This is a genomic window from Nocardioides sp. JCM 18998 (assembly GCF_055391535.1).
In genome coordinates, this window is the sequence record NZ_AP043886.1 from 4075043 (window position 1) to 4301532 (window position 226490).

The window sequence follows — 226490 nt, forward strand, 5'->3', positions numbered from 1 at the left end:
AAGGCGGCCCGCACGGCGCTCCAGCTGCACGGCGCGGTCGGCTACACCCGCGAGCTCGACCTCGGCCTGTGGATCCTGCGCATCAGAGCGCTCTGCGCGGCGTGGGGCACGCCGTCCTTCCACCGCGCTCGGGTGCTCGAGAGCCTGGTGCAACCATGACCCGGATCCGCCGTATAAAGAGGGATACGGTCCGCGCCGACCTGCGATGTAGTGGTCTTTATAGGGCGCCTATAAAGACCACTACATGTCGCCGCCGGTCGGCTATGTATCCCTCCGTATACGGCCGAATCTCCCTACGCCCGCGAGGAGCCGGCCGATGACCCCCGAGCAGGATGCCCTCCTGGATGCGGTGCGCAGTCTGCTGGAGAAGCGCGCGGACAGCGCGGCGGTGCGGCGGTGCGGCGGGTTCGACGCCGAGCTGTGGCGCACGCTCGCCGAGCAGATCGGCGTCGCGGCGCTGCCGATCGCCGAGGAGCACGGCGGCGCGGGCGCGAGCATCGTCGAGTCCTCGGCGGTCCTCGAGGAGGTCGGCTACCACCTGGCGCCGGTGCCGCTGCTGAGCAGCCTGATCGCCGCGTACGCCACCGACGACCCCGGCCTCCTGGAGCGGATCGCCGCCGGCGAGGTCTGTGCGGCGGTGACGACGCCCGGCGCTCCGGTGCTCGACGCGCCGGACGCCACCGTGGTCCTCGAGGTCAGCGCCGACGAGACCCGGCTGATCAAGGGTGCCGTCGTCACCGCCACACCCGCGATGGATCCCACCCTCCGCCTCGGGACCGTCGACCTGACGACCTCGACGCAGACGCCGGTGTCCGGCGACCCGCAACGCGCCCGCGACGCCGCGCTCATCGGGCTCACCGCCCTCTCGGCCGGGTGCGCACGGCGGGGGCTCGACATGACCGTCGCCTACAGCAAGCAGCGCGAGCAGTTCGACCGCGCGATCGGCTCCTTCCAGGCACTCAAGCACCGGATGGCCGACATGCTGGTCCTGGTCGAGACCACCACCTCAGCGGCCCGGGCGGCCGCCGCCGGGGAGATCGAGCCGGCCGTCGCGGCCGCGTACGCGAAGGAGGCGGTCGCCCAGGTCGCGGCCGAGGTGATCCAGCTGCACGGCGGCATCGCGATCACCTGGGAGCACGACGCCCACCTCGTCTTCAAGCGCGCGCATGCGCTGGGCCAGCTCTTCGGGCAGGCCCACGAGCTGCGCCGCGACCTGCTCGATCCGCAACGCGCGAAGGCCTACTCCGCGAGCCGGTGATACGCGGAGCGGAAGAAGAGCAGCGGCAGATCCGACGGGCCGTGCTCCATCGCCTGCACCCGGCCGATCACCACGTAGTGGTCACCGGCCTCATGCACCGCGTGAATGGTGCAGTCGATCCACGCCAGGCAGCCGGCGAGCCGCGGCGCGCCCGTGCCCGATGCGGGCTCCCACACGACGTCGGCGTACTTGTCGACGCCCTTCGCCGCGAACTGGTTCGACAGCGCCTCCTGGTCCGAGGCGAGGAGGTTGACGGTGAAGTGTCCGGTCGTCCGGATCACCGGCCACGCGCGCGACGTCCTGGCCGGCAGGAACATCACCAGCGGCGGGTCGAGCGACACCGAGGAGAACGACTGGCACGTCATCCCGACCGGGCCCTCGCCCGTCATGGCCGTCACCACGGTCACGCCCGAGGCGAAGCGACCCAGCACGTCGCGGAAGTGGCGCGCGTCCTCGGGATCGACGTGCGCGTCCTCCGCGACGGCGGAGAAGTCGAAGCTGCCGAGGAAGGAGTCGATCAGCTCGCGCGGCGGCCAGGTCGTCGCCGCGTCCGGGGAGACCCCCTCCGGCACACCCCCATCGGCGGCAGGGCGATCAGCACTCACGTTGACCGACTGTAGCGAGGCCATCGGAGTCGCCCTACGACTGTCCGAACTCGTGGCCCCAGTACGAGACCGCCGTCGACTCCCGCGCCACCCACCGGCCGTCGTCGACGGTCAGCCCGTCGGTGCCGAACTCCACGTCGAACCCGCCCGGGGACCTCACGTAGAACGAGACCATCTCGTCGTTCATGTGCCGACCGAGCGTCGCGGACAGTGGCGCCTTGTGCTTGCGGACCCGTTCCAGCGCGCGACCCACGTCGTCGAGCTCGTCGACCTCGAGCATGATGTGGACGCACTTGCTGGGATTCGGCATCGGCAGGAAGGCCAGCGAGTGGTGTCGCGGGTTGACCCCGAGGAAGCGCAGCCAGATCTTCGAGCCGGGCTCCTTGCCGACGAACTCCCCGGGCATGCTCATCGAGTCGCGCAGCCGGAAGCCGAGTACCTCGGTATAGAACCGCAGCGCCTCCACGTCGTCGAGCACCGGCAGCACGATGTGGCCCATGCCCTGCTCGGCGGTGACGAAGCGGGCGGCGTACGGGGTGACGACGGGGCGGCGCTCGTACGCGATGCCGTGGAAGAGCTCGAAGACGTTGTCCCACGGATCGCGGAAGCGGATCAGCTCCTGCACCCGACGCTCCTCGACCTCGTCGCGCGTTCCCTCCTCGAACTCGACGCCGGCCTTGGTGAGGTGCTCGCGGGCATCCTGGAGCGCCTGGTGGTCGGCGAGCTCCCACCCGGAGCAGGCCAGCTCGTCGCGCTCACCGGGCACGACGACCAGCCGCGCCCAGACCTGGTCGATGCGGAAGCACAGCTGGTCGGCCGGCCCCTTCGCCTCGGCCAGACCGAGCACCCTGCCGGCGAAGGTCCGCCACGCCTCGAGGTCGGTCGCGCTGACCCGGACGTAGCCCATCGAGCGGACGTCGATCGTCATGCCTCTCCTCCGGAGGTCGAGCCTGTCGAGACCCCCACGGACGTCGACCCCCCGGAGGTCGAGCCTGTCGAGACCCCCACGGACGTCGACCCCCCGGAGGTCGAGCCTGTCGAGACCCCCACGGACGTCGACCCCCCGGAGGTCGAGCCTGTCGAGACCCCCACGGAGGTCGACCCCCCGGAGGTCGAGCCTGTCGAGACCCGCTCCATATGCCGACTCAGGAAGCCCGTCGCCACCGCGGCGAACTCCTCGGCCGCCTCGATCTGCGCCCAGTGCCCGCAGTTCGCGAACACGTGCAGCTGCGCCTTCCGGATCAGCTTGAGTGCGGCGAACGCGCCGTCGAGCGGGTTGACCCGGTCCTCACGGCCCCAGGTCAGCAGGGTGTGCTGGCGCAGCCGGTGGGCCTCGCGCCAGAGCATGCCGTCCTCGGCGGTCTCGGGGTTCCAGAAGGACATCCCCATCGACCGCATCGCCTCCAGCGAACCGGGCGCTGTGGCGTCCGCGTACCGCTCCTCGACGAGCTCGTCGGTGACGAGACTCTGGTCGACGACCATGGTCGAGATGAAGGCCCGCAGCGCCTCGCGCGACGGGTTCGCCGAGAAGTCCATCAGCCGCTGCACTCCCTCGGTCGGATCGGCGTGGAACAGGTTGAGCGAGAGCCCTCCGGGGCCCATCAGGACCAGGCGCCCGACCCGCTCGGGATAGCTCAGCGCGAACCGCATCGCGGTGCCACCTCCGAGCGAGTTCCCGAGCAGGTGGATCCGCTCGACGCCGAGCTCGTCGAGCAGCGCGGCGATGTGGTCGGCGGCGAAGCGGTAGTAGTTGCCCACCACCGCCGGCTTGTCGGAGCCGCCGAAGCCGGGCTGGTCGATCAGCAGGGTGCGGAACGAGTCGGCGAAGTGCGGCAGTGCCCGCCCGAAGTTCGACCACGCCGATGCGCCGGGCCCACCGCCGTGCAGCATCACCAGCGGCAACCCACCACCAACGGAGGTCGAGCCTGTGGAGTTCGGGCCTGTGGAGTTCGGGCCTGTCGAGACCGCCCCGGTGTCGTAGTACTGCAGCGTCAGATCACCCGCCTTCGCGGATCGTTGCAGCTCCTCGCGTCGCATCAGTACATCCCCGGGTCGACGTTGTGCCCGAACTCGGAGGCGCCGTACATCTGCAGTGCCCGCTCGGGGTCGTTCGCGGCGTGCACCCGGCCGGCGTGGGCGTCGCGCCAGGCACGCTGCAGCGGTGTTCCGGTGGCCAGGGCACGCCCGCCGGAGGCCTCGAACAGCGAGTCGATGGCGTCGATCGCGCGCTGGGTGCCGAGCACCTGGTCGCGCCGGATCCGGAGCCGCTGTGAGATCGGGATCCTCTCCCCGCGCGCGACATAGGCCTGCTGCTCGCGGATGTTGTTCATCAGCAGTGCCCAGGCGGCGTCGATCTCCGAGCCGGCCGTAGCGACCCGTACGGCCGCGAACGGGTCGAGCGAGGCCTTCTCGCCGTACGACGCCCGGATCCGGCCCTGCTGCATCGTCACGTGCTCCGCGTAGGCACCCGAGGCCATCCCGATGATCGGGGTGGTGATCGTGGTGGTGAACAGCGAATGGAACTGCAGCTTGTAGAGGTCGCCGGTGTTGACCTCCTGGCCGGGGCCCTTGCAGCGGCCCGTCTCCCCCATCGAGAGGGTGAACTCCGCCGGGATGAAGGTCTCGGCCACCACGATGTCGTTGGAGCCGGTGCCGGCCAGCCCGACGACGTTCCAGACGTCGACGATCTCGTACTTGTCGCGCGGCACCAGGAACGTACGGAAGTCGACCATGGCGCCCTCGGTGTCGAAGACCAGACCGCCGAGCAGGACCCAGGAGGCGTGCGCGCAGCCCGACGAGAAGCTCCAGCGGCCCGAGAGGCTGAAGCCGCCGTCGGTGACGACGGCCTTGCCCATCGGGGCGTACGAGGAGCTGACCCGCACGGTGTCGTCGTCGCCCCAGACCGCCCGTTGGGCGGCGTCGTCGAAGAGCGCGATCTGCCACGGGTGCACGCCCAGCACGCTGGAGACCCAGCCGGTCGATCCGCAGGCCGAGGCGATGTCGCGCACGGCGGTGTAGAAGTCGATCGGGTCGGCCTCGTACCCGCCGTACCGCTTCGGCTGGAGCAGGCGGAAGAACCCGGTCTCCTCCAGCTCCTTGACCGACGCCTCGGGCACCGCCCGCAGCCGCTCGGCCTCGTCGGCGCGCTCCCGGAAGGTCGGGAGGAGATCGCGCACGCCCGCCAGTACCTGCTGCGCCGGTTCTTGGGACCCCATGGACTCCGTCATGCCGCCAGACTAGAACAGGTTCTACTTTTCTGCTAGAACCTTCTTCATGGAGTACGACGTCGTCGTGGTCGGTGCCGGTGGTGCCGGCATGACCGCCGCCTTGGCCGCAGCACGCCGGCACGGACTGAGCACCGTGGTGGTGGAGAAGACCGCCTGGTTCGGCGGGTCGACGTCCCGCTCGGGCGGTGGCGTCTGGGTTCCGGGCAACTATGCCCTGCGTGCGGCCGGCCAGGTGGACCCCGATGACGACGCGCGCGCGAAGGAGTACCTGCAGGCCATCGTCGGCGATGTCGTCCCGGCGGTGAGCCGCGAGACCTACGTCGACCGCGGTGCCGAGGTGCTCGACTTCGTCCGCGACCAGACGCCGGTGCGGCTGCAGTGGGTCCCGGACTATGCCGACTACCAGCCCGAGCAGCCCGGCGGCCGCGTCGCGGGCCGCAGCTGCGAGCCGGTGCCGATGGACGCCCGCTTCCTCGGCGAGGAGCTCGACCGCCTGCACCCGCCCTACACGAAGGCGCCCGCCAACCTGATCGTCACGCAGGCCGACTTCCGCAAGATCAGCCTCGGCATGCGCACGATCCGCGGACCGCTCACGATGCTCAAGGTCGCGCTGGCCCGGTTCGTCGCCGGCCTGCGCGGGCGCAGGATGTACGCGATGGGCGCCGCGCTCGCCATCGGGCTGCGCCAGGGCCTGATCGAGGCGGGCGTGCCGATCCGGTACGAGAGCGAGCTGGTCGATCTGCTCGTCGACGGCGGCCGGGTCGTGGGCGTCATCGTCGAGGTCTCGACAGGCTCGACCACCGTGCGCGAGGAGATCCATGCCCGGCGGGGCGTGATCCTCGGCAGCGGAGGCTTCGAGCGCAACCTGGAGATGCGGGAGAAGCACCAGCCCGCGCCCCAGGACACCGACTGGACCACGGGTGCGCTGGGCAACACCGGCGGCGGCATCCTGGCGGGGATCGCCGCCGGTGCGGACACGGCTCTGATGGACGAGGCCTGGTGGGGCCCGACCATCCCGCTGCCCGGCCGCCCGTGGTTCTGCCTGGCCGAGCGCAACCTGCCGGGCTCCCTCATCGTCAACAGCGCCGGCGAGCGCTTCATGAACGAGGCGCTCCCCTACGTCGAGGCCGTCCACGAGATCCAGAAGGGCGAGGCTGCGTTCCAGGGCGGGCAGGGGGTCAGCCACGTACCGGCCTGGCTGGTCTTCGACCAGCGCTACCGCAACCGCTATCTCTTCGCCGGGCTCGGCCCGCGCCAGCCGTTCCCGGGCCGGTGGTTCAAGGAGGGCGTGGTGGTGAAGGGCGCGACCATGGCCGAGGTCGCCGAGCAGATCGGCGCGCCGGCGGCGAGCCTGCAGGCCACGGTCGAGCGGTTCAACGGCTTCGCGGCCACGGGCGTGGATGAGGACTTCCACCGCGGCGAGAGCGCGTACGACAAGTACTACTCGGACCCGACCGTGAAGCCGAACTGCTCATTGCACACCGTCGACCAGGCGCCGTTCTACGCGGTGAGGCTCGTGCCCGGCGACCTCGGCACCAAGGGCGGGCTGGTCACCGACGAGCACGCCCGGGTGCTGCGCCCTGATGGCTCCGCCATCGCCGGCCTCTACGCCGCCGGCAACGCGTCCGCAGCCGTGATGGGACGCACCTACGCCGGCCCCGGCGCGACCATCGGCCCCGCGATGGTGTTCGGCTACCTGGCGGCCGAGGACATCGCCGCCGGTGGTCTCGATACGCCCTCGCCCAGAGGCTCGGGCTACTCGACCCACGACACCGGTGGTCGAGTAGCGAGCACCAGCGAGCGTATCGAGACCCACGACACCGGTGGTCGAGTAGCGAGCGCTAGCGAGCGTATCGAGACCCACGACACCGGTGGTCGAGTAGCGAGCGCTAGCGAGCGTATCGAGACCCAGGAGAGCTGATGCCCATCGACCCCGCCGTCGCGATCGGCGCCGCGCTGCCGGACCGTACGTTCTCCTGGTCCGCGAGCGATGTCCTGCTCTACCACCTCGCGATCGGTGCTGGCGCACGTGCGGGCGACAACCTGGACCCGGCCGTGCTGCGCTACACCTACGACGGCGACGATCTGCAGGTGCTGCCGTCGTTCGGCGTGGTGGCGCCGGGCTTCCACGAGACCGAGCCGCCGGTGGTGTCCTTCCCGGGCTGCGAGATCGACCTGGCCTCCGTGGTGCACGGGTCGCAGGAGATCCGGGTGCACGTGCCGATCCCGACCACCGGCACCGCGACACTCACGACCCGGATCACCGACATCTGGGACAAGGGCAAGGCCGCGGTGATCTGGCAGGAAGGCACCGCACGCGCCGAGGACGGCACCGCCCTGTGGACCGTCCGCTCGTCGATCTTCGCGCGCGGCGAGGGCGGCTTCGGCGGCTCCCGTGGCGAGTCGAGCTCCCTCGCGGCGCCCGAGCGCGCGCCCGACCTCGAGTCGGTCTATGCGGTGACGCCGCAGCAGGCCCTGCTCTATCGGCTGTGCGGTGACCGCAACCCGCTGCACGCCTCACCCGCGTTCGCCCGGGGCGCCGGCTTCCCGGCGCCGATCCTGCACGGGCTGTGCACGTGGGGCATCACGCTGCGCGAGGTGAGCGACGGGCTGCTCGGCGGTGACGCGTCCCGGGTCGCGAGCTGGCGGGCGCGTTTCGCCGGTGTCGTCTTCCCCGGGGAGTCGCTGCGGGTCCGCGGCTGGCGCACCGAGGTCGGCATCGCGGTCACGGCCACGATCGTCGGCGGCGAGCGCGACGGCGCCCCGGCTCTGGCCGATGCCCTGGTGGAGGTGGACGCGTGAGCGCCGATCTCCCGGCCACCGTCCCGGTCGCTGAGGTCACCGCATGGTCCGACGAGGTCGACGTCGTCGTGGTCGGCTTCGGCATCGCCGGCGGCTGCGCGGCCCTCGAGGCGGCCCGCGCCGGGGCGCGGGTGCTGCTCATCGAGCGTGCGGCCACGTACGGCGGAACGAGCGCGATGGCCGGCGGGCACTTCTACCTCGGCGGCGGCACCGCTGTGCAGCGCGCCAGCGGGATCGAGGACTCGGCCGAGCAGATGGCGGCGTACCTCACCGCCGTCTCCCGCGAGCCCGAGGCGGACAAGATCCGCGCCTACTGCGACGACAGCGTCGAGCACTTCGACTGGCTCGAGGCGCTCGGGTTCGCGTTCGAGCGCTCCTACTACCCCGAGAAAGCGGTGATCCAGCCCGGCACCGAGGGGCTGATGTACACCGGCAACGAGTTGGTCTGGCCGTTCCGCGAGCAGGCCAGGCCCGCCCCGCGCGGGCACAAGGTGCCGGTCCCGGGCGACACCGGCGGCGCCCGGATCGTGCTCGATCGACTCGACGAGCGGCTCGCCGAGACCAGCGCCGAGATCCGGTACGAGACCGGCGCGACCCAGCTCGTCGTCTCGGCCGCGGGTGACGTGGTCGGCGTCGGCTGGCGCCGCTTCGAGGACCGCGGCTTCATCCGCGCACGGGTCGTGATCCTCGCCGCGGGCGGCTTCGTCGGCAACGCCGAGATGCTCGCCGAGCACGTGCCGACCCTGAGCGAGTCCCTGCGCTCGGGGACCTTCTTCCCGCTGGCCTCGACCTACGACGACGGGCTCGGCCTGCGCCTGGGCGCATCGGCCGGCGGCGCCTGGAGGTTCATGGACCAGCCGTTCCAGACCGCACCGTTCTACCCGCCGTCGAAGCTGCTCAAGGGCATCATCGTCAATCGCCTGGGCAGACGTTTCGTGGCCGAGGACAGCTACCACGCCCGTACGTCGGCGTTCGTGCTCGAGCAGCCCGACGCGGCCGCCTACCTCATCGTCGACTCCGAGCACGTCGAGCACCCGTCGTTCCCGCTGTGCCCGTTCCTGGACGGCTACGAGACGATCGAGGAGATGGCAGCCGGCATCGGCGTACCGGCCGACGCGCTGGCCGAGACGCTGACGTCGTACAACAAGCACGCCGCCGCCGGCGACGACCCCGACTTCCGCAAGGGCAGCGAGTGGCTGGCCCCGCAGGACAAGGCGCCATGGGGCGTCTTCGACCTACGCCTGGGCAAGGCGATGTACGCCGGCTTCACCATGGGTGGGCTGGCCTGCACCCTCGACGGCCAGGTCCGGCGCGAGGACGGCTCCGTGATCGGCGGGCTCTACGCCGGCGGCGCGTGCGCGGCCAACCTCGCGCAGGACGCGAAGGGGTACGCCAGCGGTCTCCAGCTCGGCGACGGCTCCTACTTCGGCCGCCGAGCCGGGCGCCACGCTGCATCCCGTTGAGTCATCGCGGGTACCGGTCCTGGTCGGCCCGCACCCCGCGGGCCTGTGGGAAGGGAGTCGCCATGATCATCCTCGGCTTGGTCCTGCTGATCCTCGGGGCGGTGCTCAGCGTGCCGATCCTGTGGACGCTCGGCATCATCCTCGTCATCGTGGGAGCCGTGCTGTGGATCGCCGGCTCGGCGGGCCGTCAGATCGGTCCACGCGCGCACTATTGGTGACCGACCCTGAAGCACCCGACGCGGCGGCGAGGCGAGAGCCTCGCCGCCGCGTCGTCGTCCGCGCGGATCCGATCAGGCGCTCAGCGTCGGGTAGTCGGTGTAGCCGGCCTCGTCGCCGCCGTAGAAGGTCGCCGGGATCGGCTCGTTCAGCGAGGCACCGGCGCGCAGCCGTTCCGGCAGGTCCGGGTTCGCGATGAACGGCCGGCCGAAGGCGGCCGCGTCGATCAGGTCCAGCCCGACCAGGCGCTCGGCCTTCTCCAGCGAGTACGCGCCGGCGCCGAAGAGGGCACCGTCGTACGCCGCGCGCAGCTCCTTGCGGAAGTCATCCTGCAGGGCCGGGCCGCCCGCCCAGTCGGGCTCGGAGACGTGCAGGAACGCCAGCCCGCGCCGGGAGAGCTCACCGGCGAGGTACAGCGCCATCGGCAGGTCGTCCTCGTCGAGACCGTTGAAGGAGCCCTGTGGCGAGATCCGGATGCCGGTGCGGTCGGCCGACCACGCGCCGATCACGGCGTCGACGACCTCGAGCGCGAACCGCGCCCGGTTCTCCTGCGAGCCGCCGTACGCGTCCTCGCGGTGGTTGCTCGCCGCCCCGAGGAACTGGTGGATCAGGTAGCCGTGGGCACCGTGGATCTCGACGAGGTCGAAGCCGGCCTCGCGGGCGTTGCGGGTGGCGCGCACGTAGTCCTCGACGGTGGCGGCGATCTCCTCGGTGCTCAGCGCCCGCGGCGTGGGTGAGTCGGCGCGCTCCGGCAGGCCGTTCGCGCCCTTGAGGCTGGCCCGGCTGCGGTAGGTGTTCGCCGAGGAGGAGACCGGAAGCTCGCCGCCCACCAGGTCGGGGTGCGAGACCCGGCCGACGTGCCACAGCTGCGCGGCGATCCGGCCGCCCTCCGCGTGGACGGCGTCCGTGACCAGCCGCCAGCCCTCGACCTGCTCGTCGCTGTAGATGCCGGGCGTATCCATGTTGCCCTTGCCGATCGGCGAGATCTGGGTGCCCTCGGAGACGATGAGGCCGGCGCCGGCGCGCTGGCGGTAGTACTCCGCCATCAGCTGGTTCGGCACGTCGCCGGGGTCGGTGGCGCGCATACGGGTCAGCGGCGCCATCAGCACGCGGTTGGGCAGCGTGATCGCGCCGACGGACAGGGGCTCGAAGAGAGTGCTGGTCACGCCGGGCTCCAACCGGGGCGGTCGTCGATTGATTCCGGAATGCGTGCGATGACACAGCGGTTGGTCCGTACGTGAGCGATGGACCGGAGCTGAGCGACTTCGCCCGCGAGCGGTTCAGCCCGCTCGCCTTCGACGAGCACCACGCCATCGGTACGGACGAGGTCGACGCGCTACTCGCCGCGGCGAGCCGTGCTCCGTCCGCGGGCAACTCGCAGCCGTGGGCGTTCGTGGTCGGGGTGCGCGGCGATGCGGTGCACCAGCGGCTGGTGCGGCACCTGGCCCGTAGCTCGTCGCGGTGGGCGCCGACCGCGAGCCTGCTGGTCGCGAACCTGTCGCGCCAGCTCGTCGACGGCAGCGACCTGGAGTACTCCGAGTTCGCCCGCTACGACCTGGGCCAGGCGGTGGCGCACCTGAGCTTCGAGGCGCACGCCCTCGGCCTCGCGGTCCACCAGTTCCGTGCCTTCGACCGTGACGCCGTCGCCGGCGAGTTCGGGGTCCCGGACGCATGGGAGGTCACCACGATGGCGGCGATCGGCGTGCCGGCCGCCGGCGCCGAGGAGCTCACCGGTGCCGGCACGAGCCGCGACCGGCTGCCGCTCGAGGAGATCCGCTGGCCGGTGACCGCGAGCGACTGAGCCCGCGTTCACCGCGGCGGCGTCATCGCCCAGCGGATCGTGCCGGTGGTCAGGGTGCCGAGCGCCCGCACCACGGTGCGCTCGGTGACCGGCAGCCACGGCAGCCGCAGCGGGCGGCGGGTCCACCGCGGCATCAGGCCGACCGCGGCCGCCGCCAGCACGGCGTACGGCACCCGCTCGGCCAGTCCCAGCGGCGGCCGGAGCAGCACGTAGCCGACCGCCTCGCGGGCCTCGGGCGTGGAGCGCAGCTCGGGCCGGAACGCCGCCAGGCGACGCCCGAGCTCACGCTCGGTCAAGGGTGGGTCCGGCACGCCCAGGCGCCGGGCCACCTCGGCGGTCTGGGCGACGTACTGGTCCCGCTCGGCGGCGTCCAGCGGCCGAGCGCCGTAGGTCTGATGCGCTCTCAGGAAGCTGTCGATCTCGGCGAGATGCACCCACTCGAGCAGGTGCGGGTCGTCGGCGCGGTACGGCGTGCCGTCCGGCATCGTGCCGTGCACGTGCCGATGGATCCGCCGCACCACCTCGATCGCCGCCTCGGCGTCCTCGACATGCCCGAAGGTGGTGGTCGCGATGAAGGTGCTGGTCCGGGCGAGGCGGCCGAGCATGTCGCCGCGGTAGCCCGAGTGCTCGGAGACCGCCCGCATCGCGGCCGGGTGCAGCGACTGGAGCAACAGGGCACGCAGTCCACCGATGAACATCGAGGCATCGCCGTGCACCCGCCAGATCGGGGTGCCGGGCTCGGCGAGGCGTGGCCCCTCGCGACCGTGGATCCGCTCGCGCTGACGCGGACCGTCCGGGCCGGCGATCCGGTCGAAGATGACGGCGCCGGCCGCGCTGCGCACCCGGGTCAGGAGCACTTCAGGTCGTCGCCGAGGTCGGTGAGGAGGGTGGACGCGCTGGCCTTGACGGTCGTGAGGGCGACGCTCAGCTCGGTCAGGCTGCGGACGTTCGTGAGTCCCTTGACCTCGTCCTGCAGCTCCTGGATCTGCGGCTGACGCTTGTCCCGTTCGTCCGCGCTGAGGTCGGAGACGGCGTCGCTGAGGGCCGTGACCTTGGTGCGTACGTCACTGAGCTGGTCGCGGGCGTCGCCGAGGTTGCCGGCCTTGACGTCGTCGACGACCTTCTGCATCGACGTGGAGAGGTCGGCGCGCGCGGAACAGGCACGAGCGGTGGCGGAGTCGTCGTCCCCGCTGCTGCCGTTGTCGCTGCCGCAGGCACCCAGGCCCACGGCGAGCGCGGCGGCGACCGGGATCAGGAGCGGCGAGCGCGTCGCGGTCATGCTTCGAGTCTTGCACAGCGAGCGCACGCCGGCTCCCCCGGTTCCGGTGAGGCGAGCTAGTCGGAGACGAGCCGTACGGCGGTGGTGTTGCGACCGTCGGCCTTGGCGTCGAACAGGGCCCGGTCGGCCTGTTCGAGCACCGTGTGCAGCTCGACGTCCACGCCGGGCCAAACCACCGCGAGACCGAGGCTGATGGTGAGGTTCTCCACCCCGGGCACCTCGATCTGCGCCACGCCCACCCGGACCCGCTCGGCCACGGCGACTACCCGGCCCTCGGCTCCCTCGAGGAAGACACAGAACTCCTCGCCGCCGAAGCGCCCGACGATCGCGCCTTGTCCGCTCTCCTGCTCGATCGTCTGAGCCACCACCGTCAGTGCCTCGTCGCCCACCAGGTGGCCCCACCGGTCGTTGAACCGCTTGAAGTGGTCGATGTCGATGAGCAGCACGCTCCACGACTCGTGCTGGCGCGAGCAGCGCTCGGCGCCGAGCGCCACCAGGTGGCGCCAGGCCTCGAACCGCAGTAGACCGGTCTTGTCGTCGTGGTCGGCCCGTTCCCGCAGCGGCTCGTGCAGGGCCGCCCGCTGGGTCAGCCCGAAGACCGGGACCAACAGCACCAGCAGCCACGGCACAGTGGTCCAGATCGCCGCCGACAGGCCGCCGATGGACAGCACCGCCGCCTCGGTCAGGTAGAACGAGGGGCTGCGCAGCGTCCGGCGCAGCCACACCTCGCTCTCGGGGCGGTTGAGGTAGGCGCTGCCGTGGAAGAGCAGCGTCTCGGCGGCGAGGAACGCGGCCCCGGACGCCAGCACGGTGACCAGGCCCCGCCCACCGGTGCCGCTCATCAGGTCCATGTCCTGGCCCGCGATCGCCGTCGAGACCGCCGCCGCCACGAGGCCGGAGAGCACCATGTAGGCGCCCGAGCCGATCCACTTCAGCACCGGCACCCGCATCCCGCGCCACCAGGCGTGCACGTAGGTCACCGTCACCACCGGCAGCAGCCACCAGGTCGGCAGCACCAGCGCCGAGGCGAACGCCCACGCCGACAGCGCCTTGTGCGGGCGCTGACTGCCGGCCACCCCGCCCTCGACGATCCGGCCCATCTCCACGTTGAGCGCCGAGGCGCCGATCAGCACCAGCACGGTGAGCAGCTCGTCGTCGCGTGCGGGCAGGTGGCCGATGTCGTGCAGGGCGAACGGCAGCACGAACGTCGCCGCCATCACCACCGCGAGGTAGGAGCGGTAGAGCGACCGTGGCACCGTGCGCCGCGCGCGGTCCTGGAGCGACGGCCCGCGCGACCGCACCATGGTCGTCTTGCTCATGCCACCGTCCGTTCCGCGGCTCCGGCTCCAACCCGAGGGCGAGCCCTCAGTCTTGCGCGCAGCTCCCGACCGACACCAGGCCTCTCCCGGTGTCGTCGGTCCAACGCGGAATCAGCGCGGGAGGTACGCGACGACCGCCGAGCCGCCGCCCCAGGCGGCGGAGAGGCGAGCTCCCGCGTCCTCGGGCAGCACGCCGTCGAGGTCGGCGACGATGACCGCAACGGCACCCGCGCCGGCCGGCTCGCCCGCGATCAGCGCGATGCGCGCACTCGGCTCGCGGGTGGTGATGTGGTGGTCGCCGTTCCAGATCTCCTCCGGCGCCTGCCCCTGATCGCCGGCCAGCGCGCGGCCGAGCACGGAGAGCGCGACCGGGTCGGTGGCGGCGTCGTAGATCCAGCGCCGGCCGAGGGCGCTGTGCTCCATCGTCGAGACGGGGCGGGCGTCCTCGAGCGGTGCGCCGCGGTAGGTGAGCAGGACGTGGCGGGTCGCGCCCGCCACGCGCACGACGAACCCCTCGATGCCGACCTCGCCGGCTGGGTCGTCGAACCGGTACGTGCCCAGCGTCGTGGTCGGCTCGCCGAACAGGGCGTCGAGCAGCTCGCTCTTGGTCGGGCTGATCGTGGCCTGGTGGATGATCGCCATGAGGCCGAACGTACCCGGCGGCGCGACGGATGGATCCGCTCGTACGGGATAACGGGGCGGGTATGTCGCTGTCGGCCTACGAGGACGAGGCACGAGACCAGCGCGGTCAGAACGGCGAGTCCACCCTCACCGTGGTGATCGCGCTGGTCGCCAACGCCCTGCTCGCGATCGCCAAGAGCGCCGCGGCCGCGCTCACCGGTTCCGCGGCGATGGTCGCCGAGTCCGCGCACTCGTGGTCCGACACCGGCAACGAGATCTTCCTCGTCATCGCCGAGCGGCGCGGCCGGCGTCCACGGGACACGCTCCACCCGCGCGGCTACGGGCGCGAGACCTACATCTGGTCGCTGGTCGCGGCCTTCGGCCTCTTCTCCGCCGGCGCGATGGTGTCGATCTGGCACGGGCTCACCACCCTCCTGCGCCCGGCCGAGGAAGGCAGCGGTCACTTCGTCACCAACTACGTCATCCTCGCCGTGGCGGTCGCCCTGGAGGGCACGTCGTTCGCGCAGGCCAGCCGCCAGGTGCGTGGGAAGGCGAGCGTGCTCGGCCTGCACCCGGCCCGCTACGTCACCCGTACGTCCGATCCGACGCTGCGGGCGGTGTTCTTCGAGGACGCCTCCGCGCTGATCGGCATCGTCATCGCCGCGGCCGGCATCGGCCTGCACCAGCTCACCGGCGATGCCGCGTACGACGCCTGCAGCTCGATCCTGATCGGCGTCCTTCTCGCCGTCGTCGCGGTCTTCCTGATGCGCCGCAACATGGCGTACCTGCTGGGCGAGGGCCTGCCACCGCAGATGCACCGGCACGTGCTGGGCCTCCTGTTGCAGCATCCCCAGATCGAGCGGGTCACCTACCTGCACGCTGAGTTCGTCGGGCCGAGCCGACTCTTCGTCGTCGCCGCGGTGGACCTGGTCGGAGACGACTCGGAGGCCCACCTGGCGCTGCGCTTCCGCGACGTCGAGCGCGACATCGAGCGCTCCGAGCTGGTCGAGGACGCCGTGCTCACCCCGGCTCCGCCGGACGAGGCCGCGCTGGTCGTCGATCAGGCCGGGTGAACCACCCGGATCGACGGTAGAAATCCGACCGGGCCCTGGTGTCGAATCAAGGTCATGGTCAGGTTCGTGAGCCCCGCCCGGCTGCGGGCACATGTCGAGCGCCTCGGCGAGGAGCATCCGCCCATCGACCTATCCTCGGTCGACTACACCGTGCGGCGCCCCGCGGAGCTCGCCCGGCGCTTCGGCGGAGTGCTGGACTACATGGCGTGCACCGAGCTGGAGGTCGAGCGCAACGTCCTCGAGCTGACCGTGCTGCTGCCCGACCCGCCCGAGGTCGACCGGTACTTCTACCGCGACGTGTGGGAGCCCCAGGAGCGCCACCACGGGCTGATCCTCGACGAGCTGCAGACCCGGATCGGGCGACCGCCCGCCCAGCCGCGGTTGGGCGGCGTGTCGTTCCCGCTGCGCCTGCTCGGCCTGCTGGCCGAGCACCACGCCATCCAGGATGTCGCCCGGATGCTCTACTACCTGACCGGCATGTCCACCGAGCGCTCGGCGGTGCTGGCCTACAGCCGTCTCCACGACGGGCTGGTCGACCTCGGCGAGGCGGCCGTGGCCCACACCGTGATCAGCCCGATCCGGCGCCAGGAGCCCGGCCACTACGCCTTCTACCAGATGTCGGCGAGGCTGCTGTGGGAGCAGCTCTCCGGCTGGCAGCGCTGGCTGGTGCGTCGGCTGCGGGCGCTCACCTTCGCCCCGGTCGGGGCGGGCGACGAGAGCCGGCTGGCCGACGTGGGCGAGCTGATGCTCGACCTGGGCATCGGCGGCCCCGCGGAGGCGGCCACCTTCGCCGCCGAGGTCACCCGGGTCGAGGCCGAGCTGCTCGCCGAGTCGGCGGCGGGCCTGAAGGTCCCGCCGTACGTGGCCCGCTCGTTCCGCCGCGCGGTCGAGCTGGCGGAGGCCCGGCGCGCCGCGGCATAGCCGCCCGCTGGTCCCGCGCCGCTGATGAGCCGGTGTCCCACGGGGTAACGCACCCCATGGAGACGCCACGCACGGTCGGGGTCGAGGAGGAGCTCCTGCTCGTGGACCCCGCGACCCGGACGATCAGCCCACGCTCGAGCGAGGTGGTCCGGGTCAACCGCGAGCGGACCGGTCGCGACGAGGTCCGAGACCGTCCGCACCCCGCCACCGACGAGCTCGACCAGGAGCTCTTCCTGCATCAGGTCGAGACCCGCACCGACCCGGCGGCCGACCTCGAGGAGATCGGGCGGCAGCTCGTCGCGGGGCGCCGCACGGCAGGCACCGCGGCCGCGGCAGCGGGGCTGGCGGTGGTCGCCTCCGGGATCGTGCCCCTCGGCGGCGACGACCCGCAGGTCTCGCCCAACGACCGCTACCGCGACATGGTCGACACGTTCGGGGAGACCGCGCGCACCGGCGCCACCTGCGGCTGCCACGTGCACGTCGCCATCGATTCGCCCCAGGAGGGCGTCGGCGTGATCGACCGGATCACCCCGTGGCTGCCGGTCCTGCTCGCCGTCTCGGCGAACTCTCCGTTCTTCGAGGGTCGCGACACCACGTACGCCTCCTGGCGCAGCCAGGCGTGGAGCCGCTGGCCGAGCGCCGGGGCGACCGAGGCGTTCGGCACCGTCGAGCAGTACGAGGAGACGGCCCGCCTGCTCATGATGACCGGAGCGGCGCGCGACGACGGGATGCTCTACTACGACGCCCGCCTCTCCCGCGGCCAGCCCACCGTGGAGGTCCGCGTGCTCGACGTGTGCACCGATCCGCAGGACGCGGTGCTGTGCGCGGCGCTGGTCCGCGGGCTGGTGCAGACCGCGGCCGACGCGTGGGCGGACGGCCGGCCGCCGGCTCCGTGGCGCGCCGAGATCCTGCGCGCGTGCACCTGGCGCGCCGCCCATCGCGGTCTGGCCGACGCCCTCGTCCATCCCGCCCGGCGCGAGCTCGCTCCGGCCCGCGACGTGCTGGCCGGGCTGATCGACCACGTCCGCCCGGCGCTCGAGGCGGCCGGCGACCTCGAGCGCGTCGAGGACGGCGTCGACCGGGTCCTGCGCGGGGGCGGGGCGACGCGACAGCGGGCAGCGTACGAGCGCCTGGGCAGCGTCGAGGGAGTCGTCGACGACCTCGTCGAGCGCACCGAGGCGACCTGGCGGTGATCCTCAGCGCCGCAGGACGAGTCCGCTGGTCGGCACGCCCGTGCCGGCGGTGACCAGCACGTTCGACACGTCGGGGACCTGGTTGACGGACGTGCCCCGGACCTGGCGGACCGCCTCGGCGATGCCGTTCATGCCGTGGATGTAGGCCTCGCCGAGCTGGCCACCGTGGGTGTTGATCGGCAGCCGGCCGCCGAGCTCGATCGCGCCGTCGGCGATGAATCCCGGCGCCTCCCCACGCCCGCAGAAGCCGAGCTCCTCGAGCTGCATCAGCACGTACGGGGTGAAGTGGTCGTACAGCACCGCGGTCTGGATCTGTGCCGGGGTGAGCCCCGACTGTCGCCACAGCTCGCGGCCGACGACGCCCATCTCCGGGATGCCGATGTCGTCGCGGTAGTACGACGTCATCACGAACTGGTCGCGCCCGCTGCCCTGGGCCGCTGCCGCGACGACGGCCGGCGTCTGGGCGAGGTCGCGCGCCCGCTCGGCCGAGGTGACCACCAGCGCGACCGCACCGTCCGACTCCTGGCAGCAGTCCAGGAGGTGCAGCGGGTCGGTGATCATCCGCGAGGCCTGGTGCTCCTCGAGAGTGATCGGCCGGCCGTGGAAGAACGCATGCGGGTTGGTGGCCGCGTGCCGCCGGTCGGCGACCGCGACCCGGCCGAAGTCCTCCGAGGTCGCGCCGTAGTCGTGCATGTAGCGCCGCGCCTGCATCGCCACCGTCGCCGCCGGCGTGCCCAGTCCGAACGGATAGGTCCAGGCGTTGTCCAGACCGTTGGTGTTGACCTGCGTCGCCGCCGTGACCGACACCTGGCCGAAGCGCGCGCCGGATCGCTCGTTGAAGCCGCGGTACGCGACCACGACGTCGGCCACGCCCGTCGCGACCGCCATCGCGGCCTGCTGCACGGTGGCGCACGCCGCGCCGCCGCCGAAGTTGATCCGACTGAAGAACCGCAGCTCCGCGATGCCCAGCTCCCGCGCGACGGCGATCTCCGAGGAGGTGTCCATCGTGAACGTGGTCAGTCCGTCGACGTCGGTCGGGCGCAGCCCGCAGTCGGCCAATGCGGCCTGCACCGCCTCCACCGAGAGCTGGAGCTCCGAGCGCCCGGAGTCCTTGGAGAAGTCGGTGGCGCCGACGCCGACGATCGCCGCCGCGCCGTTCACCATGCGATCCTCACCGTCCCGGTGACGTGTGCGCCCCCGGAGGTCGAGCTCCCGGAGGTCGAGCCCGTCGAGACCCCGCCCCCGGAGGTCGAGCCTGTCGAGACCCCGCCCCCGGAGGTCGAGCCTGTCGAGACCCAGCCGGTCACCGCGACCGTCGCGATCCCGTCCTCGACCGAGGCGACCTCGCCGGTGAACGTCAGCATGTCGTACGGGTAGGCCGGTGCGCCGAGCCGGATCGCGATGCCGCGCAGCTCGACGTCCTCGCCGGCCCACCGGGTGGCCCACTCGGTGACGTAGCGCTCGCACAGCGCCGTCGAGGTCAGGATGTTGACGAAGATGTCCCTCGAACCGGCCGCCTGGGCCCGGTCGCGGTCGTGATGGACGTCCTGGAAGTCGCGGGTCGCGAGCGCCGTCGAGACGACCATCGTCGGGGTGATCGGCACCGTCATCTCGGGTAGCCGCTCCCCCACCTCCACCGATGTCATCGCAGCCTCCAGATCGGCATCGTGAGGTCCTCGTCCAGCCGCTCGAAGTCCACCTGGAGCCGCTCGCCGATGGCGATCTCGTCCGGCTCGCAGGCCACCTCGCCCACGATCCGTACGCCCTCGTCGAGGTCGATCAGCGCGATCACGAGCGGGAGCTCCTTGCCCGGCACGGGCGGATGGTGGTGCACGACGTAGGAGAAGACGTGGCCGAGGCCCGAGGCGACCACGTGGCCGCGGTCCAGCGCCCCGCAGTCGGGGCAGGCCGGGCCGGGTGGGTGTCGCAGGGCACCGCAGGCGTTGCAGGACTGGATCCGCAGCTCGCCACGGGCCGTGCCCTCCCAGAAGTACGCGCTGTCGCGGTTGACCACGGGCCGGATCCGACTGCTCATCTCTGGGCTCATGAGACCACTCTCGGGACGAACTTCAGAACGCGGAAGAGCATCGTCGCCACGATCTCGTCGCCGACCCGCCAGATCGACCGGGAGGTCACGAAGTAGCCCTCGCCCATGCCGGTGCTCTTCGGCCCGACCACCGAGTCGAGCGCGGTCGTGACGCGGACCTGCTCCCCCACCCGCAGATAGCGGACGTACTCCTGCTCGCAGTTCGTGCCGAGCACGCCGGTGAACCCGAGGTCGGTGAGGACGTTCATCATCGCGTGCAGGGGGTCCTCGGCCGGGGCCGCGCCGCCCAGGCCGTACATCGTCCAGACCTGGGCCATCGACGGCGGTGCCTCCCCGCCCTCGAACCGGGCACGCAGGTCCTCGGGGAATCCCATCGCCTCGAGCCAGTCGTCGATCCGCGGCTGGTTGACCGGGTCGCGAGCGAGGCGCTCGGCGGCCTCGCCCCAGCCGATGATCTCCTCCGCGGCGGCCATCACTTGAGCGTGCACGGCCTCTGAGATCGAGCCCCCGGACGTCGAGCACCCGGACGTCGAGCCGCCGGAGGTCGAGCTTGTCGAGACCACCCCGCTCATCGAGGCACCCGCGGCAGACCGAGCCCGAACTGGGCGACCAGCTCGCGCTGCACCTCGTTGACCCCGCCGCCGAAGGTGAGCACCAGGTTGCGCTTCAGGGTGGCGTCGAGCAGCCGCGTCAGCCAGGCCGTCTCCGGCTCGCTCGGATCGCCGTACGTCGTGACGATCCCGAGCAGCTCGCGACCGAGTCTCTGGACCTCGGCGGAGGCGAAGATCTTGCACGCCGAGGCGTCCGCGACCGCCGCGCGACCGGTCGCGGGGCGAGCCGCGACCTGCCAGTTGAGCAGCTCGTTGACCCGGAACGCCGCGGTGGTCTCGGCGAGCACCTCGCGCACCCCCGGCTCCGCCAGCAGCCCGCGCCCCCCGGCCCAGCCCAGGACCAGGTCGCGCAAACCCTCCAGCCGTCCGGCCGGGCCGAGCATGACCCGCTCGTGGTTGAGCTGGGTGGTGATCAGTTGCCAGCCCCCGTTCTCCTCCCCGACGAGCATGTCGGCGGGGACGCGGACGTCGTCGAAGGAGGTGGCGTTGACATGGTGCGAGCCGTCGATCGTCCGGATCGGCGTCCACGAGAAGCCGGGGTCGCGGGTGTCGACGATGAGGATCGAGATGCCCTGGTGCCGGGGCGCGTCCGGGTCCGTGCGGGCGGCCAGCCAGATGTAGTCGGCGACATGCCCTCCGGTGGTCCACAGCTTCTGCCCGTTGACGACGTAGTAGTCCCCGGTCGAGCCGCCGGAGGTCGAGCCGCCGGAGGTCGAGCCTGTCGAGACCCGCCTGGCCGTCGTCCGCAGCGAGGCGAGGTCGGTGCCGGCGTCGGGCTCGGAGTAGCCGATCGCGAAGTGCACGTCGCCGGTGAGGATCCGCGGCAGGAACATCTCCTTCTGCCGCTCGGTCCCGAACTCCTGCAGCGTCGGCCCGACGGTCTGCAGTGTCACCGCCGGCAGGTGCACGTCGGCGCGGGCGGCCTCGTTGGCGAAGACCGCCTGGTGGAGGCCATCGAGTCCCTTCCCTCCGTACGCGAGCGGCCATCCGACCCCCAGGTAGCCATCGGCTCCCATCTGCTTGATGATCCGGTGGTAGGCCGGCCCGTGCCGGTCGACCAGCAGCTCCTCCTGGTCGGCGCGGCTCATCAGGCCGTCGAAGTAGGCGCGTACCTCCGCCTTGAACGCCCGCTGCTCCGAGGTGAGCTCGCTGTTCTTCGATCCGGCCTCGGCCGACTCGGCGATCGGCGCTGCCGCGATGGCGGCCAGCCGCCCGCCGAGATGGCGGGTCGCGTCCAGGGCGCCGGAGGTGTACGCGGCCAGCGGGTAGGTCTCGTCGACGCCGACCCCGCCGTGCAGGTGGTGGCAGGTCTGCAGCTCGGCGACGACCCGCGAGGTGCACCAGAGCGTCGCGATCGCGAGGTCATCGTCGGCCGGCTCCCCGGCATCGAGCCGGCGCACCACCTCCTCGACGACGAGCGCCGTGAGCCGGGAGATGACGTAGACGTCGGCGATCTGCTGGGCGACGGCCTGGAACTCGGCCAGCCGCCGGCCGAACTGGGTGCGCTCCCCGATGTACTCCGCCGTCATCCTCAGGGCGCCCGCCAGCAGCCCGTCGAGCCGGATCAGCTCGGCCGCGGCGACGTGCTGGTGCAGCGATGCCACGCTCACCCGGCCGGGGTCGAGGACGGCGATGGCGGGAGCGTTGTCGAAGGAGTACGCCGCCTCGCCGATCCCGGCGGAGTCGGGCGTCGTCGTCGCGGTGACACCCGCGCTCGCAGGGTCGACCAGCACCAGCACGGGCTCCTCGTCCGCGAGCACGGAGACCACCAGCAGCGTCTCGGTCGCGACCGGATCCGAGGGTGCGACGGCGCCGATCTTGCGCCCGCTGACGGTGGCCCCGGTGAAGATCACGGTCGGTCGCTCCGGGAACGCGACACCCGTCTCGGCGACGGCCGGGACGAGCAGCAGCCTGCCGGCGATGGCGCGCGCGACGACGTCGCGGGGCAGCGCCTCACCCGCGGCGGCCAGTATCGACAGGGTCGCCCCGAGCGGCAGGCCGACCCCGCGTCGTGCGGCCTCGCGGACCAGCACGCACGCAGCGGACAGGCCGAGCCCCTCACCGCCGTACTCCTCCGGCGCGGGCAGCGCCAGCAGGCCGGCGTCCGCCATCGCCGACCACGCCCGGGCGGGCTCCGCGGCGGCATCGGCGCGGCTCAGCACGTCGGCCAGCACGCCCGCGATCTCCGACAGGTCCTCGTCGCTCAACACCGGCTCCTTCACACTCATTTCTGGAACATGTTCTACTCTAAGCGCGTGCGGCTGCCAACCCATCCGATGCCCACGCGGGTGCTGACCCGGCCGATCGGGAGACTCCTCGGCGGCGGCACCGCCCTCGCCTCCGACTGGGCCGCCCGACGCGCCCAGGTGCCGGGCGTGGTGATTCCGACGGGCGACTGGATCGACCTGCCCGGACGGGGCCGCACCTGGCTGACCGATGCCGGCCCGCGCGACGAGCCGGCGGTGGTGCTGCTGCATGCGATCGGCTGCACCGGGATGCTGACCTGGTTCCCGAGCGTGGCCGAGCTGGCCCGGACCCACCGGGTGATCGTGTTCGACCAGCGCTGGCACGGCCGCGCGCAGCTCTTGGGCGGCGGCCGGGACGGACGCTTCGCCCTCCAGGACTGCGCCGACGATGTCGCCGCCGTGATCGACACACTCGGCCTGGAACGGCCGATCGTCGCGGGCTACTCGATGGGCGGGGTGATCGCGCAGCGCACGTGGCGTCAGCACCCCGACCTGGTGGGCGGGCTCGTTCTGGCGGCGACCAGCGATCACTTCCGGGTGACCGTGCCCGAGCTGGTCCTGCACCAGGGGCTGGAGCTCACCGGCAAGGCGCTGCGGGTGTTCGCGGCGCCAGGTCGTACCGGCGACCGGGCCGCGGCCGGCGCGCCGACCTACACGGCCGAGCAGGTCGGGCGCTGGGCCATCCGGGAGTTCCGCAGCACCAGCCCACTGACCGTGGCTCAGGTCCTCGGCGTGCTCGGTCGCCACCACTCCACCCCGTGGCTCGAGCTGGTGGACGTGCCGACGGCCGTCGTCGTGACGGCGCGGGACGGGTTGATCCCGGCCCGTCGTCAGCGCGCCCTGGCCACCCTGGTCCCGGGCGCGTCAGCGCACGAGGCCGACTGCGGCCACGGAGGATGCGTCCTGGAGGCGGCGACGTTCGTCCCGGTCATGCTCGAGGCGATCGCGAGCGTCGAGGCGCGCCTCGGCACGCGCGACGCTAGAGAAGGGCGGCGCTGAGCGCGTCGAGCTCGAGCGGGAAGTCCCGGGCGAGCCGCCACGGCTCCGGGACGGACTCCCGGCAGGCGATGATCCCGATGTGCAGCGCTCCATCGAGGCTCATCACGCTGACGTTGAGGCCGGCGCCGTGGAAGACCGGACCGAGCGGGTAGAGCCCATCGACCCGGGCGCCGAGGAAGTAGAGCGGCATCTGCGGGCCGGGCACGTTGCTGATCACGAGGTTGTGGATCACCGGACCGTGCTCGGCCAGCCGCAGCGCGGAGACCGCGCGCATCGCGGTGCCGAAGACCCGCGGGCCGGCGAACTTCGCCCAGTCCTGCAGCGTGTCGGCAGGGATCGCCTGGTGGTGGTCCTTGGCGTGCGCGTTGCTGACCGCGAGCCGGTGCAGCCGCTCGACCGGGTCGGCGACGTCGGTGCCGAGCCTCGCGAACATCGAGGACACCTTGTTGCGACCGACCTCGTGGCTGGTCTCGCCGTGCACCGAGACCGGCACCGTCGCCAGCAGCGAGGTCTCCGGCAGCTCGCCGCGATCCTCCAGGTAGCGGCGCAACGCCCCGCCACCGAGGGTGAGCACCACGTCGTTGACGGTCACGCCGGGGACCGCCTTCCGTAGGGCGCGCACGCGATCGAGCGGCAGGTCCACGATGGCGACCGAGCGCTGACCGGTGATCGAGCCGTTGAACGACGTCCGGGGCGCGGTCAGGGGCGCCGCCATCGCCATCCCACGGCGGGCCCGTTCGCTCGCCTCGGCCAGGATCCCGGCGGTCGGACGGACCAAGCCCGCGAGCTGGAACGGCTTGCGGGCGCTCTCGGCGACGCCTCGCGCGAAGAGCTCCGCGCGGCTCGGCAGCCGGCTGATCGGCTGCCACGACGGCGGCAGCTCGAGCAGCGGCGCCTCCGGCTCCAGGCTGCAGAAGAACGAGATCGCGTTGGCGCCGTTGACCCCGTCGACCGAGGCGTGGTGCATCTTCGCCACCACGGCCACCTGCCCGCTGGCGAGACCCTCGACGACGTGCATCTCCCACAGCGGATGCGACCGGTGCAGGCCCTGTCCGGCGAGGTGGCCGATCAGCTCGGTGAGCTCGGCGTCGCCGCCGGGAGCAGGCAGCACGTGGCGATGGACGTGCCGGTCGATGTCGAAGTGGCGGTCCTCCACCCAGATCGGATGATCGAGGTCGAGCGGGACGCGGCGGATCTTGCGGGTGAACATCGGCACGTCCCGCACCCGGCGCGCGATCGCGTCGCGCAGGTCCTCGAAGCGATAGGGGCGCGGCATCGTGCCGGGCTCGAGGAGCAGCAGGCCGGAGACGTGCATCAGCTGCTCGGGCGTCTCCAGATAGAGGAAGCTCGCATCGAGGCCGCTCAGCCGATCCATGGGGATGAGGATAGGGCCATTTCTGGAACGTGTTCTATCGCCCTCTCGCTAAGTTGGCCCCATGCGTCTCCGGCCCCACACCCTCCGCCAGGCCGCCCTCGCCGTGCTCGCTGCGAACGCCGCCCGCCCACTCGCCCGGCGCGAGGTGGCACCGCCGGCGTTCGCCGCCGGCTGGCTGGTCTCCGAGCTGGCCCCGCAGCTGTTGGCGATCGCCGCCGTGGACACGGCCGTCTCCGTGGCTCGGCGCCGCGTCGGGCCCCTCGGCCTGGCGCTCGCGGCCGGCTCGGCGGCCGGACTCGGCTACCTCGCGTGGCGGGCCAGCGGAACCGGCGCCACCTTCACCGAGGTCCTCGGGGAGACGTACGCCGCGGTGGCGCCCGGGGACGCGACCACGATGGAGCCCGAGCGTACGTCGCTGCGGTCCCTCGCCCGTCCGTTCGCGATGGCCGACCCGCGCGTGGAGGTGATCCGCGACGTCGCGTACACCCAAGGCGGCGTGAAGGCGCGGCTCGACATCTACCGCCCGCGCGAGGTGACGGCCGACAGCGAGGGCACCGGCGCGGCGCCCGTGCTCGTCCAGATCCACGGCGGCGCCTGGACCATCGGGCAGAAGGAGCAGCAGGGCCTGCTGCTGATGAACCGGATGGCTGCACGCGGCTGGGTCTGCGTCTCGGTCAACTACCGGTTGGCCCCGAAGTACCGATGGCCCACCCAGATCAACGACGTCCGCAACGCGCTCGGCTGGGTGCGTGACCACATCGGCGAGTACGGCGGCGACTCCGACCACGTCGTCCTCACCGGCGGCTCGGCCGGCGGGCATCTCGCATCCCTCGCCGCGCTGACCGCCGAGGTCCCGGTAGCCGGCTGTGTCCCGTTCTACGGCGTCTACGACATGGCCGGCGACGACCCGTACACCGTCTCCCTGCGGAGGTTCCTGGCCAAGCGGGTCTTCGCACCCGATGCCACCATCGAGGACTTCCGCGAGGCCTCGCCGATCGACCACGTCACGGCCGACGCCCCGGACTTCCTGGTCATCCACGGCACCAACGACACGATGGTCAGCGTGCGTCAGGCGCGTGCGTTCGTGGCCCGCTTGCGGGACGTGTCGAAGGCCTCGGTCACCTATGCCGAGCTCCCCGGCGCCCAGCACGCGTTCGAGATCTTCGGCTCGATCCGCTCGCACGCCACGATCAACGCCGTGCAGCAGTGGCTGCAGTGGCACCGCAGCCACGTCGGCGGACCGGCCGCCGGGGGCAGGCACGCCGCTCGCTAGCGCGCACGGTTTGGCGTCGACCCCCGCCGGGCACCGGGCGCCATCATCCGTTGGAAGGAGTCCCTGATGGGGTATGGAAGCGGTGCGTTTCTCCTGGCGGTCGGCCTGATCCTGGCCCTCGCCGTCGACAAGCAGGTCCAGGGCGTCGACATCACCACGATCGGCTGGATCCTGACGGCCGTCGGCGCTGTCGTCCTCGTCCTCTCCGCGCTCACCTGGAACCGCGGCCGCGCGAACCGTACGGTCGCGACCACCACTCACCGCGACGGCACCCAGACCGTCGAGGAGCGTCGCACCAGCGACTTCTGATTCGGCAGGCGCCGGCTCAGCGGCCCATGCCGACCAGGCGATCGGCGAGTTCGTACGGACGGCTCAGCGGCACCATGTGTCCGCCGTCGATCTCCTCGGGCACCAGCCCCAGCCTCTCCTCGACGACGCGGCGCATGAAGACCGCCGGGAAGAAGCGGTCGTGGCGGCAGAGCAGGAAGGACGTCGGTACGTCCGGCCAGGCCCCCAGGGGCCAGGGCGCCTCGAACGGTGCGGCCGCCTGCTGGCGGACATGCGTCCGCATCCGCGCCGTCAGCTCGGCGGGAACGTCGTGGAAGAACAGCGCGTCCTCGTCCTCCGGCGAACGCCCGTCTAGCTCGTCCTGCTCCCGCCGCGCCCTGTCGTAGCCGGTGTTGGCCCACCAGTCCCCGGGCGCCTCGCCGGGCGCGGGGGTCATGGCCGAGAGGAGCACCACCCGGCGGACCGCGGCGCGGGCGGCGACAAGGGGCGCGGTGAATCCGCCGAACGAGTGCGCGACCAGCACCGTCTCGGTCGGATCGGCGACCGCGGCGAGCACGGTGTCGGCATACTCGGGCAGCCCGGCGGCATCGTCGTCGCAGGGCAGCTCCGGCGCGGCGACGCCGTGGCCGCGAGCGCGGAGCTCCGCGGCCAGCAGATGCCAGTACCAGGAGTCGGTTCCCGCGCCCGAGATGAGCACGAAGTGGGCCACGCCCCGAGCCTAGTCGCGACCGCTCCCGCACCGGCGTCAGCGCGGGAGCCCGAGGATCTGCTCGGCCGCGATGTTGCGGAGCACCTGCGTCGTCCCGCCGGCGATCGACAGGCAGCGGGTCAGCAGCATCTCGTGCAGGTCGTCGTCGGCATCGGCGCCGCGCAGGAGCGCGAGCGGCCCGGCCAGGGAGACCGCGAGCTCGGAGGCCTCCTGCCGGCTGCGGACGCCGAGGAGCTTCGCGACGCTCGACTCGGGCCCCGGGCCGGAGCCGGCCAGGGTGCGGAGCGTGACCCGCGCACCGAGCAGGGCGCACACCGTCGCGAGCGCCACCTGGTGCCCCACGCGCACCCGATCGACCGCCGACTCCCCCGCCGACCCCCCGGCCAGCTCGACGCAGCGCTCCACGCTGGCGCCGAGCCGCGCGGACGCCATCGCGACGCGCTCGTTGGCGAGCGTCGTACGGGCCAGTGCCCAGCCGCCGTCGACCGGGCCGACGACGCACGACTCGGGGACGAGGACGCCGTCGAGGAACACCTCGTTGAACATCGCATCCCCGGTCATCTCGCGCAGCGGGCGCACGTCGAGGCCCGGGGAGCCCATGTCGACGAGGAAGTACGTGATGCCGCGGTGGCGGCGCTCCTCGGGGTTCGTCCGCGCCAGGCAGATCGCCCAGTCGGCCTCCCGGGCCAGCGAGGTCCAGACCTTCTGGCCGGTGAGCCGCCAACCGCCGTCCACGCGCTCCGCGCGGGTGGTCAGCGACGCCAGGTCCGATCCGGCGCCGGGCTCGCTGAAGAGCTGGCACCAGCGGATCTCCCCGCGCAGCGACGCCCGTACGAACCGCTCGCGCTGCGCGTCGGTGCCGTGCTTCAGGATCGTCGGGACGGCCCAGCCGGCGATCTTGAGGTCCGGCCTCTCCACGCCCGCGGCGGCGAGCTCCTCGTCGATCACGAGCTGCACGACGGGCGAGGCGTCGATGCCGTACGGGGCGGGCCAGTGCGGCGTCAGGTAGCCGGCCTCCACGAGCGCAGCGCGACGGTCCCCGACCGAGGTGGCCGCGATCTCGGCGACCTGTTCGCGCACGGCGGTCCGGATCGGCTCGTCCCGGTCCGCGAAGTCGATCCGGAGCCGGCGGCGCGTGCCGTCGACGGCGCGCGCTGCGAGCGACGCCGCGAAGTCGTCGCCGCTGCCGAGGAGGGAGCGCAGCGCGATCGCCCGCCGGAGATAGAGGTGCGCGTCGTGCTCGAAGGTGAACCCGATCCCGCCGAGGACCTGCACGCAGTCCTGGGCGACCCGGACCGCGCCGTCGAGGCACGTCGCGCCGGCGACCTCGGCGGCGTACGCCCACTGCTCCTCGTCGCGCCCGTCCGCGGCGCAGGCGACGTCCCATGCCGCCGCGGCGATCGCCTCGGTGGTCTCGAGCATCGCCGCGCACAGATGCTTGATGGCCTGGAAGCTGCCGATCGGCGCCCCGAACTGCTCGCGCACCTTCGCGTAGGCGACGGCGGTCGCGAGGCACCACGACGCGATGCCCGCGCACTCGGCTGCTGCGAGCGTGACGACCATCCGGCGTACGTCGTCCGCGGTGAGCCCCGCGACCTCCGTCGCCTCGCCCGCACCGCTCCACGCCACCCGCGCCGCGCGCCGGGTCAGGTCGAGCCCCTCGGCCGCCTCGAGCGACACCTCATCGGAGCCGACCAGCCACCAGGAGTCCTCATCGGGCAGCAGGAGGTGGGAGGCGCCGACGGCGTCGTACGCCACCTCCGGGCCGAGCGCGAACCCGGCCCGCGCGCCCTCCGGCAACCCCTCGCCGTGCCGCGCCAGCAGTGCGCCGACCACTGTCGTCCCCAGCAGCGCCCCCGGCACCAGCGCTGCCGCACACGCCTCCAGGGCGACCGCCTGGTCGAGGATCGATCCCCCGCCGCCGCCGAGCGACTCCGGCACGCAGATGCCGGCGACCCCCTGGGCGACGACCTTGCCCCAGGCCGCATCGAAGCCCTCGCCCGCCTGCCCCTCCGCTGCGCGGGCGAGCGCTGGACCACCCAGCCCTTCGGCCCACGACCGCAGGCTCGCTGCCAGGTCCCGATGCTCCTCGCTGACGCCGATCGGCATGAACTCTCCTCAGAATCAGGTAGAACGTGTTTCAATTCTACCCGAAAAGGAGAACGTGTTTCATAGATCGGGCCTCGGCCGGTTAGCCTGACGCCGGCCACTCGGCCTGATCGAGGGCCGACGAAGCGTCGAGGGAGGATGCACGGTGACCAGCACCACGGGGACTGAGGCGACCAGCAGCGGATCGGCCGCGCAGCGGGAGCGGCGCAAGCGGATCCTCGACGCGACCATCGCCCTGGCCTCCGAGGGCGGCTTCGACGCCGTCCAGATGCGGACCGTCGCGGACGACGCGGAGGTCGCGCTCGGCACGCTCTACCGCTACTTCCCCTCCAAGATCCATCTCCTCGTCTCGGCGCTGGACCGCGAGTTCGAGCGCGCCGAGAAACGCACCGCCGAGCTCGCCGTGCCCGGCGACAACCCGCACGAGCGGGTGATGTTCATCCTCGGGCGGACCACCGCGGCGCTGCAGAAGTCGCCGCTGCTCACCGAGGCGATGGTGCGCGCGTTCATGTTCGCCGACGCCTCGGTCGCCGGGGAGATCCACCAGGTCGGCATGCGGCTGACCACGATGATCTCCCGCGCCATGTCCGGCTCCCCCGAGCACGCCGAGGCGACCGAGGAGGAGGCCGCGATCGTCCGCGTCATCTCGGACGTGTGGCTGGCCGCCCTGGTCGGCTGGGTCACCGGACGTACCAGCGCCGAGGACGTCACCCAGCAGATCGACGTCGCGGTCGGCCTGCTGCTGCGTTGAGAGGTCAACCTCCGAAGGCGTGGGTGGCGGTGGCTCCGCCGTCGATCGCCAGCTCGGCACCGGTCATGAAGGACGACTCGTCGCTGGCCAGGTAGACGTACAGCGGGGCGATGTCCTCCGGGACGCCGACGCGCTTGAGCGCGACCTTCGATCCGCCCCACGCCATCGCGGCGTCGTCCGCGCCGACGCCGCGGGTCATGCCGGTGTCGATCATGCCGGGGTGGACCGAGTTGACCCGGATGCCCTTCGGCCCGAGCTCGAGGGCAGCCGCCTTGGTGAGCCCGCGGATCGCGAACTTGGTCGAGGTGTAGCCCGCGACCACCGGCATGCCGGCCAGGCCCTCGATCGAGGAGGCGTTGATGATCGAGCCACCGCCGCTCGCCGTCATGATCGGCGCGACCGACTTGATGCCGAGGAAGCAGCCGAGGGTGTTGACCCGCCAGAGCAGCTCGAACTCCTCGACGGACTGGTTGACGATCTCGTTGAACCGCAGGATGCCGGCGTTGTTGGCCAACACGTCGACCGAGCCGAACCGATCGCCCACCTCGTCCACCAGCGCACCCCAGGAGGACTCCGAGCTGACGTCGTGGCGCACGAAGAGCGCGACGTCGCCCCCGAAGTCCTGGCACAGCTCCTTGGCGAGCAGCTGCCCGGGCTCGTCGGCGACGTCGGCGATGGCGACGCGGGCGCCCTCCTCGACGAAGGCCCGGCTGATCGCCGCGCCCTGGCCCTGCGCGCCACCGGTGACGATGGCGATCTTGTTCTGCAGACGTCCCATGTCAGCTCCCAGCGTTCGAGTGAGCGAGTTCGGCGGGCGTGAGTCGCATGATGGCGTCGGCGGCGAAGCCGGCGCTCGGGTCGCGATCGGCGAACCAGCCGCCGACCTGCGCGTCCAGCGAGTCGAGATCCCAGGTGGTCGCGCCGGCGCCGTCGACGGCGAGATCCCAGCGCCGGGCGACGGTCGGCGCGGCGATCGCCGCGATCATCCCGCCGTAGACGACGAACACCTGACCGGTGATGTTCGCGGCGGCCGGCGAGGCGAGGTAGGCGACCAGCGGGGCGACGTGCTCGGGGCTGTACGGATCGACGTCCGCACCGGAGGTGTCGGCGCCGAAGACATCGGCCGTCATCGCCGTCCGTGCGCGGGGGCAGATCGCGTTCGCCCGTACGCCGGAGCGACCCAGCGCCCGCGCGGTCGACATGGTCAGCGCGGCGATGCCGGCCTTGGCGGCGGCGTAGTTCGGCTGCCCGGGAGGGCCCGAGAGGAAGGCCTCCGAGGCGGTGTTGACCACGGCCGCGTCGACGGGCGCTCCGGTCTCCTTGGCTCGATGGCGCCAGTAGGCGCCGGCGTTGCGGGAGAGCAGGAAATGGCCGCGCAGGTGGACGGCGATGACCGCGTCGAACTCCTCGTCGGTCATGTTGAAGAGCATCTTGTCGCGGGTCATGCCGGCGTTGTTGACCACGATGTCGAGGCGTCCCCAGCGGTCCACGGCGGTCGACATCATCAGGTCGGCGGTGGCGCGCCGGCTCACGTCGCCGGGCGCGAGCGCCGCCTCACCGCCGAGCGCGCGGATCTCGTCGAGCACGTCGTCGGCGCCGCCGGGCAGGTCGTTGAGGACGACCCGGGCGCCGGCGCCCGCGAGGGCCAGCGCCTCGGCACGGCCGAGGCCGGCGCCCGCACCGGTCACGATCGCGACCGTGCCGTCGAGCCGTCCCGGCGAGGTGGCAGCCATCGGATCAGTCCTCGACGATGCTGATCGCCGCACGCGGGCAGCCGGCGACCGCCCGCTCGACCCGCTCGCGATTCTCGTCGGTCACCGTCGGGTCCTCGATCTGGAGCAGGTCCTCGTCGTCGAGCTGGAAGACGTCGGGGGCCATCCCCTCGCAGATGCCGTTGGACTCGCAGAGGTCCCAGTCGACGCTGATCGTGGCCATGGAGATTTCCCTCTCGTCGGGTACGGGTACGGCGCTCAGCCCTGGCCGGGCAGGCCGGACATCTTGCGGTGGTCCCAGCTGGCGAGCCGCTCGGCCTCGATCACGACGCCGACGCGCTTGCTCGCCTGCTTGTCGAGGATCTGGTCACCCAGCTCGCCGAGGTCGGCGTCGCCGGCCATCCGCTGCGTCACGCGGGCGCCGAGGGCCCGGATCTCGTCATACTCCTCCACGAGCCGCGCCACGCCCCGGATGCTCACACCCCGCAGCTCGAAGTAGTCCTGACCGTCCTCGACGAGCACGCTGACGCGCGGGTCGCGTCGGATGTTGGTGATCTTCTGCGAGGCGCCGTAGGTCCAGAACGTGATCCGGCCGGCGTCGTCGAGGGCGTAGAAGAGTGTGGACAGGTGCGGCGCGCCGTCGGGTCCGATCGTGGCGACCTGCACCTTCATCTGATCGCGCAGGAACGCGGCCACCTCGTCATCCGTCAGCCGTACGGCGTCGCGTCCTGCGGCCATCTCCACCCCTTCGAACTAGAACGTGTTCTACTCTAGCAGTCAGTTGGACACCATGTCATCGATCAACCAGGTGCCGTCCTGCTTGACCAGGGTGAGCAGCTGCCACTGCGGACTGGCGACCGAGTTGGTGGTGCTGCTCGCGGTGGCGGCCTGGTTGACGAAGACCAGCACCCGGGCGCGGTCGCCGGTGGCCGAGACGATCGAGACGGCGCAGTCGTCGGACTTGCAGGCGTCCTTGCTGCCGGACAGCGAGGCCACGTTCGCCTTGATGGTGACCTTCATCTTGGCCTGCTCGGCGCGCTGATCCTTCGGCGGGAGATCGGCCTCGTACTTCTTCCGCATCGACGGCGTCATCAGCTTCTCCGCGGCGGCGATGTCGGCGTCGGCCTGCGCGGCACGGTAGGACATCGCCGTCGTCGTCATCGAGCCCGCCTGCTGCATGATCCCGGCCCGGACGGCCGACGAGGCGAGCTCGCCGTCCGGGGCGGTGTCGGAGTCGTTCGCATGCTTGACCGTCACGGCGATGCCGGCGACCACGACGACCAGGAGCAGCGCCAGGACGGCGGTGAGCACGCCAGGCCTCGGGGCGCGCTGCCCTTCCACCTCGACCTCCGGCGTCATGACACACCTGCCAGGTCGGACATCTTCCACCCGTCGTCAGTGTCGGTCATGGTCACGACGAAGCGGTACGTGTCGCAGGACGCACCGGCGTGCGGACACGCAGCCGTCGCCTTCTGCTTGGTCGTCGAGGCGTTCTTGACCACGACGTTCGCCGCCACCATCGCCTTCGCGGTGTCCCCGTCGACCGAGCGCAGGCCGACCCAGCGCACGTCGCCCGTCGAGACCGCCTTGGCCTGCACCGCCGCGGTCTTGAGCGTCGCCGCGGTGCCGGCGTACTGCTTCTTGAAGGAGCCGGTCGCCAGCGACTCGACGGCCTTCTGCTTGTCGTCCATGTGCTGGTAGTCCACGTCGAGGAACGCGAGCACCGAGCGTGTCGCCGCGGCCTGGACGTCGGCGTACTCGTCGACGGTCTTCTTGGCATCGGTGTCCCACGGCAGCACGCGATTGCCGCCGATCAGCACGATGACCAGCGCGATCAGGGCAAGCACCAGCACAGCGGCCAGGGCCGCGTTGATCTTCGTGATCACTCGGTGCCCGCTCCGGATGCTCGTGACCCGCTCAGCGTCTCCGCATAGCTCTGCAGGACGGAGAGTGGTCCGCCGCCGTTGCCTGGTGTCACCGTTACCGTCCTCCCGTTCCCGAGATCTGTGGCGCCCGTCACGGCATCGTACGACCCGAGCCGAAGCGGGGTGTCGATACTCGCCGCGGGCGGGACCATGTTCGCCCCGCGCTGGTTGATCGGGTCGGGGCCGGTGTAGCCGGGCTGGGCTCGCGCGTCGGTGCACTTGGCGTGGTAGTACGGCCGCGGGTCCTCCATCTGCACCCCGGGGATCCAGTCCTTGGTCGGCATGTAGCCCTTGGTGCAGACCGGGGTGGTGTAGGTGAGCTGCATGTTGAGGTGGCCGTACCCGTCGCCGGGTGTGCCGACGAAGCCGTTCGCCACCATCAGCGGGAAGGTGACCAGGGTCTGCTCGATCGCCGGCAGCCGGGCGGTCAGCACCTGGTTAACGGTCGCCAGGTTCGTGATGAAGAGCGGGAAGAGCGGCTGCAGGCCCTCGACCAGTGACTGCACCTGGGTGACGGTCGAGGTCCCGCCCTGCAGGATCTGGCGCAGCTGCGGGTCGGAGGTCCGCAGCGCCTGGGTCACGCCGGCCAGCCCCGCGGCGAACGTACGGATGTCGTCGGCGTGGGCCTGCTGCGTGGCGAGCACCTTCCGGCTGCTGTCGAGCAGCGAGATGGTGCTGTCCTTGTGCTTGCTGGCGACGTCGATCAGGTCGGCGCCGGAGTCGACGAGCGCGCGCAGGTTCTTGGCGTTGCCCCGGAACATGTCGCCCAGCTCGGTGACGAAGGTCTGCAGGTCGTGGGAGTTCACCGAGTTGGCGAAGCCGTTGATCTTGGTGAGCAGGTCGTCGGTCGACTCGGGCAGCGCGTCGGCGCTCGCGGTGAGCGTGTCGCCGGTGCGCAGGTACGGGCCGTCGGCCGCGGCGGGCAGGAAGTCGAGGTACTGCTCGCCGACCGCGGAGAGGTTGTGCACCCGGACCTGCGCGTCGCGCGGGATGTCGGTGCCGGGATCGAGGCGCAGCACCGCCCGGGCACCGCCCCGGGTCAGCTGCATCGCCGTCACCTTGCCGACCTTGACGCCGCGGTAGTCGACCTCGCTGCCGACGTAGAGCCCGCCGGATCCGGGGAGCGAGACGCTGACCTGGTAGCCGCGCCCGAGGACCTTGTCGACCACGCCGAGGTAGGAGGCCGCGACGTAGACGATGCCGACGGCCGCCAGCACCACGAAGGTGAGCAGCCGGATCCGCACCCCGCGGGTCACTTCCTCCCACCCCCCAGCAGGCCGCCGAGCAGCGAGTCGGCCAGTCCGCCGATGGTGCCGCCGGAGCCCGCACCGGAGGCGGACGTGTTGCCGAGCAGGCCGCCGGTGATGCCCTGCAGGATCGAACCCGGGTCGTTGGGCTGCAGCGGGTTGCTGGGCGCCTTGGTGCTCTTGGTCGAACCGTTGCTGGTGCTCGGCAGCACGCTCGCCTTGCCGACCATCGAGCAGGCGAAGTCGAGGCCGGTGAGCTTGCACAGCGTCTTCACCAGCGGCTGGAGCTGGTTGCAGTCGCTGGCGTAGGTGCTGCACAGCTGGAGCACCTGCGGCAGCCCGGTGCTGCCGCCGGTGGCGAGCCCGTTGAGCATCTTCCCGAGATCGAACTCCATGTGGAACAGCGCATTGGAGTAGTCCCCCTTCGCCAGTGACTCGGCCTCCTTCGGGAACGGGAAGCTGGCCGCCATCATCACGCCGCGGGGCAGCGAGTCCCCGGCGTCGGCGAGCTTGGTCAGCGTCGGGCGAAGGTCGTCGAGGATCCCGGTGATGTCGTCGCCGTTGCGGTTGATCACGCGCGAGGCGACGGTGCCGAGGTTGTCGAGTCCCCGGAGCATGTTCATCAGGTCGTGGTGCTGCCGGTGGAGCACCGTGATCGCCGGCCCGAACGAGTCGAGCGCGTCGCTGATCGTGCTCTTCTCCTTGTTGAGCGTGGAGGTCAGCCGATCGACCTGGGTCATCGCGTCGATGATCGAGTCCTTGGACTGGTCCAGGGTGCCGACCAGGGTGTCGATCCGGGTCAGCACCGCACGGATGTCCTCGGTGCGACCGTCCATCATCTTGTTGAGCTCGGTGCTGATCGTCTTGAGCTGGCCCACCCCACCGCCGGCGAGCAGCGAGGACAGCGCCCCGAGCACCTCCTCCACCTCGGGATTGCGGGCGGTCGAGGCGAGGGCGATGTGCGCGCCGTCCTTCAGCCGGCCGGCGTTCGCGACCGTCTCCCCGGCCGGCGCGGAGAGCGAGATGTACTTCTCCCCCAGCAGGCTGGTCTGGCGTACGTCTGCGACGGCGTCGGCCGGCAGCACGATGTCCTTGCGGATCGTCATCGTCACCTCGGCGTGCCAGCCGACCCGCTTGACCGAGTCCACCTGTCCGACGGCGACGTCGTTGGCCATCACCAGGGTGCGCGGCACGACATCGACCACGTCGGCGAAGTCGGCGCTGACCTGGTAGCCGTCGGACGCCTTGACCGCCTTGCCGGGCAGTGGCAGGTCGTACGCCTGGATGCCGCAGCCGCTCACCCCGGCGAGGGTGATCAGGAGCAGCATGAGCGCGAGGCAGCGCCGGACCCTGCGCCGCATCCGGGGCGCGTTCACTTCTTCCCACCGCCGATCATCTGCTGCACCTGCGAGGCGAGCCCGCCGAGCGTGCTGGTGCCGTTCGTGACCAGCGACGGGACGCTGAGCAGGTTGGTCAGGCCGGCGCCGACGGTGGTGGCGACCGTGTCCGGGACGAGCAGCTTGAACAGCTTGCAGACCAGCCCGGCGTCGGGGAGCTTGTCGTTGGTGACGATCCCGCACAGCAGGCCGGGCAGATCCATGCCGGTCGGGCCGAGCTGCAGGCGGATGCCCTCGGTGCCGGTGCCGGCGTCGAAGGAGTCGGCCAGGTCGCCGAGGCCGAGCGGCGCCAGCTGCAGGACGTCGGCGAGGCTCTGCTTCTGGTCCGCGACCACCTTCAGCGTGGTGGTCAGATCGGAGATGCCGGTGGTCAGCTTGTCCTTGTTGTCGCGGACGAAGTCGCCGGTGATGTCGACCGCGTCGGCGATCGCCGAGAGCGCCTTCTGCAGGTCACCGCTCTCGCCGGACAGCTCCTTCGAGACCTGCGCCAGGTGGGTCATGAACCGCTGCACGGTCGGATCGTTCTCGTCGAGCGTGGTGGTGATCCGGTTGAGCCCGTCGAGGGTCTCGAACAGGTTGCCGGAGTTCTTGTCGAGGGTCTGTGCCACCTGCGACAGGTTGGCCAGCATCTGGTTGCCGAGCTTGCCGTTGCCGTCGAGGGCGGTGGCGCCGGCCTTGAGCGCGTTGTTGAGCGCGCCGTTCTTGTTGGCGCCGTTCGGGCCGAGCGCATCGGTCAGGTCGGCGACGGACTTGTAGATCTCGTCCATCTCCACCGGCACGGCCGTACGGGCCTTCGGGATGTCGCCGCCGTCGGCCAGGACGGCCCCGGACGTGTAGGCGGGCGCGAGCTGGACGAACCGGTCGGCCACCAGCGTCGGCGTCACGATCGCGGCCTTCACGTCGGCGGGCAGGTGGTACTTGGCGTCGTACTTCATCGTCACGGTGACGCTGTCGCCGTCGGGCTTTACCGACGTCACCGTGCCGACCCGTACGCCCATGATGTCGACGTCGGAGCCCTTGAAGATGCTGGTGGCCTGCGAGAAGTGGGCGGTCACGGTACGGGTCCCGTCGCCGCCGCCGATCGCCGTCACCCCGGCGGCGATCACCAGCAGCACGACGACCACGGCGACCATCCGCCACGGGGTCAGCGCTCGGACCCAGATCATGGGCCGTGTCGGAGGATGGGGCATCAGTCGAGTCCCTTCCGTCGGCCGGGCACGAACTCGCCCGTCGCGAGGCTCGCGAAGTTGGGCACGTAGGCGTCGAACCAGGGGCCGGTGCCGATGATGTTGACCAGGATCGAGGCGTACGGGCCGTAGTCCTTGATCGTGTCGCTGAGCTCCTGCTTGCGGTCGTTGAGGAACGTGATCGCCCGGTCGAGCTCGTCGAGGGCGGGACCGAGCTGCTTCTGGTTGTCCTTGGCCAGGCCGCGCAGCTGGCCGGCGAGCGAGGTCGCGTTGACGAGGAGTGCGTGGATGTCGGAGCGGCGCTTGATCAGCTCCGCGAAGATCTGGTCGCCCTGCTTCATCAGCCCGACCAGATCGCCCTTGCGCTGGTCGATCAGGTCGACCACGTGGTGGGCGTGCTGGAGCAGCTGGTCGATGTCGTCGTCGCGCGAGGCGATCGTCTGGGAGAGCCGGGCCAGCCCCTCGAAGCTGCCGCGCACCTGGGGCGCGGCCTGGTCGACGGCGCCCGCGACCGTGTTGAGCGCGGTGCCGAGCTGGCCGGTGTCGATCTTGCCGGTCGTCTCGGTGAGCTGGTCGAGGGTGCCGACGATGTCGTACCCGGCCGTGGTCCGGTCGAGCGGGATGGTCGCCCCGGCGTCGAGGTACGTGCCGCCGGCGTCGTGGGACGTGGAGCCGGGCTCGAGCCGCAGGTACTTCTCGCCGAGCAGGTTGAGCACCTCGATCGAGGCCTCCGTGTCCTGCCCGAGCTTGGCGTCCTTCACGTCGAACGCGACGTCGATGCTGGCCCCGTGGATCGTGATCGCGTCGACGCGGCCCACCCGGATGCCCGCGACCTCGACCCGGTCTCCGACGTGCAGCCCGCTCGCGTCGCTGAACCGCGCGTGGTAGGTCGTGCCCTTCATCCCGGGCAGCTTCTGCAGGTTGAAGGCCAGCACGAGGGTGACGCAGAGCGCCACGGCCGTGACGGCTCCGGCCCGCATGAGCTTCCGCTCGTCGTGGTGCGCCATCACGCATCACATCGCTTGGCGGTGCTGTAGACGGCGATGCTGTCGAGGGCCTTCTGCAACGCCTTGATCACCGGCGAGTTGTCCAGGATCTTGCCGAGCGAGGGCAGCTTGATGACGACGTCGAGGTCGCAGAGGTAGTAGTTGTACCAGCTGCCGTACGTGCCGATCCGGACCTGCGCCTCCAGCGTCTTGGGCAGCCGCTTCAGGGTGTCGTCCATCAGTGCCTGGTTGTCCGGCTTGTTCAGCGTCGTGACGATCCGGCGGAGCTGGGCGATGTCGGTCTTGGTCGCCGGCCGCACGTCGGTGAGGAGCTTGGCGAGCTGACCGCTGAGGTCGCCGATCTGGTCCACGGAGTCGCCGATCGTGGTCTTGTCCTTGGCCAGGTCGCCCATCCAGCCGTTGAGCTGGGTGAGCAGCTGCGAGAGCTGGGTGTGGTGGGCGTCGACGGTCTTCAGCGTCGAGGACAGGTTGGTGATCACCTCGCCGATCAGCTGGTCGCGATCGGCGAGGGTGCTGGTGAGCGAGGCGGTCTCCTTGAGGACGCCGGCGATCGTGCCGCCCTCCCCCTGCAGCACCTTGATCAGGTTGAGCGACAGGTCGTTGACGTCCTTCGGGTTGAGCGCCTGGAAGAGCGGCTGGAAGCCGTTGAACAGCTCGGTCAGGTTGAGCGCCGGCGTGGTCTGCGCCACCGGGATCGTGCCGCCGGGATCGAGCCGGGTGGCGCTGGCCGCCGGCCGGAGGCCGCCGTCGGCGCTCACGGTGTCGTCGCTGCCGGTGTCAGTACTGCCGGTGTCGGTGCTGCCGGTGTCGTCGCTGCCGGTGTCGGTGCTGTCAGTGCTGTCTTCGGTGAGGGCGAGGTAGCGGTCGCCGACCAGGTTGAGGTAGCGGATCTGCGCGCCGGAGGCCGTCGTCAGCGGGACGCCGTCGTCGACCCGGAAGGTGACCTTCGCCCGATCGCCGTCGTAGAGCGAGACCTTGCGCACCGAGCCCACCGAGACGCCGGCGACGCGTACGTCGTCGCCCTTCTTGAGCTCGCTGGCGCTGGTGAAGATCGCGTCGTACGTGGTCTGTCCACCGCCGCCGAGGTGGCCCATGATCACCGCGAGCAGGCCGGTCACGAGCACCGACACCGTGGTGAAGATGGCGAGCTTGATCGCGGCCGCGGCCGTCACCATGTCGCGCCTGCTGAGGCCGCCGCTCACTGCCCGATCCTCTCGATGTCGGGATGCTGGGCCGGGTCGTCCTGGGTGCCGTCCCGCATCGGGGTGTCCAGGTGCGGTGACTGCGGCGCCTTGGCGACGTCGGGCAGGCCGGCGCACCACGGGCCGTGCCCGATCGCGCCGTACTCCGGTCGGTCGGCGCGGGTGTAGGCCGGCTTCTGGGTGCCGCCCAGCGTCATCGTCTGGCTGACCCGGTCGTTGCGGAAGATCTGGTTGAGGTTGTTGGTGTAGAGGTCGAGCCCCTTGAGCAGGCAGGGGTACTCGGGCGAGTAGTCCTTGAGCAGCTTCACCAGCGGCACGGCGAGCTGGGACTCGGTGTCGAGGCTGGCCTCGTTGTCGTGCAGCAGCGACGTGGTGGCGTACGAGAGGCCGGTGACGCTGCTGAAGAGACCCTTGAGCTGGTCCTGCTTGGCGGTCACGGTCCGGGCCGTCACGGTGGCGTTGTCGAGGATCTTCACCAGGTCGGGGGCGGCCAGGTCGTAGGTGTGGGCGACGCTCGCGAAGGCCTTGATGTCGCTGGTCAGCGTCGGCAGGTGGACGTTCATCGTGCCGAGGTAGTCGTCGAGCTGGCTGATCGTCGCGCCGAGTCGCTCACCGTTGCCCTGCAGCGCCGTCGACAGCGCGGTCAGCGTGCTGTTGAGGTCCTGCGGCCGGACCGCCTCCAGCACCGGGAAGAGCCGGGCGAGGACCGACTCGAGCTCGACGCTGGTGCGGACCCGGTCGGCCGGGATCACGGTGCCGTCGCGGAGCCCGGTCGCCGCCGGCTGCGCCGGGTCGACGAGCTGGACGTACTTCTGCCCGAAGAGCGTGGTCGGCAGGATCTCGGCGTCGACGTTGCTCGGGATCTGCTTGGCCTGGTCGGGGTCGAGGCCGAGCTTGATCACCGCCTCGTGACCGTCCTGGCTGATCCCCCGGATCTGTCCGACCAGGACGCCGTGCATCCGGACGTCGCCGAACCTCGGCAGCTGGAGCCCGGCACGGTCCGCCTTGATCGTCACCCAGGTCACCGGGGTGAAGACCTTCTGGTAGACGGCGATCGCGAGGCCGATCAGCAGCGCCATCAGCAGCACGTACGCGATCCCCGCGACGAAGAGCCGGTTGTGCTCTCGGCGCGAGTCGTGTTGGACACCGACCAGCATCCCGCCGCCTACCCGGTGATCCGGACGGTGGTGGTGGAGCCCCAGATCGCGAAGCTGAGGAAGAAGTCGGCGACGACGACGGTGACGATGGAGGTGCGGATGGCCTGGCCCACCGCGCGGCCCACCCCCGCCGGCCCGCCGGAGGCGGTGTAGCCGTAGTAGCAGTGGATCAGGATCACCGCGACCGCCAGGACGACGAGCTTGAGGAAGGACCAGAGGATGTCGACGGGCGGCAGGAACGCGATGAAGTAGTGGTCGTACGTGCCCGCCGACTGGTGATAGATCAGGGTCGTGATGAGGCGCGGCGAGAGGTAGGAGGCACACAGCGCGATCACGTACAGCGGCACGACCGCGATGAAGCCGGCCGCCATCCGGGTGGTGACGAGGTAGGGCAGCGACGGGATGCCCATCGACTCCAGCGCGTCGATCTCCTCGCTGATCCGCATCGCGCCGAGACGGGCGGTGTAGCCGCAGCCGACGGTCGCGGCGAGCGCGATGGCGGAGACCAGCGGGGCGACCTCGCGGGTGTTGAAGTACGCCGAGATGAAGGCGGTGAACTTCGCGACGCCGATCTGGCTCAGCGACGCGTACCCCTGGATGCCGACCTCGGTGCCGGCGAAGAACGCCATGAAGGCGATGACGCCCGCGGTGCCCGCGATCATGCTCAGCGCGCCGGCGCCGAAGGCGACCTCGGCGAGGATGTTGAACATCTCGCGGCGGTGATGGGTGATCGCCCGCGGCGTCCAGGCCAGCGCCTTGATGTAGAAGAGCAGCTGGTCGCCGAGCTGCTCGATCCGGTTGCGGCGCTCCTTGACGATGGCGCCGGCGACCTCGCCGGCCGAGCGGCCCAACGTGCTGATCGTGGTCATCACAGACCGTCCTGCGGAACGACCTGGAAGTAGATCGCGGTGATCAGGGAGTTGAGGACGAAGAGCAGCATGAACGCGACGATCACCGACTCGTTGACCGCACGACCGACGCCGCTCGGCCCGCCGGCGGCGCGTAGCCCGTTGTGGGCGCCCACGATCGCGGCGAGGAAGCCGAAGAGGGCCGCCTTGATCATCGAGATGTAGAGGTCGGGCAGCGAGGCGAGCGCGTTGAAGCTGGAGAGGAAGGCGCCGGCGGAGCCGCCCTGGACCATCACGGTGAAGAAGTAGCCGCCCGCGATGCCGGTGGCGATCACGATGCCGTTGATCATCATCGAGACGAAGACGCAGGCCAGCACGCGCGGGGTGACCAGCCGCACGACCGGGTCGATGCCGAGCACCTCCAGGGCGTCGATCTCCTCGCGGATCTTCCTCGCGCCCATGTCGGAGCAGATCGCCGACCCCGCCGCACCGGCGATGATCAGCGCGGCCGCGATCGGGGCGGCTTCGCGGACCACGGCGAGGACCGCCGTCGCCCCTGCGAAGGACTGGGCGCCGAGCTGGCCGGTCAGGTTGCCGACCTGGAGCGAGATCACCGCGCCGAACGGGATGCTCACCAGGATGGTCGGCATCAGCGTCACGCTGGTCATGAACCAGGCCTGCTCGAGGAACTCGCGGAGCTGGAACTTCGTCGTGAAGGTCGCCCGGGCGACCTCCACCGTCATCAGGCCGATGCCGCCCATGCCACGCACGAGTGAGCCGAACTGCACCGCCATCTCGCACCTCTTCGCGTCATCGACCTGTGATCCGGCTCACCTGCGCCGCTAGTAGAACATGTTTCAGTTCTGCGGGCAACGACCTGCTGGCCCAACGACGGGAGGGGGCAAGAGTGACGGTCACCACGCGCGCTCGTACGTCCGGCGACGCACCACGTCGCCGGTCCCCGCAGGGGAGCGCCGGTGCCTCAGTCGCCCCAGAAGACCCGTTCGACGATGGCGTGCGCGTGTCGGGTGGAGCGCAGGTAGTCGTTGACCATCTCGTCGCTCGCACCCGGTGGGTAGCCGAGGATCGAGGCGACGGCGCGCCGCTCCGTGACGTTGCTCGGGAGCTGGTCCGAAGGCTTGCCCCGGACGAGCGTGATCGCGTTCCGGGTGCGGCTGACCCGGCGCCATGCCTCGCCCAGCCCCGCGGCGTCCTCGGCCGAGACCAGGTCGGCCTCCTGGGCGGCGTGAAGGGCCTCCAGGGTGCGCGGGGTGCGCAGCGCCGCGACATCGTGCGCGTGGCACATCTGCAACAGCTGCACCGTCCACTCGATGTCGGCCAGGCCGCCGCGCCCGAGCTTGAGGTGGGTCGCCGGGTCCGCGCCACGGGGCAGCCGCTCCGCGTCCACGCGACCCTTGATCCGGCGCACCTCCCGGATGTCCGTCTCGGCCAGACCGCCGACCGGATAGCGCAGCGGGTCGATCATCGCCGTGAACGCCTCCCGCAGCGCGGGGTCGCCGACGACGGCGTCGGCGCGCAGCAGCGCCTGGGCCTCCCAGACCATCGACCACTTGGCGTAGTAGGCGGCGTAGGAGTCGAGGGTGCGGATCAGCACCCCCTGGCGGCCCTCCGGACGCAGGTCGGCGTCGAGTGCGAGCGCCGGGTCCGGGCCGGGCGAGCTGAGCAGCGCCCGCAGTCGCTCCACCACGGCCCGCGCGAAGCCGGCCGCCACCTCCGCGTCGACCCCGGCCAGCGGCCGGTGCACGAAGAGGACGTCCGCGTCACTGGCGTACGAGAGCTCGAAGCCTCCGTAGCGTCCCATCGCGATGACCGCGACCCGGGTCGGAGGCTCGGCGAGACCGCGGACGGCGGCGACCTCCGCGACCACCCCGGCGAGGGCCGCCTCCAGGACCGCGTCGGTCAGGCGGGCCAGCGCGGCGCCCACCTGCTCGACGTCGAGTACGCCGGCGAGCTCGCCGGCACTGATCCGGAAGAGCTCGCGACGACGGATCCCGCGGACCAGGTGGATCGCGGCGGCAAGGTCGGTACGCCGCTCGACGATGCCGCGCATCTCGGCCGCGAGCGCCTCGCTCGACGTCGGCTCGAGCGACTCCCCCAGGATCCGCACGCCCTCCGGCTCGCGCTCCAGCAGCGCCGTCGTGTAGCGGGAGGTCGACAGGATCCGGGCCAGCCGCTCGGCGATCATGCCCTCGTCGCGCAGGGCGCGCAGGTACCACGGGCTGTCGCCGAGCGCCTCGCTGATCCGGCGGAAGCCGAAGAGCCCCATGTCGGGGTCGGGTCCCTCGGCGAACCACTGCAGCATCACCGGCAGCAGGGTCCGCTGCATGGCGGCCGCCCGGGAGACGCCGCTGACGAGGGCCTCCAGGTGCCGCAGCGCGGCGGCGGGATCGTCGTACCCGAGCGCGGTGAGCCGCTCCTCGGCAGCGGCGAGCGAGAGCCGCGCATCGGTGCCGGGGATGCGGGCGACGGCGGTCAGCAGCGGCCGGTAGAAGAGCTTCTGGTGGAGGCGGCTGACCTCCCGACGCTCCTCGGCGAGCCGCTTCTCGAGCGTGATCGCGGCATCGCGGAAGAAGCCCATCGAACGGCCGAGGACGCGCAGCGACTCCTCGTCGCGCGGCAGTACGTGGGTGCGGCGCAGACGGCGGAGCTGGATGCGGTGCTCGAGCGAGCGCAGGAAGGCGTACGCGGCGTGCAGTGCCTCGCCGTCCTCCCGCCCGACGTATCCGCCCGCGGTGAGCGCGGCGAGCGCCGACAGCGTGGTCGGGACGCGCAGCGAGTGGTCGGCGCGGCCGTGCACGAGCTGCAGCAGCTGCACCGCGAACTCCACGTCGCGCAGCCCGCCGACCCCGAGCTTGAGCTCGCGGTCGGCGTCCCTGGTCGGGATGTGGTCGACGACGCGACGGCGCATCGCCTGGGTGTCGGCGACGAAGCCGTCACGCTCCGCCGCCCGCCACACCAGCGGGGAGATCTCCTCGACGTACGACCTGCCGAGCTCGCGGTCGCCGGCGACCGGGCGGGCCTTGAGCAGCGCCTGGAACTCCCAGGTCGAGGCCCAGCGTCCGTAGTAGGCGACGTGGCCTGCGAGCGTGCGCGAGAGCGCGCCGGCCTTGCCCTCGGGACGCAGGGCCGCGTCGACCTGCCAGATCGTGCCCTCGCGGGTGTGCTCGGAGCAGATCCGCATCAGGGTGGCGGCCAGCTTGGCGGCGACGTCGTCGGGGCCCTCGTGCACGAAGATCACGTCGACGTCGGAGACGTAGTTGAGCTCGTGGGCGCCACACTTGCCCATCGCGATCACCGCCAGCCGGACCTCCTCGGCGCGCTCCACCTCCTGTCGGGCGATGTGCAGCGCCGCCTCGAGGGTGCCGGCGGCCAGGTCGGAGAGCTCGGCGGCGACGTCGTCGATGCCCATCTCGTGGCCGAGGTCGCGCGCGGCCAGCCGCAGCAGCAGCCGGCGGTAGTCGACCCGCAGGGCGTCGCGGGCCTCGGCCGGTCCGAGGCCGTCGACCGCGGCGAGCAGGTGGTCGCGCAGGAAGTACGCGGCCGGCCGGGTCGAGCCCAGCTCGGGGTCGCACAGGTCGCGCCAGTGCTCGGGATGGCGGACGAGATGGTCGCCGAGCGCCTCGGAGGCGCCGAGCACCGAGAGCAGCCGCATCGCGGTGCCCTCGTCGTCGGCCAGCTCGACGAGCAGCGTCGTCCGGTCCGGCACGGCGTCGGCGAGCCGGACCAGCGTAGCCAGCGCGAGGTCGGGGTCGGCGGTCCTGCCGAGGAGGGCGAGCAGCTCCTCCGGCAGCGGCAACCCGGTGAGGGCGGCCAGCGCGGTGTCGGTCTCGGCGAACCCGAGCCGTAGCAGCGTGCCCTTCGTCGTGGTGACCCTCGGACTCACGACAGCCTCACTCCCACAGCTCCCCTCGCGCGCCGGCCCGGCCGCGTACCATCCGGGCGAACGCCCAGGTCAGGGGCTGCCAGGCGTCGACCAGCTCCTCCCAGGCGGCGCCGACCTCGGCGATCAGCGCGGCGCCGTCGACGCCGGCCTCCTCGGGCAGCGAGTCACCGCTGCCCATCCAGGGCGCCATCGTGTCGGCGTTCGCCTCGGGGTGGAACTGGACGCCCCACACCGTCGCGGCCATCCGGGCGGCCTGCACCTCGCCGTTCGGGGTCTGCGCCAGCACGACGCTGTCGTCCGGCAGGGCGGTGACGACGTCGGCGTTCCAGTGCATCGCCCGGCCCTCGCCCGCGACCCGGTCGAAGAGCGGGTCGAGCAGCACCTCGCACCCCCAGCCGACGTCGAGCAGACCGAGCTGGCTCCCGTACGGGCTGCGCGTAACCCGCCCGCCGAGCGCGACCGCCGCCAGCTGGTGGCCGAGCCCGATGCCCAGCGTCGGGACACCCAGCTCGGCGGCCTCGCGGATCCGGTCGCGGACGATCGGCAGCCATGGACTGGTGGAGTCGTCGAGCGCGGCCATCGACCCGCCGAGGACGATCAGCCCGTGGTAGATCCGGATGGTGGGGATGCCCTCGTCGCGGTAGGGCCGGCGCTCGTCGACGGCACAGCCCATCTCCCCCAGCCAGCCGGCCATGGCGCCGACCGAGTGGGCCTCGTCGTTCAGCACGACCAACACCCGCGCCACGATGCCCTCCCCTCGGTCCTACCCGCCCGGATGCATCACATCAGAGGACGGGCAGCATCCGGCCGCGCTCGAACGGGCTGACCTGGGCGCGGTACTCGGCCCACTCGGCGCGCTTGTTGCGCAGGAAGAAGTCGTAGACGTGCTCGCCCAGGGTCTCGGCCAGGAGCTCGGAGTTCTCCGCGACGGCGATCGCCTCGTCGAGACCGCGCGGCAGCGCGTCGATCCCCAGCGCGGCCCGCTCCCGGTCGGTCAGGGCCCACACGTCGTCCTCGGCCTCGGCCGGCAGGTCGTACTCCTCCTCGATGCCCTTGAGGCCGGCCGCGAGGATCACGGCGAAGGCCAGGTAGGGGTTGCAGGCGGCGTCGAGCGTCCGGATCTCGACGCGCGTCGACTGGCCCTTGGACGGCTTGTACATCGGGACCCGGACCATCGCGGAGCGGTTGTTGTGGCCCCAGGAGATGAACGCCGGCGCCTCACCCTCGGAGACGATCCGCTTGTAGGAGTTGACCCACTGGTTGGTGACGACGCTGATCTCGGGCGCGTGCTTGAGCAGGCCGGCGATGAAGCGGCGCCCGGTGGTGGACAGCTGGTACTCGGCGCCCGGCTCGTAGAAGGCGTTCTGGTCGCCCTCGAACAGACTGACGTGGGTGTGCATGCCCGAGCCCGGGTGCTGGGTGAAGGGCTTGGGCATGAACGTCGCCCACACGCCCTGGCTGAGCGCGACCTCACGGATGACGGTGCGGAAGGTCATGATGTTGTCGGCCGTGGAGAGCGCGTCGGCGTAGCGCAGGTCGATCTCCTGCTGGCCGGGCCCGCCCTCGTGGTGGCTGTACTCGACCGAGATGCCCATCGCCTCGAGGTAGGTGATGGCCTCGCGACGGAAGTCGGCGCCGAGCGCCTGGGTGGTGTGGTCGAAGTAGCCGCTGGAGTCGACCGGGACCGGCTCCTCGCCGTCCTTCGGCTCGTTCTTGAAGACGTAGAACTCGATCTCGGGGTGGGTGTAGAAGGTGAAGCCCTTCTCGGCCGCCTTCGACAGGGTCCGCTTCAGGACGTAGCGGGGGTCTGCGTACGACGGGCTGCCGTCGGGCATCACGATGTCGCAGAACATCCGCGCGGTCGACGGGCCAGGGCCCTGGTCGCGCCACGGCAGCAGCTGGAAGGTGCTCGGGTCGGGCAGCGCGAGCATGTCCGACTCGGTGACCCGGGCGAAGCCCTCGATCGCGCTGCCGTCGAAGCCGATGCCCTCGGCGAAGGCGCCCTCGAGCTCGGCCGGCGCCACCGCCACCGACTTGAGGAAGCCGAGCACGTCGGTGAACCACAACCGCACGAACCGGACGTCGCGCTCCTCGAGCGCCCTCAGGACGAAGTCCTCCTGCTTACCCATGGGCGTGAGCCTAGTGGGACGGCGTGCCGGTTGATCGAGGTATGCAGGCGATCCTGCACTTCCCGTGCGGAATTCACCCCGGGAAGTGTGGGTTCGGCTACATACCTTGACGGACCCGCAGCCGGCTTTCCGCTCCGCGGCCACGCTGACGTACGGTGCGCGCATGAAGCGCCCCGCCGGTCTGTTCGCCGGCCTCCTCACCGCTACCGTCCTCGCCGCAGCTGTCACCCCGTCCGCCGGTGCCGCGCCGGCCACCGCTCACCGGGACAAGGTCCTCAGCAAGCCGGAGCTGCGCGCGGCGCTGCTGACGGTGAAGGACCTGCCGAAGGGGTTCAAGCTCGACAAGAAGTCGGGCAAGAAGTCGCACGACGGCGACGACGTCCAGCTGGCGAGCAAGGACCCCGACTGCCAGCAATCCCTCGAGATCGACGGACCGAAGCACTCTCCGGGACAGCTCTCGGAGGCTGAGACCGACTTCGAGCGAGATCTCGACTTCAGTTTCGAGTCGGCATCCGTCGATATCGCTGCGTTCCGCAACTCGGCGAGCGTGGTCAAGGACTTCGCGATCATCGAGCCCCTCATCCGTGCGTGCCACAAGCTCAGCATGGAGATGGGCGACGGCACCAAGATGTGGTTCAGCGTCCAGAGCAGCATGCGGCGCATCAACAGCAACCGGACCTTCGTGATGTCGTTGCGTGGTCGCTACATGGGTGTGCTGATGAACCTGGTGCAGGCAACATCGCAGGTCCACAACTATGAGGTCACGACCGTGCTCATGGGCGTCAATAAGAGCGCCGCCTCAGTGACGAAGCTGACCAGGAACCTGCTCCGTGCCCAGACCGTGAAGCTGGAGAAGCACCTCCACTGAGCCGCGCAGGACGTCATACGAAGCCCTCCGCAGCAGGGCACCCCTCGTATGACGTCACCGCCCGAGGTGCGCGCGGATCTGCGCGAGGCTCGGCACCAGGCCGGTGCCGCCCCGTCCGCCGAGGACGAGGGAGGCGGCGGCCGTGCCGAGGCGTACGGCCTGGTCCAGCGGATCGCCCAGCACGAGCCGCGCGGTGAGGGTTCCGGCCAGGCTGTCGCCCGCGCCGGTCTGGTCGACCAACCGGACCGCGGGGACGGCCGGCAGGTCGCGCACGCCGTCCGCGTCGGCGACCACGACGCCGTCCGCGCCGCGGGTCACCACCGCGGCCTGCGCGCCGAGGCCGAGCAGGATCCGGGCAGCATGGTGCGGGTCGTCCGTGTCGAGCAGGACACCGGTCTCCCCCGGTGCCGCCGGAGTGATGGCGCGCGCCCGCGGGGCGACCGCGCGCAGGACACCGGCCGCCTCCTCGGGCGTGGTCAGCCGCGGCCGGTAGTTGGGGTCGTAGACCAGGCATGCTGCGCGATGGGCGACCTCCAGCACCGCCGCCCGCGAGGAGGCGGAGAGCGCCGCGGTGACACCGCTGGTCAGCACCGCGCCGACCGCCTCCAGCCCCGCCTCCGCCACGTCCTCGGGACCGAGGGTCGAGCCGGCGCTGCCGCGCCGCAGGTAGACGAACTCGCGCCCACCGGTCGGGTCGGCGTGCACGACGTACGCCCCCTGCTGGCCCGGCACCCGCCGCACCAGCGAGGTGTCGATGCCGAGCTGGCCGAGCCGCTCCTCGATGACGTCGCCGAGCTCGTCGTCGGCGATCCGGGCGAGGATGCCCGTACGGGCTCCCGCCGCAGCCGCCGCGGCGGCGGCGTTGAGCGCGTCGCCCGAGACGCCGAGCGTGAGCGACGCACCGTCTGCGAGCGGCGCATCCGAGGCGAGCTCGACGAGGATCTCGCCGACGACCACCACATCCAGACCCATCAGCCGACTCCTTCATCCGGTGGCGCGAGGTGCAACGGCACCATTGAGGCAGCGAGACGATCGCACGGCAAGCGGTTGCCATCAGTTGCCACACGGCCGTACCGTCCGGTGGCACGACTCGGAGGCAGGCACGGATGAGCGACAAGAGCCCCACCATCTACGACGTCGCCCGAGCAGCGGGGGTGGCGCCCTCGACCGTGTCGCGGGCCTTCTCCCGCCCCGACCGGGTGAACGCGGAGACCGCGGCACGGATCCGCACGATCGCCGCCGAGCTGGGCTACCGCACCAACCCCCTGGCCCGCGCCCTGCCCACCGGGCGGACCTCGATGATCGCCCTGGCCACCGCCGACATCACCAACCCCTACTACTTCGAGATCATCCGCGGCGCCCAGAGCGCGGCCGCCGAGCGCGGCTACACCACTCTGCTCTCCGACGCCCAGGAGTCGGTGGTCCGGGAGCGCGAGTCGCTGGAGCGGGCGATCCCGACGGTCGAGGGCATCGTGCTGGCGAGCACTCGGATGTCGGACAGCGCGATCAGGATGGTGGCCAAGCAGCGGCCGCTGATCGCGATCAACCGCGACATCACCGACGTGCCCCACGTGATGGCCGACCACGCCATGTCCGTACGCCAGGCCGTCGACCACCTCGTCGGGCTCGGTCACCGCCAGATCACCTACCTCTCGGGCCCCGAGGCGTCGTGGGTCAACGCGATGCGCTGGCGCACCCTGCGAACCTACGCGGTCGAGCGCGAAGCGCAGGTGCGACGCGTCGGCCCGTACCCGCCGACGGCCACCGGCGGACGGCACGCCGCCGAGGAGTTCCGCGAGCACCGCACCAGCGCTGTGATCGCCTACAACGACCTGGTCGCGATCGGCTTCATCCGCCGGCTGGTCTCCTTCGGCGCGCGGGTGCCGCAGGACGTGAGCGTGGTCGGCTTCGACAACATCTTCGTCTCCCAGCTGACCTCCCCGGAGATCACCACGGTGGCACCTCCGCTGCGCACGCTGGGGTCGATGGCCGTGCACAACCTGCTCGCGCTGATCGGCGGCGCGACGCCGACGGCGGTACGCCCGCTCGCGCTGCCCACCCGGCTCTACGTACGGGACTCGACCGCCGCCGCACCGTCGCGCCGCCGGGCCTGGCGGACCAGCTCCCCACCGGCCACGCGGGAGCCCGCGACAACTCGTGGCAACCGATTGCAGTCGCCCGGCTGAGGCTCTTCGATGGCAACATGTCGAGCCCAGGAACGCACCGGGGAGCCCCGCGTCTGCACCCCGACCGGCTGCTGCCCGCCGATCCCGGCGTCCGCGCCATCGCCCGCGAGCTCTACGGCGCGGTCAAGGACCTGCCGATCCTCTCCCCGCACGGCCATGTGCCGGCGAGGCTGCTGCTCGACGACGCGCCGTTCGACGATCCGGCGGCGCTGCTGGTCACGCCCGACCACTACGTCACGCGGCTGCTGCACGCCCACGGCGTGCCGCTGTCGCATCTGGGGGTGGGCCGCGGGGCGCTGAGCGAGGCGGACTCCCGTACCGCCTGGCGTCTCCTGTGCGAGCACTGGTCGCTCTTCCGCGCCACGCCGGTGCGCTTCTGGCTCGAGGCGGAGCTGGGCGAGATCTTCGAGGTCACCGAGCAGCCGTCGGCGGCGAGCGCCGATGCGCTGTACGACCGGATCGCCGACTGCCTGGCCCGGCCGGAGTTCCGGCCGCGGGCGCTCTTCGAGCGCTTCGGGATCGAGTTCCTGGCGACCACCGACGACCCCTGCGACGACCTGGCCGCCCACCGCGCGCTGGCCGACGACCCGACGTTCTCCGGACGGGTGGCGCCGACCTTCCGGCCGGATCGCTACCTCGAGCCGGAGCGCGCGACGTGGCGTACGGACGTACGCCGCCTCGGCGAGGTCGCCGGGATCGAGACGGGCGACTACGCGGGCTACCTCGCGGCCCTGGAGTCGCGCCGACGGTTCTTCCTCGAGCACGGCGCGGTCTCGACCGACCACGGCCATGCGGACGCCGTGGCGGAGCCACTGACCACGGCCGACGCCGGGCGGATCTTCGCCGCGGCGCTCGCCGGTGAGGCCACCGCCGCCGAGGCGGTCGCGTTCCGACGCCACATGATCGTCGAGATGGCCCGGATGTCCTGCGAGGACGGCCTGGTGATGACGCTGCACCCCGGGTCCGTGCGCAACCACCACAGCGCGACCTTCGAGGCGTACGGCGCCGATGTCGGCTGCGACATCCCGCAGGCCGTGGAGTTCACCCGTGCGCTGCGCCCGCTGTTGGAACGCTTCGGCACCCATCCCGGCCTGCGCCTGGTCCTGTTCACCCTCGACGAGACGGTCTGGTCGCGCGAGCTCGCACCGCTGGCAGGCTTCTACCCCTCGGTCTACGTCGGCGCACCGTGGTGGTTCCTCGACGCCCCCGACGCGATCCGGCGCTTCCGGGGCGCGGTGAGCGAGACGATCGGCTTCAGCCGCACCTCCGGCTTCATCGACGACACCCGGGCGTTCTGCTCGATCCCGGCGCGGCACGACATGGCCCGGCGCCTCGACGCGGGCTATCTCGCCGGGCTGGTCGCCGAGCACCGGCTCGACCTCGACGAGGCGCTGGAGACGGCGATCGCCCTGGTCGACGAGCAGCCACGCAAGGCGTTCCGGCTGTGAGCGCCACGGCACTGACGCGGGCGGCGCTGGGTCGCACCACGCCGCCGGTCGCCGCCGTGCATCTCGGCCTCGGTGCGTTCTTCCGCGCCCACCAGGCCGCCTACACCGCGCTCGCGCCCGACGCCGACGCCTGGGGCTTCGCCGCCTTCTCCGGCCGCAGCGCGGAGCTGGCCGCGCAGCTCGAGGCACAGGGCGGCCTCTACACCCTGCTGCAACGCGCGCCGGGCGGCGACGAGGCCGGCGTCGTCGGGTCGGTGGCGCGGGCGTACGCCGGTGGCGATCAGCGATCGTGGCTGGCCACCATGGCCTCCCCCGACGTGAGGCTGATGACGCTCACCGTGACCGAGTCCGCCTACCGCCGCGACGCGGCCGGCGGCCTGGACCTCGCGGCCGAGGACGTGGCGGCCGATCTGGCCGACCTGCGGCGCGGTCCCGCCTCCGCGCTCCGCACCGTCCCCGGTCGCCTGGTCGCCGGCCTCGCCGCCCGGGCTCGGGCGGGCGGCGAGGCGCTGGCGGTCGTGCCGTGCGACAACCTGCCGGACAACGGCGCGGTCGTCCGGCGGGTCGTCACCGAGCTCGCCGACGCGACCGGCGACGCCGACCTGTCGTCCTGGATCGCCGCCCACGTCTCGTTCGTCGGCACCGAGGTCGACCGGATCACGCCGCGTACGACCGCCGTCGACGTCGACGCGGTGCGCGCGCTGACCGGGCGCCACGACGCGTGCCCGGTCGTCACCGAGCCCTTCACCGAGTGGACCCTCGCCGGCACCTTCCCCGGCGGGCGCCCCGCCTGGGAGGCCGCGGGCGCGCGGTTCGTCGAGGACGTCACCCCGTACGAGGCTCGCAAGCTGCGCCTGCTCAACGGTGCCCACTCGCTGCTCGCCTACGCGGGCGGAGCGCTCGGTCACACCACCGTGGCCGAGGCCATCGCCGACCCGCGGTGTCGCGGGTGGGTCGAGGAGTGGTGGGACGAGGCGACCGAGCACCTCACCCTGCCCGCCGACGTCCTGGCCGGCTACCGGGCGGCCCTGGTCGAGCGGTTCGCGAACCCCGGGATCCGGCACCTCCTCGCGCAGATCGCGATGGACGGCTCCCAGAAGCTGCCCGTGCGGACGGTCCCGACCGTGCTCGCCGAACGGGCCGCGGGTCGCAGCGGCAGCGCCGGCGCCCGCTCCCTCGGCGCCTGGATCGCGCATCTGCGGGGCCGCGGCGCCCCGGTCCACGACCCCCGCGCCGACGAGCTCGTCGCCCTCGCGAGCGCCCCGCTCGCCGACGCCGTCCCCCGGGTGCTCGCCGCACTCGACCCCCGACTCGCCGACGACCAGGCCCTGGTCGCCGTCACCGCCTTCCACACCGAGGAGCTCAGCCGATGAGGATCACCGACGTCCAGGTCATCGTGACCTGCCCGGGCCGCAACTTCGTCACGGTCCGGATCACCACCGACGACGGCGTCACCGGCGTCGGCGACGCGACGCTCAACGGCCGCGAGCTGGCCGTCGTCTCCTACCTCCAGGACCACGTCGCGCCGCAGCTGATCGGGCGCGACCCGATGCGGATCGACGACACCTGGCACTACCTCTACCGTGGCGCGTACTGGCGTCGGGGGCCGGTCACGATGACGGCGATCGCCGGCATCGACACCGCCCTGTGGGACATCAAGGGCAAGGTCGCCGGCCTGCCGGTCTACCAGCTGCTCGGCGGCCGGGCACGCGACGGGATCACCGTCTACGGGCACGCGACCGGCGCCACCATCGAGGAGACGGTCGAGGACGCCGCCGGCTACCTCGCCCGCGGCTATCGGGCCGTCCGGCTGCAGTCGTCGATCCCAGGTCTGGACTCGACGTACGGCATCGGCGGCGTCACGGCCGCGGGCGCCCACTCCTACGAGCCGGCCGACGCGGCACTGCCCACCGAGAACGTGTGGGACACCGACGCCTACCTCGCGCACGTGCCGTCGCTGTTCGAGCTGGCGCGCCGCGAGCTCGGCCCCACGCCGAAGCTGCTGCACGACGTCCACCACCGGCTCACCCCGAACGAGGCGGCGCGGCTGGGCAAGGAGCTCGAGCCCTACCACCTGACCTGGATGGAGGACCCGGTGCCGGCCGAGATGCAGGACGGCTATCGCCACCTGCGGGCCCACACCACCACCCCGATCGCGACCGGCGAGGTGTTCTCCTCGATCTACGACTGCGAGACGCTGATCCGCGAGCGGCTGATCGACTACATCCGCACCACCGTCGTGCACGCCGGTGGCATCACCCATCTGCGCCGGATCTTCGACCTCGCAGCGCTGTACGACATCCGCTCGGGCTCGCACGGCGCCACCGACCTCTCGCCGGTCTGCCTCGCGGCGGCACTGCAGGTCGACACCGCGATCCCGAACTTCGGGCTCCAGGAGTACATGCCGCACACGCCGGAGACCGACGAGGTCTTCCCGCACTCCTACCGGTTCGAGGACGGCCTCATGTACGCGAGTGAGGAGCCGGGCCTGGGCGTCGACATCGACCTGGAGAAGGCCGCGCTCTACCCGTACAAGCCCGCCTCGCTGCCGGTGAACCGGCTGCGCGACGGGACGATGTTCCACTGGTGATCGCCACCGGCTGAGCCTCGCGACCGAGGCGTCAGGTCGCCAGCAGGGCCAACGCGCCGAGCGCGACCAGCCACGAGACGAAGCTGCCGACCAGGAAGTACTCGGTCACCTCGTCGATGCTCGGCCCCTCCTCCCCGCGGAAGGACTGCAGCTCCGGCCAGCGGATGAGTCCCTTGGCGGCGATCACCAGGCCGGCGGCGGTGGCTTGCCCGGCGACGCCGAGACCGAGGATGACCAGCCGCTCCATCGGGCCGAGCAGGCGCCCGCCCTTGAGCGTGCGGCCGGTGGCTGGCGGGGTCGAGCCCGTCACGGTGAGCACGAGCCGCACGATGGTGTTGCCGGTGGTCAGCTGGATGAGCAGCACGCCGAGGAGGAGCAGGGCGTGGTCGGGGTCGGTCGTCGCGAGGTGGGGCAGCCGGGAGCGGGTGAGCCAGTGCTCCACCGCTCCGCCCGCGGTCGAGGCCCACGCGGTGCACAACAGCGCGGCGAGCAGGGCGACGGCGAGCGTGCCGATCGCCGCGCGGGGGTGGCGCGGCGCGAGCAGGGACCAGGCCAGCACGACCAGGATGCCGACGATCATCGCGACGATGTCGGCCGCCGCGGTCAGGTCGGCGAGCAGCCCGAGCAGCACCGCCGCAGCCGCACCGAGACCGCCGGCGAGGCCCGCTCGCGCGCCGAGCGAGCGGATGGCGTCGCTCGCCCCGATCCCGACGAGCAGCAGCGCGACCCAGCTCATCCGAGCCGCCGGTCGGCCTCGGCCAGCACCGCCAGACCGTCGCGCCGGATCCGCTGGGAGACGGCGGACGGGCTGACGCCGAGGTCGTGGGCGAGGTCGCGCTGGCTCATGCCTCGCAGCATGCCATCGAGCACCGACAGCGACGCGGGAGCAAGATCGGCGAGCAGCTCGTCGCGGGTCATCAGGGCGGCCCCGACCAGCGCGGGGTCAGCGCCGTCTGTGGAGCCCTCGGCGCGCTCGTACGCCGTCCGCAGCCGGCGCAGAGCCGGATCGGCCTCGTAGCGCGCGACCGCCTCGATCGCCTCGCGCGCGGCCCACCAGCCCGGGCCGTCCTCGACCCGCGGCGACTCCTCGAGCACCTCGACCCCGCCCCAGCCGATGCCGTGCCGCACCTCGATCCCGGGTGCGAGCCACAGCCGCAGGCGCAGGGTCGCGGCGATGGCGGCCCCGACCGTGGCGAAGCAGCCCTGGTACTCGTCGCCCACCGTCACCCGCAGCGGGGTGGTCGGCGCCAGCTCGTCGTTGACCCGCTCGAGGGTCGCCGTCAGGCGCGCGTGCAGCGCGCCTCGGCTCGCCTCCCTGCGCGATCCGACGACGTCGCCGATCACCGTTGCCACCGTCTCCATAGGAAGAGGATACCTTCAGATTGACAAAATGAAGATATTGACTTCATTACCGCTCGATGAAGCCGAGACCTTCACCGATCAGGCTCTCGGAACGCGCGCCTCCAGCTCGGCGAGCCAGACCGCCGCGCTGGCGTCCGACGGCATCCGCCAGTCGCCACGAGGCGACATCGTGCCGCCGTTGCTGACCTTCGGCCCGTTCGGCAGCGCCGAGCGCTTGAACTGGTTGGCGAAGAACCGCTTGATGAAGACCTCGAGCCAGTGCCGGATCTCGCTCAGCTCGTAGCTGACGTGCCGCGACTCGGGCAGACCCACCGGCCACTCGCCGTTCGACGCGTCGTGCCACGCCTGCCAGGCCAGATACGCGATCTTCGAGGGGTTGTAGCCGTGCCGGACCACGTGGAAGAGGGTGAAGTCCTGCAGCGCGTACGGCCCGACCATCGCCTCGGTGGACTGGATCGCCCCGGTGTCCGCGGAAGCCGGCACCAGCTCGGGGCTGATCTCCTGCTCGACGATCGTCGCCAGCACCGCGTTGGTCGCCCCATCCTCACCAGAGTCGAACTTGCCCGATGAGATCACCCAGCGGATCAGGTGCTGGATCAGCGTCTTCGGCACGCCCGCGTTGACGTTGTAGTGCGACATCTGGTCGCCGACGCCGTACGTGCACCACCCGAGCGCGAGCTCGGAGAGGTCGCCGGTGCCGACCACGATCCCGCCGCGCTGGTTGGCCAGCCGGAAGAGGTAGTCGTACCGCAGGCCCGCCTGGACGTTCTCGAACGTCACGTCGTAGACGCTCGGATCGATCGCCGCGCCCTCGGTCGCCGCGCCCCCGGTGGTCGAGCCCTCCGTGGTCGAGCCCTCGGTGGTCGAGCCCTCGGTGGTGGTCGAGCCTGTCGAGACCCCGAACGGGTGTCCCATGTCCTTGAGCATCTGCGTGGCCGTCGGGCGGATGTCGAGCGTCTCGTACGTCGTCCCCAGCGACGCCATCAGCGCGTTGGCGCTCGCGAGCGTGGAGTCCGACGTGGCGAAGCCCGGCATGGTGAAGGCCAGGATGTCGCTGCGCGGGCGGCCGAGCCGGTCCATCGCGTCCGCGGCGACGATCAGCGCGTGGGTGGAGTCGAGTCCACCGCTGACGCCGATGACGACCTTCGTGCCGGGGCCGATCGCGCGCAGCCGGCCGACCAGTCCGTGGACCTGGATGTTGTAGGCCTCGTAGCAGTCCTGCGCGAGCCGGGCCGGGTCGTCGGGGACGAACGGGAAGCGGTCGACCTTACGCTTCAGCGCCATCGCCTCCAGCGGAGGCTCGAGCTCGAACTCGACGGTGTGGAACAGGTCGACGTCCCCGCCGCGCTCGGCGAGCGTGCGCCGGTTGTCGTCGAAGGTGCCCTGCCGGATCCGCTCGGCGCGGATCCGGTCGAGGTCGATGTCGACGACCGTACGGCCCGGCCCGTCGAGGAACCGCTCGCTCTCCCCCACCAGCTCGCCGAGCTCGTAGACCATCGTCTGGCCGTCCCAGGACAGATCGGTCGTCGACTCGCCCACGCCGGCCGCGGTGTAGACGTACGCTGCCGTGCAACGGGCCGAGGAGCCGGCGACGAGACGGCGCCTCTCCTCGGATCGACCGACGGTGATGGGGCTGGCGCTGAGGTTGAGCAGCACCGTCGCACCGGCGAGCGCCGCGCGCGCCGAGGGTGGCACCGGCACCCACATGTCCTCGCAGATCTCCACGTGGAAGGTCAGCCCCGGCACGTCGGTGGCGCGGAAGAGGAGCTGCGGGGAGACGGCGACCTCGACCCCGCCGATGTCGATGAGCGACTCGACGTCGTCGCCCGGAGCGAACCAGCGGCGTTCGTAGAACTCGCGGTAGGTCGGCAGGTACGACTTCGGGACGACGCCGAGGATCTCGCCGCGATGGATCACCACGGCGGTGTTGAGGACGCGGTTGCCGTGCAGCAGCGGCGCGCCCACGACGAGCACCGGCAGCAGTTCCTCGCTGGCCAGGGCGATCGACTGGATCGCGCTGACCACGGCGTCGAGCAGCGGCTGCTGCAGGAAGAGGTCGTCGATCGCGTACCCGCTCAGGGACAGCTCGGGGAAGACCGCGACCGCGACGCCGTCGTCGTGGCAGGCGCGGGCCTGCTCGATGACCGTACGGGCGTTGGTGGCCGGATCGGCGGTCGCGACCGGGATGGTGCACGCCGCGACCCGGGCGAAGCCATGCGCGTACGGCGAGTAGAAGTCCACCCGCGGAGCCTATCGGGGTCAAATCAGGGTCGGCCCCCATCGCGGATGTCGGTGGCGTGCGGTTGGCTGGATGACATGACGCTCGACGCGACGACTCCGGCACCCTCCGACGGCATCCGCGACGCGGCGGCCCGCGCGGTGGACCTGCGCAAGAGCTACGGCTCCGGCGACTCCGAGGTACACGCGCTGGACGGCGTGAGCGTCGACTTCGAGCGGGGTGCCTTCACCGCGATCATGGGTCCGTCCGGCTCGGGCAAGTCGACCCTCATGCACATGCTCGCCGCCCTCGACACCCCCTCCTCGGGCCGCGTCGTCGTGGACGGCACCGAGGTCGGCACGCTCAAGGACCGGGCGCTCACCGCCCTGCGCCGCGAGCGGATCGGATTCGTCTTCCAGGCCTTCAACCTGATCCCGACGCTGACGGCCAAGGAGAACATCCTGCTGCCGCTCGAGCTGGCCGGGGCGAAGCCGGACAAGGAGTGGTTCGACACCGTCATCGCCGCCGTCGGCCTCGCCGACCGGCTCGGCCATCGCCCGGCCCAGATGTCCGGAGGCCAGCAGCAGCGGGTCGCGTGCGCCCGCGCCCTGGCGAGCCGCCCCGCGATCGTCTTCGCGGACGAGCCGACCGGCAACCTCGACTCCACCTCCGGCGCCGAGGTGCTCTCGTTCCTGCGCCGCACCGTCGACGACTTCGGCCAGACCGTCGTGATGGTGACCCACGACGCGGTCGCGGCGTCGTACTGCGATCGGGTGGTCTTCCTCGCCGATGGCAGGATCGTGGACGAGCTGCTCGAGCCGACCCGGGAGACGATCCTGGAGCGCATGACCGCCCTGCAGGACGCGGCCATGGCAGCGGCGAGCAGCGGGCAGGGCGCCTGATGTTCCGGCTGGTGCTGCGCAACCTCCTGGCGCGCAAGGTCCGGCTCGTGATGAGCGGGCTGGCGATCGTCCTCGGCGTGGCATTCCTCTCCGGGGTGTTGGTCTTCAGCAACGGCCTGTCCAGCACGTTCGACTCGATCATCAAGGGCTCCACGCCGGACGCGACCGTACGGGCGAAGGGGCTGGACTCCTTCGATCCCGGCTCGACCGGCACTTCGACCGCCACCGTCTCGCCGCAGGTCGTCGCGAAGCTCTCCGCGCTCCCCCAGGTCGGCGCCGCCCACGGCACCGTCGACGGCAACGGGATGAACCTGCTCGACAGCGACGGCGACCTGGTCGGCGGTACGGGCGCGCCCACGCTGGCGTTCAACCACACCGGCGGCGTCAACATGGCCGGCGAGTCGATCCTCGAGCTCAAGCAGGGCACCTGGCCCGGTCCCGGGCAGATCGTGCTCGACTCCGGCAGCGCGTCCCGGGCCGGCTATCACGTCGGCGACACGGTCTCGCTGCTGCCGCCGACGAGCAGCACCCAGATCAAGGCCGAGCTGGCCGGCACCGCGGAGTTCAACGGCGGCTCGACCGCCGGCTCGACGCTGCTGATCTTCGACACCGCGACAGCGCAGAAGATCTTCCTCGGCGGGCGCGACGCCTTCACCTCGGTCTCGCTGACCGCGGCTCCCGGCGTCTCCCAGGATGCGCTCGCCACCGCCGCCCAGAAGGTGCTGCCCGGCGACTTCGAGGCGGTCACCGGCGATGAGGTGGTGGACGAGTCGCAGGACGCGATCAGCCAGTTCCTCGACGTGATCTCGGTCTTCCTGCTGGTCTTCGCCCTGATCGCCGTCGTGGTCGGCGCCTTCATCATCGTCAACACCTTCACCATCCTGGTCGCCCAGCGCACGCGGGAGCTGGCCCTGCTGCGCGCCCTCGGAGCGACCCGGCGCCAGGTGGTCCGCTCCGTGCTCGCCGAGGCCTTCGTGATGTCGGTCATCGCCTCCACCATCGGCATCGCGATCGGGTGGGCGCTGGCTCGCGGCCTCGCCGCCGTCTTCCGCTCCGCCGGTCTCGACATCTCCGGGCGGGTCCTCGTGCTGGACGCGCAGTCGGTGGTGATCAGCTACGCGATCGGCATCGTCGTCACGATGGTGGCGGCCTGGCTCCCGGCGCGCCGCGCGGGCAAGGTCGCACCCGTCACGGCGATGCGCGGCGACCTCGCCCGTACGGCCGCGCCGCTGCGGACCCGCGTCCTGGTCGGCTCGGTCCTGTTCCTGATCGGTGCGGCGCTCGTGGTCGCCGGCTTCGCCGGCGCGCCCGGCTCCACCGCCGCGTGGGTCGGCGGCGCAGCGCTGATCTGGGTGCTCACCCTGGCCGCGACCTCGTCGGTCGTCGGACGCCCGGTGCTGGTGCTGTGCCGTGCCGTCTTCGCCCGGCTCTTCGGCACCTCGGGCCGGCTGGCGGGCGAGAACGCGCTGCGCGACCCACGGCGGACGGGCGCGACCGCTTCGGCCCTGATGATCGGGCTGGCGCTGGTCTCCACCATCGGGGTGCTGGCCGCTTCGATGAACCGCACCATCGACGACATCGTCGATGAGCAGTTCACCTCCGACTTCCTGGTGCAGTCGGCGACGTTCATGCCGTTCCCGACCTCGATCGGCGACCAGATGCAGCGGGTCGACGGCGTGCAGACGGTCAGCCGGATGCAGACGGTCAGCGCCAACATCGTCGACAAGGCCGGCCCCGACACCGGGCAGACCACGACGATGACCGGCGTCGACGGCTCGTTCGCCGACATCTACCACCTCGACATGACCGACGGCACCGAGCACCTCACCGGCGACCAGGCGCTGGTGACGACCGACCTGGCCGAGCAGCGCGGCTGGCACCTCGGATCGGCGTTCCAGCTCTCCTTCCCCGCCGGGCGCACGATCGACCTGACCGTCGCCGGCATCAGCAAGTCCAGCGAGATCACCGGACCGATCACCGTGCCGATCGAGCAGGTCGACAAGGCCGGGATGCAGCGCCAGGACACGTCGGTCTCGATCATGCTCGCGCCGGGAGCCTCCTCGGCGGCGGTGCTGGGCGATCTCAAGAAGATCACCGACGCGGCCAAGATCGTCGAGGTCTTCGACAAGGCCAGCTTCGCCGACCAGATCCGGGGGCAGGTCAACCAGCTGCTCTACATGATCTATGGCCTGCTCGCGCTGGCGATCGTGATCGCCATCATCGGCATCGTGAACACCCTGGGCCTCTCGGTGATCGAGCGGACCCGCGAGATCGGGCTGCTGCGCGCCATCGGGATGAGCCGGACGCGGCTGCGCCGGATGATCACGCTGGAGTCGGTCGCCATCGCGGTGCTGGGCGCCGTGATGGGGATGGCGCTCGGCCTGGTGATCGGGGTGCTGCTGCGCCAGTCGCTCAGCGATCAGCTGACCTCGCTGGGGCTGCCGGTGGGCCAGCTGTTCACGTTCCTGGTGATCGCCGTGGTCGTCGGCGTCCTCGCGGCGCTCCTGCCCGCTATCCGGGCCGCCCGGCTCAACGTCCTGGCCGCGATCACCACGGAGTGACCGGAGTCATAGGTCCGGTCGGGGCCCGACAGCCATAGGGTGACAGATGGTCCGTGGACTCCATTCGGGGAGCCGCGAGATGTCACGAAAGGCTCGACATGAGCACTGAGGAGAGCGCCCCGTACGGTGGCGCGGCCGACACGCCGGCGACGGTGAAGAAGGTCCGCACCCACCACCTGCGGGAGTGGAAGCAGCAGAGTCGGCCGTTCACGATGCTGACGTCGTACGACCTGATGACCGCCCGGATCTTCGACGAGGCCGGGATCGACACCCTGCTCGTCGGCGACTCCGGCGGCAACACGGTCCTCGGCTACGGCACCACCCTGCCGGTCACCCTGGACGAGATGATCGTGATGGCGCGCGGCGTGGTCCGCGGCGCCTCACGCGCCCTGGTCATCGGCGACCTGCCGTTCGGCACCTACCAGGCCTCGCCCGAGCAGGCGTACCTCTCGGCGGCCCGGCTGATGAAGGAGGCCCAGGTGGCCGCGGTGAAGCTCGAGGGCGGTGTCGAGATGGCGCCCCAGATCCAGCGGCTCACCCAGGGCGGCATCCCGGTCTGCGCCCACATCGGCTTCACACCCCAGTCGGAGCACACCCTCGGCGGGTACCGGGTGCAGGGCCGCGGCGACTCGGCCGCGTCACGCATCCTGCGGGACGCGTACGCGGCGCAGGAGGCGGGCGCCTTCGCCGTCGTCCTCGAGATGGTGCCGGGCGACGTCGCCGCCGAGGTCACCCAGGAGCTCGAGATCCCGACCATCGGCATCGGCGGCGGCAACCAGACCGACGGCCAGGTCCTCGTGTGGCAGGACGCGTTCGGGCTGGGCACCGGCCGTACGCCGCGGTTCGTGAAGCAGTACGCCAATCTCCACGACGTCCTCCTGGATGGTGCTCGCGCCTACGCCGCCGACGTCTCCACGCGCGCGTTCCCCGGCCCCGAGCACACCTTCTAGCGCGACTCGGCCCTCCGGCACACCGACTCGGCCCTCCCGCATCACTGACTCGGCCCTCCGGCACGGAGTTATCCACAGATCCCGTCTCGGGGGTCGCGGGCTGTGACCCGTCCTTGCTGAGATGAGACCGCCCTCGTATCGTGCGAGGGCGGTCCGTCTCGGGAGGACGACCGATGCTCGCGACGATCGACACCACCACGTACGGGGATGCGGCGCGGCTCCTCACGCACGCGAACCAGGACGCGGGCGCGGTCGCCGAGTCGCTCTTCACGGCGATCGCCGACGCCTCGATGTCGACCGGCACGACGGGCGGTGCGGCCACCTGGGCCGCCTCATACTCGGCCTTCGCCGCCTCGGTGAGCGACGGGATCTCCGACCTCGTCGGCGCACTGGGGAACGCCGCGCTCCTGCTGGACGCGAGCGGCGACAACCACGCGCGGGCCGAGGCCGCCGCGGCGCCGTACGGGCTCCCCTCCTACGCGCTGCCCCAGCGCGCGCTCCGCTCCGTTCGGATGTCGGGTCTGCCGCCGATCTTCGGGGGCAACGCGGACGAGCCGGGCGGCTGGCACATGGTGGTCGCGCACCTGTCCGGGTACACCTGGCCCGGCGCCGACCTCGGACGTCTCGCCACCCTGGCCGCCGCGTGGCACCGGGCCGCAGCGGGCCTACGGGCGCTGTCCGCCCTGCCGGATCGGGCCGGGCAGACGCTCGGTTCGATGGCCTCTCCCGAACTCCCGGCCGCGATCGCGGCCTGCACCCGCCTCTCGTCGGTCGCACACGCGCTGGCCGATGACTGCTCCGAGCTGGGCAGCGCGATCACCCGCTTCGCGGACGAGGTCCAGCGCCAGCGCGACCCGATCTACGAGTCGGTCAAGGACCTCGTCATCTCCGTCGCCTGGTGCGAGGCCGGCGGCTTCCTCGTCGGCGCGTTCAGCGACGGCGGCGGCGAGCTGGCCGGCAAAGCCCTCGAGGCCACGATCATCACCCGCTGCGCCACCCGGATCGTCGCCCTCCTCCGCGCCCTCGACGAGGCGCTCCCGACGCTGAAACCACTGCTCGTCGGCGCGACCGCCGCCGACCGAGGCTGGCTGACGATGATGTCGGAGGCTCGCCCGGTCGCCGCGGACATCAGGACCGGGTCCCCTGTTCTGCAGTCGGAGCTCGACACGGCCGCCGGCGTTGGATCCGGCGCCGGGGCAGCCGGTGCTCTGACCGACGAGCAGGTCATCGAGTCGGGCTGGGCCAATCGCCGCACGCTCACCCGACATCTTCGTGATCACGGGGCAGACGTCGGCGCCAAGACGCAGGCAGAGTACGTCCGTGCAGCGCAAGAACTCTTGCGACGGGCGAGGGCTGAAGGCCTGCCGACGAAGATCGACGAAGACGGCGTGATCCGCATCTTCGATCCGCAAAGTGAGATGTTTGCTTCGTTCAACCGTGACGGCCGTGCGCGCACGATCTTCCGTCCCGACAACCCCGCCGCCTATTGGTCACGCCAAGAAGGAGTCCTTCAATGACAACTGGCTACATGTGCCCGGCGTGCGGATTCGACGATCTCGCAGAGCCTCCTTACTCCACCTCAGGAGGGGCATCGCACGAGATTTGCTACTGCTGCGGATTCCAGTACGGCTACACGGACGACAACTCTGGCTACACCTTCGATTCGTGGCGTCGGAAGTGGATCGCCGACGGCATGCAGTGGGATTGGGGCCGCTCAGACGACGAGCGTCCCGAGGGCTGGGACCCGTTCGAGCAGCTCAAGAACCTCGAACGCTGATCGAGCCGGGACGCCCCTGGTGTCGGACGCGCATAGTGAGGAGCCGGCCGGGCCTGAGACCGTGCTCGCCCACACTCCTATGCGCGCACACGGCCCGCTGTCGTCCCCCAGGCAGCCTGCGCTGAAGCGGGCGAGTTACTTCCCCGGGGTCAAGTGCATCGCCGCCGACTCGATGGCGCGGTGCATCGGCTTATCCACAGGTCGGTAACCGGACCTAGCGACGTTTCTTGCGGTCGCAATATGGTTCCGATCAGGCGCGGTTGGTCGGGCGCCTCCTCGGGAAGAAGGACCACATGGGGAAACTCTCTCTGAGCCTCAGCGCCATCGCAGCCTGCGCGCTGCTGGCCGCCTGCGGCAGCGAAGCCGCGACCGCGCCGCCTCCGTCGCCGACGCTCTCAGCAAGTCCGATCTCGCCGCCGTCGACGAGCGCCTCGCCCACACCACCGGTGATGCCGAGTGCGGCCCAGGCGCAGACTCGAGCCGGCGCAGAAGCCTTCGTGAGGTTTTACGTCTCGGCGATCGACTACGCGGAGAGGACGCTCGATACATCACAACTGAAGACGATTTCCGCGCCGAGCTGTGTCGGCTGCCATGGCGGCATCAAGGGAATCGACAGGATCGCTCAGCTTGGCGGGCACGTTGAGGGGGTTGCCCAGAGCGCTACTTCAGCAACGACGACTGCCTTCGACATGGTTCATCGCACTGCCGCAGTCTCCTTCGCGATCGACATTGCTACGGAGCGCGTCGTCGTGCCCGGACAAAAGGCGGTGATTCACCCCGCCGGTCGGACGCTTATGCTCGGCATCCTCATTGCGCGGCCCGGCGGTTCATGGCAGATGGCTGATCTAAGGACTCGACCATGATCCGAGTCGCTTCGCTAACGCTGGCTCTGCTGCTGATCCTGACACCGTCAACGCGCGCACATGCTAGCGACGACCCACATGTGGGGGTCGCGCCGGGCGTTTTTGAGGCAGACTCGTCGAGCGCCAATGAGTCGGCTAACGACGACACCAGTGTCGCCACGACGAGTTCAGGGTCATCTGATTCGCCTGGACGAGCTGGAGGCCATTACGTCACTATGAATATATGCGATCTCAATGGTGTGAGTTCGTGTGGCGACGCGAATGCATGCCCCGACGGATCAGTCATGTCCGTCACGTACTTCCTCTCCGATACTGGCGCCGTCTCGGATTACCGGTACTCGTGCCCTGGGCCGACCACGGTTGACGTGGAGCGTGCCTTCAAAACGCTCCGGATGAAGGCATCCGCTATCCACATCCAGCCACCGGGCGGCGAGACGCTGGTCAACTTCGACTCGATCTTCTTCACCGACCCGTTCACGCTCGACACCACTCGCACCCTGCTCGGGGTCCCCGTCGCGTTCCACATCACCGTCGCGCGCTACGTGTGGCACTACGGGGACGGCTCGACCCAGACGACGACCGACCCGGGGGCGGCCTATCCCGATCAGACGATCGTCCACCGTTATCTGACGAAGGGGCAGGTCAGCGTCACGGTCGACACCGTCTATCAGGCCGACTACTCCATCGACGGTGGGGCACAGCAGCACCTGGCCGACACGGTCACCATCACCAGCCCGGCGCAGCAGCTCCGGATCCTGACCGCCACTCCCCACCTCGTCGCCGACTGAGCCGGAGGGCCGAGTCGCCCGTGCCGGAGGGCCGAGTCACCCGTGCCAGAGGGCCGAGTCGATGTCTGACAGATGTCACCCCGACGTCATGAGCGACAACAGCCGCATCGCGGCGCGGAAACGACAACACTGGGACACATGACAGTTCCAGCGGTGCGCCTCGAAGGCGTGACCAAGAGCTTCGGCCAGGTCGAGGCGGTCAAGGGCATCGACCTCGAGCTCCAGCCCGGCGAGGTGGTGGCGTTCCTCGGCCCCAACGGCGCCGGCAAGACGACCACGATCGACATGATCCTCGGCCTCTCCCAGCCCACCCAGGGCACGGCCGAGGTCCTCGGCCTGGCCCCGCGCCAGGCCATCTCCCGCGGCCTCGTCTCGGCGGTGATGCAGACCGGCGGCCTCCTCAAGGACCTCACCGTCCGCGAGACCGTCGCCTACACCGCCAGCCTCTTCGCCGACACCCTGCCGGTCGACGAGGCCCTCGCCAACGCGGGCATCACCGAGATCGCGGACCGCAAGGTCGGCAAGTGCTCGGGCGGCGAGCAGCAGCGGCTGCGGTTCGCGATGGCCCTGCTGCCCGACCCGGCCCTGCTCCTCCTCGACGAGCCGACCACCGGCATGGACGTCGAGGGCCGCCGCACGTTCTGGAACGCGATCCGCCGCGACGCCGACAAGGGTCGTACGGTCCTGTTCGCGACCCACTACCTCGAAGAGGCCGACCAGTACGCCGACCGCATCGTGCTGATCAGCAAGGGCCGCAAGGTCGCCGACGGCTCCGGTGCGGAGATCCGCGCGCTCGCCGCCGGTCGTACGGTCCGCGCGACCGTGCCGGGCCTCGACCGTGCGATCGAGCAGCAGATCAGCGCCCTCGGCGGCGTCGACCAGATCGACATCCGCGGCGACCAGATCATCGTCCACACCAAGGACAGCGACACCGTGGCACGTCACCTGCTCACGCACACCGGAGCACGGGACCTGGAGATCACCAGCAAGAACCTCGAGGACGCGTTCCTCAGCCTGACCGGAGGCGACCAGTGAGCACCGCAGCCAACGCGAGCCAGACCATCGACGTCGAGGCCCGACGCGTCCCCAAGCTCGGAGGCTTCAACGCCACCCTGCTCCGCATCGAGCTGAGGCGGATGCTGCGCAACCGCCGCACCATCGTCTTCACGCTCCTCCTCCCGGCGTTCATGGCGCTGATCTTCACCGGCCAGAACGGCTCCGACGACCCGGCGGGCAGCGGCAACGTCGCCGCCTACCTCCTGATCTCGATCGCCCTGTACGGCGCCGCGCTCACCTCGGCGGCCAACGGCGCGATGGTGGCGATGGAGCGGGCCACCGGCTGGAGCCGTCAGCTGCGGCTGACGCCGCTCAACCCGGTCGCCTACATCCTGGTCAAGGCCACCATGGCGCTGATCATGGGCGGTCTCGCGATCGTCGTGGTCAACGCGGTCGGCGTCTGGCAGGGCAAGGCCGACATGTCGGTCGGCGTCTGGGTCAGCAGCGCCCTGCTCGCCCTCCTGTGCACCGTCACGTTCGCGGCCCTCGGCGTCTTCGTCGGCTACATCGTCCCCGGCGAGAACGCCATGCAGATCCTCGGCCCGGGTCTGGCGGCCCTCTCCTTCCTCGGCGGCGTCTTCATCCCGCTGGACAACTACACGCCGGTGGTGCGCCACATCGCCTACTGGACCCCGATGTACGGCGTCTCCGAGATCGCCCGCGCACCCCTCACCCACGAGCTCCCCTGGTACGCGATCGTCAACGCGGTGGTGTGGTTCGGGCTGTTCGTGGCCGGCGCGGCCTGGCGGATGAGCAAAGATACGGCTCGTGTCTGATCAGACCTGGCCCACGACGACGCCATCCGGCCGTGATCGCCGGATGCGCGTCGTCGGCCCGTGGATCGGCGGCCTGTGGCTGCTCTTCCTGACCAGCCCCTTCATCGCGGGCTGGAACCGCTGGAACGACCACCACGACGGCCGCGGCATCGCGGGCATGATCATCACGGTCTGCTTCGCGCTGCTGTACGTGCGGGTCTTCGTGGACGTACGGGCGTCGCTGCGCGGCGCGTCGCCGCCTCTGCCGCTCGCGGCCGGGGCGGCGTACGTCGGCGCCCTCGCCATCTTGGCGGTCCTGATGATCGCGAGCGTCGGCGCGGCCGGCACGGCGGCGGCGCCGTTCGTCGCGGTGATGGCCGTGCTGGTGATGCCGCTGCGCTGGGCCGCACCGATCGTGGCGCTCGTGGTGCTCGGCACCCTCGCCGTCGGCTGGATCCCCGGCTGGCCCGACCAGGTCGGCAACGCCTTCGGCGTGGTCGCCGGGGCGCTGGCGATCTTCGGCTTCAAGACCGTGCTGCGGCGCAACGAGGACCTCGTCAGCGCGCACACCGAGAACGCCCAGCTACTGGTCGACAACGAGCGCAACCGGTTCGCCCGCGACCTGCACGACATCCTCGGCCACTCCCTGACGGTGATCACCGTCAAGGCGGAGCTGGCGGGACGGCTGATCGACGTCGACCCGGCCCGCGCCAAGGACGAGATCAACGACCTGGAGCGGCTCTCCCGCGACGCGCTGGCCGACATCCGCCGCGCCGTCGAGGGCTACCGCGAGCTGAGCCTGCCCGGCGAGCTGGCGCGCGCCAGGGCGGCGCTGTCGGCCGCCGAGATCGCCCCCCGCATCCCGCAGTCCACCGACGAGGTCCCGACCGAGCTGCGCGAGCTCTTCGCGTGGTCGGTGCGCGAGGGCATCACCAACGTCATCCGCCACTCCGGCGCCCGCCGGTGCGAGATCCGGCTCTCGCCGAGCTGCGTGATGATCCGCGACGACGGCGATGGTCCGGGCGCCCGCCTGCGCGAGGGCTCGGGCATCACCGGCCTGCGCGAGCGCGCCGCCGTCGTCGGCGCCACCGTCACCACCCGCACCCTCTCCCCCGGCTTCTCCCTGGAGGTCTCCCGCGCATGAGCACCATCAGACTCCTGCTCGCCGACGACCAGGCCCTCGTACGGGGCGCGCTGTCGGCCCTGCTCAGCCTCGAGTCCGACCTCGAGGTGGTCGTGGAGGTCGGCAGCGGCACCGAGGTCGTCGCCGCCGCGCTGCAGCACCAGCCGGACGTGGCCCTGCTCGACGTCGAGATGCCCGGGCTCGACGGCATCGCCGCGACCACCGAGCTCAAGGCGGCGGCGCCCGAGATCAAGGTGCTGATCGTGACGACGTTCGGCCGGCCGGGCTATCTGCGGCGGGCGCTGCAGGCCGGTGCGAGCGGGTTCGTCGTGAAGGACACGCCCGCCGCCCAGCTCGCCGACGCCGTACGCCGGGTCCACGCGGGGCTGCGCGTCGTCGACCCGGCGCTGGCGATGGACTCGCTCGTCGCCGGCGAGTCACCGCTCACGGCACGCGAGACCGAGGTGCTGCTGGCCGCGCGCGACGGCTCGAGCGTCGCGGCGATCGCGGCCAAGCTCTTCCTCTCGGAGGGCACGGTGCGCAACCACCTGTCGGCTGCGATCGGCAAGACGGGCGCCGCGAACCGTACCGAGGCCGTCCTCACCGCCGACGGCAACGGCTGGCTCTGACCCCCGCGAACGCCGACGCCCTTGACCCCGGCTGATCGGGCGTCATGCTGGAGGCATGACCAGGACGCTCGGTGTCGCCATCACGGTCTCCCTCCTGCTCGGCTTCCCGGCCGTGGCCTGCGGAGCCTCAGATCCCGGTCCGCAGGCCGCCCGGCCGATCACCGCGATCGCCGCCTCGACGGGCGCCTCCGCGCCCGTCACGACGTCGGCCCCGCGGGCCGGCATGCCAGCGCTGCGGGTCCGCACGCTCGCGCGCGGACTCGATCACCCGTGGGACGTCGCCCCGCTGCCGGGCGGCCGGCTGCTGATCACCCAGCGCGAGCGGCGCTCCCTGACGATCCTGCGTCATGGCCGCCTGCACGACGTCGCGTTCGCCAACGGCAGGATCTGGGTCTCCGGGGAGACCGGCCTGCTCGGGCTGGAGGTCGACCCGCGGTTCGCGCACAACCGGCGGATCTACACCTGCCAGGGCTGGAACCTGCCGGGCGGCGGACATGACGTCCGGGTGATCGCCTGGCGGCTCAACCGCTCGTACACGCATGCCAGGCTGGCCCGCACCCTGGTGACCGGCTTCCCGACCTCGAGCGGGCGCCACGGCGGCTGCCGCCTCCTGATCACGCGCAACGGCGCCCTCAACGTCGGCACCGGCGACGCGGCGATCGGCACCAACCCGGAGAGCCTGACCTCGCTCGGCGGCAAGACCCTGCGGCTCAACCGGATGACCGGCGCCCCCTGGCCCACCAACCCGTTCATCCACGCCGCCGACCGGGCGACCCGCTACATCAGCAGCTACGGGCACCGCAACGTGCAGGGCCTCGCCCAGCGCGCCGACGGGTCGCTGTGGTCGATCGAGCAGGGCACCGACCGCGACGACGAGGTCAACCGGATCGTCATCGGCGGCGACTACGGCTATGACCCGGTGCCGGGCTACAACGAGTCGGTCCCGATGACCGACCAGGCGCTGCCCGGACACCAGATCGCGGCGGTGTGGTCGAGTGGATATCCGACGCTGGCGACCAGCGGCGGCACGTTCGTCGCCGGTCAGCGGCGCTGGGGCTCGCTGAGGGGCGCGCTGGCGGTCGGCGTGCTCAAGGACGAGCAGGTGCTGTTCGTCCGCCTCACCCGCACCGGGCGGCTCGCCGGGACCACATCGCCCGCCGCCCTCCAGCGGTACGGCCGGATCCGCACCGTGGTGAGCGCGCCGAACGGCGACCTGCTGGTGACGACCGACAACGGCGACGGCGCCGACGTGCTGCTGCGGGTCAGCCCCCGCTGAGCGAACCGGTCGACGTGGGGCGGCGCGTCACTCGGACGCCTCGTCCCACTTCTCGTCGTCCTTCTCCCACTTCTCGTTGCGCTCCTCGACCTTGCCGAGCGCGTTCGCGGCCTCGGCCTCGGTGTCGTAGGGACCCAGCCGGTCGGCGTTGCGGCAGCCCTCCTCGGGCTCCACGGTGTGGTGCTTGAGGCAGTACCAGTAGCTCATGGGCTGAAGGTACCCGCGAATCACTGCGACGCGCGCCGGTCCAGCTCCTGCTGCACGCGGAACGCCGCGGCCTCGTGGTCGTACTCACCGCTCATCACGGCGGCCAGGCGCAGGTACGGCAGCGCCTCGGCGTACCGGCTCTGCCGCTCCAGCGCGCGACCGAGCGCATGCTGCGCCCAGACGTCGCTCGGGTCATCCTCGACCAGGCCACGCAGCACCTCCTCGGCCTTCTGCAGCTGGGCGCGCATCAGGTAGGCCCACGCCAGCAGGGTGCGCAGGCCGGTGTTGCGAGGGTCGTCGGCGAGCGCCGGCTCGACGAGCTCCAGCGCCTCGCGCGGGAAGCGGCGGGCGAGGAGGTCGTGAGCGGTGCGGTACGCCGTCTCGGGGCCCTGCCCCGGGAACATCACAGCGGGTGCGGTCAGGTCGCTCATGGGGCCTTCAACAAGGAGTCGCGAGCGCACATTCCACCGCGGTACGGTGTCGGCGCGTGTGGGCTGACCGGGCGACCGCGTTGCCTCGCAAGAGGCACCGAGGAAAGTCCGGGCTCCGTAGGGCAGGGTGGTGGCTAACGGCCACCCGGGGTGACCCGCGGGACAGTGCCACAGAAAGCAGACCGCCTTCCGGCGTGTCGGAGATCGAGCTTGCGAGATCCCCGGGATCCGGAGGGTAAGGGTGAAACGGTGAGGTAAGAGCTCACCAGCGGCCTGGGTGACCAGGCCGGCTAGGTAAACCCCACCCGGAGCAAGACCGAACAGTGCTCGTCCGAGGGCTGCCCGCCCGAGAGCACGGGTAGGTTGCTTGAGGCCACCGGCAACGGTGGTCCTAGATGGATGGTCGCACTCCTTCGGGAGAACAGAACCCGGCTCACAGGTCAGCCCACACGCACCGGACCGGCGCCGCCCTGCTGCAGCAGCTGCGCGGCGCGCGGTGGCGTCCCCGCCACCTTGCCCGAGGTCCCGCTCGCCGTGCCGGCTATGACGGTGCCGTATCCGGTTCAGAGGATCGCGCCTCGCGGAGCGAGCTCGACGGAGGCGATGCCTCGTGCGAAGAGGACGAGCAGCCGGTCGCCGTGCTGGCAGCGAAGGACACCGGAGTCGGATGCCAGCTCCTCGACCACCTGCTCGAGGAGCTCGTCCTCACCGGCGACGTCCGGGTCCTGACACCGGACGTCGGTGTGGTCACCACTGGTGAATCGGACCCGGATCACGATGTCTGCCATGAAAGCACGCTAACCGCGACCGCAGCGGGCGTACATCGCGTCGACCTGGCTCATGCGGTCTCGAGCCGGCGACCTCGCCCCTCAGACGCAACGGATCGGTTCGATCGCGAGAACAGGCGTCAGGATCCGCGTCGGTGGGTACATCCCCTCTCGCCACCACGATCCGGACGCCGGAAGGACCACCCTCATGGACGAGCTCGACACGATCGCCGCCGACCCGCTCGGATCCCCCGCGCCGGGTCCAGACCAGATCTCCACGGCGCTCGGACTCATCGGCGATCTGCTCACCACGACACCTGCCAGGACCCAGCGCTGGGAGCCGCGAGACCACGGCAACGGCCTGCCCTACCGCCTGTGGGACGCGCTGTCGATCGTGCACGCCGTGGCATCCGAGCACCGCATCACCGAGGCCGACGCCGTCCACGCCGTACAAGCAGCGGTCCGTCAGATCAAGACCGACGACGACGTCATCGACCTCCTCTCCGAGCACCTCGGCGAGCTCGGCGTGGACAGCCTCAAGGACTTCATGGGCCGCACCATCGAGCTCGAGACCCACTACCCGCTCAACCTCGGCGCCTACGCGCTCAGTGTCGTCGACTCCGACACGATGCAGGCCTCCTATGCACGGACTGCGTTCGTGCTGCGAGATCGGACCCTGGCAGGCCCGACCACCGCTGCCCAGCCCACCGCCGCCTGACCCTCGACGCGGCCTGGCCGTACGCGCCTCGTGCGGGCCTGTGCGTCACGGAGCGGGACGACTCCGGGTTCGTGGACTCAGTGCTTGATGAAGTCGGGGAGCCGCCAGGAGCCGTCGAAGGCCGGGCCCTCGGGTCCGTAGATGCGGAAATAGACGAACCAGCCCACACCGGGCAGCGTTCGGATCCATCGCTCCTCGACCTCCGCGGCCGAGACGCCCTCGGGCGGCTCCGGCCCGAAGTGGAGCCTCACCGGTTCGTCGGTGGCGATGCCGTCGAGCTCGAACAGCGACCGGATCGCCGCTCGGTTCTGGTCGGTCCTGATCTCGCTGCGGGTCCGGGCGTCGTAGACGGTGAGCGACCAGAACAGCTTGGCCGGGACCGGTTGGGGCACATCGAGCGTGTACCGCTCGGCGCCGTCGAGGTAGACCCCGGCGCCGTCGCGGGTGCTCAGCCAGTACAGGGACCCGGCTCCTGGGGCCCGCGCGAACATCGCCGGTGACTCGATCTGCGCCTGGTAGAACCACTTCTGGCGGGCATAGACGTCCGCGTAGTCGGCGGTATCGAAGGTGCCGTTCTCCGGCCGCAGGACCGCCCACTCCCACCGGGTGCCGGGCCAGACCTCACGATCGGGTCGTCTGTCGGCGAACGACTGCGCCGCGAGCTGGGCATGACCGGCGACCGCGGCCCGGCTCAGGATGTCCCGCATCCGCTCGTCCGGCTCGAACGCGACGTGGCGAGCGATGCCCAGCTCGGACAGATCGCCGTAGTGCGCACGGAACTCCTCGAACGGGGGCTCGTCGTGGAGCAGCTCAGCCAGGACCTCCCAGAACTTCAGGTTGTCCTCCCACGGCACCGGCGTGAAGTCCTCGTCGGCCAGCATCGTCAGATCCACCCAGTCCGGCGCCACCGGCTCCTCCCCCAGGCGATAGACCTTCACCGACTTCATCAGCTCGATGGCGCCGGCCATGTCCTTGCCGCGCGGCAGTGCGCGCAACAGCACCAGCAGCCGGTTGGTGGTGGATCGACCGGTGTAGTACCCCGCGGGGACCTCGCCGTCGTATCCCGGCGGCAGGATGACATGTCGCCCACCTTCGCCCTTGTCCGGGCCCGGGAGGCCCATGTCGATGATCCAGCGCTGGTTCAGGTCGTTCGCCGTGCTCATCAGCGGGCCGGGCGGCAGATCCAACACCATCGGTCCATCGGTCAGGTCGAGAGGCAGCCCCGAGTACGGGGTGTCCGAGTTCGGCGTGAACACGTACTGCTGCGGCGTCCCCTCCAGGAGCGCGAACACCTTGTTCGCGACGGTGCCCGCCCGCATGTTGCCCTTCCAGGTCGCCATGATGGACACGCTCGGATAGAAGAACCGGTACGCCTGGACCGCACGATTGAAGCCCGCCTCGTCATGCGCGCGCTGGGCGGTCTCCGCTGTCGGGTAGCCCCCCACGAACTCATAGCCCCGGCCATCAGAGTGTGTGCGGTCGGTCATCGCCCCTCCAGACTCGTCCTCGACTCGTGAGCTCCAGCCTGAGGAGACCTGCCGATCACCGGGTCACCTGATGCGGGTGAGCTGTCAGTCACAGACACCGGTACAGCCTGCGTCGTGGAAGCTCTGGACTCGGCGCTTGTCAGCCGTTGGGGGCAAGGCAACCACGGCGCGACTGGAGATCCGACCAGCGTGCGGGCGCTGGCCCGGCGTCAGTGCGCGGCGTCGGCGCCGATGACCGTCCAGCCCTGCGAGGCGTCGTCCAGCCGCAGCGTGAAGAGGAACGACACGGGACGGCTCGCGTGCGCGTCGCCGGCGACGACCTCCTCGGTACGCCGATCGACCTCGTAGTAGACGCCGAGCGCTGCGACCGCGACCCGGAAGGTGATCGGGTCGCGCGCGACCAGCTCGCGCACCTCGATGCCCTGGATCGTGGCGGTACGCAGAACCGTGCGGTTCGCGGTGCGGGTGGCGGTGAAGTCGAGGCTGCCGTCGTTGAGCTGCCACTCCTCCACGAAACGCGCGATCGCCACCTCGAGCACAGGCTTGTCGAAGCGGGCGTCGACCAGGCTCAGGTCGCTCGCCGCCCGGTCGGCCGCCTCGGCCCACGAGACGCTGGTGAGTGCCAGGACGTCGGCGTCGGCGACGGACGTACGGCCGGCGCTCTCCACCACCGCGTCGCGGGCCACCGACTTCTGGTTCCAGGTGTCGGTCTCGACGGCGTCGGTGAGGTGGTGGCTGCCCTCCGCGGCCTGCTCGATCGAGCCGACGATCCACTCGCCGGCGTCGTTCTTGCGCAGCGTCCAGTACTCCACCGGACGCGTCGAGCGGTCGTTGCGGCTGATGCGGTTGCCGGTGCGTCGGCTGACGAGATGGTCGTCGAGGGTCGCGGTGATCCGGAAGGTGACGGTGTCGTTGACCTCGCCGGTGCGGTTCGCCACGCTGACGAGCTCGACGTCGGGACCGCTCAGGATCTCGACGACGTTGACCTCGCCGCGGGCCGCGTACTCGCCGAGCTGCTCGCTCCACTTGCCGTAGAGGGCGGGTGCCAGGATCACGCGCAGCGTCGCCTCGTCGTGGGCGGACCAGGCTCGCTGGGCCGTCACGTAGAGGCGGGTGACCCGCTCCTTCAGCGCCGCCACGTCGAAGCTCGCGTCGTCGACGGCGAGCGCGCCGACCTGGGCCTCGACGCGGGTCGCACGTGCGCGGGCGTCCTTGTTGGAGCGGTGGGCGACCCGGTCGCTGGCGGTGTTCATCCTGCTCTTGGCCCGGCGGTTCTGCGACCAGCTCTTGTAGAGGAAGTACAGGACGACCAACACGATGATGAGGAGCAGGACGCCTCCGCCACCACCCCCGCCACCCAGGAACAGGAACCCGCCGCCGGTGCCGAAGTGGGTGCCGCCGCCGCCTCCGAAGCCGCCACCGCCGCCACCCCCGAAGCCGCCGCGGCCGCCACCGCCGCGGGCGTACGCCGCCGTCGGTGCCAGCAGCGCAGGCAGCAGGGCCAGGGCGGAGACGAGGGCGATCGGCGCGACGAGGCGTCGGGCGCGTGAGGGGCGGTCGGGTGCGGTGCGCATGGCGTGTGGGGGCCTTGTCGGAGGAGGGACGTTCACTCGCGAGACTACGCCGGGCATGGGCATGCTCCGGCAGCGCGCACTGCGCGCCGCACCGCCGACCGGCCGGTCTACGGCTCCTCCGACGCCGCGAGTGACGACGCATGGCCGGCCCGGTGTGCCCGTACGCGCCCGCGAGAGGCGCAGGCCGGCGAGGGGCACCACCGGCGCCGACCGGAGGGGTCGAGGAACACCCAGCGGCAGTCGGTCTCGGCACACTGCTTCAGATAGACGCGGTCGGGGCTGCGGAGCGTGACCAGCGCCTGGGTGCACAGCGCGGAGACGGCGGCGCCGATCGGGACCGCCTCGCCGGCGGCACCGCTCAGGCCCGGCCCGTGCGCGGCCAGCGAGACCGCCGCCTCCGCCACCGGATCGAACGGCTCGTCCGCGACGGCCGCCATCGCGAGCGAGCGCAGCGACTCCCGCACCGCGACGAGCGCCTCCCGGTCGGCGGCCGTCGGGGGCTCGGCCGGCGGGAGACCCATCAGCGTCAGCCAGGCGGCGACCGCCCGCGCGTCGGGGAGTCGCTCGACGGGATGCGCCCCGAACGACTGCCCCTGCGTCGCGAGCAGATTCAGCCACGCCGCTCCCCCGTCGGTCCGGAACTCGTCACCCATGGACACGAGTGTAACGGTTCGTGCGTTACGGTATCTGTAACGGTCGAACCGTTACGAAAGGCGGCAGCAGATGCACGACCAGTCCCCGGGTGCCCGGACGCTCGGCGAGCTCCAGGACCCCGAGACGACCGCAGCCTGGCGAGCGACGGTGGACGCCGTCGCTCCCGGATTCGACGCCTGGATCGTCGACTCCGTCTTCGGCGGCACCTATCAGCGAGGCCGGCTCGGGTTCCGGGAGCGCCAGCTCCTCAACCTCGCCGCGCTGGCCACCCTGGGTGGCGTCGAGCCGCAGCTCGAGGGCCAGATCAGGTCCAGCCGCCGCATCGGACTGAGCGAGCAGGAGATCGCCGAGGCGTTCGTGCACCTCACGCCCTACGTCGGGCTGCCACGCGTGATGGCGGCGCTGCGTCAGGTCGCCGCCACCCGGTCAGGAGACGCGGACTGATGCCGGCGATGATCCGCACGGTCCTCGCCGACGTCGATCCCCGGTCGGCAGGCATCACGAACTCGCACGACCACCTGTTCCTCACCACGACGGCGCTGCCGGGCGAGGAGCTCGACTCCCTGCCCGATGCCCACGCCGAGCTGACGGCCCTGCACGCCGCCGGCGGTCGCACACTGGTGCAGTGGACGCCCGCGGGGCTGGGCCGACGCCTGGACGACCTCCGCGACCTCAGCCGGCGTACCGGCGTCCACGTCGTCGCCGCGACAGGACGTCACCGGCGGGCGATCTACGGGCGCAGCGCCCCCATCGCCCTCGCGGGTGCGGAGGAGCTGAGCCGGCTGTTCGTCGACGACATCCGCGCCCGCCGGTGTGGCCTGATCAAGATCGGCACGGGGCCGGGCGTGCTCGACGCGTACGAGCACGACAGCCTGGTCGCCGCCGGTCACGCAGCGTCGGAGACGGGGGCGCCGGTCGCCCTGCATCTCGAGCACGGCGCCGGGGCCGAGCGAGTCGTCGGCGTGCTCGAGAGCCTCGGCGTGCGCCGAGACCAGATCGTGCTGGGACACCTGGGACGCCATCCCGACCTCTACGCGCTGCTCGACGCCGCGGCGCTGGGCGCGTGGGTGTGTCTCGACGCGCCCTCGCCGGCGTACAGGACCACCGTCGAGGGTCTGCGCCAACGGATCGAGCTGCTCGCGGACCGCGGATATGCGAGCAGGCTGCTGCTCGGATCGGACACCACGACGTCCACGGCCCGCGCCCACGGCAGGACCGGGTCAGCGATGCTCGCCGAGGCGGACTGCCCACTCGATCCCGCACTTCGCGACCTGGCCCTGCGCGACAACCCGGCCGCCGCCTGGTCGTTCTGACGACCGCCGATCGGCCGATCGGCCTGGGGCGGTGAGCCACGGTGACGTTGTCGAGATCGCGAGCACGGGACGGTGCAGCCCCGCTGACCGACCCCAGTGGCCCGGCCGCGTGCGACGATCGGCCCATGGCATCGGCAGTCGCTCTCCTGGTCGCCGCGGCGCTCGTCCTGGTGCTGACGCTGACACCGCTGGCCTTCCCGCGTTCGCGGGACGACGCCGCGGCCCGCACCGAGGCCACAGCGCGCGGCGTTCCGCTCATCTACTGGCGCCCGGGCTGCTCGTTCTGCCTCCGGCTGCGCTTGCTGCTGGGCACCGCCGGGCGACATGCCGTGTGGGTCGACATCCACCGCGACCCGGCGGCCGCTGCGCGGGTCCGCTCGGTCAACGACGGCAACGAGACGGTGCCGACGGTGTTCGTCGGCGCCGAGCACCGCACCAATCCGGCGCCGTCGTGGGTGCGCACGCAGATCGCCCACCGGAGCGTACGGTGAGCCTCGCGCTCCCCCACCCGGCGAGCGGAGGCCTCTTCGTCTCGCCCGTCCCGCCCGGCACCGGCTGGCCGGGCGATCCGGCCACCGCGACGACGCCCGTCGCACGGACCGCGGCACAGGCGCGGAACCTCGCGGCCGGCGCGCATCTCGACGAGCTCGGCGCCCGGGTCAGCGTGTGCCGGGCGTGCCCGCGGCTGGTGGAGTGGCGCGAGGAGGTGGCGGTCACGAAGCGGGCGTCCTTCGCCGGCGAGCCCTACTGGGGCCGCCCGATCCCGGGCTTCGGCTCCCCCACCCCGAGCATCCTCATCGTGGGTCTGGCGCCGGCAGCGAACGGCGCCAACCGCACCGGCCGGGTCTTCACCGGCGATCGCAGCGGCGATTGGCTGTTCGCCTCCCTGCACCGCGTCGGCCTCGCCACCCGGGGCACGAGTGTGCACGCCGCCGACGGACTCGAGCTCGTCGATGCCCGGATGGTCGCCACCGTCCGGTGCGCGCCGCCGCAGAACAAGCCCACCCCCGCCGAGCGCGACACCTGCTCGCCGTGGATCGAGGCGGAGCTCGGGCTGCTGGCCGAGCACGTCCGGGTGGTGGTCGCGCTCGGCGCGTACGGGTGGGACGCGGCCCTGCGCTCGTACGCCGCCCTCGGCCGGCAGGTCGCCCGCCCCAAGCCTCGCTTCGGGCACGGCGCGCTGGCGACCCTGGCCGGCGACGGGCACGCGGTGACGCTGCTCGGCTGCTATCACCCGAGCCAGCACAACACCGCCACCGGACGGCTGACCGCGGCAATGCTCGACGACGTGTTCGCCCGGGCCGTCGCCCTCAGCCGGACCACCGCACCCGACGGATAGACCTCACTCACCGTCGCCGGCGAGATGGGGGCGAGATGGGTGCCCACAGCGGCCGGATGGGCGTCGGCCCTCTGACGCTCGGCGCCGACGCCGAAAATCAGCGCAGGAACCTGCGCGGAATCGTGTGCAGAACGCGCGAACAGAGGGAACTCTGGTCACATGAGCACCGATGCGGGCGGGAGCAAGCCTCTCGGCAAGGCTGTCGCCTACCTCAACACCTGGCCTCCTGAGGAGGACCTGGTGGCTCTGTGCGAGCTCGCGGCACAGGTGTGCGAGGCGCCCGTCGCCGCCATCGACCTCGTCGATGACGGTCGCATCCACACGGTCGCCATCTACGGCGCCGACCCGGACGCCGAGGATGCCGGCGCCGCGCTGTGCGCGGCGACCCTCGCCGCCGGCGAGAACGTCTACCTGGAGGACGTCGGCGAGGACCCGCGCTTCGCGGCGGCGCGCGTCGATGCGCGCCTCGGCCCGGGCCACATGTACGCCGCCGCGCTCCTCCTCGATCCGTGCGGCGTCCCGGTCGGCACCCTCAGCGTCGCCGACCCGCACCCGGATCGCCGGGCCGAGCGCCGGACCAACACCGTCACCCAGCGCCGCCGGATGCTGGCGACGCTGGCGCGGCAGGTCGTCGACCTGTTCGAGCTCAGCATCCGTACCGAGGACCTGGCGCGCACCAACGCCGAGCTGGCGCGCTCACAGCAACACCTGGCGGCGTTCACCGCGCAGGTCAGCCACGACCTGAAGTCGCCGCTCACCGCGACCCTCGCCTGGGCCGATCTCACGGCCGGGTTGCCCGCCGTGGCCGGCGACGCGAACGCCTCGCAGTACCTGGGGCAGTGCATCGCCTCGAGCCGGCGGATGCTCGCGCTGATCGAGGACCTGCTCGAGTACGCCGGCATCGGCGGCACCCTGACACGACGCCCGGTGGCGATCACCGAGGTCATGCCGGCGGTCGTCCAGGACCTCGGCCCGCTGGTGGCACACGGCACGATCCGCTGGTCCGGCGTGGACGTCAACGCCGACCCGGTGCAGTTGCGCGTCGTGCTGCAGAACCTGGTCTCCAACGCGCTCACCTACACCCGCGACGGCCTGTGGCCCGAGGTCCTGGTGACCACCCGCGCCATCCCCAACGGCGTCGAGCTCGAGGTGGCCGACAACGGCTCGGGCATCCCACCCCAGTACCGCGAGCAGGTGCTGCTCCCTCTGGCCCGGCACCGCACGGACGTGCCCGGGAGCGGCCTCGGCCTGGCGACCTGCCATCGCATCCTCGCCGACCACGGCGGGACGCTGGCGATCGGCGACCGCCCCGGCGGCGGCACCGCCGTGGTCGCGACGTTCCCGCACTGACGCCCAGCCCGTACGAGGCACCCTCAGGCGGGCGGCTCCGGGCGGTTGGGCGCGGCCACCGCCTCGAAGTAGCGCAGCAGCTCGACCGGGAACGGCAGCACCAGCGTCGAGTTCTTCTCGGCGGCGACCTCCACCATGGTCTGCAGCAGGCGCAGCTGCAGCGCCGCGGGCGTGTCCTCCATGGCGCTCGCCGCCTCGGCCAGCCGGCGCGACGCCTGGAACTCGCCGTCGGCGGTGATGATCCGGGCACGCCGCTCACGCTCGGCCTCGGCCTGGCGCGACATCGAGCGCTTCATCGACTCGGGCAGCTCGACGTCCTTGATCTCGACCCGGTCGATCTCGATGCCCCACGGCACCGCCGGGCTGTCCAGCATCAGCTCGAGACCCTGGTTGAGGTGCTCGCGATTGCAGAGCAGGTCGTCGAGCTCGCTCTTGCCGATCACCGAGCGCAGCGACGTCTGGGCGACCTGCGCGATGGCGTACGCGTAGTCCTGCACCTGGACGACGGCCTTCACCGGGTCGATCACCCGGTAGTAGACGACCGCGTCCACCCGGACGGTCACGTTGTCGCGGGTGATGCCGTCCTGGGCCGGGACCGTCAGGGTCACCACCTGCATGTTGACCCGTTTCATCCGGTCCACGATCGGGATGAGACCGGTCAGCCCCGGCGGGCGCGTCTCCGGCAGCACCCGGCCCAGCCGGAACACCACCCCGCGCTCGACCTGGTTGACCACCCTGGCGCTGAGCGACGCCGACACGATCCCGAGCACGACCAGCGCCAGCACGATGAACAGCAGGACGCCCATGGCGCCTCCCTACTCCGAAGGGGATCCTTCGAGCCTACGCCGCCGTTCGATGTGGACCGGCGCTCCGGAATGTTCGCGCCGTGCGGCCGGTTCACCGAACATGACTGAGACCCTCGGAGACCAGAGCGGCACGTTCACCATCGGCGATCTGACCATCAACCGGCTGGGCTACGGCTCGATGCAGCTGACCGGCCCCGGGGTGTGGGGTCCGCCCCGCGACCCCGACGAGGCCGTACGGGTCCTGCGCCGGGCCGTCGAGCTCGGCGTGAACTTCATCGACACCGCCGACTCCTACGGCCCGGTCGTCGCCGAGCAGCTGATCGCGAAGGCACTGCACCCCTACGCCGATGACGTGGTCATCGCCACCAAGGCCGGGCTCACCCGCCAGGGCCCCGGCGTCTGGACGCCGGTGGGCCGCCCCGCCTACCTGCGCCAGCAGGCCGAGCTGAGCCTGCGTAACCTCGGCCTCGAGCAGATCGGGCTCTTCCAGCTCCACCGCATCGACCCAGAGGTGCCGCTGGAGGACCAGGTCGGCGAGCTCAAGAGCCTCCAGGACGAGGGCAAGATCCGCCACATCGGCCTCTCCGAGGTCAGCGTCGAGCAGGTCGAGGCCGCGTCGAAGGTCGCGACCATCGCGACCGTGCAGAACCTCTACAACCTGGCCGACCGATCCGCCGAGAGCCTGCTGACCTGGTCGGAGGAGAACGGCGTCGGCTTCATCCCGTGGTTCCCGCTCGCCACCGGTGAGCTCGCCAAGCCGGGCAGCCCGCTGAGCAAGATCGCCGCCTCCAAGGGCGCCAGCCCCTCGCAGCTCGCGCTGGCCTGGCTGCTCAAGCGCTCGCCGGTGATGCTGCCGATCCCCGGCACGTCCAGCGTCGCGCACCTCGAGGACAACATGGCAGCGGCCGCGCTCGACCTGACCGACGAGGAGTACACCGCCCTCGAGAGCGCGGTCTGAGGCCCCCGGGACGGCGCTGCCCACCCCAGCGCCGTCCCGCCCCACCGGGGTGGGTGCAAGATGTGGCTGGTGAACGACGCGCAGCAGCAGGTGGAGGCCAGCGGTGACGAGGAGTCTCTGACTCCGCACCCCGCCGTCCCCGGCACCGGCACGGCCCTGGTCACGCTCGGAGCGCTCGGGGTGGTCTTCGGCGACATCGGCACCAGCCCGCTCTACTCGCTCAAGACGCTGTTCTCGATCGACGACCACGCCATCAAGCCGACACCGGGCGACGTCTACGGCGTGATCAGCATGGTGGTCTGGTCGGTCACCCTGGTCGTGTCGTTCAAGTACATCGGCATCGTGATGCGCGCCGACAACGGCGGCGAGGGTGGCGTGATGGCGTTGGCCGGCATCGCCCGTCGCACGATCGGCACCACCGGTCGCCGGGCCAGCGCCGTCATCGTGCTGGCGATCATCGGCGCGAGCCTCTTCTTCGGCGACTCGGTGATCACCCCGGCCATCTCGGTACTCTCCGCGGTCGAGGGCGTGAGTGTCGCCGAGCCGGGCCTGACGCACCTCGTGCTCCCGATCTCCGCGACGGTCCTCGTCGTGCTGTTCGCCACGCAGCGCTTCGGCACGCACCGGGTGGGCGCGCTCTTCGGTCCGGCGATGCTGGCCTGGTTCCTGGTGCTCGCGCTGGCCGGACTGCGCGTGGTCGTACCGCACCCCGGCATCCTGCGGGCGCTCTCGCCGACCTATGCGCTCGCCTTCGTCGCCGAGCATCCGGGCATCACGTTCATCGCGATGGGCGCCGTGGTGCTGTGCATCACGGGTGCCGAGGCGCTGTACGCCGACATGGGCCACTTCGGCCACCGGCCCATCGCGCTGGGGTGGTTCGCCGTCGTGTTCCCCGCCCTGGTGCTGACCTACATGGGCCAGGGAGAGCTCATCCTGCAGGACCCGTCGGCGATCTCGAACCCCTTCTTCCTGCTGGTGCCGGACTGGGCGCAGGTGCCGATGGTCGTGCTGGCCACCGTCGCGACGGTGATCGCCTCGCAGGCCGTCATCTCAGGCGCCTTCTCGGTCGCCCGCCAGGCCACCCAGCTCGGACTGCTGCCGTCGCTGACCGTTCGCCAGACCTCCGAGGGCTCGGCCGGGCAGGTCTACCTGCCGGTCATCAACGGCGTGCTCTTCGTCGGGGTCCTCGCCCTCACGCTCACCTTCCGCAGCTCGGACCGTCTCGCCAGCGCGTACGGCGTCTCGGTGACCGGCGCCCTCCTCATCGACACGATCCTGATGCTCGTCGTCGCGCGCCTCACCTGGGCCTGGGGCCCCGGTCGCCTGGTCGCGTTCGCGGTCGTCTTCGGCGGCATCGAGGCCAGCTTCCTGATCGGCAACCTCAACAAGATCCCGCACGGCGGCTGGCTGCCGCTGCTCGTCGCGATCGTGATGTTCACCCTGATGAGCACGTGGTTCCGCGGTCGCCAGATCGTCACCGACAACCGGATCGATGCGGAGGGTCGGCTGTCCGACTTCGTGCGAGACCTGCACGACCATCCGGTCCACCGGGTGCCCGGCATGGCGGTCTTCCCGCATCCCAGCAAGGAGACGACACCGCTGGCCCTGCGGGCCAACGTCGAGCACATCGGGGTCCTGCACGAACGGGTCGTGGTGTTCAGCGCGCAGCCGCAGACGGTGCCGCACGTGCCGGCGTCCGAGGCGCTCACGTTCGACGACCTCGGCTTCAGCAACGACCACATCATGCACGTGACGATGCGCTACGGCTTCTTCGACCGCCCCGACATCCCGGCGGCGCTGCGCGCGCACCTGCACGACTCGGGATGGGAGTTCGATCCGGACCTTGCCGACGTGACGTACTTCCTCTCCCAGGCCACCCTCACCCGCCAGGCCCACGGCTCACTCCCCCGCTGGCGCAAGAAGCTCTTCGTGATGATGGCGCGCAACGCCGCCAACCCGGCCGAGTACTTCAACCTCCCCCGCGAGCGGGTGGTCGTGATGGGCTCGCAGATCGGCGTCTGAGGACCGTACGCGCGCGGTCAGCCGGCCTCGAGCACGCGGGCCAGGAACTGCCTCGTCCGCTCCTCGCGCGGCTCGCGCAGCACCTCGGGACCGCCGCGCTCGGCGATCACCCCGCCGTCGAGGAAGAGCACCTGGTCGGCCACGTCGCGGGCGAAGCGCACCTCGTGGGTGACGATGATGAGCGTCCGGCCCTGCGCCGCGAGGTCGCGGATCACCGCGAGCACCTCGCCGACCAGCTCGGGGTCGAGCGCGGAGGTCGGCTCGTCCAGCAGCAGCACCTCCGGTCGGAGAGCGAGCGCGCGGGCGATGCCGACGCGCTGCTGCTGGCCGCCGGAGAGCTGGCCGGGATAGGCGTCCTCACGACCGGCGAGGCCGACCTGCTCGAGCAGCGCCCGGGCCTCGGCCACCGCCTCCTCGCGCGGGCGGCGCTGGACCTGGATCGGCCCCTCGATCAGGTTGCCGAGCACCGTCATGTGCGGGAACAGGTGATGCGCCTGGAAGACCATGGCGCTGCGGGCCCGCAGTGCCGCGATCTCGCGCCTGCGCTCCCCCTTGCTCCCCGGGACCGCGGAGAAGTCGATGCTCGCGTCGCCGATCCGGACGAGCCCACGATCGGGCGTCTCGAGCACGTTCAGCGAGCGCAGCACGGTCGTCTTGCCCGAGCCGGACGGGCCGAGCAGGACCGTGGCCGTACCGGCCTCGACGCTCAGGTCGACGCCGCGCAGCACCGGGCGATCGCCGAAGGACTTCTCCAGCCCGCTCACCTCGACAAGACTCGTCATGCCGCGTACCTCCCGAGTCGCCTCTCCAGTGGCCCCTGCCCGAGTGAGATGAGGTAGCACAGCACCCAGTAGTAAAGCGCCGCCAGGCAGTACAGCGCCATCGTCCGGCTGCTCACCGCGGCCGCCACCTGTGCCTCACGCAGCACCTCCGTCACCAGCACCACCGAGGCCAGCGAGGTGTCCTTGACCAGCGAGAGCAGGGTGTTGGCCAGCGGCGGCACCGCGATCCGAGCCGCCTGCGGCAGCACGATCCGCCGCATGCTCTGCCAGTAGTCCAACCCGATCGTGGTCGCGGCCTCGAACTGCCCGCGCGGCACCGCGAGGATGGAGGCGCGGATGACCTCGGCGGCGTACCCGCCGACATTGAGGCTCAGCGCCAGGCAGGCGGCCAGGAAGCTGGGCAGCCTCACTCCCACCTCGGGCAGTCCGTAGAAGACGATGAACAGCTGCACCAGCAGCGGCGTGCCCCGGATGATCGAGATGTAGACCCGGGCGGGCACCTGCAGCAGGCGGTTCGAGGACATCCGGGCGAGCGCCACGGCCAAGGCGATGACCAGACCGCACAGGAAGCTGACGACAGTCAGCGGGATGGTGCCCTTGAGCATGCCGCGCAGCATCGGCCAGGCGGTGTCCCGGACGACCCGCCAGGTGCTGCGGCCGGTGTCGGACGGCTTGACTTTCACGTTGCCGGAGTTGGGCACGGTCACGTCGGACTTGAAGTACTTCTGCGAGATCCTGGCCAGCGTGCCGTCCGCGCGCAGCGCGGCCAGTGCCTGATCGGCCTGATCACGCAGGGCAGCGCCGGACCTGCGGAAGACGAAGGCCTGCTTGCTGACCTCGTTGCCGGCGTTCCCGGCGATCTTGATCTTCGTCGAGCCGGTGCTCGCCAGGTAGTCGAGGACCGCGATGTTGTCGTTCACGGTGGCATCGACCCGTCCCTGGGCGAGCAGCGCGGCCGCCTGGTCCAGTCCGTCGACGTACTGGATCTTGGCGCCGGCGTCCTTGGCGACCTGCGTCCAGTTGCTCGTCTCCGACTGGGCGGCCGTGCGCCCCTTGAGGTCGGCGAGCGTGGTGATGCCGTCGTTGTCCGCCGCCGTGACGATGACCCCGTGGGAGTAGGTGTACGGCGTGGTGAAGAGGTAGTGCGCCTGCCGGTCCGGATTGATCGTGATCTGGTCGGCGAGGAGGTCGACCCGACCCGCATCGAGGGCAGGGAACAGCGAGTCGAAGGGGCCCTTGGTGAACTGCAGGTCCCAGCCCGCCTTCGCGGCCACCGCCCGGATGACGTCGATGTCGAACCCGGTCAGGTCGCCGGACTTGGGATCGACGAAGGAGAACGGTGGGTACGTCCCCTCTGTGCCGACCCGCACCACCGGCCGGGAGTCCTCGGCCGCCGAGGCTGCCGGCGCGATCGCAGGCAGTGCGAGCATCGCGCCGAGAAGCAGCACGAGCAGGATCAGCGTGCGTCTCACGACTGCACGGTACCCAGCAGCGTGCTGGAGACCAGGAACCGGTCCACCTCGATGCGGAGCGCGACCCGGTGGGGGTTCACCCGCGGGACCCGGTATCGGCCGGCGTAGCACTCCTCGGCACGCCGTACGGTCTGCGGCGAGGCATCGACGACGGCCCGGCCCTCCAGGGTCGACCACCGACGGCCGTCGATCTGGCAGGCCGACACCGCGAGACCGGTGTCGCCCGCCGCCGCGATCCGGCGGGCCTTGGCGGACCCGCCATCGGTGATCACCCACGCGCAGCGCTCGTCGTGGTCGAGCACCACCCCGACGGGCACGGTGTGCGGCGAGCCGTCAGGTCGCGCCGTGCTCAGCGCGCACAGGTGCCGCTCCGCCCAGAACACGCGCAGCTGCTCGGGAAAGGCATCCCAACCGGGAGTCCAGTGCGTCATGCCGCGATCCTGCCCTATCGGCCGCGCAGGTTTGGTGCGGACCGTGAGCCTGGAACCGGCGAGGAATCGCTCCTACGCCGAATGAGGCGCAGACTCACAAGGTGACCTCCTCCTCGCCGCGGCGACGACACCTTGCCAGCAGTCCCTTCCAGCCCGAGCCGGAGCGTGTGATCCTCCAGTTCGAGGTCGACGAGCTGGTCACGCACGATGCGCACGGCATGGGTCGGGTCGTGGCGCTGGACGCGGCGGGCGTGACGGTCGACTTCCGGCCGGAGATCATCCGGATCGCCAGCCCGTTCCCGCATCTGTCGAAGCTCTGATCGACCGCTCCTCGCCCGCGACCGGGCGGGGAGCTCACCGCCCGGCAGGGTGTTGGCGAGCCGCACCGCGGGAACCGGGGGCCGTGGACGTTCGCACGAGTGCTCGAGATGCCGGGGCGATGGCCGAGGATGCGCGGGACTCGCGCGCCCTGGAGTGGGGCGCGCGGGCCGGGTTCGTCGTCTACGGACTGATGTACGCCGTGCTCGCATGGCTGACCGTCCAGGTCGCGGTCCAGGGCGCGCGGTCGGCGCAGGTGTCGCGACAGGGCGCGCTCAACGAGGTGGCCCAGCAGCCGCTGGGCACGACGATGCTGTGGATCGCGTTCGCCGGATTCTGCGCGCTGGTGCTCTGGGAGGGCGCGACGGCTCTCGTGGGCCATCGCGACAAGGACGGCGCGAAGCGGGTCGCCGCCCGGCTCGCCTCGGCCGGCAAGGTGATCGTCTTCGCTGCCTTCGCGGTCTCGACCGCCAAGGTCGCGCTCGGCTCCGGCAACAGCAAGGGCGGCGGCGCGAAGACCTGGACGGCCCGCGTCCTCGAGCTCCCGGCCGGACCGGTGCTGGTCGCCGCGGGCGGGCTGGCGATCATCGGGTACGGCGTCTACAGCGTGATCCGCGGCCTCGGCGACGGTTGGCGCCACGACCTCGAGGGGGACGGCCAGCGCGGGGACCTCGGCACCGTGATCACCGTCCTGGCCAGGACCGGCTATGCCAGCCGTGGTCTCGCGTTCGGCATCATCGGCGGCCTCGTCGTCTGGGCGGCGTTCACCCAGGACGCCCGGCACTCCGGCGGCCTCGACCAGGCCCTGCAGCGGGCCCGGCACGCGCCCCTGGGCAGCGTGCTGTTGATCGTCATCGCGATCGGGTTCGCCTGCTACGGCCTCTACAACGTCGCCCGGGCCTTCTACCTGCGTCGCAAGTAGGTCGCCGCGCGACGGATCGTCAGTGGCAGGGAGCGCCCTCGCAGCACGGGCGGATGTAGCCGCACCCGTCGCAGCGCTCGTGGGAGGTCTCCCAGCGCATCATCGTGCCGCAGTTGGGGCAGGGCTCGGTGAGGTCGGCCATGCGCTCAGGATATCGGCGCAGGACCTCCGGTCGGGCAACCTGGGTGACGCCGGCAGCAGGTGATGCGGCCGAGGTCACCCAGGCTCCCGCGTCGATCAGGAGACCGAGTCGCGCCAGGCGATGAGCTCCTCGAGCGGCTTGAGGTCGTACTCCGGTCCGCCGGTGCCGTAGGTGATCAGGTCGGCGCCGGCGTCGCGCAGCGCCTGGGCGCCTGCGGCGTCGGTGGCGGCGGCCGAGATCTCGATCTCGGAGAAGTCCCGGCCGATCGCCTCGCAGTGACCGCGCAGCACGCCCAGCTTGTGCGTGAGGGTCTCGACGTCGGAGAACGAGTGCCAGATGTCGGCGTGCTTGGCGACGAGACGGAGGGTCTTCTTCTCTCCCCCGCCACCGATCAGCACCGGGATCTTGCGGGTGGGCGCAGGGTTCAGCTTCGCCCAGCGCGCCTCGATCCGCGGCAGCGCCTCGGCGAGCGCGTCGAGGCGGCCGCCGGCGGTGCCGAAGTCGTAGCCGTACTCGTCGTAGTCCTTCTCGAACCAGCCCGAGCCGATGCCGAAGACGAGCCGGCCGCCACTGATGTGGTCGACGGTGCGCGCCATGTCGGCGAGGAGCTCGGGGTTGCGGTACGAGTTGCACGTCACCAGGCAGCCGATCTCCGCACGGGAGGTCTGCTCGGCCCAGGCGGCCTGCATCGTCCAGGCCTCGAAGTGCTTGCCCTCGGGCTCGCCGTAGAGCGGGTAGAAGTGGTCCCAGTTGAAGATCACGTCGGCGCCGAGGTCCTCGGCACGGCGGACGGCATCACGGATGGTGGAGTAGTCGGCGTGCTGCGGCTGGAGCTGGACGCCGACGCGCAGGGGGCGGGTCATACCCCCAACCTACGGGGTCACTTCACCTTCACCGTGAGGGCCGTGCTCGAGACGCTGCGCGAGCCGGCGCCGAGGGCGACGATGCTGAAGGCGTACCTCCCCTTCGGCAGCCTCGCGAAGACCAGGCTGCGGGCGGTGCTGCCCACGGTCCGCCTGATCTTGAGCAGCGGACCGCCGGCGCGGGTGATCTCGTAGCCCGTCGCACCGGTGACGCCGCTCCAGCGCACCGTGACGTCGGCCTTGTGGGTGAGCTGCCGCTTCTTGCGCAGCTGCTTCACCGAGGCCGTCGGGCGCGCCGGGGCGCTCAGCGAGGTGAACCGGACCGGCGTCGAGGCCGCCGAGCGGTAGCCGCCGCTGTTGGTCGCGACCACGGAGACCGCGTACGTGTCCCCCGCCACCAGTCCGGTGAGGCGACACAGCAGCTCGGTGGTCTGGCAGGTCCGCGTCCCGTGCGCCGACACGGCGCTCACCGTGTAGCCGCTGACCGACTGGGCGCCGAGGGTCACGGGGGTGTTCCACTCGATGGTGGCGGCGGTCCCGCTGGCGCTCACCGTCACCTGCCGCACCACCGACGACGGACCGGCCGGGGTCACCACGACGCCGGAGGTCTGGACGCCGATGCCCTGTGCGTTGGTCGCGGTCACGGTCACGCCGTACGCGACGCCGTTGGTGAGGCCGGTGATCGTGCAGATGAATGCGGTGGTCGTGGTGCAGGTCTTCACGCTGCCACCCGTACGGGCGGTGGCGGTGTAGCTCGTGATCGGGGCGCCGCCGTCGTCCTCGGGCGCCGTCCAGGTGACGGTGGCCGAGCCAGGAGCCGTGGTCACGCCGGTGACCACCGGGGCAGCGGGGGTGGTTGCCGGCAGCAGACCGACGAGGGTCGCGGCGGGGCTCTGCTGGCCGCTGATCGTGGTCGTGCCACCGGACGAGGTCGCCGACGGGTTGGCCCAGGCGTAGACCTCGGCCGAGTAGGTCGTGCCGTTGGTCAGGCCGGTCCAGGTGCAGGTGGTCGAGGCCATCGCGGCGGTGATCGAGCTCTGGCACGGGGTGCGGGAGCCGGCTCCGGTCACGATCCAGGCGGTATAGGACACCGTCGGCGTGCCCGGAACGGCGCCGCCCTGGGTGCCCGTGGAGATCTTGATGCCGCTGTACGTCGGCGCGCGCCAGCTCAGCGTGATCGTCTGGTTCTGCACCTTGGCCGTGAGGTTGTTCGGGGCCGACGGCGCGCCCGGGATGATCGGGAGCGGTCCGGCGACGATGCCGGCGTTGGTGTCGTTGTACGCCGTGACCGTCACCAGGTAGGTCGCCTTCGGGTCGAGCCCGGTCAGCGTCGCCGAGGTCGTGCCCGGCGTGGCGCAGGCGACGAAGGTCGTGTTGGGCGTGCAGACGTTGCTCAGCGGCAGGTTGGTCTGCGCGCAGGTCGTCTGCACGGAGGCGACGATGTCGGCGCAGACGAAGTAGCCCTTGATCGCGGTGTCACCCGAGCTGGCCGGCTGCGTCCACGAGACCGGCAGGCTGGCCTTGGTCCCGACGAGCACCGGGGTGCCGAGCGTGACGTTGCGGGCAGCGGTCGGGATGCCGGGCGTGACCTTCTGCGCGTCGCTCGGGGAGCCGGACCCGAGGATGTTGGCGGCCTCGACCGAGATCGTGTAGGTCGTCATCTTGGTCAGGCCCGTGATGGTGCACGAGGTGCCGGTGGCGCCCGGCGTGCAGTATGACGGCGCACCGCCGCCGGCCGGGGTCGCGGTGACCAGGTAGCCCAGGATCTTCTGGCCCCCGGTGGCGACCGGCGCCGTCCAGCTGACGTCGACGGTGGTCGAGGCGTTGGAGGCGACCAGGACGTTCATCGGCGACGAGGGGCGCGACCCGACCGGGACCGCCTCGGTGGACAGGATCGTGGCCACCGGGACGCTGCGCACCGAGAGGTCGCTCAGCGCGGTGTAGACGCGGGTGCCGGTCGCGGCGACAGGCTGCGCGAGGCCCGGGGCGTGAGCCACTGCTCCGGACGCGTTGTCGTACGCTCCGCCGAAGCTCAGCGTGGCGCCATTGGTGTTGAACCAGTACAGACCGCCGGCGACGCTCGAGCTCGAGCAGTAGACGCTGGTGCCGTTGGTGGCCACCGCGAGGGCGTCGCAGGAGACCGACTCGGTGTTGCTCGAACCGGCCAGGGTCGGCAGGTTGGCCCACTGCGGCACCGGGTCCCAGGTCGACGGCGGCGCCGGGTAGGCGTCCTCCACCTGCGCCGGGAGCGTGGTCGTCGTCGGCTGGGCCCACGACGAGGTCGCCAGCTGGGCGAGCTGCGGATGAGCGCCGGCCTCGCCGATGTAGAGGCGCTGCCCGTCCGGGCTGACCGCCAGCGACTGGGCGCTCGAGTTGAGCGTGAGGCTCTTCAGCATGCCGCCGTTGACGACCGTCGAGATCTCCTGCACCGACGTCGTGGTGATGGCGTAGAGCCGGTTCGCGCCGTACGCGATCGCTCGGTAGGTGTCGGGCAGGACGAGCGAGTCCGCTGTCCACTTGGTCGGGTCGGCGTTGCTGACGTCGGTGACCCAGATCGCGCCGGCGGCGTCGAGGACGTACGCCTTGGTCGCACTGGCCGCGACGACGTTCACGGCGCCCGGCACGGACGGTGCGGTCAGGTCGGTGGTCTTGGCGACCACACCACCCGGGCCGGCCGCCCACGAGACGAACTCCACCGCGGTGGAGGTACCGACCACCAGGGTGGCGTTGGACGCGAAGTCCAGCGAGGTGACCGGGGTGGCGCTGGAGAGCGGGAGGGTGACCAGCGACGACTCGTCGGCCGTACGGCGGATCTCGACCGAGGCGCCCTTGGCGACCGCGATCAGCGACCCGTCGTCGGAGAGCACGACCGGACCGGTCGCACCGGCGCCGACCAGCGTCGTCACGTGATAGGGGTCGACCACCGTGGCGGCCTGCGCCGACGACGGAAGCACGCCGAGCGTCCCCATGATCAGCCCCATGATCAGCCCCATGATCAGCCCCATGATCAGCCCGGCGACCGACCCCGTGAAGGCGACGATCCTGCTGATCCGGTGGCGTCGTTCCATCCCTGCGCTCCTCCTGAGCCGTGCGTTCGCGAGAGTTCCGTTGTTGCGCGTGCGGTCAGCCACGGGTCTTCACCACCACCGGCAGGCTCGGCAGGCCACGGCCGAACTTGTTGATCGGCGTGACGGTGAACGAGTAGCGGTTGTTCGCCTTGAGGCCCTTGAAGACCGCACGGCGCGCGGTCGCCTTGACCGTCTTCACCGGTCCGCCGACCCGGCGGACCAGGTAGCCGGTGATCGGCGCCCCGCCGACGGCCGGTGCCGACCAGCCGATCAGCACCTTGTAGCGGTGGCCGGTCTTCACCGCCTTGGCCTGCGGGCGCGAGATCCGGTTGGGCGTGTTGTACGGCCGTGCGAGGTTGCTCTTCTTGCTCAGACCCGAGACCAGGACCGGGCCGGACTGCGCCTGCACCGTCACCTGGTAGGTGAGCGAGGCGTCGAGCTTGCTGATCACCGCGGAGGTACGGCTCCCGGCGACCATCAGCACCTGGCCGGTCGGCTGCACCGTGATCACGTACTGCGTGATCGCCGCGCCGTTGCCGCGCGAGGCCTTCCAGGTCACCGTGATCGCGTTCTGGGCGCCGGTGGCGATGACGTCGGTCGGCACGCTCGGCGGGCCGGCGGGCACCGACGGCGGCGAGGCGGCCGACGGCTTGGAGACGTACCCGTCGAGGTTGGTGGCGGTGACGGTGACGGTGTACTTCACGCCCGCGCGCAGGCCGTCGATGTCGCACGCGGTGAGGCCTGCCTCCGCGACGCAGGACGAGCCGTTGTTGGCCCGCGCGATGTAGCGCACGATCGCCGAGCCGCCGGTGTTCTGCGACGGGTTCCAGGCGACGTGCAGCGTCGTCGGGCCCTGGCTCGAGCCGCCGATGTCGGTGTAGGCGAAGACGCCGGTGGGCGCGTCCGGGGCGCCGACCGGGATGAACGGCGCGGTCGGGCCCGAGCGCGGGCTGGTGCCGGCGAGGTTCACCGCGACCACGTCGACGGTGTAGACCGCGCCGTTGGTCAGGCCGGTGATCGTGCAGGTCATCGGCGCGGGGCCGGTGATCGTCGTCGCCGTCTTCACGGTCGTCGTCGGGGCGTTGGTCGTGCAGGAGCGCAGCGCACCCGCGCCGGGCTGGACCGGCCGGGCGACCGCCTGGTAGCTGGTGATCGCGGCACCGCCGTCGTCGATCGGGGCCTCCCACGTGATCGTGGCTCGGGCGTCCTCCGGCGAGGCCTGGACGTTGATCGGCGGCGTGGAGAGCCCGTACGGCATGAACGCGGCGCTGGCCGCGGACGCCACGCTGGTGCCGAACCAGTTGTGCGCGGTCACCGTCGCGGTGTAGTTGATGCCGTTGGTCAGGCCGTCGATGTGGCAGGTCAGCGGACCGTTGCCGGCGACCTGCGGGCACTGCGCACCGCCCGGGACGATGGAGACGGTGTAGTAGTCGATCTGGACGCCGCCGGTGTTCTTCGGCGCGGTCCACCACACGTCGGCCGCGAGGTTGCTCGGGTGCACCTGGACGGCGGTCGGCGCGTCCGGCACGGTGCCCGGGCTGACCGAGGTCGTCGGGGTGTTGGTGGTGTCCTTCGGGTCCTTCCAGTAGCCCGGCGTGCTGGCGATGCCCGGGTTGGCCTCGGTGATGCCGACGGTGTACGCGGTGCCGTTCGTCAGGCCGGTGATGGTGCACGACGTCGCCGGCGGCATGGCCGTGCAGGTCTTCGTCGTGGTGCCGGTCGTCGCCGAGGCGGTGTAGAGCGTGATCGGGCTGTTGGACGCGTCGAGCATGCCCACCTGCGGCACCGGGTCCCAGGAGACGAAGATGGTCTTGTCCGCCGGCGTCGCGGCCGTGACGGTCAGGGTCGGCGGCTTCGCGTACCACGCGAGGATGTTGCTCGCCGCCGACTCGTTGCTCGCCGGCAGCGTGACTCCGGCAAGCATGACCGGGTCAGCGGGCTGGCCCTGGCCGTAGTTGTACGACTGGACCCGGAAGAAGTACGACCCGCCGTCGGGGGTCTGCGCCACGTTGGGCACCGTGCAGCTGGTCTGCGCCGTGGAGGCCGTGCAGCGGGTGATCCAGGTGGCGTTGCCGAACTGGTCGTAGCGGTAGAGGTTGGCCTGGTAGCCCTTCAGCGCCCAGCCCCCGGTGGTGCTCGGCGCCGTCCAGGTCGCGGTGATCCCGGTGGCCGACATCGAGGCGAGGACCTTCGTCGCAGGCATCGGCGCACCGGTCGGGGTCGCCTTGGCGCTCGGCGCGGAGAGCGTGCCCCAGCTCGCGGTGCCGGCCGAGGCGGCGCCGAACGCGTTGTGCGCGGCGACCTTGAAGGTCCAGGTGGTCTGCGAGCTCAGCGAGCCGACCGGGAACGTGTAGGAGTTGGTCCCCCACGGGTTGCTCTCACACGCCGTCGGGAAGATGTGAGAGGGGTCGATGGCGGTCTGGCTGATGGGCAGCGCGGACGGGTCCCAGCTCACCGGTGCGGAGAGCGAGGGCGTGGACGCCACCTGGGCGTCGATCAGCGTCTTTGCCAAAGGGGTGCTCGCGTCGACTGGGTTGCAGGTGTACTCGGTGAAGGTGTTGGCCAGGTTCGTGTCCGCCGGGATCGCGACGATCTGATAGCCGGTGATCGGCAGGCCGCCGTTGTCGGTCGGCGGCGTCCACTTCACCACCGCCGTGCCCCACTGCTGGTTGGCGCCGTTCGGCGAGATCTGCGGGATCGTCGCGGTGACGGCGGTGGGCGCGGCCGGGAGACCGGCCGGCATCACCGTGAGACGGGTGCCGCCGGCGTCGGTCAGGTAGGCGGCCGGACCGAGCACGCCGCTCTTGGCCTGCACCGAGACCGTGTAGGCGTTGCCGTTGGTCAGGCCGGAGATCGTGCAGCTCTGGTCCTGATAGCTCGCCGTCGTGCAGGTCTTGGTCGTCACCTGGCCGGTCGCGGCGGTGAAGCTCGCCGTGGCGGTGTAGCCGACGACGTCCTGCAGACCCCAGCCGAGGTGGTCGGCGTAGTTGTCCTGCTTGCTCCAGCTGACAGCGATCGCGGCGCTGGTCGAGGTCGCGACCACGTTGTACGGAGCGGTCGGCGCGCTGGCCAGCAGGGACGGGTCCATCGGCGTGGTGCTGGCGAAGGTGTAGGCGGAGGCCCCGTAGAGCGCGGCCTGGCTGCGGTAGGCGACCGGCCAGTTGCCCGCCGGGACGTACGTGCCCGTGGTCGCATGGTCCCGCGCGGACGGGGTCGGGTCCATCACCGTCGCGCTCGCACCCGCTCCACCGCCGGAGCCGGCCTGGGTGTTCGGCACCGCGTAGGTGGCCGTGCCGGTCCAGTTGGCGGTGAAGGGCGGCAGCCCGGTGGTCGCGTTGATCGCGCCGTACGAGTCGTTGGCCGCGACCGTGAAGACGTAGCCCTTGCCGGCGCTCAGCCCGGTGATCGTGCCCTGGTAGGTGCCCTGGCTCGACGAGCTGCCGACCGGCACGTTGACGGTCTTGACCGCGTTCGTCGCGGTGTCGATCGCCGAGACGACGTAGTAGGTGACCGGGTGGGCGCCCATCGTGATCGTCTTGTGCGTGAACGGGTCACAGGACTGGTCGCTGACACCGGGCCAGGAGACGGTGACGGCCGCAGCCGCGACGGTGCCGCCGGTCTTGGCGAGGGTGTAGGTCGGCACGACGATGCTCGACGACGCGCTGCAGTTGCTGGCACCGCCGGTCGAGATCGTCGGACCGGGCGTGCCGGCGTTCACCTTGTACGGCGCCAGCACCGCGGCGGAGGCGCCGCCGGCGCTGGTGGACTGCACCGAGACGGTGTACGGCGCGCCCGCGACCAGGCCGGGGATGAGGCACTCGGTCGTGGTCGCGGTGATGGTGAGGTTGCTGCAGTAGCTCGCCGCGCCGCTCGTCGGCGTCGCGGCGACGGTGTAGCCGGTGACGTCGCCGATCCCGATCACCGGCGGCGTCCAGGAGACCCAGATGCCGTAGCCGGAGCTGGTCGAGCCGTCGATCGTGGTGGAGATCGGGGCGGCCTGCACGTTCGACGGCGGCTGCGGGAAGGTCTTGAGCGCCGGCTGCGTGGAAAGCGAGGACTGGGTGACGTACCCGAGCGTGTCGGTCTCGACGACGTACACGCCGCCGCTCGGGACGCCCCACACGCCGGTGGCGGCCTTGGACAGCGGCACGCCCGCGGCCGAGGTCAGGCCGGCCGACAGGCTCGACGGGATCAGGAAGCGGTAGAGGTGGACGTCGGTCGAGCCGACGATCGGCGCGCAGTCGAGGTACGGCTGGGCGTTGACGACGTCGGTGCCGAGTGCCCCGCACGTCATGCCGGTGACCGGGTAGGCGGCCAGCGGGATCGAGGAGGCGCCCGAGGCGGGGATCACGCCGATGCCGGCGGTGCCGGCGGCGTACAGGTTGCTGCTGTCCGCGTAGAGGGCGGTCAGCGTCCCGGAGGAGACCGGGGTGGTCCCGGTGGGCGTGACGGTGCTGCCGTTCACGGCGTACTGGTTGACGGTGCCGACCCCGGCGACGGTCGAGCCGACGTAGAGCGTGCCCCCGCTCGGGCTGATCGCCAGCACACCGCGCTGGGTGGCGGCATTGGCGCCGACCAGGGTCGGGTTCGCGACCACGGGTCCGGCCGTGGCCGTGCCGTCGCTCAGGCTGACCGAGACGATCGTGCCGTTGTTGAGCTCGACGTACGCGTACCCGTTGCCGGCCACCGCGGCGACCGGGCCGCCGCTGATGCCGGCGGCGTTCGGCACGTCGATCGCCGTCGAGGTCGTCGTCGGGCTGGTCGCCGCCGCGACCGCAGGAGCCCAGGCCTTGATGAGGTCGGCCGACCAGGTGCTGGCGTTGGACGCGCCCCTGACCGCTAGGACGGCCACGTCGCCTGCCGTGGTGGGGCTCGGCGCGGCCGCGAGCAGGCTCGGCGCGAGCGTGCTCCGCAGCGGCACCGCGCGCGAGGTGGATCCCGTCGAAGCGTTGTAGACAACGGCGTTGCTGGTCGCCGTCGCGCCGGAGGTCGCGGCGAACATGCCGTACCCGTCCGGCGTGCTGGTCGCGGCCTTGATCCCCGCCAGGGTGCCGACGCGCACGTCGACAGCGGTAGTGGCGGCAGCCGTCGACTCGAGCGGGAGCAGGCACGAGGCGGCGAGTGCCATGACGGCCGTCAGGATCAATCGCTTCATATCGTGCGCCCCATCGGCAGGGCGCCAGCCGATCAAAGCGAGGCCGATCATCGGGGCCGAAAAGGCCCCAACTCATAGCCGCCGCAAAGAAACAACGGCGGCCCCGGAGACCGGGACCGCCGTTGCGGGTGATCGATCCGAAGATCGACCGAGAAGATCAGATCGCGCGAACGTTCTCCGCCTGCGGGCCCTTCGGACCCTGGGTGACGTCGAACTCGACAGCCTGGTTCTCGTCCAGCGACTTGTAGCCGTTGCCCTGGATCGCGGAGAAGTGGACGAAGACGTCGTCGCCGCCGTCAGCCTGGGCGATGAAGCCGAAGCCCTTCTCGGAGTTGAACCACTTAACGGTGCCCTGAGCCATGTTGCTTTTCCTTTGGTGATGCCGCACCCGACATAGGTCGCCAGGCGCAAAGCAGTAACAGTACTCGATCCTTGCAGAAACAACCTAACGCACGATGTCACATCTGCGGGAGACCGTTCGTCGTACGAGCATGAGCACTAGGTTCAATCCCATGTCATACGTCGTCGACTTCAAGGATGTCTCCACGACCGGCCTCGAGTCCTCCCCCGTCGCGGAGGCGCTCGCGGGGCTGCGCGCGAACGAGGCCCGTTACTTCCACACCAAGTACAAGCACGAGTACGTGACCGTGCCCGCCGCCGAGGCCCCCGAGGTCGTCGCCTGGGTCCACAACATCCTCGAGACCGAGCGGGGGCTCGTCATCGACTCCCCCGTGCTGGAGGTCGCCGACATCGAGGTCGAGGGCATCAAGTGGCCGGAGCTCTACTACGAGTCGGGCCTGGTCATCAACGTGCTGTGGACGCTCGAGGACGGCGGCAAGCGCGCCGTCGGCTTCAAGCTCTCCGACGGCATGGAGGTCCCCGCCGAGCTCGACGCCGCCGGCTTCAAGTTCGCCCGGCAGAAGTCCAAGCTCGCCGGCACCATCCGCGGGTCGTACTTCGTGATCAAGGGCGACTACTGACCCCTCACGGGCGGAACAGCACCTTCACCATCCCGTCCTTCTTGTCACGGAAGTCGGCGTAGGCCTGCGGCGCCTGGTCGAGCGACAGGTGGTGGGTGGCGAAGGACTCGACCCCGAGGACGTCCTCGTCCTGGCTGAGCAGGGCGAGGATGTCGTCGCTCCAGCGGCGGACGTTGGCCTGCCCCATCCGCAGCTGCACCTGCTTGTCGAACAGCTGCATCATCGGCAGCGGATCCATCGCGCCGCCGTACACCCCGGAGATGGAGACGGTGCCGCCGCGCCGGACCGCATCGAACGCGGCGGTGAGAGCGGCCAGCCGGTCGACGCCGGCCTTCTTCATGAACGGCTGTGCGACCGCGTCGGGCAGCAGCCCGACCATCTTGTGGGTCATCTCGACCAGCGGCGAGCCGTGCGCCTCCATGCCGACGGCGTCGATCACCGCGTCGGCGCCGCGACCGTAGGTCCGCGCCCGGATCTCCTCGGTGAGCTCCTTGCCGACCTCGGCCAGGTTGAGCACGTCGGCGCCGCGAGCGGCCACCCGTGCCAGTCGCTCGGGCACCAGGTCGACCACGATCACCTGGATGCCGCGGTGCAGCGCGATCCGGGCGGCCATATCGCCGATCGGGCCGGCGCCGAAGACCACCAGGCTCTGCCCGGCGGACACCCCGGCGTACTCCACCGCCTGCCACGCGGTCGGTAACACGTCGGAGAGGAAGACGAACCGGTCGTCGGGCGGCCCCTCGGGCACCTTGATCGCGCCGTAGCCGGCGTACGGCACCGCGAGGTACTCGGCCTGGCCTCCCGGGACCTGGCCGTAGAGCTTGCTGTAGCCGAGCAGGCGCGCGCCGGTGCCCTGTTCGTGGTTCTGGGTGGTCTCGCACTGGCTCTGCAGGCCCTGGTCGCACATCCAGCAGTCGCCGCAGCTGACGTTGAACGGGATGACGACCCGGTCGCCCGGCTTCAGGTTGGTGACCGCCGGACCGACCTCCTGGACGATCCCCATCGGCTCGTGGCCGACGATGTCGCCCGGTGTCATGAACGGCGAGAGCGGCTCGTAGAGGTGCAGGTCCGAGCCGCACAGCCCGGTCGTGGTCACCTTGATGATCGCGTCGGTCGGCTGCTCGATGATCGGGTCCGGCACCTCCTCGACGCTCATCCTGCGCGGTCCCTGCCAGGTCACTGCTCGCATCACGCGCTCCTCGGGTCGATCGACGTCGGGTCTCCGCCCGGTACCCGGGGCCCCACGCCCCATCCGTCGATGTCACATCCGTCTGCCCTCGGGCGTCATCACCGTGGAACCACCATCCGAGAGGACGAGAAGAGCGATGAAGACGATGACCTGCCAACAGCTCGGCGGACCGTGCGACCTGGCCTTCCACGGTCGCAGCGCCGACGACGTGATCAAGGCACAGGACAAGCACCTCAAGGAGCTGGTCGACGGAGGCGACACCGCGCACGTCCCGGCACGCGAGGAGATGAAGGGCCGGTGGAAGCACCCGATCGCGGGGATGGGCTGGTATCGCGACGTCAAGAAGACCTTCGCGGGCCTCCCCGAGGACTGATCGGCCGACCGGCCGAGCCGCACGCGGGGAGCGCTACGCTCGCAGCAGCTGAGACGTGGCTCACCTCTGGAGGCGTGGATGTTCGTACCGTTCAGCGTGGCCGACTTCATCGAGCGCGGCGCGTTCGTCTACGGCGACCGGGTCGGCGTCGTCGACGAGCCGGAGCAGCCCGCGACGCCGTTCGGCAGCGACACGAGTGGCGAGATCACCTACGGCGAGATGCGGCGGCTCGCGGCCCGGATGGCCGCGCGACTCGACCAGCTGGGCGTGCTGCCCGGCGAGCGCGTCGCGGTGGTCAGCCACAACTCCGCCCGGCTGCTGACCGCGTTCTTCGGCGTCGCCGGCTACGGCCGGATCCTGGTGCCGATCAACTTCCGGCTCTCCCCCGACGAGGTCCGCTACATCGTGGAGCAGTCCGGGGCACGGGTGCTGTGGGTCGACCCGGAGATCGACGCGGCGCTGGCCGGCGTCACCGCCGAGATGCGGTTCGTGCTCGGCGACGACGAGAGCCTGCTCGCCCCGGCACCGGAGGACGGCGGCCCCGAGCCGCGGCCGTGGGAGCACGACGAGAACGCCACCGCGACGATCAACTACACCTCCGGCACCACCGCGCGGCCCAAGGGCGTGCAGATCACCCACCGCAACATCTGGACCAACGCGACCACGTTCGCGCTGCACGCCGGCCTCACCGACCGCGACGTCTACCTGCACACGCTGCCGATGTTCCACGCCAACGGCTGGGGCATGCCGTTCGCCACCACCGGCCTCGGCATCCGGCAGATCGTGCTGCGCAAGGTCGACGGTGCCGAGATCCTGCGCCGGGTCCGGGACCACGGCGTCACCGTGATGTGCGCCGCCCCTGCGGTCGCCGCCGCCGTCCTCGACGCCGCCCAGACGTGGGAGGGCGAGATCCCCGGACGCGACCGGGTCCGGATCATCATGGCCGGGGCGCCGCCGCCGACCAAGACCGTCGTACGGGTGCAGGAGGAGCTCGGCTGGGAGTTCATCCAGATCTACGGCCTCACCGAGACCAGCCCGCTGCTGACGATCAACCGGACCCGCGCCGAGTGGGACGACCTCGACCCGCACGAGCGCGCCACGCTGCTCACCCGCGCCGGCGCTCCGGCCCTCGGGGCGACGCTCCGCGTCGACGACAGCGGCGAGGTGCTCGCCCGCTCCAACGTGGTGCTCGAGGGCTACTGGGACAAGCCCGAGGAGAGCGCGGCGGCGCTGCGCGACGGCTGGTTCCACACCGGCGACGGCGGCACCCTGGGCGACGACGGCTACCTGACCATCAGCGACCGCAAGAAGGACGTGATCATCACCGGCGGTGAGAACGTCTCGAGCATCGAGGTCGAGGACATCATCTTCAGCCACCCCGCGGTGGCCGAGGTGGCGGTGATCGGCATCCCCAGCGAGAAGTGGGGCGAGACGATCCTGGCGTTGGTGGTGCCCGCCCCCGGCGCAGCCATCACCGAGCAGGAGGTGATCGCGTGGTGCAAGGAGCGGCTCGCCGGCTACAAGTCACCCACCGTGGTGGAGCTGCGCGACAGCCTCGCCCGTACGGCCACCGGCAAGCTGCAGAAGTTCAAGCTGCGGGCGCCCTACTGGGCCGATCGCGATCGCCAGGTCAACTGATCACCGATCGAACACGGCGAGCCCGTGGTCGACCCAGGTGTCGACCTTCGCCGTCGCGAGCGTGATCTCGTAGACCAGCTCCTGGCGCTGGTCGTCCTCGGTCATCCCCTCGAGGTAGCGCGGGAGCTGCTCGCGGTAGAGCTGCACGATCTCGTCGAACGCAGCCTCTGCTCGGCGGATACTCAGCCGATTGCTGGTGATGGTCGCACCCTCAGCGGTCGGTGAGGTGATCAGCGCGACCCGGCCGAGGTCGAGCTCGTGCACCTTGGGTGCGTCCGGAGCGGTGGCGGCGTACCAGACCCCGGGGCGCTCCGTGCGGACGAAGCCCATGTAGCGGGTCGAGGGCTTGCCCTGGGCATCGGTGCTCGACAGGACCATGAGGTTCGTCTGATCGGCCACCTCGTTGAAGAGCGCGAGGCCGTGCTCCGGATACACCGGATCCACATGGCTGTGTGCCTTCGCGAAGGCGAGCGCATCGTCCACCGAGTCGAACGCGTTCTGGGCATCGATCAAGTACAGGATCTGGCCGATGTAGGGCGAGATCTCTTCGCCGCGATAGTAGAACTGCGCCCACCTCTGACCGGCGTACAGGTCACCGCTGTACTTGAGGTTGAGTTGCTCGTCCTTACGTCGCAGCAGCATCCGGCCGAGTCGGCTGTATCCGACGACCGACGGACCCACGATCCACGCCAGGAGCCCCGCGACGGCTGCGCCGACAAGCGCACTGAGCCACCCACGGCCCCCCTCACCTCCGATCAGCCAGAAGCTGCAGAGCAGCAGGAGGAAGAACACCGCCCCGACGAACACAGCGTTGGCGACGACCAGCAACAGGCGGTAGCGGCGCGCCTCGACGTAGATCGCGCTGGCCGCCCGCTGGCGCCGCTTCAACGTGAGTTCACGCTGCTTCATCGACTCGAGCAGCAGGCTGTCAGCGGCGGACAGTGTCATCAGTCGACTCCGTGGGCTCGGTAAAGGTCGCGCAGCTCGAAGGTCTCGAAGTCGGCGTACGGCTCGATCCGGATGGTCTGCTGCCGCATCCGCAGCTCCTCATCGCCGTACTTGCTCGTGTAGAGGTCGCGCGCGAGCGCGAGCCGCAGGGCCAGCTTCTCCTCGTCGAAGGACTTCTCGTCGTTCTCGTCGCGGGCCTTGCGTCGGTAGAGGAGGTAGAGGGAGAAGAACCAGATCACGAAGACGACCAGCAGGAACCCGAGGGTCTTGATGGTGACGTCCCACATCGCGAAGCCCTCGCGGTAGTTCCACCAGCCGCCCGAGTCATCGCGGTGGACCAGCGCCGACTCGGTGATCACGATCGGCAGGATCGCGAAGAACCAACCGATCAGCCCGAGCACGCCCTGCCCGATCGTCTTGCCGAGATGTCCCTTGCCGAAGAACCAGTCCACCGTCACGTCGCGTTCCTCGACGGTGTTGGTCACGTAGTCCGGCGCCGGCCGGTCCTGCTGGGTGCTCACGGCCGACCGCCCCGCGAGGGTCCGGTCAGGCTCGCCGAGCGCTCAGGCGACTTCCAGGTCCCACCGTCACGCATCGACCAGACCTTGGCGAGCGTCGGGATCAGCTCCACCACGACGGTGTAGGTGTTCACCATCCAGTAGATGAGCATGTACCAGGGGGCGAAGAAGACGTACTTCAGCGTCCGGCCGCGATCGTTGTAGTACGACGCCACCGTCAGCTGCGCGACGCCGACGACCATCTCGATCGCGACGAAGATGCCGACCATGTCCCAGTTGTGCCGGAACCGCTCCCAGTCCTGGGTGAGCGCGAAGAAGAGCTGGCTGAGCAGGAACAGCGCCATCGAGATCCAGTAGAAGACGCTCCACACCACGCTGATCGCGTAGTCGGTGATGACCGGCATCATCTGCCAGTTCCGGATCGGGTGCCGCCACAGCCTCGGCCCCTTGGAGAACAGCACGTAGATGCCGCCCGAGGACCAGCGCTTGCGCTGCTTGACCAGGGACCTCGTCTGCTCGGGAACGTCGAGGAAGAACCGGACGTGGGCCGCGAACAGCGCGCGCCAGCCATGGGCCTGCATGTCCCAGGCGTTGGCGATGTCCTCGGTCGGCTGCTCGGCGTGCCAGCCGCCCACGTCGAGCACCGCCTCCTTGCGGTACATCGTGTTCGCGCCCGAGAACGCGAAGAGCGCGCCGTACGACATCTGCGAGCGCTTGATCAGCCCGATGATCGAGTTGAGCTCGTTCTGCTGGGCGAGCGCGGCGATCGTCGTACGGTTCGCGGCGAGCATGTTGCCGGTGACAGCGCCGACGTTCTGCCCACCCTTGCGCTCGAAGTAGGACAGGTACTGCCACAGCGCATCGGGGTTCGGCCGGGTGTCGGCATCGTTCGACAGCAGGAAGTCGCCGCGCGCGAAGCCGAGGGCGACGTTGAAGGCGTGCGCCTTGCCCCGGTTCCGCACGATCGTGATGACCCGGAGATCCTCGTACTCCTCCTGGAGGCTGACGAGGATCTCGCTGGTCCTGTCCGTGGACGCGTCGTCGACGACGATGATCTCGAAGCGGTCCGCCGGATAGTTCAGCTTCGTCTTGAGGTAGCGGATCGTGTTCTCGATCGACGTCTCCTCGTTGTGCGCCGGCACGAGGATCGAGACGAAGGGCTCTCCGTGCTCGAGGTAGCGCGGAAGGTCCTTCCTCTCCCGGAACAGGTGGTAGTACAGGCTCGAGACCAGGAACGCCAGCCCGCCGACGATCGGGTAGGCGACGAGGATGAAGATCAGGATCTGGATGAACCACTCACCGGTCGTGGTCGGCATGCGACCAACGTAGTTGGTACCCAGGACCCTTCAAGGACCTGTGGCCCTCGCGTCTCAGACGCGCACCCACGCCGCCGCGTCGCTGGGGAGCCGGCCCGGCGCGGCCTCGGGGTCGGAGCCGAGCAGCAGCTCGCCCGGCAGCGTGATCGCCGTACCCGAGGTGTTGAACCACACCTGCAGGCTGCCCCGCGCGAAGGCGAGCGTTCCCTCGGGCGACGGCACCCATGCGAACTCCTCTCCCACCAGCCACTTGCTGCGCAGGTCGAGCGCTGAGCGGTAGAGGTGAAGGGTCGAGTCGTCGTCCGCCTCCTGGGCGCTGGCGGCGTAGTGACCCCAGCCGGCCGGCTGCGGCAGCCAGGTCGTGACGCCGTCACGGCCCCCCTCACTGAATCCGTACGGAGCCTCGGTGCCCGACCACGGGAGCGGCACGCGGCAGCCGTCGCGGCCGATCTGGACGCCGCCGCTCTGCGCGATCGCCGGGTCCTGGCGAGCCTCGGCCGGCATCGCCTCGTACTCCGGGAGGCCGAGCTCCTCGCCCTGGTAGACGTACGCGGTGCCCGGCAGGCCGAGGGTGAGCAGCGCGGCCGCGCGGGCTCGGCGCAGTCCGAGGGCCAGGTCCGGAGCACCCTCGTGCCAGCGGGCCTGCTCCCAGATCGAGGAGACCGCGTGGTCGGGCTGGGGCCGGGCGTAGCGGGTGGCGTGCCGCACGACGTCGTGGTTGGAGAGCACCCAGGTCGCGGGGGCGCCGACGGCGGCCGCGGCGGCCCGGGCGTCGTCGATCGTCGCCTTCATCACCGAGGCGACGAACGGCGCCTGTAGGAAGTCGAACTGGAACGCGGTGTGCAGCTCGTCGGGACGCAGGTAGCGCGCGAGCCGGTCGTTGCCCTCGACCCAGGCCTCGGCGACGAACACGCGGTCGTCGTACTCGTCGGCGACGCGGCGCCAGCCCCGGTAGATCGGGTGCACGCCGTCCTGGTCCCAGGCCGGGTGGTCGACCCGGTCCTTACGGCCGGTACGCGGCCCGGCGTCGGGCAGTCCCGGCTCCTTGGCGAGTCCGTGCGCCACGTCGATCCGGAAGCCGTCGGCACCCTTGTCGAACCAGAACCGCAGGATGTCCTCGAACTCCGCGATCACCTCGGGGTTGGTCCAGTCGAGGTCGGGCTGGGCGGGAGCGAAGAGATGGCAGTACCAGTCCCCCGGGGTGCCGTCCGGGTCGGTGGATCGGGTCCAGGCCGGGCCACCGAAGATCGCCTCCCAGTCGTTGGGCGGCAGCTCGCCGTGCTCGCCCTTGCCGGGGCGGAAGAGGTAGCGCGCACGGGCGGCCTCGTCACCCGCGATGGCCGCCTTGAACCAGGGGTGCTCCCACGAGGTGTGGTTCGGCACGATGTCGAGCACGACCTTGATGCCGGCGGCGTGCGCCTCCGCGATCAGCTGCTCGGCCTCGGCGATGTCACCGTAGGCCGGCTCGATGGCCCGGTAGTCGGAGACGTCGTAGCCCGCGTCGATCTGCGGCGAGGGGTACCACGGATTGATCCAGATCGCGTCGATCCCGAGCGAGCGCAGGTAGGGCAGCCGACTGCGCAGGCCGGCGATGTCGCCGATGCCGTCGCCGTTCCCGTCCGCGAAGGAACGGATGTAGACCTGGTAGACCACCGCGGTACGCCACCAGTCGGTGATGGCCTGGTCCTGCTGCATGCGAACGCCTCCTGAGTCGAGCAAGGGTCGTTCCAGGTTAGGACTCCGGGATCGTGATCAGAATTTCCCGGACGTCGAGCCGCCCCACCGGCACCGCACTGGTGCCGTGCCGAGGCCCCGCCACCGGATCGCGCGGCGCCGGGTGGCCGAGGGCGAGGACGTGGCGCGGCACCCAGCCGTCGGCGAGCCGGCGAAGCACGTCGCGGGATCGGACCTCGACGAAGCGCCACGGCTGTCGGTTGCGCGCCGACCCCGTCCAGCGGGCCGCCTCGACGATGGCGGCGATGCTCTCCTGCCCGACCGGTCGCGCGGAGTCGAAACGGCGGGTCGCCGGACGGCGGATCAACGCGGCGAGCTCGGTCGGTCCCATGCGTCGAGCCTAGGGACCGCTCACGAGGCCGCGACGGTCACGTCGACCGTCTTCTGCTCCCCCGCCCGCAGGACGTGCACCGGGACCGAGTCGCCGATGGTGAGCCCGATCTCGATCTGGGTGACGTCGTCCGCCGTGCTGACGCTGTGGCCGTCCACCGACAGCAGGACATCGCCGCTCTGCAGCCCGGCGGTAGCGGCCGGTCCGCCGTCGTCGACGGCGGTGATGCCGACCGCGCCGCCGGCGCTCGCCTGCATCTCGGCGGGGATCGAGACGACCTGCAGGCCGAGGGTCGGGTGCGCGACGCGGCCGTGGTCGGCGAGCTCCTGGATCAGCGGGCGGGCCAGCGTGATCGGGATGGCGAAGCCGAGGCCGACGCTGCCCGTGTCACCGGTGGGCGCGGCGCCGGCCGAGTTGATCCCGACCAGACGTGACCGGCAGTCGACCAGCGCGCCGCCGCTGTTGCCGGGGTTGATCGCGGCGTCGGTCTGGATCGCCCCGACGAGGTGCGCGGCGCCGGCCTGGGTGGGCACCCGGACGTACCGGTTGGTGGCGCTGACGATGCCGCTGGTCACCGTCGAGTTGAGCCCGAGCGGCGCGCCGAGCGCGACCACCGGCGCACCGACTCTGAGATCGCCGGAGTCGCCGACCCGGATCGCGGGTGCGTTGTGGTCGGCGTCGCGCGGCGTGACGACGGCCAGGTCCGTGACGGTGTCGACGCCGTCGATCGTGGCCTCGCTGGTGCGGCCGTCGGAGTAGGTCAGCACGACCGAGGAGACGGTGCCCCCGGTGGACGGGTTGATCACGTGCGCGTTGGTGACGACGACGTCGTCACCGTTGGCGAGCCGGTAGACGAAGCCGGATCCGGTGCCGCCCCCGTCGGACGTCTGCACCGCCAGCGTCACCACCGACGGCAGCACCCGGTCGGCCACCGGGACGACCTCGCACGCGCCGGCCGTGCTCTGGTCGAACCATCCCCCCGCCCAGCCGATCAGCGCGAGCACTCCCGCCCCGATCAGTCCGCCGACCACGCCGACGATGCCCATCACCGAGAGATCGCGTCTCGTCATGCCTCCATGCAACCGCACCGGCAGCACCCCCGCCAGCCCTTCGGTACGGTCGGCGCCGTGACCCGATCCATCGCACGCGACGTCGTCCTCACCCACCCCGACGGTCGCCCCCTCTCCGACACCGCCGTGAGCGTCACCCAGGTCTCCCAGGCGTTCGGCTTCGGCAACATCGGCTTCGAGCTCGTCGACCTCGCCAACGCCGAGGACGTCGATCAGAGCGACCCCGACGGAACGGCGCGGGCGCTCGCCGACCTGTGGCTCGACGTGTTCAACACCGCGACGCTGCCGTTCTACTGGCAGCGCTTCGAGGGCGAGCGGGGCCGGCCCGACACCGCGCGCCTGCTCAAGACGGCGGAGTGGTTCATCGAGCGCGGCGTACGGGTCAAGGGGCATCCGCTCGCATGGCACACGCTCGCCCCGACCTGGCTGCAGGGGCTGTCCACGGACGAGGTCGAGGCGGCGTACCGCGCCCGGATCCGGCGCGACGTTCCCGCCTTCGCCGGCCTGATCGACACCTGGGACGTGATCAATGAGGTCGTGATCATGCCGGTCTTCTCCAACGAGGCGGCGCTCGAGGGCGACGTCGGCCCGAACGCGCTCAGCCGGTTCTGCCGCGAGCGTGGCCGGATCGCGACCGCCCGGATGGTCTTCGAGGAGGCCCGCGCGGCCAACCCGTCGGCGACGCTGCTGATCAACGACTTCAACCTCGGAACCGCGTACGAGTGCCTCATCGAGGGCCTGCTCGAGGCACAGATCCCGATCGACGCGATCGGCCTGCAGAGCCACATGCACCAGGGCTACTGGGGCGAGGAGCGGGTGCTCGACATCTGCGACCGGTTCGCCCGCTACGGCCTGCCGCTGCACTGGACCGAGACCACGCTGCTCTCCGGCGATCTCATGCCGTCGCACATCGAGGACCTCAACGACTACCGGCCGGAGTCGTGGCCGAGCACGCCCGAGGGTGAGGCGCGGCAGGCCGAGGAGCTGGAACGGCACTACCGCGCGCTCACCTCGCACCCCGCGGTCGAGGCCATCACCTACTGGGGCCTGCCAGACACCGGCGCCTGGCTGGGCGCTCCGGCGGGACTGGTCCGCCCCGATGGCACGCCCAAGCCCGGGTACGACACCCTCAAGCGGCTCATCCGCGACGAGTGGTGGGCGGCCCCTGCCTCCGCGCGCACCGACGAGGCCGGGCGCGTCACCATCACCGGCTGGGCCGGCGACTATCGCGTCACCGGCGAGGGCGTCGATCAGACGGTCACCGTGGCCTGAGCGAGGGCCACGCTCTACTCTTCAGTAACTTCGCGACATACAAGGAGCTTCGATCCATGGGAACCCCCGCGCTCACCAGCGTCGACGGCATGCACGTCCTGCGCCTCGGCGACGACGAGAACCGCTTCTCCCTCGACTGGCTCACCGCCGTCGAGGCGGCGCTCGACGAGATCGCCGCCAACCCGGCCCCGCTGGTCACGGTCGGCGACGGCAAGCAGTACTCCTCGGGTCTCGACCTGGACTGGGTCAGCCAGAACATGGACCAGTTCGTCCCGTACGCCGCCCGCGTCGAGCGCGTCTTCGCGCGCGTCCTCACCCTCGGGGTACCGACGGTCGCCGCCATCAACGGTCACGCCTTCGCCGCCGGCGCGATGCTCGCACTGTCCCACGACTGGCGCGTGATGCGGGCCGACCGCGGCTACTTCTGCCTGCCCGAGGTCGACATCCAGATCCCGTTCACCACCGGCATGGCGGCGCTGATCCAGGCGAAGCTGAGTCCGCGTGCGGCCAACGACGCGATGACCACAGGCCGCCGCTACGGCGGCGAGGAGGCGGCCGCCGCGGGGATCGTCGACGCCACCGCGAGCGAGGACGAGGTGCTCTCGGCGGCGCTCGCGATCGTCGCGCCCCTGGCGGGCAAGGACCCGGCGACGCTGTCCGCGATCAAGGCGACGATGTACGCCGGCCCGGCCGCCGTCCTGGGCGCGACCGCCGCCGACTGAGCGGGTCTGCTTCGATAGGCACCATGGAGACGGTCGGGTCCGCGATGCTGCGGCACCCGACCGTCCACGGCGTCGACCTGACCGTCGGCGACGCGCAGGCGGTCTTCGCGGCGCGTGCGAAGACCCATCTGCTGGTGCTGGTCGAGAACGACGTCCTGGTCAGCACCGTCACACGGGACGACCTCGCGGGCCGCACCGACCTCGCGGCACCAGCGCGCGACGCCGGTCGGCTCGACGGCCGGACCGTCTCCCCCGAGGAGCCCCTCGAGCCGCTGCGCGCGGCGATGGCCGGCACTCGTCTGCGTCGCATCGCGGTCGTCGACGACCAGATGCACCTGCTCGGCCTGCTGTGCCTCAAGCGATCCCGTACGGGCTTCTGCACCGACGAGGGCGTCGCCGCGATGCGCGCCGAACGCCAGGCCACCCACCGTTGAGTCAGGCCTCCGTCACCGTTGATTCGGGCCTGCGTCACGGTTGATTCGGGCCTCCGTCTTTGTCGTTGAACGGGACCACACGGATGGTGGCCCGACGGAACGGTGCTCTCAGCGCGGTCTGTGCCAAGACAGGTAGGTGGCACCCGCTGTACCACGCTTCTCTTGTTCGTCTTCGTGATCGCCAGCAGGCCGTACGCACGCAACCCGCGCACCGGCAGCCGCCGGTGGGTGGCTTGCGTAGCGGAGGCGACGGTTCCAGCCAGAGAATTCAAGGGAAGAGCGGCACCGCGGGTGCCACTCGAGTGTCTTGACACAGCAGGTGCCGAGAGCACCGTTCCGTCGGGCCACTAGCCCCGTGGCACAGTCCGAAGGGCAGAGCCGAGTTGTTCGAAATTCATCTGCTGAACGGCCACCAAGGACCCGAAACTGTCAGACCCCTTCCGTAGATTCGAACCATGACCACCGCACCGATCCAGGATCTCGACCGGGACACCCCGGCCGGGCTCCTGCGTGCGATGGGCGCGGCGCGTGAGGACGCCCGCCAGGCCGAGATCCGGCTCATGCTTGACGCGCTCGCGTGGGCTGACCTGCACTCGACCGACTCCCTGGACCGGGCGATGACGGTGCCCGGCACCGACCACGAGCTCGCGATCGCGGGCGAGGGGGCGCCGCTGGTGGCGGAGTTCGCCGTCGCCGAGCTCGCCACCGCCCTGGGACGCTCCGCCGACTCCACACGGATCTGGCTCGGCACCGTCCTGGAACTGCGTCACCGACTGCCACTCGTGTGGGCGAGGATAGTGTCGGGACCTCTGGAGCCGTTCAAAGCCCGCCAGATCGCATCCCAGACCCTCACCCTGCCCCCGGACGCGGCAGCCTGGGTGGATGCCCAGGTCGCACCGGTCGCGCACAAGATCGGTCCCGCCCGACTGGAGCGGCTCGTGACCGACGCGATCCGACGCTTCGACCCCGAACAGGCCCACGCCGACGAGCTCGCTGCTGCCGAGCACCGCCACGTCAGCGTCCATGACCGCGACGTCACCGGCGGCTGCGCCGGGCTGAGTGCATCCCTGGATGTGGTGGATGCCCGCGACTTCGAGACCGCGATCGGCCGCGCCGCGCACGCCCTGCTGTTGGCAGGCTCGGAGGAGTCGTTGGGCGTGCGGCGTGCGTTGGCGGTGGGTGAGATCGCGCGACGCGAGCTCGGACTCGACCTGACCACCGGAGAGATCACCACTGGCGGCAGCACTGCGACCCTGTACGTCCACCTGGACGCGGCCGAGCGGGAGGTGGCTCAGGTCGAGCACGGCTCCGGCGACTACATGGTCGGGAGCGACCGCCTCCAGTCGTGGCTCACCCGCCCCGGCACGACAGTGAGCATTCGGCCGGTGATCGACCTCAACACCGAGATCACCTCGAGCGGCTACCAGCCCTCAGTGACCCTGCGGGAGCAGATCGTGCTGCGCAACCAGGTCTGCGTCTTCCCGCACTGCACCCGCAGCGCCCGCTCAGCGGACCTGGACCACATCGACCCCTACGAACACGGCGGCACCACCACCTCGGCGAACCTGGCGCCCCTGTGCCGGCTCCACCACCGGGTCAAGACCCACGCCGGCTGGGGGTACACCCAGTTGAGTCCCGGCAAGTTCCTCTGGCGATCACCCCACCACCAGACCTTCCACGTCGACCCCACCGGGACTACCGGGGTTTCGAGCCTCGCTGCGCTCGCACCTCAACCACCGGAGCCCGCACCTCGACCACCGGGCTAGGGCCCGCCCCACCACGACCGTCGCTCCCCGGGTCAGCGGGAGGAGCGGTCGCGGCGGCGCTGAAGGGTGTCCGCTGCCTCGCCCCGCCGCCGCTGCGCATCGCGCTCGGCCGACTCCGCATCGGCCAGCAGATCCTCGGCGTCGGAGAGCTCGTCGTCCACCGCGCGCGCCGACTCCTCGAGCTCGGCGATCCGGCGCCGCAGCTCGTCGAGCTCGGACTGGACCTGGAGCGAACGGGCCTTGAGCAGCTCCACCTCGGCGGCCGACTCCTCGCGCTCGGCCGAGGAGCGGGCCACTTCCTCGTCGGCCGCGGCGAGCGCCTCCTGCGCCTCCTCGAGCGCGCGGCGATCCGGCTCGGGGTCGGGCACGACGTGCAACGCGGGCGGCGCGTCCACGGGGGTGACGGCGAAGCCGAGCGCCTCCGGAACGGCAACGGCGGCCGCCGCATCGACCTGGCCGACCCCGGTGGCACGCAGCGACGTCACCAGGAGACCGGAGCCGACCGCCCGCGCCGCGTCCGGGTCGATCATCGCCGCGGTCAGGGTCTCCTCGACCTGCTCGGCGACCGGCCCGGTCACGGTCAGCCCGGCCGACGAGGCCAGCGCCCGGGCCCGGGTCGTCAGCGCCGCCGTCAGCTGTCGGCGCTGCTTGGTCAGCTCCCGCAGCGCGGTCGCATCCATACCTTCCTGCGCCTGCCGCAGTGCCTCGCCGACGGCGATCATCTGGCTGACCTGGTCGTGCTCGCGCCGGGCCAGGAGGTCGACCACCCAGGCCGCGGTCGACGGCTTGCGCAGCGCCTTGACCGGCCCGGCCAGTGGGGTGCCCTTGAGCTCGCGAGAGCGCGCGTCCCGAGCCGTGGTGAACTCACCCAGCCCCAGCGCGTAGAGCTCCTCGGCCACCTTCAGCAGGCCGTCCGGCACGCTCACGATCCCGGGCTCCGCTGCCACCGCCCTCGACGGTGCTGGAGCGCGTCGTCGTCCGATCCCAGCTCGACCGCATCGACCGCGGCAGTGACCTCGAGCGACCAGCCGACCTCGCGCAGATCGGTCACGGTGACCGACGTCCAGGCGGTGGCGTCGACGAGCCGCGGGCCCCAGTCAGAGTCCGCGAAGGAGCCCGTACGGAACGGCCCGCCCGGGGCCGGCGCGGTCCCGGCGAACGCCTCCGCCAGATCGCGGTGCTGCCACGCCAGCAGCTGCACGACGGCCCGGGAGCCGATCGCGAGCGACTCCCCCAGCGCGCTGTCCGGGTCGAGGAGGAACAGCGCGACGGCCGGCGTCCCGCCGGCGACCATCAGCGACGAGACCGTCAGGCCGACACGCTCCGCGCCGGCACCGGAGGTGACCAGTGCGACGGCGCCGCCGAGCCGACCGCGCAGCCGCCGGACCGGATCGTCCGACGTCGGGAACGGATGCGAGCTGTGGATGCTCACGCCGGATCACGCAGCGGGCTTGGACTTCTTCGACGCCTCGCCCTTGGCGGCCTCGGAGGCGTCCTTGTCACGCTTCTTCGCGTCGGTCGCGTAGAGGTCGACGTACTCCTGGTCGGAGAGCCGCAGGATCTCGTACATGATCTCGTCGGCGATGGCCCGCAGGATGTAGCGGTCGTTCTCCATGCCGTCGTAGCGGGAGAAGTCCAGCGGCCGGCCGTAGCGGATGACGGGTCGGACGATCTTGCCGAACGCCTTGCCCGGCGGGGCGATCACGTTCGTGCCGATCACGGCGACCGGGATGACCGGAGCCTTGGTCTCGAGCGCGAGTCGCGCCACGCCCGTACGGCCGCGGTACAGCTTGCCGTCGTGCGAGCGGGTCCCCTCGGGGTAGATGCCGAAGAGCTCCCCCTCGCTGAGCACGCGCTGGGCGGCGATCAGCGCGCCCTCGGCGGCCGAGGCGCCGGAGCGGTCGATCGGGACGTTGCCGGTGCCGGCGAAGAAGGTCTTCTTGAGCCAGCCGACCACGCCGGGCTGGACGAAGTACTCGTCCTTGGCCACGAACCGCACCATCCGCGGCAGCCCGAGCGGCATGAACAGCCAGTCGGAGTAGGAGAGGTGATTGCTCGCGAGGATCGCGGGGCCGTCGGTGGGGACGTTCTCGACGCCCTCCCACTTCGGCCGGAAGACGAGCTTGAGCCACGGGCCGATGACGACGTGCTTCAGGACCGCGTAGAACGCCTTCTCATTCACACCTCGACCCTATCGGGATTGGTGCAGAATGCCGAGCATGCCTGAGCCGAGCTCGCCCGCCAGCGCCGACCTGCACGCCCCGCTCTCCATCCCCGCCAGGCCCGATCTCACCGGCGGGCGGCGCATCGGCGTGCTGCTCTCCCACGGCTTCACCGGATCGCCCCACTCGATGGTGGGCTGGGGTCGCGCGCTCGCCGAGCTCGGGTACGGCATCGAGGTGCCGCGTCTGCCCGGACACGGCACCACCTGGCAGGAGATGAACACCACCCGCTGGTCGGACTGGTATGGCGAGGTGTCGCGGGCGTTCGCGAAGCTGCGCGCCGAGAACGACGCCGTGGCGCTCTGCGGTCTCTCGATGGGCGGCGCGCTGATGCTGCGCCTGGCCGCCGATCACGCCGACACCGTGGCCGGGGTCGTCGTGGTCAACCCGGCGGTGGCGACCAAGCGGCTCGACGTGCGGCTGCTGCCGATCCTCAAGCACATCCTCCCGTCCTTCCCGGGCATCGCCAGCGACATCAAGAAGGCGGGCGTGGAGGAGCACGGCTACACCCGTACGCCGCTCAAGGCCGCGCACACGATGTTCCGCGCCTGGCCCGAGCTGGTCGCCGACCTGCCGAAGGTGACGGCACCCGTGCTCTACCTGCGCTCGACCGAGGACCATGTCGTGGACGAGGCCTCCGAGCCCCTCATCACCTCACGGATCTCGGGGCCGGTGACGATCCGTCGCCTGGAGAACAGCTTCCACGTGGCCACCCTGGACAACGACGCCCAGCTGATCATCGACGAGTCGGCGGCTTTCATCGCGAAGGTGACCGCGGCCTGACCTGTCCGTCTCTGGGAGGGCGTCCTACCCTGGTGGTGTGAGCGAACCGGTGAGCGACCCCGACAAGGCCGCCCAGGAGGCGGCCTGGCGGGAGATCGTGGAGAACTTCGGCGAGCGCGTCGAGCTGGCCGACCAGCCCGAGATCGAGGACGTCATTCCGTTCGGCGACGACATCGATGAGACCTTCGTCCCCGATTCCGATGTCTACGACGACGATGACGTCGATGTCTACGACCACGACCGCTTCGTCGCGCCGCGGCCCTCGCTCCCCCGGACCACGCCCGAGCGGTTCGTCGCGTGGCTCGGTGTTCTCGGCGCACCGGTCGTCGCCGTGCTGCTCTTCATCGCGCGGGTGTCGTTCGACTGGTGGATCCCCAACTGGCTGGTCGTCCTCGTGGCGCTCGGCTTCCTGCTCGGGTTCGGCTATCTCGTCTTCTCCATGCCTCGCGAGCCCCGCGACCCCTGGGACGACGGCGCTCGCCTCTGAGTAACCCTCCTTGCAACTTGTTGCATAGCCTGCGACCATCGGTCGCATGGCCCTGGAGCACGCCCTTCTCGTCTCGCTGCGCGAGCAGCCCGCATCCGGCCTCGACCTGACCCGGCGCTTCGAGCGCTCCATCGGCCAGTTCTGGCAGGCCACCCACCAGCAGATCTACCGCGTCCTGGCGCGGATGGAGGCCGACGGCCTGGTCGCCTCCGCGGTGGTCGAGCAGCACGCCGCGGCCAACAAGAAGGTCTACCGGGTGACCCCCGGCGGTGAGGCCTTCCTCGCCGACTGGCTCGGCGGCCCCGCCGCCCCCGACCCCGTGCGCAGCGATCTCGCGGTCAAGATGCGCGGGGCGTCCTTCGGCGATCGGGCGGCGGTCCTCGACGTCGTCGAGCAGGCGCTGCGCGACCGGATCGAGCGGCTCGGGCACTACCGCGCGCTGTGCGCCCGCGACTACCCCGATCCCAGCGCCCTGACCGGCCTCGAGCTGGACCAGTACCTCGTCCTGCGCGGCGGCATCCTCGGCGAGGAGTCGGCCGCGGCCTGGCTGCGCGAGTACCTCACCGCCCACGGAAGAGAGACCAACTGATGGCGTACGACCACCTGCTCAGCCCGATCACGCTCGGCAGCCTGACCCTGCCCAACCGGATCATGATGGGCTCGATGCACACCGGTCTCGAGGACGCCGCCGAGGATCTGCCCGCACTGGCGGCCTACTTCGCCGAGCGCGCCCGCGGCGGCGTCGCCCTGATGGTCACCGGCGCGTACGCCGTCAACCCGTCGGGCCGACTGGTGGAGGGCGGCAGCGACTTCACCACCGTCGAGGACGCTCGCGCACACCGGGTGGTGACCGACGCGGTGCACGAGGCCGGCGGCCGGATCTCGCTGCAGTTGCTGCACGCCGGCCGGTACGCCAAGCAGGAGGACTGCGTCGGCGCCTCGACCATCAAGGCGCCGATCAACCGCTACGTCCCGCGCGCGCTGTCGACCGCGGAGGTCTGGGACCTGGTCGCCGACTTCGCCCGCTCCGCCGGGCTCGCGATCGAGGCGGGCTACGACGCGATCGAGCTGATGGGCTCCGAGGGCTACCTGATCAACCAGTTCCTCGCCGCCGCCACCAACGACCGCACCGACGAGTTCGGCGGCTCCGCGACGAAGCGGATGCGGCTGGCGGTCGAGATCGCGCACGCCGTACGAGCAGCGGTCGGCCCCGACTTCCCGGTCGTCTTCCGGATCTCCCTGGTCGACCTGATCCGTGACGGCCAGACCTGGGAGGAGACCGTCGAGCTGGCCCATGCGCTGGTCCAGGCCGGGGTGACCGCGTTCAACACGGGCATCGGCTGGCACGAGTCGCGGATCCCGACGATCATCACGCAGGTTCCGCGCGGCGCCTGGGCCGCCTACACCGCTCGCCTGAAGGCCGCCGTCCCGGTGCCGGTCATCGCCTCCAACCGGATCAACACCCCCGAGCTCGCAGAGCAGATCCTCGCCGCCGGCGAGGCGGACATGGTGTCGATGGCTCGCCCGCTGCTCGCGGACCCGTTCCTGGTGGCCAAGGTCGCCGAGGGGCGCGCGGACGAGGTCAACACCTGCATCGCCTGCAACCAGGCCTGCCTCGACCACGGGTTCTCCGGCAAGGAGGTCACCTGCCTGGTCAACCCGCGAGCCTGCAACGAGACGACGCTGGTCATCTCGCCCACGCGACGCATCCGGCGCGCCGCTGTCGTGGGTGCCGGCCCGGCGGGCCTGAGCGCCGCGGTGACGCTGGCGGAGCGCGGCTTCGCTGTCACGCTCTTCGAGAAGGACGCGGAGCTGGGCGGGCAGTTCCGGCTGGCGATGGCGATCCCCGGCAAGGAGGACTTCGCCGACTCGCTGCGCTACTACACCCGCCGTCTCGACGTGCTGGGCGTGGAGGTCCGCGCCGGGACGACGGCGAGCCTCGAGGATCTGCGCGCGTACGACGAGGTGGTCGTCGCGACCGGCGTCGCGCCCCGAGAGATCACCCTCGAGGGCGCGTCGAACCCGAACGTCGTCAGCTATGCCGACGTGCTGCGGGGGCGCGCCGTGCCCGGCAAGCGCGTCGCCGTCATCGGTGCCGGCGGCATCGGCGTCGACCTGTGCCACTGGCTCACCCACGACCCCGCCGAGGATCTCACCGGCTGGATGGCGCGCTGGGGCGTCGACCCCACCTTCACCACGCCGGGCGGCCTGACCCGGCAGGCCGAGCACGTGCCCGTACGGGAGGTGACTCTGCTGCAGCGCAAGGAGACCCCGATCGGCCTCGGCCTGGGCAAGACGTCCGGCTGGGCACATCTGCTGGTGATGAGGCAGGCAGGCGTGCGGATGGTGACGGGTGCGACCTACGACCGGATCGAGGCATCGGGCGGCGACACGACGCTGCACTACGCGATCGACGGCGCCCCCGTCGCCCTCGACGTCGACACCGTCGTCGTCTGCGCCGGTCAGGAGTCGGTCCGCTCGCTCTACGACGAGCTCGTCGGGGCCGGCGCCAGCGCGCACCTCATCGGCGGTGCTGATGTCGCGGCCGAGCTCGACGCGAAGCGGGCGATCGACCAGGGCACCCGACTGGCCGCTGCCCTCTAGCAAGCGGCCCGGTAGACCGCAGCCGCCTCGCGTGGCACCGTGGGAGGCGACACGGAAGGAGGTGCGTCGTGTCGGCCAATGCCTGGCTGCTGTGGTTCACCCTCCAGACGCTGGTGCTCCTGGGGGTGCTCGGCGTCGCGATGCTCGGCGTGACGGGGCGGCTCACGCGCACCCACCACCACGCGCACGGTTCGGCGCCCGGTTCGGCTCCCGGGCCGATCAGGCGCCGCCATCACCTGTCCCTGCACTTCCGGCACCATCCCGCGCACTGAGCTGGCGTCAGCCGGCGACGGCCTCCGGAAGAGCGGGCTCGTCCTCGACCATCCGGCGCGCCAGGCTGGCCAGCGCCTCGTGTAGCTGGGTGTCGTCGTCGACGTCCCAGTCGGCGAGCTCGCGCAGGAGCCAGTCCCGGAACGCCGCGGAGAGCACCGCGAGCTGCTCGGCGCCCGCCTCGGTGACGGCGTACCCGCGCTCGTCGCCGGTGAGGTAGCCGGAGGCGACGCTCGCCGCGAACGCCGGCGCAAGCACCGCACCCGGGAGGCGGTAGCGGCGCGCCACGCTCGCCAGGTCGGCAGGCTCGCCCATCTTCCGGCGCACGGAGATCTGACCGACGCACCAGGCGGCCGAGGCATCCAGAGCGGTGCCCGACTCCACCCGCACGGCTCGCAGGCCCTCGACCCCCGCCGAGCGCAGCAGCCGGACGATCGCCCGCTGAAGGGTGAGGACGCTGTCGGCCTTCTCCGGCATCGCGAAGCCCTCGCCCACGTCGCTCGCGCCGGCGCGCGCCGAGTCACGCAGCGGCACCTCCTTGAGCGCGAGTGCCACGAGGAAGGCGAGCAGCGCGACCGGCACGGCGTAGAGGAAGACGTCCTGGATGGTCTGGGCGTACGCATTGATGATCGGTGCCTGCTGCTCCGCGGGCAGGGCGTGGATCGAGGCGGGCGTGCCGATCGCGGCTGGGTCGGTGATCTTCGCTTCGACGAGAGCGTTCATCAGCCGGTCGCCGAGCTTGTTGGCGTAGACGGTGCCGAAGATGGCGGCACCGAACGAGCCGCCCAGCGTGCGGAAGAACGTGACGCCCGATGTCGCGACGCCGAGGTCGCGGAAGGCCGCGGTGTTCTGCACGATGAGGGTCAGGATCTGCATGCACAGGCCGATGCCGGCACCGAGGAGCAGCAGGTCCAGGGAGAAGATCCACACGCTGGTGTCGGCGCCGACCCGGGACAGCAGGAAGAGCCCGAGGGCCATGATCAGCGAGCCCGCGACCGGGAAGACCTTGTAGCGGCCGGTGCGGCCCACGATGGCGCCGGCGGCGATGGAGGTCACCAACAGGCCGAGCACCATCGGCAGCGTCCGTACGCCCGACGCCGTCGCAGAGACGCCCTTGACGTACTGCAGATAGGTCGGCAGGAACGTCATCGCGCCCAGCATCGCGAAGCCGACGATGAACGAGAGCACCACGCTGATGCTGAAGACCTGGCCGCGGAAGAGCCGCAGCGGCAGGATCGGGTCGGCGGCTCGCGACTCGACCCAGACGAAGAGCGTCAGCGCCACCACGGCACCGGCGAACATGCCGATGATGGTGGCCGATCCCCACGGGTACTCGGTGCCGCCCCAGCTGACGGCCAGGGTCAGCAGGGATGCACCGATCCCGACGAAGACGATGCCGGCATAGTCGATCGCCGGGCGCGCGACGGTGCCGATCTTGGGCAGGGTCACGCTGGCGATCGCGACGACCAGCACGCCGATCGGCAGGTTGATGTAGAACGCCCACCGCCACGACAGGTGGTCGGTGAAGAACCCGCCGAGCAGCGGGCCCGCCACGGTCGTCACGCCGAAGACCGCGCCGAGCGCGCCCTGGTACTTGCCGCGCTCGCGCAGCGGGATCACGTCCGCGATCAGGGCGGTCGCGGTCACCGCGAGCCCGCCGGCGCCGAGCCCCTGGATCGCGCGCCAGGCGATCAGCCAGAGCATGTCGTTGGCCAGGCCGCACATCGCCGAGGCCAGCACGAACACCACCGCGGAGACCTGGAGCACCACCTTGCGCCCGAACAGGTCGCCGAACTTCCCGGCCAGCACGGTCGCGACCGTGTCCGCCAGAAGGTAGGAGGAGACGACCCAGGACAGGTGGCCGGCGCCGCCGACGTCGGACACGATCGTGGGCAGCGCGGTGGAGACGATCGTCTGATCGAGTGCCGAGAGGAGCATCGCGAGCAGCACCGTGCCGAAGATCAGGTTGATCCGGCGCCTGCTCAGCTGGCCGACCGTCCCGCTCTCCTCCGCCGTCACATCCGCTGCTGCCATGCGTATGCCCCCACGCTCGACCGACCGACCGATCCGACCGGGCCAGCATGGCAGACGGCCGCCGCCCGCGTTGGCACCTCCCGGCTAACGGGTCAGGGTTCGCAGCTGCAGCATCAGTGCGAAGCGCTGCTCCGGATCGTCGAGATCCAGTCCGCTGACCTCGCCGATCCGCCGCAACCGGTAGCGCAGCGTGTTGGGGTGGACGTACAGCGCGGCCGCCGCGCGGCTGACGTCGCCGAGCGCGTCCAGCCAGGCCGACAGCGCGTCGACCAGGCTGGCATCGCTGCGCCGGTCGTACGCGATCAGGCGGGCCAGCCCACCCACCGGTCGCTCGCCGCGCGCGATCGCCAGGTCGCGCAACTCGAGCAGGAGCGACTGGGTCTGAACGTCGGCGAGGCGCGCGACCCGGGTCGCGACGAGCCCCTCACGCAGCACCCGCAGCACGCGGTCGGCCGTCGCACGAGACCGGGCGAGGCCACCGCTCTCGGCGTCGATCGAGCCGATCGCGGCGATCATGGGCAGGCTGCCGGCGACCCGCTCGCCGAACTCGCCGAGCAGGCGCTGCGCCCGCTCCTCGGCCTCGTACGGGTCGGGGGTCGAGGTGACGGGGAGCAGGGCGTAGACGGTGCCGCCGATCTGGGCGACCGCGACCTGCGGCACCACCGCGCTGAGGTGGGCGCCGAGCGCGTCGACCAGGCGCTCGACCCGGTTGGCACGTCCGGAGTCGTGTCCGGCCTCGGACCCGTCCGACCTGATGTCGGTCTCCTCCTGCGGCACAGCGGCGACGACGAGCAGCCGCTTGTCCAGCAGGCCGAGCCGGGCCAGCGCCTGGGTGGCACCGGCGCCACCCTCGACCGCGGTCGCCACCAGGTCGGTGCGCAGCCGGCGCTGTACGTCCGCACCGGCGCGGACCCGGAGCAGGTGCAGAGCCGTCAGGTTGGCGGCCTCGGCGAAGGCGGCCGCCCGTTCCGGCGTCACCTCGCCCTCCATCACCGCCCAGATCGAGCCGAGGACCTCGTCGCCGGCGCGGACGGCGATCGCGACGCGCTGCTTGGTCACACTCGGATAGCCCAACGCGACCGGGTCCACCACGACCGGGGCGTGCTGGCGGTAGAGGTCGCGGAAGACACCCTGCTCGGTCAGCGCGCGGGCGTAGTGCTCGGGCACCTGCCGCCCGATCACGGTCTCCACGCGGGAGGCGTCGCCCTCGTCCTGGCGCCCGGAGAAGGCGAGCACGCGTGAGCTGCGGTCCTCGATCGTGACCGGGGCGTCGAGCAGTGCCGCCACGGCGTTGGCGACGGCGAAGAGGTCGCCGGACGGCAGTCCGCCGAGTGACTCCCCCACCACGCCGACATCGCCCTCTGCCAACAACGATCGCAGGAGCGCTGTCAGCTGGGCCCAGGTCGCGCCGCGGCGCAGGCCGAGCACGGCCACGTCCGCACGGTCCGCCGCCGCCCGTACGTCCTCGTCGAGCTCGGCCGACCGGACGATCACGCCGACCGCCTCGTGCTCACCGGCGCGCTCGACCAGGCGGCGCAGGTCGGTGGCGCCGATCCCCAGGACGAGCGAACGCGCGGGCATCACCGGCTCGTCGTCCGGGTCGTCGATGACGATGCCGTCGATCTCCCGACCATGTGCGCCGGAGTCGTCGTCGGGCGGACCCGAGAGCAGCTCGAGCAGGGTGTCGCCGAGATCGGCGAGCACCCGGCCCAGGCTCGCGCGCGGCCGCTGACTCACGGGCGGCAGCATACGGCTCACAGAGCGACGTACTCCGTGGAGGTGGTCACCTCTTCGAGCACCTCGGGCAGCGGAGTCACGCCGAGTCCGGGACCGGTCGGCACCCGGATCTGACCGTCCTCGAGGACGATCGGCTCGGTGATGTCGACGCGGTAGAAGCGGTTCGAGGCGGAGATGTCACCGGGCAGCGTGAAGCCCGGCAACGACGCGATCGCCGCGTTGGCGGCCCGCCCCAGCCCGCTCTCGATCATCCCGCCGCACCACACGGCGAGGCCGTTGGCGGCCGCGATGTCGTGGATCTTGACGGCCTCGAGGTAGCCCCCGACGCGTCCCGGCTTGATGTTGACGACCTGGCAGGCGCCGAGCCGGATCGCCGCTGCCGCGGTCTGCGCGGAGACGATCGACTCATCGAGGCAGATCGGCGTCCTGACGACCTTGGCCAGATCGGCGTGGCCGAGCACGTCCTCCTCCTCCAGCGGCTGCTCGATGAGGAGCAGGTCGAAGGCGTCGAGCCTGGCGAGATGCCGGGCGTCGCGCAGGGTGTACGCGGTGTTCGCGTCGACCTGGAGCAGCACGTCGTCGCCGAAGCGCTCCCGTACGGCCCTGACCGGCTCGATGTCCCATCCGGGCTCGATCTTCAGCTTGATCCGGACGTATCCCTCGTCGAGGTAGCCGCCGACGACGTCGAGCAGCTGCGGGATCGTCTCGAAGATGCCGACCGACACACCGCTGGGGACGGTCTCGTGCACGCCCCCCAGCTCACGGGCGAAGGAGCGGCCGGTGGAGCGGAGCTCGGCGTCGAGGATCGCCATCTCCAGTGCCGCCTTGGCCATCCGGTGACCCTTGAACGGGTGCAGCAGGTCGGCCACGGCCGGTGCGCCGAACTGCTCCAGGGCGCGCTTGCCCCGCTCCGACCCGAGCACCGGCAGGAAGAACCGCTTGAGCACGTCGGCCTCGGAGCCGAGGTACTCCGGGGAGTAGACCGGATCGATCAGGGCGACGCACTCGCCCCAGCCCTCGGCCTCGTCGGTGATCGCGCGCAGCAGCAGGATGTCGCGGGTGGTCTGGGTGCCGAAGGAGGTCCGGAACGGACCCACCAGGGGCATGTCGATCCTGCGCAGCTCGACTCCGTGCAGCTTCATCGTTCTCCTCCAAGGTCAGGGGCGGGCGGGGCGAGCAGATAGCCCCGGGAGCGCTCGAAGCCGACGACCCGCCAGCCGGCGGCCATCCGGGGGGCGAGCGCCTCGCGGACACGAACCCGCCACCGGCGGGCCTCGGCGGGGTCCGCGGCCCGCATCGCCTCGATGTCGACGGGCACCTCGACCCAGTCGGTCCCGGCGGCGGGGCCCTCCGGGTCCGGCGGGGAGACGAGGTCCCAGCGGACCAGGATCCGGTCGGAGTCGTCGTTGCCGTTGATGGCGTCGGCCATCACGCCATAGAAGTTGGTGAGGTACTCCATCGGGCGGGCGCCGAGCTTGGCGATGTTGAAGTGGGCGTTGCGGGCCACGAGCGGGTCGTAGGTCCACTCGATCGCGGTGATGCCGCGGGCCAGGGACCAGTCCCGCTGGTGGTGCTTGAGCGCGAGCCCGACGCGTCGCCCGACGTACTCAGGCATCACCCCGGCGACGTGGCTGTGCAGCGTGCGGGCGGCGGGCTCCTCGTGGAAGCCGATGCAACCGCCGATCATCCGGCCCTCGACGAACGCTCCGGCGACGTAGCTGCCGGCCTTGCTCAAGGCGCGCAGCAGATCGGCATTGATCAGCGGCTCGGGAGCGCCCCAGATCCGGACCAGGAGATCGGCGAGCTCGTGCAGGTCGTCCAGCTCGGTGAGCTCGCGCAGCTCCACGCCCGCCTCGATCGCCGGGGTCAACGCGGCGGTCATGACGTGCCTCCGAGCAGGTCGGTGAGCAGCGCCCGCAGCAGGACCGTGCGATCGACGAGGCGGTCCACCTCGACGTGCTCGGTCCGGGCGTGCGCACCCCCGCCGACGGCGCCGAGACCGTCGAGCGTCGGCACCCCGATCCCCGCGGTGAAGTTGCCGTCCGAGGCGCCGCCGACGCGGGCGCCGGTCACGACCGGCAGGCCGAGGCGCTCCGCGACGGCGGCGGCCCGGGCGTACAGGCCCATCGAGGCCGACTCCTCCAACGGCGGTCGGTTGATCCCACCGGTCAGCTCGAGGGCGGCTCCCGGCAGGACCGGAGTGAGCGCCCGGATGGCGGCGTCGACCCGCTGCTGCTCGGCGATGGTCCACGCCCGCGAGTCGATGCTGAGCACGGCCCGGGCGGGCACCGTATTGGTGGTGGTTCCGGCCGAGGCCGCGGTCGGCGTGACCGAGGTGCCGAGCGAGTCGTCGCCCAGCTCCAGCAGCGCGAGGATCTGGTGGGCCAGCTCGACGCCCGCGTTGACTCCGTTCTCCGGCTCGAGGCCGGCGTGGGCCGCCCGGCCGGTGACGTGCAGCTCGTACATCGAGGCGCCCTTGCGGGCGACCTTGAGGGCTCCGCCGTCGGCGGAGGCCTCGAGGACGAGCACCGCCGCGGCGCCCGCGGCGGTCTCCTCGATCAGCTGCCGGGAGGTCGGCGAGCCGATCTCCTCGTCCCCGGTGACCAGCAGGGTGACCCCGGTCCGGTCCTCGAGCGCGGCAACCGCGTGGAACGCCATCACCAGACCGGCGAGCATGTCGAAGCAGCCGGGACCGCGCAGCACTCCGTCGCGGACGGCGTACGGCATCTCCTCGAGTGTGCCGAGCGGCCACACCGTGTCGTGGTGGCACAGCAGCAGCACCCGGGTCTCCCCGCCGAAGCTCCAGCGCAGATGACTGCTCCCCCGGATGGCGAGCCGCTCCGGGGCCGACCCGAGCCGGGCCTCCCCGAGCGTGGCGACCAGGTCCGCCGAGCGTGCGACCGCGGCGAGGTCGCTGGAGGGTGACTCGCACTCGACGAGCGCACGCAGGTCTGCGAGCAGCTCGTCGAGCGCGGGCACCGGGATGGTGGTCATCGTCGGTCTCAGCTGCTCTTCTTCGGGGTCGCCCGGGCGCCGTAGTGGAGGTAGGACTCGCCGGTCGGCAGCGAGTAGAAACGCACCGGGTAGTAGTTCGCCACACCCGCCTCGGGCTGCAGCGCGAAGAGCGCCGGACCGACCGGGAGCAGCTCATGGGTCTCCGGCTCGGAGCCCTCCAGCTCGGCGATCGGCCCGGACAGCGACGTCCGCAGGTACACCTTGTCCTCCTCGAGGTAGACCTCCTCGAGGACCGATGCCCGCTCGTACGTCCCCACGTACGCGCTGGCGTCGACGTCGGGGCGCTCCGCGGGGAGCGCGAACGCGGCCGGGAACTCGACATCGGCGAGGGCGGCGAAGATCTCGCTGTAGAGCTCCCGGTAGAGCGGGATCGCGCTGCCGATGTTGGTGTTCAGCGCGACCGCGATGCCGGCGTCGGGCAGCAGGCGCAGGAATGCGGCCTGGCCGATGGTGTTGCCGTCGTGGCCGATCGCGCGGCGGCCGTTCCAGTCACAGCGGAAGAAGCCGAGGCCCCAGGAGTCGCCGAGGAGGTCCTTCTCGGGACACTCGACCTGGTAGGCGGCCATCGCGGCGGCGCTGTCCTCGGAGAGGATCCGGGCGCCGTCACCGGCGATGCCGCCGGTGAGGTGGAGGCGGGCGAAGGAGAGCACGTCGGTGGCGGTGGCGGTGATCAGGCCGGCCGGCCCGACCGAGCGGGGCAGACCCCAGACCGGCGCGACGACCGGCTCGGCGCCGCCCTTCATGTGCCCCATGGAGTGGGCGAAGACCATCGCCTCCTCGGGAAGGGTGCTGGTGTGGGTCAGGCCGAGCGGCGCGAAGAGCCGCTCCTTCATCGCCTGGTCCCAGGTCAGTCCGGTGCCGACCTCGATGATCCGGCCGAGCAGGGAGAAGCCGGAGTTGCAGTACGACCACGTCGCGCCGAGTGGATGGTTCTGCTGGGCGGTCCCGAGCTCGGCGACGTACTTCTCGAGGCAGTCGTCGCCGCGGCCGGTGTCGGTGAAGACGTCGCCGTCGATGCCGCTCGAGTGGGTGAGCAGGTGGAAGACGGTGACCTTCTCGGTGACCAGCGGGTCGTTGAGCTCGAGGCTCGGGATGATCTCGCGGACCGGGGTGTCGAGGGCGAACTTGCCCTCGTCGATCAGCTGCATCACGACGGTGGCGGTCCAGACCTTGGAGACCGAGCCGATCTGCCAGACCGAGTCGGTGCTGGCAGGCTGGCCGGTGCCGGCGTGCAGCACGCCCGCGGCGGTGGTGAAGACCTGGTCCTCGGCGCCGTCCTGGCCCATCACCAGGATGCCGAGCTGAGCGCCCGGGACCTCATGCTTCTCGATCAGCTCGGCGAGACGCTGCTCCCAGTGGGCGGTGTCGATCGTGCGGTTCACTGCAGACTCCTCAGGGGTGGGTGATGGCTGGGGTGATGGCATGACCACCGCGTCCGGGGACGGCGGCGAGCAGCTGGCGGGTGTAGTCGTGCTGGGGGTCGCCGAGGACCGACGCGGTGGGGCCCGCCTCGACGATGCGGCCCTGATGCATGACGGCCACGTGGCTGGCGACGTACCGGACCACGGCGAGGTTGTGGGAGATGAAGAGGAGCGAGAGGCCGAGCTCGCGCTGCATCTCGCGCACGAGGTTGAGCACGGCACCCTGCACCGAGACGTCGAGCGCCGAGGTGATCTCGTCGGCGATGATCACCTCGGGTCGCCCACCGAGTGCACGAGCCAGCGCGACGCGCTGGCGCTGCCCACCGGAGAGCTGGCCGGGCAGGCTGTCGGCGCGGGACGCATCGAGATGGACCAGGGCGAGCAGCCGCTCGACCTCCGCCCGGCGCGCGGCGCGTCCGAGACGCTCGGGGAACGCCTCGGCGATGGACTCGCCGATCGTCATCCGGGGGTCGAGCGAGGAGTACGGATCCTGGAAGACCATCTGCACCGGCCGGCGACGGCCGCTGCGCGGCACCGGCCTTCCGTCCAGCTCGATCCGCCCGCCGGTGACCGGGGCGAGTCCGACGACGGCGCGCGCGATGGTGGACTTGCCGGAGCCCGACTCGCCCACCAGACCGACGATCGCGCCGGACGGCACGCTCAGCGAGACACCGTCCACGACGGTGCTCGCACCGTAGGCGACGATCAGGTCACGGATCTCGAGGCTGCTCATGCCGAGGCCTCCTCGGTCGCTTCGGTACGGGTCGGGGCGAGGGTGAGCGGCAGCGGCTCCCCCGCGTGCCAGCACGCGACGCGATCACCCGCGGCATCGGACTCGAGTGCCGGCTCCTGCTGACGGCATCGGGCATCGGCGAGCGGACACCTGGCCGCGTAGGCGCAGCCCTCCGGCAGCTCCGAGGGCGCCGGTGGCAGCCCCGCGATGGTGGCCAGCGGCGCGTCGAGATCGGTCTCCATGTCGGGCACCGCGGCGACCAGCGCCCGGGTGTACGGATGCCTCGCGCCGGTGTGCAGCGTGGCCGCGGGCAGCTCCTCGACGATCCGGCCGGCGTACATCACCAGCACCCGGTCGCAGAGCTCGGCCACGACCGAGACGTCGTGGCTGATGAAGAGCAGTGCCGAGTCGTGCTCGGCGCGGATCTCACGCAGCAGCGTGAGCACCTGCTGCTGGACGGTGACGTCGAGCGCGGTGGTGGGCTCGTCGGCGATGACCAGCCGTGGGGTGCCCATCAGGCCCATGCCGATCATGGCGCGCTGCCGCATGCCGCCGGAGAACTCGAAGGGATACTGCCTGGCGCGTCGCTCGGGTTCGGGGATCCGGACCGCCCCGAGCCGGTCGACGGCGCGAGCCAGCGCCCGGCGACGTCCCAGACCAAGGTGCTGGCGGGCGACCTCGGCGAGCTGACCGCCGATCCGGTGGCCCGGGTTGAGCGAGGTCATCGGGTCCTGGAAGACGACCGCGAGCGAGGTGCCGAGCAGGGTGCGGCGCTCACGGTCCGTGCACCCGTCGAGCAGGTCGGCGCCGCAGAACGTCAGAGCCTCGGCGTCGACGACGCCGGGGGCCTCGATCAGCTGGGCGATGGCCAGGGCGGTCACGGACTTGCCCGAGCCTGACTCCCCCACCACGCCGATGGCCTCGCCGCGCCGGATCACGAGCGAGACACCACGGACCGCACGGACCGGCGCGGTGGGGCCGGGGAACGCGACCGACAGGTCGCGCACGTCCAGGACGGTGCCCGCGTCGGCCGCGCCGTCGTGGTGGTGCTCCGGTGCGGTCGCCGCCACGCCGGCACCGGAGGCCGACGCCGGGACGGGGTCGACCAGGCCGGTGAGCGGCGAGACGCCGAAGGTGCGCGCGATCGCCTCGCCGACCAGGTTGAACGCGAGGCCGGCGAAGATCACCGCGAAGCCCGGCGCGATCGCCGCGGCCGGGTGGATGTAGATGCCGGCGAGCCCGTCCTGCATCAGCTTGCCCCAGTCGTAGCTCGGCGACTGGACGCCGAGACCGAGGAAGGACAGGCCGGCGAACGAGAGCAGCGCTCCGCCGGTGCTGATCGTGACGTTCACGATCAGCGGCTCGGCGATGTTGGGCAGGATGTGACGCGCCAGCACGCGCATCCGGCTGACGCCGAGCGTACGGGCGGCGGCGACGTAGTCCAGCGAGGAGACGCCCGCGATCAGGGTCTGGCACAGCCGGGCGAAGGACGGTGCACCCGCGAGCCCGACCGCGAGCACCGCACCCCGGGCGCCGACGCCGAAGACGATCGCGAAGAAGAGCACCAGCAGCAGTCCGGGGAAGGCCACCATGATGTTGACGCTCGCCGTCACCAGCCGGCCCGCACGGCGTCCGACCAGCAGCGGCAGCGCCCCCAGGGCGAACCCGACGAGGACGCCGACCGCCGTGGCGAGCAAAGCGAGCTCCACCGAGAGACGGGTCGCCACCAGCACGCGGGCGAAGAGATCGCGCCCGAGGCTGTCGGTGCCGAGCCAGTGCTCCTGCGAGGGACCCGCGAGCAGGTTGTCGGTGTCGACGACGTCGGCGCGGTGGCCCCACAGGACCGGCCCGAGGATCGCCAGGGCGAGCACGATCGCGAGCATCGCGATGCCGACGATGCCGATCGGGGTCCGCACCACGCGGCTCCAGCGCTTCATCAGCTCTCCCCGATCGTCGAGCGTGGGTCGAGCAGCGCGAGTGCCACATCGACCAGGGTGTTGATCAGCAGGACGCCGGCGCCGTAGACCAGCACCGTGGCCTGCACCATCGGGAAGTCCTTGGTGGTGATCGACTGCACGATCGTGCTGCCGAGCCCGGGCCAGGCGAAGACGTTCTCGACCAGGACCGTGCCGGCGATGAGCGAGCCGAGCAACATGCCGCCGATCGTCATCGTCGCGGTGACGGCGTTGGGCAGGGCGTGGATGAGCGTCACCCGCAGGGCCGGCAACCGCTTGGCGCGCGCGGTGCGGATGTAGTCGGTCTCGAGGACCGCCAGCATCTCGACGCGCACGATGCGCGCCAGAACGGCGGCCGGGCCGACCGCGAGCGCGATCACCGGCAGCACAAACGAGGAGGGCCCGTCACGACCGGCGACCGGCAGGGCGTGCAGCGTGACGCCGAAGATCCAGACCAGCGCGACGCCGAGGAAGAAGTCCGGGATCGCGGCGAGCACGACGCTGACCGAGGCGAAGGCCAGCTCGATGCGTCGGCCCCGGCCGCGCCGCGTCAGCGCCGCGATCGTGACACCTACCGGGATGGCGATCCCGACCGCCACCACGAACGCGAGCACGGCCAGCTCGGCGGTGGCGGGTAGCCGCTGCGTGATCATGTCGCGCACCGGGAGCTGGGTGACGAACGACGTGCCGAGGTCTCCGTGGAGCAGGTTGTTCAGGTAATGCAGGTACTGGCGCCAGATCGGGTCGTCGAGGCCGAACTCGGCTCGCTTCGCCGCGACCAGGTCGGCCGGTGCGGTGGTGCCGAGCGCCGCGCGCACCGGGTCTCCCGGAACCGCGTGGATCATGAAGAACGACGCGGTGACGAGCACCCACAGCGACACCAGCAGCCGCCCGCCGCGCCGGAGCGCGAAGCGCGTCCAGCGTCCACCGGGCAGGGAGGTCGTACCGGCCGGGGCGGCCGCTGATGTCACTGTGGTCATGAATCCGAGATCTCGTGAGGTCGTACGGGTCTGTCAGCCGAGCATCCGGATGCTGGTCGGGACCAGGCTGCCGAGGAAGGAGAACTCCGCGCCCTTGCCGAAGGACGGCAGCACGTTGGCGGCGAACGGCACGATGTCGGACTGCTGGTAGAGCGCGGCCTCGGCCGCCTTCCAGGTGTCGCAGCCCTCGGCGCCGTTCATCGCCATCGCCTTGGTGACGTCGGCGGAGTAGTCGGCGTTGTCGATGCCGGAGAAGTTGGTGCCCCCGTCGGCAGCGCCGGCGCCCGAGAGGAACGGGACCACCTGGTCGGGGTTGCTGACGTTGACGGGCTCCCAGGCCAGGTCCCAGTCGCCGCTGCCGAAGAGGGTGCCCTGGAGGGCGGCGGTGCCCTTCTGCTGGAAGCTCGCGTCGATGCCGGCGTCCTTCCATGCCTTGACGGCGAGCTCTCCGGCAGCGCCGGCACCCGTGCCCATGGCGCTGTCGACGAGCAGGTTGATCGTCACCTTCTTGCCGTCCTTGGCATAGAAGCCGTCGGAGCCCTTGGCGTAACCGGCCGCCTCGAGGGTGGCGTCGGCGGCCGCGGCGTCGAACGACGGCAGATTGCCGCTGATGGCGTCGTAGGTGCAGACCGTCGGCGGCAGCAGGGTCAGCTGGGTCGGCGTCTTGCCGGTGCCCCCCGTGAGCGCCTTCATCAGGGCGTTGAGGTCGACGGCCTGGGTGAGCGCCTTGCGTACGGCCGGGTCGCTGGTGGCGTGGCCCTTGGCGTGGTTGAGCCACTCCTCGCCGATCATCGCGAGCGTGTCGACCTGGAAGAGCTTCATCGCCGAGAGCCGCTGGGCGTCCGGGCCGAGCACCGCCGCGCTGTTCAGCGTCCCGGCGATCAGCTCGTTGGCGGTGGTGGTCGGGTTCTCGATGACCTTGACGACGATCTTGGCCGGCATGCCCTTCTCGGCCGTGGTCGCGCCCGCCGGACCCCACGTGTAGCCCTTGCGAACGTCGTAGGTGTAGTGGTCGCCGGGTACGGCCTCACTGAGGACGTACGGACCGGTGCCGTCGGTCGCGCTCTTGAGGGTGGAGCGGTCCTTCATGCCGGCGTCGCAGACCATCGGGAGGTTCGCGAACGCCGCCAGCACGAACGGCGACGGCGAGGCCAGGGTGACGGTGACCGTCGAGCCCGAGGCGGTGGCCTTCGCGCCCGCCGGGACGAAGACACCCAGGTACGGGCTCTTGTTCTTCGGGTTCTCGACGTAGGTGATGTTGTCGGCTGCGGTCTGGGCGGTGAAGGGCGAGCCGTCCGCGCAGGTGACGCCGTCGTTGAGATCGAACGTGACGGTGGTGCCGTCGACCTTCCAGCTCTTGGCGAGCTGCGACTGGATCTGGCCCTTGGTGTCGAGCGAGACCAGCGAGTCGTAGGCGAGGACGTTGGCCTGGAAGAGCGCCTGCCCGACACCGCTCTGCGGGTCGAGGGCGCCCGGGTCGGACGAGGAGGCCATCGTGAAGGTGGCCCCGTCGACGTAGGTCTTGGCACCGCTGCCGGAGCCGTTCGAGTCGGAGCTGCCACAACCAGCGAGGCTGAGGGCGGCGCCCACCGTGAGCGAGACGGCCACGACGGCGTTCTTCCGGATGGACCTCATGTGGTTCCTCTTTCTGGTGGGTTACGCAGCCCGCGCGACGACGCGGCCGTAGTGGACGTACTTGGCGAGGCCGGCCTCGTTGCGGCCGACGAACGCGAAGATGGGGTGGATGCCGTACATCGATCCCAGCGAGATGAACGAGTCGCCCTCGAAGTGCACGAGCTCGGCCACCAGCGGCTTCTCGCCGATCTCGGCGTGGATGTCCTTGGGCACCCGCTCGAGCCACAGCGAGCCGTCCGCGCGCTTTTCGACGGTGATGTCGTAGATGGTGTCGGCGTAGCGCCCGACGTACGGCGTGACGTCGACCTGCTGGGGCTCGGCCGGCGGCACCTTGTTGCCGGGCAGCGTGACGCCCGCGAGGTCGGTGAGCAGCTGGCCGACGACAGCGCGGTACAGGCCGAGGAAGTCGTCGCCGCCGTTGGTCAGCAGCGCGATCGCGACGCCCGCGGTCGGCACCCAGCGCATGAAGGCGTACTGGCCGATGGTGCCGCCGTCGTGGCCGATCACGGTGTGGCCGTCGTGCTGCTCCATCTCCCAGCCCAGGCCCCAGAAGCCGCCCATCAGCGCGAGCGAGGGCACCGTGACCTGCACGGACTGCATCTCGGCGACCGTCTCGGGCCGCAGGATCCGGGTGCCGTCGGGTGCGGTGCCCCCGTCGGCGTGCATCCGGATGAGGCCGAGCAGGTCGCGCGCGGTCATCGCGAGCATCGAGCCGGCCGGTGCGTTCGAGTGCGCGAGCGCCCAGGTCGGGGCGGCCGCCAGGACGCCGTCCTCGCCGGGGACGTGGCCGGTGGCGGCACGGAACCGGATGGCCTCGTACGGGCTGGGCGAGACGCTGGCCAGGGCGAGCGGCTCGGCGAGCCGCTCCATCAGGACCTGGTCGAACGGCTTGCCGCGCAGCACCTCGATCAGGCGGCCGAGGACCACGAAGCCGGTGTTGTTGTACGAGAAGACCTCGCCCGGCTCGAAGAGCTGCGGGATCTCGTGGATCGAGGCGAGGTACTTCTCCAGGGCATCGTCGCCGCGACCGGTGTCGGTGAAGATGTCGCCCTCGAAGCCGGCGACGTGGCACAGCAGCTGACGGGTCGTGATCGACGCGGTGGCGACCTTGTCGCCGACCTCGAACTCGGGCAGGTAGGTCCGCAGCGGCCGGTCGAGGTCGATCAGCCCGTCGTCGACCAGCTGCATCACCAGCGCGCTGGTCCACAGCTTGGTGACCGACCCGATCTGGAAGACGGTGTCGGTGTCGACCTCGACACCGGTACGCAGGCTCGCCACCCCGGCGCCCGCGGCGGCGACCTCGCCATCGACGAGGACCGCGACCGACGCCCCGGGGACACCGTGCTCGGCGACCAGGCGGGCGAGGTGGGCGTCGAGCCAGGCCTGGACGTCGGCCACTGCAGTCATGCGGTCAGGCTAGAACGCCGACCGCACCCGCGGCGTTGTCCGATCCGACAAGTGCTTTACGCAGTTGCTGTCGGATCGGACAAGCGGCAGGGATCGCTCCCCCTCAGGCCCAGACCTCCGCCGCCACCCGGCGGAAGTTGCCGCCGAGAATGCCGCGGACCGCCTCGTCGGGATACCCGCGGGCGAGCAGCTCGCGCTCGAGGGTGAGGCTGACCTCCGGCTCGATGAAGCCGATCGGACCCCACTTGGTGTACTCCTCAGGAAAGAGCTCGGGCTGCTCCTCGATCCCCATCACCAGGTCGTCGGCGTCGAACGAGTAGTCGGTACCGAGCCCGACGTGCTCCCAGCCGACCAGCTCGACGCCGTAGTCGATCATCGCGACGTACGCCTCGATGGTGGCGGTGTTCTCACCCAGGAAGATGCCGATGCCGGGCACGCCGATGACACCGCCCCCGGCGGCGCACTCGCGGGCCGCCTCGTCGGTGATGTTGCGGACGTGGTTCCAGCGCCCCTGGAAGCCCGAGTGCGAGTAGATCATCGGCTTCTCGGAGACCTCGGAGAGGCCCAGGCCCGTCCGGACGCTGGTGTGCGAGCCGTCGACGAGCATGCCGACCGCGTTCATCTCCTTGACCAGCTCGCGACCCCAGGCGGTGAGCCCGGTGTCGTCCTTCTCCAGGCAGCCGACGCCGGCCTTGTTCGCGAGGTTGTAGCTCACGCCCAGCGAGCGGACGCCGAGGTCGTAGAACTCCTTGACCATCGCCAGGTCGCCCTCGAGCGGATTGGAGCACTCGAGGTCGAACGCGACCACCATCCGGCCCTCGGCGTGCGCGGCGTCGATCTCGGCGACGGTGCCGACCAGGGCGAGCTCGGGGTGGCGGGCGACGTCGGCGGCGAACTGCCGGGCGAAGCCGACCGACTCCTCGCGCGAGTGCGGCTGGTAGCCGACGTTGAGGCAGACGTACGCGCCGCCCTCACGGCGGAACCGCAGCACGTCGTCGACGTCGGCCTCCGGCGCGAGCGGCAGGCAGGCGTGCTGCTCCCAGAAGAGGCGGGTGTTCGTCACGGCGGGGGCGCTGGTCATGCGGCGCACCTTAACCGAGCCGGCACCCGCAGATCTCGAGGCTAGGCCGACGGCGACCCCGGTGAGATCGCCTCACCGGTACGGGGCAGGGCGGCCGCGGGCGCGCGGATCGGCTCCTCGACCCGCTCGACCACGATCCGCTTCACCACCGCGCTGATCGCCTCGCTCACGGCCTCGGGCGTCTCGCCCTCCATGCCCTCGAGATGCTCGAGGATCCAGTCGCGCAGCTGGGCACTGAGCCGGTCGATGGCCGCACTCCCCTTGGGCGTCATCGTCAGATCGTTCAGCTCGCCGGCGACATAGCCCTCGGTGACCATCCGGGCGAAGAGCGGCTCGAGGACCGGCGGCGGCAGGTAGCGCGAGCGGGCGATCACGACGAGGTCCGCTCGCCGTCCGGCCGCGGTCAGACCGTGCACCTGCACCAGCGCCCAGATCCCGGCCGCGTCGAGCCCGGCGCCCGTCGACTCCAGCACCTCCAGGACATGATCACGACGGCGGCCGTAGAGCAGGTACGCGATCCGACGGGAGAGGATCTCGACGTTGGGCAGCGACTCGGGCGCCCCGAAGCCGGTGCCGAGGTCGCTGGCGACCGGCGCGAGACTGTCGGCCAGTCGGACCTGAGGCAGGAACAACGCCAGGACGAACGCCACCAGCGCGACCGGCGCCGCCCAGAGGAAGACGTGCGAGAGCGACACGGAGAAGGCGTCCACGATCGGGCCGATCAGGTCCGACCCCAGGGCGTGCAACGCGCCGGGGGTCGCGACGTCCTGCGGCGTCACACCGGGGCTCTGTGCCAAGGCGCCCGGCAGGCGGTCGGCGAGGAAGTTGGCATAGAGGGTGCCGAAGATCGCCGACCCGAACGCGCTTCCCATCGTGCGGAAGAAGGTCACCCCGGAGGTGGCCACCCCCAGCTCCTGGTACGGCACCGAGCCCTGGACGATGATGGTCAGCACCTGCATGCTCAGCCCGATCCCCAGGCCGAGCACGAACAGGAAGGAGTCCGCCGCCCATCCGCTGGTGCCGGGATCCATCCGCGAGAGCAGGAACAGCCCCAGCGCCATCACCAGCGAGCCGATGACGGGGAAGATCTTGTACCGGCCGGTCTTTCCCACGATGTTGCCGGCCAGCACCGAGGTGATCAGCAGGCCGAGCACCAGCGGCAGCATCCGCAGGCCGGAGGCGGTGGCCGAGTCTCCCTCGACGTACTGGAAGAACGTCGGCAGGAACGTCATCGAGCCCATCATCGTGAACCCGACCACGAAGCTCAGCCCGCAACAGACCGCGAACACGGTCTGCCGGAACAGCGCCATCGGTAGGATCGGCTCCTCCACCCGCAGCTCGACCACCACGAACAGGCCCAGGATCACCACGCCGCCCACCAGCAGCCCGATGATCTGCCACGAGCCCCACGGATACGTGGTGCCGCCCCAGCTGGTCGCCAGGACCAGCGCCGCGGCGCCCGCCGAGACCGCCACCATGCCGAGGAAGTCGATCCTCGGACGGGCGCCGCCCGGCACCTGGGGGATGAACCGGCCGGCGGCGATGATCACCACGATGGCCAGCGGCACGTTGACGTAGAAGCACCACCGCCAGCTCAGCTGATCGGTGAACAGCCCGCCCAGGAACGGTCCGATCACCGTCGCGACGCCGAAGACCGCGCCCAGCGCGCCCTGGAACTTCCCGCGCTCGCGCAGCGGGATGATGTCGGCGATCAGGGCCGTCGCCGTCACGGTGAGTCCGCCCGCGCCCAGGCCCTGGATCGAGCGCGACGCGATCAACCACGTCATGCCCTGGGACAGGCCGCACATGGCCGAGCCGAGGATGAAGACCGTGACGCTGGTCTGGAAGACCACCTTGCGGCCGAACTGGTCGCCCAGCTTCCCGACCACGGCGGTCACGGCCGTCTGGGCCAGGAGGTACGCGGTGACGACCCACGACATGTGTGTCCCGCCGCCGAGGTCGCCCACGATCGTCGGCAGGGCTGTCGCCACGATGGTTCCGTCCAGCGCGGCCAGCAACATCCCCAGCGCGATCGTGGCGAAGGCGATCGTGCGCGCTCGGCCCGTGAGGACGATCGGTGCGCGAGGAGCCGCTGCCGGCGGTGCCGTGGTCGCTGCCATGGACCGAACCTCGTCGCGTTCGCCGTCTCCTGCCTCCCCCGGCACGGGTGAGTGGCGGGCGAGCGGTGCGATTCGCCTATCGGCGCGGCGGGCTCTCCGGCCCTGAGATCTCTGCGAACCTCGTACGGTGTGCCGGCCGCCTGGCTAGCATCGCCGCGGGCCGCCGAACCGAGGGAGCACGATGGCACAGGAGCTCACGCTGCCGGACGCTGCGCCACGCGAGGCCGAGTTCGGACACGATGCGCTGATCGTGTGCGACAACCTCGTCCGGATCTACCAGACCGAGAGCGTCGAGGTGCAGGCGCTCCAGGGGCTCGACCTGCTGGTGCACGCCGGCGAGATGATCGCCGTCGTCGGCGCCTCCGGATCTGGGAAGTCGACGCTGCTCCACGTCCTCGCCGGGGTCGACGCCCCGACCGCGGGCCGGGCGAGCGTGGCCGGCCACGACCTGGGTGATATGCGCCGCGCCGAGCGGGTCCACTACCGCCGCAAGGTCGTCGGATTCGTGCGCCAGCAATCGGCGCGCAACCTGGTGCCCTATCTGACAGCCCGCCAGGTCGTGGATCTTCCCCTGACCATCGCGGGGGTGGCACGCAGGGCGCGCCGCTCCCGTGTCGACAGCGTGCTGGAGATCCTCGGCGTGGCGCAGTGCGCCGATCGCAGGCCTCATCAGATGTCCGGCGGCCAGCAGCAGCGCGTCGCGCTCGCGGTGGCGCTGGCCAACCAGCCGCATGTCCTGCTGGCCGACGAGCCGACCGGTGAGCTCGACAGCGAGACCGCCGAGGAGGTGTTCGCCGCGCTGCGTACCGCTAACCGGGAGCTGGACGCGACGGTGGTCGTCGTCACCCACGATCCGGCGGTGAGCGGACAGGTGGCCCGTACGGTGGCGATCCGCGACGGCCGAACGAGCAGCGAGATCCTGCGCGTCGACGCCGGAGACGACGCCCCGGGTATCGCCGAGGAGTACGCCGTCATGGACCGCGCCGGACGCGTGCAGGTGCCCCGCGAGTTTCGCGAGGCGCTCAACCTGACGCGCCGCGTCCGGTTGGCTCTGACCGAGGATCACGTCGAGATCCGCTCCGACGACCGAGGCGGGGAAGGGTGACCCCCTCCGCTGAACCGATCATCGCGGCACGGGGATTGAGCCGCACCTACGGCACGGGGCCCACGACGACACATGCCCTGCGCGAGGTCTCGTTCGACGTACGTCCCGGAGAGATGGTGGCCGTGGTGGGGCGGTCGGGATCGGGCAAGACCACGCTCCTGAATCTCCTGGGTGGCCTGGACAAGCCCGACGGCGGCACGCTGCGAGTGGCCGGCACGGACATCGGCGACCTCGACGACCGAGGGCTCAGCCGCATGCGACGGGAGACGATCTCCTACGTCTTCCAGACGTTCGGCCTCATCCCGACACTGACCGCCGGCGAGAACGTCGGAGTGCCGCTCCGCATGCGGCGGATGCCGGTCGCCGAGCGCGAGAAGCGCGTCGACCTGCTGCTCGAGCTCGTCGGCCTGCGAGACCACGCACGGCAGCGTCCGGCGGAGCTCTCCGGCGGACAGCAGCAGCGGGTCGCGATCGCGCGCGCGTTGGCGGGATCGCCGCGACTGCTCCTGGCCGACGAGCCCACCGGTCAGCTCGACGCCGAGACAGGACTGGCGGTGATGGCGCTGCTGCGGGCCATCGTCGACTCCGAGGGCGTCACCGCCGTGGTCGCCACCCACGACCCCGTGATGATGGCACTCGCCGACCGGGTCCTCACGATCGCCGACGGGCAGATCGTTGATGGGCGGATCGCGGGCTGAGATGCCTTTCCGATGCTGATCCTCGTCCTCCGGCGTGCCCGCGTGCAACGGAGCATGCTCGCTGCCGTCGTCGGGCTGGTCGCCGTCGCGGCCTGCCTCGTCGGCGTGTGCGCGCTGCTGCTGAGCGTCACGCAGGACCGCGCCTTCCAGGTCGAGGTCGAGCGTGCCCAGCCGAGCAGCGTGGACGTGACCGCCTACCTCGTCGACCTTCCCGGAAGCGAGCTGCCCGACGCCCTGTCCCGCGCCCGGAGCGCTGTCACGGATGTCATGACCCCCATGCGCCCCACCGTCACGGCGAGCGCCTTCGGGCCGATGCGCCGGCTGACGGGCGACGGGGTCGCGTACCTCGCCACCGACGACGCCTTCAGCAGCCGTGCGGTCCTGACCGCGGGACGCTGGCCCCGATCGGAGTCGCCGCGACCCGAGGTTGCGATACCGGCTGTGGCAGCCGGGCTCCTCGGGCTGCACCTGGGCGACAGCGTGACACTGGGCCAGGAGCTCGACACGACCGGCGGAACGAACGCGGATCAGTCCGTCACGGTCGTCGTCGTCGGTACGTTCGAGGCCCGTCTCGGGCCCGGTTGGGAGACCGACCCGTTGTCCGGGGAGGGCTACCTCGCCGCCTGGGCCCACGGTGCGACCTCCCCGCCCGCGTACGGCCCGTTCGTGCTCGGTGATGCCGCGTTCCGGGCGACCGGCTCGTACGTCGACGGGCTGCGCGTCACCGCCCACCCCACGCTCGCGCTGGCGCGGCGCGCCACCCTCGACCAGGCCGCGCACGGTCTGGACCGCGCTTCGGCGCTCCTCACCGACGGGGTCGGCAGCCGGGTCGAGATCACCCGGGTGGCCTCCGAGCTGCCCCAGACGCTCAGCCGGATCCACGCCCAACAGAGCGCCACGCGCTCGACAGTGCTGGTGGTCATGCTGCTCGGGGTGGCGCTCTCCGTCGCGGCGGCACTCCTGGCCGGCTGGCTGGTGGCCTCGCGCCGCGACGACGAGCGCGCGCTGCTCGTCACGCTCGGCCTCAGCCGCCGCCAGCAGCTGACCGCTGCGCTGACGGAGGCGGGCCTGCTCGCCGCGGCCGCCGCCGTGCTCGCCGTCCCGGCTGCGGCGCTCGTCCATGGACTGTTCACCCGCCTGCCCGCCCTCCGTGCGGCGGGGCTGGCGCAGCGACCGACCGTCACGCTCCCGTTGGTGGCGAGTGTTCTCGCGAGCAGCCTGTTGCTGACGCTCACGCTGGTCATCACCGCGCTGGACGCCGGCACGGCGACCGACCGGAGCGCTCGACACCGGTTCGCGATCCGGCGTGGCCTCGACGTGCTCCTGGTGCTGGTGGCCGCGGTGTGCTGGTGGCAGCTGCGCACCCAGTCCGCACGGCCAGCCGGCGGGGACGTCGTCCTCACCGTCGCGCCGATGCTCTGTCTCGCCTCCGCCACGTTGCTCCTGGTCCGGCTGGTTCCTGCGGCACTCGGCCTCGCCGCCCGGATGGGGGCCCGCGCTCGCGGTCTGGTGGCTCCGCTCGCCGCACAGCAGGCCGCGCGTCGCCCGCACCACGCGACGGCCATGGTCACGATCGCTGGCGCGATCGCCGTGGTCACGTTCGGGCTGGGGGTGCACGCCACCTGGGAGCGCTCGCAGAGCGACCAGGCGGCGCTCCTGGCGGGCACCGACGCGTCGCTGACCCCCGTCACGTCGGCCGGGCAGCAGTCGACGGCCGCCGTCGAGGCGGCCCAGGCGACGGTTCTGCGAGGTCACACCGTCTCTCCGGTCGTCAGCCGTCCGCTCGCCCTCGGCAGCTTCGTCGGAACGCGCGGATCCTCGCCGGTCATCGTGGGGATGGACGCCACCCACGCCGGCGCGCTGCTGCGCGGGCGGCTGGACGGCGGGAGGACGTGGTCGCAGGTGGGCGCCCAGCTCGCCCCGACCGACGCCGTACGGGGCATCCCGCTGCCTCCGGGTGGCACCGGGATCCGCATCGTGGCGAGGGCTCCGGCCCGGGCAGCACTGCGCGTGACGCCGACCGCCGTCCTCCAGGACGAGGCCGGCATCCGGAGCTCCCTCAGCGCCGGTCCCGTGCCGATGGACGGCCGCGCCCATCCGCTCGTCTGGGCGGCTCCGATCCGGCCGGACCAGCGTCTGGTCGGAGTCCAGTGGCAGCTCGCCGGCCCGGGTGCCCCGGAGTCGGCAACCGTGTCGATCGCGCTCCACATCCCGATGTCAGGCGACCCCAGCCCGGACGCCGCATGGCACGTGCACCCCACGACGGCGAACGGTGGCCTCCTCACCGACGCTGCGGTCTCGGTCGCGTCTGCCGGTTCCGACACCGTCGTACGGACGAGCGCCACCGCCGCCCTCGACTACTTCGGCTACTCGAGCAGCACCCTGCTCGTGACGGCGTTTCCGACGCCCACGGCCGTACCCGTCGCCGCGTCCCAGGACCTCGTCGACGCCGTCGGTGCTCGCAGCGGGACGACGCTGGACGGAGTCCTGCACGGCACGGCCGTCCGGCTCCGCGTGGTCGCCGTCGTGCCGGACGTGCCGTCCGCCCCTGGACAGCCGGCGGTGCTCGCCGACATGGACAGCCTCACCCGCGCGCTGATCGGCGCCGGGGACCTCGATCCAGGCGTCGACGCCTGGTGGATCTCCGATGCACCCGCCAAGACCGTACGCGCCGTGCAGCGGCTTGCCCTCGGCGACATCACCACCCGCTCCGACATCGCCACCGGGCTCGCCGACGGCCCCCTGCGCGTCGCGGTGCCGACGGCTCTGCTCACGCTCGTGGGATCTGCGGGGCTGCTGCTGCTCGCGAGCGTTGCCCTGCTGCTCGCGAGCGACCGGCCGGGCCGATCCGAGGAGGTGTCCCGGCTCCGGGCCCTCGGCCTCACCGCGGGCGAGGCCAGGCGGCTGCTGCTCGTCGAGACCACCGCGTCCCTCCTCCCCCTCGCGCTCGTCGGGGCGCTTGCCGGCGCCGCCACATCCGCGGCCGTGGGACCGGCCCTCATACGCTCCGACGTCGGTGGTGCGCCGGTGCCGGCGGCGATCGTGGTCTGGCCGTGGGGCGCAGGGCTCCTGCTCGTCAGCGGCCTGACGCTCGGCGCCCTCGCGATCTCCGCAGCGCTGACAGCGGTCCACGTCCGTGCCTCGGACCCGGTGTACGTGCGGACGGAGGGCGTCTGATGTTGCGACCACGCTGGCACGGGCCGACCATCGTCGGTCGTCTGCGCAGCGACGCCGCGCTCCTGATCCTGATCGGGCTGGTCGTCGCCCTGACGACCCTGCTGACAGCAGTGGTGGCTCCGCTCGGCGACAGCGCGGCCGACCGCACGGTCGCTGCCGCGGTGCGCGATGCGGGGACCAACGCCGACGTCGTCGCCACCTCGCCCCGCCACGGTGACGACCCGTTCTGGCGAACGCGCGACCCTCACGCCGCCGACGAGCTGAGGCAGGTGGCGGATGACGCCCAGGAGCAGCTCCCGGCACGCCTGGCACGGGTCCTCGGCCCCGGCATCACGACGTTGACCACGTCGCAGCTGCATCTGCTCGATGGCGGGCCGGGGCGTTCGCTGCGGCTCACCTACGTCGACACGCCGGCCGGCCCGCCTGCGACCACCTTCGTCTCGGGTGGCCCGCCGACGGCCAGCGGCCGCCCGGACGACGCCGACATCTCGCTCGACGCCGACGCCCCACCGTGGCCCGTCCAGGTGGCCGTGTCCCGTGCGGTGGCGCGAGCGCTGGACGTCGGTCCCGGTGACCGCATCCCGGCCGAGGACGAGGAGCACCGCCAGATCCGGATCCGGATCAGCGGCGTGTACGACGCCGCCGAGCCAGGGAGCGCCGTGTGGCAGCACTCCTCCGACCTGCTGACGCCGACCCGGAGCGTGGCGGACGGCCTCGAGCTGATCAGTGGCGCGGCGCTCGTCTCGGCGGCTTCCCTCCCGGACCTGCGCATCGCCGTGCCTCCGCAGGACCTCGCCCACCACATCAGCTATCCGCCCCGTCCGTCACTCATGCGCTGGCACGACGCCACCGCACTGACGCAGGACGTCGCGTACCTGCAGGCGGCCGCCGACACCAGCCCCAGCGACCTCTCCTGGGACGGCCTGCTCGGCCGGGTCCTCGCCGATGCGCACGACCGGGTCGCGGCGGCCCAGGGGCAGGCACAGGTCATCCTCGTGGGCCTGGTGATCTGCGCCCTGCTGGTGCTCGCCCTCGCGGCGCGGCTGTTGGTCGAGCGCCGTGCCGGACCGGTGACGCTGGCGCGCGAGCGAGGCGCGTCACTGTCCGATATCGCGCTGGAGCTCCTCGTCGAGTCGCTGCTCGTCGTCGCCGTCGCCGCCGCGCTCGGACTGGCCGGCGCCCGGCTGCTCGCCGGCGGCGTGGGGTGGGCATGGTCGGTTCCCGTCGTCCTGGTGGCCGCCGCGTCCGCTCCCGTGTACGGCGCGCTCCAGGCTGCCCGAGCGACCAGCGCGCGGCGTGTTCCCGCCAACCGGTCGGCCAAGCGTGCTCTCGACCGCGCGCAGCGCGCCCGGAGGCTGGCGATGGAGATCGCCGTGCTGGCCGCCGCGGTCCTGTCCCTGGCGGCGCTCCACCAGCGCGGGATCGTACGAGAGAGCGGCTGGAGGAGCCTGACGGCGGCCGCAGCCGCCACCGCCTGCGCGGTCGCCGGCACGATCATCGGTGCCCGCCTGCTCGTTCCCGGGCTGCGGCTGAGCCTGCGTGCGGCGCGACGTTCGACCGGCGGCGTTCGGCTGCTGGTCGCCGCGCGGCTCACCCAGGCCGCGACGAGGACGCTGCCGCTGCTGGCCGTCACGGTGGCGGTCGCTCAGCTCACCTTCGGCATCGCGCTGGCCGCGACCGAGCACCGAGGGCAGGAGGCCGGTGCCCTTCTCGCCGTCGGCGGCGATGCACGGTTGACGACCACCCCCGACCAGGAGCTGGAGACGACGGCCCGACGCGTGGCGAGCGTGAGCGGCGTCCGCGCGGCCGTCGCCGGTCGGGTGGTCGATGACGTGCAGGTGCTCTCGCAGCGCAGTGCCGCCGCGGTCAGGCTGGTCGTCGTCGACGCAGCCGCGTACAGCGGGCTGCTCGCGAGCAGTCAGCTGCCGGATGCTCCCCAGCTCTCGCGGCTCCTGGACGGCGCGACGAGCGACGTGCCGGCTCTGCTGCTCGGCGGCGACGACGGCCTGCGCGACGGCGCCGTCCTGCACTGGGAGGACACGTCGCTGCACCTGGACATCGTCGGCACCGCACCGCGGGTGGACGCGTCGATCGAGCCGGTGGTGGTCGTGGACGCGGGGGCTCTGGCGCGCACAGGCGTGTCGGCAGAGCCCGATACGGTCTGGGCGGTCGGGCCGGGAGCCGCGGATGCGCTGCGCCACGCCAGCGGACCCTCGGGCTCGGTCATCACCTACGCCCACGAGCTGGACAGTCGCCGGCGGGCCCCGCTCGCCGCCTCGCTCGCCACGCTGGCCGCCATGTCGAGCATCCCTCTGCTCGTCCTGGCGATCCTCGGGGTGGTGCTCGCCGCCGCGGCGGAGGCGCCTGCTCGCAGCCAGTCGGCCGGCCGGCTCCGCTCGCTCGGCATGGCCGACGCCGACCTCAGGCGAGTGCTGGCCGGTGAGGTCCTGACGAGCGCCGCCCTGGCCACCCTCGCCGGCCTGGCGTTGGGCCTCGGCTGCGTGCTCGTCACCTTCGGATCCCTCTCCCTCGAGCGGATCACCGGTCAGACGTCGACACCACATGTGGTCGTGCCATGGTGGACGCCGCTTGCCTCCGGCGCGGTGGTGGCGAGCGCGCTGGCCGTCGTTCTCATCGAGTGGCAACGCCTCCGACGACGCGTCCTGGCCGAGCTGTTGCGCAGCTGACCATCTGTTCCCCGAGAGCTGCCTGTTGATCAGGCCGAAGGCAGGCCATCGAGGACAGCGGTCATGTCCCTCACCGTGTCGTTGGCGATCTTCTCGAACAGGATCTTCGTCAGCGGGTCGGCGAGCTTGGCGACGCCATGCATCTCGATGACCGCCTCGTACGTGATCTCGCTGCCGGCACCGCGCGGCACCACCGTGATCGTGTCGGTCGAGGTCGCGCTGTCGTTGGTCCCGACGAAGACGAGGCGATCGGCTCCGACCTCGGTGAGCTGGTAGGTCAGCTCGGTCGTGCGCCCGGCGACCTTCGAGCGATTGTGCCAGCGGGTCCCGACGCCGATCGGCCCGTCGTCGAGGCGGGTGCACGACTGCGTGCCCGGGTCCCACTGTTCCGCGTGGGCGAAGTCCTTGAGGTAGTCCAGGACGACGGGCTGGGGCGGGGTGACGGCGAAGGTACGGCTCACGGTGATCATGGGTCCAGCATGCGGATCCCTACCAAGGATCCGCTGCTCAGGGCCGCTTCGATCTGGTGGGCGCAGAGGGACTCGAACCCCCGACATCTTGCTTGTAAGGCAAGCGCTCTAACCAACTGAGCTATGCGCCCGTGACGCGACGGCACAGCCTACGGGGTGGGCGTCACGCGGGGTCAAAACCTGGAAGGCGAGGCCGCCGGGAAATGAGTCGAGCCGGTGGCGTCTCGGGTCACCACCGGCTCAACGACCAGGAGACTACAACCCTGTCAGGACACTATGCGCGACTTTCAACAACCTGCCGCGACCGGTCTAGACCTGACGCTCCTCGACGGCGGCCGCGAGCTCGCGCAGGTGCTCGTCGAGGTCGCGTCCCTCCGCGGCCGCGTTGTGCACCGACCAGCGCACGATGCCCTGCTTGTCGATGACGTAGGAGGAGCGTCGCGGGTTGCCACGCGCCTCGTCGAAGACGTCGTACGCCCGCGACACCTCGCCGTGGGGCCAGAAGTCGGAGAGCAGCGGGAAGTTCAGCCCGTCGCTGTCGGCGAACGCCCGCAGCGCGAACATCGGGTCGCACGAGATCGCGATCGCCTCGGTGTCGAACGTCATGAACTCCGCCAGCCGGTCGCGGATGCCCGCCATCTCCCCCGTGCACACGCCCGAGAAGGCGTAGGGGTAGAAGAACAGCACCACCGCCTTGCTGCCGCGGTAGGAGGAGAGGCTCACCTCCTGGCCGAACTGGTCGCGCAGGGTGAAGTCGGGCGCGGGCCCGCCGATCTCCAGGCCGCTCATGCCGGGGCCCCGCCGCTCCACTCGACGAGCTCGCGCTTGAGCACCTTGCCGGTGGCGTTGCGGGGCAGCTCGCCCATCACGACGATCTCGCGCGGCACCTTGAAGCGGGCCAGGTGGTCCTTGACCCAGCCCTTCAGGTCGTCCTCGTCCACCGGGCGACTGACCACGACGAACGCGCGCAGTCGCTTGCCGAACGCGGTGTCGTCGACGCCTATACACGCCACCTCGACGACCGCCTCGTGCCGGGCCAGGCAGTCCTCGACCTCCTTGGGGAAGACGTTCTCCCCACCGGAGACGATCATCTCGTCGTCGCGACCCTCGACGTAGAGCCGGCCGTCGCGATCGAAGCGACCCACGTCCCCGGACGACATGAGGCCGTCGACGACCTCCTTGCCGCCACCGCCGGTGTAGCCCTCGAAGAGCAGGCTGTTGCCGACGAAGATCCGGCCGGCCTCGCCCTTCTCCACCTCGGCGCCGAGCGGGTCGAGGATCTTCACGACCGTGCCCCACGGCGGCTTCCCGGCCGACGTCGGTGCGGTGCGCAGGTCCTCAGGGGTGGCGATCGAGGCGTACGCGACCTCGGTCGAGCCGTAGATGTTGTACAGGTTGTCGCCGAAGCGGTCCATCCACTCCAGCGCCAGGTCGCCGGGGAGCGCGGAGCCCGACGAGGCGACCACCTTGAGCGCGGAGAGGTCCGGGCGCTGCGTCGACTCCACCGCGAGCATCCGCTGCAGCATCACCGGGATGACCACCAGCGAGTCGCAGCCCTGCGTGACCTCGAGCGCGTCGGCCGGATCGAAGCGTCGCCGGAGCACCATCGTCGAGCCGAGCAGCATCGCCAGCATGAGGTGCGCGAAGCCCCAGGTGTGGAACAGCGGCGCCGCGATGTGCGTGCGCCAGCCCTCCTTGAGCGGCATCCGCGACAGCAGCGCGATCGCGGAGTCGATGCCTGCCTCGTTGCGTGGCGCGCCCTTCGGCGTGCCGGTGGTGCCCGAGGTCAGGATGATGATCCGGCCGTGCCGACCCGGCGAGGGGAGGTCGGTGTCGTTGCCGCGCGAGGTGAGCTCCTCGAGCGTGTCGACGCCCGCCGCGCTCAGGGCCGAGCGGTCACTGTCGGTCCAGGCGATGATCCGCTGCTCGATCTCCGCGCCGGCCAGCAGGCTGACGAACTCCTCGTCGTGGATGACCACGCGCGGCTTCTCGCGGGCGAGCACGTCGACCAGCTGCGGGCCGGCGAAGGCGGTGTTGAGGTACAGCGCGTCGGCGCCGAGCTTGGCGACCGCCACGGTGGCCTCGACGAAGCCGCGGTGGTTGCGGCACATGATGGCGACGCCGTCGCCCTCACCCACCCCGCGATCGGCGAGCGCACGCGCGAGCACGTTGGTGCGCCGATGGATCTCGCCGTACGTGATCTCCCCGAGCTCGTCCACGATCCCGACCCGGTCGGGATAGCGGGTCGCGAGCATCGTGAAGCCCCCGGCCGGGCCGAGGCCCCAGTCCAGGACCGCCTTGCCCAGGCGCGCCAGCACCGCGGGCGAGAACGGCTTGACCACGCCCGAGCCGGCCAGGACCAGCGCGCCGGATCCGGCGGAGACGGCCTTGGACAGCGCCTCGGAGGGACGCAGGATCATCCGACGTTCTTCGGAGCCAGGAGTCTCGTCGCGGTCCACTCGCCGCTGACGGCGGCGGTGGTGGTCTGGGACAGGCCGGCGATGGGCGCCGCTTCTGCGATGTCGGCAGGGTCGACCGCACCGGGCCGTCCCACCTTCGGTGTGAGGAGCCAGATGGCGCCACCACCGACGAGGTCGGTCAAGGCGTCGACGAGTCCGTCGACCAGGTCGCCGTCGTCCTCGCGCCACCAGAGCAGCACGGAGTCCACGACGTTGCCGTAGTCGCCGTCGACCATGTCGGCGTCGAGCGCGTCCTCGATCGCGACCCTGAGCGTGTCATCGGTGTCGTTGTCCCATCCCAGCTCCTGGATGACCATTCCGGTCTTGAATCCCAGGCGCTCGGCGGGTCCCGCCGGGCCAGTCTGGGTGGAGCCTCCACCCGCGGTCGAGCTCACGTCGTCCTCCGCATCTTGTCGCTGACATGTCGTCTCACCGTCGGCAGCATCGCCACGGTGGTGAGTAGTCCAGCGGGTTTCGGCCGGGTACGCAACCCTGTCCGCCCCGCTGGACCACTCCACGGTTCCCACGAACGGCGAGCAGCACTACCTGACGACCGACACGATCGACGTCCCGGGGCCGTCGCCCGGCCCCCTCCGAGCCGCCCGGGGCAGCGACAGGAAGTGCCGCTGGAAATCGGTACTCATCAGTAAATTTCCCCCTGCCCACGCGAGTGGCACGATTCGATATGTGACCGAAGAAAACACCCCTGCTTCCGGCACGCCGGCCACCGTCATCCATGAGGGCCTGCCGACCCAGCTCCCGGACATCGACCCCGACGAGACCCGCGACTGGCTGGCCTCCTTCGACTCGATGGTCGACGCGCGTGGTCGCGACCGTGCGCGCTACGTCATGCTCCGCCTGCTCGAGCGCTCTCGCGAGCGCGCCGTAGGCGTCCCCGCTCTTCGGAGCACCGACTTCATCAACACGATCCCCCCGGAGCGCGAGCCGTGGTTCCCGGGCGACGAGGACACCGAGCGCCGGGTCCGGTCGATGATCCGGTGGAACGCGGCGATGCTCGTCTCGAGCGCCAACAGCAAGGGCCTGGAGGTCGGCGGCCACATCGCCACGTACCAGTCCTCCGCCTCCCTCTACGAGGTCGGCTTCAACCACTTCTTCCGCGGCAAGGACCACCCGGGCGGTGGCGACCAGGTCTTCTTCCAGGGTCACGCCGCGCCCGGCATCTACGCCCGCGCCTTCCTCGAGGGCCGCCTCTCCGAGGAGGCGCTCTACCGCTTCCGCCAGGAGGCGCAGCACGGCATCGGCCAGGGCCTGTCGTCCTACCCCCACCCGCGCCTCATGCCGGACTTCTGGGAGTTCCCCACCGTCTCCATGGGCCTGACGGGCATCAACTCGATCTACCAGGCGCGGTTCAACCGCTACCTGCAGAACCGCGGCATCAAGGACACCTCGCAGCAGCGCGTGTGGGCCTTCCTCGGCGACGGCGAGATGGCCGAGCCGGAGTCGATGGGCGCCCTGCGGATCGCGGCCCGCGAGGAGCTCGACAACCTCACCTGGGTCATCAACTGCAACCTGCAGCAGCTCGACGGCCCGGTCACCGGCAACGGCAAGATCATCCAGGAGCTGGAGGCCAACTTCCGCGGCGCCGGCTGGAACGTCATCAAGGTCGTCTGGGGCCGCGAGTGGGACGACCTGCTCGCCCGCGACGTGGACGGCGTCCTGGTGAACAAGATGAACTCCACGCCGGACGGCGCCTTCCAGACCTTCTCGGTCGAGAACGGCGCGTACAACCGCGAGCACTTCTTCGGTCCCGACCCGCGTCTGCGCGCCATGGTCGAGCAGCTCAGCGACCGCGACATCGAGAAGCTGCCGCGCGGCGGCCACGACTACCGCAAGGTGTACGCCGCGTTCGACTCGGCCGCCAAGCACGTCGGCCAGCCGACCGTGATCCTGGCGCACACCATCAAGGGCTGGACGATCGACGCCCTGATGGGCAAGAACGCCACCCACCAGATGAAGAAGCTCACCGTCGAGGACGCCAAGAAGTTCCGCGACCGCCTCGAGATCCCGATCACCGATGCGGAGATCGAGGAGAAGTACGCCGCGACCGGCAAGTTCCCGCTCTACAACCCGGGCGCGGACTCCGCGGAGATCAAGTACATGATGGAGCGTCGTCGGGTGCTCGGTGGCGCGCTGCCGCGTCGCGAGAACCGCTCGCAGCCGCTCGAGCTGCCGGGCGACAAGACGTACGCCGAGCTGAAGAAGGGCGCCGGTGGCCACAAGGTCGCCACCACGATGGCGACCGTCCGCCTGCTCAAGGACTGGATGCGCGACCCGGTGATCGGCAAGCGCATCGTGCCGATCGCGCCGGACGAGTACCGCACCTTCGGCATGGACGCGATGTTCCCGTCGGCCAAGATCTACGACCCGGCGGGTCAGCAGTTCGAGGGCGTCGACCGCAACATGCTGCTCCAGTACAAGATGTCGACCTCGGGTCAGATGCTGCACGAGGGCATCTCCGAGGCGGGCGCGATGGCCTCGGCCATCGCCGCGGGCTCCGCGTACGCCACCCACGGCGAGGCCATGATCCCGTTCTACATCTTCTACTCGATGTTCGGCTTCCAGCGGACCGGCGACTCGATCTGGGCGATGGCCGACCAGATGTCGCGCGGCTTCCTCGTCGGTGCCACCGCGGGTCGCACCACCCTGACCGGTGAGGGCCTGCAGCACGCGGACGGCCACTCCCCGCTCATCGCCTCCACCAACCCTGCGGTCGTGCACTACGACCCGGCGTTCTCCTACGAGGTCGCGCACATCATGCGCAGCGGTCTCGAGCGGATGTACGGCACCGGCGGCAAGGACGGCAAGGGCGAGGACGTCATCTTCTACCTCACCGTCTACAACGAGCCGGTCGCGCAGCCGGCCGAGCCCGAGGGCGTCGACGTCGAGGGCATCCTCAAGGGCATCCACCAGGTCTCCACCGGCGAGGGTGACGGACCGCGCGTCCGCCTGCTCGCCTCGGGTGTCGGCTTCCCGTGGGTCGCCGAGGCCCAGCGCCTGCTCCGCGAGGACTGGGGCGTCGTCGCCGACACCTGGTCGGTCACGTCGTGGAACGAGCTGGCCCGCGACGCCGCTGCGGCGGAGCACTGGAACCTCAACAACCCCTCCGCCCCGGCCCGGACCGCCTACGTCACCGACAAGCTGTCCGGCTCGGACACGCCGGTCGTCGCGGTCTCGGACTACATGAAGGCGGTCCCGCTGCAGATCGCCCGCTGGGTCCCGGCCGACTACCGCGTCCTGGGCGCCGACGGCTTCGGCTTCGCCGACACCCGTCCGGCCGCTCGTCGCTTCTTCCAGATCGACGCCCCGTCGGTCGTCGTCCAGGCCCTCCAGGCCCTGGCCGACGCCGGCAAGATCGACCGCTCGGTCGTGGCCAAGGCGTTCGAGACGTACCGGATCGACGACCCGACCACGATGCGTGGGGTGAAGCAGGAGGGCGGCGACGCCTGATCGCCCCTCCAGCGTGACGAAGGCCCTGCGAGATGCGTCTCGCAGGGCCTTCGTCGTCCTCGGATCAGGCCAGCTCGGAGGCGACGCCCTCCTCGCGGACGGCGCGCAGCACCGGCGCCGGAGCGCCGGTGGTGAGCAACCGCCGCCAGCGTGCACGCGAGTACGACGCGGGGACCGTCGAGTCGACGAAGTCGATCAACAGGTCGGCGAACTGCTCCGGATGATCCTTGTGCGGGAAGTGCCCGGTGTTCGGCATCACGGTGACCTGCGCCTTGGGCGCGAACTGGGTCGCGGTCTGCGCGTGGTGGGCGGGCAGGACGCGGTCGTCCGCGCCCCAGACGACGCACAACGGCATCAGCTCGGTGAGGTAGGCGCGATCGCGCATCGTGATGTTCTGCCCGTGCCAGTCCATCACGCCGGTGACCAGCTTGTGCACCGCGTAGCGCGAGCGCGGGTCCTTGAGCGTCTCCACGATGTCGGCGACCTCGTCGAGGTCACGCAGGTCGCGCAGACCGGTCGCCTTGAGCGCACGCAGGATGGTCGTGCCGGCCTGGCGGATCCCCGGCGCCGTGAGCAGGCCGAGGGTGTACTGGTAGCCCGGCAGGCCCAGTGCACGGATCAGCACCGTGACCTCCTTGCCCAGACCGCCGGCGTTGACCAGCACGAGCCGCTCGGTGCGCTCGGGGAACTGGTAGGCGAACTGCATCGCCACCGCACCACCGAAGCTGTGCCCCACCACCGTCACCTTGTCGACGCCCAGGACGGTGAGCAGGTCGCGCATGCCGTTGGCGTAGCCACCCGGGCTGTAGTCACCGCGCGGCTTGTCCGACTCGCCGTGACCGAGCAGGTCGGGGGCGATGAGGGTGTACTTCTCGCCCAGCCGGTCCCAGACCGGATCCCAGGTGTGGCGGTCGCATGCGAGGCCGTGGAGCAGCAGGAGGACGGGTGCGGTGCCGATCTCGCGCCCGCCGATGCCGTACGCCCGGCGGTGCCCGTGCACCGTCGCGAAGCTGGTCGGCGGGACGGTCATCCCCGTCTTCGTGCTCATGGCTACCCCTCTTGCGCCCGGTCACCCGATTCTGACCGATCGTTCAGACTCTATTCAACCGGTGGTCATGCGCCGGTACGAGTACCCATCGGCAACCACCGCCTGTCCAGAAGGACTCCGGGCACCGCCGGGTGGGAGGATCAGCCCGTGATGTCGCGCCCCGACCTTGTACCCGGAGCCCTCGCGCTGCAACGCGCCACCGGCCGGCTGGCCACCTCCGCGACCGGCCGGATGGAGTCGGACTTCCCGTGGTTCGCCGCGCTCTCGGCGCAGGAGCGCTCCTGGGTCGGGATGATCGTGCAGGCCGGCATCCAGGGCTTCGTCCAGTGGTACGCCGAGGGCGTGCACAGCACCGTCGAGCCCGACCTGGCCGCCAGCGTGTTCGGCGCCGCGCCACGAGCGCTGGCCGGCGTGATCACCCTGCAGCAGACCGTCGATCTGATCCGGCTCTCCATCGACGTGGTCGAACAGAGCCTGGACGAGGTGCTGGGCGCCGACGAGGCGGTGCCGGTGCGCACCGCGATCGGGCACTACGCCCGCGAGGTCGCCTTCGCCACCGCGGCGGTCTACGCCCGCGCCGCCGAGCAGCGCGGTGCCTGGGACGCCCGGCTCGAGGCGCTGGTGGTCGACGCGATCCTGCGGGCCGACCCCGACGAGGCCGTGCTCGGCCGCGCCGGGGCCCTCGGCTGGGGCGCACGCGGCTCGATCATGGTGGTGCTCGGCACCGCTCCAGCCGGCCACGAGGAGACCGACCTCTTCGAGGAGGTACGCCGCCGGGCCCGAGCGGCCGGGCTCCACGCGCTGTGCGCGATCCAGGGCGAGCGCCTGGTGATCGTGCTCGGCGAGGTCACCGACGAGCGCGCCGGCGCCGCCGCCGTCGCCGGTCTCTTCGGCCCCGGCCCGGTGGTCGCCGGCCCCCTCGCCACCGACGTCGCGCACGCGCACGCCTCCGCGGCCGGGGCCCAGGCCGCCTTCCGGGCCGCACCCGGATGGCCGGGCGCGCCCCGCCCGGTGCTGGCGGACCAGCTGGTGGTCGAGCGGGCGGCGGCCGGCGACGAGACAGCGCGCGAGCAGCTCGTCACGGACATCTACCGCCCGCTGACCGAGCGCCCCGCCCTCGTGGAGACGCTGACCGCCTACCTCGAGTCCCGCAGCAACCTCGAGGCCGCGGCGCGCCGGCTCTTCGTGCATCCGAACACCGTCCGCTACCGGATCCGGCAGATCGCCGACGTCACCGGTCTGACCCCGAGCCAGCCCCGCGATGCCTTCGCGCTCGCCACCGCGTTGGTCCTCGGACGCCAAGCGGACGCTTGATTTGTAGGACACCTACAAAATTCGGGGCGACATCTTCGGAGGGTCCCGAGAGGCCTACCCCGAGGTAGATCGGCAGAGTTGAACCCGTGCTCGTCATCGTCGCGCCGGGTCAGGGCGCTCAGACCTCCGGATTCCTCACGCCGTGGCTCGAGGACCCGCTCTTCGCGGGCCGCCTCGAGTGGCTCTCGACCGTGGCCGGTCTCGACCTCGTCCACTACGGCACCGTCGCCGACGACGAGACGATCCGCGACACCGCGATCGCCCAGCCACTGCTCGTCGGCGCGGGCCTGGTCGCGGCCCTCGACCTCTTCCCGCACCCGGCCGACGCGTTCGAGCTGGTCGGCGCGGTCGCCGGCCACAGCGTCGGCGAGCTCGCCGCCGCGGCCGGCGCCGGCGTGATCAGCGCCGAGCAGGCGATGGTCCTGGTCCGCGAGCGCGGCCGCCTCATGGCCGAGGCCGCCGCCGTCACCCCCACCGGCATGAGCGCCGTCCTCGGTGGCGACCGCGACGAGGTCCTCGCCGCGATCGCGCGGCACGGCCTCACGCCCGCCAACGACAACGGCCCCGGCCAGATCGTCGCCGCCGGCACCCTGGAGCAGCTCGCGGCGTTCGCCGACGACGCTCCGTCCAAGGCGCGCGTCATGCCGCTCAAGGTCGCCGGGGCGTTCCACACCAGCCACATGGCGCCTGCGGTCTCCCGCATGGAGCGCCTCGCGCGCTCGGTGTCCGTGCACGACCCGCGTACGCCCGTCGTCAGCAACCGCGATGGCCGGATCGTCCACCACGGCCGCGAGGTCCTGGACCGGATCGTCGGCCAGATCGCCCGCCCGGTGCGGTGGGACCTGTGCCTGGAGACGCTCAGCGACCTCGGTGTCACCGGCGTCCTCGAGATGCCACCGGCCGGCACCCTGACCGGCATCATCAAGCGCCAGCTCAAGGGCGTCGAGACCTTCGCGCTCAAGACCCCCGACCAGCTCGACGACGCCCGCGCGTTCTGCGAGAAGCACGGCGAGCGCAGCGTCATCGGCACCAGCCCGACCTGGCGGATGGTCGTCTCCCCCGCCAAGGGCACGTTCCACCTCGCCGAGGAGGCCCGCGACCGCGACCTCATCGCCGCCGGCGCCACCATCGGCGCCGTCGCCAGCCTGCGCGACCGCATCGACATCCCCGCCCAGCACGGCGGCCAGGTCGTCGAGTGGCTCGTCGAGGACGGCGACCTCGTCTCCCCCGGCCAGCCGCTGGTCCGCCTCCACCCCGAGGGTGGCCACTGATGCCGATCCAGGAGTCCGCCGGCGCGCGCCACGCCCGCATCCTCGGCGTCGGCGGCTACCGGCCCAGCCGCGTCGTCCCCAACAGCGAGATCGTCGAGGCGATCGACTCGAGCGACGAGTGGATCCGCACCCGCTCCGGCATCACCGAGCGGCGCTGGGCGACGCCCGAGGAGACCGTGCAGATGATGGGCGTGGCCGCGTCCCGCAAGGCGCTCGAGGCCGCCGGCCTGGAGCCGCAGCAGATCGACTGCGTCATCGTCGCCACCGTCAGCCACATGATCCAGACGCCCTCGGTCGCGGCCCTGATCGCCGACGAGCTCGGCACCGACCACCCGGCCGCCTTCGACATCTCGGCGGCCTGTGCGGGCTTCTGCCACGGCATCTCGATGGCCAGCGACTTCGTCCGGGGAGGCAGCGCCAAGCACGTCCTGGTGATCGGCGTCGAGCGGCTCTCGGACCTGACCAACCTCAACGACCGCGGCACCGCGTTCATCTTCGCGGACGGCGCCGGCGCGGCCATCGTCGGACCCAGCGATGAGCCGGGCATCGGCCCGGTCGTCTGGGGCTCGGCCGGCGAGCAGGCCGACCTGATCAAGCAGAACGTCGACTGGATCACCTGGGGCACCGCCGCCGAGCCGATCGGCCAGCCCTATCTGGCCATGGACGGCAACCCCGTCTTCCGCTGGGCGTCCTTCTCGATGGCCAAGATCGGCCTCGAGGCGCTCGACAAGGCCGGTGTCACGCCCGAGGAGCTCGACTGCTTCGTGCCACACCAGGCCAACATGCGCATCGTCGATGCGCTGGCCCGCTCGATGAAGCTCCCCGAGTCGGTCAAGATCGCCCGGGACATCGCGACGATGGGCAACACGTCGGCCGCCTCGGTCCCGCTCGCTCTGGAGCGGATGATCGAGGAGGGCGAGGCGAAGTCCGGAGACACCGCTCTCCTGATCGCCTTCGGCGCCGGGCTCGTCTACGCCGCCCAGGTCGTGACCGTTCCATGACCCGCCCCTGATCCACACCCACCCACAGTTCACCCACGGGCTATCGCCCGAACGAAAGAGAAAGGTCGCCTGATGGCCACCACCGAAGAGATCCGCAGCCAGCTCGCCGACATCGTCAACGAGGTCGCCGGCGTCGACGCCGGTGACGTCCAGCTCGAGAAGTCCTTCGTGGACGACCTCGACGTGGACTCCCTCTCGATGGTCGAGGTCGTCGTCGCCGCCGAGGAGGCGTTCGGCGTGACCATCCCGGACAGCGAGGTCAAGAACCTCAAGACCGTCGGCGACGCCGTCAGCTTCATCGAGAACGCTCAGGCCGCCTGAGCCAACCGCTGAACAACAACCTTCTTCCGGAGAGCACATGAGCCGCATCCGAGTCGTCGTCACCGGCCTGGGCACCACCAGCCCTGTCGGCGGAGACGTCACCTCTACCTGGGAGGCCCTCCTCGAGGGTCGCTCGGGCGTCCGCACCATCGACGCGTCCTGGGCCGAGGACCTGCCGGTCAAGATCGCCGCTCAGGCCGCCGTCGAGCCCACCGAGGTCATCGAGCGGGTCAAGGCCCGTCGCCTCGACCGCTCGGCCCAGCTGGCGATGGTCGCGGCGATGGAGGCCTGGTCCGACGCCGGCTTCAGCGGCGCGGCCGGGTCCGAGGCCGAGCCCGGTCTCGAGCCCGAGCGCGTGGGCGTCGCCCTCGCGTCGGGCATCGGCGGTGTCATCACGCTGCTCGACAACTACGACGCTCTCCGGGAGAAGGGTCCGCGGCGGGTCTCCCCCCTCGCCGTCCCGATGCTGATGCCGAACGCCCCCGCGGCGAACGTCAGCCTCTACGTCGGCGCCCGCGCCGCCGTCATCACGCCGGTCTCGGCCTGCGCCTCGGGCAACGAGGCGATCGCTCACGCCATCGACCAGATCCGACTCGGCCGCGCCGACGTCGTGGTGGCCGGCGGCACCGAGGCCGCGATCCACCCGCTCAACATCTCCGCGTTCGCCAACATGATGGCGCTCTCCAAGACGGCCTCCGGCCCCGAGGGCGGCGACCCGACCACGGTCAGCCGGCCCTGGGACACCGCCCGCGACGGCTTCGTCCTCGGCGAGGGCTCCGGCGTCCTGGTGCTCGAGCGCCTCGAGCACGCCCAGGCCCGTGGTGCGAAGATCTACGCCGAGGTGCTCGGCGCCGGCATCACCGCCGACTCGCACGACATCGCCCAGCCCGACCCGGCCGGCCGGGGTGGCTCGCGCGCCATCCTCGGCGCGTTGCGCGAGTCCGAGATCAGCGCGTCCGACATCGTGCACGTCAACGCGCACGCCACCTCGACCCCGCAGGGCGACATCGCCGAGGGTCTGATGCTGCACGCCACGCTGGGCGCGCACGTCTCGAACGTCGTGGTCACCAGCACCAAGTCCATGACCGGTCACCTGCTCGGCGGCGCCGGGGCCCTCGAGGCCGTCGCCACCGTGCTCGCCATCCGCGACCGCGTCTCGCCTCCCACGATCAACCTCGACAACCTCGACCCGCAGGTCGAGCTCGACATCCCGGGCAAGGCACGCGACCTGCCGTCCGGCGACGTGGTGGCGCTCAACAACTCCTTCGGTTTCGGCGGCGCCAACGTCGCGGTCGCGTTCGGGAGCATCTGATGACCGCCACCGCTGACGTCCGCGTCCCCAGCTCGGCCGCTCCGGCCGCCGCCAAGCCGCCGCGGGAGGACGACTTCCGCTACCCGCTGACCCGGCTCACCGCGCTCCTCGACGAGGGCTCGCTCGAGCTGCTCTCCGAGATCGACGACTCCGGCATGCTCGCCGTCCGGGGAACCGTCAACGGCGCCGGCGTGGTCGCATTCTGCACCGACGCCACCGTGATGGGTGGCGCCATGGGCGATGCCGGCTGTCGCGTGGTCGTCGACGCGTACCACCGCGCCATGACCGACCAGGTCCCGATCATCGGACTGTGGCACTCGGGCGGCGCCCGGCTCGCCGAGGGCGTGCTCTCGCTCCACGCCGTCGGCCGGATCTTCCAGGTCATGACGCAGGCGTCCGGCAAGATCCCGCAGATCTCGGTCGTCCTCGGCCCCGCCGCCGGCGGCGGTGCCTACGGCCCTGCCCTGACCGACGTCGTCATCCTCGGCCCCGAGGGCCGGATCTTCGTCACCGGTCCCGACGTCGTCCGCTCGGTCACCGGCGAGGACGTCGACATGCTGCGCCTCGGCGGCCCCGAGCCGCACGGTCGCCGCTCGGGCGTCGTGCACATCCTCACCGAGAGCGAGCAGGAGGCCCTCAAGCGGGCCCGCATCGTCGCAGCGCTCCTGGGCGACCAGGGCGGCCTGCGGGTCGACGCCGTCGAGGATCGAGACCTGAGTGCCGTCCTGCCGGAGTCCAAGAAGCGCGCGTACGACGTGCACCCGCTCGTCGAGACCCTGCTCGACGAGGACACCGCCCAGGAGCTGCACACCCGCTGGGCGCCCAACATCGTCACGACGCTGGGTCGCTTCGGCGGCCGTACGGTCGGCGTGGTCGCCAACAACCCGCTGCGTCTCGGCGGCTGCCTCGACTCCGCCTCGGCGGAGAAGGCCGCCCGCTTCGTGCGGATGTGCGACGCGTTCGGCGTCCCGCTGATCGTGCTCGTGGACGTACCGGGCTACCTGCCCGGCGTCGGCCAGGAGTGGGACGGCGTCGTCCGCCGCGGCGCGAAGCTGCTGCACGCCTTCGGCGAGTGCGTCGTCCCGCGGATCACGCTGGTCACCCGCAAGACGTACGGCGGTGCCTACATCGCGATGAACGCCCGCTCGATCGGCGCCACCAAGGTCTTCGCCTGGCCGGGCGCCGAGGTCGCCGTGATGGGCGCCGTCGCGGCCATCCGGGTCCTGCACCGCCGCAAGCTGGCCGAGGTCGCTCCCGACATCCGCCCGCAGGTGGAGGAGGAGCTGGCCGCCGAGCACGAGCGGATCGCCGGCGGTGTCGAGAAGGCCGTCGAGATCGGCGTCGTCGACGAGATCGTCGAGCCGACCCGCACCCGCAGCGCGATCGCCACGGCCCTCGACGAGGCCGTCCAGCGCGATGGCGCGCTGCGCGGAGCGCACGGCAACATCCCTCTCTAGGCGAGAAAGCCGGCGGCAGCGCGAAGCGCCCGCTCATCCATCCTCCCCTGCCAGCAGCGCGGTGTCCGTAACAGACGCCGCGCTGCTGCGTTGTTCCCTCCATGCAGCGTCTCGGCAGCCAGCGGATCTACCACGGCCTGACCAGCATGGCCCTGGCCGGCGCCCTGATGACCGGGAGCACCGGCCCAGGCGGTCTCGGAGGGCTCCTGGGCGGCCTCCTGGGCGGCGGCAGCACCACACCGGCCGCTTCGACCTCGTCAGTGATCAGCGGCCATCTCCACATGCCGAGCCAGCGGCTGCGCAAGGGCTGTCAGAAGTACACGTACCGCTACGAGCTCAGCGTCCCCACCGATATGGAGTTCGACCTCGAGATCCTGGTGACCGATCCGCGCGGGATCTCCCAGGCCTCCGACGTCATCCTCAGCGGTGCCGATCCCCTGAGCGGTTCCAAGAGCGTCACGATCTGTCGCTCCAACACCCAGCCGGGTCGCTTCGTCCTGCACGGCGCGCTCTACACGAACGACGGACAGGGCCCGACCACGACGACAGCGGTCGCCGACGACCCGTTCCGCCTCACGACCCCGAAGCACAAGAAGAGGCACCACCGAGCCTGAGGGCTCGGCAGTGCCTCTTCTACGTTGCGGTCGCCGGGGCGACCCTAGACAACCTGGTGCAGCCAGCGGACCGGCGCGCCCTCTCCGGCGTGCCGGAAGGTCTCGAGCTCGTCATCCCACGGCTTGCCGAGGAGCTTGTCGACCTCGAGCATGAGGGTGGTCTCGCCGAGTGCTGACTTCACCACCGCGGCCTTCAACCGGTCCTCGGGAATCATGATGTCGCCGTGCAGTCCGGTCACGGCGTGGAAGACGCCGAGCTCGGGCGTGTACGAGAATCGCGTGCCCTCGGAGCCGGACGTCGGCTCCTCGGTGATCTCGAACCGCAGGTGGTTCCAGCCCTTGAGCGCCGACGTGACGGCCGCAGCAGATCCCACCGCGCCGGACCACGAGAGCTCGGCACGATAGGTCCCGGACTGAGCCGGTTGCGGGGTCCAGTCCAGGCTCACAGCGACACCGAGAACCCCGCCGACGGCCCACTCGACGTGCGGGCACAGCGCGGAGGGCGCCGAGTGCACGTAGAGCACACCCCGGGTCGCGGTCCGGGTGGTGCTGTGCGATGTCGTGTATCCAGTCACCGTTGTTCTCCTTCGTTCCGGCGCGAGCAACGCCTTCCCCAGCGATCTGGCATCGGAACTCGAGTGAGCAATGGTGATGGAATGACATCTATGTAGTTGTGGGGCCATTGTGACGCATGAGGGCGCAGGATGCCAGTGCATCCTGCGCCCTCACCGATGTCACGGTGTCAATGCCACGCCGTACCGGTCAGTCCCGGTCGACCCGGCGCTCCAGGTCCTCGGCCCGCGCGGCGGCATCGGTGAGGTCGTCGGCGTCGATGGCGTGGGTGCGGTGGAACCACTGCAGCGCCTCGTTGAGGCGGCCGGCCTCCTCGAGCGTGTCCGCGTACGCGTAGCGCAGGCGGACGACCCAGGAGCCGCGGCCCTTGTTGTTCAGCGGCGAGAGCTCCAGGACCCGCAGGGCGGCGTCGAGCTGGCCCATGTCGCGTCGGGCGCCGGCCTCGACCAGCGTCATCTCGGCCTTGGCCTCCGGCTTGAAGTTCACCACCGACGGGCTGTGGGCGAGCTTGATCGCCTGCTCGGGGTGACCGAGCGCGCGGTGGCAGTCGGCCATGATCGGCAGGTACGCGGTCGCGCCGTTCATCCGCTTCGCGGCACGGAGCTCGGAGAGCGCCTCCGCGTAGTGGCCGGCGGCGTAGGCGGCCTCGCCCAGCGCCTCGCGGATCACCGCGATGCGCTGCGCCCGGCTCTTGGCGGCCTTCGCGTGCTGGTAGGCCAGCTCCGGGTCGTCGTCGATGTAGACGCCGGCAGCAGCCAGGTGGCGTGCGATGCGAGCCGCCAGCTTGTCCGGGAGGCCCTTGAGATGCGCCGCCACGGAGCGGTCGAGCTCCTTGCCGGTGATCTCCTCGGGCAGGTCCGGACCGTCGTAGGCGGCCTGGTCCGCGGTACGGGGCTCGCGCTCCTCGCGCTGCTCGCGGTTGAACGGACGGCGCTCACCACCCCGCTCGCCACCGCGCCCGGCGCCGGGCTTGCCCGTGCCGCCCTTGCCGGCGTAACCGCCCTTACCGCCACCGGCACGGGCGCCCTTGTCCTTGGCGTCCCCGTCCTTGGCGTAGCTCTTGCCCCAGCCGCTCTTGGGGGCACCCTCGCGCTTCGGACCGCCGCTGCGGCGTGCGCCGTCCCGGTTGTCGTCGCGGGAGTAGCTCTTGTTGTCGTCGCGGGAGTAGCCGCGGCCACCGCCCCGGCTCTCACCGGACGAGCCGCCGCGCGAACCGCCCGTGGACTTGGCGCCGTAGGACTTGCCCTCGCCGCTCTTGCCGGCACCGCCCGAACGTGCCCCACCTGAGCGGGACTGTCCGGCGCCGCTCTGGCCGCCCGAACGCGGGCGTCCCGAACCCTGAGCGGGACGTCCGCCGCTCCGTCGTTCCTCTGCCATGGACTCAGCCTTCCTCACCGGCGCGTCCTGCGCCATCCTCGCGCGCCCGAAACGGGCGTAAATGCAGCGTAGGGGCCACCTGAAGGTGGCCCCTACGCGAAAAATTGTCCGGCGGCGTCCTACTCTCCCACAACCTCCCGGTTGCAGTACCATCGGCGCTGTAGGGCTTAACTTCCGGGTTCGGGATGGGACCGGGTGTTTCCCCTACGCTATGACCGCCGTAACCCTAGACCCCACACTCTGCCGATTGCGGCCAGTGGGGAAAACTCTGTGGTTACATCGTCTGCCACTATTCAGTTCAAGTGGTATCAATGTTGGTTCGTGGACGCGAACACTTCTTTGCGCAGTTTAGATTGCGTTTGTTGGTTTTGTTGAGCATTTGTAAGGCAAGCCCTCGGCCTATTAGTACCAGTCAGCTCTACCTCACGGTTGTACACTTCTGGCCTATCAACCCCATCGTCTATAGGGAGCCTTAACCCAATATGGGTGGGAAACCTCATCTTGAAACATGCTTCCCGCTTAGATGCGTTCAGCGGTTATCACTTCCGAACGTAGCCAACCAGCCATGCACCTGGCGGTACAACTGGCACACCAGAGGTTCGTCCATCCCGGTCCTCTCGTACTAGGGACAGCCTTTCTCAAGTTTCCTACGCGCGCAGAGGATAGGGACCGAACTGTCTCACGACGTTCTAAACCCAGCTCGCGTGCCGCTTTAATGGGCGAACAGCCCAACCCTTGGGACCTACTCCAGCCCCAGGATGCGACGAGCCGACATCGAGGTGCCAAACCATCCCGTCGATATGGACTCTTGGGGAAGATCAGCCTGTTATCCCCGGGGTACCTTTTATCCGTTGAGCGATGCCGCTTCCACATGCCGACACCGGATCACTAGTTCCGACTTTCGTCCCTGCTCGACATGTCTGTCTCACAGTCAAGCTCCCTTGTGCACTTACACTCAACACCTGATTACCAACCAGGCTGAGGGAACCTTTGAGCGCCTCCGTTACATTTTAGGAGGCAACCGCCCCAGTTAAACTACCCATCAGGCACTGTCCCTGAACCGGATCACGGTCCTAGGTTAGACATCTAGTACGACCAGAGTGGTATTTCAACGATGACTCCACCCATACTGGCGTATGGACTTCACAGTCTCCCACCTATCCTACACAAGCCGAACCAAACACCAATACCAAACTATAGTAAAGGTCCCGGGGTCTTTCCGTCCTTCTGCGCGTAACGAGCATCTTTACTCGTAGTGCAATTTCGCCGAGTCCACGGTTGAGACAGCGCCCAAGTCGTTACTCCATTCGTGCAGGTCGGAACTTACCCGACAAGGAATTTCGCTACCTTAGGATGGTTATAGTTACCACCGCCGTTTACTGGGGCTTAAGTTCTCAGCTTCGACATTGCTGTCTAACCGGTCCCCTTAACCTTCCAGCACCGGGCAGGAGTCAGTCCGTATACATCGTCTTACAACTTCGCACGGACCTGTGTTTTTAGTAAACAGTCGCTTGGGCCTGGTCTCTGCGGCCATCACCGCTTCCCCACGCAAGGTGGTTCACGGATCCGGCCCCCCTTCTCCCGAAGTTACGGGGGCATTTTGCCGAGTTCCTTAACCATGGTTCACTCGATCGCCTTGGTATTCTCTACCTGATCACCTGAGTCGGTTTGGGGTACGGGCGGCTCGAAGCTCGCTAGAGGTTTTTCTCGACAGCATAGGATCATCGACTTCCCCCAAAGGGTCCCCATCAGATCTCAGACTTAATGCAACGCGGATTTGCCTACGTCACGTCCTACATCCTTAGCCGGCGACAACCATCGCGCCGGATCGACTACCTTCCTGCGTCACCCCATCGCTTACCTACTACACGCTCGGGTCATGCGCTACGCACACACGCCGCCCCCGAAGGGTTGGTCGCGGTGTTTCGGGCACTTAGCATCACGCGCCTCAGCATGGGCGCTTCTTCGCCGGTACCAGAATATCAACTGGTTGTCCATCGACTACGCCTGTCGGCCTCGCCTTAGGTCCCGACTTACCCAGGGCAGATTAGCTTGACCCTGGAACCCTTGATCATCCGGCGGATGAGTTTCTCACTCATCATTCGCTACTCATGCCTGCATTCTCACTCGTGTAAACTCCACGGCCAGATCACTCTGCCGCTTCACCGCATACACGACGCTCCCCTACCCACCCCAGACCAAGTCTGGAGTGCCATAGCTTCGGCGGGCGGCTTGAGCCCCGCTACATTGTCGGCGCGGAATCACTTGACCAGTGAGCTATTACGCACTCTTTCAAGGGTGGCTGCTTCCAAGCCAACCTCCTGGTTGTCACTGCGACTCCACATCCTTTTCCACTTAGCCGCCGCTTAGGGGCCTTAGCTGATGGTCTGGGCTGTTTCCCTCTCGACAATGGAGCTTATCCCCCACTGTCTCACTGCTGCGCTCTCACTTACACCCATTCGGAGTTTGGCTAACGTCAGTAACCTGGTCGGGCCCATCGGCTATCCAGTGCTCTACCTGATGCAAGAAACACGCAACGCTGCACCTAAATGCATTTCGGGGAGAACCAGCTATCACGAAGTTTGATTGGCCTTTCACCCCTATCCACAGGTCATCCCCTCCATTTTCAACTGAAGTGGGTTCGGTCCTCCACGCCGTCTTACCGGCGCTTCAACCTGCCCATGGATAGATCACTTCGCTTCGGGTCTAGAGCATGCGACTAAAACGCCCTATTCGGACTCGCTTTCGCTACGACTACCCCACACGGGTTAACCTCGCCACACACCACTAACTCGCAGGCTCATTCTTCAAAAGGCACGCCATCACCCCGAAAGGCTCTGACGGATTGTAGGCACACGGTTTCAGGTACTATTTCACTCCCCGCCAGGGGTACTTTTCACCTTTCCCTCACGGTACTTGTCCGCTATCGGTCATCAAGAAGTATTTAGGCTTAACAGGTGGTCCTGCCAGATTCACACGCCATTCCAGGAGTAGCGTGTTACTTGGGATGCACCTCCACAGTCCGTGTCTTACCACTACGGGACTCTCACCCTCTACGGCGCCGCTTCCCAACGACTTCGCATTCAACACGGATTTCTTACTGTGCCCCAGGCCGGCAGACCCAGGAGAAGGCTCCCACAACCCCAACCACGCAACCCCTGCCGGGTATCACACGTAACTGGTTTAGCCTGATCCGCTTTCGCTCGCCACTACTCACGGAATCACTATTGTTTTCTCTTCCTACCGGTACTGAGATGTTTCACTTCCCGGCGTTCCCTCCAACATCCCTATACATTCAGGATGCGGTAACACGACATGACTCGTGCTGGGTTCCCCCATTCGGACACCCCCGGATCAACGCTCCGTTGCCAACTCCCCAGGGCTTAACGCAGGCTCGCACGTCCTTCATCGGCTCTTGATGCCAAGGCATCCACCATGTGCCCCTCATAGCTTGCCAAACAAACACTCAACAAAAACAACAAACACCGACAACAAACCGGCATCCATCGCCTCATCAAGCAAAACTCAAATCAAAGGCAATAAACTACAAAGACTAGAAAGCACCGCCACCACCCGTACCTGGTGAAGTACGAAAGGCTTGCACGGCGGCACTCATAAGATGCTCGCGTCCACTATCCAACTATCAACCACCACACCCACCAACCCTCTCCCCCAGTACAACCGCACCAGGCTCGAGCGAAAGAGGCCACCCGTGAACCCGAACCCCGCAACCAACGGTCACGGCGAGCCAACAGGGCACGAGGAGTGTGATTCCTCAAAGCCCAACAGTGTGCCAAAACTCCCCTGTCCACCGGTGCACGATGAGGTTCCACGCCCCCGAAGAGGCAGTACTGACATCGAACACCAACCCGACCGGGCCCTTCATCGACGATTCCACTAGCGAGCAGCACCATCGCCAAGACACAGTTGTCCTGGACATCATGGCTGACTGACTCCTTAGAAAGGAGGTGATCCAGCCGCACCTTCCGGTACGGCTACCTTGTTACGACTTCGTCCCAATCGCCAGCCCCACCTTCGACAGCTCCCTCCCACAAGGGGTTAGGCCACCGGCTTCGGGTGTTGCCGACTTTCGTGACGTGACGGGCGGTGTGTACAAGGCCCGGGAACGTATTCACCGCAGCGTTGCTGATCTGCGATTACTAGCGACTCCGACTTCATGGGGTCGAGTTGCAGACCCCAATCCGAACTGAGACCGGCTTTTTGGGATTCGCTCCCCCTCACGGGATCGCAGCCCTTTGTACCGGCCATTGTAGCATGCGTGAAGCCCTGGACATAAGGGGCATGATGACTTGACGTCATCCCCACCTTCCTCCGAGTTGACCCCGGCAGTCTCCTATGAGTCCCCAACCGAATTGCTGGCAACATAGGACGAGGGTTGCGCTCGTTGCGGGACTTAACCCAACATCTCACGACACGAGCTGACGACAGCCATGCACCACCTATCTACCGACAAAAAGGGGCACTATCTCTAGCGCTTTCCGGTAGTAGTTGAACCCAGGTAAGGTTCTTCGCGTTGCATCGAATTAATCCGCATGCTCCGCCGCTTGTGCGGGCCCCCGTCAATTCCTTTGAGTTTTAGCCTTGCGGCCGTACTCCCCAGGCGGGGCGCTTAATGCGTTAGCTGCGGCACGGAACCCATGGAATAGGCCCCACACCTAGCGCCCAACGTTTACGGTGTGGACTACCAGGGTATCTAATCCTGTTCGCTCCCCACACTTTCGCTCCTCAGCGTCAGAACATTCCCAGAGAACCGCCTTCGCCACCGGTGTTCCTCCTGATATCTGCGCATTTCACCGCTACACCAGGAATTCCGTTCTCCCCTGAATGCCTCTAGTCTGCCCGTATCGAAAGCAGGCCAGGTGTTAAGCACCTGGTTTTCACTCCCGACGCAACAAACCGCCTACGAGCCCTTTACGCCCAATAATTCCGGACAACGCTCGGACCCTACGTATTACCGCGGCTGCTGGCACGTAGTTGGCCGGTCCTTCTTCTGTGCATACCGTCACTTGCGCTTCGTCTGCACTGAAAGAGGTTTACAACCCGAAGGCCGTCATCCCTCACGCGGCGTTGCTGGATCAGGCTTCCGCCCATTGTCCAATATTCCCCACTGCTGCCTCCCGTAGGAGTCTGGGCCGTGTCTCAGTCCCAGTGTGGCCGGTCACCCTCTCAGGCCGGCTACCCGTCGAAGCCTTGGTAGGCCATTACCCCACCAACAAGCTGATAGGCCGCGAGCACATCCTGGACCCAAAAAAGTTTCCACACACCCCCATGCGAGAGCGCGTCATATCCGGTATTAATCACCGTTTCCGGTGGCTATCCCAGAGTCCAGGGCAGATTACTCACGTGTTACTCACCCGTTCGCCGCTCGAGTACCCCGAAAGGCCTTTCCGCTCGACTTGCATGTGTTAAGCACGCCGCCAGCGTTCGTCCTGAGCCAGGATCAAACTCTCCATCAAAAAACAAACACCCAACCACCCCAAAAGAGCAGCCGAGCAAGAAGAGATGCCTGCAACAAAACAAACCCCGACAAAAACTTGTCAGAATCATATTCGTATCCGTCAAACCCAAAGATTCAACGGGGCACAACAAAATTAATTCGTCGACTATTTGACACACTGTTGAGTTCTCAAGAATCACACGCGCACCGTGGCTCGAAACATTGTTGCTTCTTGTTTCTCACCTGCGGGGCGATCCGTACTTTATCGGAGACTTTCGCTTTCCACCAATTCGGCGGATTCGCTCTTTTCTCCCATCACACACGACTGTGGTCCGGACCCTCTCGGCTCCATCCCCCGCTCGTGGCGACCCGGAGAACACTACGCCTCCGGGCCGCCCGAGCCAAATCGAGCGCGATCCGCTCGGTTCAGCGGACCTCGATGCCCGCGAAGCGCTTCTTGCCGCGGCGCAGCACCAGCCAGCTGCCGCCGATGAGGTCACCCTCGGCCACCACCGCATCGGCGTCCTCGACGCGCACGTTGTTCACGTACGCGCCGCCCTCGGCGATGGTGCGTCGCGCCTCGCCGTTGCTGGTCGCGAGGCCCGCGGCCACGAGGAGACCCACGACGCCCAGGCCGTCCGCGCGCTCGACGGTCACGGTGCCGGCTTCGCGCAGCGCGGCGCCCAGCGTCGCGGGCGCCAGGGTCGTCAGGTCACCGCCCCCGAAGAGCGCGGCGGCCGCCTCCTTGGCCTGCTCGGTCTCCCGGGAGCCGTGCACCATCGTGGTCATGTGGTCGGCAAGCGCCTTCTGCCCGGCGCGGAGGAACGGCTTCTCGGCCATCTCGGCATCCAGGGCCTCGATCTCCTCGCGGGAGAGGAAGGTGAAGAACCGCAGCATCTCCCCCACCTTGACGTCCTCGACATTCAGCCAGAACTGGTGGAAGGCGTAGGGCGACATCATCTCGGGGTCGAGCCACAGGGCACCGCCCTCGGTCTTGCCGTACTTGGTGCCGTCGGCCTTGGTGACCAGCGGCGTGGTGAACGCGTGGGCGTGACCGCCGTCGGCGCGACGGATCAGCTCGACACCGCCGGTGATGTTCCCCCACTGGTCCGAGCCGCCGTGCTGCAGCGTGACGCCGAAGTCGCGGTAGAGGTTGAGGTAGTCCATCGACTGGAGCAGGACGTAGGAGAACTCCGTGTAGGAGATGCCGCTCTCGAGCCGGTTGCGCACGGTGTCGCGCGCCAGCATCCGGTTGACCGGGAAGTGCTTGCCGACCTCGCGCAGGAAGTCGATCGTGGAGAGCGACGCGGTCCAGTCGTAGTTGTTGACCAGGGTGGCGCCGTTCGTACCGGTGAAGCCCTCGTCGCCCTCGAAGTCGAAGAACGGCGCGAGCTGGCGGCGCAGGTTCTCGACCCACTCCTTGACGGTGTCGAGGGAGTTGAGCGTGCGCTCGCCGGAGTCCTTCGGGTCGCCGATCATGCCGGTGGCACCGCCGACCAGCGCGTACGGGGTGTGGCCCGCGCGCTGGAGCCGCATCGCGGTGACGATCTGCAGCAGGTTGCCCATGTGCAGGCTCGGCGCGGTCGGGTCGAAGCCGATGTAGAACTTCACACTCCCGCCGGTCAGCGACTCACGGAGCGCGTCGCGGTCCGTCGAGTCGGCGATGAGGCCGCGCCACTCGAGGTCGTCGAGGAGGGTGGGATCGATGGACACGATGGGCCCTTTCTACATACGGATCGTCGCTCCAAGGGTGCCGCATGGGGTGCTCGGAGGGCGATTCGGTTCCCGTGTCCCGGATACCGTCGGCAGGGTGATCGGTGGGAGGTATGCGCTCGGGCGCGAGCTCGGACGTGGTGGCATGGGGGCCGTGTGGCTCGGGACCGACGAGCTCCTCGGCCGGCCGGTCGCGCTCAAGCAGGTCGCCGCGGCGCATGATCTCGCCCATGCCCGGGCCGAACGGGAGGCCCGGCTCGCGGCGCGGATCAGCGACCCGCACGTCGTCGCGGTCTACGACCTCGTCGCCGACGGCGAGGACCACTGGCTGGTGATGGAGTACGTCGCGGGAACCACCCTGGCCGCGCTGATCGCCGCAGACGGCCCGCTCTCCCCCGACGACCTGACGCCCATCCTGGCCCAGGTGGCCGCCGCTCTCTCCGCGGCGCACTCCGCCGGCGTGATGCATCGCGACGTCAAGCCGTCGAACATCCTCATCGACGAGGTGGGCGCGGCCAAGCTGTCCGACTTCGGCATCGCCCGCAGCCACGACGGCGACGCCACCATCACCCGGACGGGCACGTTGACCGGCTCGCCGTCGTACATCGCGCCCGAGGTGGCCGCGGGGGCGCCGACCACGCCCGCGAGCGATGTGTGGTCGCTCGGCGCCACCGCGTTCCACGCGCTCTCCGGCCGGCCCCCGTACGAGGTCGGGGAGAACGTCGTCAGCACGCTCTACCGGATCGTGCACGAGGAGCCGCCCCGCACCGAGCGCGCCGGACGGCTGGCACCGCTGGTCGCGGGGATGATGACCCGGGACCCCGCACGGCGCTGGACGCTGGGTCAGGTCCGCGCGTTCCTCGCGGGACCGGCCATGACCTCTCCCGGTACGAGCTCGCCCACCGCTGCCGCGAGCACCCGGGTGCTCCCGGTCGTGCCGGCCGCCGGATCCGCGTCCCGGGCCGCCTCGGGTCCCGGTCGTGCGCAGCTGCCCGCTCGGCCACGCTGGCCGTGGGTCGTCGGTGCGGTCGCCGCCGCGGCGGTGGTGACCACCGGCCTCGTGCTCGCGCTCGGCGGTCATGGCGGTGGCAGCGGCGACCCGATGGCGAGCCACACCACGGCCGCCGCGGCAGCAACCGTCGATCAGCGCTCGCCTCTCGGGTCGGCCTCGCCCTCCAGCCCCGCGTCGAGCGATGCGGCGCTGGAGTCACGCGTCCGCACGTTCGTGCCCACCTACCTGCGGACCGCGAGCGAGGACCCGCGGCGCGGATTCGCGATGCTGACGCCGGAGTACCAGCGCCGCAGTGGCGGGTACGCCGGCTACCTCCGGTTCTGGGGCAACGTCACCAAGATCCATCGGGTCAGCGACGTCCTGCCCTCGACCGACCCGCTCGGTGTCTCGTACCGATACACGTACACCCTGCGCGGTTCCGGCAAGCGGACGGAGAACGTCCAGCTCCGCCTGGTCGACGACGACGGTCGTCTCCTGATCGCGGCGAGCTGATCGGTAGGCCGGGTGGGGCTCGAACCCACGACCCAAGGATTATGAGTCCTCTGCTCTAACCGACTGAGCTACCGGCCCCCGTGCGCGAGAACCTACAGGTCGCCGGCGACCATGCCGGCCCCCGGGTGCCATCTAGGGCCGGTTCTCGACGAGCTCGTGGGTGGTCGTCCAGACGATGAAGGCGTACATCGCGATGAGGACGATCGTCCACAGCGGGAAGTACGGCAGGAACAGGAAGCAGCTCATGATGCCCAGGGTCGCCGCGATGACCCCGCCCAGCTCGGCCCACCAGGAGCGTGCGAGCGTGCCCAGGCCCGCGGCGATCGCACAGATCCCGAGGACGATGTGGATCCACCCCCAGGCCGTGACGTCGAGCTCGAAGGCATAGCCGTCGTGGGCGACGAGGATGTCGTCGTCGGCTGCCGCGGCGATGCCCAGCAGCAGCTGGCAGACCCCGACGATGATGAGCATGACGGCGGCAGCGCTGAGGTTGATGCCGGCGAGCTCGCGCTCCATGTCCGTGGCCTTGTCTCGGTGCGTGCTCACGGGACCTCTCCTGACGTCGTGGACGGGACGCCAGCACCGTAGGCACCGGGACGACGCCGGCGGGTCACCCACATCAGGCGACCCGCCGTCCCGGCGGCCTGCGGGCGAGGGGCGTCAGCCCGCGAGCACGCCGGGGATCGTGTAGCCGTTGATCGAGTTCGCCCAGCCCGCGTAGTGCAGGTGCCACTCCGCGGTGAGCCTCCTGATCGGGACGGTCGCGACCTGACCCGAGCCGCCGGCGTCGGAGGAGCGGACCTTGTGGTGCCCGACCGAGATGGCGATGTGGCCGGCGCCGCTGCTGCCTCCGGTCCAGTAGACCGCGGCACCGCGGGGCGGGTTCATGCTCCGGGGGTGCCGCCCGCTCGCATGCGTCCACGCGACGGCCGCGGTCGGGTACTTCGACGGGATGTCGGCCTGCTCCCGCGACCACTGCAGGCACAGCCCCGGCACGTTGTAGTCCGAGCTCTTCGCCGAGGCGACCGTCCGCGCGGCGTTGCTGGGAGCGAACGGCGGCTGCGAACTCGCCCGGTGCCGGGGGTGATGAGGGTGCGGGGAGTGCTTCGCGTGCCGCGAGTGCTTCGCGTGCTCGGCGTGCCGCTTGTGGGCACGATGCCTCGGGGCGGTGCGGTCGAAGGAACGGGACACGCTGGTCCGTGCCTCGGCCGTCGCGGCCGCGATGGCCGAGGCCGCGCTCGTCGTCGGCGCGGCAGCCACCTCGGCGCTCACCGGGGTCGCGGACGCAGCCGTCGCATCCGATGCGTCGGCGGACGCGTCGTGTCCGGCTGCCGCCACGACGACAGCCGCGACGGCGACCGACGTGACGGGGAGCAGTGCGGCGGCTCGTCGAGCACCCCGCGAGCGCTCGCGGCGATGACGACCGGCTTTGCCGGCGGGGCGGAAGGGCAGGTTCGGCAATGAAGACAAGCAGACGTTCCTCGGGGCGGGGACAGGGACGCGACGTGATGCACCACCGCGCTGAAGCGCACCGGCGTGCATCGCAGTTCTGTCGCTGCATGCGGATCCACACAGGACCGCATCACCTAGTTGAACGTTCCTTTACCAACGTTCTGACGCGAACCTGGCGGTGATCCCCATCACCAGCCCGCCGCCGCGAGCCGCGAAGACGGCTCGGCACCGTGCCGAGGCCGTCGATGGCCAGGTGTTCGATCAATGAGTCGGGCTGATTCGCGTCCACGTCGAGAGCGCGCTCTCGCCCGTCCCTAGACCTCACCAACGACATCGCGAGGCCGCGCGGCCGCGAGGGAGAAGCGCGCCTTCGCCAGGCCACGGGCACCGGCGCGCTCGTAGAAGCCGATCGCGTCGACGTTCCACGCCGGCGTCTGCCACTGCAGCTCGGCGACGCCGCGTGCCAGGGCACTCACCCGGGCTGCCTCGAGCAACGCGCGTCCCCAGCCCTCGCCGCGGCACCGCTCGACGACGTAGAGGCAGTCCAGGTGCACGTGGTCGGCCGCCGCCCAGGTGGAGAACTCCAGGGAGCAGGTCGCATAGCCGACGAGCTCGCCACCTCGGTCGGCCACCAGGCACCAGGCTCGGGGCCGCTCACCGAAGAGCGGCTGGTGCAGCAGCTCCGCCAGATCGGCGGCGACGGGTGCGGCGCCCTCGAAGGCGGCGTGATCCGCGCAGAGTCGGGCGAGCTGGGGAAGATCGGCCGGCTCGGACGGACGGCGCCGTCCGTCCGTCCGGTGGGCGTCAGCATGCGCAGTTGATCCCGTCCCGCGGCGCGACCAAGGGGTCGGCCTCGCGCTGCTCGATCGCGGATGCGGTCGCGACCGGGAAGCCCTCGCGGATCCAGTACTCGATGCCGCCGATCATCTCCTTGACCTGATATCCGAGACGGGCGAAGGCGAGGGCTGCCCGGGTCGCGCCGTCGCAGCCCGGTCCCCAGCAGTAGGTGACCACCGGGAGGCCACGGTCGATCTCGGTGACCGCACGAGCGGCGATCTCGCCCGTCGGCAGGTGCAGCGCGCCGGGGATGTGGCCTTGGGTCCAGCCGGGCTCCCTGCGCGAGTCGACCAGGACGAAGCCGGGGTCGCCGGCCTCGAGGGCTGCGTGGACGTCGGAGACATCTGTCTGGAAGGCGAGGCGGGCGGTGAAGAAGGCGGCTGCGTCAGCGGGCGTGGTGTCCATGGCGAGAACGCTACGGCCGACAGGACGGCTCGGACAGTGGCGATCCCCGGCACTTTCATCCATGCTCCGGGGAAGTCGCGGCGTTGAGTTGCTCCCACCGGGAAGTCCCGGCAACATCGGCGCTATGACCGAACTCGACGCCGTCGACTGGCGCATCCTCGACGTGCTCCAGAGCGACGGCCGGGCCAGTTTCGCCGACCTGGCCCGCGCGGTGTCCATGTCGGCCAGCGCGGTCACCGAGCGCGTCCGCCGGCTGGAGGAAGCGGGAGTCATCGGAGGGTACGCCGCCGTGGTCGCCCCGGAGTCGGTCGGAATGCCGATCCTGGCCTTCATCAGGTTGCGCTACCCGAACAGCAACTACAAGCCCTTCCGCGACCTGGTCGAGGTGACCCCTGAGATCCTGGAAGCCCATCACGTCACCGGTGACGACTGCTTCATCCTCAAGGTCGCCGCCCGCTCGATGCGCAACCTCGAGGAGATCTCCGGCCGGATCGGCGGTCTCGGCTCGGTCACGACGAGCGTCGTCTACTCCTCGCCCCTGCCGCGCCGGCCGGTCGGCCGGCAGGTCGACTGAGACGTTCGAGGCTGCCGCCCGACATCAGTCGACCCGGTTGGCGCCGAGCCGGTGACGGATTTCGGGTGTCTGAGAGCGGTGAGGTGGAGGCTGCACTCGCGGCACTGCCGCGCTGATACGCGTGATCGCGGGTGTCCACCGATGCGTGTCCGGTGCGTTCAGACGCAGAAAGGGCCTCCGTCCTGCGCATCAGCAGGTCAGAGGCCCTTTCGATCTTGCTCCCCGAGTTGGACTCGAACCAACAACCGTCCGATTAACAGTCGGAAGCTCTGCCAATTGAGCTATCGGGGATCAGCCGCTCGTTGCTGAGCGACGGGCGAAACCTTAGCAACGCCCCGCCCTCCACCTCCAAATCGGGGCTGCACCCCGGCGAGCGCGATCGCATTGCGCCACCGGGTGACAGGCCTATCGTCCTGGGTGCATGATGCGAACGGGCTAGACCCTCTGGACCATGAGCGCACGGCCGCGCGCCGACCCACGGACCGAGCGCTGAGCAGGCGTCCCCCTCCCTGCACCTGCTCAGCGCTCTCGGGTCGGAGAGGGTCAGCCGATGACGCGCTCGCGCAGCGAGCGGCGCTGCTGCTCGAGCGCGGCGAGCTCGCCGAAGAGCGCTTGGTAGCCCGCCACGTCGTCGGTCGGGCTGGTGCGCTGGAGCCGGCTGTGGACGTCCGCGATGCGGCGCTGCAGCGCCGTCTCGCGCAGACGTACGACGTGCTCGGCGACGTAGCCCGCGTCCGGCTCCCGGTGCGTGGTGATCGGCTCGACCGCCAGGGCACTGACCAGCCCGGTGAGCTGCGGCGTCGTGGAGGCGCTGGCGAGCTTCGTTGCCCAGGCATTGTCTCCGGCACCCGCTCCGGGCCCACCCGCGGCAGCGATGAGCCCCCAGACGGCCTGGTAGGCGGGGTGCTGGAAGTCGGCGGTGGTGATGTCGGCGGTCAGCCGACCGACCGCGACCGGGTGCTGGATCAGCACCCGCAGCGTCTCGCGCTCGATCGCGAAGCGCGGGTCTCGCAGGTCGGGTACGGGCGGACGCTGCGGAGCATCCGTGGCGACCGGCACGGCATCGCGTCGCTGGCCGGCGCCGGGAGCACCGCCCGACGATGCCCGGCTGTCACGCGCGCCGGCGCGCCGCACCTCGGCTCGCGCCTGGTCCGGGTCGACCCCGACCATCGCCGCGAGCTCGCGCGCGAACGCGTCGACCTTGGACTTGTCGCGCACGCTCGACACCAGCCGTGCGCCCTCGCGCAGCGCGTCGACACGGCCGTCGGCCCGATCGAGGTCGTGCTTGGCCAAGAGGTTGCCGAGGACGAAGCGGTAGAGCGGCTGACGACCGGCGATCAGATCCCGAACGGCCTCATCGCCCTGCTGGATCCGCAGATCGCAGGGGTCGAGCCCGTCGGGAGCGACCGCGACGTAGGTCTGGGAGGTGAACTCGGAGTCGCCGCTGAAGACCTTCATCGCCGCCGCCTGGCCGGCCGCATCACCGTCGAAGGTGAAGACCACCTCGCCGGAGGACTGGGTGTGGTCGGCCATGAACCGGCGAACCACCTTGGCGTGGTCGGGCGTGAACGCCGTGCCGCACGTGGCGACGGCGGTGGTGATGCCGGCCAGGTGGCAGGCCATCACGTCGGTGTACCCCTCGACCACCACGGCCTGGCCGGTCTTGCGCATCCCCTCGCGCGCCAGGTCGATACCGTACAGCACGGTGTTCTTCTTGTAGATCGGCGTCTCGGAGGTGTTGATGTACTTGCCCGCGATCCGGTCGTCGTCGAAGAGCTTGCGCGCCCCGAAGCCGATCACATCACCGCTCGACTCGCGGATCGGCCACACCAGGCGCCCCTGGAAGACGCTCCAGCCGCTCTGCCGCACCAGACCGGCCACGACCAGCTCCTCCTCGGAGAAGCCGCGCCCGCGCAGGTGCTGGTGCAGGGCCTTGCCGTCGGTCGGCGCGAAGCCGATGCCGAACCGCTGAGCCGCCACCTGGTCGAAGCTGCGCTCGGCGAGGAAGGTGCGCGCCGGCAGGGCGCCGGGGGCGAGCAGCTGCTCGGCGAAGTACTCGGCGGCGACCTTGTGCGCCTCGATCAGCTTGCCGCGCTGGGGGCCGCGCGGGCGCTCCTCGCGACCGTCGCCCTCCTCGCGCTCGAGAGGCACGCCGTACTTCTCGGCGAGCCGCTCGACCGTCTCACCGAAGCCCAGCCCGTCGATCTTCATCACGAAGCTGATCACGTCGCCGCCGGTCTGGCAGCCGAAGCAGTAGAACATCTGCCGCGCCGGGGTCACCTGGAAGCTCGGCGACTTCTCGTCGTGGAAGGGACACAGCCCCTTCATCGAGCCGCCACCCGCGTTGCGCAACGTGACGTATTGGCTCACGACGTCATCGATCCGGGCCTTCTCGCGCACCTCCTGGATGCTCTTGTCGAGGATGCGGCCGGCCACGAGCGTGATCCTAGGCGACGGGGCGAGCCGCCGGGTGAGCGACGGGGCGACCGGGCGGTCCGGGCACGGGGCTCGCCCGCACGGTCAGACCGCCTGCAGCGGGCCTCGGAACGACGTGCGCAGGCTGGACGGCCCGACGAGCGGCAGCAACGCGGCGAGCATCCGGCCCTTCAGGGACGACGGCGTACGGGTGAGCTCGACGTCGACCCGCGTACGGGCGACCCCTCCCGCGACGAGCGGCGAGAGCTGGAAGACCCAGCCTCCGCCCGGCCCGAAGAGCTTGGACTCGTGCGTGCTGATCTCCACCCGGCCCCGGGCGTCGTCCCACGCGTAGCGGGCCCGCTCCCACGCCGCCGCGGTGCCTTCGGTGACCTCGGCCCACCCCTCTCCTCGCTCGTGGACGACGAGGTGCTCGGCGTCGATGCTCGGCCACGCCTCGGCGCGGGTCGGACCGAAGTCGGTCAGCACCTCCATCAGCTCGGGCTGGCTGAGGGCGGAGTCGAGGTGGAAGCGGATGACGGTCATGAGGCTCTCCTGATCTGGTAACTGGTTTGACTGGTTATGATCCTGTCGCCGACTTCGTAACCTGTCAAGCAGGTTTTCCTGGTAGGCTCGCGGCATGGTCCACGCGTTCCCCTGCGGCACCCTCGCCCTCGACTTCGTCGGCACCCTGCGTGCGCGCCGCTACGAGGCGCCGCGCGAGATGCTCGACTCCCCCGCCGCGCTCGACGCGTGGTTCCTCGAGTCCGGGATGCTCGACGAGGCACCCGCGGCCGAGGACGCGGCGCTGCACGACGCGGTCGCGCTGCGCGAGGTGATCTACACGCTCGTCGGCGCGCGCCTGCACGGCGAGGCGCTGCCGGCCGATGCGGTGACCGCGCTCAATGCGTACGCCGGCGGCCTGCCCGTCGGCCTGCACCTCGACGGCGGTGTGCGCCGCACCGGCACCGTGGCCCAGGGCCTCGCGGCACTGGCCCGGGAGACGGTCGAGATCGTCGGGGGCGACGACGCCGCGCTGCTGCGCGAGTGCAGCCGCCCCGAGTGCACCCAGGTGTACCTCGACCGCTCGCGCGGCGGCCGGCGCGAGTGGTGCTCGATGAGGACCTGCGGCAACCGGGTCAAGGCGTCCAACTTCCGGGCCCGGCAGAAGACCGCGACGGCGTAGCTCGCCGGCTCCTCAGCCGATCGAGCGGCGGGCTCCGAGACCCGGACGTCGATCGGCCCACATCCGCTGTGCGGCCCGGACCTCCGCGATCCACCCGGGGTCGATGCCGGCAACGGCGATCCCCTCGACACCCGGTGCGACCCGGTCCAGGATCCGTCCCTCCGGGTCGAAGATCGCGGAGCCGCCGATGAAGTCGTACGGACGCCCGATCAGGCCGGCGAAGACGACGTAGACGCCGTTGTCGAGTGCCCGCGCGGCGTAGTGCAGGTCGCGGCGATGCTCGCCGCCGGGGAAGTAGGCGCCGCTGTTGGCGTAGACGTCGGCGCCGGCCGCATCGGCGGCGTGCTCGGGGAAGTTGGCGTCGTAGCAGACCGACAACGCCACGTCGTGGCCGCCGATGCCGACCGTCGCGCCGCGCTCACCGGCGACGAAGTGCTCACGCTCGGAGTCGTAGAGATGCTGCTTGGCGTAGGCCGCCACCGGCTCGACACCCGGACGCAGGACCACGGTGCTCAGGGTGCGGTGCGTGCCGTGGTCGAGCGGCGTGTTGAGCAGGGCGGTCGCGCCGACGGCGTCGACGGCGGACTGGACGGGCGCCGTCCAGGCGAGGTCGACGGCCGGCAGCGGACCGGCGAAGGCGGCGTCGTCGTACCCGGTGGTGAAGGCCTCCGGGAGGACGACCAGCGTCGCGGCGCGCTCGGCGGCCCGCTCGATCCAGCGCGCGGCGGAGGCGAGGTTGGCGGCCAGGTCACCCGGGACCGCCTCGGCCTGGACGGCGGCCGCGGTGAGCATCAGTAGTCCCCGCTCATGATGTTGGCGAGCGGCTCGCCGACGGCGAAGCGCTCGAGCTGAGCCCGGACGAGGCGGTGGGCGCGGGGCCACATCGCGCTGCTCGCTCCCCCGGTGTGCGGGCTGATCAGCAGGCCCGGCGCGCTCCAGAGCGGGTGTCCGGGCGGCGGCGGCTCGGGGTCGGTGACATCGACCGCCGCGGTGACCTGCCCGGCGTGCAGCGCCTCGATCAGCGCATCGGTGTCGACCACCGACCCACGGGCCATGTTGACCAGCAACGCGCCGCGCCTCATCCGGCTCAGGAAGTCGGCGTCCACCAGGCCGCGCGTCTCCTCGGTCAGGGGCACGATGAGGACGACGACGTCGGCCTCCGGCAGCAGCGCCGGCAGCTCGTCGATGGCGTGGACGACGGATGCGCCCTGGCGGGCCGTGCGCGCGACCCGGACCACCTCGCACTCGAAGGGCCGCAGCCGCGCCTCGATCGCGGCACCGATCGCGCCGTACCCCACGATCAGCACCCGCTTGTCGGCCAGCGCCTCCGTGAACCCGTCACGCACCCACTCGCCGCGCTCCTGCTGACGCACGAACCGCGGCAGCTCGCGCAGGGAGGCGAGGATCAGCGCGAGGGCGAGCTCGGCGGTCGAGGTGTCGTGGATGCCGCGCCCGTTGCACAGCGTGACACCGGCCGGCACGCGCGGGCGGATGTTGTCGACGCCCGCGCTGAGGGTCTGCACGACCTGGAGCGACGTCATCCGCGGCAGGACATCGGCGACCGCGGGACCCATGTTGTAGGGCGTGACGTAGAAGGAGACGTCGCCGACCGAGTCGGGGATGTGCCGCATCGGGTCGACGACCTCGTACCGGAGGCCGGAGGGTGACTCGCCGAGCTCGCTCGGCTCGAACGGCAGCCAGACGAGGGGACGGTGGTTCATCGTGCTCCTCCGATGAGACGCTCGTGCCAGGCGACGGCGGTGGGGTCGGTCAGCGAGGCGACCTGGTCCAGGACGACCCGCAGGCGCGCGGCGTCGTCACCCGCCGCGGCCCAGTCCTCGACGAACGGCCGGTCGAGTGCGTCCGGTCCCCGGTCGAGAAGGACGGCGACCAGCTCGGCGAGCAGCTCGCGCTGGCGTGCCATCAGCGCGATCCGGTCGTCACTCTGCATGACGTAGTGCGCCGCGATCCCCTTCAGGACGGCCATCTCGCGCAGGGTCCGCTCGGGCACGACCAGGTCGGCGTTGTAACGGGTGAACGCGGTGCCCGGTGCGGCCGCGTCGAAGGTGGCCTGCTGGACCGCGCCGCAGAAGCGCCCGATCAGGTCGCTGGTGAGGTTCTTGAGAGCGGCCAGACCCCGGCGGGTGCCGTCGTACGGCCGGGTGGGCCAGGAGCCGACGGTGGCGAGCCCTGCCAGGGTGTCGGCCACATCGTCATCGCCGAGATCGGGGCGGTAGCCGGCGCGTACGGCCTCGCCGACCGCAGCCACGTCGAGCGTCGTGAGGCTCAGCCGATCCGCGACGACGCCGTCCTCGACGTCGTGGACGGAGTAGGCGACGTCGTCGGCGAGGTCCATGATCTGGGCCTCGACGCACGTGCGCATCGCGGGGGCGCCGTCGCGCAGCCAGGTGAAGACCGGCAGGTCATCGGCGTAGACGCCGAACTTCGGGCCCGGACGATCACCGCGCCGCCATGGGTACTTGGTGCACGCGTCGAGCGTCGCGCGGGTCAGGTTCAGGCCGACCGACTCCTGCGCCGCGTCGAAGGTCTTGGCCTCGAGCCGGGTCAGGATCCGCAGGGTCTGGGCGTTTCCCTCGAAGCCGCCCGCATCGGCCGCGACGGCCGCCAGGACCTCCTCGCCGTTGTGACCGAAGGGCGGGTGGCCGAGGTCGTGCGCGAGCGCGGCGGTCTCGGCGATGTCCGGCTGGGAGCCGAGCGCGCGGGAGACGTCGCGGGCGACCTGGGCCACCTCGAGGCTGTGGGTCAGCCGGTTGCGGACGAAGTCGTCGGCCTGGGGCCCGACCACCTGGGTCTTGGCGGCCAGGCGGCGCGAGGAGGCGGCGTGCACCACTCGCGCCCGATCCCGCTCGAACGGCGTGCGCTCCGGCGCGAGCACCCGCTTGGGCGGCTCGGCGACCACACGCTCGCGGTCGTGCGCGTCATAGAGGGCGTCCACGCAGCGACCCTAGCGACTGGCTCCGACGAGAGCCGTCGCGGGACGGTGTGGCGGCCCCGAGGCGGAGGGCCGAAGGCGGCCTGCGGCGCGAGCGGCCGTCGAACGACGACAACGCCGGGGACGTTCCGTCCCGCTGCCGCGGCGATTCAGTTGGTGCCGATGTGGACGTGGTCCATATGGTTCGCGGTCGGCGAGCCGTGGTCGCCGTAGGCCCGCCATCCCTCGGAGGCGCGTACCGGCGTCCAGATCTGGTCCCACCAGATGACGTCGTAGACGTCGAGCTCGGCGGCGTGGGCCTGGGCCCAGGCGGCGATCTGGTCGCCGAGCGCCTTGTCGCTGGTCATGGCGTCGATGGCGTTGCCGGTGTCGTGCTCGGAGCGGGGCGCCCAGCCGCCGTAGGAGGTGATCTGCGGGAAGGCGTGGCACAGCGCGCGGTAGACCCGCACGGTCTGCGGCTTGAGGCCGTTCTCGACGCTGCTGTCCGGGCACGGCGCATCGGAGAGCGCGCCGTTGGCCGGGTCCGGCTCGGGCTTGTCGGTGGAGAGGTGGCCCGGGGTGACCCAGCGGGTCTCGCCGTCGACGAGGACCTGGTCGCGGCCGCTGCGGCTGAGACCGGTGGACATCGCGACGTCACCCTCCGCGAGCTCACCGTCGAGCGCGGCGCTGTCGCCGGGCGCGGTCCAGAGGTTGAGGTCGACGTCGGCGTACATCTTGGTGCGGGTCAACGAGCGTGAGGCGACCGCCGCCCGCGAGATGACGGCGCTCGGAGAGACCACCGGAGCAGGCGTGCCGGTGGCGCTCGCGCTGGATGCCGCGCTCGAGGTCGCGGTGGCCGCGACCCGACCCAGGTCGTCGGCCATGTCGACGGCCTTCAGGTTCGCGCCGCCCTGCATCGCGAGACCGAGCGCGACGGCGCCACCGGTCACCACGAGAGCCGTCGACGCGGCGAAGACGGGCAGGGTGGTCCGTCGCAGGAACGACGGGCGGGCATCGGTGTCCCGCTTGTGGCTACCGGCCACAGCGCTGATCCTTGCTGTCGACATCAGGGGCGGAGCCGCCGGTCCGAGGCGGTTCGACTCCGAACGAGTAGACCACATACCCGCACGGGTACCGAATCCCTCAGCCGCCGGAGACGGTGTCCTCCGGGATCGAGCAGCCTACTCCGTCGGTGTCGTCGAGCCAGCCCTCGGGCATGACGACCTTCTCGCGCGGAGCCCCCTGGCGACCGCGCGGAGCGCCCAGCTCGGAGGCCGGGAACGGCTCGCTCGGGTCCAGCTCGGCGAGCAGCCGGTCGAGGTCGGCGAGGGTCTTGACCAGGCCGAGGTCGCGGCGCATGTCGCCGCCGGCACGGAAGCCCTTGAGGTACCAGGTGACGTGCTTGCGGATCTCCTTGCACCCGCGCTCCTCGCCCATGTGGCCGCAGAGCAGCTCGGCGTGGCGGCGCATCATCGCGGCGACCTCGCCCAGATTCGGGAGAGGCGGCACCTCGACAGACTCGGTGGACGTTCCTCGAGTCTGTCGGAAGGCCACGGCGAGGTCGCGGAAGAGCCAGGGGCGACCGAGGCAGCCACGGCCCACCACGACGCCGTCGACGCCGGTCTCCTCGACCATCCGCAGCGCGTCGGCGGCCTCCCAGATGTCGCCGTTCCCGAGGACCGGGATCGACGGCACGGCGGCCTTGAGCTCGCCGATGGCCTCCCAATCGGCCACCCCGGAGTAGGCCTGCGAGACCGTACGGCCATGCAGCGCGATCGCGGCGACGCCGCTGTCGGCGGCGATCCGGCCGGCGTCGAGGTAGGTCAGGTGGTCGGCGTCGATGCCCTTGCGGGTCTTCATCGTCACCGGTACGCCGTAGGGCTCGGCGGCCTTGACCGCGGCGCGCAGGATCTCGCCGAGGAGGTTGCGCTTCCACGGCAGTACGCCGCCGCCGCCCTTGCGGGTGACCTTGGGGACCGGGCAGCCGAAGTTGAGGTCGACGTGCGCGACGCCGTACTCGGCGCAGAGGATCTCGGTCGCCTTGCCGACGTAGACCGGGTCGGTGCCGTAGAGCTGGACGCTGCGGCGGGTCTCGATCTCGTCGAAGACGAGCATGTCCTTGGTGTGCTCGTCGCCCTCGACCAGGCCACGCGAGGTGATCATCTCGCAGACGAACAGGCCGTCGGCGCCCTCGGCCCGCATCATCTCCAGGCACAGCCGACGATAGGCCGCGTTGGTGATGCCGGCCATCGGCGCGAGCACGACCGGGGTCGAGATCTCGAGGTCACCGAGGCGCAGCGGGTTCATGCCGTCCATTGTCCGGCGCGTCGGCGCGTAGCCAAAAACCTCAGCCGGGCGACGTGGTCGCGCTCGGCGAGCCGGAGGTGACGGGCGACGCCGCCGGGGACGGCGACAAGGGCACCGCCTCGCCGGTCCAGGTGATGGGGTCGAACTCCTGTGTCGGGCGGAAGGTGACCCCGTCCAGCGAGCCGCCTCGTGGCACGAGGTAGACCAGGCAGACGTCGACGCTCGCACCGGCCGGGAACGGCGTCGGGAGCACGCCCGGCTCGCAGGGCTTGAAGGAGCTGGCGAAGCTGGTCGCCTCGACCAGGGCGCCGGAGGCGGCCGCGCCGTAGAGCGGGACCGACTCGCCGCCCAGGTCCGAGGTGCCGGCGTTGGTGACGGTCGCGTCGACGAAGTAGGGCGCGTTCGCCTTGGTCTTGTCGTCGACCTGCCAGCCCTTGAAGGAGTCCGCGAAGGTCGTCCGGTGCAGGGCGGTCACGGTGATGCCGAGGATGCCGACCCGCTGCTGGCTGGGGGCCCACGCGACGGTGGCGCTCTCCCCCAGGTCGAGCGCGGATCCCGGGGTGGTGAGGCTGGTGCCAGCAGGCGCCTCGGAGTCGACGCCGCTCGGGTACCCGGACGGCACCGTGCCGGGGCTCGCGCTCCCACTGGCCGCCGTGCTCGGCGACGGGCCCGCGTCGGACGAGCCCGCGCCGCACCCCGCCAGCGCTGCACCGGCCACGAGGACGGTGAGCGCGAGCGGGAGTGCGACGCGACGGTGATCCATCAGACCGGTCAGTCCAGGAACTTCTCCGCGAAGTAGGCGCTGATGCGGTCGAGGGAGACCCGCTCCTGCGCCATCGTGTCGCGCTCGCGGACGGTCACGGCGTGGTCCTCGAGGGTGTCGAAGTCGACGGTGACGCAGAACGGCGTGCCGATCTCGTCCTGGCGGCGGTAGCGGCGGCCGATGGCGCCGGCGTCGTCGAAGTCGACGTTCCAGTTGCGGCGCAGCTCGGCGGCGAGGTCCTTGGCCTTCGGCGACAGATCGGCGTTGCGCGACAGCGGCAGCACCGCGATCTTGACCGGCGCGAGACGCTTGTCGAGCTTGAGAACGATCCGCTTGTCGACGCCACCCTTGGTGTTGGGCGCCTCGTCCTCGGTGTACGCGTCGACCAGGAAGGTCATCAGCGAGCGGGACAGACCGGCCGCCGGCTCGATGACGTACGGGGTGTAGCGCTCGTTGTTGGCCTGGTCGAAGTACGACAGGTCGGCACCGGAGTGCTGCGCGTGGGTCGTCAGGTCGAAGTCGGTGCGGTTCGCGACGCCCTCGAGCTCACCCCACTCCGAGCCGGCGAAGTTGAAGCGGTACTCGATGTCGACGGTGCGCTTCGAGTAGTGCGACAGCTTCTCCTTGGCGTGCTCGTACAGCCGGAGGTTGTCCTCGTTGATGCCGAGGTCGACGTACCACTGCTTGCGGGTGTCGATCCAGTACTGGTGCCACTCCTCGTCCTCGCCCGGCTTGACGAAGAACTCCATCTCCATCTGCTCGAACTCGCGGGTGCGGAAGATGAAGTTGCCGGGCGTGATCTCGTTGCGGAACGACTTGCCCATCTGGGCGATGCCGAACGGGGGCTTCATCCGCTGGGAGGTCACCACGTTGGCGAAGTTGAGGAAGATGCCCTGGGCGGTCTCGGGGCGCAGGTAGTGCAGGCCGGACTCGTCGTCGATGACGCCCAGGTAGGTCTTGAGCAGGCCGGAGAACGCCTTCGGCTCGGTCCACGCGCCCCGGGTGCCGCAGTCGGGGCAGACGACGTCGCTCATCGGGACGTCGTCGGGGTTGATCGCCGGGTCCTCGGGCCGCTTCTTGGCCGCCTTCTCCGCGTACGCCTCCTGGAGGTGGTCCTGGCGGTGACGCTTGTGGCAGCTCTGGCACTCGATCAGCGGGTCGGAGAAGGTCGCGACGTGACCCGACGCCTCCCAGGTCTGGCGGGGCAGGATGATCGAGGAGTCGAGCCCGACGACGTCCTCGCGGGTCTGCACCATGGCCTTCCACCACTGGCGCTTGATGTTCTCCTTGAGCTCGACGCCCAGCGGGCCGTAGTCCCAGGCGCTGCGCGTTCCGCCGTAGATCTCGCCGCACGGGTAGACGAAGCCGCGCCGCTTGGCGAGCGAGACGACGTGGTCGACGGTGGTAGCAGGGGCCTTGGCCACGGGAGGTTCCTTCTGATCGCTGAGCGCGCCACCGGCTGTGGTACGCGGCCTCCACCCTATCCAGCGCGATCGCGGGTCGCGTGGGTGGGCGCGACGCCGCTCGTGGTCGGATCCTGGGGAGCGATAACCATTACCAGTACGCTGGAGTCATGCCACGACCCCAGCGAGTGACCAAGCAAGGCGGCGCCGTCCGTGACGCGCTGCGCTCGCTGGAGGGCTTCCACAGCGCCCAGGACGTCTACGCTGCGATGCGCGCCGGCGGCGACACGGTCGGCCTGGCCACCGTCTACCGCCACCTCCAGAGCCTCGCCGACGCGTGCGAGGCCGACGTCATCCGCACCACCAGCGGTGAGGTGACCTACCGGCTGTGCGGCGAGTCCTCCCCCGAGGGCCCCGACCACCACCATCACCACCTGGTCTGCCGCTCCTGCGGGCGCGCTGTCGAGGTGGAGGGCAAGGCGGTCGAGTCGTGGGCGGCCCAGGTCGCGGCCGACGCCGGCTTCACCGACGTCGACCACACCCTGGAGATCTTCGGGACCTGCGCCGACTGCGCGGCCACCAAGGCCTGAGCCCAGAAGACCGAGAGCCGAAGGCTCGGGCGGCCTCAGACCTTCCGTACGAGCGCGGCGATCCGGGCCACGACGTAGAGCCCGAAGCTGATGAAGGTGATGAAGACGCTCGCCTTCACGCCGGAGTCGACGAACGCCAGCGAGAGCAGGAAGCCGCCGTCGGCGGCCAACAGTGCGAAGGCGACCGACAGCACCGTGACCATCAGCGGCGCGGCGGTCCAGCGACGGGCGGCGGCCGCCGGCGTGATCGCCAGGGAGAGCACCAGCAGGGTGCCGACCACCTGAGCGACCTCGGTGACGGTGACGGTGAGCATCAGGACGAAGAGCAGCCCGAGCGCGCGGGTCGGCACGCCGCGGGCCTCGGCCACCTCGGGGTCGACCGAGGAGAAGAAGAGCGGACGGTAGATGGCCAGCACGAGCACGCTGACCACCGCCGCGACGATGCCGAGGATCGCCAGGTCGCGGCCGGTCACCGCGACGATGGAGCCGAAGAGGATGTTCGTCGCCTGGCTCGCGTAGCCGTGGTAGAAGCTCAGCAGGAAGACGCCCAGCCCGAGCCCGAAGGCGAGGATCACGCCGATCGCCGTGTTCCCGTCGCCGCGGCGGCTGCCGAGCAGCGCGATCGCGATCGCGACCAGCACCGAGCCGAGCAGGGCCCCGGTCAGGGCGTCGTCGAAGATCAGCAGGCCCGCGACAGCGGTCGGGAAGGCCAGCTCGGCGCTGCCGTGCACCGCGAACGCCATGTCGCGGGCGGCGACGAACGGCGCGATGAGGCCGCTGACGAGCGCGACCAGGGTCGCCGCGATCAGGGCGTGCTGCGCGAACGGGTAGTGCAGGTAGGTCCAGATGTCACCCATGGCTGTGCCACTCCCCTCCGTCCTTGTCGTGGAAGTGGTCGTGGTCGTGGTGCGGCTCGGTCTCGGCGCCGAGGACGACGATCCGGTCGCCGACGCGCAGCACGTCGATGCGGGTGCCGTACAGGCTGGAGAGGCGGGCGGTGGTGAGCACCTCGTCGGGCCTGCCGACCGCGACCCGGCCGTCGACGAGGTAGACGACCCGGTCGACGTAGGGCAGCACCGGGTTGATCTCGTGGGTCACCATCAGGACCGCCGTGTCCGCGTCGCGCCGGCGCCGGTCGAGCAGCTCGACGACGCCGCGCTGGTGGTTGAGGTCGAGGGAGAGCAGCGGCTCGTCGCACAGCAGCACGGACGGGTCGCCGACCAGGGCCTGCGCGATGCGCAGCCGCTGCTGCTCGCCGCCCGAGAGCCGCCCGATCGGACGATCCGCGTACGCCGCAGCGCCGACCGCGGCGATCGCGCGCTCGACCTTGTCGGCGCGTCCGGGGGTGCGGAACGGGCCGAAGCGGTGCCCGTCGACGCCGAGGGTGACCAGGTCGCGGCCACGTGCACCGAGGTCGGTGTCGAAGCCCTTCTGCTGCGGCACATAGCCGACGTGGGCACTGCCGCGTCGCGGCGCCCTGCCGGCGACCTCGGCCGTACCCGAGGAGAGCGGCAACAGGCCGAGGAGCACCTTGAGCAGGGTCGACTTGCCGGCGCCGTTGGGGCCGAGGATCGCGATGAACTCCCCCGGCGCGACGTCGAGGTCGAGGTCGCCCCACAGCCGGCGCTCACCGCGATGGAGGGTCGCACCCCGCAGGCGCACGGCGGGCGCGGCGTGATCGGCGGCCATTACTGCGCGGCCTTCTGCAGGGCGGCGAGCAGGTCCTGGGCCTGGGCGAGCTGCCAGTCCTGGATGTGCGCGAACGACGGCGGCATCGTCTCGGTGACGCCGACGACCGGTACGCCGGCGCTGGTCGCGGCCTGCTTGATCTGCGTGGTCTGGGTGTCGGCGACCTGCGCGTTGTAGAGCAGCACCTTGATCGTCCCGTCCTTGATCGCGTCGTCGAACGCGATGGTGTCGTGTGGGCTCGGGTCCGAGCCGTCCTCCACCGCCTGCGGGAAGCTGGCGGGGATGCCGAGCTCGAGGCCGGCCGCTTCGACGAGATAGCCGGGCACCCGCTCCGTGTAGGCGATCTCGGTGCCGGAGTATTCCCGCCTGATCTGGGCGATCACGTCGTCGAGGGGCTTGAGGCTCGCGACGAAGGCCGCGGCGTTGTCCTCGTACTCGGCCTTGTTCGCCGGATCGATCGCGGAGAGCTCGGCGGCGATCGCGTCGGCCACCTTCGGCAGCCCGGCGGCGTCGTACCAGAGGTGGGGGTTGGCGTCCGCGCCCGTCACGCCCAGGACGTCCGCGACGGTGAGGACGGCCGGGTGAGCGCCCGAGGAGTCGACCAGCTTGCCCATGAAGTCGTCATAGCCGACGCCGTTCTCGATGACCAGGCGAGAGGTCGCCACAGCGATCGCGTTGCGGGTCGAGGACTCGTACTCGTGCGGGTCGTCCTCCGGGTTCGCGAGCACCGAGGTGACCCGGACGTGCGAGCCACCCACCTGCGCGGCGACGTCGCCCCAGAAGTTCTCCCCAGCCACCACCTGGATCGCCCCGTCCTTGGCGCCCGATGGACTCGAGCACGCCCCCAGGGCGGAGGCGGCCAGGGCGGCGGCACAGGCGAGGGCGGCGGCGCGGAGGATCTTCACACCCTAATAATGAGAATGATTCTCACTTCTGTCAAAGCGACGATGCTCACGCCTCGCCCGGCACGGCGTTCGGGAGGGCGCCGCCGTAGCGGCGGTCGCGGCGCGCGTACGTCTCGCACGCCGCCCACAGGTGCCGCCGGTCGACGTCGGGCCAGAGCACGTCGGTGAAGACCATCTCGGAGTAGGCGGCCTGCCAGAGCATGAAGTTCGAGAGCCGCTGCTCCCCCGACGTGCGCCAGACGAGGTCCGCGTCGGGCAGGTCCGGCAGGTAGAGGTAGCGGGCGAAGGTCTTCTCGTCGACCTTGGACGGCTTGAGCCGGCCTGCCGCGACGTCCTCGGCGATCCGACGCGAGGCGTCGGCGATCTCGGCGCGGCCGCCGTAGTTGACGCACATGGTGAGGGTGCAGACCGTGTTGTCCTGGGTCAGCTCCTCGGCGATCTGCAGCTCCTTGATCACCGACTTCCACAGTCGCGGCGCGCGACCGGCCCAGCGCACCCGTACGCCCAGCTCGTGCATCTCGTCGCGGCGACGGCGGATGACGTCACGGTTGAACCCCATCAGGAAGGCGACCTCCTCGGGGCTGCGCGACCAGTTCTCGGTGGAGAACGCGTACGCGCTGATCGCCTTCACGCCCAGCTCGATCGCACCCTCGACGACGTCGAACAGGGACGCCTCGCCGGCCTCGTGGCCCTTGGTCCGCGCCAGGCCTCGCTCCTTGGCCCAGCGGCCGTTGCCGTCCATGATCACCGCGACGTGCTGCGGGACCAGATCGGCCGGGATCGGCGGCGGGGTCGCGCCGGAGGGATGGGGCGTCGGCTTGCGGTGGAGCGATGGCACGCAGCGAGCCTAGGCGACCGAGTCGCTCGGGGACGTGCCGTGCCCGTGCCCGTGCGCATGTCCGTGCGAATGTCCGTGCGGATCACCCGCGGTGTCGGCGACGAGGGCGGCGATCGCGGTGGTCAGCGGCACCGCGAGGATCAGCCCGATCGAGCTCACCAACGTGCGCACGACCTCCTCCGCGAGGTCCTCGGTGCCGATCAGCAGCGACAGCGGCTGCCCGTAGAGCCGGATCACCATCAGGGTGAGCAGGGACGTCCCGGCGTACGCGAAGACGATCGTGTAGACGGTGGACGCGATGTGGTCGCGACCGATGCGCATCGCCGAGCCCAGCACGTGGAGCCGGCTCGCCGCGGGCGAGGCGGCGCGCAGCTCGTAGACGACGCTGGCCTGGGTGATCGTGACGTCGTTGAGCACGCCGAGGCCGGCGATGACCACGCCGGCGACGAGCAGGCCCGGGAAGTCGACGGAGGGCGCGTACGACATCAGCGCGCCTCCGGCGTCACCGGTGACGCCGTTGAGCCGGCTCGCGTGCACCGCCCAGCTGGCGAGCGCGACGGTGATCGCGACGCCGCCCAGCGTCCCGGCCAGCGCGGCGCTCGTGGTGGGCCGCAGCCCGTGGGTCGTGTAGAGCACGACGAAGAGGATCACCGCAGCCCCCGACGACGCGACCAGCGCCGGGTGGTGGCCGACCAGCATCGCCGGCACCACGAACCACCACAGCAGCGCACCGGCCACCGCCAGCCCGACCAACGCCATCACGCCGCGCCAGCGCGCGACCACGATCAGGACCACCACGAACAGGCCCGCCAGCAGCCACAGCGAGATGCCGCGGTCGACGGCGAAGAAGCTGTACTTCGCGCCGCCGGTGGCCGGGGTACGGGCGAGCACCAGGGTGTCGCCCGCCTTCAGCGACGAACGCTGGTCGGGGCGTGGCACCTGGATCGTGCGCTCCTCGCCGTTGTCCGGGCCGTCCGTCAGGACCACGACGGCGCCCTCGTTGCCGGAGTCGTCGGTCCGGGTGCGATCGGTCAGCCGCCCGTGCACGTACGTGGTGCCGCTCGGGGCGAACTCCGCCTTGCTCTGCAGCGCCTGGAGCGCGTTGCGATCCGGCCACAGCACCGCCACCGCGACCACGGCCGCCACGCCGAGCAGGGCGAGCACGCCCAGCAGCACCCGGGCGGGCGCGGTCGCGTGCGGCCCGAATCCGAGACCGGACGCGGACACCCGCGACTTCCTCACCGCCCGGCGGCGGCCACCGTGCGTGCTGCTCATCGCTCGACGTACTCCAGCGAGCGCAGGCCGCGCTCCAGGTGCCACGCCAGGTAGGCGGCGACCAGGCCGCTGGCCTCACGACGCTGCCGTTCGTCGCTGCGCGCCACCGTCTCCCAGTCGCCGGTCAGGAGCGCGCCGAGCAGCTCGAGGGTCTCCGCGGCCGGCGAGGCCGAGCCCGGGACGCGGCAGGTGCTGCACACCGCGCCGCCGAGCGAGGGGTTGAACCACCGGTGCGGCCCCTCGACGCCGCAGCGGGCGCAGTGCTCGAAGCTCGGGGCGTAGCCGGCGACGGCGAGCGAGCGCAGCAGGTACGAGTCGAGCACCTGCCCCGGCCTGCGGCCGTCCCCAGCCGCCAGCGCGCGCAGTGCGCCGACGAGCAGGAGGTAGTGCTGCACCGACGGCTCGCGCTCCTCGGTGACCAGCCGCTCGGCAGTCTCCAGCATCACGGTGCCGGCCGTGTAGCGGTCGTAGTCGAGACCGACCCCGGCGTGGAAGAGGTCGAGGGTCTCGGCCTGGGTGATCGTGTCGAGCGTGCGACCCTCGGCGATCTGGAGATCCACGTGGGTGAACGGCTCGAGCCGCGAGCCGAACTTCGAGGTGGTCCGGCGTACGCCCTTCGCGACCGCCCGGACGCGGCCGTGCCGGCGCGTCAGCAGGGTGATGATGCGGTCGGCCTCACCCAGCTTGTGGGTGCGCAGCACGATCGCCTCGTCGCGGTAGAGGGGCACGTCTCCTATTGTGCGGCCATGAGCGTCGTGCAGCCGACTCCCACCCCGACCAGAGGCGGCCCGACCTCGCCGGACTCGCCCAACTCCCCCGCGTACCGGCGGTCGGCCTCGGCCACCGACTGGGCGCTGGTCGTCCTCGCCTGGACGTCGCTGGCCGCCGGCGTGGTGCTGTTGGGGTGGAGCCCGTCGTGGCTGCAGACGACCGACGCCGCGCTGTGCGCGCTGTTCCTGGTCGCGATCAGCTGGCGCTGGCTGCGGTTCCGGATCGGGTGGCGCTACCTGCGTCGGCACTGGTGGGAGGCGGTCGCGCTGGTGCCGCTGCTCCCGCTGGTTCCGGACGGCCCGCTGTGGGTCGGCATCGTGATCGCCGTCGCGCGCTTCGCCCGCGCCGCTGACCGTACGGACAACGTGTTCGGGGACCGAATCACCGCGAGCACGATCAACCACTTCTCCGCCCCGATCATCGACACCATCAAGCGGCCGATCACCGTCGCCGTCCTCGACGAGGTGATCGACGTGCTGCAGGCCGGTGACTTCGCCGGCAACGTCAAGACCGCCCTCGACGAGAACCGGACCGAGCTGGAGGCGATGGTGCTCGACCTGGTCCGCAACGACCCGACCACCGGCCGGCTGCGCTACGTGCCGTTCCACGACGAGATCGTGCAGATGACCGCGAACACGGTGCTCCGGATCGTCGACGGCGCCCTCGAGGACCCGCGGACGACCGAGCTGATCCGCGACGTCATCCGCAACTCCGCGACCCAGCTGCGCCGGGCGGTACGGGAGAAGGATTAACCTCGCTTTTCCCGCCCGGTCCACCCGTGGCCGCCTCAGGTCACCGTCCACTGGTTCGATGGGGGCATCATGGACCTGCGCCGTACGACCACCATGCGATTCGCGGCCCTGTCGGCTCTCCTGATCGTCCTCCCGTGGGCCGCCAACGCCCACGACGGCGATCCCGGGACCACCATGGCGGCCGCCGCTCCGGTCGCGGCGACGGTGACGTTGCCGAGCACCTCACCCTCCCCGACGGCGTCCGGTGGGTCCACCGAGGCCGCCGGCACGGCGCCGGTCGTCCAGGTCGCAGCCAAGCCGCGGCGCACTACCCGCTCGTTCTTCTGGATGAACGCGATGCGCTCCAACCTGGGCTGGCGGGCGCGGGTCACCGCTGCCGACCGGATGCGTACCGACGTGGTCCACATGCGGGCCTCCCGGACCGACCTGGGCGTCCTGGCCGAGGTCGCCGCCGACCAGCGCGCCGACTTCCGCCGCATCGCCGGCGACGGCTGGGCCCTGGTCGCCGGCGGCAACGCCGTCGACAACGTGGTCGTCTACCGCCGTGACGCGTTCACCGAGGTGGCGCGGGCGTCGATGACGACGCGCTACAACGGCGGGCAGCGCATCCACGTCACCATCCCGGTGCTCCAGGACACGGCCACCGGCACCAAGGTCGCCGTCATCGCCGTGCACAACCCGCAGTGGCACGTCGGGCCGTGGCGCCAGGTCTCGCTGCGCCTCGAGATGGCCAGGATCAGGCAGCTGCGGCGTGCCCACCACGACTGGCAGGTCGTCATCGCCGGCGACTTCAACGCCGCCGGCTCCGCGGCCTGCGGCCTGATGAGCATCGGGCTGGCCAGCGCCGCTGTCGACCGCAGGCACTGCACCCGCGTGCGTGCCATCGACCAGATGTACGCCACGCCCCGGCTCCAGCCGCACGGCTACCGCTCGGTGCACACCAACGCCACCGACCACCGACGCGAGTACCACGCGAAGCTGGTCCTCTGAGGGGTCTCGATACGCCCGCTCGTACCTCGCGGGCTACTCGACCAACAAGTTCCGTTGGTCGAGTAGCGAGCGCCAGCGAGCTCCGTTGGTCGAGTAGCGAGCGCCAGCGAGCGTATCGAGACCTGGCCCGACCTCAGGCCGGGCGGTTGACCGCGGAGATGACCGCCTTGAGCGAGGCGGTCACGATGTTGGCGTCGACGCCGACGCCCCAGTAGATGACCCCGCCGACCGAGCACTCGACGTACGCCGCGGCGAGCGCGTCGCCGCCGGCCGACAGCGCATGCTCGGCGTAGTCGAGGACGCGGATGTCCCAGTCCTCACGGACGCCGTTGAGCGCGTCGACGAAGGCGGCGATCGGGCCGTTGCCCACGCCCTCGAGGGTCTGCTCCTGGCCGTCGATGACGACGTTGACGGTCAGCGCGTCCTTCTCCCCGGCCGCCGAGGAGGTGTGCACGGAGTTGAGCTGGAGCGGCGCGGTCCGGTCGAGGTACTCGCCGCGGAAGATCTCCCAGATCTTGTCGGGGCCGACCTCGCCGCCCTCGGCGTCGGTGTGCTGCTGGATGACCCGGCTGAACTCGATCTGCGCGCGACGCGGCAGGTCGAGCTTGTGCTCGGACTTCAGCACGTACGCGACGCCGCCCTTGCCCGACTGGCTGTTGACCCGGATGACCGCCTCGTACGTGCGGCCCACGTCCTTCGGGTCGATCGGCAGGTAGGGCGCCTCCCAGGCGATCTCGCCGACCGGCCTGCCCTGCTCGGCCGCGATCCGGTCGAGGTCCTCCAGGCCCTTCTTGATGGCGTCCTGGTGGGAGCCGGAGAAGGCGGTGTAGACCAGGTCGCCCGCGTAGGGGTGGCGCGGGTGGACCGGCAGCTGGGTGGCGTACTCGACCGTGCGACGGATCTCGTCGATGTCGGAGAAGTCGATCTGCGGGTCGATGCCCTGGCTGAACAGGTTCATGCCGAGCGTGACCAGGTCGACGTTGCCGGTGCGCTCGCCATGGCCGAAGAGGCAGCCCTCGACCCGGTCGGCGCCGGCCATCAGGCCCAGCTCGGTCGCGGCCACGGCGGTGCCACGGTCGTTGTGCGGGTGCAGCGAGATGGCCGAGACGTCGCGACGGGTCAGGCCTCGGCCGAAGTACTCGATCTGGTCGGCGTAGGTGTTCGGGGTCGACATCTCGACGGTCGCCGGCAGGTTGAGGATGATCTCGCGGCCCGGCTCGGGCTGCCACACGTCCGAGACCCGCTCGCAGACCTCGAGGGCGTAGTCGGTGTCCGTCTGGGTGAAGATCTCGGGGCTGTACTGGTAGCCGAAGTCCTGGGTGCCGACGATCGGGCCCAGGTGCTTCTCGGCGTACTTCATCACGAGCTCGGTGCCGCGGGTGGCGATCCCGATGCACTCGTCGGGCGAGACGCCGAAGACGACCCGGCGGAAGAGCTCGGCCGTCGCGTTGTACAGGTGGATCGACGCGCGCGACGCGCCCGCCAGGGACTCGGCGGTCCGCTCGATGAGGTCCTCGCGAGCCTGCGTCAGGACCGAGATCTGGACGTCATCGGGGATGCGGTCCTCCTCGATCAGCTTGCGCACGAAGTCGAAGTCGGTCTGGCTCGCGGACGGGAAGCCGACCTCGATCTCCTTGTAGCCCATCGTGACCAGCAGCTCGAACATGGTGAGCTTGCGGGCGGGCGTCATCGGATCGATCAGCGCCTGGTTGCCGTCACGCAGATCGGTGGAGAGCCAGCGCGGCGCGTGGGTGATCTTCTTCGTCGGCCAGGTCCGGTCCGGGACGTCGACGGGGACGAAGGCGGTGTAGCGGCCGACCGGCATCGGCGACGGCTGCTGGTTGTTACGGGCGTTGCTCAGGTTGGTCATGGTCTCTCGCTCAGCTGAGGGTGTCGGGTGCCGGCGCACACACGGACTCCGCGGCGAGGGGTCCGGCTCTCTCAGACCTCGCCGCGGCAGCTAAGAAGCAGCGCGCACATCATGACCCGGCCACCATACCCCACCTGCTGAGCGACCGACCACGGGGTCACACCTGCGCCCGCGGACCTGATCGCAGCCGCAAAGACCACCCACCGGAACCGCTCAGCAAAGGTAAAAGTTCGCCGAACCCCCGGCGTGAGGTTCTTCGCGCGCATCGCGCACCCGGGTCGCCTCGAGGAGGCCGCCTCGGACCACACCGCGCCCGCGGAGGAGGCGGAGATCCTCGTGCCCGAGCCCCGCGACGGTGGCAACGCCGAAGACGAAGGCGAAGGCGGCCGAGAGACGACCGCCGTCGTCGACGGTCCCGTGTCCGACGAGCCCCTGTCCGAGGAGCCCTTGTCCGAGGAGCCCCCGTCCGACAAGCCCCCGTCCGACGAGCCCCCGTCCGAGGAGCCCGAGCCGCAGATCCTCATCACCGCTGTCGCCCCGGCCGAGGTCACCCCCGATCTCGCCCGCCGGCTCGCCGCGCTCGACCGCTCCGAGATGGTCGCCTCCAGTCGCAACCTGGCGCTCGTCGACGCCCGCGCGCTGCTCGGCAAGCTGCAGGCGCTCTCCGGCGGGCTCTGGGTCACCGGACCGCTCACCCGCCCCACCGGCTGGGTGACCCTGACCACGCCCGCCGAGGGCGCGGTCCTGCACGGCACCGTCGGCACCGGCCACCGCAGGAAGGGCATCGGCAGCCGCCTCATGGAGGAGGCGCTCGCGTACGCCCTGGAGCACGACTACCGGACGATCACCGGCACCGTGTGGACCGACTCCCCCAGCGAGACCTTCGTCCGGCGCTACGGCTTCGAACCGCGCCCGCACGCCTCCGCCATCCGCGTCCAGGACCTGTCCGCCACCACGGAGCGGCGCCGCCGGATCGCAGAGGACACGGCCGGCTACGGCGCCTCGTACGAGCTGGTCACCAGCGAGGAGGAGCTCGAGCAGGGCGGCTCGCTCTTCCGGGTCGTCGCCAGCCACCGCGTCACCGGCGCCACGGTGGGCTCGGCCGAGCTGACCGTGGCCGACGGCGCCCCGGAGTTCGCCGTGAACGGCACCGTCGAGGTGGACCCGCGCCACCGCGGCACCCGGCTGGGCACCCTGATGTCGATCGAGCTGATCGCCTTCATGCAGTCCAAGGCGACGAGGGTGCGGCTCGTGCAGGTCACCAGCCCGGCCTCCGACCCCTACATCACCACCATCCTGGACCGGGTCGGATTCCGCGTCGCCGGGGTCCAGGCGGAGCACCGGCTTCGCCTGCGGTGATCTGCCACACTGGCGCCATGGCTATCCTCGCGGACCTGACCGACGATGAGATCTGGGCGCAGCTCGAGAACGGCGCCCTCGCCCGGATCGCGTGGAACACCAGCAGCGGCCCGCAGATCCTGCCGGTCAACTACGTGACCCACGACGGCTCACTCTGGCTGCGCACGACCGCCCACTCCGCCATCGCCGAGCAGGTCGACGAGAGCCCGGTGGCGATCGAGATCGACGACCTCGACCCGCAGACCCACCTCGGCTGGAGCGTCGTGGTGCACGGTCGCGCCGAGGCGTTCTACCACGAGAGCGACGTACCCGCCGAGGTCACCTCGCTGCGCACCTGGGCCAGCGGCCACCGCCCGCTCTGGATCCGGATCTCGGCCAGCCTCGTCACCGGCAAGCGCCTCACCGCGAGCTGAGCGCCGTGGCACGCCTGCTGGTCGTGCACCACTCCCCGACCCCGACCACCCAGGCCCTCGCCGAAGCGGTGATCGCGGGGTCGAACGACGACTCCCTCAGCGGCGTCGAGGTCGTCGTGCGCGCCGCGCTCGAGGCGAGCGCCGAGGACGTCCTCGGCGCCGACGGCTACCTGCTCGGGACGTCGGCCAACTTCGGGTACATGTCGGGCGCGCTCAAGCACTTCTTCGACACGATCTTCCTGCAGGCCGGCGGCGCGCTGAGCGACGACGGGCAGGCCCGCGAGGCGAGCGGCGGGCGCAGGCCGTACGGGCTGTGGGTGCACGGCCGCTACGACACCACCGGCGCGGTGCGCTCGGTGCAGAGCATCGTCCAGGCGCTCGCCTGGCAGCAGGCAGCGCCCGTCCTCGAGGTGCTCGGCGACGTCGGCGCGCCCGAGCGCGAGGCCGCGTACGACCTCGGAGGCACGCTGGCGGCGCTGTTGATGGTCTAGACCATCCCGGGCTAGGGTCGCAGTGCTGAATCCTTGGGGACCTGCACAACCACCACCAACTCGGGATGGAGGCTGGACATGGCAGCACCGATCACACCTGCCCCGATGTCGGATGCGGCGCCGGAGCCGACATCCAGGCGTGACGGCGACCGGGGCCTGACCCGCGCCGAGCGGGCGAGCACGACCGAGGACCTGCTCGATCGCGCACATCGCACCGCGCCAGACGACGACGAGCGTCGACGCCTGCTGGATCAGGTCGTCCTGATCAACCGAGGCGTCGCGGAGGCGGTCGCCTCACGCTACCGGCGCCGCGGCGTGCCGATGGAGGACCTCCAGCAGGCCGCGTACGAGGGCCTCGTCAAGGCGGTCTTCCGCTTCGACGCCACCCTCGGCAAGGACCTGCTGACGTACGCCGTGCCCACCATCCGCGGGGAGCTGCAGCGTCACTTCCGCGACCACAGCTGGGCCGTACGGCCACCGCGGCGCGTGCAGGAGCTCCAGTGGCGGGTCAACCGCTGCATCGAGGACCTGACCCAGGAGCTCGGCCACGAGCCGAGCGACGACCAGGTCCGCGACACGATGGAGATCACCCCCGCGGAGTACGACGAGGCCATCGTGGCGTTCGGCTGCTTCACCCCGGCCTCGCTCGACCAACCCGTCTCGCGCGACGGAGCGGCCACGGTCGGCGACCTGCTGCCCGACGAGACCGGTGACGTCGCCGATCTCGAGGCGGCCGAGGCCCGGACCGCGCTGGCGCCGGTGCTCAAGGAGCTGCCGGAGCGGGACAAGCAGATCCTCTTCCTGCGGTTCTTCCAGGACCGCACCCAGGAGGAGATCGGCGCGGAGCTCGGCGTGACGCAGATGCAGGTCTCCCGACTGCTCACCAGGATCTTGCGCGACCTGCGCAGCGCGATGGGCGTCGCGGCCGCCTGAGCCACGCACGCCGCAATCCCCTGAACCAACCACCGCAGGATTAGCCTTAGGCCCCGTGCCCCGCCTGCTCGCCCTCGTCCTGACCGTCCTGCTGACGGCCACGGCGTGCGGCGCGCATGCGAGCGCGGAGTCGGTCTCGACCGCGGCACCGGCCGCCGGTGTCTGCCGGATGCTCACCACGGACGAGGTGACGCGACCGAGCAATGCGGGCAAGACGGTGCCGTGCAGCGAGCCGCACGACAGCGAGACCTACGCCGTCGGCAAGCTGTCGAAGAAGCTCACCGACGCCGCGTACGACGATCCGGCGATCGACACATGGGCGTACGCGACGTGTGCGCAGAACTTCCCCGCGTACCTGGGGACCGACCAGAGCACCGCGATGCGCTCGCTGCTGACGTGGGTCTGGTTCCGGCCCTCGAAGGCGGCCTGGGACGCCGGCGCGCGGTGGTACCGCTGCGACGTGCTGGGCGGCTCGGCGACCCAGCACTCCTACGTCGACCTGCCGACGACGACCAAGGGCCTGCTGAGCTCCCGCAGCGTCGACCCGTGGATGGCATGCGCCAAGGGCAAGAGCGTCGCCTCCGGCACCACCGTGCCCTGCTCGATGCCCCACGACTGGCGGGCCGCCACCACGATCAAGCTGGGCGAGGCCGCGAGCGCCTACCCCGGCGACACCACCGTGAAGGCGAAGACGAAGTCGTACTGCTCGGAGTCGATCGACGCGTGGCTGGACTACCCGGCGAGCTACGGCTACGGCTACACGTGGTTCGGCAAGCGGGAGTGGTCGGCCGGGAACCGGCGCTCGGTCTGCTGGGCGAGGACGTCGCAGTGAGACGGCCTGCGGCCCGCGTCCTCGGGGCCTGGCTGCTGGTCGGCATCGCCGCGCTCGGCCTGGCCGCCTGCGGCGGCTCCGACAAGCCGGATGCGCCCACGAGCACCGCTCCTCCCCCGGTCGCCAGCGCGGTGCCGCGCCCGGCGGCCTCGGGCTGCCACACGCTGACCTACGACCAGGCACTCGGCTCCACCCTGCCGGACGACGACACCACGGTGCCGTGCGCCCAGAGCCACACCGCCCAGACGTACGCCGTCGGCGGGCTGGACACCCTCGTCGGCGGGCACCTGCTGGCGGTCGACTCCGAGCGGGTCCGGGCGCAGCTCGCGCAGCGCTGCCCGGCGGCGCTCGGCTCCTATGTCGGCGGGGACCAGGAGGCGCTGCGGTTGAGCATGCTGCACGCGATCTGGTTCCGCCCGACGGTGGAGCAGGCGGCCGAGGGAGCGGACTGGTACCGCTGTGACGTGGTGGCCCTGGCCGGCGACGCGGAGCTCGCGTCGGTGACCGGCTCGCTGCAGGGCGTGCTCGACTCCGATCGGGCGAGCGACTGGGCGATGTGCGGCACCGCGCAGCCGGGCACGGCCGGCTTCCGTCGCGTCCCGTGCCGCGAGGAGCACTCCTGGAAGGCGCTCTCCACCGTCCCCCTGCCGTCGGGCGCCTATCCCGGCGAGGCCAAGGTCAAGGACGCCGGCCAGGAGCCGTGCCAGCAGGCGGGTCGCAACGTCGCCAAGGATGCGCTCGACTACCAGTGGGGCTACGAGTGGCCTACCGCGCAGCAGTGGGACAACGGTCAGACCTACGGCATCTGCTGGGCTCCCGGGTCATAGGCGGAGCGTCCGCGGCGTCGCGCGCCGCTCGACGACGGCTCCACTGCCTGAGGCCGCAGGGCGTGCGGCCCCCAGGCGCCCGAGCGAAGCTGGCCTGGACCCGAAGCGGCCAGCGAGCGAAGGGCAACGCCGGGGACGCTCCCCTGCGGCCTCAGAAGCCGAGCTTGCGGAGCTGCCGGGGGTCGCGCTGCCAGTCCTTGGCGATCTTCACGTGCAGGTCGAGGAAGACCGGGACGCCGAGCAGCTCCTCGATCTGGAGCCGGGCGCGCTTGCCGACGTCCTTGAGGCGCGAGCCCTTGTGGCCGATCACGATCCCCTTCTGGGAGTCGCGCTCGACGTAGAGGTTGGCATGCACGTCGAGCAGCGGCTTGTCCTCGGGACGGTCCTCGCGCAGGCCCATCTCCTCGACGACCACCGCGATCGAGTGCGGGAGCTCGTCGCGGACCCCGTCGAGGGCGGCCTCGCGGATCAGCTCCGCGACCAGGACCTGGTCGGGCGCGTCGGTGAGGTCGCCCTCGGGGTAGAGCGGCGGGCCCTCCGGGAGCAGGCCGAGCAGCAGGTCGGCGAGGAGCTCGATCTGTGCCTGGTCCTTCTCCGAGTTGCCGACGCTGGTCACCGGGATGATCTCGGCCCACTCGATGCCGAGCTCGGTGCCCAGCGCGGTGATGTCGAGCAGGTGCTCGGCGATGCGCTCGGGCGTGGCGAGGTCGGTCTTGGTCGCGATCGCGACCCGCTTGATGCCCCTCCTGAGCTTGTTCGCGTTCTCCGCGATCCGCTTGTCGCCGGGGCCGATCTTCTCGTTGGCCGGGAAGCAGATCGCGACCACGTCGACCTCGGTCCAGGTGGCCTCGACGAGGTCGTTGAGGCGCTCCCCGAGCAGGGTGCGCGGCCGGTGGATGCCGGGGGTGTCGACCAGGATCAGCTGGCCGTCCTCGCGGTGGACGATGCCCTTCACGACCGTACGGGTGGTCTGCGGCTTGTCCGACGTGATGACGATCTTGCGCCCGACCAGAGCGTTGGTCAGGGTCGACTTGCCGGCGTTGGGCCGCCCGACGAACGAGGCGAAGCCACTGCGGTAGCCCTCGCGGCGTTCGCCGTAGAGCGGTCCGGCGGGTGCGACGCCCCGGGTGTCGAAGTCGCGGTCGTGCTCGCTCATGCCTGCTCCTCGGCAGCCGTACGGGCGGCGTCGTAGTCCGCCCAGATCTCGTCATCAGTCTTGCCTGCCGCCTTGCCGGCCCGATAGATCGGGCCCGGGTCGACGGCGCGCGGCTGCCGGACGGCGCCGCCGCGCCAGTAGCCCATCACGTCGTACGCGGTCGACGGCAGCTTCACGTCCCGCATCAGGTGCTTGCGGATCGCCCGCATCTGCGAGGACTCGCCGGCCATCCAGAAGTAGCCCTCGCCCGCGGGCCAGTCGATGCCTTCGACGACCGCGGCCAGGACCGAGGCGTCGTCGCCCGGCGGAGTGGACCACTGCACGTCGGCGGCCGGGAGGTAGCCCTCGACCACGTCCGGCGACTCGACCCACAGCCGGACCGGAAGCGACGCCGACGCAGAGATCTCCTCGGCGATGCGCGCCATCGCCGGCAGGCCGGTCAGGTCGCCCACCAGGAGCAGCCAGCCGGCACCCTCCGGCAGCGCGAAGGAGCCCTTCGGCTCGGTCACCGTGACCGTCTGGCCGACGACGTCGGTCTGCGCCCACTCGGTGACGAGGCCGACCTCGTGCACCACGATGTCGAGCACCAGCTGCGAGCCGTCCCAGGAGCGCACCGTGTAGTAGCGGCTCTGGAACTGACCCGGCACGATCAGCCCGACCCACTCGTCCGGGATCCCGGTGGACTGGAAGCCCGCGAGCCCCGCTCCGCCGAGCACGATCCGGACGAAGTGGTCACTCAACTGCTCACGGCGCAGGACCTGCGCCTCGTACGTTCGGGCCCTCGTGCTCATCAGGCCAAGCCTAGGCCCTGACGCCGCCGCGGCTTCATCCCTCGTCACTCGACCGAGCGCGGCATCCCGTCGAAGCGGTCCAGCAGGTCCACGAGTCGCTCGGCCTCGGCCGACGCCAAGCCGTCGACGTACGGCGCCAGCGCGGCGCGGGCCTGCTCGGTCAGCAGGTCGGCGAGCTCGCGGCCGGCCGCCGTCAGCCCGACCTCGACGGACCGGCCGTCGGTCGCACTGCGGGCCCGCTCGAGGAGTCCGCGCGCCTCCGCCCGGGTCACCAGCCCGGTCATGCTGGACCGGTCCAGCCCCAGCCGATCGGCCAGGTCGGCCATCCGCGGACGCCGGTCGCGCAGGATCCCCAGCAGCCGCAACTGGGTCAGTGAGAGGTCGTTCGCCGCAGCGACGCGGGAGAGGACGGCAGTGGTGAGGAACGCCGCGCTGCCGAGGGCGTCGACGAGGCGATCGGAGGTGGCGGAGTCCATGTCGCAACAGTACTTGATCTAGTTCGCACTACGTACTACTTTAGTTGGTATTACAAACTATTTGGAGGTCGATATGAAGGCTGCCCTCGTCACCGCGTTCGGTACGGCACCGCGCTGGACCGACGTCCCCGAGCCCGTCGCGCACGGCCCTCACGACATCGTCGTGGAGGTGGTCGCCACCGGCCTGCATCCGCGGGTGCGCTCCCAGGCCGCCGGCTCGCACTACACCAGCACCGGGGAGCTACCGCTCGTCCCCGGCGTCGACGGCGTCGGCCGCGACGCCGAGGGCCGCCTGCGCTACTTCGTGCTCGACGACACCCGCTTCGGCTCGATGGCCGAGCGGGTGGTGATCGACGCACGCCGCAGCGTGGCGCTGCCCGCGGGCGCGGACGCGGTCTCCGTCGCCGCGGCGGCGAACCCGGTGATGTCCTCCTGGGTGGCCCTGAAGCAGCGCACGACGCTCCGGCCCGGCAGCAGCGTCCTGGTCCTCGGGGCGACCGGGAACGCCGGCCGGATGGCGGTCCAGGTCGCCCGGCACCTGGGGGCGGCGCGGGTGGTCGCAGCCGGACGCGACCAGGCCCGGCTCGCCGCACTCGACGGGCAGGCGGATGCCCTCGTGAGGCTCGGCACGTCGGACTCTGCGGCCGACCTGGCCGCGCATGCCGGCGACGTCGACGTGGTCCTCGACTACGTGTGGGGCGAGCCCAGCGCGGAGGCGATGGCCGCGGTGGTCACCGCCCGCCCCGACCGTGGCGTACCCCTGACGTGGATCCAGATCGGCTCGACGGCAGGGCCGACCGCGCCGATCCCGTCGGCGGCGCTGCGGGCCGCTCGCCTGCAGCTGATCGGCAGCGGTCAGGGCTCGGTGCCGACCCGCGACATCGTCGCGGAGCTCGCCGAGCTCACCGCTGCGATCAGCGCGGGCATCTTCGCGGTGGATGCCGCCCCCGTGCCGTTCGGCGCGGTGGAGCGGGCGTGGTCTCTCACCGGCCCCGACCGTGTGGTGCTGGTCCCCGACGGGTCGTGAGTGTCAGCGGGGCGCGGACGCCGCGCCGACACTCACGACTGCCGCTCAGGCTCCGAAGTCGTGCCGCATCGGGTAGGTCGTGTTCCCGTCCACCGTCTTGGTGAACAGGGTGTGGTGCAGCTGGATCTCGTTGTGCTCGAAGCCCACCCGCGACCCGGCCATGTACAGGCCCCAGACCTTCGCCGTGCCGAGATCGGTCTCCGCGATGCACGCGTCCCAGTTGTCCACGAGGTTCTTGTTCCAGCCGGTCAGCGTCTTCGCGTAGTGGCGGCGGAAGTTCTCGTGGTGCTGCAGCTCGAAACCGACGTCCTCGGCCGCCGCGACGATCGTGCCCGAGCCGGCGAGCTCGCCGTCCGGGAAGACGTAGCGGTCGATGAACGCACCCGCCCCACCGTTGTTGGTGTTGTCGTTGCGGGTGATCGTGTGGTTGAGCAGGCGGCCGTCGTCCTTCAGCAGCCCGTGCAGGAAGCTGAAGTAGGTCCGATAGTTCTTGACGCCGATGTGCTCGGTCATGCCGATCGAGCTGATCGCGTCGAAGTCCTTCTCGACCACGTCGCGGTAGTCGGAGAAGCGGACCTCGGCGAGGTCGTCCAGGCCGTCGCGCTTGATCGCCTCGGCGGCCCAGTCGGCCTGCTCGCGCGAGAGGGTGACGCCGAGCGCCTTGACGCCGTAGTGCTTCGCGGCGTGACGCACCATCGAGCCCCAGCCGCAGCCCACGTCGAGCAGGCGGTCGCCGGGCTTGAGACCGAGCTTGCGACAGATCAGGTCGAACTTCTCCGCCTGCGCCTCCTCGAGGGTGGCGTCGTCGGTGGGGAAGACAGCACAGGTGTAGGCCATCGAGGGCCCCAGCACGTACTCGTAGAACGTGTTGGAGACGTCGTAGTGGTGGTGGATCGCCTCGGCGTCGCGCTCGTGCGTGTGGCGCTTGAGCGCCCTGATCCCCGCGGAGCGGACCTCCTCGACGGCGTTGCGCCAGGCCGGCAGGTGCTCGTGGACGGGCGGCTTGGGCGGCACGAAGTTCCCGATGCCGAGCGTCTTCACGATCGTGGCGAGCTCGGTGACGCTCGGTCGAGCGAAGTCGGTGTTGCCGACGATGAGCTTGAGCAGGGGGTACGGGTCGCCCGGATGCGTGCCCTCGATCTCGAGGTCACCGCTGACGTAGGCACGGGCCAGGCCCAGGTCACCCGAAGCGGTCAGGATGTAGGAGAGTCCCCGCTTGTTGAGGATCCGCATGCCGTACGGAGAGGCCGTGTCGCCCGCTACCGATCCGTCGTAGGCCGACAGCCTGATCGGAAGGCCGCCATCGAAGAAACCATTGATGATCTCTGCGATCCCACGCTTGCTCATCGCCGCTTCACCACCTTGTCGTACAAACTCGTCAGTCGGTCATTCGGGTCGTAGCGCTTCTTCACCGCCGCCAGGTTGGCACCGTTGTAGAGCGCGTCGAAGGTCTGTTGGTCGTAGAAGGCCTCGGAGTAGAGGCTCTTGTGTCCGCCCAGCTCGTGCACCGTGGCCTCGATGGCGCGGTTGGTCGGCGCGTCCGTGGCCTCGGGGCCGACGTGGACGGTGCCCCAGAAGCCGGCGTTCACGTAGATCTTGCCGGGCTCGAGCGGGTACGAGGCCCAGGGCCGCTCGGCCACGAGGGGGCAGAGCCAGACCGGGCGCATCCCGACATTCTCGTCGAACCAGCTCAGGAACGCACCGATGTTCTCCAGCGGCACCTCGATGTCCTGGACGACGCGCTCGCGCAATGGGCGACCGGCCCGGCGATCGAGCCGGTCGGCGATGTCGAAGCGGCGATCGAGACCGAGGAGCCTCATGTAGACGTCGCTGCGGCGGAACCGCTCCGGCCAGAACCGGCGGATCCTCGGGTTCTGCGCACCGAACGCGCCCGAGCACCAGAACCAGTCGGTGTCCCAGCGCCACAGGTAGTCGTACATGGTCAGCAGGTCGGTGCTGCGCTGCTGCAGCGACTTGAAGAAGACGTCCTGGCCCGAGTGGTAGTCGCTCGGCGCCACGTTCCGGGGATCGAGCCCGTCGAGATCGGTGAAGCGGGCCAGGGTCAGGTAGTACTCCCCCGGCGCGAACGCGACGCCGTCGAGGCCGTCGACCTGCTCGCCGTCGTACGCACGCGTCTCGGTGATCGCGCTGATCGACTTGGCCATCAGCTCGGCGTCGTCGAAGCGGATGTGGCGCAGCGCGACGAACGGGGGCACCTTCTCCAGCTTGATCCGCAGCCGGGTGGCGTAGCCGAGCGAGCCGTAGGAGTTGGGGAAGGCGTCGAACAGGTCGTCGCCCGGACGAGTGGTGATGACCTCGCCCGCGCCGGTGAAGACATCCATCTCCAGGACCGACTCGTGCGGCAGCCCGTTGCGGAAGCTGGTCGACTCGATGCCGAGGCCGGTGACCGCGCCGCCGAGGGTGATGGTCCGCAGCTGCGGCACGACGTACGGGATCAGGCCGTGGCGCAGGGTCGCATCCACGAGGTCCTCGTAGGTGCACATGCCCTGCACGTCGGCGGTCCGGGCCTCGGGGTCGACGCCGATGACGCCGTTGAGGCCGCTCACGTCGAGACCTGGCACCGTGCTCGCCGCGCGTGCGCGGAAGAGGTTGGTCGTCCGCTTCGCCAGCCGCACCGGAGCACCAGCGGGAATCGCCGCATACGACGCCTTCAACCGCTGGACCGACGCCTCGTGCTGCACCTCAGAACCGGTCACACGAGTAAACGTACTCCCTGTCCGCTTGGCGCTGACAAGGGGTCGGCCACGGAGTCCTGGCCACGTGACGAAGGCCGCAGAACGGCCCTAGGAGGCGAACGCCCCGGCGACCGTGCCGCGGGCGTCGCCGACGAGCACCGGGACGCCGGCACCGGCGAAGTCGCGGACCGCCGCCAGGTCGTCAGCGGCGACCTCGGTCGACTCGCCGAGCACGACGACGGCCTCGAGGCCGCGCGAGCCCGAGGCGACGGCCATCGCGACGCAGACCCCGATCGCGGAGACCTGCAGCGAGGGCAGCGCGACGGTCGCGGCGGCGTAGGTGCGGCCGTCGGAGTCGCGGACGGCCGCACCCTCAGCGGCACCCGTACGGGCGCGGGTGGCGCGGGCGAGGGTGACGAGCTTCCTGTCCTCGGCGGACAGCTCGGGCAGCTCGGTCGGGTCGGGCGTCGGGGACGCGTCACGCGAGTCGGTCATGGGGATCCTCCAGCGGGGTGATCAGCACGGTGCCGAGCTTGTTGCGGCGACCGGCGGTCTCTTCGGCGGTGAACCGCAGGCCGTACGCGTCGACCTGCGATCCCGGGATGGGCACGACGCCCAGGTGCTTGGCGAGCAGGCCGCCGACCGAGTCGACGTCCTCCTCCTCGACGTCGAAGCCGACCAGGTCCTCCAGGTCGTCGACGAGGAAGCGGGCGGGCACCCGCCACGAGCCGTCCTCGAGGCCGACGGGGTCGCGCAGATCGGTGTCGTACTCGTCGGTGATCTCGCCGACGATCTCCTCGAGGATGTCCTCGATGGTGACCAGCCCGGCGACGCCGCCGTACTCGTCGACGACGATCGCGACGTGCTGGCGCAGCTGCTGCATCTCGGCGAGCAGGTCGTCGACGGGCTTGGACTCGGGCACCCACATCACCGGACGCATCAGCTCCTCGACGCGCTGGGTGAACTCGACCTCGGGCGCCTCGAAGTCCCGTCGGACGAGGTCCTTGAGATAGACCATCCCGACGATGTCGTCGAGGCTGTCGTCGATCACCGGCATCCGGGAGAAGCCGCTGCGCAGGAAGAGCGAGAGCGCCTGGCGGATGTTCTTGTGCCGCTCGACGAAGACCACCTCCCCGCGCGGCACCATCACCTCGCGGGCGACCGTGTCGCCGAGCTCGAGCACGGAGTGGATCATCGAGCGCTCGTCGTCCTCGATGACGTTGGACGCCTCGGCCAGATCGACCAGCTCGCGCAGGACGGTCTCGCCGCCGACCGGGGCGAACGGGCCCTCGCGGAACCCCTTGCCCGGGGTGAGCGCGTTGCCGACCACGATCAGCAGCTGCGGGATCGGCCCCAGGACGGTGGTCACCGCGACGATCGGGGTCGCGGTGAGCAGGGCGACCCGCTCGTTGTGCTGACGCCCGACGGTGCGCGGACCGACCCCGATGGCGACGAAGGAGATCACCAGCATCGCGCCGATGACGGTGAGGTACGTGAGCGGGCCGGCGCTGCCGTACCAGCGCTCGACCAGCAGCGTCACGATGACGATCGCCGCGATCTCGCACAGCAGTCGCAGCAGCAGGACGGTGTTGAGGTAGCGCGGCGGGTCGGCGAGCAGCGCGACCAGGCGCTTGGCGCCCGGGCGTCGCTCCTCGACCAGCTCCTCGGCGCGCGCCTGGGAGAAGGGGCCGAGCGCGGCGTCCGCGCAGGAGAAGAGGCCGGCCAGGACCACCAGCAGGGTGGCCGCGACGACGAGCGCCGCCTCGGTCATGAGGGGATTCCTGGTCTCAGCGGCGGTATCAATGACCCGGGTTGCCGACGGCGAAGTCCGCCGACGGCGGCATCGCCTGCGACCCGTACGCCTGGAGGAGCTCGGCCTGGAGGGTGAACATCTCGCGGTGCTCGTCGGGCTCGGCGTGGTCGTAGCCGAGCAGGTGCAGGATGCCGTGGGTGGTCAGCAGCTCCAGCTCGGGGACCAGCCCGTGGCCCGTCGCGACCCCCTGTCGCTCGGCCACGATCGGGGCGAGCATGAGGTCGCCCAGGACGCCCTCCTCGGGGTCCTCGTCGACCAGGCCCGGGCGCAGCTCGTCCATCGGGAAGGCGAGCACGTCGGTCGGACCCTGCTTGTCCATCCACTGCTCGTTGAGCTGGGCGATGGTGGCCTCGTCGACCGCCTTGATGCAGAGCTCGGCCTGCGGGTGCACCCGCATCTGGTCCATCACGAAGCGGGCCAGGTCGGCGAGGTGGTCGAGGTCGAGGTCGTACCCGGACTCGTTGAGGACCTCGATGCTCACTGCTTCCCCATCTCGTTCGGCTCCGCCTTCTCCGCGTTGCGGGCCTCGATGCGCCGCTGGATGGCCGCATCGTAGTCGTCGTACGCGGCGACGATCCGGCCGACGAGCGCATGTCGGACGACGTCGTGGGCGGTGAGCTTGTTGAAGCTGATGTCGCGCACGTCGCCGAGGATGCCCTCGACGACGCTGAGGCCCGACTTCTGCGAGCTCGGCAGGTCGTTCTGCGAGGCATCGCCGGTGACGACCACTTTGGACCCGAAGCCGAGTCGGGTCAGGAACATCTTCATCTGCTCGGGCGTGGTGTTCTGCGCCTCGTCGAGGACGATGAACGCGTCGTTGAGGGTCCGGCCGCGCATGTACGCCAGCGGTGCGATCTCGATCGTGCCGGCGGTGATCAGCTTGGGGATCAGCTCGGGGTCGAGCATGTCGTGCAGCGCGTCGTAGAGCGGGCGCATGTAGGGGTCGATCTTCTCGGTCAGGGTGCCGGGCAGGAAGCCGAGCTTCTCGCCGGATTCGACCGCCGGGCGGGTCAGGATGATCCGGTTGACCTGCTTGCCCTGGAGCGCCTGGACCGCCTTGGCCATCGCCAGGTAGGTCTTGCCGGTGCCCGCGGGGCCGATGCCGAAGGTGATCGTGTGCTTGTCGATCGCATCGACGTAGCGCTTCTGGTTGAGCGTCTTGGGCCGGATGCTCCGGCCCCGGTTGCTCAGGATGTTGAGCGAGAGGACGTCGGCGGGCTTCTCCGCCTCGGCGGCCTTGAGCATGCCGATGACGCGCTCGACGGTCTCGGTGGTCACACCCTGGCCCGTACGGATGATCTGGACGATCTCCTCCAGGACCTGCTCGATCAGGACCACCTCGTCCGGCTCGCCGTGCAGCGTGATCCGGTTGCCGCGGACGTGCAGGTCGGTGTCGAAGTGGCTCTCGATGAGACCGAGGTGCTCGTCGGCGGGCCCGAGGACGCTGACCAGATCGACGCTGTTCGGCACCACGACGGTGTGCTTCGTGGTCGCTCGGCGCTCGTGCCCCTGCGACAGGGGCTGCTGGATGTGCTGGTGCTGCTGGTCAGTCATGGATGCCCTCGACGGGCCCTCTCCTCGGGATCGGTGCGACGGTGCGTACGTCGGCTTCAACGACGCGGCACACCCATCATGTTCCCGCATCCGGGCACGGTGAACCCACTTCGCGCTCGCGCGCACGCCATACTCGTGCCCATGACCGTGTCGTGGTACCGATCCACCGGCCTTCGCCGTGCCTCCGGGGCACTTGCCGCCGGCGCCCTCCTGCTCCTCGCTGTGACCGCCTGCGGTTCCTCCGACGACACCGCCGCCGACCCGTCGATCGCCCCCGTCGGAGCCTCGTCGCCGGCGGCGACCACCGCCGTGACGACCGCGCCCAGCGAGGCCGCCGCGACCGCGAGCGACACGGACACCGGCGACGGCATCGCCCCGGCCTCGATCAGCATCGAATCGCCGGAGAGCGGCAAGTCGGTCAGCTCCACCCTCAGCGTCTCAGGGATGGCGAACTCCCCCGAGGCGAACGTGCCGTGGGAGATCGACTCGCCGACCGACGGCATCCTGGTCTCGGGCGCTGCGACGGCCGACGGCTGGCTCGACAAGGCCTACCCCTGGAGCGCGCAGATCGACGTCTCGGCGCTGCAGTCGGGGACCTACACGTTCACCGCGCGGGTCGACGACGACTCGAACAAGGAGGGCACCAAGCCGCCCTCGGCGACGATCAGCTTCGTGAAGAAGTAGCGCCGCTGCTGGTTCGCGAGGTATGCAGGTGAACCGACGCTTCCCTCGCGGAACTCACCGTGGGAGGCGCGGGTTCGGCTGCATACCTTGCTGGACCGACCGACTAGCCCCAGCGTGACGTACGCGCCAGCAGCGCGCTGACCGCGGCGAGGCCGGCGGTCGAGGTACGCAGCACCTCGGTGCCCAGCCGCACCGTGAGGGCCCCGGCCTCCTCGAAGGCCGCGATCTCCTCGGGGGCCAGACCGCCCTCGGGTCCGACCACGACGACGATCTCGCCTGTTGCCTCCGGCAGGGTGACGTCTCGGAGCCGCCGCCCGCCCTCCTCGTGCAGCACCACCGTGACCGCGTCGGGAGCGGCGCCCAGCAGGGCGACGACCTCGGCGGTCGAGGCCATCGGCGTCACCTCCGGGAAGTGCGCCCGGCGGGCCTGCTTGGCCGCCTCGCGGGCGGTCGAGCGCCACTTGGCCAGCGACTTCTCGGCCCGCTCACCCTTCCATACGGCGACCGAGCGGCTCGCCGCCCAGGGGACGATCCGGGCGACACCGATCTCGGTCAGCACCTCGACCGCGAGCTCGCCGCGCTCCCCCTTGGGCAGCGCCTGCACGACCGTGACCCGGGGGGTCGACTCGGGCGCGTCGGTGCGCTCGGTGACCGTGACGGTGAAGACCCGCTTGCCGGTCGTGGCGACCTGCCCGGTCACCGCGACGCCCGCTCCGTCCGTCAGGACCACGGCCTCCCCCACCCGCAGGCGGCGTACGGCGACGGCGTGGTGGGCCTCGTCCCCGTCGACCGTGACGGCGTCGCCGATCGCGACACCGGCCAGCGTCGGGACGAGGTGGACGGGCAGGCTCACGTCAGCGGCTCACTTGAAGGCGTCGCGGAAGCGACCGAAGACGCCCTTGGTCGAGGCGCGCATGTGCCCCTCGGGCTGCTCCTCGCCGCGCAGGGCGGCCAGCTGGCGGAGCAGCTCCTCCTGGGCGGCGTCGAGCTTGCTCGGGGTCTCCACCTGGATCGTGACGACCAGGTTGCCTCGACCCCCGCGCAGGCCGGGAACGCCGCGCTCGCGCAGCACCTGCTCGGCGCCGGACTGGGTGCCGGCCTTGATCTCCAGGTCGAAGCTGGTGGCCGGGTCGCCGGGCGCCATGTCCTGGTCGGGGAGGTCGGCCTCGAGGGTGGGCAGCGTCATGGTCGTACCGAGCGCCGCGGCGGTCATCGGGACCGTGACCGTGCAGTGCAGGTCGTTACCGTGCCGGGTGAACGTGTCGTGCCGGGCGACCTCGATCTCGACGTAGAGGTCGCCGGCCGGGCCACCGCCGGGGCCGACCTCGCCCTGCTCGGAGAGCTGCACGCGGGTGCCGGTGTCGACGCCCGCCGGGATCTTCACGGTGAGCGTGCGGCGCGAGCGGACCCGGCCGTCCCCGGCGCAGTCGCGGCAGGGGTCGGCGATGATCGAGCCGTAGCCGCGGCATGCCGCGCACGGGCGCAGGGTGCGGATCTCGCCGAGGAACGAGCGCTGGACGTGGGCGACCTCGCCGGCACCGCGGCACGTCTCGCAGACCTTCGGCTGGGTGCCCGCGGCCGCTCCGGCGCCGTGACAGGTGTCGCACACGACGGCGGTGTCGACCTTGAGCTCGCGGGTGACGCCGAACGCCGCCTCGGCCAGCTCGATGTCGAGCCGGATCAGCGCGTCCTGGCCGCGGCGCGTGCGCGGACGCGGACCGCGCCCGCCGGAGGTGCCGCCCTGGCCGCCACCACCGAAGAACGCGTCCATGATGTCGGTGAAGGAGAAGCCCTGGCCGGCCGCGCCGAAACCGCCGCCGAACGGGTCGCCACCGCGGTCGAAGGCCGCCCGCTTCTGCGGGTCGGAGAGGATCTCGTAGGCGTGCGAGACCTCCTTGAACTTCTCCTGCGCGACAGGGTCCGGGTTGACGTCCGGGTGGTACTGCCGGGCCAGCTTGCGGTAGGCCTTCTTGATGGTCGCGTCGTCGGCGTCGCGCTCGACGCCGAGGAGCTCGTACGGATCCACGTGTTCTCTTCCGACTCTCTGATGCAGCGAACCGAGGCCTCAGGCCTCGTCGAGGATGTGGCTGAGGTAGCGGGCGACGGCGCGCACCGCGGCCATCGTCCCGGGATAGTCCATGCGGGTGGGGCCGACGATGCCCAGCGAGGCGAGGGCGTCGTCGCTCGGGCCGTAGCCGGTGGCCACGACGCTGGTCTGGGCGAACTGCTCGTAGGGACCCTCGGCGCCGATCCGGACGGTGATCAGGCCGCCCGAGGTCGCCTCGCCCATCAGCTTGAGTAGCACGACGTGCTCCTCGAGCGCCTCCAGCAGCGGGCGGACGGCGGTGTCGAAGCTGTCACCGTAGCGAGCCAGGTTGCTGGCGCCGCCGACTGCGACGCGCTGATCGGAGCGGTGGTCGCTCATCGCCTCGATGAGGGCCGCGACGACCACGCCGGTGGCACCGGACCCCGAGCCGGCGTCGGCCCGCTCCGCGACCTCGCGCAACCGGGTCGCGGCCTGGGCGATCACCTCGCCGGCAGCGGCGCCGTTGAGCGAGGACCGCAGCCCCGCCAGGGTCTCGTCGTCGATGGCGGCCGACAGCTCCACCACCCGCTGCTCGACCCGGCCGCTCGAGAGGATCAGCACGACGAGCAGCCGCGTCGGCGCGAGCGCGACCAGCTCGACGTGACGCACCGTGCTGCGGCTCAGCGTGGGGTACTGCACCACGGCGACCTGACGGGTCAGCTGGCTGAGCAGGCGCACGCTGCGTTGCACGACGTCGTCGAGGTCGACCGCACCGGCCATGAAGCTGGTGATCGCGCGCTTCTCGGCCGCGCTCATCGTCTTGACGGTGGTGAGCCGGTCGACGAAGAGCCGGTAGCCCTTGTCGGTGGGGACTCGGCCGGCGCTGGTGTGCGGCTGGGTGATGTACCCCTCCTCCTCCAGCGCGGCCATGTCGTTGCGCACGGTCGCCGAGCTCACGCCCAGCCCGTGCCGCTCGACCAGCGCCTTGGAGCCGACCGGCTCCTCGGTGGCGACGTAGTCCTCGACGATCGCACGGAGAACGTCCAACCGGCGCTCGTTCTGCATCGTCGTGTCCTCCTGGTTCCGCTCAGCCCCCGCGAAGCGTCTGGCACTCAGCGGTGATGAGTGCCAATGCTAGCGCGTCGAGCCGGATCTCCCACGGACGCGGCGCTTGTTCCGGCCGCGAGAATCTGATTAGGTAAGCCTTACCTATCGAGGAGTCGTGATGACTGTCACCCGATCCGTCAGCGCCGCCGAGACCGCGCGCAGCATCCTGTCCTGCCCCGCCAGCATCGACCTGGTCGTGGCCGACGTCGCCAACCCAACCGCCGACGATCCGCGGCTGGGCATGATCGAGACGAACGGCGTGCCGACCTTCTCCTGCCGCATCGGCGGAGCGCTCTCCCGTGCCGCCGGCGAGGGCCGGGCGTGCCTGCTCACCCTCGGCAGCGGGATCGGGGAGCCCGGCACCCGCGAGCGCGCGGCCAGCCTCGCGCTGGCCGGCTCGCTGCGGCGTACGGGCTTCGACCGGTGCTCCTGCTGCGGCGAGCTGCGCGACGTCGTGGTCGTCGAGGTCGAGCGCGTCCGGCTCACCTTCGACGGCGAGCGGGTGACGGTCCCGGCGATGGCCTTCGCGTCCGACGAGCTCGCCCTCAACCGCGGCTACCTCCAGCGCTGGCGTGACCACGCGAACAGCGTCCACGAGGAGGAGTTGCGCGAAGCGGTCTCCCTGCGCCAGGGGCTGCACCCCGACGGCGTGATCGCCGCCTCGCTGAGCGACCTGAGCGCCGAGGGCCTGGCGATCGACTGGGTCGAGATCGACGGCGGTCACCGGCTGCGGCTCGCGTTCCCGCGCGCGGCCCGCTCCGGTGCCGACCTCGGCACGCTGCTGCGCGACGAGCTCCACGCCGGACTCTGCTGAGCCTCCCGGCGGCGTGGGGCCGCTGAGGCGGCTGGGACTCCTGGGATCATTCGTCACATGGCCGACCGCTACACCACCGACGTCCTCACCACCGACTGGCGCGCGCCGAAGAACGGCCGCGCGGTCCCCGCGCCCGCCGAGATCGGTGCGGTCGTGGAGGAGGTGCAGAGCGATTTCGTCGGGGAGATCGTCGCCGTCGACCGCCAGCTCAACACGGTCACCCTCGAGGACCGCCGGATGAAGCGGAAGACGTTCGAGCTCGGCCCGGGCTTCCTGCTCGAGGGCAAGCCGGTCATCCTCACCGCGCCGGTGCCCCGGGCGGCCGCGCCGTCCGGCCCCAAGCGCACCGCATCGGGCTCGATCGCGGTCGAGAACGTCAAGGCGCGGGTCGCCCGGCAGAGCCGGATCTTCGTCGAGGGCCGGCACGATGCCGAGCTGGTCGAGCGGGTCTGGGGCGACGACCTCCGCATCGAGGGCGTCGTGGTCGAGTACCTCGGCGGCGTCGACGACCTGGCCGACCACCTCAAGGACTTCAAGCCGAGCGCCGAGCGACGCGTCGGCGTCCTGGTCGACCACCTCGTCCGAGGCTCCAAGGAGTCGCGCATCGCCGAGGCGATCATGCGCGGCCCGCACGGCACGAGCGTCAAGATCGTCGGTCACCCGTTCATCGACATCTGGCAGGCGGTCAAGCCCGACCGCCTCGGGCTGCGCGCGTGGCCGACGATCCCTCGCACGATCGAGTGGAAGAAGGGCGTATGCCAGCACCTCGGCTGGCCACACCGCGACCAGGCCGACATCGCCCGCGCGTGGCAGCACATCCTGTCCAAGGTCAAGACGTACGACGACCTGGAGCCGGCCCTGCTCGGCAGGGTCGAGGAGCTGATCGACTTCGTCACGGTGGGCTGACGGCGCCGCAACATGTCAGGGCGATGGTCCGCACGTGCCACGGGTGATGCGTGGGATTCAGACCAGCAGGTCGCGCACCACGCCGTCGGCGAGCAGCCGGCCCGCGTCGGTGAGCACGAGCCGCTGGTCTCGTAGCGTGACGAGTCCGCGCTCGACCTGCTCGGGCACGGCCCCGCGACCATCGTCGTCGAGCGCGTCCAACGGCAGGCCGTCGCGGATGCGCAGCTCGAGCATCACCCGCTCGACGCGCTGGTTCTCCGCGCTCAGCGTCTCGCGGCCATGGGCCGGGCTGACGCCGGCGTGGATCCGGTCTGCGTACGCGGCGGGGTGCTTGACGTTCCACCAGCGGACGCCGCCGACATGGCTGTGCGCGCCCGGTCCGACACCCCACCAGTCACCGCCGCGCCAGTACAGCAGGTTGTGGCGGCACGCATGGGCCGGGTCGGTGGCCCAGTTGGAGACCTCGTACCAGCTCAGGCCGTACGCCCGGAGGCGCTCGTCGGCGACGACGTACTTGTCAGCGAAGTCGTCGTCATCGGGCATCGGCAGCTCGCCACGGCGCACCCGGCGGGCCAGCGCGGTGCCGTCCTCGACGATGAGGCTGTAGGCCGAGATGTGGTCCGGACCGCAGGAGAGGGCGTCCTCCAGCGAGCGCTGCCAATCGGCCATCGACTCACCCGGCGTGCCGTAGATCAGGTCGAGGCTGACCCCGCCGGAGTCGCGCGAGGTGAATCCCGCGGCGCGGGCCCACTCCACCACGGCCGGGACGCGCAACGGGTCGTGGGTGCGATCCAGGACGGCGAGCACGTGCGGCACCGAGCTCTGCATGCCGAGCGAGAGCCGGGTGAAGCCGCCGGCGCGGAGCTCGTCGAGGTAGCGCAGGTCGACGCTGTCGGGGTTGGCCTCGGTCGTCACCTCGACGTCGGCGCTCAACCCGAACTCCTCGCGGATCGCCGCGACGATCCCGGTCAGGTCGGCGGCCGGGAGCAGGGTCGGGGTGCCTCCGCCGAAGAAGATCGTGTCGATCGGGCGGTCCGTGTCGCCGAGGACCGTACGGGCCCGGCGGATCTCGGCGATCGCCTGGTCGGCGTAGGTCTGCCGACTCACGCCCGGACCCAGCTCGGTCGCGGTGTAGGTGTTGAAGTCGCAGTAGCCGCAGCGCACCGTGCAGAACGGCACGTGGACGTAGAAGCCGAGACCCTTCTCCCCCAGCGTGCTCAGCGCGGCTGCGGGGAGGCTGCCATCGGCAGGTGCGGGATCGCCGACGGGCAGTGCGGAGGGCATGCGCCCATTGTCACGCGATGGCGTCGCGATTCAGTCTTCGCGGGGCATCAGGATCCACAGCAGGATGTAGATCAGGAACTGCGGGCCGGGCAGCAGGCAGGAGATCACGAAGGCGATCCGGACCGCCTTCGGATCGATCCCGAAGCGGCGGCCGAGGCCGGCGCACACGCCGGCGATCCAGCGGTCGTCGGAGGGACGGGTGAGCGTTCTGGTGGTCACGCCTCCACTGTGCGCCTCGCGCCGGCGGCACCCCATCGGGAAGATCCCTGAGCCTCACCGGAAATCGCGCGACCGGTGCCGCTCGGCGAGCGCCTGGGCGGCCTCGGGGTAGACCTGCGCGAGGCCGCCGATCCGCACGGCGATCAGGTTCGTGGCGCCCTCGTTGCGCTCGAGCCTGCCCTCGATCAGCAACGCGTTGACCGAGGACACCAGCTTGCGGTGCCGCTGCCAGACGGTCTCGTTGCAGACCACGTTGAGCATGCCGGTCTCGTCCTCCAGGTTGAGGAAGGTGACCCCGCCCGCGGTCCCCGGGCGCTGGCGGTGGGTGACCAGCCCGGCGACGGTGAGGGTGCGCCCGGTGCCGTACGCGGGCAGCTCGGTGATCGCCGGGATGCCGTACTCCTTCAACCGGGCCCTGACGTGCGCGAACGGGTGCCCGTCGGGGCTGACGCCGGTCGCCCACAGATCGGCCAGGGTCTCCTCGACAGCGTGCATCGCGGGCAGCTGCGGCGCCTCGATCGCCAGCCCGATCCCCTCGAGCTGGTCGGGTCGCTCGGTCCAGCCGGCGGCCCACAGCGCCTGGCGACGGTCCTGGCCGCCGAAGGCCTCGGCGAAGACGCCGGCAGTGGCGAGCGCCTCCAGCTGGGCACGCTCCAGGCCGGCGCGCCGTGACAGGTCGAGCTGGTCGCGGAAGGGCCGCTCCGCCCGGGCGGCGACGATCCGCTCCGCGACCTCCTTGCCGATGCCGCGCACCGAGTCGAGTCCGAGCCGTACGGCGAACGCCCCGTCGCGACGGTGCTGCGGCGTCGGGTCGGGGGTGCCGGGGACCCACGGGGTGCCCTCCTGAGGTCCGTCGCGCAGGCACTCCGCTCGCCACGGACGTCGAGCCTGTCGAGACGTCTCGGCAGGCTCGACGTCCGTGGGCTCCAGGTCGGCGACGGCGGCGGAGCGCAGCAGCGAGGGCCGCAACACCTCCACGCCGTGGCGGCGGGCGTCCTGGGTGAGCGACTGGGGTGAGTAGAACCCCATCGGCTGGGCGCGCAGCAGCCCGGCCAGGAACGCGGCCGGGTAGTGCAGCTTGAACCACGACGAGGCGTAGACCAGCTTGGCGAAGGAGAGCGCGTGCGACTCCGCGAAGCCGAAGCTCGCGAACGAGATGATCTGGGTGTAGATCGCCTCCTGCTGCACGGCGTCCAGGCCCTTCTCGGTCATCCCCTCGAAGAGCTTCGCGCGCAGCGACTCGATCCGCTCCACCCCTCGCTTGGAGCCCATCGCGCGGCGCAGCAGGTCGGCGTCGTCGGCGCTGAAGTCGCCCAGGATCCGGCCCATCTCGATGAGCTGCTCCTGGAAGATCGGCACCCCGCGCGTACGCCCGAGGACCTCCTTGTCGGCGAGCAACGGGTGCGCGAAGGTGGTCGGCTCCTTGCCGGTCGCGCGCCGGACGTACGGGTGCACGGCGCCACCCTGGATCGGGCCGGGCCGGATCAGGGCGATCTCGATCGCCAGGTCGTAGAAGCAACGCGGCCGCAACCGCGGCAGGGTGCCGATCTGTGCCCGGGACTCGACCTGGAAGACGCCGATCGAGTCGGCCCGGCAGAGCATGTCGAAGACGGCCGGCTCCTCCTTGGGGATGGTCGCCAGCTCCCACGCATCCCCGCAGTGCTCGCGTGCCAGCGTCATCATGTGGTCGAGCGCGGAGAGCATGCCGAGGCCGAGCAGGTCGAACTTCACCAGCCCCATGTACTCGCATCCGTCCTTGTCCCACTGCAGGACGGTCCGCTTCTCCATCCGGGCCCGCTCGATCGGCACCACCTCGCCGATCGGCCGCTCGGTGAGGATCATCCCGCCGGAGTGGATCCCGAGGTGGCGTGGCGCCGACAGGAAGCCCTCGGCCAGCTGCCGCACCTGCGCGGGCAGCCCGGCCTCCTCGTCGATCCCGCTCCAGCTCTGCAGCCCCTTGGACCAGGCGTCCTGCTGGCCCGGTGAGTAGCCCAGCGCCTTGGCGGCGTCGCGGACGGCCATCTTCGGCCGGTAGGTGATGACGTTGGCGACCTGGGCCGCGTTGCGCCGGCCGTAGGTGTCGTAGACCCACTGGATCACCTCCTCGCGCCGGTCCGAGTCGAAGTCGACGTCGATGTCGGGCTCCTCGAGCCGGTGCTCGGAGATGAACCGCGCGAACGGCAGGGCGTAGTAGACCGGGTCGATCGCGGTGATCCCCAGCGCGTAGCAGACGGCGCTCGCCGCAGCGCTCCCTCGGCCCTGGCACAGGATCCTCTGGCTGCGGGCGAAGCGGACGATGTCGTGGACGATCACGAAGTAGCCCGGGAAGTCCTTGCGGATGATCGTGGCGAGCTCGTCCTCGACCCGCTGGCGCGCCTTGGCCACGAAGGCCGGGTCGTGGGCGTACGGCTTCTCGTACCGCTCCACGAAGCCCCGCTCCGTCAGGACCCGCAGCCAGCTGGCGGCGGTATGACCCTCGGGGATGCGGCGCTTGGGCAGCTCGGGCTTGGCCTTCTGCAGGTCGAAGGCGCAGGCGTCGGCGATCTCGACGCTGCGCGCCACCGCGCCCGGATGACGACGCCATCGCTCTGCCATCTCTGCACCGGAGCGGAGGTACGCGGGCGCGCTCGGCAGCCAGCCGTCCATCTCGGCCAGGCTGCGACGGGCGCGGATGGCGGCCATCGCGGCCGCCAGCCTGGTGTGCTCCGGGCGGGCGGCGTGGACGTTGCCGGTCGCCACGATCGGGAGGCGCAGATCACGCGCGAGCCCGGCGAGGACATCGTGAGTCGTCGAGTCCTCTGGGGAGCCGTGCCCGGTCAGCTCGACCACCACGTTGTCGCGCCCGAAGCGGCCCACCAGGCGGTCGATCGCCTCGCGCGTACGGAAGCCCTTGCGGCAGCCCGTCAGGACGAGCCACTCCCCCTGCGCCCGCTCGGCGAGCTCGTCGAGGTCGTAGACCGGCCGGCCCTTCTCGTCCCCGCGCAGCTGGGCGTCGGTGATCGCCGCGGAGAGCCGGTGGTAGCCCTCGACGCCCCGGGCGAGAACCAAGAGATGGGTGCCCCCTGTGCTTGCTCCAGGGTCGGGGACACCGAGCTGGGGCGCGGTCAGGCCGAGGGAGAGCTCGGCGCCGTAGACCGTCCGGAAGCCGGCCGCCGCCTTCCCCGCCTCCGCGAACAGCGGCGCACCGTAGAAGCCGTCGTGGTCGGTCAGCGCCATCCCGTGCAGTCCGAGCCGGACCGCCTCGGAGACCAGCGCCCGCGGATCGCTGGCACCGTCGAGGAAGCTGAAGGTCGAGTGGGCGTGCAGCTCGGCGTAGGGCGTGACGGGCCCCTCGGGCCGCTGCACGTCGAGCGTCTCGATCCGCTTCCGGTGCCGGGAGATCGGGGCGTCGCCGTGCGGGTCCCTCGGCGCGGGCTTCCCGGAGAGCCGGCGCTCGAGCTCCCGCCAGGAGATCGGTGGGTTGTTCCAGCCCATCAGACGGTCCCTCCCCACCGGGGGTCGAGGTGCGAGCACAGCGAGCCTCGAACCCGACCGACCACCGCGCTAGTCATACGCCGCCTCCGTCACCCAGGCCGTGCCGTCGAACGTGACCAGCCAGGCGCGGCCGTCGACGCCGACCATCTGGAAGCGCAGCATCGGGCGGCCCCCGCCGCCCTCCCACCAGCGCTCGTCGACCGGCCACGGGCCGGCCCAGGCGGCGACCGGCTGCCACTCCTCGCCGGCGCCGGGACGGAAGCGGGCCGGGTCGCCCGTCATGGAGCCACGGTCGAGCACGGTGACCGCGCGGCCGGCGGCGTCGAGCACACCGGCCTCCCACGGGGTCGCGAACACCCGGGCCGGGGCCGGGGCCGGGATCGAGCCGGGCCACGGCAGCGCGCGCGGGCGCAGCGCCGGGGCCTTCTCGCCCCAGGGCACCAGCGCCTGCCGGTCGGCCGGGCTGCGACCGCCCTGCAGCACCGGCGCGACCACCGCGCCCTGGCCGAGCATCCCCTGCACCCGCGCCACGCCGCGCTCGACCCGGGCGTCGGTACCGCCCCAGAGCCCGTCGGCGTGGTCGGACTCGGGGACGACGGTCTCCGGGGTGAGCCGGACACGGGTGATCGCGGAGCGGATGTCCCCGACCCGCAGCGAGCCGACCAGCTGCCAGTGCAGCCGGTCGATCAGGTCGGTGGCGGCGAACCAGCGCGGGTGCAGCCAGCGCCGCTCCGAGGCGAGCGCGCCGTCGGCCTCCACCGCGATCACCACCTCGGTGCAGACCAGCTGACGCTGACCGAGCTGGGCGACGAACCGCTCCGCGGTCTGACGGGTGGAGAAGCAGACCGTCTCGGCGGAGTCGAGCGCCGGCTCGAAGTCGATCTCGCAGGTCAGCTCGGGCGGAGGGGTACGGGCGGCGAGCGGGCGAGCCCCGCCGCCGTGGACGACCCGGTGGACCCAGGCGGCCCGGTCGCCGAAGCGGGACCGCACGGTCGCGGCCGGCAGCCCGGCCAGGTCGCCGAGGGTGGTCAGCCCCAGGCGGCGCAGCAGGCTCACCGTCTCCGGCTCGTCGAGGACCTCGAGCGGCAGGGCCCGGAGGAACTCCCCCGATGCTCCCTCGGCGATCACCGTCGTCTCCTGCACCGCGGCCCGTCGGGCGGCCTGCTCGGCGGTGAAGAGGTCGTCGGCGACACCGAGCCGGACGTCGCGCACACCGAGCCCGACCAGGCACTCGGCGATCACCGCGCCGGCCTCGGGCTCGCCGCCGTAGAACCGGCCCGGCGAGCGCAGCGCGGCCAGGCCCGGGCGCAGCGGCGCCACGCCGGGGCGCAGCTCCTCGAGCGCGGCGAGCACCCGCTCGAAGGCGCGCACCTCCCGTTCGGGGACCTCGTCGAGCAGGACCAGCTCGGGGCAGCGGGCCTGGGCGTCGCGGCGCCGCATCCCCCGGCGGACGCCGAAGTCGCGGGCGGCACCGTTGCAGGAGTGCACCGCGTTCGCGACCAGGACCGCCGCCGGCAGGTGGGTGGGCAGGTCGCGCTCGGCGAGCGCGGCGACCACCGGCCAGTCGGGGCACCAGACGACGAGGATCCTTCGAGACGCTCGCTGCGCTCGCTCCTCAGGAACCCTGTGCATCAGACCGCCACCTCCCCCAGCACGACCGAGGAGGCCTGCTCCACGCCGGCCGCGAGCGGCGTGCCGTCGGGTCCCGGGAAGAGCAGGGTCGTACGCCGGGGCGGCGCGGCTCCGCGCCGCACCTCCACCACGACCTCGCGCGAGCGCAGGTACCCCTCGCCGCGACCGAGCCCGGACCAGCGCGGCGCGACGACCCGGGCGGCCGCCTCCGCCCGCGGCCAGGGGCCGAGGGAGAGCAGGGCCGCACCGCGCTTGCGCAGCCGGGCCGACATCTTGGCCGCGACCGCCTCCGCCACCCGGTCTCCCGGACGGACCAGCACCAGCGAGGCGACGTCGACCAGGGCCGCCGTCGCCTCCAGCCAGGACGGGCCGGGGTCGGGGACCAGGATGGTCCGCTCCAGCACCACGCCGAGCTCGGCGGCGGCCTCGGCGCCGAAGTCGGGCATCCCCACCACCGCGCACCAGGCGCCGCCGCGGGAGGGGCCGGCGAGCAGCGCGAGCGCGAGGCTGGCACCCTCGACCTGGTAGCTCCCACCGGCTCGCAGCCGCAGCACCTGGGCGAGTCCGGGCAGGGACTCCAGCTCGGGCCGGGCCATGTCGCCCGGGCCGCCGAGGCCGCCCTCCATCCGGCGCATGCGCTCCCGCAGCCGGTCGAGATCGACCCGGGTGTCACCATCGGCGAGAAGAGCAGGGCGCTCGCTTCGCTGGTGCCGCTCCTCGCTACGTCGCCTTGCCACTCATCCATGTTCGAACATTTGTTCGAACAAATCAAGCCGGAGCCGGGTTCTCAGGCGTGCTCCCAGAGACGTCGTACGCGGAACGGGGCGAGGGCCTCACGCACGATCCCGGCGGCGCACCAGCCGCCTCAGGCATGCGTGGCGACGTACGCCTCGACCTTCGCCCGGGGCTCGGCGCCGAGCGCGGCCATCGCCGCGGGGACCGCCGCGAAGGCGGGACGTCGACTGTGGTCGAGGTTCATCGCCTGGAAGAGCGCCGTGGCGGTCAGCCCGTGCCCGGGCCGGTGGATCACCTCGATCTCGTCGCCTGCCTGGAGGACGCCCTCCTCGATCACCCGGAGGTAGGGCCCGGGCCGGCTCTCGGCGGCGAACCTCTTGGCCCAGCCCTTGTTGTCGGCGCCGATGACGCCCATCCAGTTCTTGAAGTCGTTGCACGGGGTGCGGATCGAGCAGACCTCGAGCACGACGGTGCCGATCCGCCAGCGCTCCCCCACCTCGGCCTCGTTGACGTCGATCCCCTCGGTGGTGAGGTTCTCGGCGAAGGAGCCGTTGCGCAGCTCGATCCCGAGGCGGTCGGCCCACAGGTCGAGGTCCTCGCGGGAGAAGGCGTAGACGGCCTGGTCCGGGCCGCCGTGGTGCTTGGTGTCGGAGACGACGTCACCCACCAGGCCGTTGCGGTGCACCTTGACCGGGCCCTCGACGACGCTCTTCTCCATCGACGTGTAGCCGAGATCGGCCCACTCGACGTCCCGGGGTCGACCGACGTTGACGGAGATGACGCGAGGCATGGGCGCATTCTGCTCGCCTCCGCCCTCCTTCGCCATTCGGTTCCCGACGGCACGCTGTGCGCGGCCCGGATTCGGCGTTAGCGTCCGGGCATGGGATTCGCCAGCGACCTGGGCTACGAGCACCGCACCCCCAACACCCTGCAGCGCGGCATGCAGGCGTTCGGCGCGAGCGCGGTCGGCGCGACGATGTTCAAGCTGACGCTGGCGCACATCGACGACGTCGTCGCGCGGATGAGCAAGGGACAGCAGAGCGTCCCCGGAGTCCTCGCCGGACTGCCGGTGCTCGACATCGTCACCACCGGGCGCCGCAGCGGCGAGCCGCGTCGCACCCACCTCATCGCCGTCCCGTACGAGGAGACGCTCGCCCTGATCGGCTCCAACTTCGGCTCTGCCACGACGCCGGCCTGGGTCTTCAACCTCGAGGCCAACCCGCGCCTCACGGTGAGTTATCGCGAGGCGACGATCGATGCGCTGGCGCGGCCAGCGACCGACGAGGAGGCCGCTGTGGTGCTCGACCGCTCGGAGTCGATCTATCCCGGCTACCGGCGCTACCAGCGCCGGATCACCGATCGCCGGCTGCGGATCTTCATCCTGCAGCAGCGCTGAGCCGCGCCGCCGGGAGGCCTCAGTCCTGGACGGCCTTGGCGATCGTCAGCATCATCGAGGTCCACGTGCGGTCCGGGGCGGCGTTGGCAAGCAGCTCGCCCTTGATGTTGACCATCATCCGCACGATCACCCAGGCACGAGCGCGGTCCTCGTCGAGGTCGGCGCCGTCGACCAGCGCGAAGAACCGGTCGCGGATGCCGTCGCGGACCCGCCCGGCGAGGTCGTCGAAGCGGTTCCAGAGCATCGGGGCGAGCTCGTAGTGCGGGTCACCCGACAGCGGCTTGGGATCGATCGCCCGCCAGGTGTCGTCGACCGGGTCGCGCAGCACGTTGGCATAGTGCAGGTCGGTGTGGATCAGCGTGCCGTCGCATGCCGGGTCGGCGGCGAGGTCCTTCGCCAGCGCCCGGGCGTGCTCGACCATCCGGCGCGGCAACGGCGCCCCCTTGGGCAGCGCACCGAGCTCCTCGACCCAGCGCCCGGCCTGCTCGGAGAGGAGCCGCAGCTGCGGCGGCGCCGGCACGTGCAGGCGCCGGTAGAGACCGGCCACGATGCCGCAGGCATCGAGGTCCCACTGGTCGCCGAGGTCCTCGGCATCGAGCCGCTCGAGCAGGAGCGCCCAGCGGTGCGGGTCGGCCTTGAGCAGCTGTACGGCACCCCGGCCGTGCCAGTGCTGCAGGGCGAGCGCCTCGTGCTCGGCCTCCGGGTGCGGCCAGCCGACCTTGAGCATCGCGGGCCGTCCGCCCGGCGTCCGTACGGGCAGGACGAGTGCGGTCTCCCCGTGCGCAGTCTCGCCGTCGGGCGTCAGCGACCACTCCTCGAGCAGCTCCCGCACCAGTCGGGGCAGCCGATCGATCCAGGCGGCCCACTCCGGCCCGCGCTCGGCATGGGCGAGCAGGGTCGGCGGGATCACGCGACGACCCTAGCCAACCGATCACTTGCCGGATTGGAAAGCACGCGATAGCTTGCTGATATGGAAAGCGATGAGATCCGTGCGGCGCTCCGCGGCGCCGATCGGGCCGAGGCTGCGCCGTGGACCGACTATCCGCCGACCCCGCGCTGGTATCCGCTCGCCGTCGGCCTCTGGGCGGCCCTCGTGACCCTCGCTCTCGGGCTGCTCGACGACCCGATCCGGCTGCTGGCGGTGCTGGCGCTGATCGCGGCCGAAGCCGGGTTCGTGCGCTGGTACGTGCGCTATCGCGGCGGCGTGATGCCGACCGGGCCGGCGCCTCGCGAGTTCCATCGCCCGATCTGGCTCTTCGTCGCCGGCGCCACGCTGTGCGTGCTCGGCACCGCCGCTCTCGGAATCTGGATCAGCCCGTGGCTCGGCGCGGCGTTCGCCCTGGCCAGCGTCACTCCGGCGATCGCTCGGTACGAGCAGGCCTACGCGGCCGCAGCGCGCCGCGCTCGCGAGCGGCTCGGATGAGCGAGGCCACCGGCTCCGCCCTCGACGGGCTCGACCCGACCCTGACCGCGCCCAAGCGGCTCGCCGCGATGGCGCTGCTCAGTCGCTCCGCCGGAGCCGACTTCGGTGCGCTCCGCGCCCACCTCGGCGTGAGCGAGTCCGACCTGTCCAAGCAGATGACAGCGCTCGTCACCGCCGGCTATGCGACGGCGCGCAAGAGCGGACGGGGCCGCGGCAGCACGACGACGTACCAGGCGACCGGTGCCGGCAGGAAGGCGTACGCCCGCCACCGGGCGGCGCTCGAGGCGATCCTCGCCGGCACGCCACCGCAGCCCTGAGCTTCGCATGCCGACGCACCGGCGGATCAGCGTGCGGTGCCGACCAGGTAGGCGGTGCGGACGGCACGGTGGTGCACGTCCTTCAGGTCCTCCACCTGCCGCACCCACCACAGCGGCCTGGTCCGGATGATGCCGTCGTCCCGGCGCGGTCCGTAGACGTCGCCACCGGCATCGCACGAGTCGAACCCGACCCAGCGCGGGTGACCGGACGGCACTCCCCACGCCCCGCCGATCCGGATCTGGCAGTAGGTGCCGTCGAACAGGCTCATCGCCAGCGGCGTCGCGACCGCGGGCTTCGCGACCTGGGGGAACGTGCCGGCGTACCGCACCCGGACGAGCTCGTGCTGGCGCGGGTCGCGCACGCACAGCACGGTGTGGTGCGCCGAGCGCCAGCACGCCGGGAGGTAGGCGGCCGAGGGCGAGCAGGAGGCGATCCCGGACCGGACCGCGGCGGACGACGCCGTGTCGCAGAAGGCCCGGCCACGCTCGCGACGCACGGTCCAGCCCGACGAGGGGGTGCCGTCCGCCCGCACGGGACGCACCACCACGACGGACGTCACCGGCCCGGAGGCCTGCGGGGCCGAACCGGTCCCGGCGTACGACGGCGGGGCGAGCAGGACGGTCAGGCCGGATGCGGCCAGCAGCAGGACGGACAGGATCGCGCGCACAGGAACCTCCGGAGTAGGCGTACGTCTCTACGACGCCACACCCACCCGAGAGGTTGCAAGCGCCCGGCCCGCCTCTCGGACCGCTTTTCTCAGGAGCCGACGCTGTCCCAGGTCTCGACCAGGATCCCGCGGTGCGTCGGCAGGGCGTCACGATGCATCAACGCGCCGTCGGAGGTGAGGCACACGAAGACACCGCGCCGGTCGTCACTGCAGATGTCGCGCCGGACGAGCCCGGCCTTCTCCAGCCGCGCGACGGCGCGAGACAGCGCACTCTGACTCAGGTGGCTGTCGCGGGCGAGGTCCTGCATGCGGTAGCTGCCGCAGTTCGCGTCGACCAGGCGATCGAGGGTCTCGAACTCGCTCAGCCCGATGCCGTGCCGGTCCTGCAGGGCCTTCTCGAGGGCCGCGCTGAGCATCGCGTGGCGATCGAGCAGCACCCGCCACTCCTCGAGTCGCTCCTGCGGACAGCCGCCCCCGGTCTCCACCGCTGAAGGGGCCGCGGATCCTGTCGCCATGTCGCGCATGCTAGCCGGTTTCACTAACAATTGCACAAACATTATTTGTCCTTGCATTCAATGCACACGCATGGAATGGTCGGATCCATGACCTCCTCCCCTCCACCTGATGAGCACCCGCAGGCCGTCGGCATCTCCTGGCGGGCCCGGACCTGGGCCATGCTGCTCACCCTGTGCATCGTGCTGTTCCTCGACGGGCTCGACGTCTCGATGATCGGCGTCGCGCTCCCCTCGATCGGCAAGGAGCTCGACCTCTCGACCTCGACGCTGCAGTGGCTGGTCAGCGGCTACGTCCTCGGCTACGGCGGGCTCCTGCTCGTCGGCGGACGCACCGCGGATCTGCTCGGGCGCCGGCGCGTCTTCCTCATCGCGCTCGCCGTCTTCGCCGTCGCCTCGCTCGCCGGCGGCCTGGTGAGCACCGGGCCCCTGTTGATCCTCACGCGGTTCGTGAAGGGCCTGGCCGCGGCGTTCACCGCACCGACCGGACTCTCCATCATCACGACCAACTTCGCCGAGGGCCGGGCCCGCAACAAGGCCCTGTCGATCTACACGGTCTTCGGCGCCGGCGGCTACTCCTCCGGCCTGATCTTCGGCGGCCTGATGACCGACGTCGGCTGGCGCTGGACCTTCCTGCTGCCCGTCCCCGTCGCGCTGATCGCCCTCGCGGCGGCCTCCGTCCTGGTGCCGCGCGACCGGCCCGCCGAGGAGGGCGGCCACGACCTCTGGGGCGCGCTCCTCTCGGCGGCGCCGATGCTCCTGCTCGTCTACACCGTCGTCGAGGCGCCCAGCCACGGCTGGGCCTCCCCGCGGACGATCGGATCCTTCACCCTCGTCGTCGCGCTGTTCGCCGCGTTCGTCACCGTCGAGCAGCGGGTCAGGCACCCGCTGATCCGACTGGGGATCCTGCGCAAGCCGACCCTGCTGCGGGCGAGCCTGGCGATCATCGCCATCGCCGGCTCCTACTTCAGCTGGCAGTTCCTGGTGACGCTCTACCTACAGGACACGCTGGGCTGGTCACCGATCCGGCTCGCGATGGCGCTGCTGCCGGTGGGGCTGATGGTCACCGGGTCGGCGTTCGTGTCCGGTCGCCTCGTCGACCGCTTCGGCACCGGTCCCATCATCGCGGTGACGATG

At 70.9% G+C, this 226490-nt stretch carries 210 protein-coding genes, 3 tRNA genes, 3 rRNA genes, 1 other RNA gene and 1 pseudogene (2 of these 218 running past the window's edge); 87 read left to right on the plus strand and 131 right to left on the minus strand.

Annotated features, from left to right (window positions below; translation table 11 throughout):
- Together ACZ5L9_RS19125 and ACZ5L9_RS19130 are read left to right on the plus strand one after the other, a co-directional pair.
- A protein-coding gene (locus ACZ5L9_RS19125) for an acyl-CoA dehydrogenase family protein (RefSeq protein ID WP_464531025.1) crosses the window boundary here: on the plus strand, positions 1-159 show its end. 783 nt of this gene lie to the left of the window's left edge; only the last 159 of its 942 coding nucleotides appear in the window; its start codon lies off the left edge, out of view; its stop codon occupies positions 157-159.
- A gap of 157 nt (positions 160-316) precedes the next feature.
- Positions 317-1258 carry an acyl-CoA dehydrogenase family protein gene (locus tag ACZ5L9_RS19130; RefSeq protein WP_464531028.1) on the plus strand — a complete coding sequence of 314 codons (942 nt, stop codon included), beginning with the start codon at positions 317-319 and terminating at the stop codon, positions 1256-1258.
- Here the strand turns inward: ACZ5L9_RS19130 and ACZ5L9_RS19135 are convergent.
- Genes ACZ5L9_RS19135 through hsaA form a run of 4 tightly spaced genes read right to left on the minus strand, consistent with a single transcriptional unit; the run spans position 1240 to position 5090 of the window.
- The gene (locus tag ACZ5L9_RS19135; protein WP_464531033.1) at positions 1240-1863 is read right to left on the minus strand and encodes a flavin reductase family protein; all 624 of its coding nucleotides are present in this window, start codon (positions 1861-1863) and stop codon (positions 1240-1242) included. The two genes, ACZ5L9_RS19130 and ACZ5L9_RS19135, sit on opposite strands and share 19 nt — an antisense overlap.
- A 34-nt stretch (positions 1864-1897) precedes the next feature.
- Complete coding sequence (gene hsaC / locus ACZ5L9_RS19140) at positions 1898-2791, minus strand: iron-dependent extradiol dioxygenase HsaC (protein ID WP_464531037.1); 894 nt, start codon at positions 2789-2791, stop codon at positions 1898-1900.
- Positions 2788-3900, minus strand: a complete 1113-nt coding sequence (hsaD, locus tag ACZ5L9_RS19145) for a 4,5:9,10-diseco-3-hydroxy-5,9,17-trioxoandrosta-1(10),2-diene-4-oate hydrolase (protein ID WP_464531040.1) — start codon at positions 3898-3900, stop codon at positions 2788-2790. Before hsaD ends, hsaC begins: the two co-directional genes overlap by 4 nt.
- The gene (gene hsaA / locus ACZ5L9_RS19150) at positions 3900-5090 is read right to left on the minus strand and encodes a 3-hydroxy-9,10-secoandrosta-1,3,5(10)-triene-9,17-dione monooxygenase oxygenase subunit (protein WP_464531043.1); all 1191 of its coding nucleotides are present in this window, start codon (positions 5088-5090) and stop codon (positions 3900-3902) included. The genes hsaD and hsaA overlap by 1 nt, the downstream gene beginning before the upstream one ends.
- Positions 5091-5124: 34 nt before the next feature.
- Between hsaA and kstD the strand changes: the two are divergent.
- From kstD to ACZ5L9_RS19170, 4 genes and pseudogenes are all read left to right on the plus strand, one after another.
- Positions 5125-7011, plus strand: a pseudogene (gene kstD, locus ACZ5L9_RS19155) (3-oxosteroid 1-dehydrogenase); the annotation flags it as partial.
- Entirely contained in the window at positions 7011-7892 is an 882-nt protein-coding gene (locus tag ACZ5L9_RS19160; RefSeq protein ID WP_464531047.1) for a MaoC/PaaZ C-terminal domain-containing protein, read from the plus strand. The pseudogene kstD and the gene ACZ5L9_RS19160, both read left to right, overlap by 1 nt.
- Positions 7889-9355, plus strand: a complete 1467-nt coding sequence (locus tag ACZ5L9_RS19165; RefSeq protein WP_464531049.1) for an FAD-binding protein — start codon at positions 7889-7891, stop codon at positions 9353-9355. The genes ACZ5L9_RS19160 and ACZ5L9_RS19165 overlap by 4 nt, the downstream gene beginning before the upstream one ends.
- A gap of 62 nt (positions 9356-9417) precedes the next feature.
- Positions 9418-9573, plus strand: coding sequence for a hypothetical protein (locus tag ACZ5L9_RS19170; protein WP_464531052.1), 156 nt, complete (start codon positions 9418-9420; stop codon positions 9571-9573).
- A 72-nt stretch (positions 9574-9645) separates the two neighbouring features.
- On the opposite strand, the gene nemA is transcribed toward ACZ5L9_RS19170, so the two are convergent.
- Positions 9646-10737: an N-ethylmaleimide reductase gene (gene nemA / locus ACZ5L9_RS19175; protein WP_464531055.1), complete on the minus strand. Its 1092-nt coding sequence runs from the start codon at positions 10735-10737 to the stop codon at positions 9646-9648.
- 71 nt (positions 10738-10808) lie between these two features.
- Between nemA and ACZ5L9_RS19180 the strand changes: the two genes are divergently transcribed.
- Positions 10809-11372, plus strand: a complete 564-nt coding sequence (locus ACZ5L9_RS19180) for a nitroreductase family protein (protein ID WP_464531059.1) — start codon at positions 10809-10811, stop codon at positions 11370-11372.
- An 8-nt stretch (positions 11373-11380) separates the two neighbouring features.
- Here the strand turns inward: ACZ5L9_RS19180 and ACZ5L9_RS19185 are convergent, their stop codons facing one another.
- The 4 genes from ACZ5L9_RS19185 to ACZ5L9_RS19200 all read right to left on the minus strand — a co-directional run bounded on the left by ACZ5L9_RS19185 (position 11381) and on the right by ACZ5L9_RS19200 (position 14612).
- Positions 11381-12229 carry an oxygenase MpaB family protein gene (locus ACZ5L9_RS19185; RefSeq protein WP_464531063.1) on the minus strand — a complete coding sequence of 283 codons (849 nt, stop codon included), beginning with the start codon at positions 12227-12229 and terminating at the stop codon, positions 11381-11383.
- Positions 12220-12651, minus strand: coding sequence for a hypothetical protein (locus tag ACZ5L9_RS19190; RefSeq protein ID WP_464531066.1), 432 nt, complete (start codon positions 12649-12651; stop codon positions 12220-12222). The genes ACZ5L9_RS19185 and ACZ5L9_RS19190 overlap by 10 nt, the downstream gene beginning before the upstream one ends.
- Positions 12652-12707: 56 nt before the next feature.
- On the minus strand, positions 12708-13970 hold the full coding sequence (locus ACZ5L9_RS19195) for a GGDEF domain-containing protein (protein ID WP_464531071.1): 1263 nt from the start codon (positions 13968-13970) through the stop codon (positions 12708-12710).
- A 111-nt stretch (positions 13971-14081) separates the two neighbouring features.
- Positions 14082-14612, minus strand: a complete 531-nt coding sequence (locus tag ACZ5L9_RS19200) for a maltokinase N-terminal cap-like domain-containing protein (protein WP_464531074.1) — start codon at positions 14610-14612, stop codon at positions 14082-14084.
- 62 nt (positions 14613-14674) lie between these two features.
- Between ACZ5L9_RS19200 and ACZ5L9_RS19205 the strand changes: the two genes are divergently transcribed.
- From ACZ5L9_RS19205 to ACZ5L9_RS19215, 3 genes are read left to right on the plus strand one after another with little or no spacing between them, the layout of a single operon-like run.
- Positions 14675-15664, plus strand: a complete 990-nt coding sequence (locus ACZ5L9_RS19205) for a cation diffusion facilitator family transporter (RefSeq protein ID WP_464531078.1) — start codon at positions 14675-14677, stop codon at positions 15662-15664.
- A gap of 54 nt (positions 15665-15718) precedes the next feature.
- Complete coding sequence (locus ACZ5L9_RS19210) at positions 15719-16585, plus strand: GTP-binding protein LepA (RefSeq protein ID WP_464531082.1); 867 nt, start codon at positions 15719-15721, stop codon at positions 16583-16585.
- A gap of 56 nt (positions 16586-16641) precedes the next feature.
- Positions 16642-17778, plus strand: a complete 1137-nt coding sequence (locus ACZ5L9_RS19215) for a carboxylate-amine ligase (RefSeq protein ID WP_464531086.1) — start codon at positions 16642-16644, stop codon at positions 17776-17778.
- 3 nt (positions 17779-17781) lie between these two features.
- Here the strand turns inward: ACZ5L9_RS19215 and ACZ5L9_RS19220 are convergent, their stop codons facing one another.
- The 5 genes from ACZ5L9_RS19220 to ACZ5L9_RS19240 are packed head-to-tail and all read right to left on the minus strand — an operon-like array spanning position 17782 to position 22664.
- Positions 17782-18939 carry a lipid-transfer protein gene (locus ACZ5L9_RS19220; protein WP_464531090.1) on the minus strand — a complete coding sequence of 386 codons (1158 nt, stop codon included), beginning with the start codon at positions 18937-18939 and terminating at the stop codon, positions 17782-17784.
- Complete coding sequence (locus ACZ5L9_RS19225; RefSeq protein WP_464531094.1) at positions 18936-19424, minus strand: MaoC/PaaZ C-terminal domain-containing protein; 489 nt, start codon at positions 19422-19424, stop codon at positions 18936-18938. Before ACZ5L9_RS19225 ends, ACZ5L9_RS19220 begins: the two co-directional genes overlap by 4 nt.
- Complete coding sequence (locus tag ACZ5L9_RS19230) at positions 19421-19813, minus strand: Zn-ribbon domain-containing OB-fold protein (RefSeq protein ID WP_464531098.1); 393 nt, start codon at positions 19811-19813, stop codon at positions 19421-19423. The genes ACZ5L9_RS19225 and ACZ5L9_RS19230 overlap by 4 nt, the downstream gene beginning before the upstream one ends.
- 8 nt (positions 19814-19821) lie before the next feature.
- Entirely contained in the window at positions 19822-20397 is a 576-nt protein-coding gene (locus tag ACZ5L9_RS19235; protein ID WP_464531101.1) for an FAS1-like dehydratase domain-containing protein, read from the minus strand.
- Entirely contained in the window at positions 20394-22664 is a 2271-nt protein-coding gene (locus ACZ5L9_RS19240) for an acyl-CoA dehydrogenase (RefSeq protein ID WP_464531106.1), read from the minus strand. The genes ACZ5L9_RS19235 and ACZ5L9_RS19240 overlap by 4 nt, the downstream gene beginning before the upstream one ends.
- Before the next feature lie 27 nt (positions 22665-22691).
- Between ACZ5L9_RS19240 and ACZ5L9_RS19245 the strand changes: the two genes are divergently transcribed.
- A complete protein-coding gene (locus ACZ5L9_RS19245; RefSeq protein WP_464531110.1) occupies positions 22692-23681 on the plus strand; it encodes an alpha/beta fold hydrolase in 990 nt (329 codons plus the stop codon).
- On the opposite strand, the gene ACZ5L9_RS19250 is transcribed toward ACZ5L9_RS19245, so the two are convergent.
- Positions 23662-25056, minus strand: a complete 1395-nt coding sequence (locus ACZ5L9_RS19250) for a WS/DGAT/MGAT family O-acyltransferase (protein ID WP_464531114.1) — start codon at positions 25054-25056, stop codon at positions 23662-23664. The genes ACZ5L9_RS19245 and ACZ5L9_RS19250 overlap by 20 nt on opposite strands.
- Before the next feature lie 61 nt (positions 25057-25117).
- Between ACZ5L9_RS19250 and ACZ5L9_RS19255 the strand changes: the two genes are divergently transcribed.
- Together ACZ5L9_RS19255 and ACZ5L9_RS19260 are read left to right on the plus strand one after the other, a co-directional pair.
- Positions 25118-26329: an alpha/beta hydrolase fold domain-containing protein gene (locus tag ACZ5L9_RS19255; protein WP_464531118.1), complete on the plus strand. Its 1212-nt coding sequence runs from the start codon at positions 25118-25120 to the stop codon at positions 26327-26329.
- Between the two features lie 66 nt (positions 26330-26395).
- A complete protein-coding gene (locus tag ACZ5L9_RS19260) occupies positions 26396-26638 on the plus strand; it encodes a DUF6458 family protein (RefSeq protein WP_464531121.1) in 243 nt (80 codons plus the stop codon).
- Positions 26639-26654: 16 nt separating this feature from the next.
- On the opposite strand, the gene ACZ5L9_RS19265 is transcribed toward ACZ5L9_RS19260, so the two are convergent.
- Together ACZ5L9_RS19265 and ACZ5L9_RS19270 are read right to left on the minus strand one after the other, a co-directional pair.
- Positions 26655-27326, minus strand: coding sequence for an alpha/beta hydrolase (locus ACZ5L9_RS19265; protein ID WP_464531125.1), 672 nt, complete (start codon positions 27324-27326; stop codon positions 26655-26657).
- 36 nt (positions 27327-27362) lie between these two features.
- Positions 27363-29435 carry an acyl-CoA dehydrogenase family protein gene (locus ACZ5L9_RS19270; protein WP_464531128.1) on the minus strand — a complete coding sequence of 691 codons (2073 nt, stop codon included), beginning with the start codon at positions 29433-29435 and terminating at the stop codon, positions 27363-27365.
- 145 nt (positions 29436-29580) lie between these two features.
- Here ACZ5L9_RS19270 and ACZ5L9_RS19275 point away from each other — a divergent pair, with 145 nt between their 5' ends.
- Positions 29581-30186: a TetR family transcriptional regulator gene (locus ACZ5L9_RS19275; protein WP_464531132.1), complete on the plus strand. Its 606-nt coding sequence runs from the start codon at positions 29581-29583 to the stop codon at positions 30184-30186.
- Positions 30187-30190: 4 nt separating this feature from the next.
- Here the strand turns inward: ACZ5L9_RS19275 and ACZ5L9_RS19280 are convergent, their stop codons facing one another.
- The 17 genes from ACZ5L9_RS19280 to ACZ5L9_RS19360 form a co-directional block, all read right to left on the minus strand.
- On the minus strand, positions 30191-30964 hold the full coding sequence (locus tag ACZ5L9_RS19280) for an SDR family NAD(P)-dependent oxidoreductase (RefSeq protein ID WP_464531137.1): 774 nt from the start codon (positions 30962-30964) through the stop codon (positions 30191-30193).
- A gap of 1 nt (position 30965) precedes the next feature.
- Positions 30966-31919 carry a 3-oxoacyl-ACP reductase gene (locus ACZ5L9_RS19285; RefSeq protein WP_464531142.1) on the minus strand — a complete coding sequence of 318 codons (954 nt, stop codon included), beginning with the start codon at positions 31917-31919 and terminating at the stop codon, positions 30966-30968.
- Between the two features lie 4 nt (positions 31920-31923).
- Positions 31924-32121, minus strand: coding sequence for a ferredoxin (locus tag ACZ5L9_RS19290; protein WP_464531147.1), 198 nt, complete (start codon positions 32119-32121; stop codon positions 31924-31926).
- 35 nt (positions 32122-32156) lie between these two features.
- Positions 32157-32636 (minus strand): pyridoxamine 5'-phosphate oxidase family protein, encoded by a 480-nt coding sequence (locus ACZ5L9_RS19295; RefSeq protein WP_464531150.1) that lies wholly within the window; start codon positions 32634-32636, stop codon positions 32157-32159.
- Positions 32637-32675: 39 nt separating this feature from the next.
- Positions 32676-33209, minus strand: a complete 534-nt coding sequence (locus ACZ5L9_RS19300; protein ID WP_464531154.1) for a hypothetical protein — start codon at positions 33207-33209, stop codon at positions 32676-32678.
- A 44-nt stretch (positions 33210-33253) separates the two neighbouring features.
- Positions 33254-33784, minus strand: a complete 531-nt coding sequence (locus ACZ5L9_RS19305; protein WP_464531158.1) for a hypothetical protein — start codon at positions 33782-33784, stop codon at positions 33254-33256.
- Positions 33781-35079 (minus strand): MlaD family protein, encoded by a 1299-nt coding sequence (locus tag ACZ5L9_RS19310; RefSeq protein WP_464531163.1) that lies wholly within the window; start codon positions 35077-35079, stop codon positions 33781-33783. The genes ACZ5L9_RS19305 and ACZ5L9_RS19310 overlap by 4 nt, the downstream gene beginning before the upstream one ends.
- Positions 35076-36431 carry an MCE family protein gene (locus ACZ5L9_RS19315; protein ID WP_464531167.1) on the minus strand — a complete coding sequence of 452 codons (1356 nt, stop codon included), beginning with the start codon at positions 36429-36431 and terminating at the stop codon, positions 35076-35078. The genes ACZ5L9_RS19310 and ACZ5L9_RS19315 overlap by 4 nt, the downstream gene beginning before the upstream one ends.
- An 11-nt stretch (positions 36432-36442) precedes the next feature.
- Complete coding sequence (locus tag ACZ5L9_RS19320) at positions 36443-37633, minus strand: MCE family protein (RefSeq protein ID WP_464531171.1); 1191 nt, start codon at positions 37631-37633, stop codon at positions 36443-36445.
- A gap of 23 nt (positions 37634-37656) precedes the next feature.
- Positions 37657-38661 (minus strand): MCE family protein, encoded by a 1005-nt coding sequence (locus ACZ5L9_RS19325; protein ID WP_464531176.1) that lies wholly within the window; start codon positions 38659-38661, stop codon positions 37657-37659.
- Entirely contained in the window at positions 38661-39863 is a 1203-nt protein-coding gene (locus tag ACZ5L9_RS19330; protein WP_464531180.1) for an MCE family protein, read from the minus strand. The genes ACZ5L9_RS19325 and ACZ5L9_RS19330 overlap by 1 nt, the downstream gene beginning before the upstream one ends.
- Complete coding sequence (locus tag ACZ5L9_RS19335; protein WP_464531185.1) at positions 39860-41020, minus strand: MCE family protein; 1161 nt, start codon at positions 41018-41020, stop codon at positions 39860-39862. Before ACZ5L9_RS19335 ends, ACZ5L9_RS19330 begins: the two co-directional genes overlap by 4 nt.
- 8 nt (positions 41021-41028) lie before the next feature.
- Entirely contained in the window at positions 41029-41889 is an 861-nt protein-coding gene (locus ACZ5L9_RS19340) for an ABC transporter permease (RefSeq protein ID WP_464531189.1), read from the minus strand.
- Entirely contained in the window at positions 41889-42662 is a 774-nt protein-coding gene (locus ACZ5L9_RS19345; protein WP_464531193.1) for an MlaE family ABC transporter permease, read from the minus strand. Before ACZ5L9_RS19345 ends, ACZ5L9_RS19340 begins: the two co-directional genes overlap by 1 nt.
- Before the next feature lie 188 nt (positions 42663-42850).
- Positions 42851-45772 (minus strand): bifunctional [glutamine synthetase] adenylyltransferase/[glutamine synthetase]-adenylyl-L-tyrosine phosphorylase, encoded by a 2922-nt coding sequence (locus ACZ5L9_RS19350; RefSeq protein WP_464531198.1) that lies wholly within the window; start codon positions 45770-45772, stop codon positions 42851-42853.
- 7 nt (positions 45773-45779) lie between these two features.
- The gene (locus ACZ5L9_RS19355; RefSeq protein ID WP_464531202.1) at positions 45780-46508 is read right to left on the minus strand and encodes a type 1 glutamine amidotransferase; all 729 of its coding nucleotides are present in this window, start codon (positions 46506-46508) and stop codon (positions 45780-45782) included.
- Positions 46509-46557: 49 nt separating this feature from the next.
- Positions 46558-47901 carry a glutamine synthetase family protein gene (locus tag ACZ5L9_RS19360; protein ID WP_464531206.1) on the minus strand — a complete coding sequence of 448 codons (1344 nt, stop codon included), beginning with the start codon at positions 47899-47901 and terminating at the stop codon, positions 46558-46560.
- A gap of 163 nt (positions 47902-48064) precedes the next feature.
- Between ACZ5L9_RS19360 and ACZ5L9_RS19365 the strand changes: the two genes are divergently transcribed.
- Positions 48065-48769 carry a hypothetical protein gene (locus ACZ5L9_RS19365; protein ID WP_464531210.1) on the plus strand — a complete coding sequence of 235 codons (705 nt, stop codon included), beginning with the start codon at positions 48065-48067 and terminating at the stop codon, positions 48767-48769.
- A gap of 54 nt (positions 48770-48823) precedes the next feature.
- Here the strand turns inward: ACZ5L9_RS19365 and ACZ5L9_RS19370 are convergent, their stop codons facing one another.
- Positions 48824-49741 (minus strand): sugar kinase, encoded by a 918-nt coding sequence (locus ACZ5L9_RS19370; protein ID WP_464531215.1) that lies wholly within the window; start codon positions 49739-49741, stop codon positions 48824-48826.
- 134 nt (positions 49742-49875) lie between these two features.
- Here ACZ5L9_RS19370 and ACZ5L9_RS19375 point away from each other — a divergent pair, with 134 nt between their 5' ends.
- From ACZ5L9_RS19375 to manD, 4 genes are read left to right on the plus strand one after another with little or no spacing between them, the layout of a single operon-like run.
- Complete coding sequence (locus ACZ5L9_RS19375; RefSeq protein ID WP_464531219.1) at positions 49876-50955, plus strand: LacI family DNA-binding transcriptional regulator; 1080 nt, start codon at positions 49876-49878, stop codon at positions 50953-50955.
- A 17-nt stretch (positions 50956-50972) separates the two neighbouring features.
- Complete coding sequence (gene uxaC, locus ACZ5L9_RS19380; RefSeq protein ID WP_464531223.1) at positions 50973-52403, plus strand: glucuronate isomerase; 1431 nt, start codon at positions 50973-50975, stop codon at positions 52401-52403.
- The gene (locus ACZ5L9_RS19385; RefSeq protein WP_464531227.1) at positions 52400-53776 is read left to right on the plus strand and encodes a mannitol dehydrogenase family protein; all 1377 of its coding nucleotides are present in this window, start codon (positions 52400-52402) and stop codon (positions 53774-53776) included. Before uxaC ends, ACZ5L9_RS19385 begins: the two co-directional genes overlap by 4 nt.
- Complete coding sequence (manD, locus tag ACZ5L9_RS19390) at positions 53773-54993, plus strand: D-mannonate dehydratase ManD (RefSeq protein ID WP_464531231.1); 1221 nt, start codon at positions 53773-53775, stop codon at positions 54991-54993. Before ACZ5L9_RS19385 ends, manD begins: the two co-directional genes overlap by 4 nt.
- Positions 54994-55024: 31 nt before the next feature.
- Here manD and ACZ5L9_RS19395 read toward each other — a convergent pair whose 3' ends face one another.
- The 3 genes from ACZ5L9_RS19395 to ACZ5L9_RS19405 form a co-directional block, all read right to left on the minus strand.
- A complete protein-coding gene (locus ACZ5L9_RS19395) occupies positions 55025-55729 on the minus strand; it encodes a hypothetical protein (RefSeq protein ID WP_464531235.1) in 705 nt (234 codons plus the stop codon).
- Positions 55726-56355 carry a SatD family protein gene (locus ACZ5L9_RS19400; protein WP_464531238.1) on the minus strand — a complete coding sequence of 210 codons (630 nt, stop codon included), beginning with the start codon at positions 56353-56355 and terminating at the stop codon, positions 55726-55728. The genes ACZ5L9_RS19395 and ACZ5L9_RS19400 overlap by 4 nt, the downstream gene beginning before the upstream one ends.
- A 78-nt stretch (positions 56356-56433) precedes the next feature.
- Complete coding sequence (locus tag ACZ5L9_RS19405; RefSeq protein WP_464531242.1) at positions 56434-58596, minus strand: NAD(+) synthase; 2163 nt, start codon at positions 58594-58596, stop codon at positions 56434-56436.
- A gap of 75 nt (positions 58597-58671) precedes the next feature.
- On the opposite strand from ACZ5L9_RS19405, the gene ACZ5L9_RS19410 reads away from it, so the two are divergent.
- From ACZ5L9_RS19410 to ACZ5L9_RS19465, 12 genes are all read left to right on the plus strand, one after another.
- The gene (locus tag ACZ5L9_RS19410) at positions 58672-59475 is read left to right on the plus strand and encodes an ABC transporter ATP-binding protein (protein WP_464531246.1); all 804 of its coding nucleotides are present in this window, start codon (positions 58672-58674) and stop codon (positions 59473-59475) included.
- Positions 59475-62036: an ABC transporter permease gene (locus ACZ5L9_RS19415; RefSeq protein WP_464531251.1), complete on the plus strand. Its 2562-nt coding sequence runs from the start codon at positions 59475-59477 to the stop codon at positions 62034-62036. The genes ACZ5L9_RS19410 and ACZ5L9_RS19415 overlap by 1 nt, the downstream gene beginning before the upstream one ends.
- 98 nt (positions 62037-62134) lie before the next feature.
- A complete protein-coding gene (gene panB / locus ACZ5L9_RS19420; protein ID WP_464531255.1) occupies positions 62135-62986 on the plus strand; it encodes a 3-methyl-2-oxobutanoate hydroxymethyltransferase in 852 nt (283 codons plus the stop codon).
- Positions 62987-63159: 173 nt separating this feature from the next.
- Positions 63160-64503 carry a WXG100-like domain-containing protein gene (locus ACZ5L9_RS19425; protein ID WP_464531260.1) on the plus strand — a complete coding sequence of 448 codons (1344 nt, stop codon included), beginning with the start codon at positions 63160-63162 and terminating at the stop codon, positions 64501-64503.
- Positions 64500-64763: a hypothetical protein gene (locus tag ACZ5L9_RS19430; RefSeq protein WP_464531264.1), complete on the plus strand. Its 264-nt coding sequence runs from the start codon at positions 64500-64502 to the stop codon at positions 64761-64763. The genes ACZ5L9_RS19425 and ACZ5L9_RS19430 overlap by 4 nt, the downstream gene beginning before the upstream one ends.
- 293 nt (positions 64764-65056) lie before the next feature.
- Positions 65057-65626, plus strand: a complete 570-nt coding sequence (locus ACZ5L9_RS19435) for a DUF6318 family protein (protein ID WP_464531269.1) — start codon at positions 65057-65059, stop codon at positions 65624-65626.
- Positions 65627-66018: 392 nt separating this feature from the next.
- The gene (locus ACZ5L9_RS19440; protein WP_464531273.1) at positions 66019-66414 is read left to right on the plus strand and encodes a hypothetical protein; all 396 of its coding nucleotides are present in this window, start codon (positions 66019-66021) and stop codon (positions 66412-66414) included.
- A gap of 138 nt (positions 66415-66552) precedes the next feature.
- The gene (locus tag ACZ5L9_RS19445; protein WP_464531277.1) at positions 66553-67449 is read left to right on the plus strand and encodes an ABC transporter ATP-binding protein; all 897 of its coding nucleotides are present in this window, start codon (positions 66553-66555) and stop codon (positions 67447-67449) included.
- On the plus strand, positions 67446-68246 hold the full coding sequence (locus ACZ5L9_RS19450) for an ABC transporter permease (RefSeq protein WP_464531282.1): 801 nt from the start codon (positions 67446-67448) through the stop codon (positions 68244-68246). Before ACZ5L9_RS19445 ends, ACZ5L9_RS19450 begins: the two co-directional genes overlap by 4 nt.
- Positions 68239-69369: a sensor histidine kinase gene (locus tag ACZ5L9_RS19455; protein WP_464531287.1), complete on the plus strand. Its 1131-nt coding sequence runs from the start codon at positions 68239-68241 to the stop codon at positions 69367-69369. The genes ACZ5L9_RS19450 and ACZ5L9_RS19455 overlap by 8 nt, the downstream gene beginning before the upstream one ends.
- The gene (locus tag ACZ5L9_RS19460; protein WP_464531291.1) at positions 69366-69977 is read left to right on the plus strand and encodes a response regulator; all 612 of its coding nucleotides are present in this window, start codon (positions 69366-69368) and stop codon (positions 69975-69977) included. The genes ACZ5L9_RS19455 and ACZ5L9_RS19460 overlap by 4 nt, the downstream gene beginning before the upstream one ends.
- A 55-nt stretch (positions 69978-70032) precedes the next feature.
- Positions 70033-71253, plus strand: a complete 1221-nt coding sequence (locus ACZ5L9_RS19465; protein WP_464531296.1) for a PQQ-dependent sugar dehydrogenase — start codon at positions 70033-70035, stop codon at positions 71251-71253.
- 27 nt (positions 71254-71280) lie between these two features.
- On the opposite strand, the gene ACZ5L9_RS19470 is transcribed toward ACZ5L9_RS19465, so the two are convergent.
- Together ACZ5L9_RS19470 and ACZ5L9_RS19475 are read right to left on the minus strand one after the other, a co-directional pair.
- Positions 71281-71460, minus strand: coding sequence for a hypothetical protein (locus ACZ5L9_RS19470; RefSeq protein WP_464531300.1), 180 nt, complete (start codon positions 71458-71460; stop codon positions 71281-71283).
- A gap of 20 nt (positions 71461-71480) precedes the next feature.
- Positions 71481-71891 (minus strand): tetratricopeptide repeat protein, encoded by a 411-nt coding sequence (locus tag ACZ5L9_RS19475; protein ID WP_464531304.1) that lies wholly within the window; start codon positions 71889-71891, stop codon positions 71481-71483.
- Between the two features lie 59 nt (positions 71892-71950).
- On the opposite strand from ACZ5L9_RS19475, the gene rnpB reads away from it, so the two are divergent.
- An RNA gene (gene rnpB, locus ACZ5L9_RS19480) (RNase P RNA component class A) lies at positions 71951-72343 on the plus strand.
- A 111-nt stretch (positions 72344-72454) separates the two neighbouring features.
- On the opposite strand, the gene ACZ5L9_RS19485 is transcribed toward rnpB, so the two are convergent.
- The gene (locus tag ACZ5L9_RS19485) at positions 72455-72679 is read right to left on the minus strand and encodes a hypothetical protein (protein ID WP_464531307.1); all 225 of its coding nucleotides are present in this window, start codon (positions 72677-72679) and stop codon (positions 72455-72457) included.
- Between the two features lie 187 nt (positions 72680-72866).
- On the opposite strand from ACZ5L9_RS19485, the gene ACZ5L9_RS19490 reads away from it, so the two are divergent.
- Positions 72867-73376, plus strand: coding sequence for a hypothetical protein (locus ACZ5L9_RS19490; RefSeq protein WP_464531311.1), 510 nt, complete (start codon positions 72867-72869; stop codon positions 73374-73376).
- Between the two features lie 77 nt (positions 73377-73453).
- Here the strand turns inward: ACZ5L9_RS19490 and ACZ5L9_RS19495 are convergent, their stop codons facing one another.
- The 3 genes from ACZ5L9_RS19495 to ACZ5L9_RS19505 form a co-directional block, all read right to left on the minus strand.
- Positions 73454-74863, minus strand: coding sequence for a DUF1254 domain-containing protein (locus ACZ5L9_RS19495; RefSeq protein WP_464531315.1), 1410 nt, complete (start codon positions 74861-74863; stop codon positions 73454-73456).
- 209 nt (positions 74864-75072) lie between these two features.
- Positions 75073-76437, minus strand: coding sequence for a TIM44-like domain-containing protein (locus ACZ5L9_RS19500; protein WP_464531318.1), 1365 nt, complete (start codon positions 76435-76437; stop codon positions 75073-75075).
- Between the two features lie 107 nt (positions 76438-76544).
- Positions 76545-77090 (minus strand): CGNR zinc finger domain-containing protein, encoded by a 546-nt coding sequence (locus tag ACZ5L9_RS19505; protein WP_464531323.1) that lies wholly within the window; start codon positions 77088-77090, stop codon positions 76545-76547.
- 70 nt (positions 77091-77160) lie between these two features.
- Here ACZ5L9_RS19505 and ACZ5L9_RS19510 point away from each other — a divergent pair, with 70 nt between their 5' ends.
- The 5 genes from ACZ5L9_RS19510 to ACZ5L9_RS19530 all read left to right on the plus strand — a co-directional run bounded on the left by ACZ5L9_RS19510 (position 77161) and on the right by ACZ5L9_RS19530 (position 81093).
- Complete coding sequence (locus ACZ5L9_RS19510) at positions 77161-77535, plus strand: carboxymuconolactone decarboxylase family protein (RefSeq protein WP_464531327.1); 375 nt, start codon at positions 77161-77163, stop codon at positions 77533-77535.
- Positions 77535-78404, plus strand: coding sequence for a phosphotriesterase family protein (locus ACZ5L9_RS19515; RefSeq protein ID WP_464531332.1), 870 nt, complete (start codon positions 77535-77537; stop codon positions 78402-78404). Before ACZ5L9_RS19510 ends, ACZ5L9_RS19515 begins: the two co-directional genes overlap by 1 nt.
- Positions 78405-78529: 125 nt before the next feature.
- The gene (locus tag ACZ5L9_RS19520) at positions 78530-78895 is read left to right on the plus strand and encodes a glutaredoxin domain-containing protein (RefSeq protein ID WP_464531336.1); all 366 of its coding nucleotides are present in this window, start codon (positions 78530-78532) and stop codon (positions 78893-78895) included.
- Positions 78892-79743 carry a uracil-DNA glycosylase gene (locus tag ACZ5L9_RS19525; protein WP_464531341.1) on the plus strand — a complete coding sequence of 284 codons (852 nt, stop codon included), beginning with the start codon at positions 78892-78894 and terminating at the stop codon, positions 79741-79743. Before ACZ5L9_RS19520 ends, ACZ5L9_RS19525 begins: the two co-directional genes overlap by 4 nt.
- 159 nt (positions 79744-79902) lie before the next feature.
- A complete protein-coding gene (locus ACZ5L9_RS19530) occupies positions 79903-81093 on the plus strand; it encodes a sensor histidine kinase (protein WP_464531345.1) in 1191 nt (396 codons plus the stop codon).
- A 23-nt stretch (positions 81094-81116) separates the two neighbouring features.
- Here the strand turns inward: ACZ5L9_RS19530 and ACZ5L9_RS19535 are convergent, their stop codons facing one another.
- Positions 81117-81899 carry a slipin family protein gene (locus ACZ5L9_RS19535; protein ID WP_464531350.1) on the minus strand — a complete coding sequence of 261 codons (783 nt, stop codon included), beginning with the start codon at positions 81897-81899 and terminating at the stop codon, positions 81117-81119.
- Positions 81900-81999: 100 nt separating this feature from the next.
- Here ACZ5L9_RS19535 and ACZ5L9_RS19540 point away from each other — a divergent pair, with 100 nt between their 5' ends.
- Together ACZ5L9_RS19540 and ACZ5L9_RS19545 are read left to right on the plus strand one after the other, a co-directional pair.
- Positions 82000-82857, plus strand: a complete 858-nt coding sequence (locus ACZ5L9_RS19540; protein ID WP_464531354.1) for an aldo/keto reductase — start codon at positions 82000-82002, stop codon at positions 82855-82857.
- 69 nt (positions 82858-82926) lie between these two features.
- On the plus strand, positions 82927-84879 hold the full coding sequence (locus ACZ5L9_RS19545; RefSeq protein WP_464531358.1) for a potassium transporter Kup: 1953 nt from the start codon (positions 82927-82929) through the stop codon (positions 84877-84879).
- 17 nt (positions 84880-84896) lie between these two features.
- On the opposite strand, the gene ACZ5L9_RS19550 is transcribed toward ACZ5L9_RS19545, so the two are convergent.
- From ACZ5L9_RS19550 to ACZ5L9_RS19560, 3 genes are read right to left on the minus strand one after another with little or no spacing between them, the layout of a single operon-like run.
- Positions 84897-85661, minus strand: coding sequence for an amino acid ABC transporter ATP-binding protein (locus ACZ5L9_RS19550; RefSeq protein ID WP_464531363.1), 765 nt, complete (start codon positions 85659-85661; stop codon positions 84897-84899).
- Positions 85658-87133 carry an ABC transporter substrate-binding protein/permease gene (locus ACZ5L9_RS19555; RefSeq protein ID WP_464531368.1) on the minus strand — a complete coding sequence of 492 codons (1476 nt, stop codon included), beginning with the start codon at positions 87131-87133 and terminating at the stop codon, positions 85658-85660. The genes ACZ5L9_RS19550 and ACZ5L9_RS19555 overlap by 4 nt, the downstream gene beginning before the upstream one ends.
- Positions 87130-87564, minus strand: a complete 435-nt coding sequence (locus tag ACZ5L9_RS19560; protein WP_464531373.1) for a pyridoxamine 5'-phosphate oxidase family protein — start codon at positions 87562-87564, stop codon at positions 87130-87132. Before ACZ5L9_RS19560 ends, ACZ5L9_RS19555 begins: the two co-directional genes overlap by 4 nt.
- A gap of 101 nt (positions 87565-87665) precedes the next feature.
- On the opposite strand from ACZ5L9_RS19560, the gene ACZ5L9_RS19565 reads away from it, so the two are divergent.
- Complete coding sequence (locus ACZ5L9_RS19565) at positions 87666-87884, plus strand: hypothetical protein (protein ID WP_464531377.1); 219 nt, start codon at positions 87666-87668, stop codon at positions 87882-87884.
- A gap of 119 nt (positions 87885-88003) precedes the next feature.
- Entirely contained in the window at positions 88004-88804 is an 801-nt protein-coding gene (locus ACZ5L9_RS19570; RefSeq protein WP_464531380.1) for a DUF1206 domain-containing protein, read from the plus strand.
- Between the two features lie 19 nt (positions 88805-88823).
- Here the strand turns inward: ACZ5L9_RS19570 and ACZ5L9_RS19575 are convergent, their stop codons facing one another.
- The 5 genes from ACZ5L9_RS19575 to ACZ5L9_RS19595 all read right to left on the minus strand — a co-directional run bounded on the left by ACZ5L9_RS19575 (position 88824) and on the right by ACZ5L9_RS19595 (position 98393).
- On the minus strand, positions 88824-88946 hold the full coding sequence (locus ACZ5L9_RS19575; RefSeq protein WP_464531383.1) for a hypothetical protein: 123 nt from the start codon (positions 88944-88946) through the stop codon (positions 88824-88826).
- A gap of 95 nt (positions 88947-89041) precedes the next feature.
- Positions 89042-89809 (minus strand): LLM class F420-dependent oxidoreductase, encoded by a 768-nt coding sequence (locus ACZ5L9_RS19580; protein ID WP_464531385.1) that lies wholly within the window; start codon positions 89807-89809, stop codon positions 89042-89044.
- A gap of 17 nt (positions 89810-89826) precedes the next feature.
- Complete coding sequence (locus ACZ5L9_RS19585) at positions 89827-92877, minus strand: fibronectin type III domain-containing protein (RefSeq protein ID WP_464531388.1); 3051 nt, start codon at positions 92875-92877, stop codon at positions 89827-89829.
- Between the two features lie 55 nt (positions 92878-92932).
- Positions 92933-98032, minus strand: a complete 5100-nt coding sequence (locus ACZ5L9_RS19590) for a fibronectin type III domain-containing protein (protein WP_464531390.1) — start codon at positions 98030-98032, stop codon at positions 92933-92935.
- A gap of 157 nt (positions 98033-98189) precedes the next feature.
- Positions 98190-98393 carry a cold-shock protein gene (locus ACZ5L9_RS19595; RefSeq protein ID WP_464531392.1) on the minus strand — a complete coding sequence of 68 codons (204 nt, stop codon included), beginning with the start codon at positions 98391-98393 and terminating at the stop codon, positions 98190-98192.
- Between the two features lie 151 nt (positions 98394-98544).
- Between ACZ5L9_RS19595 and ACZ5L9_RS19600 the strand changes: the two genes are divergently transcribed.
- Positions 98545-99012: a phage tail protein gene (locus ACZ5L9_RS19600; RefSeq protein WP_464531394.1), complete on the plus strand. Its 468-nt coding sequence runs from the start codon at positions 98545-98547 to the stop codon at positions 99010-99012.
- A 4-nt stretch (positions 99013-99016) separates the two neighbouring features.
- Here ACZ5L9_RS19600 and ACZ5L9_RS19605 read toward each other — a convergent pair whose 3' ends face one another.
- Positions 99017-100201: an alcohol dehydrogenase catalytic domain-containing protein gene (locus ACZ5L9_RS19605; RefSeq protein WP_464531397.1), complete on the minus strand. Its 1185-nt coding sequence runs from the start codon at positions 100199-100201 to the stop codon at positions 99017-99019.
- A gap of 136 nt (positions 100202-100337) precedes the next feature.
- Here ACZ5L9_RS19605 and ACZ5L9_RS19610 point away from each other — a divergent pair, with 136 nt between their 5' ends.
- Both ACZ5L9_RS19610 and ACZ5L9_RS19615 read left to right on the plus strand, forming a co-directional pair.
- Positions 100338-100574 (plus strand): hypothetical protein, encoded by a 237-nt coding sequence (locus ACZ5L9_RS19610; protein WP_464531398.1) that lies wholly within the window; start codon positions 100338-100340, stop codon positions 100572-100574.
- Positions 100575-100652: 78 nt separating this feature from the next.
- Positions 100653-102212 (plus strand): AMP-binding protein, encoded by a 1560-nt coding sequence (locus tag ACZ5L9_RS19615; RefSeq protein WP_464531400.1) that lies wholly within the window; start codon positions 100653-100655, stop codon positions 102210-102212.
- Here the strand turns inward: ACZ5L9_RS19615 and ACZ5L9_RS19620 are convergent, their stop codons facing one another.
- The 6 genes from ACZ5L9_RS19620 to ACZ5L9_RS19645 are packed head-to-tail and all read right to left on the minus strand — an operon-like array spanning position 102213 to position 108129.
- Positions 102213-103160: a pyridoxamine 5'-phosphate oxidase family protein gene (locus ACZ5L9_RS19620; protein ID WP_464531402.1), complete on the minus strand. Its 948-nt coding sequence runs from the start codon at positions 103158-103160 to the stop codon at positions 102213-102215.
- Positions 103160-103681, minus strand: a complete 522-nt coding sequence (locus tag ACZ5L9_RS19625; protein ID WP_464531404.1) for a hypothetical protein — start codon at positions 103679-103681, stop codon at positions 103160-103162. Before ACZ5L9_RS19625 ends, ACZ5L9_RS19620 begins: the two co-directional genes overlap by 1 nt.
- A complete protein-coding gene (locus tag ACZ5L9_RS19630; protein WP_464531406.1) occupies positions 103678-104994 on the minus strand; it encodes a glycosyltransferase family 2 protein in 1317 nt (438 codons plus the stop codon). The genes ACZ5L9_RS19625 and ACZ5L9_RS19630 overlap by 4 nt, the downstream gene beginning before the upstream one ends.
- A 54-nt stretch (positions 104995-105048) precedes the next feature.
- Positions 105049-106689: a glycoside hydrolase family 13 protein gene (locus ACZ5L9_RS19635; RefSeq protein WP_464531408.1), complete on the minus strand. Its 1641-nt coding sequence runs from the start codon at positions 106687-106689 to the stop codon at positions 105049-105051.
- A 37-nt stretch (positions 106690-106726) separates the two neighbouring features.
- On the minus strand, positions 106727-107059 hold the full coding sequence (locus tag ACZ5L9_RS19640) for a nitroreductase family protein (protein WP_464531410.1): 333 nt from the start codon (positions 107057-107059) through the stop codon (positions 106727-106729).
- A 20-nt stretch (positions 107060-107079) separates the two neighbouring features.
- Entirely contained in the window at positions 107080-108129 is a 1050-nt protein-coding gene (locus ACZ5L9_RS19645; protein WP_464531412.1) for a S1C family serine protease, read from the minus strand.
- 57 nt (positions 108130-108186) lie between these two features.
- On the opposite strand from ACZ5L9_RS19645, the gene ACZ5L9_RS19650 reads away from it, so the two are divergent.
- The 4 genes from ACZ5L9_RS19650 to ACZ5L9_RS19665 all read left to right on the plus strand — a co-directional run bounded on the left by ACZ5L9_RS19650 (position 108187) and on the right by ACZ5L9_RS19665 (position 112323).
- The gene (locus ACZ5L9_RS19650; protein WP_464531414.1) at positions 108187-109401 is read left to right on the plus strand and encodes an endo-1,4-beta-xylanase; all 1215 of its coding nucleotides are present in this window, start codon (positions 108187-108189) and stop codon (positions 109399-109401) included.
- A 56-nt stretch (positions 109402-109457) separates the two neighbouring features.
- Positions 109458-110123 carry an enoyl-CoA hydratase-related protein gene (locus ACZ5L9_RS19655; RefSeq protein WP_464531416.1) on the plus strand — a complete coding sequence of 222 codons (666 nt, stop codon included), beginning with the start codon at positions 109458-109460 and terminating at the stop codon, positions 110121-110123.
- Between the two features lie 23 nt (positions 110124-110146).
- Positions 110147-110557: a CBS domain-containing protein gene (locus ACZ5L9_RS19660; protein ID WP_464531420.1), complete on the plus strand. Its 411-nt coding sequence runs from the start codon at positions 110147-110149 to the stop codon at positions 110555-110557.
- A 455-nt stretch (positions 110558-111012) separates the two neighbouring features.
- Positions 111013-112323, plus strand: coding sequence for an HNH endonuclease signature motif containing protein (locus tag ACZ5L9_RS19665; RefSeq protein ID WP_464531422.1), 1311 nt, complete (start codon positions 111013-111015; stop codon positions 112321-112323).
- A 32-nt stretch (positions 112324-112355) separates the two neighbouring features.
- Here ACZ5L9_RS19665 and ACZ5L9_RS19670 read toward each other — a convergent pair whose 3' ends face one another.
- From ACZ5L9_RS19670 to ACZ5L9_RS19680, 3 genes are read right to left on the minus strand one after another with little or no spacing between them, the layout of a single operon-like run.
- Positions 112356-113270: a hypothetical protein gene (locus tag ACZ5L9_RS19670; protein ID WP_464531424.1), complete on the minus strand. Its 915-nt coding sequence runs from the start codon at positions 113268-113270 to the stop codon at positions 112356-112358.
- The gene (locus ACZ5L9_RS19675; RefSeq protein ID WP_464531426.1) at positions 113246-113755 is read right to left on the minus strand and encodes a flavin reductase family protein; all 510 of its coding nucleotides are present in this window, start codon (positions 113753-113755) and stop codon (positions 113246-113248) included. The genes ACZ5L9_RS19670 and ACZ5L9_RS19675 overlap by 25 nt, the downstream gene beginning before the upstream one ends.
- A 6-nt stretch (positions 113756-113761) precedes the next feature.
- A complete protein-coding gene (locus ACZ5L9_RS19680) occupies positions 113762-114505 on the minus strand; it encodes a lysophospholipid acyltransferase family protein (RefSeq protein WP_464531431.1) in 744 nt (247 codons plus the stop codon).
- A gap of 37 nt (positions 114506-114542) precedes the next feature.
- Between ACZ5L9_RS19680 and ACZ5L9_RS19685 the strand changes: the two genes are divergently transcribed.
- From ACZ5L9_RS19685 to ACZ5L9_RS19705, 5 genes are all read left to right on the plus strand, one after another.
- Positions 114543-115328 carry an alpha/beta hydrolase gene (locus tag ACZ5L9_RS19685; protein ID WP_464531433.1) on the plus strand — a complete coding sequence of 262 codons (786 nt, stop codon included), beginning with the start codon at positions 114543-114545 and terminating at the stop codon, positions 115326-115328.
- A gap of 37 nt (positions 115329-115365) precedes the next feature.
- Positions 115366-115815: a DMT family transporter gene (locus ACZ5L9_RS19690; protein WP_464531436.1), complete on the plus strand. Its 450-nt coding sequence runs from the start codon at positions 115366-115368 to the stop codon at positions 115813-115815.
- A gap of 46 nt (positions 115816-115861) precedes the next feature.
- Entirely contained in the window at positions 115862-116404 is a 543-nt protein-coding gene (locus tag ACZ5L9_RS19695; protein ID WP_464531439.1) for a PadR family transcriptional regulator, read from the plus strand.
- A complete protein-coding gene (locus ACZ5L9_RS19700) occupies positions 116404-118419 on the plus strand; it encodes an FAD-dependent oxidoreductase (protein ID WP_464531443.1) in 2016 nt (671 codons plus the stop codon). The genes ACZ5L9_RS19695 and ACZ5L9_RS19700 overlap by 1 nt, the downstream gene beginning before the upstream one ends.
- Positions 118420-118487: 68 nt before the next feature.
- A complete protein-coding gene (locus tag ACZ5L9_RS19705) occupies positions 118488-118691 on the plus strand; it encodes a hypothetical protein (protein WP_464531447.1) in 204 nt (67 codons plus the stop codon).
- A gap of 7 nt (positions 118692-118698) precedes the next feature.
- Here ACZ5L9_RS19705 and ACZ5L9_RS19710 read toward each other — a convergent pair whose 3' ends face one another.
- The 13 genes from ACZ5L9_RS19710 to ACZ5L9_RS19770 form a co-directional block, all read right to left on the minus strand.
- Positions 118699-120723, minus strand: coding sequence for an MDR family MFS transporter (locus tag ACZ5L9_RS19710; RefSeq protein ID WP_464531451.1), 2025 nt, complete (start codon positions 120721-120723; stop codon positions 118699-118701).
- Positions 120724-120807: 84 nt separating this feature from the next.
- On the minus strand, positions 120808-122460 hold the full coding sequence (locus ACZ5L9_RS19715) for a PucR family transcriptional regulator (RefSeq protein ID WP_464531455.1): 1653 nt from the start codon (positions 122458-122460) through the stop codon (positions 120808-120810).
- Between the two features lie 17 nt (positions 122461-122477).
- A complete protein-coding gene (menC, locus tag ACZ5L9_RS19720; RefSeq protein ID WP_464531459.1) occupies positions 122478-123602 on the minus strand; it encodes an o-succinylbenzoate synthase in 1125 nt (374 codons plus the stop codon).
- Positions 123599-124342 (minus strand): GNAT family N-acetyltransferase, encoded by a 744-nt coding sequence (locus ACZ5L9_RS19725; protein ID WP_464531463.1) that lies wholly within the window; start codon positions 124340-124342, stop codon positions 123599-123601. The genes menC and ACZ5L9_RS19725 overlap by 4 nt, the downstream gene beginning before the upstream one ends.
- Positions 124339-125454, minus strand: a complete 1116-nt coding sequence (locus ACZ5L9_RS19730; protein WP_464531467.1) for a M20 family metallopeptidase — start codon at positions 125452-125454, stop codon at positions 124339-124341. The genes ACZ5L9_RS19725 and ACZ5L9_RS19730 overlap by 4 nt, the downstream gene beginning before the upstream one ends.
- 8 nt (positions 125455-125462) lie before the next feature.
- The gene (locus ACZ5L9_RS19735; protein WP_464531468.1) at positions 125463-126857 is read right to left on the minus strand and encodes a serine hydrolase domain-containing protein; all 1395 of its coding nucleotides are present in this window, start codon (positions 126855-126857) and stop codon (positions 125463-125465) included.
- Positions 126858-126867: 10 nt separating this feature from the next.
- Positions 126868-127629: an ABC transporter ATP-binding protein gene (locus ACZ5L9_RS19740; protein WP_464531472.1), complete on the minus strand. Its 762-nt coding sequence runs from the start codon at positions 127627-127629 to the stop codon at positions 126868-126870.
- Positions 127626-129566 (minus strand): dipeptide/oligopeptide/nickel ABC transporter permease/ATP-binding protein, encoded by a 1941-nt coding sequence (locus ACZ5L9_RS19745; RefSeq protein ID WP_464531476.1) that lies wholly within the window; start codon positions 129564-129566, stop codon positions 127626-127628. Before ACZ5L9_RS19745 ends, ACZ5L9_RS19740 begins: the two co-directional genes overlap by 4 nt.
- Entirely contained in the window at positions 129566-130564 is a 999-nt protein-coding gene (locus tag ACZ5L9_RS19750; protein ID WP_464531480.1) for an ABC transporter permease, read from the minus strand. Before ACZ5L9_RS19750 ends, ACZ5L9_RS19745 begins: the two co-directional genes overlap by 1 nt.
- Positions 130565-130597: 33 nt before the next feature.
- The gene (locus ACZ5L9_RS19755) at positions 130598-132199 is read right to left on the minus strand and encodes an ABC transporter substrate-binding protein (RefSeq protein WP_464531483.1); all 1602 of its coding nucleotides are present in this window, start codon (positions 132197-132199) and stop codon (positions 130598-130600) included.
- A 21-nt stretch (positions 132200-132220) separates the two neighbouring features.
- Positions 132221-133606: a serine hydrolase domain-containing protein gene (locus ACZ5L9_RS19760; RefSeq protein ID WP_464531485.1), complete on the minus strand. Its 1386-nt coding sequence runs from the start codon at positions 133604-133606 to the stop codon at positions 132221-132223.
- 103 nt (positions 133607-133709) lie between these two features.
- Positions 133710-134687: a dipeptidase gene (locus ACZ5L9_RS19765; protein WP_464531489.1), complete on the minus strand. Its 978-nt coding sequence runs from the start codon at positions 134685-134687 to the stop codon at positions 133710-133712.
- Between the two features lie 41 nt (positions 134688-134728).
- Positions 134729-136807, minus strand: coding sequence for an MDR family MFS transporter (locus ACZ5L9_RS19770; protein WP_464531490.1), 2079 nt, complete (start codon positions 136805-136807; stop codon positions 134729-134731).
- Positions 136808-136988: 181 nt separating this feature from the next.
- Between ACZ5L9_RS19770 and ACZ5L9_RS19775 the strand changes: the two genes are divergently transcribed.
- Genes ACZ5L9_RS19775 through ACZ5L9_RS19790 form a run of 4 tightly spaced genes read left to right on the plus strand, consistent with a single transcriptional unit; the run spans position 136989 to position 144474 of the window.
- The gene (locus ACZ5L9_RS19775; RefSeq protein ID WP_464531495.1) at positions 136989-137912 is read left to right on the plus strand and encodes an ATP-binding cassette domain-containing protein; all 924 of its coding nucleotides are present in this window, start codon (positions 136989-136991) and stop codon (positions 137910-137912) included.
- Entirely contained in the window at positions 137909-138610 is a 702-nt protein-coding gene (locus ACZ5L9_RS19780; RefSeq protein WP_464531498.1) for an ABC transporter ATP-binding protein, read from the plus strand. The genes ACZ5L9_RS19775 and ACZ5L9_RS19780 overlap by 4 nt, the downstream gene beginning before the upstream one ends.
- A gap of 12 nt (positions 138611-138622) precedes the next feature.
- Positions 138623-141787 carry an FtsX-like permease family protein gene (locus ACZ5L9_RS19785; RefSeq protein WP_464531501.1) on the plus strand — a complete coding sequence of 1055 codons (3165 nt, stop codon included), beginning with the start codon at positions 138623-138625 and terminating at the stop codon, positions 141785-141787.
- The gene (locus tag ACZ5L9_RS19790; RefSeq protein WP_464531504.1) at positions 141787-144474 is read left to right on the plus strand and encodes an FtsX-like permease family protein; all 2688 of its coding nucleotides are present in this window, start codon (positions 141787-141789) and stop codon (positions 144472-144474) included. The genes ACZ5L9_RS19785 and ACZ5L9_RS19790 overlap by 1 nt, the downstream gene beginning before the upstream one ends.
- A 29-nt stretch (positions 144475-144503) precedes the next feature.
- Here ACZ5L9_RS19790 and ACZ5L9_RS19795 read toward each other — a convergent pair whose 3' ends face one another.
- The 5 genes from ACZ5L9_RS19795 to ACZ5L9_RS19815 all read right to left on the minus strand — a co-directional run bounded on the left by ACZ5L9_RS19795 (position 144504) and on the right by ACZ5L9_RS19815 (position 147798).
- The gene (locus tag ACZ5L9_RS19795) at positions 144504-144944 is read right to left on the minus strand and encodes an SRPBCC family protein (RefSeq protein ID WP_464531506.1); all 441 of its coding nucleotides are present in this window, start codon (positions 144942-144944) and stop codon (positions 144504-144506) included.
- Positions 144945-144998: 54 nt separating this feature from the next.
- Positions 144999-145075 (minus strand) — tRNA-Val (locus tag ACZ5L9_RS19800).
- Positions 145076-145253: 178 nt separating this feature from the next.
- Positions 145254-145733: a peroxiredoxin gene (locus ACZ5L9_RS19805; protein WP_464531510.1), complete on the minus strand. Its 480-nt coding sequence runs from the start codon at positions 145731-145733 to the stop codon at positions 145254-145256.
- Entirely contained in the window at positions 145730-147364 is a 1635-nt protein-coding gene (locus tag ACZ5L9_RS19810; RefSeq protein WP_464531513.1) for an AMP-binding protein, read from the minus strand. The genes ACZ5L9_RS19805 and ACZ5L9_RS19810 overlap by 4 nt, the downstream gene beginning before the upstream one ends.
- A complete protein-coding gene (locus ACZ5L9_RS19815) occupies positions 147361-147798 on the minus strand; it encodes a DUF3052 domain-containing protein (RefSeq protein ID WP_464531516.1) in 438 nt (145 codons plus the stop codon). Before ACZ5L9_RS19815 ends, ACZ5L9_RS19810 begins: the two co-directional genes overlap by 4 nt.
- 292 nt (positions 147799-148090) lie before the next feature.
- On the opposite strand from ACZ5L9_RS19815, the gene aceE reads away from it, so the two are divergent.
- Positions 148091-150871, plus strand: a complete 2781-nt coding sequence (gene aceE / locus ACZ5L9_RS19820) for a pyruvate dehydrogenase (acetyl-transferring), homodimeric type (RefSeq protein ID WP_464531520.1) — start codon at positions 148091-148093, stop codon at positions 150869-150871.
- Positions 150872-150935: 64 nt separating this feature from the next.
- Here the strand turns inward: aceE and ACZ5L9_RS19825 are convergent, their stop codons facing one another.
- Positions 150936-151919 (minus strand): alpha/beta fold hydrolase, encoded by a 984-nt coding sequence (locus ACZ5L9_RS19825; protein WP_464531523.1) that lies wholly within the window; start codon positions 151917-151919, stop codon positions 150936-150938.
- 150 nt (positions 151920-152069) lie between these two features.
- On the opposite strand from ACZ5L9_RS19825, the gene ACZ5L9_RS19830 reads away from it, so the two are divergent.
- The 7 genes from ACZ5L9_RS19830 to ACZ5L9_RS19860 all read left to right on the plus strand — a co-directional run bounded on the left by ACZ5L9_RS19830 (position 152070) and on the right by ACZ5L9_RS19860 (position 159209).
- Positions 152070-153233: a PucR family transcriptional regulator gene (locus ACZ5L9_RS19830; RefSeq protein WP_464536926.1), complete on the plus strand. Its 1164-nt coding sequence runs from the start codon at positions 152070-152072 to the stop codon at positions 153231-153233.
- A gap of 86 nt (positions 153234-153319) precedes the next feature.
- Entirely contained in the window at positions 153320-154504 is a 1185-nt protein-coding gene (locus tag ACZ5L9_RS19835; RefSeq protein WP_464531527.1) for an acyltransferase domain-containing protein, read from the plus strand.
- Complete coding sequence (locus ACZ5L9_RS19840) at positions 154501-155505, plus strand: beta-ketoacyl-ACP synthase III (protein WP_464536928.1); 1005 nt, start codon at positions 154501-154503, stop codon at positions 155503-155505. The genes ACZ5L9_RS19835 and ACZ5L9_RS19840 overlap by 4 nt, the downstream gene beginning before the upstream one ends.
- A gap of 72 nt (positions 155506-155577) precedes the next feature.
- A complete protein-coding gene (locus ACZ5L9_RS19845) occupies positions 155578-155826 on the plus strand; it encodes an acyl carrier protein (protein ID WP_464531531.1) in 249 nt (82 codons plus the stop codon).
- A 37-nt stretch (positions 155827-155863) separates the two neighbouring features.
- Positions 155864-157138, plus strand: coding sequence for a beta-ketoacyl-[acyl-carrier-protein] synthase family protein (locus ACZ5L9_RS19850; RefSeq protein ID WP_464531535.1), 1275 nt, complete (start codon positions 155864-155866; stop codon positions 157136-157138).
- Complete coding sequence (locus ACZ5L9_RS19855) at positions 157138-158595, plus strand: acyl-CoA carboxylase subunit beta (RefSeq protein WP_464531539.1); 1458 nt, start codon at positions 157138-157140, stop codon at positions 158593-158595. Before ACZ5L9_RS19850 ends, ACZ5L9_RS19855 begins: the two co-directional genes overlap by 1 nt.
- A 101-nt stretch (positions 158596-158696) precedes the next feature.
- Entirely contained in the window at positions 158697-159209 is a 513-nt protein-coding gene (locus ACZ5L9_RS19860; RefSeq protein ID WP_464531543.1) for a hypothetical protein, read from the plus strand.
- 44 nt (positions 159210-159253) lie between these two features.
- On the opposite strand, the gene ACZ5L9_RS19865 is transcribed toward ACZ5L9_RS19860, so the two are convergent.
- From ACZ5L9_RS19865 to tyrS, 6 genes are all read right to left on the minus strand, one after another.
- A complete protein-coding gene (locus ACZ5L9_RS19865) occupies positions 159254-159733 on the minus strand; it encodes a DUF3145 domain-containing protein (RefSeq protein ID WP_464536930.1) in 480 nt (159 codons plus the stop codon).
- 238 nt (positions 159734-159971) lie between these two features.
- Positions 159972-161159, minus strand: coding sequence for a tetratricopeptide repeat protein (locus ACZ5L9_RS19870; protein WP_464531545.1), 1188 nt, complete (start codon positions 161157-161159; stop codon positions 159972-159974).
- A gap of 106 nt (positions 161160-161265) precedes the next feature.
- A 5S ribosomal RNA gene (gene rrf, locus ACZ5L9_RS19875) occupies positions 161266-161382 on the minus strand.
- A 159-nt stretch (positions 161383-161541) separates the two neighbouring features.
- Positions 161542-164616, minus strand: a 23S ribosomal RNA gene (locus ACZ5L9_RS19880).
- A gap of 504 nt (positions 164617-165120) precedes the next feature.
- Positions 165121-166636, minus strand: a 16S ribosomal RNA gene (locus ACZ5L9_RS19885).
- The 16S, 23S and 5S rRNA genes sit together here, the layout of an rRNA operon.
- Positions 166637-167043: 407 nt before the next feature.
- Complete coding sequence (gene tyrS, locus ACZ5L9_RS19890) at positions 167044-168330, minus strand: tyrosine--tRNA ligase (protein ID WP_464531548.1); 1287 nt, start codon at positions 168328-168330, stop codon at positions 167044-167046.
- A gap of 97 nt (positions 168331-168427) precedes the next feature.
- Between tyrS and ACZ5L9_RS19895 the strand changes: the two genes are divergently transcribed.
- Complete coding sequence (locus ACZ5L9_RS19895; RefSeq protein WP_464531552.1) at positions 168428-169834, plus strand: serine/threonine-protein kinase; 1407 nt, start codon at positions 168428-168430, stop codon at positions 169832-169834.
- 4 nt (positions 169835-169838) lie between these two features.
- Here ACZ5L9_RS19895 and ACZ5L9_RS19900 read toward each other — a convergent pair.
- From ACZ5L9_RS19900 to ACZ5L9_RS19915, 4 genes are all read right to left on the minus strand, one after another.
- A tRNA-Ile gene (locus ACZ5L9_RS19900) sits at positions 169839-169912 on the minus strand.
- A gap of 54 nt (positions 169913-169966) precedes the next feature.
- Positions 169967-170380, minus strand: a complete 414-nt coding sequence (locus ACZ5L9_RS19905; RefSeq protein ID WP_464531556.1) for a DUF7144 family membrane protein — start codon at positions 170378-170380, stop codon at positions 169967-169969.
- A 114-nt stretch (positions 170381-170494) separates the two neighbouring features.
- On the minus strand, positions 170495-171304 hold the full coding sequence (locus ACZ5L9_RS19910) for a hypothetical protein (RefSeq protein ID WP_464531558.1): 810 nt from the start codon (positions 171302-171304) through the stop codon (positions 170495-170497).
- A gap of 296 nt (positions 171305-171600) precedes the next feature.
- Positions 171601-171975 (minus strand): N-acetyltransferase family protein, encoded by a 375-nt coding sequence (locus tag ACZ5L9_RS19915; protein ID WP_464536932.1) that lies wholly within the window; start codon positions 171973-171975, stop codon positions 171601-171603.
- Here ACZ5L9_RS19915 and ACZ5L9_RS19920 point away from each other — a divergent pair.
- Positions 171958-172107, plus strand: coding sequence for a hypothetical protein (locus ACZ5L9_RS19920; protein WP_464531561.1), 150 nt, complete (start codon positions 171958-171960; stop codon positions 172105-172107). The two genes, ACZ5L9_RS19915 and ACZ5L9_RS19920, sit on opposite strands and share 18 nt — an antisense overlap.
- Here ACZ5L9_RS19920 and ACZ5L9_RS19925 read toward each other — a convergent pair.
- Positions 172091-172528, minus strand: a complete 438-nt coding sequence (locus ACZ5L9_RS19925; RefSeq protein WP_464531565.1) for a rhodanese-like domain-containing protein — start codon at positions 172526-172528, stop codon at positions 172091-172093. The genes ACZ5L9_RS19920 and ACZ5L9_RS19925 overlap by 17 nt on opposite strands.
- Positions 172529-172652: 124 nt before the next feature.
- Between ACZ5L9_RS19925 and ACZ5L9_RS19930 the strand changes: the two genes are divergently transcribed.
- Positions 172653-173102, plus strand: a complete 450-nt coding sequence (locus ACZ5L9_RS19930) for an Lrp/AsnC family transcriptional regulator (RefSeq protein WP_464531568.1) — start codon at positions 172653-172655, stop codon at positions 173100-173102.
- Positions 173103-173320: 218 nt separating this feature from the next.
- On the opposite strand, the gene ACZ5L9_RS19935 is transcribed toward ACZ5L9_RS19930, so the two are convergent.
- From ACZ5L9_RS19935 to ACZ5L9_RS19945, 3 genes are all read right to left on the minus strand, one after another.
- Positions 173321-173393: transfer RNA gene (locus ACZ5L9_RS19935), tRNA-Asn, on the minus strand.
- Between the two features lie 252 nt (positions 173394-173645).
- Positions 173646-175538: a DNA primase gene (gene dnaG / locus ACZ5L9_RS19940; protein WP_464531570.1), complete on the minus strand. Its 1893-nt coding sequence runs from the start codon at positions 175536-175538 to the stop codon at positions 173646-173648.
- An 84-nt stretch (positions 175539-175622) separates the two neighbouring features.
- Positions 175623-176063 carry a hypothetical protein gene (locus tag ACZ5L9_RS19945; protein WP_464531574.1) on the minus strand — a complete coding sequence of 147 codons (441 nt, stop codon included), beginning with the start codon at positions 176061-176063 and terminating at the stop codon, positions 175623-175625.
- A gap of 94 nt (positions 176064-176157) precedes the next feature.
- Between ACZ5L9_RS19945 and ACZ5L9_RS19950 the strand changes: the two genes are divergently transcribed.
- On the plus strand, positions 176158-176703 hold the full coding sequence (locus ACZ5L9_RS19950; protein WP_464531578.1) for a CGNR zinc finger domain-containing protein: 546 nt from the start codon (positions 176158-176160) through the stop codon (positions 176701-176703).
- Between the two features lie 12 nt (positions 176704-176715).
- Here the strand turns inward: ACZ5L9_RS19950 and ACZ5L9_RS19955 are convergent, their stop codons facing one another.
- From ACZ5L9_RS19955 to ACZ5L9_RS19985, 7 genes are all read right to left on the minus strand, one after another.
- A complete protein-coding gene (locus ACZ5L9_RS19955; protein ID WP_464531581.1) occupies positions 176716-177495 on the minus strand; it encodes a carbon-nitrogen hydrolase family protein in 780 nt (259 codons plus the stop codon).
- On the minus strand, positions 177495-178424 hold the full coding sequence (locus ACZ5L9_RS19960; protein WP_464531584.1) for a 2-hydroxyacid dehydrogenase: 930 nt from the start codon (positions 178422-178424) through the stop codon (positions 177495-177497). The genes ACZ5L9_RS19955 and ACZ5L9_RS19960 overlap by 1 nt, the downstream gene beginning before the upstream one ends.
- Positions 178421-179659 carry a deoxyguanosinetriphosphate triphosphohydrolase gene (locus ACZ5L9_RS19965; protein ID WP_464531587.1) on the minus strand — a complete coding sequence of 413 codons (1239 nt, stop codon included), beginning with the start codon at positions 179657-179659 and terminating at the stop codon, positions 178421-178423. Before ACZ5L9_RS19965 ends, ACZ5L9_RS19960 begins: the two co-directional genes overlap by 4 nt.
- 146 nt (positions 179660-179805) lie before the next feature.
- On the minus strand, positions 179806-180678 hold the full coding sequence (locus tag ACZ5L9_RS19970) for a mucin-2 protein (protein WP_464531590.1): 873 nt from the start codon (positions 180676-180678) through the stop codon (positions 179806-179808).
- A 100-nt stretch (positions 180679-180778) separates the two neighbouring features.
- Positions 180779-181942, minus strand: a complete 1164-nt coding sequence (gene dusB / locus ACZ5L9_RS19975; RefSeq protein WP_464531593.1) for a tRNA dihydrouridine synthase DusB — start codon at positions 181940-181942, stop codon at positions 180779-180781.
- A gap of 40 nt (positions 181943-181982) precedes the next feature.
- Positions 181983-182705 carry a hypothetical protein gene (locus ACZ5L9_RS19980; RefSeq protein ID WP_464531596.1) on the minus strand — a complete coding sequence of 241 codons (723 nt, stop codon included), beginning with the start codon at positions 182703-182705 and terminating at the stop codon, positions 181983-181985.
- 8 nt (positions 182706-182713) lie between these two features.
- Positions 182714-184129 carry a glycine--tRNA ligase gene (locus tag ACZ5L9_RS19985; protein WP_464531599.1) on the minus strand — a complete coding sequence of 472 codons (1416 nt, stop codon included), beginning with the start codon at positions 184127-184129 and terminating at the stop codon, positions 182714-182716.
- Between the two features lie 149 nt (positions 184130-184278).
- Here ACZ5L9_RS19985 and ACZ5L9_RS19990 point away from each other — a divergent pair, with 149 nt between their 5' ends.
- Positions 184279-184698 carry a Fur family transcriptional regulator gene (locus ACZ5L9_RS19990; protein ID WP_464531603.1) on the plus strand — a complete coding sequence of 140 codons (420 nt, stop codon included), beginning with the start codon at positions 184279-184281 and terminating at the stop codon, positions 184696-184698.
- Between the two features lie 35 nt (positions 184699-184733).
- Here ACZ5L9_RS19990 and ACZ5L9_RS19995 read toward each other — a convergent pair whose 3' ends face one another.
- The 6 genes from ACZ5L9_RS19995 to recO are packed head-to-tail and all read right to left on the minus strand — an operon-like array spanning position 184734 to position 190133.
- Positions 184734-185555 carry a metal ABC transporter permease gene (locus ACZ5L9_RS19995; protein WP_464531606.1) on the minus strand — a complete coding sequence of 274 codons (822 nt, stop codon included), beginning with the start codon at positions 185553-185555 and terminating at the stop codon, positions 184734-184736.
- Entirely contained in the window at positions 185548-186387 is an 840-nt protein-coding gene (locus ACZ5L9_RS20000; protein ID WP_464531609.1) for a metal ABC transporter ATP-binding protein, read from the minus strand. The genes ACZ5L9_RS19995 and ACZ5L9_RS20000 overlap by 8 nt, the downstream gene beginning before the upstream one ends.
- Positions 186387-187292: a metal ABC transporter solute-binding protein, Zn/Mn family gene (locus ACZ5L9_RS20005; protein ID WP_464531613.1), complete on the minus strand. Its 906-nt coding sequence runs from the start codon at positions 187290-187292 to the stop codon at positions 186387-186389. The genes ACZ5L9_RS20000 and ACZ5L9_RS20005 overlap by 1 nt, the downstream gene beginning before the upstream one ends.
- Before the next feature lie 46 nt (positions 187293-187338).
- Entirely contained in the window at positions 187339-188130 is a 792-nt protein-coding gene (locus tag ACZ5L9_RS20010; RefSeq protein WP_464531617.1) for an isoprenyl transferase, read from the minus strand.
- 9 nt (positions 188131-188139) lie between these two features.
- A complete protein-coding gene (locus ACZ5L9_RS20015) occupies positions 188140-189405 on the minus strand; it encodes a YibE/F family protein (RefSeq protein WP_464531621.1) in 1266 nt (421 codons plus the stop codon).
- Positions 189402-190133 (minus strand): DNA repair protein RecO, encoded by a 732-nt coding sequence (gene recO, locus ACZ5L9_RS20020; RefSeq protein WP_464531625.1) that lies wholly within the window; start codon positions 190131-190133, stop codon positions 189402-189404. Before recO ends, ACZ5L9_RS20015 begins: the two co-directional genes overlap by 4 nt.
- Positions 190134-190151: 18 nt before the next feature.
- Between recO and ACZ5L9_RS20025 the strand changes: the two genes are divergently transcribed.
- Together ACZ5L9_RS20025 and ACZ5L9_RS20030 are read left to right on the plus strand one after the other, a co-directional pair.
- On the plus strand, positions 190152-190928 hold the full coding sequence (locus tag ACZ5L9_RS20025; RefSeq protein WP_464531630.1) for an ion transporter: 777 nt from the start codon (positions 190152-190154) through the stop codon (positions 190926-190928).
- Positions 190929-190997: 69 nt separating this feature from the next.
- Positions 190998-191918 (plus strand): endonuclease/exonuclease/phosphatase family protein, encoded by a 921-nt coding sequence (locus tag ACZ5L9_RS20030; RefSeq protein WP_464531635.1) that lies wholly within the window; start codon positions 190998-191000, stop codon positions 191916-191918.
- A gap of 133 nt (positions 191919-192051) precedes the next feature.
- Here ACZ5L9_RS20030 and leuA read toward each other — a convergent pair whose 3' ends face one another.
- Positions 192052-193788 (minus strand): 2-isopropylmalate synthase, encoded by a 1737-nt coding sequence (gene leuA / locus ACZ5L9_RS20035; RefSeq protein WP_464531640.1) that lies wholly within the window; start codon positions 193786-193788, stop codon positions 192052-192054.
- A 246-nt stretch (positions 193789-194034) separates the two neighbouring features.
- Between leuA and ACZ5L9_RS20040 the strand changes: the two genes are divergently transcribed.
- The 6 genes from ACZ5L9_RS20040 to ACZ5L9_RS20065 all read left to right on the plus strand — a co-directional run bounded on the left by ACZ5L9_RS20040 (position 194035) and on the right by ACZ5L9_RS20065 (position 198643).
- Positions 194035-195147, plus strand: coding sequence for a GNAT family N-acetyltransferase (locus ACZ5L9_RS20040; RefSeq protein WP_464531644.1), 1113 nt, complete (start codon positions 194035-194037; stop codon positions 195145-195147).
- Between the two features lie 17 nt (positions 195148-195164).
- Complete coding sequence (locus ACZ5L9_RS20045) at positions 195165-195560, plus strand: pyridoxamine 5'-phosphate oxidase family protein (protein WP_464531648.1); 396 nt, start codon at positions 195165-195167, stop codon at positions 195558-195560.
- Positions 195561-195565: 5 nt separating this feature from the next.
- Positions 195566-196051 (plus strand): flavodoxin family protein, encoded by a 486-nt coding sequence (locus tag ACZ5L9_RS20050; protein ID WP_464531652.1) that lies wholly within the window; start codon positions 195566-195568, stop codon positions 196049-196051.
- A gap of 78 nt (positions 196052-196129) precedes the next feature.
- On the plus strand, positions 196130-196984 hold the full coding sequence (locus tag ACZ5L9_RS20055) for a sigma-70 family RNA polymerase sigma factor (RefSeq protein ID WP_464531656.1): 855 nt from the start codon (positions 196130-196132) through the stop codon (positions 196982-196984).
- 55 nt (positions 196985-197039) lie between these two features.
- Positions 197040-197816 carry a septum formation family protein gene (locus tag ACZ5L9_RS20060; RefSeq protein ID WP_464531660.1) on the plus strand — a complete coding sequence of 259 codons (777 nt, stop codon included), beginning with the start codon at positions 197040-197042 and terminating at the stop codon, positions 197814-197816.
- Positions 197813-198643, plus strand: a complete 831-nt coding sequence (locus ACZ5L9_RS20065) for a septum formation family protein (RefSeq protein ID WP_464531664.1) — start codon at positions 197813-197815, stop codon at positions 198641-198643. The genes ACZ5L9_RS20060 and ACZ5L9_RS20065 overlap by 4 nt, the downstream gene beginning before the upstream one ends.
- A 151-nt stretch (positions 198644-198794) precedes the next feature.
- Here the strand turns inward: ACZ5L9_RS20065 and era are convergent, their stop codons facing one another.
- The 3 genes from era to ACZ5L9_RS20080 are packed head-to-tail and all read right to left on the minus strand — an operon-like array spanning position 198795 to position 201066.
- Positions 198795-199799 (minus strand): GTPase Era, encoded by a 1005-nt coding sequence (gene era / locus ACZ5L9_RS20070; RefSeq protein ID WP_464531669.1) that lies wholly within the window; start codon positions 199797-199799, stop codon positions 198795-198797.
- Positions 199796-200590 (minus strand): siderophore-interacting protein, encoded by a 795-nt coding sequence (locus tag ACZ5L9_RS20075; RefSeq protein ID WP_464531674.1) that lies wholly within the window; start codon positions 200588-200590, stop codon positions 199796-199798. The genes era and ACZ5L9_RS20075 overlap by 4 nt, the downstream gene beginning before the upstream one ends.
- A gap of 44 nt (positions 200591-200634) precedes the next feature.
- A complete protein-coding gene (locus ACZ5L9_RS20080) occupies positions 200635-201066 on the minus strand; it encodes a MarR family winged helix-turn-helix transcriptional regulator (protein ID WP_464531678.1) in 432 nt (143 codons plus the stop codon).
- Positions 201067-201139: 73 nt separating this feature from the next.
- On the opposite strand from ACZ5L9_RS20080, the gene ACZ5L9_RS20085 reads away from it, so the two are divergent.
- Positions 201140-202093, plus strand: coding sequence for a quinone oxidoreductase family protein (locus tag ACZ5L9_RS20085; RefSeq protein ID WP_464531683.1), 954 nt, complete (start codon positions 201140-201142; stop codon positions 202091-202093).
- 45 nt (positions 202094-202138) lie between these two features.
- Here ACZ5L9_RS20085 and ACZ5L9_RS20090 read toward each other — a convergent pair whose 3' ends face one another.
- The 6 genes from ACZ5L9_RS20090 to ACZ5L9_RS20115 form a co-directional block, all read right to left on the minus strand.
- A complete protein-coding gene (locus ACZ5L9_RS20090; RefSeq protein WP_464531687.1) occupies positions 202139-203440 on the minus strand; it encodes a class I SAM-dependent methyltransferase in 1302 nt (433 codons plus the stop codon).
- Positions 203437-204810, minus strand: a complete 1374-nt coding sequence (locus ACZ5L9_RS20095) for an FAD-binding oxidoreductase (RefSeq protein ID WP_464531692.1) — start codon at positions 204808-204810, stop codon at positions 203437-203439. Before ACZ5L9_RS20095 ends, ACZ5L9_RS20090 begins: the two co-directional genes overlap by 4 nt.
- A gap of 87 nt (positions 204811-204897) precedes the next feature.
- Positions 204898-205284, minus strand: coding sequence for a cytidine deaminase (locus tag ACZ5L9_RS20100; RefSeq protein ID WP_464531697.1), 387 nt, complete (start codon positions 205282-205284; stop codon positions 204898-204900).
- On the minus strand, positions 205268-206560 hold the full coding sequence (locus ACZ5L9_RS20105) for a hemolysin family protein (protein ID WP_464531701.1): 1293 nt from the start codon (positions 206558-206560) through the stop codon (positions 205268-205270). The genes ACZ5L9_RS20100 and ACZ5L9_RS20105 overlap by 17 nt, the downstream gene beginning before the upstream one ends.
- Positions 206561-206588: 28 nt before the next feature.
- Positions 206589-207083, minus strand: a complete 495-nt coding sequence (gene ybeY, locus ACZ5L9_RS20110; RefSeq protein ID WP_464531705.1) for an rRNA maturation RNase YbeY — start codon at positions 207081-207083, stop codon at positions 206589-206591.
- Positions 207080-208156: a PhoH family protein gene (locus ACZ5L9_RS20115; RefSeq protein WP_464531710.1), complete on the minus strand. Its 1077-nt coding sequence runs from the start codon at positions 208154-208156 to the stop codon at positions 207080-207082. Before ACZ5L9_RS20115 ends, ybeY begins: the two co-directional genes overlap by 4 nt.
- Positions 208157-208297: 141 nt before the next feature.
- On the opposite strand from ACZ5L9_RS20115, the gene ACZ5L9_RS20120 reads away from it, so the two are divergent.
- Entirely contained in the window at positions 208298-208840 is a 543-nt protein-coding gene (locus tag ACZ5L9_RS20120) for a Gmad2 immunoglobulin-like domain-containing protein (RefSeq protein ID WP_464531715.1), read from the plus strand.
- A gap of 103 nt (positions 208841-208943) precedes the next feature.
- On the opposite strand, the gene ACZ5L9_RS20125 is transcribed toward ACZ5L9_RS20120, so the two are convergent.
- Genes ACZ5L9_RS20125 through hrcA form a run of 3 tightly spaced genes read right to left on the minus strand, consistent with a single transcriptional unit; the run spans position 208944 to position 211931 of the window.
- Complete coding sequence (locus ACZ5L9_RS20125) at positions 208944-209693, minus strand: 16S rRNA (uracil(1498)-N(3))-methyltransferase (protein ID WP_464531720.1); 750 nt, start codon at positions 209691-209693, stop codon at positions 208944-208946.
- 9 nt (positions 209694-209702) lie between these two features.
- Positions 209703-210866 carry a molecular chaperone DnaJ gene (dnaJ, locus tag ACZ5L9_RS20130; protein WP_464531723.1) on the minus strand — a complete coding sequence of 388 codons (1164 nt, stop codon included), beginning with the start codon at positions 210864-210866 and terminating at the stop codon, positions 209703-209705.
- A 39-nt stretch (positions 210867-210905) separates the two neighbouring features.
- Complete coding sequence (hrcA, locus tag ACZ5L9_RS20135; RefSeq protein ID WP_464531727.1) at positions 210906-211931, minus strand: heat-inducible transcriptional repressor HrcA; 1026 nt, start codon at positions 211929-211931, stop codon at positions 210906-210908.
- Between the two features lie 160 nt (positions 211932-212091).
- Between hrcA and ACZ5L9_RS20140 the strand changes: the two genes are divergently transcribed.
- Positions 212092-212787 (plus strand): hypothetical protein, encoded by a 696-nt coding sequence (locus ACZ5L9_RS20140; RefSeq protein ID WP_464531732.1) that lies wholly within the window; start codon positions 212092-212094, stop codon positions 212785-212787.
- A 57-nt stretch (positions 212788-212844) separates the two neighbouring features.
- The gene (locus ACZ5L9_RS20145; RefSeq protein ID WP_464531736.1) at positions 212845-213693 is read left to right on the plus strand and encodes a DUF3097 domain-containing protein; all 849 of its coding nucleotides are present in this window, start codon (positions 212845-212847) and stop codon (positions 213691-213693) included.
- A 57-nt stretch (positions 213694-213750) separates the two neighbouring features.
- On the opposite strand, the gene hemW is transcribed toward ACZ5L9_RS20145, so the two are convergent.
- The 6 genes from hemW to ACZ5L9_RS20175 all read right to left on the minus strand — a co-directional run bounded on the left by hemW (position 213751) and on the right by ACZ5L9_RS20175 (position 221827).
- On the minus strand, positions 213751-214977 hold the full coding sequence (hemW, locus tag ACZ5L9_RS20150; protein ID WP_464531741.1) for a radical SAM family heme chaperone HemW: 1227 nt from the start codon (positions 214975-214977) through the stop codon (positions 213751-213753).
- A 30-nt stretch (positions 214978-215007) separates the two neighbouring features.
- On the minus strand, positions 215008-215196 hold the full coding sequence (locus ACZ5L9_RS20155) for a PspC domain-containing protein (RefSeq protein WP_464531746.1): 189 nt from the start codon (positions 215194-215196) through the stop codon (positions 215008-215010).
- Positions 215197-215250: 54 nt separating this feature from the next.
- Positions 215251-218670 carry an error-prone DNA polymerase gene (locus ACZ5L9_RS20160; RefSeq protein WP_464531749.1) on the minus strand — a complete coding sequence of 1140 codons (3420 nt, stop codon included), beginning with the start codon at positions 218668-218670 and terminating at the stop codon, positions 215251-215253.
- A gap of 69 nt (positions 218671-218739) precedes the next feature.
- Positions 218740-220302: a DNA polymerase Y family protein gene (locus tag ACZ5L9_RS20165; RefSeq protein ID WP_464531754.1), complete on the minus strand. Its 1563-nt coding sequence runs from the start codon at positions 220300-220302 to the stop codon at positions 218740-218742.
- Positions 220302-221039 carry a hypothetical protein gene (locus tag ACZ5L9_RS20170; protein WP_464531756.1) on the minus strand — a complete coding sequence of 246 codons (738 nt, stop codon included), beginning with the start codon at positions 221037-221039 and terminating at the stop codon, positions 220302-220304. Before ACZ5L9_RS20170 ends, ACZ5L9_RS20165 begins: the two co-directional genes overlap by 1 nt.
- A 128-nt stretch (positions 221040-221167) precedes the next feature.
- Positions 221168-221827 carry an MOSC domain-containing protein gene (locus ACZ5L9_RS20175; RefSeq protein WP_464531760.1) on the minus strand — a complete coding sequence of 220 codons (660 nt, stop codon included), beginning with the start codon at positions 221825-221827 and terminating at the stop codon, positions 221168-221170.
- Positions 221828-221917: 90 nt separating this feature from the next.
- Here ACZ5L9_RS20175 and ACZ5L9_RS20180 point away from each other — a divergent pair, with 90 nt between their 5' ends.
- Positions 221918-222433 (plus strand): nitroreductase family deazaflavin-dependent oxidoreductase, encoded by a 516-nt coding sequence (locus ACZ5L9_RS20180; protein ID WP_464531763.1) that lies wholly within the window; start codon positions 221918-221920, stop codon positions 222431-222433.
- Between the two features lie 19 nt (positions 222434-222452).
- Here the strand turns inward: ACZ5L9_RS20180 and ACZ5L9_RS20185 are convergent, their stop codons facing one another.
- Positions 222453-223343, minus strand: a complete 891-nt coding sequence (locus tag ACZ5L9_RS20185; RefSeq protein ID WP_464531767.1) for an aminoglycoside phosphotransferase family protein — start codon at positions 223341-223343, stop codon at positions 222453-222455.
- A 60-nt stretch (positions 223344-223403) separates the two neighbouring features.
- Between ACZ5L9_RS20185 and ACZ5L9_RS20190 the strand changes: the two genes are divergently transcribed.
- Both ACZ5L9_RS20190 and ACZ5L9_RS20195 read left to right on the plus strand, forming a co-directional pair.
- The gene (locus tag ACZ5L9_RS20190) at positions 223404-223856 is read left to right on the plus strand and encodes a hypothetical protein (protein WP_464531770.1); all 453 of its coding nucleotides are present in this window, start codon (positions 223404-223406) and stop codon (positions 223854-223856) included.
- Positions 223853-224173: a transcriptional regulator gene (locus ACZ5L9_RS20195; protein WP_464531775.1), complete on the plus strand. Its 321-nt coding sequence runs from the start codon at positions 223853-223855 to the stop codon at positions 224171-224173. Before ACZ5L9_RS20190 ends, ACZ5L9_RS20195 begins: the two co-directional genes overlap by 4 nt.
- 26 nt (positions 224174-224199) lie before the next feature.
- Here ACZ5L9_RS20195 and ACZ5L9_RS20200 read toward each other — a convergent pair whose 3' ends face one another.
- Positions 224200-224841 (minus strand): hypothetical protein, encoded by a 642-nt coding sequence (locus ACZ5L9_RS20200; RefSeq protein ID WP_464531779.1) that lies wholly within the window; start codon positions 224839-224841, stop codon positions 224200-224202.
- 89 nt (positions 224842-224930) lie between these two features.
- Entirely contained in the window at positions 224931-225356 is a 426-nt protein-coding gene (locus ACZ5L9_RS20205) for a MarR family winged helix-turn-helix transcriptional regulator (RefSeq protein ID WP_464531783.1), read from the minus strand.
- Between the two features lie 87 nt (positions 225357-225443).
- Between ACZ5L9_RS20205 and ACZ5L9_RS20210 the strand changes: the two genes are divergently transcribed.
- Positions 225444-226490 carry the 5' portion of an MFS transporter gene (locus ACZ5L9_RS20210; RefSeq protein ID WP_464531788.1) on the plus strand. Its footprint extends 426 nt past the window's final position, so only the first 1047 of its 1473 coding nucleotides appear in the window; the start codon lies at positions 225444-225446; its stop codon lies off the right edge, out of view.

Coding starts and splice junctions, on each gene's coding strand:
- ACZ5L9_RS19435 (WP_464531269.1), top strand. CDS start 65,057: ATGGGGAAACTCTCTCTGAGCCTCAGCGCCATCGCAGCCTGCGCGCTG.
- ACZ5L9_RS19695 (WP_464531439.1), top strand. CDS start 115,862: ATGGCCCTGGAGCACGCCCTTCTCGTCTCGCTGCGCGAGCAGCCCGCA.
- ACZ5L9_RS19415 (WP_464531251.1), top strand. CDS start 59,475: ATGTTCCGGCTGGTGCTGCGCAACCTCCTGGCGCGCAAGGTCCGGCTC.
- ACZ5L9_RS19635 (WP_464531408.1), bottom strand. CDS start 106,689: ATGCAGCAGGACCAGGCCATCACCGACTGGTGGCGTACCGCGGTGGTC.
- ACZ5L9_RS19395 (WP_464531235.1), bottom strand. CDS start 55,729: ATGAGCTGGGTCGCGCTGCTGCTCGTCGGGATCGGGGCGAGCGACGCC.
- ACZ5L9_RS19550 (WP_464531363.1), bottom strand. CDS start 85,661: ATGACGAGTCTTGTCGAGGTGAGCGGGCTGGAGAAGTCCTTCGGCGAT.
- ACZ5L9_RS20190 (WP_464531770.1), top strand. CDS start 223,404: ATGGAAAGCGATGAGATCCGTGCGGCGCTCCGCGGCGCCGATCGGGCC.
- menC (WP_464531459.1), bottom strand. CDS start 123,602: ATGAAGCTGCACGGAGTCGAGCTGCGCAGGATCGACATGCCCCTGGTG.
- ACZ5L9_RS19785 (WP_464531501.1), top strand. CDS start 138,623: ATGCTGATCCTCGTCCTCCGGCGTGCCCGCGTGCAACGGAGCATGCTC.
- ACZ5L9_RS19980 (WP_464531596.1), bottom strand. CDS start 182,705: ATGGATCACCGTCGCGTCGCACTCCCGCTCGCGCTCACCGTCCTCGTG.
- uxaC (WP_464531223.1), top strand. CDS start 50,973: ATGTCGAGCCCAGGAACGCACCGGGGAGCCCCGCGTCTGCACCCCGAC.
- ACZ5L9_RS19440 (WP_464531273.1), top strand. CDS start 66,019: ATGAAGGCATCCGCTATCCACATCCAGCCACCGGGCGGCGAGACGCTG.
- ACZ5L9_RS19260 (WP_464531121.1), top strand. CDS start 26,396: ATGGGGTATGGAAGCGGTGCGTTTCTCCTGGCGGTCGGCCTGATCCTG.
- ACZ5L9_RS19315 (WP_464531167.1), bottom strand. CDS start 36,431: ATGCGGCGCAGGGTCCGGCGCTGCCTCGCGCTCATGCTGCTCCTGATC.
- ACZ5L9_RS19610 (WP_464531398.1), top strand. CDS start 100,338: ATGAAGACGATGACCTGCCAACAGCTCGGCGGACCGTGCGACCTGGCC.
- ACZ5L9_RS19810 (WP_464531513.1), bottom strand. CDS start 147,364: ATGATCCTGCGTCCCTCCGAGGCGCTGTCCAAGGCCGTCTCCGCCGGA.
- ACZ5L9_RS20175 (WP_464531760.1), bottom strand. CDS start 221,827: ATGCCTCGCGTCATCTCCGTCAACGTCGGTCGACCCCGGGACGTCGAG.
- ACZ5L9_RS20100 (WP_464531697.1), bottom strand. CDS start 205,284: ATGACCGACTCGCGTGACGCGTCCCCGACGCCCGACCCGACCGAGCTG.
- hsaD (WP_464531040.1), bottom strand. CDS start 3,900: ATGCGACGCGAGGAGCTGCAACGATCCGCGAAGGCGGGTGATCTGACG.
- ACZ5L9_RS20205 (WP_464531783.1), bottom strand. CDS start 225,356: ATGGCGACAGGATCCGCGGCCCCTTCAGCGGTGGAGACCGGGGGCGGC.
- ACZ5L9_RS19585 (WP_464531388.1), bottom strand. CDS start 92,877: ATGGAACGACGCCACCGGATCAGCAGGATCGTCGCCTTCACGGGGTCG.
- ACZ5L9_RS19740 (WP_464531472.1), bottom strand. CDS start 127,629: ATGAGCAGCCTCGAGATCCGTGACCTGATCGTCGCCTACGGTGCGAGC.
- ACZ5L9_RS19700 (WP_464531443.1), top strand. CDS start 116,404: ATGGCGTACGACCACCTGCTCAGCCCGATCACGCTCGGCAGCCTGACC.
- manD (WP_464531231.1), top strand. CDS start 53,773: ATGAGGATCACCGACGTCCAGGTCATCGTGACCTGCCCGGGCCGCAAC.
- ACZ5L9_RS19955 (WP_464531581.1), bottom strand. CDS start 177,495: ATGCTCACCGCGGCCGCCGTCCAGGCCGAGGCGGTCCCGGGTGACCTG.
- ACZ5L9_RS19790 (WP_464531504.1), top strand. CDS start 141,787: ATGTTGCGACCACGCTGGCACGGGCCGACCATCGTCGGTCGTCTGCGC.
- ACZ5L9_RS19830 (WP_464536926.1), top strand. CDS start 152,070: ATGTCGCGCCCCGACCTTGTACCCGGAGCCCTCGCGCTGCAACGCGCC.
- ACZ5L9_RS19210 (WP_464531082.1), top strand. CDS start 15,719: ATGGTCAGGTTCGTGAGCCCCGCCCGGCTGCGGGCACATGTCGAGCGC.
- hrcA (WP_464531727.1), bottom strand. CDS start 211,931: ATGCAGAACGAGCGCCGGTTGGACGTTCTCCGTGCGATCGTCGAGGAC.
- hemW (WP_464531741.1), bottom strand. CDS start 214,977: ATGCCCTCCGCACTGCCCGTCGGCGATCCCGCACCTGCCGATGGCAGC.
- ACZ5L9_RS20145 (WP_464531736.1), top strand. CDS start 212,845: ATGGCCGACCGCTACACCACCGACGTCCTCACCACCGACTGGCGCGCG.
- ACZ5L9_RS19535 (WP_464531350.1), bottom strand. CDS start 81,899: ATGGGCGTCCTGCTGTTCATCGTGCTGGCGCTGGTCGTGCTCGGGATC.
- ACZ5L9_RS19335 (WP_464531185.1), bottom strand. CDS start 41,020: ATGCTGGTCGGTGTCCAACACGACTCGCGCCGAGAGCACAACCGGCTC.
- ACZ5L9_RS19365 (WP_464531210.1), top strand. CDS start 48,065: ATGAAGCGCCCCGCCGGTCTGTTCGCCGGCCTCCTCACCGCTACCGTC.
- ACZ5L9_RS19665 (WP_464531422.1), top strand. CDS start 111,013: ATGACCACCGCACCGATCCAGGATCTCGACCGGGACACCCCGGCCGGG.
- ACZ5L9_RS19495 (WP_464531315.1), bottom strand. CDS start 74,863: ATGACCGACCGCACACACTCTGATGGCCGGGGCTATGAGTTCGTGGGG.
- ACZ5L9_RS19580 (WP_464531385.1), bottom strand. CDS start 89,809: ATGACCCGCCCCCTGCGCGTCGGCGTCCAGCTCCAGCCGCAGCACGCC.
- ACZ5L9_RS19600 (WP_464531394.1), top strand. CDS start 98,545: ATGTCATACGTCGTCGACTTCAAGGATGTCTCCACGACCGGCCTCGAG.
- ACZ5L9_RS19960 (WP_464531584.1), bottom strand. CDS start 178,424: ATGAACCACCGTCCCCTCGTCTGGCTGCCGTTCGAGCCGAGCGAGCTC.
- ACZ5L9_RS19925 (WP_464531565.1), bottom strand. CDS start 172,528: ATGGACACCACGCCCGCTGACGCAGCCGCCTTCTTCACCGCCCGCCTC.
- ACZ5L9_RS20195 (WP_464531775.1), top strand. CDS start 223,853: ATGAGCGAGGCCACCGGCTCCGCCCTCGACGGGCTCGACCCGACCCTG.
- ACZ5L9_RS19710 (WP_464531451.1), bottom strand. CDS start 120,723: ATGGCAGCAGCGGATGTGACGGCGGAGGAGAGCGGGACGGTCGGCCAG.
- ACZ5L9_RS20085 (WP_464531683.1), top strand. CDS start 201,140: ATGAAGGCTGCCCTCGTCACCGCGTTCGGTACGGCACCGCGCTGGACC.
- ACZ5L9_RS19950 (WP_464531578.1), top strand. CDS start 176,158: ATGGTCCACGCGTTCCCCTGCGGCACCCTCGCCCTCGACTTCGTCGGC.
- ACZ5L9_RS19615 (WP_464531400.1), top strand. CDS start 100,653: ATGTTCGTACCGTTCAGCGTGGCCGACTTCATCGAGCGCGGCGCGTTC.
- ACZ5L9_RS19540 (WP_464531354.1), top strand. CDS start 82,000: ATGACTGAGACCCTCGGAGACCAGAGCGGCACGTTCACCATCGGCGAT.
- ACZ5L9_RS19855 (WP_464531539.1), top strand. CDS start 157,138: ATGACCGCCACCGCTGACGTCCGCGTCCCCAGCTCGGCCGCTCCGGCC.
- ACZ5L9_RS19825 (WP_464531523.1), bottom strand. CDS start 151,919: ATGAGCACGAAGACGGGGATGACCGTCCCGCCGACCAGCTTCGCGACG.
- ACZ5L9_RS19160 (WP_464531047.1), top strand. CDS start 7,011: ATGCCCATCGACCCCGCCGTCGCGATCGGCGCCGCGCTGCCGGACCGT.
- ACZ5L9_RS19235 (WP_464531101.1), bottom strand. CDS start 20,397: ATGAGCGGGGTGGTCTCGACAAGCTCGACCTCCGGCGGCTCGACGTCC.
- ACZ5L9_RS19360 (WP_464531206.1), bottom strand. CDS start 47,901: ATGGGTAAGCAGGAGGACTTCGTCCTGAGGGCGCTCGAGGAGCGCGAC.
- ACZ5L9_RS20045 (WP_464531648.1), top strand. CDS start 195,165: ATGGCTATCCTCGCGGACCTGACCGACGATGAGATCTGGGCGCAGCTC.
- ACZ5L9_RS19685 (WP_464531433.1), top strand. CDS start 114,543: ATGCCTGAGCCGAGCTCGCCCGCCAGCGCCGACCTGCACGCCCCGCTC.
- ACZ5L9_RS20015 (WP_464531621.1), bottom strand. CDS start 189,405: ATGAGCAGCACGCACGGTGGCCGCCGCCGGGCGGTGAGGAAGTCGCGG.
- ACZ5L9_RS19930 (WP_464531568.1), top strand. CDS start 172,653: ATGACCGAACTCGACGCCGTCGACTGGCGCATCCTCGACGTGCTCCAG.
- ACZ5L9_RS19775 (WP_464531495.1), top strand. CDS start 136,989: ATGGCACAGGAGCTCACGCTGCCGGACGCTGCGCCACGCGAGGCCGAG.
- ACZ5L9_RS19795 (WP_464531506.1), bottom strand. CDS start 144,944: ATGATCACCGTGAGCCGTACCTTCGCCGTCACCCCGCCCCAGCCCGTC.
- panB (WP_464531255.1), top strand. CDS start 62,135: ATGAGCACTGAGGAGAGCGCCCCGTACGGTGGCGCGGCCGACACGCCG.
- ACZ5L9_RS20080 (WP_464531678.1), bottom strand. CDS start 201,066: ATGGACTCCGCCACCTCCGATCGCCTCGTCGACGCCCTCGGCAGCGCG.
- ACZ5L9_RS20120 (WP_464531715.1), top strand. CDS start 208,298: ATGACCGTGTCGTGGTACCGATCCACCGGCCTTCGCCGTGCCTCCGGG.
- ACZ5L9_RS19280 (WP_464531137.1), bottom strand. CDS start 30,964: ATGGGACGTCTGCAGAACAAGATCGCCATCGTCACCGGTGGCGCGCAG.
- ACZ5L9_RS19515 (WP_464531332.1), top strand. CDS start 77,535: ATGCCGGCGATGATCCGCACGGTCCTCGCCGACGTCGATCCCCGGTCG.
- ACZ5L9_RS19255 (WP_464531118.1), top strand. CDS start 25,118: ATGCGTCTCCGGCCCCACACCCTCCGCCAGGCCGCCCTCGCCGTGCTC.
- ACZ5L9_RS19530 (WP_464531345.1), top strand. CDS start 79,903: ATGAGCACCGATGCGGGCGGGAGCAAGCCTCTCGGCAAGGCTGTCGCC.
- ACZ5L9_RS20090 (WP_464531687.1), bottom strand. CDS start 203,440: ATGAGCAAGCGTGGGATCGCAGAGATCATCAATGGTTTCTTCGATGGC.
- ACZ5L9_RS19510 (WP_464531327.1), top strand. CDS start 77,161: ATGCACGACCAGTCCCCGGGTGCCCGGACGCTCGGCGAGCTCCAGGAC.
- ACZ5L9_RS19425 (WP_464531260.1), top strand. CDS start 63,160: ATGCTCGCGACGATCGACACCACCACGTACGGGGATGCGGCGCGGCTC.
- ACZ5L9_RS19475 (WP_464531304.1), bottom strand. CDS start 71,891: ATGAGCGACCTGACCGCACCCGCTGTGATGTTCCCGGGGCAGGGCCCC.
- ACZ5L9_RS19505 (WP_464531323.1), bottom strand. CDS start 77,090: ATGGGTGACGAGTTCCGGACCGACGGGGGAGCGGCGTGGCTGAATCTG.
- ACZ5L9_RS19320 (WP_464531171.1), bottom strand. CDS start 37,633: ATGATCTGGGTCCGAGCGCTGACCCCGTGGCGGATGGTCGCCGTGGTC.
- ACZ5L9_RS19850 (WP_464531535.1), top strand. CDS start 155,864: ATGAGCCGCATCCGAGTCGTCGTCACCGGCCTGGGCACCACCAGCCCT.
- ACZ5L9_RS19870 (WP_464531545.1), bottom strand. CDS start 161,159: ATGGCAGAGGAACGACGGAGCGGCGGACGTCCCGCTCAGGGTTCGGGA.
- ACZ5L9_RS19340 (WP_464531189.1), bottom strand. CDS start 41,889: ATGACCACGATCAGCACGTTGGGCCGCTCGGCCGGCGAGGTCGCCGGC.
- leuA (WP_464531640.1), bottom strand. CDS start 193,788: ATGACCAACCTGAGCAACGCCCGTAACAACCAGCAGCCGTCGCCGATG.
- ACZ5L9_RS19285 (WP_464531142.1), bottom strand. CDS start 31,919: ATGGCTGCCACCTCGCCGGGACGGCTCGACGGCACGGTCGCGATCGTG.
- ACZ5L9_RS19605 (WP_464531397.1), bottom strand. CDS start 100,201: ATGCGAGCAGTGACCTGGCAGGGACCGCGCAGGATGAGCGTCGAGGAG.
- ACZ5L9_RS19995 (WP_464531606.1), bottom strand. CDS start 185,555: ATGGGTGACATCTGGACCTACCTGCACTACCCGTTCGCGCAGCACGCC.
- ACZ5L9_RS19750 (WP_464531480.1), bottom strand. CDS start 130,564: ATGACCACAGTGACATCAGCGGCCGCCCCGGCCGGTACGACCTCCCTG.
- ACZ5L9_RS20000 (WP_464531609.1), bottom strand. CDS start 186,387: ATGGCCGCCGATCACGCCGCGCCCGCCGTGCGCCTGCGGGGTGCGACC.
- ACZ5L9_RS19205 (WP_464531078.1), top strand. CDS start 14,675: ATGTCGCTGTCGGCCTACGAGGACGAGGCACGAGACCAGCGCGGTCAG.
- ACZ5L9_RS19215 (WP_464531086.1), top strand. CDS start 16,642: ATGGAGACGCCACGCACGGTCGGGGTCGAGGAGGAGCTCCTGCTCGTG.
- ACZ5L9_RS19760 (WP_464531485.1), bottom strand. CDS start 133,606: ATGACTGCAGTGGCCGACGTCCAGGCCTGGCTCGACGCCCACCTCGCC.
- ACZ5L9_RS19630 (WP_464531406.1), bottom strand. CDS start 104,994: ATGCCGACCACGACCGGTGAGTGGTTCATCCAGATCCTGATCTTCATC.
- ACZ5L9_RS19130 (WP_464531028.1), top strand. CDS start 317: ATGACCCCCGAGCAGGATGCCCTCCTGGATGCGGTGCGCAGTCTGCTG.
- ACZ5L9_RS20180 (WP_464531763.1), top strand. CDS start 221,918: ATGGGATTCGCCAGCGACCTGGGCTACGAGCACCGCACCCCCAACACC.
- ACZ5L9_RS19745 (WP_464531476.1), bottom strand. CDS start 129,566: ATGAAGCGCTGGAGCCGCGTGGTGCGGACCCCGATCGGCATCGTCGGC.
- ACZ5L9_RS19325 (WP_464531176.1), bottom strand. CDS start 38,661: ATGGCGCACCACGACGAGCGGAAGCTCATGCGGGCCGGAGCCGTCACG.
- ACZ5L9_RS19170 (WP_464531052.1), top strand. CDS start 9,418: ATGATCATCCTCGGCTTGGTCCTGCTGATCCTCGGGGCGGTGCTCAGC.
- hsaC (WP_464531037.1), bottom strand. CDS start 2,791: ATGACGATCGACGTCCGCTCGATGGGCTACGTCCGGGTCAGCGCGACC.
- ACZ5L9_RS19520 (WP_464531336.1), top strand. CDS start 78,530: ATGGCATCGGCAGTCGCTCTCCTGGTCGCCGCGGCGCTCGTCCTGGTG.
- ACZ5L9_RS19845 (WP_464531531.1), top strand. CDS start 155,578: ATGGCCACCACCGAAGAGATCCGCAGCCAGCTCGCCGACATCGTCAAC.
- ACZ5L9_RS19345 (WP_464531193.1), bottom strand. CDS start 42,662: ATGGCGGTGCAGTTCGGCTCACTCGTGCGTGGCATGGGCGGCATCGGC.
- ACZ5L9_RS19465 (WP_464531296.1), top strand. CDS start 70,033: ATGACCAGGACGCTCGGTGTCGCCATCACGGTCTCCCTCCTGCTCGGC.
- ACZ5L9_RS19500 (WP_464531318.1), bottom strand. CDS start 76,437: ATGCGCACCGCACCCGACCGCCCCTCACGCGCCCGACGCCTCGTCGCG.
- ACZ5L9_RS19225 (WP_464531094.1), bottom strand. CDS start 19,424: ATGACATCGGTGGAGGTGGGGGAGCGGCTACCCGAGATGACGGTGCCG.
- ACZ5L9_RS19295 (WP_464531150.1), bottom strand. CDS start 32,636: ATGGCCGCAGGACGCGACGCCGTACGGCTGACGGATGACGAGGTGGCC.
- ACZ5L9_RS20055 (WP_464531656.1), top strand. CDS start 196,130: ATGGCAGCACCGATCACACCTGCCCCGATGTCGGATGCGGCGCCGGAG.
- ACZ5L9_RS19945 (WP_464531574.1), bottom strand. CDS start 176,063: ATGACCGTCATCCGCTTCCACCTCGACTCCGCCCTCAGCCAGCCCGAG.
- ACZ5L9_RS19240 (WP_464531106.1), bottom strand. CDS start 22,664: ATGAGTGTGAAGGAGCCGGTGTTGAGCGACGAGGACCTGTCGGAGATC.
- ACZ5L9_RS19460 (WP_464531291.1), top strand. CDS start 69,366: ATGAGCACCATCAGACTCCTGCTCGCCGACGACCAGGCCCTCGTACGG.
- ACZ5L9_RS19490 (WP_464531311.1), top strand. CDS start 72,867: ATGGACGAGCTCGACACGATCGCCGCCGACCCGCTCGGATCCCCCGCG.
- ACZ5L9_RS19570 (WP_464531380.1), top strand. CDS start 88,004: ATGGCCGAGGATGCGCGGGACTCGCGCGCCCTGGAGTGGGGCGCGCGG.
- ACZ5L9_RS19190 (WP_464531066.1), bottom strand. CDS start 12,651: ATGACCGCGACGCGCTCGCCGCTCCTGATCCCGGTCGCCGCCGCGCTC.
- ACZ5L9_RS20140 (WP_464531732.1), top strand. CDS start 212,092: ATGACTGTCACCCGATCCGTCAGCGCCGCCGAGACCGCGCGCAGCATC.
- ACZ5L9_RS19230 (WP_464531098.1), bottom strand. CDS start 19,813: ATGAGCAGTCGGATCCGGCCCGTGGTCAACCGCGACAGCGCGTACTTC.
- ACZ5L9_RS19730 (WP_464531467.1), bottom strand. CDS start 125,454: ATGACCACCATCCCGGTGCCCGCGCTCGACGAGCTGCTCGCAGACCTG.
- ACZ5L9_RS19620 (WP_464531402.1), bottom strand. CDS start 103,160: ATGACACTGTCCGCCGCTGACAGCCTGCTGCTCGAGTCGATGAAGCAG.
- ACZ5L9_RS19400 (WP_464531238.1), bottom strand. CDS start 56,355: ATGGAGACGGTGGCAACGGTGATCGGCGACGTCGTCGGATCGCGCAGG.
- ACZ5L9_RS20025 (WP_464531630.1), top strand. CDS start 190,152: ATGAGCGTCGTGCAGCCGACTCCCACCCCGACCAGAGGCGGCCCGACC.
- ACZ5L9_RS19195 (WP_464531071.1), bottom strand. CDS start 13,970: ATGAGCAAGACGACCATGGTGCGGTCGCGCGGGCCGTCGCTCCAGGAC.
- ACZ5L9_RS19860 (WP_464531543.1), top strand. CDS start 158,697: ATGCAGCGTCTCGGCAGCCAGCGGATCTACCACGGCCTGACCAGCATG.
- ACZ5L9_RS19370 (WP_464531215.1), bottom strand. CDS start 49,741: ATGGGTCTGGATGTGGTGGTCGTCGGCGAGATCCTCGTCGAGCTCGCC.
- ACZ5L9_RS19765 (WP_464531489.1), bottom strand. CDS start 134,687: ATGACCAGCGCCCCCGCCGTGACGAACACCCGCCTCTTCTGGGAGCAG.
- ACZ5L9_RS19485 (WP_464531307.1), bottom strand. CDS start 72,679: ATGGCAGACATCGTGATCCGGGTCCGATTCACCAGTGGTGACCACACC.
- ACZ5L9_RS19575 (WP_464531383.1), bottom strand. CDS start 88,946: ATGGCCGACCTCACCGAGCCCTGCCCCAACTGCGGCACGATGATGCGC.
- ACZ5L9_RS19445 (WP_464531277.1), top strand. CDS start 66,553: ATGACAGTTCCAGCGGTGCGCCTCGAAGGCGTGACCAAGAGCTTCGGC.
- ACZ5L9_RS19655 (WP_464531416.1), top strand. CDS start 109,458: ATGGGAACCCCCGCGCTCACCAGCGTCGACGGCATGCACGTCCTGCGC.
- ACZ5L9_RS19725 (WP_464531463.1), bottom strand. CDS start 124,342: ATGACCGCCGCGTTGACCCCGGCGATCGAGGCGGGCGTGGAGCTGCGC.
- ACZ5L9_RS19640 (WP_464531410.1), bottom strand. CDS start 107,059: ATGGGACCGACCGAGCTCGCCGCGTTGATCCGCCGTCCGGCGACCCGC.
- ACZ5L9_RS19645 (WP_464531412.1), bottom strand. CDS start 108,129: ATGACGAGACGCGATCTCTCGGTGATGGGCATCGTCGGCGTGGTCGGC.
- ACZ5L9_RS19250 (WP_464531114.1), bottom strand. CDS start 25,056: ATGGATCGGCTGAGCGGCCTCGATGCGAGCTTCCTCTATCTGGAGACG.
- ACZ5L9_RS19990 (WP_464531603.1), top strand. CDS start 184,279: ATGCCACGACCCCAGCGAGTGACCAAGCAAGGCGGCGCCGTCCGTGAC.
- ACZ5L9_RS19430 (WP_464531264.1), top strand. CDS start 64,500: ATGACAACTGGCTACATGTGCCCGGCGTGCGGATTCGACGATCTCGCA.
- ACZ5L9_RS19470 (WP_464531300.1), bottom strand. CDS start 71,460: ATGAGCTACTGGTACTGCCTCAAGCACCACACCGTGGAGCCCGAGGAG.
- ACZ5L9_RS19200 (WP_464531074.1), bottom strand. CDS start 14,612: ATGGCGATCATCCACCAGGCCACGATCAGCCCGACCAAGAGCGAGCTG.
- ACZ5L9_RS19805 (WP_464531510.1), bottom strand. CDS start 145,733: ATGAGCGGCCTGGAGATCGGCGGGCCCGCGCCCGACTTCACCCTGCGC.
- ACZ5L9_RS19270 (WP_464531128.1), bottom strand. CDS start 29,435: ATGCCGATCGGCGTCAGCGAGGAGCATCGGGACCTGGCAGCGAGCCTG.
- ACZ5L9_RS19590 (WP_464531390.1), bottom strand. CDS start 98,032: ATGAAGCGATTGATCCTGACGGCCGTCATGGCACTCGCCGCCTCGTGC.
- era (WP_464531669.1), bottom strand. CDS start 199,799: ATGAGCGAGCACGACCGCGACTTCGACACCCGGGGCGTCGCACCCGCC.
- ACZ5L9_RS19560 (WP_464531373.1), bottom strand. CDS start 87,564: ATGACGCACTGGACTCCCGGTTGGGATGCCTTTCCCGAGCAGCTGCGC.
- ACZ5L9_RS20030 (WP_464531635.1), top strand. CDS start 190,998: ATGGACCTGCGCCGTACGACCACCATGCGATTCGCGGCCCTGTCGGCT.
- ACZ5L9_RS20105 (WP_464531701.1), bottom strand. CDS start 206,560: ATGACCGAGGCGGCGCTCGTCGTCGCGGCCACCCTGCTGGTGGTCCTG.
- ACZ5L9_RS20115 (WP_464531710.1), bottom strand. CDS start 208,156: ATGACTGACCAGCAGCACCAGCACATCCAGCAGCCCCTGTCGCAGGGG.
- ACZ5L9_RS20160 (WP_464531749.1), bottom strand. CDS start 218,670: ATGGGCTGGAACAACCCACCGATCTCCTGGCGGGAGCTCGAGCGCCGG.
- ACZ5L9_RS19770 (WP_464531490.1), bottom strand. CDS start 136,807: ATGGCAGCGACCACGGCACCGCCGGCAGCGGCTCCTCGCGCACCGATC.
- ACZ5L9_RS19660 (WP_464531420.1), top strand. CDS start 110,147: ATGGAGACGGTCGGGTCCGCGATGCTGCGGCACCCGACCGTCCACGGC.
- ACZ5L9_RS20075 (WP_464531674.1), bottom strand. CDS start 200,590: ATGAGCACGAGGGCCCGAACGTACGAGGCGCAGGTCCTGCGCCGTGAG.
- ACZ5L9_RS19290 (WP_464531147.1), bottom strand. CDS start 32,121: ATGGCCACGATCAGCGTCGACTGGGACCTCTGCGAGTCCAACGGCATC.
- ACZ5L9_RS19595 (WP_464531392.1), bottom strand. CDS start 98,393: ATGGCTCAGGGCACCGTTAAGTGGTTCAACTCCGAGAAGGGCTTCGGC.
- ACZ5L9_RS19375 (WP_464531219.1), top strand. CDS start 49,876: ATGAGCGACAAGAGCCCCACCATCTACGACGTCGCCCGAGCAGCGGGG.
- hsaA (WP_464531043.1), bottom strand. CDS start 5,090: ATGACGGAGTCCATGGGGTCCCAAGAACCGGCGCAGCAGGTACTGGCG.
- ACZ5L9_RS19410 (WP_464531246.1), top strand. CDS start 58,672: ATGACGCTCGACGCGACGACTCCGGCACCCTCCGACGGCATCCGCGAC.
- ACZ5L9_RS19755 (WP_464531483.1), bottom strand. CDS start 132,199: ATGAGGTCCATCCGGAAGAACGCCGTCGTGGCCGTCTCGCTCACGGTG.
- dusB (WP_464531593.1), bottom strand. CDS start 181,942: ATGAACCCGCTGCGCCTCGGTGACCTCGAGATCTCGACCCCGGTCGTG.
- ACZ5L9_RS20165 (WP_464531754.1), bottom strand. CDS start 220,302: ATGCACAGGGTTCCTGAGGAGCGAGCGCAGCGAGCGTCTCGAAGGATC.